The sequence below is a fragment of the Cereibacter sphaeroides 2.4.1 genome (assembly GCF_000012905.2).
In the GTDB taxonomy this organism is placed as follows: Bacteria; Pseudomonadota; Alphaproteobacteria; order Rhodobacterales; family Rhodobacteraceae; genus Cereibacter_A; species Cereibacter_A sphaeroides.
Map to the genome: position 1 here is coordinate 114,021 of NC_007493.2, position 221,279 is coordinate 335,299.

229 protein-coding genes, 3 tRNA genes and 2 pseudogenes (2 of these 234 cut by a window edge) are annotated in these 221,279 nt (G+C 68.2%); 136 read left to right on the top strand and 98 right to left on the bottom strand.

All coding sequences use genetic code 11. The annotated features are described in order from the left end of the window. The 3 genes in view from addB to trxA are tightly spaced (at most 58 nt apart) and all read left to right on the top strand, a layout consistent with a single transcriptional unit that may run on beyond the window. Positions 1-382: the final stretch of a double-strand break repair protein AddB gene (gene addB / locus RSP_RS00545; protein WP_011336807.1), read on the top strand. Its footprint begins 2,612 nt before the window's first position; 382 of the gene's 2,994 nt are visible here — the last part of the coding sequence; its start codon lies off the left edge, out of view; it ends in the stop codon at positions 380-382. A 28-nt stretch (positions 383-410) separates the two neighbouring features. After that, on the top strand, positions 411-3,731 hold the full coding sequence (addA, locus tag RSP_RS00550) for a double-strand break repair helicase AddA (RefSeq protein WP_011336808.1): 3,321 nt from the start codon (positions 411-413) through the stop codon (positions 3,729-3,731). Between the two features lie 58 nt (positions 3,732-3,789). Beyond that, the gene (gene trxA, locus RSP_RS00555) at positions 3,790-4,110 is read left to right on the top strand and encodes a thioredoxin (RefSeq protein ID WP_002722246.1); all 321 of its coding nucleotides are present in this window, start codon (positions 3,790-3,792) and stop codon (positions 4,108-4,110) included. 132 nt (positions 4,111-4,242) lie between these two features. On the opposite strand, the gene RSP_RS00560 is transcribed toward trxA, so the two are convergent. Further along, positions 4,243-5,151 (bottom strand): hypothetical protein, encoded by a 909-nt coding sequence (locus RSP_RS00560; RefSeq protein ID WP_011336809.1) that lies wholly within the window; start codon positions 5,149-5,151, stop codon positions 4,243-4,245. 136 nt (positions 5,152-5,287) lie between these two features. On the opposite strand from RSP_RS00560, the gene hslV reads away from it, so the two are divergent. Together hslV and hslU are read left to right on the top strand one after the other, a co-directional pair. After that, positions 5,288-5,845 carry an ATP-dependent protease subunit HslV gene (gene hslV / locus RSP_RS00565; protein ID WP_002722250.1) on the top strand — a complete coding sequence of 186 codons (558 nt, stop codon included), beginning with the start codon at positions 5,288-5,290 and terminating at the stop codon, positions 5,843-5,845. Beyond that, positions 5,842-7,143, top strand: coding sequence for an ATP-dependent protease ATPase subunit HslU (gene hslU / locus RSP_RS00570; RefSeq protein ID WP_011336810.1), 1,302 nt, complete (start codon positions 5,842-5,844; stop codon positions 7,141-7,143). Before hslV ends, hslU begins: the two co-directional genes overlap by 4 nt. A gap of 50 nt (positions 7,144-7,193) precedes the next feature. On the opposite strand, the gene RSP_RS00575 is transcribed toward hslU, so the two are convergent. The 5 genes from RSP_RS00575 to RSP_RS00595 are packed head-to-tail and all read right to left on the bottom strand — an operon-like array spanning position 7,194 to position 12,067. Beyond that, positions 7,194-8,726: an MBOAT family O-acyltransferase gene (locus RSP_RS00575; protein WP_011336811.1), complete on the bottom strand. Its 1,533-nt coding sequence runs from the start codon at positions 8,724-8,726 to the stop codon at positions 7,194-7,196. Then, positions 8,726-8,971: an acyl carrier protein gene (locus RSP_RS00580; RefSeq protein WP_011336812.1), complete on the bottom strand. Its 246-nt coding sequence runs from the start codon at positions 8,969-8,971 to the stop codon at positions 8,726-8,728. Before RSP_RS00580 ends, RSP_RS00575 begins: the two co-directional genes overlap by 1 nt. A 60-nt stretch (positions 8,972-9,031) precedes the next feature. Next, the gene (locus RSP_RS00585) at positions 9,032-10,945 is read right to left on the bottom strand and encodes an HAD-IIIC family phosphatase (RefSeq protein WP_011336813.1); all 1,914 of its coding nucleotides are present in this window, start codon (positions 10,943-10,945) and stop codon (positions 9,032-9,034) included. Continuing rightward, on the bottom strand, positions 10,926-11,666 hold the full coding sequence (locus tag RSP_RS00590; RefSeq protein ID WP_011336814.1) for an SDR family NAD(P)-dependent oxidoreductase: 741 nt from the start codon (positions 11,664-11,666) through the stop codon (positions 10,926-10,928). Before RSP_RS00590 ends, RSP_RS00585 begins: the two co-directional genes overlap by 20 nt. Further along, positions 11,663-12,067, bottom strand: a complete 405-nt coding sequence (locus tag RSP_RS00595) for a (R)-hydratase (protein ID WP_011336815.1) — start codon at positions 12,065-12,067, stop codon at positions 11,663-11,665. The genes RSP_RS00590 and RSP_RS00595 overlap by 4 nt, the downstream gene beginning before the upstream one ends. Positions 12,068-12,344: 277 nt before the next feature. Here RSP_RS00595 and RSP_RS00600 point away from each other — a divergent pair, with 277 nt between their 5' ends. Both RSP_RS00600 and rfbF read left to right on the top strand, forming a co-directional pair. Further along, positions 12,345-13,259 carry a hypothetical protein gene (locus RSP_RS00600; RefSeq protein WP_011336816.1) on the top strand — a complete coding sequence of 305 codons (915 nt, stop codon included), beginning with the start codon at positions 12,345-12,347 and terminating at the stop codon, positions 13,257-13,259. A gap of 78 nt (positions 13,260-13,337) precedes the next feature. After that, positions 13,338-14,111, top strand: a complete 774-nt coding sequence (rfbF, locus tag RSP_RS00605) for a glucose-1-phosphate cytidylyltransferase (RefSeq protein WP_002722266.1) — start codon at positions 13,338-13,340, stop codon at positions 14,109-14,111. A 235-nt stretch (positions 14,112-14,346) separates the two neighbouring features. On the opposite strand, the gene RSP_RS00610 is transcribed toward rfbF, so the two are convergent. From RSP_RS00610 to hemP, 11 genes are all read right to left on the bottom strand, one after another. Next, positions 14,347-15,354 carry a glycosyltransferase family 2 protein gene (locus tag RSP_RS00610; RefSeq protein WP_002722268.1) on the bottom strand — a complete coding sequence of 336 codons (1,008 nt, stop codon included), beginning with the start codon at positions 15,352-15,354 and terminating at the stop codon, positions 14,347-14,349. A gap of 341 nt (positions 15,355-15,695) precedes the next feature. Next, complete coding sequence (locus tag RSP_RS00615) at positions 15,696-16,790, bottom strand: lipocalin-like domain-containing protein (protein WP_011336817.1); 1,095 nt, start codon at positions 16,788-16,790, stop codon at positions 15,696-15,698. Beyond that, positions 16,780-19,167, bottom strand: coding sequence for an FtsX-like permease family protein (locus tag RSP_RS00620; protein ID WP_011336818.1), 2,388 nt, complete (start codon positions 19,165-19,167; stop codon positions 16,780-16,782). Before RSP_RS00620 ends, RSP_RS00615 begins: the two co-directional genes overlap by 11 nt. After that, a complete protein-coding gene (locus RSP_RS00625) occupies positions 19,164-19,853 on the bottom strand; it encodes an ABC transporter ATP-binding protein (RefSeq protein ID WP_017140035.1) in 690 nt (229 codons plus the stop codon). Before RSP_RS00625 ends, RSP_RS00620 begins: the two co-directional genes overlap by 4 nt. Before the next feature lie 276 nt (positions 19,854-20,129). Beyond that, positions 20,130-21,188 carry a DUF1513 domain-containing protein gene (locus RSP_RS00630; protein ID WP_011336820.1) on the bottom strand — a complete coding sequence of 353 codons (1,059 nt, stop codon included), beginning with the start codon at positions 21,186-21,188 and terminating at the stop codon, positions 20,130-20,132. Between the two features lies 1 nt (position 21,189). Further along, positions 21,190-22,179 (bottom strand): imelysin family protein, encoded by a 990-nt coding sequence (locus tag RSP_RS00635; protein WP_011336821.1) that lies wholly within the window; start codon positions 22,177-22,179, stop codon positions 21,190-21,192. Next, complete coding sequence (locus RSP_RS00640) at positions 22,179-23,687, bottom strand: di-heme oxidoreductase family protein (protein ID WP_011336822.1); 1,509 nt, start codon at positions 23,685-23,687, stop codon at positions 22,179-22,181. Before RSP_RS00640 ends, RSP_RS00635 begins: the two co-directional genes overlap by 1 nt. Before the next feature lie 178 nt (positions 23,688-23,865). After that, positions 23,866-24,351 (bottom strand): bacterioferritin, encoded by a 486-nt coding sequence (gene bfr, locus RSP_RS00645; protein WP_011336823.1) that lies wholly within the window; start codon positions 24,349-24,351, stop codon positions 23,866-23,868. Beyond that, complete coding sequence (locus tag RSP_RS00650; protein WP_002722276.1) at positions 24,341-24,595, bottom strand: (2Fe-2S)-binding protein; 255 nt, start codon at positions 24,593-24,595, stop codon at positions 24,341-24,343. Before RSP_RS00650 ends, bfr begins: the two co-directional genes overlap by 11 nt. An 81-nt stretch (positions 24,596-24,676) precedes the next feature. Next, positions 24,677-25,945, bottom strand: coding sequence for an imelysin family protein (locus RSP_RS00655; RefSeq protein ID WP_011336824.1), 1,269 nt, complete (start codon positions 25,943-25,945; stop codon positions 24,677-24,679). A 53-nt stretch (positions 25,946-25,998) separates the two neighbouring features. Beyond that, positions 25,999-26,160, bottom strand: a complete 162-nt coding sequence (gene hemP, locus RSP_RS00660; protein WP_002722279.1) for a hemin uptake protein HemP — start codon at positions 26,158-26,160, stop codon at positions 25,999-26,001. A gap of 350 nt (positions 26,161-26,510) precedes the next feature. Between hemP and RSP_RS00665 the strand changes: the two genes are divergently transcribed. Then, positions 26,511-27,194 carry a tellurite resistance TerB family protein gene (locus RSP_RS00665; protein WP_011336825.1) on the top strand — a complete coding sequence of 228 codons (684 nt, stop codon included), beginning with the start codon at positions 26,511-26,513 and terminating at the stop codon, positions 27,192-27,194. A 12-nt stretch (positions 27,195-27,206) separates the two neighbouring features. Here RSP_RS00665 and bhcR read toward each other — a convergent pair whose 3' ends face one another. Beyond that, positions 27,207-28,037, bottom strand: a complete 831-nt coding sequence (gene bhcR, locus RSP_RS00670) for an HTH-type transcriptional regulator BhcR (protein WP_011336826.1) — start codon at positions 28,035-28,037, stop codon at positions 27,207-27,209. Between the two features lie 267 nt (positions 28,038-28,304). Between bhcR and RSP_RS00675 the strand changes: the two genes are divergently transcribed. Continuing rightward, the gene (locus RSP_RS00675; RefSeq protein ID WP_011336827.1) at positions 28,305-28,685 is read left to right on the top strand and encodes a VOC family protein; all 381 of its coding nucleotides are present in this window, start codon (positions 28,305-28,307) and stop codon (positions 28,683-28,685) included. Positions 28,686-28,802: 117 nt separating this feature from the next. On the opposite strand, the gene RSP_RS00680 is transcribed toward RSP_RS00675, so the two are convergent. The 3 genes from RSP_RS00680 to puuE all read right to left on the bottom strand — a co-directional run bounded on the left by RSP_RS00680 (position 28,803) and on the right by puuE (position 31,659). Further along, positions 28,803-29,294: an ureidoglycolate lyase gene (locus RSP_RS00680; protein WP_011336828.1), complete on the bottom strand. Its 492-nt coding sequence runs from the start codon at positions 29,292-29,294 to the stop codon at positions 28,803-28,805. Positions 29,295-29,410: 116 nt separating this feature from the next. Beyond that, positions 29,411-30,247 carry a bifunctional allantoicase/(S)-ureidoglycine aminohydrolase gene (locus RSP_RS00685; protein ID WP_011336829.1) on the bottom strand — a complete coding sequence of 279 codons (837 nt, stop codon included), beginning with the start codon at positions 30,245-30,247 and terminating at the stop codon, positions 29,411-29,413. Then, the gene (gene puuE / locus RSP_RS00690) at positions 30,244-31,659 is read right to left on the bottom strand and encodes an allantoinase PuuE (protein ID WP_011336830.1); all 1,416 of its coding nucleotides are present in this window, start codon (positions 31,657-31,659) and stop codon (positions 30,244-30,246) included. The genes RSP_RS00685 and puuE overlap by 4 nt, the downstream gene beginning before the upstream one ends. Before the next feature lie 146 nt (positions 31,660-31,805). Between puuE and uraH the strand changes: the two genes are divergently transcribed. From uraH to RSP_RS00710, 4 genes are all read left to right on the top strand, one after another. Then, positions 31,806-32,159 carry a hydroxyisourate hydrolase gene (gene uraH / locus RSP_RS00695; protein ID WP_011336831.1) on the top strand — a complete coding sequence of 118 codons (354 nt, stop codon included), beginning with the start codon at positions 31,806-31,808 and terminating at the stop codon, positions 32,157-32,159. A gap of 243 nt (positions 32,160-32,402) precedes the next feature. Beyond that, a complete protein-coding gene (gene pufB / locus RSP_RS00700) occupies positions 32,403-32,558 on the top strand; it encodes a light-harvesting antenna LH1, beta subunit (RefSeq protein ID WP_009562632.1) in 156 nt (51 codons plus the stop codon). Positions 32,559-32,571: 13 nt separating this feature from the next. Then, positions 32,572-33,363, top strand: a complete 792-nt coding sequence (locus tag RSP_RS00705; RefSeq protein ID WP_011336832.1) for a light-harvesting protein — start codon at positions 32,572-32,574, stop codon at positions 33,361-33,363. Between the two features lie 444 nt (positions 33,364-33,807). After that, complete coding sequence (locus RSP_RS00710) at positions 33,808-35,022, top strand: NADP-dependent isocitrate dehydrogenase (protein ID WP_011336833.1); 1,215 nt, start codon at positions 33,808-33,810, stop codon at positions 35,020-35,022. On the opposite strand, the gene RSP_RS00715 is transcribed toward RSP_RS00710, so the two are convergent. The 6 genes from RSP_RS00715 to appA all read right to left on the bottom strand — a co-directional run bounded on the left by RSP_RS00715 (position 34,974) and on the right by appA (position 42,459). Beyond that, positions 34,974-36,317, bottom strand: coding sequence for a 2-dehydropantoate 2-reductase (locus RSP_RS00715; protein WP_011336834.1), 1,344 nt, complete (start codon positions 36,315-36,317; stop codon positions 34,974-34,976). The two genes, RSP_RS00710 and RSP_RS00715, sit on opposite strands and share 49 nt — an antisense overlap. Then, positions 36,314-37,849, bottom strand: coding sequence for an acyl--CoA ligase (locus tag RSP_RS00720; RefSeq protein ID WP_011336835.1), 1,536 nt, complete (start codon positions 37,847-37,849; stop codon positions 36,314-36,316). The genes RSP_RS00715 and RSP_RS00720 overlap by 4 nt, the downstream gene beginning before the upstream one ends. A 132-nt stretch (positions 37,850-37,981) precedes the next feature. Next, positions 37,982-38,668 carry a fumarylacetoacetate hydrolase family protein gene (locus RSP_RS00725; RefSeq protein ID WP_011336836.1) on the bottom strand — a complete coding sequence of 229 codons (687 nt, stop codon included), beginning with the start codon at positions 38,666-38,668 and terminating at the stop codon, positions 37,982-37,984. Between the two features lie 66 nt (positions 38,669-38,734). Beyond that, positions 38,735-39,718, bottom strand: coding sequence for an LLM class flavin-dependent oxidoreductase (locus RSP_RS00730; RefSeq protein WP_017140036.1), 984 nt, complete (start codon positions 39,716-39,718; stop codon positions 38,735-38,737). Between the two features lie 76 nt (positions 39,719-39,794). Continuing rightward, the gene (locus RSP_RS00735; protein WP_002722302.1) at positions 39,795-40,991 is read right to left on the bottom strand and encodes an AI-2E family transporter; all 1,197 of its coding nucleotides are present in this window, start codon (positions 40,989-40,991) and stop codon (positions 39,795-39,797) included. 115 nt (positions 40,992-41,106) lie between these two features. Next, positions 41,107-42,459 (bottom strand): light-/oxygen-sensing antirepressor AppA, encoded by a 1,353-nt coding sequence (gene appA / locus RSP_RS00740; RefSeq protein ID WP_011336839.1) that lies wholly within the window; start codon positions 42,457-42,459, stop codon positions 41,107-41,109. Between the two features lie 468 nt (positions 42,460-42,927). On the opposite strand from appA, the gene RSP_RS00745 reads away from it, so the two are divergent. Beyond that, entirely contained in the window at positions 42,928-43,617 is a 690-nt protein-coding gene (locus tag RSP_RS00745; RefSeq protein ID WP_011336840.1) for a sirohydrochlorin chelatase, read from the top strand. A gap of 35 nt (positions 43,618-43,652) precedes the next feature. Here the strand turns inward: RSP_RS00745 and RSP_RS00750 are convergent, their stop codons facing one another. The 6 genes from RSP_RS00750 to RSP_RS00775 all read right to left on the bottom strand — a co-directional run bounded on the left by RSP_RS00750 (position 43,653) and on the right by RSP_RS00775 (position 51,075). Further along, positions 43,653-46,220 carry a hybrid sensor histidine kinase/response regulator gene (locus RSP_RS00750; protein ID WP_011336841.1) on the bottom strand — a complete coding sequence of 856 codons (2,568 nt, stop codon included), beginning with the start codon at positions 46,218-46,220 and terminating at the stop codon, positions 43,653-43,655. 67 nt (positions 46,221-46,287) lie between these two features. Then, positions 46,288-47,682 (bottom strand): glutamine synthetase family protein, encoded by a 1,395-nt coding sequence (locus RSP_RS00755; protein ID WP_002722307.1) that lies wholly within the window; start codon positions 47,680-47,682, stop codon positions 46,288-46,290. An 8-nt stretch (positions 47,683-47,690) separates the two neighbouring features. Next, entirely contained in the window at positions 47,691-49,064 is a 1,374-nt protein-coding gene (locus RSP_RS00760; RefSeq protein ID WP_011336843.1) for an aspartate aminotransferase family protein, read from the bottom strand. Beyond that, the gene (locus RSP_RS00765) at positions 49,061-50,143 is read right to left on the bottom strand and encodes a 5-(carboxyamino)imidazole ribonucleotide synthase (RefSeq protein ID WP_011336844.1); all 1,083 of its coding nucleotides are present in this window, start codon (positions 50,141-50,143) and stop codon (positions 49,061-49,063) included. Before RSP_RS00765 ends, RSP_RS00760 begins: the two co-directional genes overlap by 4 nt. Further along, positions 50,136-50,621, bottom strand: coding sequence for a 5-(carboxyamino)imidazole ribonucleotide mutase (gene purE, locus RSP_RS00770; protein ID WP_002722311.1), 486 nt, complete (start codon positions 50,619-50,621; stop codon positions 50,136-50,138). Before purE ends, RSP_RS00765 begins: the two co-directional genes overlap by 8 nt. A 235-nt stretch (positions 50,622-50,856) precedes the next feature. Next, positions 50,857-51,075 (bottom strand): YdcH family protein, encoded by a 219-nt coding sequence (locus RSP_RS00775; protein ID WP_011336845.1) that lies wholly within the window; start codon positions 51,073-51,075, stop codon positions 50,857-50,859. A 327-nt stretch (positions 51,076-51,402) separates the two neighbouring features. Between RSP_RS00775 and RSP_RS00780 the strand changes: the two genes are divergently transcribed. The 3 genes from RSP_RS00780 to RSP_RS00790 all read left to right on the top strand — a co-directional run bounded on the left by RSP_RS00780 (position 51,403) and on the right by RSP_RS00790 (position 52,842). Then, positions 51,403-51,870, top strand: coding sequence for an Hsp20 family protein (locus RSP_RS00780; RefSeq protein WP_011336846.1), 468 nt, complete (start codon positions 51,403-51,405; stop codon positions 51,868-51,870). Next, a complete protein-coding gene (locus tag RSP_RS00785) occupies positions 51,867-52,091 on the top strand; it encodes a DUF1150 family protein (protein WP_002722317.1) in 225 nt (74 codons plus the stop codon). The genes RSP_RS00780 and RSP_RS00785 overlap by 4 nt, the downstream gene beginning before the upstream one ends. A gap of 274 nt (positions 52,092-52,365) precedes the next feature. Beyond that, complete coding sequence (locus RSP_RS00790) at positions 52,366-52,842, top strand: cytochrome b562 (RefSeq protein ID WP_011336847.1); 477 nt, start codon at positions 52,366-52,368, stop codon at positions 52,840-52,842. Positions 52,843-52,931: 89 nt separating this feature from the next. Here the strand turns inward: RSP_RS00790 and RSP_RS00795 are convergent, their stop codons facing one another. Continuing rightward, a complete protein-coding gene (locus RSP_RS00795; RefSeq protein WP_002722319.1) occupies positions 52,932-54,638 on the bottom strand; it encodes a bifunctional sulfate adenylyltransferase/adenylylsulfate kinase in 1,707 nt (568 codons plus the stop codon). A gap of 191 nt (positions 54,639-54,829) precedes the next feature. Continuing rightward, on the bottom strand, positions 54,830-55,783 hold the full coding sequence (gene trxB, locus RSP_RS00800; RefSeq protein ID WP_002722320.1) for a thioredoxin-disulfide reductase: 954 nt from the start codon (positions 55,781-55,783) through the stop codon (positions 54,830-54,832). Between the two features lie 207 nt (positions 55,784-55,990). Between trxB and RSP_RS00805 the strand changes: the two genes are divergently transcribed. Further along, entirely contained in the window at positions 55,991-56,491 is a 501-nt protein-coding gene (locus RSP_RS00805; RefSeq protein WP_002722321.1) for an Lrp/AsnC family transcriptional regulator, read from the top strand. Between the two features lie 122 nt (positions 56,492-56,613). Here the strand turns inward: RSP_RS00805 and pgeF are convergent, their stop codons facing one another. From pgeF to lgt, 3 genes are read right to left on the bottom strand one after another with little or no spacing between them, the layout of a single operon-like run. Next, positions 56,614-57,366: a peptidoglycan editing factor PgeF gene (gene pgeF, locus RSP_RS00810; protein ID WP_011336849.1), complete on the bottom strand. Its 753-nt coding sequence runs from the start codon at positions 57,364-57,366 to the stop codon at positions 56,614-56,616. Continuing rightward, positions 57,363-58,424 (bottom strand): class I SAM-dependent methyltransferase, encoded by a 1,062-nt coding sequence (locus RSP_RS00815; RefSeq protein WP_017140038.1) that lies wholly within the window; start codon positions 58,422-58,424, stop codon positions 57,363-57,365. Before RSP_RS00815 ends, pgeF begins: the two co-directional genes overlap by 4 nt. Next, positions 58,421-59,299, bottom strand: a complete 879-nt coding sequence (lgt, locus tag RSP_RS00820; protein ID WP_002722324.1) for a prolipoprotein diacylglyceryl transferase — start codon at positions 59,297-59,299, stop codon at positions 58,421-58,423. The genes RSP_RS00815 and lgt overlap by 4 nt, the downstream gene beginning before the upstream one ends. Positions 59,300-59,403: 104 nt before the next feature. Between lgt and RSP_RS00825 the strand changes: the two genes are divergently transcribed. From RSP_RS00825 to RSP_RS00870, 10 genes are all read left to right on the top strand, one after another. After that, positions 59,404-59,652, top strand: coding sequence for an accessory factor UbiK family protein (locus tag RSP_RS00825; RefSeq protein ID WP_002722325.1), 249 nt, complete (start codon positions 59,404-59,406; stop codon positions 59,650-59,652). A gap of 410 nt (positions 59,653-60,062) precedes the next feature. Continuing rightward, positions 60,063-60,341 carry an STAS domain-containing protein gene (locus RSP_RS00830; protein ID WP_017140039.1) on the top strand — a complete coding sequence of 93 codons (279 nt, stop codon included), beginning with the start codon at positions 60,063-60,065 and terminating at the stop codon, positions 60,339-60,341. Then, the gene (locus RSP_RS00835) at positions 60,338-60,703 is read left to right on the top strand and encodes a response regulator (RefSeq protein ID WP_002722329.1); all 366 of its coding nucleotides are present in this window, start codon (positions 60,338-60,340) and stop codon (positions 60,701-60,703) included. Before RSP_RS00830 ends, RSP_RS00835 begins: the two co-directional genes overlap by 4 nt. Then, a complete protein-coding gene (locus RSP_RS00840) occupies positions 60,700-62,664 on the top strand; it encodes a chemotaxis protein CheA (RefSeq protein WP_011336852.1) in 1,965 nt (654 codons plus the stop codon). The genes RSP_RS00835 and RSP_RS00840 overlap by 4 nt, the downstream gene beginning before the upstream one ends. Continuing rightward, complete coding sequence (locus RSP_RS00845) at positions 62,661-63,152, top strand: chemotaxis protein CheW (protein WP_002722333.1); 492 nt, start codon at positions 62,661-62,663, stop codon at positions 63,150-63,152. Before RSP_RS00840 ends, RSP_RS00845 begins: the two co-directional genes overlap by 4 nt. A 123-nt stretch (positions 63,153-63,275) precedes the next feature. Beyond that, the gene (locus RSP_RS00850; RefSeq protein ID WP_011336853.1) at positions 63,276-63,812 is read left to right on the top strand and encodes a chemotaxis protein CheW; all 537 of its coding nucleotides are present in this window, start codon (positions 63,276-63,278) and stop codon (positions 63,810-63,812) included. Next, positions 63,809-64,645 carry a protein-glutamate O-methyltransferase gene (locus RSP_RS00855; protein WP_011336854.1) on the top strand — a complete coding sequence of 279 codons (837 nt, stop codon included), beginning with the start codon at positions 63,809-63,811 and terminating at the stop codon, positions 64,643-64,645. The genes RSP_RS00850 and RSP_RS00855 overlap by 4 nt, the downstream gene beginning before the upstream one ends. 2 nt (positions 64,646-64,647) lie before the next feature. Further along, on the top strand, positions 64,648-65,757 hold the full coding sequence (locus tag RSP_RS00860; protein WP_011336855.1) for a protein-glutamate methylesterase/protein-glutamine glutaminase: 1,110 nt from the start codon (positions 64,648-64,650) through the stop codon (positions 65,755-65,757). After that, complete coding sequence (locus tag RSP_RS00865) at positions 65,754-67,496, top strand: transducer, TlpC (protein ID WP_011336856.1); 1,743 nt, start codon at positions 65,754-65,756, stop codon at positions 67,494-67,496. Before RSP_RS00860 ends, RSP_RS00865 begins: the two co-directional genes overlap by 4 nt. A 47-nt stretch (positions 67,497-67,543) precedes the next feature. Continuing rightward, positions 67,544-68,545: a glutathione S-transferase family protein gene (locus RSP_RS00870; RefSeq protein WP_011336857.1), complete on the top strand. Its 1,002-nt coding sequence runs from the start codon at positions 67,544-67,546 to the stop codon at positions 68,543-68,545. Here the strand turns inward: RSP_RS00870 and RSP_RS00875 are convergent. The 4 genes from RSP_RS00875 to RSP_RS00890 all read right to left on the bottom strand — a co-directional run bounded on the left by RSP_RS00875 (position 68,515) and on the right by RSP_RS00890 (position 75,088). Further along, the gene (locus RSP_RS00875; protein ID WP_011336858.1) at positions 68,515-69,972 is read right to left on the bottom strand and encodes a sigma-54-dependent transcriptional regulator; all 1,458 of its coding nucleotides are present in this window, start codon (positions 69,970-69,972) and stop codon (positions 68,515-68,517) included. The genes RSP_RS00870 and RSP_RS00875 overlap by 31 nt on opposite strands. Continuing rightward, the gene (locus RSP_RS00880; RefSeq protein ID WP_002722349.1) at positions 69,969-70,439 is read right to left on the bottom strand and encodes a hypothetical protein; all 471 of its coding nucleotides are present in this window, start codon (positions 70,437-70,439) and stop codon (positions 69,969-69,971) included. The genes RSP_RS00875 and RSP_RS00880 overlap by 4 nt, the downstream gene beginning before the upstream one ends. Positions 70,440-70,755: 316 nt before the next feature. After that, the gene (locus RSP_RS00885; RefSeq protein WP_017140040.1) at positions 70,756-72,648 is read right to left on the bottom strand and encodes a propionyl-CoA synthetase; all 1,893 of its coding nucleotides are present in this window, start codon (positions 72,646-72,648) and stop codon (positions 70,756-70,758) included. Between the two features lie 160 nt (positions 72,649-72,808). Continuing rightward, positions 72,809-75,088 (bottom strand): NADP-dependent malic enzyme, encoded by a 2,280-nt coding sequence (locus tag RSP_RS00890; RefSeq protein WP_011336861.1) that lies wholly within the window; start codon positions 75,086-75,088, stop codon positions 72,809-72,811. A gap of 210 nt (positions 75,089-75,298) precedes the next feature. Here RSP_RS00890 and RSP_RS00895 point away from each other — a divergent pair, with 210 nt between their 5' ends. The 6 genes from RSP_RS00895 to RSP_RS00920 all read left to right on the top strand — a co-directional run bounded on the left by RSP_RS00895 (position 75,299) and on the right by RSP_RS00920 (position 80,815). After that, positions 75,299-75,691 carry a cytidine deaminase gene (locus tag RSP_RS00895; RefSeq protein ID WP_009564559.1) on the top strand — a complete coding sequence of 131 codons (393 nt, stop codon included), beginning with the start codon at positions 75,299-75,301 and terminating at the stop codon, positions 75,689-75,691. 1 nt (position 75,692) lies between these two features. Beyond that, positions 75,693-77,000 carry a thymidine phosphorylase gene (locus RSP_RS00900; RefSeq protein WP_011336863.1) on the top strand — a complete coding sequence of 436 codons (1,308 nt, stop codon included), beginning with the start codon at positions 75,693-75,695 and terminating at the stop codon, positions 76,998-77,000. Next, positions 77,000-78,196 (top strand): phosphopentomutase, encoded by a 1,197-nt coding sequence (locus tag RSP_RS00905; protein ID WP_011336864.1) that lies wholly within the window; start codon positions 77,000-77,002, stop codon positions 78,194-78,196. Before RSP_RS00900 ends, RSP_RS00905 begins: the two co-directional genes overlap by 1 nt. Then, positions 78,193-79,176: an adenosine deaminase gene (locus RSP_RS00910; RefSeq protein WP_011336865.1), complete on the top strand. Its 984-nt coding sequence runs from the start codon at positions 78,193-78,195 to the stop codon at positions 79,174-79,176. The genes RSP_RS00905 and RSP_RS00910 overlap by 4 nt, the downstream gene beginning before the upstream one ends. Next, complete coding sequence (upp, locus tag RSP_RS00915; RefSeq protein WP_011336866.1) at positions 79,169-79,801, top strand: uracil phosphoribosyltransferase; 633 nt, start codon at positions 79,169-79,171, stop codon at positions 79,799-79,801. The genes RSP_RS00910 and upp overlap by 8 nt, the downstream gene beginning before the upstream one ends. A 66-nt stretch (positions 79,802-79,867) precedes the next feature. Continuing rightward, complete coding sequence (locus RSP_RS00920) at positions 79,868-80,815, top strand: SPOR domain-containing protein (protein ID WP_011336867.1); 948 nt, start codon at positions 79,868-79,870, stop codon at positions 80,813-80,815. A gap of 147 nt (positions 80,816-80,962) precedes the next feature. Here the strand turns inward: RSP_RS00920 and RSP_RS00925 are convergent, their stop codons facing one another. Both RSP_RS00925 and RSP_RS00930 read right to left on the bottom strand, forming a co-directional pair. Beyond that, complete coding sequence (locus RSP_RS00925; protein ID WP_011336868.1) at positions 80,963-81,982, bottom strand: hypothetical protein; 1,020 nt, start codon at positions 81,980-81,982, stop codon at positions 80,963-80,965. A gap of 80 nt (positions 81,983-82,062) precedes the next feature. Continuing rightward, positions 82,063-83,712: an acyl--CoA ligase family protein gene (locus RSP_RS00930; protein ID WP_011336869.1), complete on the bottom strand. Its 1,650-nt coding sequence runs from the start codon at positions 83,710-83,712 to the stop codon at positions 82,063-82,065. A gap of 98 nt (positions 83,713-83,810) precedes the next feature. Between RSP_RS00930 and RSP_RS00935 the strand changes: the two genes are divergently transcribed. Continuing rightward, positions 83,811-84,743: a DMT family transporter gene (locus RSP_RS00935; protein ID WP_011336870.1), complete on the top strand. Its 933-nt coding sequence runs from the start codon at positions 83,811-83,813 to the stop codon at positions 84,741-84,743. 3 nt (positions 84,744-84,746) lie between these two features. Here the strand turns inward: RSP_RS00935 and RSP_RS00940 are convergent, their stop codons facing one another. The 6 genes from RSP_RS00940 to RSP_RS00965 form a co-directional block, all read right to left on the bottom strand. Continuing rightward, positions 84,747-85,376, bottom strand: coding sequence for a class I SAM-dependent DNA methyltransferase (locus RSP_RS00940; RefSeq protein ID WP_011336871.1), 630 nt, complete (start codon positions 85,374-85,376; stop codon positions 84,747-84,749). A gap of 173 nt (positions 85,377-85,549) precedes the next feature. After that, the gene (locus RSP_RS00945; protein WP_011336872.1) at positions 85,550-86,821 is read right to left on the bottom strand and encodes a TRAP transporter large permease; all 1,272 of its coding nucleotides are present in this window, start codon (positions 86,819-86,821) and stop codon (positions 85,550-85,552) included. 24 nt (positions 86,822-86,845) lie between these two features. Continuing rightward, positions 86,846-87,331: a TRAP transporter small permease gene (locus tag RSP_RS00950; protein ID WP_011336873.1), complete on the bottom strand. Its 486-nt coding sequence runs from the start codon at positions 87,329-87,331 to the stop codon at positions 86,846-86,848. 69 nt (positions 87,332-87,400) lie between these two features. Continuing rightward, entirely contained in the window at positions 87,401-88,375 is a 975-nt protein-coding gene (locus tag RSP_RS00955; RefSeq protein ID WP_011336874.1) for a C4-dicarboxylate TRAP transporter substrate-binding protein, read from the bottom strand. Positions 88,376-88,398: 23 nt separating this feature from the next. Beyond that, positions 88,399-89,100: a FadR/GntR family transcriptional regulator gene (locus RSP_RS00960; protein WP_002722382.1), complete on the bottom strand. Its 702-nt coding sequence runs from the start codon at positions 89,098-89,100 to the stop codon at positions 88,399-88,401. Positions 89,101-89,212: 112 nt separating this feature from the next. Beyond that, the gene (locus RSP_RS00965; RefSeq protein ID WP_011336875.1) at positions 89,213-90,115 is read right to left on the bottom strand and encodes a GntR family transcriptional regulator; all 903 of its coding nucleotides are present in this window, start codon (positions 90,113-90,115) and stop codon (positions 89,213-89,215) included. A gap of 131 nt (positions 90,116-90,246) precedes the next feature. Between RSP_RS00965 and RSP_RS00970 the strand changes: the two genes are divergently transcribed. The 8 genes from RSP_RS00970 to RSP_RS01005 all read left to right on the top strand — a co-directional run bounded on the left by RSP_RS00970 (position 90,247) and on the right by RSP_RS01005 (position 100,767). After that, the gene (locus RSP_RS00970; RefSeq protein WP_011336876.1) at positions 90,247-91,239 is read left to right on the top strand and encodes a zinc-binding alcohol dehydrogenase family protein; all 993 of its coding nucleotides are present in this window, start codon (positions 90,247-90,249) and stop codon (positions 91,237-91,239) included. Continuing rightward, on the top strand, positions 91,232-92,332 hold the full coding sequence (locus tag RSP_RS00975) for a mannitol dehydrogenase family protein (RefSeq protein ID WP_011336877.1): 1,101 nt from the start codon (positions 91,232-91,234) through the stop codon (positions 92,330-92,332). The genes RSP_RS00970 and RSP_RS00975 overlap by 8 nt, the downstream gene beginning before the upstream one ends. Then, on the top strand, positions 92,329-93,831 hold the full coding sequence (locus RSP_RS00980) for a UxaA family hydrolase (RefSeq protein WP_011336878.1): 1,503 nt from the start codon (positions 92,329-92,331) through the stop codon (positions 93,829-93,831). Before RSP_RS00975 ends, RSP_RS00980 begins: the two co-directional genes overlap by 4 nt. Positions 93,832-93,907: 76 nt before the next feature. Continuing rightward, on the top strand, positions 93,908-95,701 hold the full coding sequence (locus RSP_RS00985) for an ATP-binding protein (protein WP_011336879.1): 1,794 nt from the start codon (positions 93,908-93,910) through the stop codon (positions 95,699-95,701). Next, a complete protein-coding gene (locus RSP_RS00990; RefSeq protein ID WP_011336880.1) occupies positions 95,698-97,017 on the top strand; it encodes a sigma-54-dependent transcriptional regulator in 1,320 nt (439 codons plus the stop codon). Before RSP_RS00985 ends, RSP_RS00990 begins: the two co-directional genes overlap by 4 nt. Positions 97,018-97,227: 210 nt before the next feature. Continuing rightward, positions 97,228-98,181, top strand: a complete 954-nt coding sequence (locus tag RSP_RS00995; protein ID WP_011336881.1) for a TAXI family TRAP transporter solute-binding subunit — start codon at positions 97,228-97,230, stop codon at positions 98,179-98,181. Positions 98,182-98,284: 103 nt separating this feature from the next. Then, positions 98,285-100,402, top strand: a complete 2,118-nt coding sequence (locus RSP_RS01000; RefSeq protein ID WP_011336882.1) for a TRAP transporter permease — start codon at positions 98,285-98,287, stop codon at positions 100,400-100,402. Continuing rightward, positions 100,399-100,767: a DUF1850 domain-containing protein gene (locus RSP_RS01005; RefSeq protein WP_011336883.1), complete on the top strand. Its 369-nt coding sequence runs from the start codon at positions 100,399-100,401 to the stop codon at positions 100,765-100,767. The genes RSP_RS01000 and RSP_RS01005 overlap by 4 nt, the downstream gene beginning before the upstream one ends. A gap of 272 nt (positions 100,768-101,039) precedes the next feature. On the opposite strand, the gene RSP_RS01015 is transcribed toward RSP_RS01005, so the two are convergent. Further along, entirely contained in the window at positions 101,040-101,489 is a 450-nt protein-coding gene (locus RSP_RS01015; protein WP_080588225.1) for a BRO-N domain-containing protein, read from the bottom strand. 218 nt (positions 101,490-101,707) lie between these two features. Further along, positions 101,708-101,797 (bottom strand) — tRNA-Ser (locus tag RSP_RS01020). Between the two features lie 595 nt (positions 101,798-102,392). Between RSP_RS01020 and RSP_RS01025 the strand changes: the two genes are divergently transcribed. From RSP_RS01025 to RSP_RS01040, 4 genes and pseudogenes are all read left to right on the top strand, one after another. Continuing rightward, positions 102,393-102,599 (top strand): transposase, encoded by a 207-nt coding sequence (locus RSP_RS01025; protein ID WP_017140043.1) that lies wholly within the window; start codon positions 102,393-102,395, stop codon positions 102,597-102,599. Positions 102,600-102,719: 120 nt separating this feature from the next. After that, positions 102,720-103,013: pseudogene (locus RSP_RS01030) on the top strand (IS5/IS1182 family transposase); the annotation flags it as partial. 882 nt (positions 103,014-103,895) lie between these two features. Further along, on the top strand, positions 103,896-105,359 hold the full coding sequence (locus RSP_RS01035) for a deoxyguanosinetriphosphate triphosphohydrolase family protein (protein ID WP_023003513.1): 1,464 nt from the start codon (positions 103,896-103,898) through the stop codon (positions 105,357-105,359). Further along, positions 105,353-106,189 carry a hypothetical protein gene (locus RSP_RS01040; protein ID WP_011336890.1) on the top strand — a complete coding sequence of 279 codons (837 nt, stop codon included), beginning with the start codon at positions 105,353-105,355 and terminating at the stop codon, positions 106,187-106,189. Before RSP_RS01035 ends, RSP_RS01040 begins: the two co-directional genes overlap by 7 nt. On the opposite strand, the gene RSP_RS01045 is transcribed toward RSP_RS01040, so the two are convergent. The 5 genes from RSP_RS01045 to RSP_RS01065 all read right to left on the bottom strand — a co-directional run bounded on the left by RSP_RS01045 (position 106,148) and on the right by RSP_RS01065 (position 110,250). After that, positions 106,148-107,197: an XRE family transcriptional regulator gene (locus RSP_RS01045; RefSeq protein WP_196772429.1), complete on the bottom strand. Its 1,050-nt coding sequence runs from the start codon at positions 107,195-107,197 to the stop codon at positions 106,148-106,150. The genes RSP_RS01040 and RSP_RS01045 overlap by 42 nt on opposite strands. Before the next feature lie 30 nt (positions 107,198-107,227). After that, complete coding sequence (locus RSP_RS01050) at positions 107,228-107,872, bottom strand: hypothetical protein (RefSeq protein ID WP_011336892.1); 645 nt, start codon at positions 107,870-107,872, stop codon at positions 107,228-107,230. Positions 107,873-108,085: 213 nt separating this feature from the next. Then, positions 108,086-108,568 (bottom strand): hypothetical protein, encoded by a 483-nt coding sequence (locus tag RSP_RS01055; RefSeq protein WP_011336893.1) that lies wholly within the window; start codon positions 108,566-108,568, stop codon positions 108,086-108,088. Between the two features lie 12 nt (positions 108,569-108,580). Then, positions 108,581-109,390, bottom strand: coding sequence for a M15 family metallopeptidase (locus RSP_RS01060; RefSeq protein ID WP_011336894.1), 810 nt, complete (start codon positions 109,388-109,390; stop codon positions 108,581-108,583). A gap of 53 nt (positions 109,391-109,443) precedes the next feature. Further along, complete coding sequence (locus RSP_RS01065; protein WP_011336895.1) at positions 109,444-110,250, bottom strand: DNA adenine methylase; 807 nt, start codon at positions 110,248-110,250, stop codon at positions 109,444-109,446. Between the two features lie 401 nt (positions 110,251-110,651). Between RSP_RS01065 and RSP_RS01070 the strand changes: the two genes are divergently transcribed. Together RSP_RS01070 and RSP_RS01075 are read left to right on the top strand one after the other, a co-directional pair. Further along, the gene (locus RSP_RS01070; protein ID WP_011336896.1) at positions 110,652-111,650 is read left to right on the top strand and encodes an HWE histidine kinase domain-containing protein; all 999 of its coding nucleotides are present in this window, start codon (positions 110,652-110,654) and stop codon (positions 111,648-111,650) included. A gap of 12 nt (positions 111,651-111,662) precedes the next feature. Further along, the gene (locus RSP_RS01075) at positions 111,663-112,052 is read left to right on the top strand and encodes a response regulator (protein WP_011336897.1); all 390 of its coding nucleotides are present in this window, start codon (positions 111,663-111,665) and stop codon (positions 112,050-112,052) included. Positions 112,053-112,122: 70 nt separating this feature from the next. Here the strand turns inward: RSP_RS01075 and RSP_RS01080 are convergent, their stop codons facing one another. The 16 genes from RSP_RS01080 to RSP_RS01150 all read right to left on the bottom strand — a co-directional run bounded on the left by RSP_RS01080 (position 112,123) and on the right by RSP_RS01150 (position 125,462). Next, complete coding sequence (locus RSP_RS01080) at positions 112,123-112,440, bottom strand: phage holin family protein (RefSeq protein ID WP_011336898.1); 318 nt, start codon at positions 112,438-112,440, stop codon at positions 112,123-112,125. A 133-nt stretch (positions 112,441-112,573) separates the two neighbouring features. Further along, positions 112,574-112,912, bottom strand: coding sequence for a hypothetical protein (locus RSP_RS01085; RefSeq protein WP_011336899.1), 339 nt, complete (start codon positions 112,910-112,912; stop codon positions 112,574-112,576). Positions 112,913-112,915: 3 nt separating this feature from the next. Beyond that, positions 112,916-113,233 (bottom strand): hypothetical protein, encoded by a 318-nt coding sequence (locus RSP_RS01090; RefSeq protein WP_011336900.1) that lies wholly within the window; start codon positions 113,231-113,233, stop codon positions 112,916-112,918. Between the two features lie 6 nt (positions 113,234-113,239). Continuing rightward, positions 113,240-114,724, bottom strand: a complete 1,485-nt coding sequence (locus RSP_RS01095) for a pyocin knob domain-containing protein (protein ID WP_011336901.1) — start codon at positions 114,722-114,724, stop codon at positions 113,240-113,242. Between the two features lie 16 nt (positions 114,725-114,740). Next, on the bottom strand, positions 114,741-115,631 hold the full coding sequence (locus tag RSP_RS01100; protein ID WP_011336902.1) for a hypothetical protein: 891 nt from the start codon (positions 115,629-115,631) through the stop codon (positions 114,741-114,743). Next, complete coding sequence (locus RSP_RS01105; protein ID WP_011336903.1) at positions 115,631-120,637, bottom strand: tail tape measure protein; 5,007 nt, start codon at positions 120,635-120,637, stop codon at positions 115,631-115,633. Before RSP_RS01105 ends, RSP_RS01100 begins: the two co-directional genes overlap by 1 nt. 62 nt (positions 120,638-120,699) lie before the next feature. Beyond that, entirely contained in the window at positions 120,700-120,936 is a 237-nt protein-coding gene (locus RSP_RS01110) for a hypothetical protein (RefSeq protein WP_011336904.1), read from the bottom strand. Between the two features lie 83 nt (positions 120,937-121,019). After that, complete coding sequence (locus RSP_RS01115) at positions 121,020-121,400, bottom strand: hypothetical protein (protein WP_017140046.1); 381 nt, start codon at positions 121,398-121,400, stop codon at positions 121,020-121,022. Next, entirely contained in the window at positions 121,397-121,837 is a 441-nt protein-coding gene (locus tag RSP_RS01120; protein ID WP_011336906.1) for a phage tail protein, read from the bottom strand. The genes RSP_RS01115 and RSP_RS01120 overlap by 4 nt, the downstream gene beginning before the upstream one ends. A 9-nt stretch (positions 121,838-121,846) precedes the next feature. Next, positions 121,847-122,227 (bottom strand): DUF3168 domain-containing protein, encoded by a 381-nt coding sequence (locus RSP_RS01125; RefSeq protein ID WP_011336907.1) that lies wholly within the window; start codon positions 122,225-122,227, stop codon positions 121,847-121,849. Positions 122,228-122,230: 3 nt separating this feature from the next. After that, a complete protein-coding gene (locus tag RSP_RS22155; protein WP_011336908.1) occupies positions 122,231-122,398 on the bottom strand; it encodes a hypothetical protein in 168 nt (55 codons plus the stop codon). Beyond that, positions 122,395-122,868, bottom strand: coding sequence for an HK97-gp10 family putative phage morphogenesis protein (locus tag RSP_RS01130; RefSeq protein WP_011336909.1), 474 nt, complete (start codon positions 122,866-122,868; stop codon positions 122,395-122,397). Before RSP_RS01130 ends, RSP_RS22155 begins: the two co-directional genes overlap by 4 nt. After that, a complete protein-coding gene (locus RSP_RS01135) occupies positions 122,865-123,197 on the bottom strand; it encodes a head-tail adaptor protein (protein ID WP_011336910.1) in 333 nt (110 codons plus the stop codon). Before RSP_RS01135 ends, RSP_RS01130 begins: the two co-directional genes overlap by 4 nt. Then, positions 123,194-123,700: a phage gp6-like head-tail connector protein gene (locus tag RSP_RS01140; RefSeq protein WP_011336911.1), complete on the bottom strand. Its 507-nt coding sequence runs from the start codon at positions 123,698-123,700 to the stop codon at positions 123,194-123,196. The genes RSP_RS01135 and RSP_RS01140 overlap by 4 nt, the downstream gene beginning before the upstream one ends. A 4-nt stretch (positions 123,701-123,704) precedes the next feature. Further along, positions 123,705-123,995: a hypothetical protein gene (locus tag RSP_RS01145; protein WP_011336912.1), complete on the bottom strand. Its 291-nt coding sequence runs from the start codon at positions 123,993-123,995 to the stop codon at positions 123,705-123,707. A gap of 132 nt (positions 123,996-124,127) precedes the next feature. Further along, positions 124,128-125,462, bottom strand: coding sequence for a phage major capsid protein (locus RSP_RS01150; protein WP_011336913.1), 1,335 nt, complete (start codon positions 125,460-125,462; stop codon positions 124,128-124,130). Positions 125,463-125,754: 292 nt separating this feature from the next. Here RSP_RS01150 and RSP_RS01155 point away from each other — a divergent pair, with 292 nt between their 5' ends. Beyond that, the gene (locus RSP_RS01155; protein WP_227590616.1) at positions 125,755-126,459 is read left to right on the top strand and encodes a sulfite exporter TauE/SafE family protein; all 705 of its coding nucleotides are present in this window, start codon (positions 125,755-125,757) and stop codon (positions 126,457-126,459) included. Between the two features lie 10 nt (positions 126,460-126,469). On the opposite strand, the gene RSP_RS01160 is transcribed toward RSP_RS01155, so the two are convergent. From RSP_RS01160 to RSP_RS01210, 11 genes are all read right to left on the bottom strand, one after another. Further along, positions 126,470-127,429: a S49 family peptidase gene (locus RSP_RS01160; protein ID WP_011336915.1), complete on the bottom strand. Its 960-nt coding sequence runs from the start codon at positions 127,427-127,429 to the stop codon at positions 126,470-126,472. Continuing rightward, positions 127,426-128,661, bottom strand: coding sequence for a phage portal protein (locus tag RSP_RS01165; protein ID WP_017140047.1), 1,236 nt, complete (start codon positions 128,659-128,661; stop codon positions 127,426-127,428). The genes RSP_RS01160 and RSP_RS01165 overlap by 4 nt, the downstream gene beginning before the upstream one ends. Positions 128,662-128,807: 146 nt before the next feature. Continuing rightward, positions 128,808-129,680 (bottom strand): DMT family transporter, encoded by an 873-nt coding sequence (locus RSP_RS01170; protein ID WP_011336917.1) that lies wholly within the window; start codon positions 129,678-129,680, stop codon positions 128,808-128,810. A 318-nt stretch (positions 129,681-129,998) separates the two neighbouring features. After that, positions 129,999-131,657, bottom strand: a complete 1,659-nt coding sequence (locus RSP_RS01175; RefSeq protein WP_011336918.1) for a terminase large subunit — start codon at positions 131,655-131,657, stop codon at positions 129,999-130,001. Then, positions 131,644-132,081, bottom strand: a complete 438-nt coding sequence (locus RSP_RS01180) for a P27 family phage terminase small subunit (RefSeq protein WP_011336919.1) — start codon at positions 132,079-132,081, stop codon at positions 131,644-131,646. Before RSP_RS01180 ends, RSP_RS01175 begins: the two co-directional genes overlap by 14 nt. Before the next feature lie 264 nt (positions 132,082-132,345). Beyond that, positions 132,346-132,759 (bottom strand): HNH endonuclease, encoded by a 414-nt coding sequence (locus tag RSP_RS01185; RefSeq protein ID WP_017140048.1) that lies wholly within the window; start codon positions 132,757-132,759, stop codon positions 132,346-132,348. Between the two features lie 103 nt (positions 132,760-132,862). Then, positions 132,863-133,402 (bottom strand): hypothetical protein, encoded by a 540-nt coding sequence (locus tag RSP_RS01190; RefSeq protein ID WP_017140049.1) that lies wholly within the window; start codon positions 133,400-133,402, stop codon positions 132,863-132,865. 154 nt (positions 133,403-133,556) lie between these two features. Further along, positions 133,557-134,135 (bottom strand): hypothetical protein, encoded by a 579-nt coding sequence (locus RSP_RS01195; protein WP_002720775.1) that lies wholly within the window; start codon positions 134,133-134,135, stop codon positions 133,557-133,559. A gap of 208 nt (positions 134,136-134,343) precedes the next feature. Beyond that, positions 134,344-135,033, bottom strand: a complete 690-nt coding sequence (locus tag RSP_RS01200; protein ID WP_011336922.1) for a DUF1376 domain-containing protein — start codon at positions 135,031-135,033, stop codon at positions 134,344-134,346. Positions 135,034-135,039: 6 nt separating this feature from the next. Continuing rightward, entirely contained in the window at positions 135,040-135,591 is a 552-nt protein-coding gene (locus RSP_RS01205; RefSeq protein ID WP_011336923.1) for a DUF1937 family protein, read from the bottom strand. Between the two features lie 204 nt (positions 135,592-135,795). Then, complete coding sequence (locus RSP_RS01210; RefSeq protein WP_043764066.1) at positions 135,796-136,038, bottom strand: hypothetical protein; 243 nt, start codon at positions 136,036-136,038, stop codon at positions 135,796-135,798. Between the two features lie 104 nt (positions 136,039-136,142). Between RSP_RS01210 and RSP_RS01215 the strand changes: the two genes are divergently transcribed. The 8 genes and pseudogenes from RSP_RS01215 to RSP_RS01250 all read left to right on the top strand — a co-directional run bounded on the left by RSP_RS01215 (position 136,143) and on the right by RSP_RS01250 (position 141,141). Continuing rightward, positions 136,143-136,436, top strand: coding sequence for a helix-turn-helix domain-containing protein (locus tag RSP_RS01215; RefSeq protein ID WP_043762677.1), 294 nt, complete (start codon positions 136,143-136,145; stop codon positions 136,434-136,436). Between the two features lie 284 nt (positions 136,437-136,720). Beyond that, positions 136,721-136,906 (top strand): hypothetical protein, encoded by a 186-nt coding sequence (locus tag RSP_RS01220; protein WP_009564675.1) that lies wholly within the window; start codon positions 136,721-136,723, stop codon positions 136,904-136,906. Next, entirely contained in the window at positions 136,903-137,100 is a 198-nt protein-coding gene (locus tag RSP_RS01225; protein ID WP_011336925.1) for a hypothetical protein, read from the top strand. The genes RSP_RS01220 and RSP_RS01225 overlap by 4 nt, the downstream gene beginning before the upstream one ends. Continuing rightward, positions 137,097-137,429, top strand: a complete 333-nt coding sequence (locus tag RSP_RS01230; protein WP_011336926.1) for a hypothetical protein — start codon at positions 137,097-137,099, stop codon at positions 137,427-137,429. The genes RSP_RS01225 and RSP_RS01230 overlap by 4 nt, the downstream gene beginning before the upstream one ends. Beyond that, positions 137,429-137,824: a DUF2312 domain-containing protein gene (locus RSP_RS01235; RefSeq protein ID WP_011336927.1), complete on the top strand. Its 396-nt coding sequence runs from the start codon at positions 137,429-137,431 to the stop codon at positions 137,822-137,824. The genes RSP_RS01230 and RSP_RS01235 overlap by 1 nt, the downstream gene beginning before the upstream one ends. A 122-nt stretch (positions 137,825-137,946) precedes the next feature. Continuing rightward, positions 137,947-139,765: pseudogene (locus RSP_RS01240) on the top strand (ParB/RepB/Spo0J family partition protein). A 75-nt stretch (positions 139,766-139,840) separates the two neighbouring features. Continuing rightward, entirely contained in the window at positions 139,841-140,083 is a 243-nt protein-coding gene (locus RSP_RS01245) for a helix-turn-helix domain-containing protein (RefSeq protein WP_011336930.1), read from the top strand. Further along, positions 140,080-141,141, top strand: coding sequence for a tyrosine-type recombinase/integrase (locus RSP_RS01250; RefSeq protein WP_017140053.1), 1,062 nt, complete (start codon positions 140,080-140,082; stop codon positions 141,139-141,141). The genes RSP_RS01245 and RSP_RS01250 overlap by 4 nt, the downstream gene beginning before the upstream one ends. A 30-nt stretch (positions 141,142-141,171) precedes the next feature. Here RSP_RS01250 and RSP_RS01255 read toward each other — a convergent pair. Beyond that, positions 141,172-141,247, bottom strand: a tRNA-Arg gene (locus RSP_RS01255). A 298-nt stretch (positions 141,248-141,545) separates the two neighbouring features. On the opposite strand from RSP_RS01255, the gene cceR reads away from it, so the two are divergent. Next, positions 141,546-142,583: a LacI family DNA-binding transcriptional regulator CceR gene (gene cceR / locus RSP_RS01260; protein WP_011336932.1), complete on the top strand. Its 1,038-nt coding sequence runs from the start codon at positions 141,546-141,548 to the stop codon at positions 142,581-142,583. A gap of 6 nt (positions 142,584-142,589) precedes the next feature. On the opposite strand, the gene RSP_RS01265 is transcribed toward cceR, so the two are convergent. The 4 genes from RSP_RS01265 to RSP_RS01280 all read right to left on the bottom strand — a co-directional run bounded on the left by RSP_RS01265 (position 142,590) and on the right by RSP_RS01280 (position 145,340). Then, positions 142,590-143,042, bottom strand: coding sequence for a DUF3429 domain-containing protein (locus RSP_RS01265; RefSeq protein WP_002722406.1), 453 nt, complete (start codon positions 143,040-143,042; stop codon positions 142,590-142,592). After that, positions 143,039-143,647: a LysE family translocator gene (locus RSP_RS01270; protein WP_011336933.1), complete on the bottom strand. Its 609-nt coding sequence runs from the start codon at positions 143,645-143,647 to the stop codon at positions 143,039-143,041. The genes RSP_RS01265 and RSP_RS01270 overlap by 4 nt, the downstream gene beginning before the upstream one ends. Positions 143,648-143,657: 10 nt before the next feature. Continuing rightward, positions 143,658-144,617: a 4-hydroxy-3-methylbut-2-enyl diphosphate reductase gene (gene ispH, locus RSP_RS01275; protein WP_002722409.1), complete on the bottom strand. Its 960-nt coding sequence runs from the start codon at positions 144,615-144,617 to the stop codon at positions 143,658-143,660. Positions 144,618-144,767: 150 nt separating this feature from the next. After that, complete coding sequence (locus RSP_RS01280) at positions 144,768-145,340, bottom strand: LabA-like NYN domain-containing protein (protein WP_002722410.1); 573 nt, start codon at positions 145,338-145,340, stop codon at positions 144,768-144,770. Positions 145,341-145,481: 141 nt separating this feature from the next. Between RSP_RS01280 and folK the strand changes: the two genes are divergently transcribed. From folK to recO, 11 genes are all read left to right on the top strand, one after another. Continuing rightward, entirely contained in the window at positions 145,482-146,066 is a 585-nt protein-coding gene (folK, locus tag RSP_RS01285) for a 2-amino-4-hydroxy-6-hydroxymethyldihydropteridine diphosphokinase (protein WP_202110249.1), read from the top strand. An 84-nt stretch (positions 146,067-146,150) separates the two neighbouring features. Then, a complete protein-coding gene (rpoZ, locus tag RSP_RS01290; protein ID WP_002722412.1) occupies positions 146,151-146,504 on the top strand; it encodes a DNA-directed RNA polymerase subunit omega in 354 nt (117 codons plus the stop codon). A gap of 30 nt (positions 146,505-146,534) precedes the next feature. Further along, positions 146,535-148,652, top strand: coding sequence for a RelA/SpoT family protein (locus tag RSP_RS01295; RefSeq protein WP_009561565.1), 2,118 nt, complete (start codon positions 146,535-146,537; stop codon positions 148,650-148,652). 16 nt (positions 148,653-148,668) lie between these two features. Continuing rightward, complete coding sequence (locus tag RSP_RS01300; RefSeq protein WP_011336935.1) at positions 148,669-149,325, top strand: DUF2062 domain-containing protein; 657 nt, start codon at positions 148,669-148,671, stop codon at positions 149,323-149,325. 36 nt (positions 149,326-149,361) lie between these two features. Next, positions 149,362-150,120: a pyridoxine 5'-phosphate synthase gene (locus RSP_RS01305; protein WP_002722415.1), complete on the top strand. Its 759-nt coding sequence runs from the start codon at positions 149,362-149,364 to the stop codon at positions 150,118-150,120. 31 nt (positions 150,121-150,151) lie between these two features. Further along, positions 150,152-150,565 carry a holo-ACP synthase gene (gene acpS, locus RSP_RS01310; protein WP_009561568.1) on the top strand — a complete coding sequence of 138 codons (414 nt, stop codon included), beginning with the start codon at positions 150,152-150,154 and terminating at the stop codon, positions 150,563-150,565. A 71-nt stretch (positions 150,566-150,636) separates the two neighbouring features. After that, positions 150,637-151,425, top strand: coding sequence for a signal peptidase I (gene lepB / locus RSP_RS01315; protein WP_002722417.1), 789 nt, complete (start codon positions 150,637-150,639; stop codon positions 151,423-151,425). Further along, the gene (gene rnc / locus RSP_RS01320) at positions 151,422-152,111 is read left to right on the top strand and encodes a ribonuclease III (protein WP_002722419.1); all 690 of its coding nucleotides are present in this window, start codon (positions 151,422-151,424) and stop codon (positions 152,109-152,111) included. Before lepB ends, rnc begins: the two co-directional genes overlap by 4 nt. Further along, the gene (gene era / locus RSP_RS01325) at positions 152,104-153,018 is read left to right on the top strand and encodes a GTPase Era (protein WP_002722420.1); all 915 of its coding nucleotides are present in this window, start codon (positions 152,104-152,106) and stop codon (positions 153,016-153,018) included. Before rnc ends, era begins: the two co-directional genes overlap by 8 nt. Before the next feature lie 21 nt (positions 153,019-153,039). Next, positions 153,040-153,375, top strand: coding sequence for a DUF1491 family protein (locus tag RSP_RS01330; protein WP_002722422.1), 336 nt, complete (start codon positions 153,040-153,042; stop codon positions 153,373-153,375). 36 nt (positions 153,376-153,411) lie between these two features. Then, positions 153,412-154,131: a DNA repair protein RecO gene (gene recO, locus RSP_RS01335; RefSeq protein ID WP_011336937.1), complete on the top strand. Its 720-nt coding sequence runs from the start codon at positions 153,412-153,414 to the stop codon at positions 154,129-154,131. Between the two features lie 39 nt (positions 154,132-154,170). On the opposite strand, the gene RSP_RS01340 is transcribed toward recO, so the two are convergent. Both RSP_RS01340 and RSP_RS01345 read right to left on the bottom strand, forming a co-directional pair. Continuing rightward, complete coding sequence (locus RSP_RS01340) at positions 154,171-155,838, bottom strand: acyl-CoA dehydrogenase family protein (RefSeq protein ID WP_017140055.1); 1,668 nt, start codon at positions 155,836-155,838, stop codon at positions 154,171-154,173. A 714-nt stretch (positions 155,839-156,552) separates the two neighbouring features. Further along, positions 156,553-158,151, bottom strand: coding sequence for a phosphoenolpyruvate carboxykinase (locus RSP_RS01345; RefSeq protein WP_002722428.1), 1,599 nt, complete (start codon positions 158,149-158,151; stop codon positions 156,553-156,555). A gap of 338 nt (positions 158,152-158,489) precedes the next feature. Here RSP_RS01345 and RSP_RS01350 point away from each other — a divergent pair, with 338 nt between their 5' ends. From RSP_RS01350 to RSP_RS01380, 7 genes are all read left to right on the top strand, one after another. Then, the gene (locus tag RSP_RS01350) at positions 158,490-159,191 is read left to right on the top strand and encodes a response regulator transcription factor (protein ID WP_002722430.1); all 702 of its coding nucleotides are present in this window, start codon (positions 158,490-158,492) and stop codon (positions 159,189-159,191) included. A gap of 22 nt (positions 159,192-159,213) precedes the next feature. Continuing rightward, positions 159,214-160,932 (top strand): sensor histidine kinase, encoded by a 1,719-nt coding sequence (locus RSP_RS01355; protein WP_002722432.1) that lies wholly within the window; start codon positions 159,214-159,216, stop codon positions 160,930-160,932. Further along, positions 160,929-161,357, top strand: coding sequence for an HPr kinase/phosphorylase (locus RSP_RS01360; RefSeq protein ID WP_011336939.1), 429 nt, complete (start codon positions 160,929-160,931; stop codon positions 161,355-161,357). The genes RSP_RS01355 and RSP_RS01360 overlap by 4 nt, the downstream gene beginning before the upstream one ends. 21 nt (positions 161,358-161,378) lie before the next feature. Next, on the top strand, positions 161,379-162,287 hold the full coding sequence (gene rapZ, locus RSP_RS01365) for an RNase adapter RapZ (RefSeq protein WP_009561581.1): 909 nt from the start codon (positions 161,379-161,381) through the stop codon (positions 162,285-162,287). Further along, entirely contained in the window at positions 162,284-162,682 is a 399-nt protein-coding gene (locus RSP_RS01370; RefSeq protein WP_002722435.1) for a PTS sugar transporter subunit IIA, read from the top strand. Before rapZ ends, RSP_RS01370 begins: the two co-directional genes overlap by 4 nt. Further along, a complete protein-coding gene (locus tag RSP_RS01375; protein WP_011336940.1) occupies positions 162,679-162,948 on the top strand; it encodes an HPr family phosphocarrier protein in 270 nt (89 codons plus the stop codon). Before RSP_RS01370 ends, RSP_RS01375 begins: the two co-directional genes overlap by 4 nt. A gap of 161 nt (positions 162,949-163,109) precedes the next feature. Then, positions 163,110-164,189 (top strand): acyltransferase family protein, encoded by a 1,080-nt coding sequence (locus tag RSP_RS01380; RefSeq protein WP_227590617.1) that lies wholly within the window; start codon positions 163,110-163,112, stop codon positions 164,187-164,189. Here RSP_RS01380 and RSP_RS01385 read toward each other — a convergent pair. Continuing rightward, entirely contained in the window at positions 164,156-165,031 is an 876-nt protein-coding gene (locus RSP_RS01385; protein WP_002722439.1) for a 3-hydroxybutyryl-CoA dehydrogenase, read from the bottom strand. The two genes, RSP_RS01380 and RSP_RS01385, sit on opposite strands and share 34 nt — an antisense overlap. Positions 165,032-165,199: 168 nt before the next feature. Between RSP_RS01385 and RSP_RS01390 the strand changes: the two genes are divergently transcribed. After that, the gene (locus RSP_RS01390) at positions 165,200-166,024 is read left to right on the top strand and encodes a DUF6473 family protein (RefSeq protein WP_011336942.1); all 825 of its coding nucleotides are present in this window, start codon (positions 165,200-165,202) and stop codon (positions 166,022-166,024) included. Between the two features lie 47 nt (positions 166,025-166,071). Here the strand turns inward: RSP_RS01390 and RSP_RS01395 are convergent, their stop codons facing one another. From RSP_RS01395 to RSP_RS01420, 6 genes are all read right to left on the bottom strand, one after another. Then, positions 166,072-166,998, bottom strand: a complete 927-nt coding sequence (locus RSP_RS01395) for an electron transfer flavoprotein subunit alpha/FixB family protein (RefSeq protein ID WP_011336943.1) — start codon at positions 166,996-166,998, stop codon at positions 166,072-166,074. Then, positions 166,998-167,759 carry an electron transfer flavoprotein subunit beta/FixA family protein gene (locus RSP_RS01400; protein WP_002722444.1) on the bottom strand — a complete coding sequence of 254 codons (762 nt, stop codon included), beginning with the start codon at positions 167,757-167,759 and terminating at the stop codon, positions 166,998-167,000. The genes RSP_RS01395 and RSP_RS01400 overlap by 1 nt, the downstream gene beginning before the upstream one ends. Positions 167,760-167,889: 130 nt before the next feature. Continuing rightward, entirely contained in the window at positions 167,890-168,468 is a 579-nt protein-coding gene (locus RSP_RS01405; RefSeq protein WP_002722447.1) for a cob(I)yrinic acid a,c-diamide adenosyltransferase, read from the bottom strand. After that, the gene (locus RSP_RS01410) at positions 168,468-168,677 is read right to left on the bottom strand and encodes a twin transmembrane helix small protein (protein ID WP_002722450.1); all 210 of its coding nucleotides are present in this window, start codon (positions 168,675-168,677) and stop codon (positions 168,468-168,470) included. The genes RSP_RS01405 and RSP_RS01410 overlap by 1 nt, the downstream gene beginning before the upstream one ends. Before the next feature lie 167 nt (positions 168,678-168,844). Further along, entirely contained in the window at positions 168,845-169,660 is an 816-nt protein-coding gene (locus tag RSP_RS01415; protein ID WP_011336944.1) for an SDR family NAD(P)-dependent oxidoreductase, read from the bottom strand. Positions 169,661-169,960: 300 nt separating this feature from the next. Beyond that, a complete protein-coding gene (locus tag RSP_RS01420) occupies positions 169,961-170,521 on the bottom strand; it encodes an SH3 domain-containing protein (RefSeq protein ID WP_017140056.1) in 561 nt (186 codons plus the stop codon). Positions 170,522-170,654: 133 nt separating this feature from the next. Between RSP_RS01420 and parC the strand changes: the two genes are divergently transcribed. The 58 genes from parC to RSP_RS01710 all read left to right on the top strand — a co-directional run. Next, the gene (gene parC / locus RSP_RS01425; protein WP_011336946.1) at positions 170,655-172,958 is read left to right on the top strand and encodes a DNA topoisomerase IV subunit A; all 2,304 of its coding nucleotides are present in this window, start codon (positions 170,655-170,657) and stop codon (positions 172,956-172,958) included. Positions 172,959-173,116: 158 nt separating this feature from the next. Beyond that, positions 173,117-173,692 carry a hypothetical protein gene (locus RSP_RS01430; protein ID WP_002722458.1) on the top strand — a complete coding sequence of 192 codons (576 nt, stop codon included), beginning with the start codon at positions 173,117-173,119 and terminating at the stop codon, positions 173,690-173,692. A gap of 100 nt (positions 173,693-173,792) precedes the next feature. Further along, on the top strand, positions 173,793-174,968 hold the full coding sequence (gene tuf, locus RSP_RS01435) for an elongation factor Tu (protein WP_002722461.1): 1,176 nt from the start codon (positions 173,793-173,795) through the stop codon (positions 174,966-174,968). A 167-nt stretch (positions 174,969-175,135) separates the two neighbouring features. Beyond that, on the top strand, positions 175,136-175,780 hold the full coding sequence (locus RSP_RS01440; RefSeq protein WP_011336948.1) for a CatB-related O-acetyltransferase: 645 nt from the start codon (positions 175,136-175,138) through the stop codon (positions 175,778-175,780). 74 nt (positions 175,781-175,854) lie between these two features. Continuing rightward, a tRNA-Trp gene (locus tag RSP_RS01445) sits at positions 175,855-175,930 on the top strand. 92 nt (positions 175,931-176,022) lie between these two features. After that, entirely contained in the window at positions 176,023-176,217 is a 195-nt protein-coding gene (gene secE, locus RSP_RS01450) for a preprotein translocase subunit SecE (protein WP_002722466.1), read from the top strand. A gap of 162 nt (positions 176,218-176,379) precedes the next feature. Next, a complete protein-coding gene (gene nusG, locus RSP_RS01455) occupies positions 176,380-176,913 on the top strand; it encodes a transcription termination/antitermination protein NusG (protein WP_002722468.1) in 534 nt (177 codons plus the stop codon). A 92-nt stretch (positions 176,914-177,005) separates the two neighbouring features. Next, positions 177,006-177,458: a 50S ribosomal protein L11 gene (rplK, locus tag RSP_RS01460; RefSeq protein WP_002722470.1), complete on the top strand. Its 453-nt coding sequence runs from the start codon at positions 177,006-177,008 to the stop codon at positions 177,456-177,458. Between the two features lie 3 nt (positions 177,459-177,461). After that, on the top strand, positions 177,462-178,160 hold the full coding sequence (gene rplA, locus RSP_RS01465) for a 50S ribosomal protein L1 (protein WP_002722474.1): 699 nt from the start codon (positions 177,462-177,464) through the stop codon (positions 178,158-178,160). Positions 178,161-178,398: 238 nt separating this feature from the next. Beyond that, entirely contained in the window at positions 178,399-178,914 is a 516-nt protein-coding gene (rplJ, locus tag RSP_RS01470) for a 50S ribosomal protein L10 (RefSeq protein ID WP_002722476.1), read from the top strand. 69 nt (positions 178,915-178,983) lie between these two features. Continuing rightward, positions 178,984-179,361, top strand: coding sequence for a 50S ribosomal protein L7/L12 (rplL, locus tag RSP_RS01475; protein ID WP_002722477.1), 378 nt, complete (start codon positions 178,984-178,986; stop codon positions 179,359-179,361). Between the two features lie 244 nt (positions 179,362-179,605). Further along, a complete protein-coding gene (gene rpoB / locus RSP_RS01480) occupies positions 179,606-183,739 on the top strand; it encodes a DNA-directed RNA polymerase subunit beta (protein WP_002722478.1) in 4,134 nt (1,377 codons plus the stop codon). An 81-nt stretch (positions 183,740-183,820) separates the two neighbouring features. After that, positions 183,821-188,068: a DNA-directed RNA polymerase subunit beta' gene (rpoC, locus tag RSP_RS01485; protein WP_011336949.1), complete on the top strand. Its 4,248-nt coding sequence runs from the start codon at positions 183,821-183,823 to the stop codon at positions 188,066-188,068. A gap of 191 nt (positions 188,069-188,259) precedes the next feature. Then, positions 188,260-189,186 carry a DMT family transporter gene (locus RSP_RS01490; RefSeq protein ID WP_011336950.1) on the top strand — a complete coding sequence of 309 codons (927 nt, stop codon included), beginning with the start codon at positions 188,260-188,262 and terminating at the stop codon, positions 189,184-189,186. Between the two features lie 212 nt (positions 189,187-189,398). Next, positions 189,399-189,770, top strand: a complete 372-nt coding sequence (gene rpsL, locus RSP_RS01495) for a 30S ribosomal protein S12 (protein ID WP_002722481.1) — start codon at positions 189,399-189,401, stop codon at positions 189,768-189,770. Positions 189,771-189,782: 12 nt separating this feature from the next. Beyond that, a complete protein-coding gene (gene rpsG, locus RSP_RS01500; protein WP_002722484.1) occupies positions 189,783-190,253 on the top strand; it encodes a 30S ribosomal protein S7 in 471 nt (156 codons plus the stop codon). Between the two features lie 24 nt (positions 190,254-190,277). Next, entirely contained in the window at positions 190,278-192,395 is a 2,118-nt protein-coding gene (gene fusA / locus RSP_RS01505; RefSeq protein WP_011336951.1) for an elongation factor G, read from the top strand. 74 nt (positions 192,396-192,469) lie between these two features. Then, a complete protein-coding gene (gene tuf, locus RSP_RS01510) occupies positions 192,470-193,645 on the top strand; it encodes an elongation factor Tu (protein ID WP_002722461.1) in 1,176 nt (391 codons plus the stop codon). Positions 193,646-193,717: 72 nt separating this feature from the next. Continuing rightward, on the top strand, positions 193,718-194,026 hold the full coding sequence (gene rpsJ, locus RSP_RS01515) for a 30S ribosomal protein S10 (protein WP_002722490.1): 309 nt from the start codon (positions 193,718-193,720) through the stop codon (positions 194,024-194,026). A 13-nt stretch (positions 194,027-194,039) separates the two neighbouring features. Further along, entirely contained in the window at positions 194,040-194,762 is a 723-nt protein-coding gene (rplC, locus tag RSP_RS01520; protein WP_009563652.1) for a 50S ribosomal protein L3, read from the top strand. Continuing rightward, positions 194,752-195,372: a 50S ribosomal protein L4 gene (rplD, locus tag RSP_RS01525; protein WP_002722493.1), complete on the top strand. Its 621-nt coding sequence runs from the start codon at positions 194,752-194,754 to the stop codon at positions 195,370-195,372. The genes rplC and rplD overlap by 11 nt, the downstream gene beginning before the upstream one ends. Beyond that, complete coding sequence (locus RSP_RS01530) at positions 195,369-195,665, top strand: 50S ribosomal protein L23 (protein WP_002722494.1); 297 nt, start codon at positions 195,369-195,371, stop codon at positions 195,663-195,665. Before rplD ends, RSP_RS01530 begins: the two co-directional genes overlap by 4 nt. Before the next feature lie 122 nt (positions 195,666-195,787). Next, positions 195,788-196,627 (top strand): 50S ribosomal protein L2, encoded by an 840-nt coding sequence (gene rplB, locus RSP_RS01535; protein WP_002722495.1) that lies wholly within the window; start codon positions 195,788-195,790, stop codon positions 196,625-196,627. 3 nt (positions 196,628-196,630) lie between these two features. Beyond that, a complete protein-coding gene (gene rpsS / locus RSP_RS01540) occupies positions 196,631-196,909 on the top strand; it encodes a 30S ribosomal protein S19 (RefSeq protein WP_002722496.1) in 279 nt (92 codons plus the stop codon). Between the two features lie 3 nt (positions 196,910-196,912). Further along, positions 196,913-197,293, top strand: a complete 381-nt coding sequence (gene rplV / locus RSP_RS01545) for a 50S ribosomal protein L22 (protein ID WP_002722497.1) — start codon at positions 196,913-196,915, stop codon at positions 197,291-197,293. Next, a complete protein-coding gene (rpsC, locus tag RSP_RS01550; RefSeq protein WP_002722498.1) occupies positions 197,293-198,009 on the top strand; it encodes a 30S ribosomal protein S3 in 717 nt (238 codons plus the stop codon). The genes rplV and rpsC overlap by 1 nt, the downstream gene beginning before the upstream one ends. 14 nt (positions 198,010-198,023) lie before the next feature. After that, positions 198,024-198,437: a 50S ribosomal protein L16 gene (gene rplP / locus RSP_RS01555; protein WP_002722499.1), complete on the top strand. Its 414-nt coding sequence runs from the start codon at positions 198,024-198,026 to the stop codon at positions 198,435-198,437. A 239-nt stretch (positions 198,438-198,676) separates the two neighbouring features. Further along, positions 198,677-198,883, top strand: coding sequence for a 50S ribosomal protein L29 (rpmC, locus tag RSP_RS01560; RefSeq protein ID WP_002722500.1), 207 nt, complete (start codon positions 198,677-198,679; stop codon positions 198,881-198,883). A gap of 13 nt (positions 198,884-198,896) precedes the next feature. Then, entirely contained in the window at positions 198,897-199,139 is a 243-nt protein-coding gene (gene rpsQ / locus RSP_RS01565; protein ID WP_002722502.1) for a 30S ribosomal protein S17, read from the top strand. Between the two features lie 73 nt (positions 199,140-199,212). After that, the gene (rplN, locus tag RSP_RS01570) at positions 199,213-199,581 is read left to right on the top strand and encodes a 50S ribosomal protein L14 (RefSeq protein ID WP_002722508.1); all 369 of its coding nucleotides are present in this window, start codon (positions 199,213-199,215) and stop codon (positions 199,579-199,581) included. Next, on the top strand, positions 199,581-199,886 hold the full coding sequence (gene rplX, locus RSP_RS01575) for a 50S ribosomal protein L24 (RefSeq protein ID WP_002722510.1): 306 nt from the start codon (positions 199,581-199,583) through the stop codon (positions 199,884-199,886). The genes rplN and rplX overlap by 1 nt, the downstream gene beginning before the upstream one ends. Continuing rightward, complete coding sequence (gene rplE / locus RSP_RS01580) at positions 199,886-200,446, top strand: 50S ribosomal protein L5 (protein ID WP_011336952.1); 561 nt, start codon at positions 199,886-199,888, stop codon at positions 200,444-200,446. Before rplX ends, rplE begins: the two co-directional genes overlap by 1 nt. Before the next feature lie 19 nt (positions 200,447-200,465). Continuing rightward, complete coding sequence (gene rpsN / locus RSP_RS01585) at positions 200,466-200,771, top strand: 30S ribosomal protein S14 (RefSeq protein WP_002722514.1); 306 nt, start codon at positions 200,466-200,468, stop codon at positions 200,769-200,771. 12 nt (positions 200,772-200,783) lie between these two features. Continuing rightward, positions 200,784-201,182, top strand: coding sequence for a 30S ribosomal protein S8 (gene rpsH, locus RSP_RS01590; RefSeq protein WP_002722516.1), 399 nt, complete (start codon positions 200,784-200,786; stop codon positions 201,180-201,182). 10 nt (positions 201,183-201,192) lie between these two features. Beyond that, positions 201,193-201,726: a 50S ribosomal protein L6 gene (rplF, locus tag RSP_RS01595; protein ID WP_002722518.1), complete on the top strand. Its 534-nt coding sequence runs from the start codon at positions 201,193-201,195 to the stop codon at positions 201,724-201,726. An 11-nt stretch (positions 201,727-201,737) separates the two neighbouring features. Continuing rightward, on the top strand, positions 201,738-202,097 hold the full coding sequence (rplR, locus tag RSP_RS01600) for a 50S ribosomal protein L18 (protein ID WP_002722520.1): 360 nt from the start codon (positions 201,738-201,740) through the stop codon (positions 202,095-202,097). Between the two features lie 11 nt (positions 202,098-202,108). Then, on the top strand, positions 202,109-202,672 hold the full coding sequence (gene rpsE, locus RSP_RS01605; RefSeq protein WP_002722522.1) for a 30S ribosomal protein S5: 564 nt from the start codon (positions 202,109-202,111) through the stop codon (positions 202,670-202,672). A 12-nt stretch (positions 202,673-202,684) separates the two neighbouring features. Continuing rightward, the gene (rpmD, locus tag RSP_RS01610) at positions 202,685-202,873 is read left to right on the top strand and encodes a 50S ribosomal protein L30 (RefSeq protein ID WP_002722524.1); all 189 of its coding nucleotides are present in this window, start codon (positions 202,685-202,687) and stop codon (positions 202,871-202,873) included. A 156-nt stretch (positions 202,874-203,029) separates the two neighbouring features. Next, positions 203,030-203,515 (top strand): 50S ribosomal protein L15, encoded by a 486-nt coding sequence (gene rplO, locus RSP_RS01615; protein WP_009563657.1) that lies wholly within the window; start codon positions 203,030-203,032, stop codon positions 203,513-203,515. A 100-nt stretch (positions 203,516-203,615) separates the two neighbouring features. After that, complete coding sequence (gene secY / locus RSP_RS01620) at positions 203,616-204,974, top strand: preprotein translocase subunit SecY (protein WP_011336953.1); 1,359 nt, start codon at positions 203,616-203,618, stop codon at positions 204,972-204,974. A gap of 10 nt (positions 204,975-204,984) precedes the next feature. Next, positions 204,985-205,638 carry an adenylate kinase gene (locus tag RSP_RS01625; protein WP_011336954.1) on the top strand — a complete coding sequence of 218 codons (654 nt, stop codon included), beginning with the start codon at positions 204,985-204,987 and terminating at the stop codon, positions 205,636-205,638. A 174-nt stretch (positions 205,639-205,812) separates the two neighbouring features. After that, on the top strand, positions 205,813-206,181 hold the full coding sequence (gene rpsM / locus RSP_RS01630; protein ID WP_002722532.1) for a 30S ribosomal protein S13: 369 nt from the start codon (positions 205,813-205,815) through the stop codon (positions 206,179-206,181). Between the two features lie 13 nt (positions 206,182-206,194). Next, the gene (gene rpsK / locus RSP_RS01635; protein WP_002722534.1) at positions 206,195-206,584 is read left to right on the top strand and encodes a 30S ribosomal protein S11; all 390 of its coding nucleotides are present in this window, start codon (positions 206,195-206,197) and stop codon (positions 206,582-206,584) included. A 115-nt stretch (positions 206,585-206,699) separates the two neighbouring features. Further along, positions 206,700-207,716 carry a DNA-directed RNA polymerase subunit alpha gene (locus tag RSP_RS01640; protein WP_002722536.1) on the top strand — a complete coding sequence of 339 codons (1,017 nt, stop codon included), beginning with the start codon at positions 206,700-206,702 and terminating at the stop codon, positions 207,714-207,716. A gap of 100 nt (positions 207,717-207,816) precedes the next feature. Then, complete coding sequence (rplQ, locus tag RSP_RS01645) at positions 207,817-208,236, top strand: 50S ribosomal protein L17 (protein WP_002722538.1); 420 nt, start codon at positions 207,817-207,819, stop codon at positions 208,234-208,236. 258 nt (positions 208,237-208,494) lie between these two features. After that, entirely contained in the window at positions 208,495-209,106 is a 612-nt protein-coding gene (locus RSP_RS01650) for an autoinducer binding domain-containing protein (RefSeq protein ID WP_011336955.1), read from the top strand. Positions 209,107-209,161: 55 nt separating this feature from the next. After that, on the top strand, positions 209,162-210,547 hold the full coding sequence (locus RSP_RS01655; RefSeq protein ID WP_011336956.1) for a Do family serine endopeptidase: 1,386 nt from the start codon (positions 209,162-209,164) through the stop codon (positions 210,545-210,547). A 38-nt stretch (positions 210,548-210,585) separates the two neighbouring features. After that, positions 210,586-211,899 (top strand): replication-associated recombination protein A, encoded by a 1,314-nt coding sequence (locus tag RSP_RS01660; protein WP_011336957.1) that lies wholly within the window; start codon positions 210,586-210,588, stop codon positions 211,897-211,899. Between the two features lie 31 nt (positions 211,900-211,930). Next, a complete protein-coding gene (gene crcB, locus RSP_RS01665) occupies positions 211,931-212,305 on the top strand; it encodes a fluoride efflux transporter CrcB (RefSeq protein WP_009563665.1) in 375 nt (124 codons plus the stop codon). Next, positions 212,302-213,342 carry an RluA family pseudouridine synthase gene (locus RSP_RS01670; protein ID WP_002722549.1) on the top strand — a complete coding sequence of 347 codons (1,041 nt, stop codon included), beginning with the start codon at positions 212,302-212,304 and terminating at the stop codon, positions 213,340-213,342. Before crcB ends, RSP_RS01670 begins: the two co-directional genes overlap by 4 nt. After that, on the top strand, positions 213,342-214,049 hold the full coding sequence (locus RSP_RS01675; protein ID WP_011336958.1) for an ATP12 family chaperone protein: 708 nt from the start codon (positions 213,342-213,344) through the stop codon (positions 214,047-214,049). The genes RSP_RS01670 and RSP_RS01675 overlap by 1 nt, the downstream gene beginning before the upstream one ends. Positions 214,050-214,275: 226 nt before the next feature. Beyond that, positions 214,276-215,292, top strand: coding sequence for an amino acid ABC transporter substrate-binding protein (locus RSP_RS01680; RefSeq protein ID WP_002722552.1), 1,017 nt, complete (start codon positions 214,276-214,278; stop codon positions 215,290-215,292). A gap of 148 nt (positions 215,293-215,440) precedes the next feature. Then, entirely contained in the window at positions 215,441-216,703 is a 1,263-nt protein-coding gene (locus RSP_RS01685) for an amino acid ABC transporter permease (protein WP_002722555.1), read from the top strand. A 1-nt stretch (position 216,704) separates the two neighbouring features. Continuing rightward, a complete protein-coding gene (locus tag RSP_RS01690; protein ID WP_011336959.1) occupies positions 216,705-218,033 on the top strand; it encodes an amino acid ABC transporter permease in 1,329 nt (442 codons plus the stop codon). 12 nt (positions 218,034-218,045) lie between these two features. Next, the gene (locus RSP_RS01695; RefSeq protein WP_002722560.1) at positions 218,046-218,834 is read left to right on the top strand and encodes an amino acid ABC transporter ATP-binding protein; all 789 of its coding nucleotides are present in this window, start codon (positions 218,046-218,048) and stop codon (positions 218,832-218,834) included. A gap of 209 nt (positions 218,835-219,043) precedes the next feature. Beyond that, complete coding sequence (locus RSP_RS01700) at positions 219,044-219,412, top strand: 2Fe-2S iron-sulfur cluster-binding protein (protein ID WP_009563670.1); 369 nt, start codon at positions 219,044-219,046, stop codon at positions 219,410-219,412. 308 nt (positions 219,413-219,720) lie between these two features. Continuing rightward, positions 219,721-220,926: a M24 family metallopeptidase gene (locus RSP_RS01705; RefSeq protein ID WP_011336960.1), complete on the top strand. Its 1,206-nt coding sequence runs from the start codon at positions 219,721-219,723 to the stop codon at positions 220,924-220,926. 256 nt (positions 220,927-221,182) lie between these two features. Next, a protein-coding gene (locus tag RSP_RS01710) for an esterase-like activity of phytase family protein (RefSeq protein ID WP_011336961.1) crosses the window boundary here: on the top strand, positions 221,183-221,279 show its 5' end (the start). 2,075 nt of this gene lie beyond the right edge of the window; only the first 97 of its 2,172 coding nucleotides appear in the window; its start codon is at positions 221,183-221,185; the stop codon falls past the right edge of the window.

The following is a 221,279-nucleotide window of genomic DNA, read 5'->3' on the forward strand; positions in this document are numbered from 1 at the left end:
CCTCCTCGAGGCGGCGATGGCCGAACGCGGCGGCTTCCGCGGCCTCGGACCCGCCGAGGTGGCGCGGATCAGCTACATCGGCCTCGGCACCAGCCCGAAGGTCGAGAGCGTGGAGACCGATGCGGCGCTCCTCGGGCAGGTCTGGGAGGGGCTCCACGCCCTCGTCGGCCGTTACATGCGGCGCGAGCAGGGCTATGTCTCGCGCCGCGCCATGTTCGGCGAGCGCTTCCCGGGCGATTACGACCATCTCGCGCGGTTCGGCGAATGGGAAATGAGCGACGCGCCCGTGCCCGTGCCGGTGGGGGCAGAGGCGCCGGAAGCAGGCTCCGCGGAGGCGGGGACGGATCGCGACAGGGGAAGCTGCCCGGAGGATGCCGCGTGAGACGCGCTGCCACATGCGAGGCCGGCCGATGAGCGGCCTGAGAGACGAGGCCTCCGAGCGTCAGGTGCAGGCCGCCGATCCGCGCGCCTCGACCTGGCTCTCGGCCAATGCGGGCTCGGGCAAGACGCGGGTGCTGACCGACCGGGTGGCGCGGCTGCTGCTCGACGGGGTCGAGCCGCAGCGCATCCTCTGCCTGACCTATACCAAGGCCGCCGCCTCCGAGATGCAGAACCGGCTGTTCCGGCGGCTGGGCGAATGGGCGATGCTCGACGATGCCGAGCTGCGCCGTGCGCTGGATGCTCTGGGCGTGGCCGCCGTAGGGCACGAGGTGCTGGCGCAGGCCCGCAGGCTATTCGCTCGCGCCATCGAGACGCCGGGCGGGCTGCGGATCCAGACGATCCACTCCTTCTGCGCGACGCTCCTGCGCCGCTTCCCGCTGGAGGCCGGGGTCTCGCCGCAGTTCACCGAGCTCGACGACCGCGCCGCACGCCTCCTGCGTGAGGAGATCGTCGAGGAGTTGGCCGACCGCATCGCCCCCGAGGTGGTGGCCGATCTGGCGCGGGCCTATACCGGCGAGGATTTCGGCGCGCTGGCCGAGGAGGTGGCGCGCAATGCCGCGGGCCTTCTGCCGCCGCTCGACGCTCCCGCCTGCCGGGCGCTCTACGGGGTGGAGGGCGACGAGGCGGCGCTTCTGGCGCAGGTCTTCCTCGGTGGCGAGGAAGAGTGGATGCCCGCGCTGATCGCGGCGCTTGAGGCGGGATCGGCGAACGACCAGAAGGCTGCGGCGAAGCTGCGGCTTCTGTCCTTCGCGTCGCCGACGACCGCCACGCTGGCCGGGCTCGAGGGGGTGCTCCTGACCGGGGCCTCGGCGAAGGAGCCCTATACCGCCAAGCTCGGCAGCTTCCCGACCAAGGCCACACGCGGGGCGCTCGGCCCGCTCGCCGACCGGCTCGATGCGCTGATGCGCCGGGTCGAGGCCGCGCGCCCGGTGCGCTGCTGCCTGCTCGCCGCCGAGCGGGCGCGATTGATCCATGCTTTCGCGGGCGTGTTCCTGCCGCTCTATCAGGCGCGCAAGGCCGCCCGCGGCTGGCTCGATTTCGACGATCTGATCCAGCGCGCCAAGGGCCTGCTGACCGATCCGTCGGTGGCGCAGTGGGTGCTCTTCCGGCTCGACGGCGGGATCGACCATATCCTCGTCGACGAAGCGCAGGACACGAGCCCCGACCAGTGGAAGGTGATCGAGCTTCTGGCGCAGGAATTCACTTCGGGGCGCGGCGCGCGCGAGGTGGAACGGACGATCTTTGTCGTGGGCGACAAGAAACAGTCGATCTACTCCTTCCAGGGCGCCGATGTGGCGGCCTTCGACCGGATGCGGGCCGAGTTCGGCGAGCGTCTCGCGGGCGCCCGGCGGCGGCTCGAGGAGCTGGATCTGCTGCATTCCTTCCGCTCCTCGCCCGCGATCCTGCGGCTGGTGGATCTCACCTTCGACGAGCCCCGCCGGCAGGCGCTGGGCGGCGAGGTCCGCCACATCGCCTTCCGCGGCGACATGCCGGGGCGGGCCGAGCTCTGGCCGCTGGTCGAGGCCGCCGAGGAGCCCGAGCCCGAGAACTGGTTCGATCCGGTGGACCTCGTCTCGGATGAGCATCATGCGGCGCGGCTCGCGCGGCAGGTGGCCACCCGCATCCGCGCCATGATCGAGGCAGGGGTGCAGATCCCGCATCCCGGCGGCTTCCGCCCCGTGGCGGCGGGCGATTTCCTGATCCTCGTCCAGCGCCGCTCGGACATCTTCGGCGAGATCATCCGGGCTTGCAAGGAAGCCCGCCTGCCCATCGCCGGGGCCGACCGGCTGAAGCTCGGGGCCGAGCTTGCGGTGCGCGACCTGTCGGCGCTGCTCGCCTTCCTCGCCACGCCCGAGGACGATCTGTCGCTCGCCGCCGTCCTGCGCTCGCCGCTCTTCGGCTGGAGCGAGGGCGAGCTCTTCGATCTGGCGCACGGGCGCGAGGGGTATCTCTGGCGCAGGCTCTACGACCGCGAGGCGGCCCATCCCGGGACGGTGGCGATCCTGCGCGACCTGCGCGATCAGGCGGATTTCCTGCGCCCCTTCGACCTGATCGAGCGCGCGCTGACCCGCCACGACGGCCGCCGCCGGCTGCTCGCCCGGCTGGGCGAGGAGGCCGAGGACGGGATCGACGAGCTGCTCAGTCAGGCGCTGGCCTACGAGCGGACCGACGTGCCGAGCCTCACGGGCTTCCTGACATGGCTTCAGACCGACGAGGTCGAGGTGAAGCGGCAGATGGAGGCCGCGGGCGGGCGCATCCGGGTGATGACGGTGCATGGCTCGAAAGGGCTCGAGGCGCCCATCGTGATCCTGCCCGACACGGCCGACCGCAAGCCGCGCGAGCGCGACGAGCTGTTCACGCTGGAGGGGGGCGCGCGGGTCTGGAAGACGCCCGCCGCCGAGAGCCCGCCGCAGATTGCCGCCGCCCGCGAGGCGCGGCGCGCACGCGATGCGGCCGAGAACCTGCGGCTGCTCTATGTCGCCATGACGCGGGCCCAGTGCTGGCTGATCGCGGCTGCGGCCGGCAAGCTCGAGACGGGGGGCGCCTGGCACGACCTGATCCGGCAGGGGATGGAGGCTGCGGGGGCCGAGCGGCGCGACGACGGGGCGCTGGTGCTCGACGAAGGCCTCTGGCCCCCGGCCGCGCCGCAGGCCTCGGCAGCGGCCGCCGCCGCGCGACCCGTCCTGCCCGGCTGGGCGTGGGCGCCCGCGACCGAGCCCCCGGCCGCGCCCGAGGTGCTGTCGCCCTCGGCCCTCGGCGGGGCCAAGGCGCTGCCCGGCGATGCGATGCCCACCGAGGAGGCCCTGGCGCATGGCTCGGCCGTCCACCGGCTGCTCGAGCATCTGCCGCTCCATCCGCCCGAGGGGTGGGAGGCGGCGGCGCGGGGGCTCCTGCCCGATCTTCCCGATGTGGCCCCCGTTCTGGCGGAGGCCCGGGCGGTGCTCTCGGCCGAACATCTGGCCGAGGCGCTGGTGCCGCATGCGCTGCTCGAGGTGGCGGTGACGGCCGAGGTGGCGGGGCGGCGGCTTTCCGGCACCATCGACCGGCTGGTGGTGGAGCCCGACCGGGTGCTGGCGGTCGATTACAAGACGAACCGTGTGGTCCCGGACCGTCCCGAAGAGGTGCCCGAGGGCATCCTGCGGCAGATGGGCGCCTATGCCGAGGCGCTGGCGCAGATCTACCCCGGACGGACGATCGAGACGGCGATCCTCTGGACGCAGGCGGCCCGCCTGATGCGGCTGCCGCGCGATATCGTGAGGTCGGCCCTGGTCCGGGCCACGACAACTTGACGCGGCAGGGGGCCATCCTTACTTTCCAAGCAAGCCCTACGGATCAGGAGAATTGAATATGTCCACCGTTCCCGTGACGGACGCCACCTTCGACACCGAGGTGCGCAAGTCCGACGTGCCCGTCGTCGTCGATTTCTGGGCCGAATGGTGCGGCCCCTGCCGGCAGATCGGCCCGGCGCTCGAGGAGCTCTCGAAGGAATATGCCGGCAAGGTGAAGATCGTGAAGGTCAATGTCGACGAGAACCCCGAGAGCCCGGCGATGCTGGGCGTTCGCGGCATCCCGGCGCTGTTCCTGTTCAAGAACGGTCAGGTCGTGTCGAACAAGGTCGGCGCTGCGCCGAAGGCCGCGCTGGCCACCTGGATCGCCTCGGCGCTCTGAGATCCTCTGCCATAGCAGAGACCGGACGGGGCGCCTTCGGGCGCCCTTTTCCTTGAGCAAGCGACCGACCGCGACGGGCGAGGATCCGGTGCCCCGCCAAGGCCGCAGAGGGCACCCGTTTCATCTCGACGCTCAGAAATGCCAGCCATGGCGGGCGAAGCGGGCCATGATCTGCGCCTCGGCCTCGGGCGCCGCGCCATTGATCGTCTGGAGCTGGAAGAACCAGTAGAGGTAACGCTCGTGATCCGGCAGCGTGCCTTCTGCCTTCTGGAAGGCCCGCTCGACGCCCTCGCGCGGCACCGAGCCTGCGATATGGTGGAAATCGACGCCGGCAAACAGCACGGCGGGCTTGCGCAGGAAATAGCCGGTCAGCGCCACCGAGGAATTCTGCGTCACAACCAGATCGCAGGCGGCCAGAAGCGCCAGAGGATCGGAGCGCACCACCGACAGCCGCGGATGGCGCCGCACCAGATCCTCGAGCGCATGGAGATCGGCGGCCGAATAGGTCTCGCGCGGGTGAAGCGTCGCGCGGATCGGCCGCAGATCGTGTTCGAGCGTGGCCTGGATCATGGCCAGCGGGCTCATCGACTGGAATGAGCGGTGCTCGGAGATCCGGCCCTGCAGCGGCATGAACAGGAAACCGTCGCGGGAACAGGTCCGCTCGCCCACCAGATGCCGCCGCCACCGCTGGAAGAAGGGTCGCGCCGCCGCGGGATCGACCGTGTCGGGATCGAAGGCCGCCTGCGCCACGTCGAACCACCAGCGCTGGTTCGTGGCCTCGATCTGCCAGAATGGGTTCTGATACGCCTGCCGCAGGCAGAGGCAGCGCGGCCCCACCGGCTCCTGCATGTGAAAGAGGCTCCAGCCCTGACGGCGATAGGGGTCGGCCCGCTCCTCGGGCGTGTCGCCATGCACCGCGATCCTGAGACCGTGGGGTGCCACCGCGGCCTCGATCCGGTTCACGATGTTGACCTTCCCTGCCGCGGCATCCTCGCGCATGGGGGAGGGCAGATAGATGTTGAGAATGCGGCTGTGCGGCATCTTTCCCCTTCCGGCTTCCCCGGACCATGCCGCAAGAAGGCTAAGGTGCGCTTAACGCCGCCGGTCCGGCGGGCGGCCGCCGCACGGGTTGTGCCCCCGGATCGGCGACTCCATATAGGCGCAAACGGAGGGTTTCATGGCAGAAGACAGGTTTCCCGGGTGGCACGGCACGACCATCCTCGCCGTGCGCCGGGGTGGCGAGGTCGTCGTCGCGGGCGACGGGCAGGTGAGCCTCGGCCAGACGGTCATCAAGGGCACGGCGCGCAAGGTCCGCAGGCTCTCGCCCGGCGGGCACGAGGTGGTGGCAGGCTTCGCGGGCTCGACCGCCGATGCCTTCACGCTGCTCGAGCGGCTGGAAAAGAAGCTGGAAGCCGCGCCCGGCCAGCTGGCCCGCGCCTGCGTCGAGCTGGCGAAGGATTGGCGCATGGACAAGTATCTGCGCAACCTCGAGGCGATGCTGATCGTGACGGACGGCGAGACGCTTCTCGTCCTCACCGGCGCGGGCGACGTGCTCGAGCCCGAGCATGACGTGACGGCCATCGGCTCGGGCGGAAACTTCGCGCTCGCCGCCGCCCGCGGCCTGATGGCCACGGACCTGCCGGCCGAGGAGATCGCCCGCAAGGCCATGGCGATCGCGGCCGACATCTGCGTCTACACGAACGGCAATCTGACGGTGGAGCGTATCTCGAAATGACCGACCTGACCCCGCGCGAGATCGTCTCGGAGCTCGACCGCTTCATCATCGGCCAGAAGGAGGCGAAGCGCGCCGTGGCGGTGGCGCTCCGCAACCGCTGGCGGAGGAAGCAGCTGGCCGACGACCTGCGCGACGAAGTCTATCCCAAGAACATCCTGATGATCGGCCCGACCGGCGTCGGGAAGACCGAGATCTCGCGCCGTCTGGCCCGGCTGGCCAAGGCGCCCTTCCTGAAGGTCGAGGCCACGAAGTTCACCGAGGTGGGCTATGTCGGCCGCGACGTGGACAGCATCATCCGCGATCTGGTGGATGCGGCCATCGTCGAGACCCGCGCCCGGATGCGCGAGGATGTGAAGGCCCGCGCGGCGAAGGCCGCCGAGGACCGCGTGATCGAAGCCGTCGCCGGGCGCGATGCGCGCGAGCAGACCCGCGAGATGTTCCGCGGCAAGCTGAAGCGCGGCGAGCTCGACAGCACGGTGATCGAGATCGACGTCGCCGATACGTCGAACCCGATGCAGATGCTCGACCCCACCGGGCAGGGCCAGATGGGGATGATGAACCTCGGCGAGATCTTCGGGAAGGCCTTCGGCGGGCGCACCCAGCGCCGGAAGATGACCGTGGCCGAAAGCCACGACATCCTGATGAACGAGGAGGCCGACAAGCTTCTGGACGACGAGGTGGTGAAGGCCACCGCGCTCGAGGCGGTGCAGCAGAACGGCATCGTCTTCATCGACGAGATCGACAAGGTCTGCGCCCGGTCCGACATGCGCGGGGCGGACGTCAGCCGCGAGGGCGTGCAGCGCGACCTGCTGCCGCTGATCGAAGGCACGACCGTCTCGACGAAATACGGGCCGGTCAAGACCGACCATATCCTCTTCATCGCCTCGGGCGCCTTCCATATCGCCAAGCCCTCGGATCTGCTCCCTGAGCTTCAGGGCCGCCTGCCGATCCGGGTGGAACTGCGCGCGCTGACCGAAGAGGATTTCGTCCGCATCCTGTCCGAGACCGACAATGCGCTGACGCTGCAATACAAGGCGCTGATGCAGACCGAGAAGGTGGGCATCACCTTCACCGAGGACGGGATCGCGGCGCTGGCCTCGATCGCGGCCGAGGTCAACCGGTCCGTCGAGAACATCGGCGCGCGGCGGCTCTATACGGTGATGGAGCGGGTGTTCGAGGAACTGTCCTTCCATGCCCCCGACCGCTCGGGCGAGGAGGTGACGGTGGACGCGGCCTATGTCGAGAAGAACCTCGGCGAACTGGCGCGTTCCAGCGACCTCAGCCGCTACGTTCTGTGAGGCGAGCGCCGGCAGGAGACCCTCCTGCCGGCGCTCCGCGGGCCTTCGGGTCAGAAGGCGAAATAGAGGAACTCGGCGGGCGGACTGCCGAAGATGCGCAGCAGGGTGATGCAGAGCACCGCCCCCACCATCAGCCCGTGCGTCGGCGAGGGCTTCCAGTAGAAGGCGGCGAAACGGGCCCGCTCGCGCGCGGGTGCCTTCGGCGCGGTGTGGGCCTTCAGCCCCACCCATTCCTGCGTGTTCGGCAGCGCCCAGATGATGAAGAGCCCGAACAGCACCACCACCGTATCGCCGAGATAGAGATAGCCGCCGTGCTCGCCCATCCCGGCGAGGCCACGCACCACCGTCAGGGCGTCGGTGAGGGTGGGCGACTTGAAGAAGACGAAGCTCACCGTCACCGCAAGGAAGGTCACCAGCACCTTGACCGGCGACAGGAGCGACGAGAGCGGCGCAGGGATCCGGGCCCGTCCCGCTGAGGTCGCGCGCCAGCCGTGGTTCGCGACCAGCATGGCCCCGTGCAGCAGCCCGAAGACGATGAACTGCCAGCCCGCCCCGTGCCAGACCCCGGCAAGGCCCATGGTCACCAGCGTCGGGAAAGCGAGCATCACGAGGAAGGGCAGCACCTGCGGCTTGCGGGGATTCCAGACCGGCTGGCCGCGCTCCATCCGCCGGCGCATCACGGTCTTGGTGATCGGGTTGTAGAGATAGGCCGTCAGGAAGCGCGTGAGCGTGATGTGCCAGCGCGACCAGAATTCGATGATCGTCTGCGACTTGTAGGGCGAGTCGAAGTTGAAGGGCAGCAGGATCCCGAACATGAGCCCGAGGCCGATGGCCATGTCGGAATAGCCAGAGAAGTCGAAATAGAGCTGGAGCGCGAAGGCCACCGCGCCCCGCCAGGCGAAGGCGAGATAGGCGGCCTCGCCCCCCGCGGCCAGATCCCAGAGCGGCTGGGCGAGTGGCGCCAGCGTGTCGGCCATGCCGATCTTCTTGAACAGTCCGAAGCAGAAGACGGTGAAGCCCAGCACCAGCTTGGCCTGATCGATGCGGAAGGTCTCGTCCCGCTCGATCTGGGGCACGATCTCGCGGTAATGCACGATCGGCCCGGCGATCAGCTGCGGGAAGAAGGTGATGAACATCGCATAGCGGATCGGGTTCGGCCGCCCGATCCGGCCCTCGTGGCAATCCACCAGATAGGCGATCTGCTGGAAGGTATAGAACGAGATCGCGAGCGGCAGCAGGATGTGCGGCACCGGCACGTCCGCCGCGGTCAGGGCGTTCAGGATCTCGACCAGGAAGCCCGCATATTTGAAGAAGCCGATGGCCGCGAGATTGGCGGCCACCCCCGCAAGCAGGAGCCACCGGCGCGGCGTCTCGACCAGCATGATCCCGAGCAGGTAGTTCAGCCCCAGCGAGATCAGCAGCATCGGCAGGAACGCGACGTTCCACCAGCCGTAGAAGAAGAGCGAAGCCGCAACCAGCCAGCCCACGGCCCAGAGCTTGTTCGGAAGCCTGCCCAGGAGATAATAGCCGAGAAGGCTCAACGGCAGGAAGGCGAACAGGAACTCCGGGCTGTGGAACAGCATCAGGCGGCCTTCTTGTCCCGGATCAGGGCCACGAAATCACCGACGTTCTTCAGATCTTCGAGTTCGGACGACCTGAACGAGACGCCGAAGCGCATCTCGGAGGCGACGACGATGTTGATGTGGTTGAAGCTGTCCCACTCGGCCACGTCATGCGCGGAGAGGTCGGGGGTGGCCACCAGCTCGGGATCGTCGAACACCTGCCGGAGGATGGAGGTCAGGCCGTCGTAAATCTCGGGGTCGGTCATGAAGGTCTCCTCGGGTTCGTCGTCGGTCGCCTGCGGCGGAGCGCGCCGCCGGAGGCAGGGTCAGTGGGTCACGCCGCGCTCGGTCAGCCGGATATGCGGCGGGGGCGGCGGCGGCACAGCCAGATCGAGCCGCCAGAGCGCCGCAAGGCCGTCGGCGCCCGCCGGCGCGAAGCCCAGCCGCGGGAAGAGATCGGCGACCATGCCGTTCTTGGGCGTCGGCCGGTAGCAGCCGACGACCGTCGAGGCGCCGGCCTGCCGGGCGGCGCGCGCGATGACGGCGGCCACCGCCTCCTCGACCCTTCGTCCCAGCACGCGGCAACTCATGAGCCAGGTGTCCACCTCGAACAGCTGGCCGCCCTCCCCATCGGGGCGCAGCCGGCCCAGCACCACGGAGACGATGCCGTTGTCGCCGAACCGATCCTTCAGCCGCACGCAGAAGGTGAGCATCCCCGGATCGCCGATCATCGCCCCCACCTCTGCCTCGGTGTAGCGCCGGGTGGTCAGGTTGAACTGGTTCGTCTTGTTGATGAGCTGCGTCACCCGCACTAGATCGACGGGCTGCACCGGCCCCACCTGCATCTCCATGTCGAGCCCGGCGAGGAAGCTCTCCATGTCGGGAGCCACCACCTCGAGCTGGCGCCGCGCGGCATTGGCCGCATATTGCTCGGCCCGCAGCGCGTCGTCGGGCGTGTAGCCCACCGCCTCGAAGAGACCGGCGGCGGCAAGGCAGCGGATGTAGGTTTCGGGCTCCTCGGGCACTTCCGGCACGGCCACGGCCGGGAACTGTTCGCGCAGAAGCGCCCGCTCGGCCGGGTTGTCGTCGAAGAAGACCAGCGCCTCGAGCCCGAGGTTCAGCTCCTGTGCGATGCGCTGCAGGCCCTGGCCCTTGTCCTCCCAGTTGGCCACGAAGGCCGCGAAGTCCGACCGGCGCAGCACCATCTCGGGATGATCGAAGGCGGCGAGCGCGCGCTCGGGATCGTTCTTCGAGCTGACGGCAAGCAGGATGCCCCGCTCGCGCAGCGCCCGGCAATAGAGCTGGAAGGCCTTGAAGGCCTCGCCCCGCGCCGAGCCCTCGCCGATCACGATCCCCTCGATGCCGTCGTCGCCGATCACCCCGCCCCAGAGCGTGTTGTCGAGATCGAGCACCAGCACCTTGCGGGTCAGGCCGCGCATGGCGGCGAGGATCCGCGCCACCTGATCGCCGAACCACGGCCCCGCCGCAGGGCTCACATGCTGCTTGGCATGGAGCCACATGAGCCGGTCCTGCAGCGCGTCGAGCCCTTCGGCCTCGGCCGCGGCGACCGGATCGAGGATCAGCACCCGCTCCTCGCGGGCGGCGCGGATCAGCCGGTGCTGCATCTCGGCCACCATGGCCCGGCGCGCGGCGGGGATCAGCCGGTCGAGATGACCGAAGACCGGATCGGTCGTCGGCACCGGAAGCTGCTGGATCACCGCGGCGCCTATCGCCCGAAGCGCGCGCCAGCGGTGGACGGTCTCGGACAGGCTCGCCTCGAGCGCCGCCTCCACCTCATCGGGCGGGGTGGCCAGCGGCAGTTGCGGCACGAGATCCGTCTCGCAGGAGCAGATCAGCACCGCATCGGGCCTGAAGGCCGCCAGTTCGGAGGCGGGATCGAGGATCGCCTGCCGCCACTGACCGTAGGGCGGCACATGAACCTCGAGCGCGAGGCCGCGGCGGAGCGCGCCCACGGTCAGACCCGGCACCAGATGCTCGACGGTGAAGGAGCCCAGAAGCGCGAGCCGCAGCCGCGGCACTTCGGGCGGGGCCTTGGCCGTGCGGAGAGCCCGTTCGATCCGGGTGGTCTGGAGGAAGTCGATGCGGTGCCCGGCCAGATGCCGCAGGGCGCGCCAGGCCTCGGGCGGATCGTCGGCAGCCCGTGTGCGGGCCCGGGCCAGATCGCCCTCGAAATCCGCCGCGACCGGCAGCCAGTGCAGTTCAAGCGGTTTGCTTTTCATCGCTCTCCACCTCCTCAGCCAGATGAATGTCCTGCACCGTCCCGGCGGGGGGCGGTGCGTCGAGCGCGGCGACGAGCGCCTGCGCCACGCGTTCAGGGGACAGGAACCTGCCTCCGGCGTCGGCCCGGGCGCGCTCCAGCAGGCGCGGGTCGAAGGCGCCGAGCATCGGCGTCTCGACGAAGCCGGGGGCCACCACGCTCACCCGCAGCCCCGCGGGCCCCAGTTCGGCGGCGGCCGCCGCGAGCAGGGCGCGCAGCGCCGCCTTCTGCGCCACATAGGCGGCCATGTGGCGGGCCACGGGCGGCTCGGACGCGGCCGACAGGACGGCCAGCACATGCCCGCCGCCCGCGCGCCGCCACCAGAGCCGCCAGGCCGTGGCGATCAGCGCGTGACAGCCGGCAAGCGCCGCCGCCTGAAGCGCCAGATCCTCGCCCTGACGCCCGAAGGGCGCCACGAAGGGCGCGGGCCAGGCGCAGAGCGCGAGTGACGCGGGCGGCTCGGGAAGTGCTGCCAGCGCGGTCTCGAGCGCTGCGGGATCCTGAAGCGGCAGCGCCAGCGGCTCGGCCCGTCCGCCCGCCTGCGTGATCTCGGCGGCAAGGGCCCGGGCCCGTCCGGCCCCCGCGCCGTAGCCGACCCACACCGGGTGCTGCCGGGCCGCGATCCGGCAGAGTGCGCCACCGATGGCGCCGCTGCCGCCCGTCACGAGGAGCCCACCGGTCACTCGGCCGCCTCGCGGGCAGACCGCGGTTCGGGCAGCAGGGTCATGGCCTCGCCCTCGGCGATGCGCCGGCCGCCGGCCGAGATCGTCAGGCGGATGAGCCGGATGCCGAGAGGCGGCGTCTCGTGCTTCACCTCGGCCTCGAGCTGCGCGCGTTCGCCCACGAGGAGCGGCCGGCGGAACTTCATCGTCAGCGATTGCCAGACGCAGCCATGCCCCGGCAGCGCCGTGCCGAGCAGCCGGGACACTTCGGCGATCAGCAGGCCGCCATAGACGATGGGGCCGTCGAATCCCCTTTCGCGGGCGAAGAAGGTGTCGAAGTGGATGGGATTGTCGTCCCCGCTGATGGAGCGAAAGGCCTCCATCCGATCGGTGGTCACGGTGAAATCGAACGCTATCGTCAAATTGCGCCTCGAATCGAATTCATGTCGCAGCGAAGCCGCCGCAAGTCGTTGATCAAAAAAACGGAGCTGCAAATGCGGGCGCAGCCGGGGGTAGAGCCTATAGGAAGCAGGATACCACGAGCTTTGTTCCCCAATCGAACTTTTTTTCCTCCGCCTCAAGAAAGCGCTCGCTCTGCGGCCAAGGGCGCGTATCTTTCCCGGAGTGACCCGGCGCCGATTTGTCGGTGGGCCTTTCCTCAGGCCGGGCGCGGTTTGTTGAGATTGAAGGCAGCTTGGGATGAGAAGTTATATTCTGTCCGCCGCCGCAGGCATGGTCCTGATGGCAGGTGCACTAGCGGCGGCCTTCACGGCGGCTGCGGCGATCTGGCCCGACAAGATGCCGCCGCCCGCGATCTCGGGCAGCATCGCGACCGATGAGAAGCTGAAATATCTGCGCGACCGCGGGCGGGAGCCGGTGGATGTCCTTGCTATCGGGTCCTCCATCACATGGAAGCATCTCGACGGCGCGCCGTTCGACGGCCGGGTGGGCAATTTCGTGAACGGCGGCACGGCCTATCTTCAGGTGCATGAGATCCGAACCTTCACCCGCTTCTATCTGGACCTCTATCCCCGGATCTCGCAGGTGGTGATGCTGAGCGCGCTGCCCGACTACGGCACCTGCGCGGGAGAAGGGCGGATCATGGATCTCGAGGATGCAGCCTCCTACGTCCGCGGCCGTATGCCGGAAGCCTGGTTCTACATGCGCTATTTCGCCCCCCTCCGCTACGTCCTGCAGGCGCGGCGGCGGTCCGAGCGGCTGAAGCCCTACGATGCCTTCGGCTACTGGCTGGACCGGCACGGCACGACGCCCTCGATGCTGCCGACCGAGGTGGGCTACGACCTGCGCTACGACGAGATCGCGCTCGATCCCGCCTGCCTCGAGGCGCTCGACGGGCTGAACCGCGATCTCACGGCGCGGGGCGTGACCTTCACGCTGGTGATGACCCCGGTCGCGCCGCGCTATTCCGACCTCCACCCGGCCACCACGCGGGCGACCGAGCGGATCGAGAGCTTCGCGCGCAGCCGGGGGATCCGGCTTATCGACTTCTTCGGCGATCCTTCCTTCGAGGACGCCGATTTCTGGGATGCCTTTCACATGCAGTGGCCGGCAGCCCGCCGACTGTCGCGCGAGGTGGCAGATACACTTCTCTGACCCGTTTCAGCGGGCCGCCCGGACCGCCGCGACAGACCCCGGGTTTCATTCCGACCGAAGATTGACAGGAGCATTTGCATGAAGGCCGTATTGCTTGCGGGTGGCTATGGAACGCGGTTGAGCGAGGAGACGGGCATCGTCCCGAAACCCCTCGTCGAGATCGGCGGTCGGCCGATCCTGTGGCACATCATGAAGATCTACGCCGCGCACGGGATCACCGATTTCGTGATCTGCTGCGGCTACAAGGGTCACATGATCAAGGATTATTTCCTGAGCTACTTCCACCGCAACAGCGACATCACGATCGACGTCCGCTCGAACCAGATCGAGCTGCACCGTCCCGTGTCCGAGCCGTGGCGCGTGACGATGGTCGATACCGGGCTCGAGACCATGACCGGCGGGCGGATCAAGCGCATCCGCGAGCATATCGGCGACGAAACCTTCTGCCTGACCTATGGCGACGGTGTCTCGGACATCGACATCGGCAGCCTCGTGGCCTTCCACAAGGAGCAGGGCGTGGCAGGCACCGTCACCGCCGTGCGACTGCCCGGCCGCTTCGGCGCGCTCGACCTGTCGGAAGGCACGCGGGTCAACCGGCTGCGCGAGAAGAGCATGATGGACGGCCAGACCATCAACGGCGGCTTCTTCGTCCTCGAACCTTCGGTCTTCGACTATATCGACGGCGATGCCACGGTCTGGGAGGAAGAGCCGCTGCAGGGCCTCGTCCGCGACGGCCAGCTCGCGGTCTACCGCCACGAAGGCTTCTGGCAGAACATGGACACGCTGCGCGACAAGACGCTGCTGCAGGGTCTGTGGGAGAAGGGCAAGGCCCCCTGGAAGATCTGGGACTGACCGTCTCACCCCGCCGGCCTTTCCCGGCGGGGACCGTTCCGGGGCCTCGTATCTGACCTCTTCCGGCGGCTACGGCGGCCCCCGCCCGGCTCTGGGCAGAGCATGAGCAGCAGCGGCCGGCGCGCCTCGGGTCGGCCTTTGGATCAGGTGAGCCCTCGGCATCCGCCTCCGGGCATCGGCGCATCCGTGGCCGGCACGCGAGCCCGCGCCCGGCCGCGGAGCCCGAGGCCCCGCTCTACCACTGCAGGCTCTCGGCCTCGCGGTTGGGCAGCACCGCCAGGAACCGCAGCGGCATGGCGGGCACGAGCCCCGGGTCCAGCGCCGCGAGCTTCCAGGTGAGCGAGAGCGTCGGCACCCGGCCCTGCAGGAGCGCGCGCAGGAAGAGGTAGCTGTAGGCGCGGCGATAGCGGCGGATGCGGTCGGCCACCGTCCGGCGGTCGGACGCCGTCAGCGAGAGCCGCCGGCCGACCGTGTGGAAGAACATCAGCATGTAGCCGGTGCGGTCCACCACCTTGGTGGATTTCCAGTCGAACGCGTCGAAATAGACGTTCACGCCCCGGCCGCAGAGCACGTTCATCTTCCAGGACACGACGGTGCGCGCCCCGGCCGCGATCAGCGACAGCCAGAAGAGCTGGTCCTCGCCGGCGTTCCGCAGCCGCGGGTCGAAGCGCAGCGTCTCGACGAAGCTCTGCCGCACCACGACCGTCGAGGTCTGGCTGAGGTAGGTATCGACCGACGCCGCCATGATCGAGGGCTGGTCGAAGGCCAGGATCGGCGCCTCGGCATCGAGCACGGTGACGCCCGCGTGCCGCTCCTCGCGCATCCGGCGCAGGGCGGGGGTGCGCTCGAAATAGGTGATGTCGTCGTCGGTGCGCTGGTGGTCGCAGAAATGGAAGTCGTAGCCGCGCGCGAGCAGATCGAGCGCATCCGCGAGATGGGTGGGCTGCCAGATGTCGTCGGAATCGAGGAAGGCCACATGGTCGAAGCCCTCTGCCGCCACGGCATCGAGCCCCGCGTTCCGCGCGGCGCCGGGGCCGCCGTTCTTCTGGGCGATCAGCCGCACGGGAACCTTGCCCTGCCGCCCCTCGACCTCGGACCGGGCGGACACGGGGGACTCGTCGTCGATGACGAAGACGGTGAGGCTATGGCCTTCGGGAAGGATCTGCCCATCGACCGAGTCGAGCGCGCGAGAGAGGATCCCCGCCTCCCGCTGATAGAAGGGGATGATGACTGCGGTTCTCATGCTGAAAAGTCCTGAAGCAAATGTCTCTGTCAATGAATCTCGGGGCCGCGGCGGGGGCGCCACAGCCGCCCAGCGTCCGAACAGCCGTAACGGCCATGTTATCCAGAGAGCCGGGGCCGAGACAAACGCTTTTCCGCCTCGCCCATGCGCCGGGCCGAGGCTCCGCCCAGAAGGATGGCGCGCTCCGGGTCAGGGCCCCGACCGATACCACTGTGCGCCTGCCGGGCGCTCGCCGGATGAGCCGCCCGGCCTGCCATCCCGCCCGGCGCCACACCGAGGCTTTTAAAGACGACCGTGACGGGCAAAGAGGCCGGGAGTGCAGCATCGCGGTTAGTCGCTGTTCAGTAGCCGGTCATCTCGAGATAGCCCCGCCCGGTATGGCTGCCCCGGATCGCGATGGGGCCTTCCCAGTAGGGCACGGAGGTGTCCATCCAGGCGCGGTCGTTCATGGCCTCCACCGTCACATCGAGCCCCTTCTCGGGCAGTGCCACCCGCCATTCCACCGGGATCTTCCGCACCGTCACCTCGGCCGCGCGCCCCGGCGTCACTTGGAGGGCGCCGGGCGGCATCGGTTCGGGCCGGCCTTCGGGCGAGATCCAGGTGGCGCTGGTGTAGCCCTCTCCGCCGTCGCGGAGGCGGAAGCCCATCAGCCGGGCCCCGTCGTCGAACATGAGCGAGAACCAGTCCCAGCCGGTCTGGTCCTCGGCGAGCGGCTGCGAGGACCATTCCCGGTCGAGCCAGGCCTTGCCGGTGACCGCGATGCTCTTGCCCTCCACCTCGATCCGGCCCTCGACCCGGTAGAAGGGCTGGGAATAGTACCAGCTCGCCTGCCCCGCCGCCGACTTCACCGAATAGCCCTGCTCGCCCTGCGCGACGAGCGGACCCTCGGCCTTGAGCCGCAGATCGTAGGAAAAGCCGGATCCCGAGGCGGCGAGCGAGAGCGCCGACAGCGCATCCGCGCCGGGGGAGGCGGTGCCGGTCATGTGCCAGTCGTCGATCCAGGCCTCGAAGGGCTCGGCCGTCACGCCCGCCTGCCCGATCCCGCCGCGCCCGTAGCGCTCGGCCACGAAATGCCGGTCGGGCGTGGTCAGGGCCGCATGGCCGAGCCAGAGCTGCGGGCTCTCCCAGCCCGCCCCCTCGTGCGGGGCCAGCGCCGAGCGGAACAGCGTCCACTGGATGCCGTAGTCGCGCCCGTCCTCGCCGGTCAGGACCGAGGTCAGATACCACCATTCGATGCGGTACTCGGGATGGGGCCCGTGATCGCGCGGAAAGACGAGCGGCCGGCCCCGCTGCGGCGTGGCGAAGCCCTCGGCCGTGGCGCCGAGGCCGGCGAAGCCCTGTGCCCCTGCGGGCGCGGTGTGGCCGAGCGTCACGAGAAGGATCGCCGCCGCGATGCGAAGGGCGAAGCGGAAGGGGGAAAGCCTCTCAGCGTTCATTGGCAAAGACCCTCAGGAGGTCGGCCGGCCGCAGCCGGGCCAGGCGCCGCACCGGCACGGCGGCGGCGAGCGCCGCGGCCACGAGGGCCAGCGTGCCGAGCGTGAGCCAGTCGAGCGGGAAGACATGCATGGGCAGGCGCCAGCCGAAGGCCTGCACATTGACCACCGCCAGCAGCACCCAGGCGAGGGCCAGCCCGAGCGGCAGGGCCGCGGCCATCGTGCCTGCCGCCAGAAGGAGCGTGCGGAGCATCTCGAGCCGCGCGAGCCGCGCCTTGGTCAGCCCCATGGCCCAGACGGGGGCCAGCTGCGGCAGCCGCATCCCCGACAGGACCATGAGGCTTGCGAACATGGCAAGCCCCGCCACCCCCAGCGTCAGCACATTGAGCGCGGCCGTCACGGCGAAGGTGCGCTCGAACACCTGCAGCGAGAAGCCCTTGAGGCTCGCCTGATCGATCAGCCCCTCGTCGCCCAGATCGAAGGCCGTGCGCATCTCCTCGGCCAGCGCGGCCGCGCGGTCGGGGGCCACGCGGATGCCGTAGCGCCGCCGCTCGGCCTCGGGGTGCAGCGCGAAGAAACGGTCGAGGCCCAGGATCACCTGCGCCGAAGGGTTGCCGTAATCGCTGTAGACGGCCGCGATCCGCCCCTGCCAGCCCGGCAGGCGGATCGGATCGCCCGGCTCCAGCCCCTCGCGGCGGGCGAGCTGTTCGTTGACGAGCGCCCAGTCGCCGCCCGCGAGCAGGTCCCACACGCCCGGCACCTCGGCCAGCAGCGGCCAGTTCTCGCGGTAGGTCGGATGGTCCGCCATGCCGTAAAGCTGCGCGGGCTGGCCCAGCACCTCGGTCTCGGCCCGCACGATGGGCAGCACCGCCTCGGCCCGCGGCTCGAGCCAGCGCACGACCCGGTCCGCGGTGTCCCGATCGGGGGCGCTGAGATAGAGCTCGAAGGCGAGGCGCTGGTCGAGCCATCCGGTGAAGGTCAGCCGGAAGCTCGAGACCATGGTGCCAACGCCGATATTGGCCGCAAGCGCAAGGAGGAGCGCCATCAGCGCGAGCGAGAGGCCGGGCAGCTGCTGGCGCGTGTCGGCCCAGAACCACTGCGCGATGGGCCCGCGTGCGAGCCCCTGCGCCCCCCGCAGGAGGGCCGCGAGCAGCACGGGCAACAGGAGCGCTGCGCCCAGAAGCAGCGCCGCGAGCAGCACGAAGGCCGCGACGATCCCCCGGCCCCAGAGCAGGAGGACGCCCGCGAGGATCAGGAGGCCCACCGCCGCCATCGCCTGCCGCCAGAGCGCCCGCTCGGAGGCCACGGCCCAGGCGCGGGGCTGGGCGGGGGCCAGTAGCGGCAGATGGGCCACGCGCCAGAGGCTCTGGGCCGAGGAGACGAGGGTGCCCAGAAGCGCGATCCCGAGCCCGGCCGCGGCCCATCCCGGGCGGAAGGCGAGCGTGCCCGGCACCTCGGCGCCGTAGAGGCCGCGCAGGGTCGCCGCCACATCGGGCAGCAGCAGCGCCGCCACCAGATAGCCGAGCAGGAGGCCGGCCGCGCCCGCGAGTAGCGCGAAGAGCAGGAGTTCCGCGAAGAGAAGTCCGATCAACGTCCGTGCCGTGACGCCAAGCGCGCGGAGGGTTCGAAACATCGGGCGGCGCTGCTCGAAGGCGAGCCCGATGGCGGAATGGACTATGAAGAGGCCCACGGCAAAGGAGAGAAGCCCGAAGGCGGTGAGGTTCAGGTGAAAACTGTCGGTGAGCCGCGCCACGTCGCTCTCGCTGTCGGGCGGGATGAGGCGTAGCCCATCGGGCAGGGGCCCCGGCTGCGGCGCCGCGGGATCGAGGAGGAGATGCGAGATCCGCCCCTCCATGCCCAGAAGCCTCTGCGCCTGCCCGATATCCATGAGCCCGGTGCCGGGGGGCAGCCCTTCGGCCGCGCGCATCGGCGGCAGCTCCGCGCCCTGCATCCGCGCCAGCGTCTCGGGGTCGGCGAAGATCAGCCCCGGCGCGGTCAGGAAGGGCAGCAGCGCGTCGCCCTCGCCGAACTCGACCTGCCGGGCCGGGGCGGGCAGGGTCAGCGGGTCGATCCCGATCAGGCGCAGGCTCCGCCGCTCGTCGATGCGCAGCCGCCCTTCGACCACCGGCGAGACGCGCCAGCCTGCCCGGCGCAGGGCGACGTAGGTCTCCTGCGGCACAGGCCCCTCGGCCGCGATCCGGCTCAGCCGATCCTGCCCGAGCGTCGCCGCGGCTTGGGCATAGCTCGCCCGTGCCTCGGCATTGATCGCCTGCACCCCCGACCAGAGCGCCGTGGCGAGCGCGAGCCCCAGAAGCAGCATCGCAAGCTGCAGCGGGCTCCGCCGCCAGTGCGAGAGCAGCGCCGCCAGCGCGGTGCTCATGCGACCCGCCCCGCCGAGAGCTGCACCCGGCCCTGAAGCCGCCCCGCGAGGCGGGCCGAATGGGTGACCATCAGAAGCCCGGCGCCCGTCTGGCTCACGAGGCGCAGGAAAAGCGCCATGACGGCATCGCCCGTGGCCTCGTCGAGGTTGCCGGTGGGCTCGTCGGCCAGCACGAGGCGGGGGCGGGCGGCAAGCGTCCGGCCGATGGCCACCCGCTGCTGCTGGCCGCCCGAGAGCTGCTCGGGATAGCGGTGCAGGCAGGCGGCAAGCCCCAGCGTCTCGGCCAGCTCGGCCTGCCATTGGGGATCGTGCCGACCGGCGAGGCGGGACTGAAAGGCAAGATTGGCCGCCACGTCGAGCGAGGGGATCAGGTTGAACTGCTGGAAGACGAGCCCGACCGTGCCCCGCCGCAGACGCGCGCGCTCGGCATCGCCGGCCTGCGAGATATCATGGCCCGCCACGACGATCCGGCCCGCGTCCGCCGCATCGAGCCCGGCCGCCAGATGCAGGAGCGTGCTCTTGCCGCTGCCCGACTCTCCCGTCAGCGCGAGGCTCTCGCCCGCGGCGAGCGTCAGGTCCACCCCGGCCAGAACCTGCACCGGCCCCTCGCCGGTCGCGTAGCTTTTGGTCACGCCCTCGAGCGAGAGCAGCTTGTCCGAAGGATCCTTCACCCGCACCGTCCACACCTTCCTTCCGGCAGCCCCCGCCGGCTGGCCCAGAGGTAGCACGGCGGATCCGGGACGCCAGAGCCCGCGCTCTCACGAGATGGTGGCGCAGGCACCGCCGGCGCCCGAAGAGGATGGCGCTGCCGGCGGCCGCTCCCGGAGTGTGTGCGGGAGCTGGAAAATGCGAGGAAGAACCCCTCGGCCAAGGCCGGTCCTCGGGGGCGCAGGCCCCGGCACGCCCGGAGGTCGGGGGCCAGGGTGTCGCCCGAGGCGGTCCTCCCGCGGACGCTGCGGCCGTCAGATCCGCACGAGGTGGTTGTCCCAGGCGGCCGCGGTGCGCTCGAGCGGACGGAAGCCCTCGGGCGTGAGGCGGGTGATCGCGCCACCGCCATCGGTCACGAGGAAGCCGCCCGGCAGCGGCGCCACACCGCAGGCATCGGGCCGCGCCAGCGTGGCCAGCGGCGCGCCGTCCTCGGCATGGAGCTGGACGACCCCGCCCCGCGGCGAGGTGAGCGCGATCATCCCCTCCGAGCGGGCGATGGAGCCCGCATAGCCGCGCATGGCGAAGAGATCCTCCTCGCGCGGGGGGCAGAGCCGCAACGCCTCGCCGCGGCGGTGCAGGCCCAGCAGCGGCACCGGCTCGGCCGGATCGCCCTCCCACTGCATCGCGAAGGCGACCGTTCCGTCCTCGGCCAGCGCAAGGTGGCGGATCGAGTTCTGCCGCAGCTCCTCGGGCAGTTCGGCCTGTTCCAGAAGCGCGCCCTCGGGCGAGAGGTAGGAGAGGTTCGGGCGCATCGTCTCGACATTGAGCTTGCTGCGGTCCTGCGGATCGGTCCGGATGCCGCCGTTGGCCACCACCAGATTGTCCGAGCCCGGCATCCGGCGCAGCTCGTGCGGGCCGATGCCGCCCGAGGGAAACTCGTCCACGCGGTGCCATGCCGCGGTATCCCAGATGCCCACCACGCCCTCGGAGGTCTCGGCCACCACCTCCGAAGTGTAGAGCAGGGACCCGTCCGCGGAATAGGCGCCGTGGCCGTTGAACTGCCGCCCGTCGGGCGGCGTCAGGCGGGCGCGCAGCGTGCCGCTCGCGCAGCCGATCACCAGCGCATAGGTGCCGGGGCGGCGGGCGAAGGCCACCGCCTCGGCCCGAGTCGGATGGGCGGCGGCAGCATGGCCCCGCGCGGGCAACGGGATCGCGAAGAGCATCGCGCCCGCCTCGGTCAGGCCGTGCAGCGCGAAGTCGCCCGAGGGCATCCGCGCGGCGGCGAGGAAGGCGGGGCTGCCCGCGTCGGCCCAGCCGAGGCGCGGCAGGGCCGAGGCGACGAGGCCGGCGAGGATGTGGCGTCGCGTGGCCATCTCAGTCTCCGTCCGCGGCGTTGAAGCCCACGCTCACGCCCAGGGCGCCGCCGACCTCGGCCGAGAGCACATCGCGGAGCGCATGCAGCCGCTGCTGCAGGATCTCCACCCGGAGCCGTCCCGAAGGGTCCGCCACAGCGTCGAAGCGCGGATCGTCGAGACGGGCTGCCCGCGACCGCGCCTGATCGAAACCCTCGCGGCTGCGCGGGCTGTCGGGGGCCAGCGCCAGCGCCAGCCGTTCGAGGGCGGCGAGCGACAGTTCGACATTGCGCAGGCTGCGGCCCGAGAGCCGCGCCTCGGCCCGCTCGGGCCGGGGTCGGTCGAAGCTGCCGAGCGGGCGGCCGAGCCGCTGGTCGGCGGTGAATTCGAGCCCCGCCATGAGCTGGGTGAACAGCGCCTGCCGCGCCTCGGCCTCGGTCAGGAAACGGTCGTTGCCGTCTCTGCCCGCCGTCAGCACGAGCGGTGCAAAGGTCTCGCGCCAGTCCGTCTCGAGATCGGCGGCCATGCGGGCCAGATCCGCCGCCGTCGCGCGGGTGAGCGCACAGGCATAGTCGCCGGCGAAGGCCGGATCGTAGAGCAGCCGCTCGAGCGCGAAGAGGCCGCGGGCCGCCACCGAGACCTCGGCGAACCGCTCGGGCGCGAGGAGGTCCGGGTCGGCCGCCTCGAGGAGGCGTGCCTGCGTGCGGGCGCCGCTGCCCTTCGGATCGGGCCAGAAGGCGATGGCGAGGGCGCGCCCGTCGGTCTCGGACGGCCCGATGCGCAGATGCGAGACAGCCATCCAGGCGTCGAAGGCCGCGTTCCAGGGCGCCTTCAGCGCCTCGGCGCTGCAGTCGGCGCGGGCGGCCGTGTCGAGGGCTGCGGTGGCGGCGGTGAAGCCCTCATAGCCGGGTAGGATGGTCTCGTTCACCGCCTCGGGCACGCCCGCGCGGAGCGGCACGGCGGCCAGAAGGGCGAGCAGGCCCCAGAGGGGGGCGGAGAGGGCGGGACGCATCAGAGATCCTCCACGAAGGCAACAAGGGCGGCACGATCCGGGGCGGGCAGGGCCATGACGCGGGCCCTGGCGGCCTCGGCCTCGCCGCCGTGCCAGAGCACCGCCTCGAGGATGGAGCGGGCGCGGCCGTCATGCAGGAAGTTGGCATGTCCGCTCACCTGCTCGGTGAGCCCGATCCCCCAAAGGGGCGCGGTACGCCATTCGCGCCCGGTGGCGCGGCCCTCGGGACGCCCGTCGGCCAGCCCCTCGCCCATGTCGTGCAGCAGAAGGTCGGTGTAGGGCCAGATCAGCTGGAAGCTCTGCTCGGGCTGGTCCTTCAGCCGATGGGTCACGAATTTCGGCACATGGCAGGCGGGGCAGCCCGCCTCGTGGAACAGCTGCTTGCCGCGCAGCACCTGCGGATGCTCGACCCGCCGCCGCTCGGGCACGGCGAGGTTGCGGGCATAGAAGGCGGTCAGCGCGAGGCCCGTGCGGTCGATCTCGAGATTGTCGCGCTTGCCGGGCTCGATCCCGTGGGGTGCTGCACGGCAGGCGGCCTGCGCCTCGGTGCATTCCCCCCATGGCTCGGGGAAGAGTGCGTTCGCGATGCCCATGTCGCCCGAGAAGGCCGCGGCCGATTGCTGGAGAACGGTGGGTGCGCCTGCCTTGAGCCCGAAGCGGCCCAGCATCGGCGCATCGGCTTCGGCCGACCAGACGAAGCTCGGCCGGCCCGAGATGCCGTCGCCGTCCCGGTCGTCCGGATCGGCATGGGTGAGGATGTCGGCGGCGGGGATCGCCTCGAGAAGCCCAAGACCGATCATCTGCGGCGTGACGCGGGGCGAGAGCATCACACCGGCCGCCAACGGCCCGTAGCCCGGATCCTCGATAGAGTAGGAGGGTTTGCGCAGCGTCACCACGGTACCGTCGCCGAGCGTGACCGGCACCTCCTGCCAGTCGATCCGCATCCGGCCCTCGGGCGCGAGGCCGGGGGCGGCGAAGTCCTGAAGCTGGCCGCCGTAGGTGGGCTCGGCGCTGGTGGCGATCCACTCCTCGATCCCCTCGGGCGTGGGCCCGCCCGGCACCGAGAGCCGCAGGAACATCGAGACCGCATCGTCCCCGGGGCCCTCCGGCACATGGCCGCGCCCGTCCTTCAGGTGGCAGTTCTGGCAACCGCGCGCATTGTAGAGCGGCCCGAGCCCGTCGGACGCCTGCGTCGAGGAGGGCGAGGCCACCCAGAGCTTGCGGAAGAGCCCGTTGCCGAGCTTGAAATCCATCTCGCGCTCGAAGGGCATGTTGCCCGAGGAGAGCGAGAAGGCATCCGCCGTGTCGCGCGCGCGCACGCTCGCGGCCCCGCCGGGCATCGCCTCGAAGGCCTCCGGTGCCGAGAAGTCGGTGGGCGGTGCGAGGACGCCCGCGATCCGCGCCGCCTCGGCCGCCGTCCGCGGCACGACGGTCAGGTTCGGCGGATCGAGCGGCTCGGCTGCGACGGGAAAGGCCAGGAAACTGAGCAGAACGGGCAAACGGGACATGGAGTGGAATCCTTTCCCCGCCTGTCTCGCGCCATTCCCCGAGTCTTTCAATCGGAAAAAGAGGCCTCGCTCGCGCCCGGGAGGCTCGCCGGAGAGGGAGGCCGGCATGCCGGCCGCAAACGGTCGGCACACCGCGCGCAGCCGACCCCGGGGGCCGGCGGCAAAGCCGCGCCGGGCGTCACTCGGCTTCGTCGGCCGGCTTCGCGTTGAGCATCCCGTAATTCTGCTCGCCGATCGAGCCCATCAGGTCGATCTGGGTCTCGAGATAGTCGATATGGCCTTCCTCGTCGGCGATCAGCTCCTCGAAGAGCATCTTGCTGGGATAGTCGCGCACCTTCTCGCAGTGGTCGCGCGCCTCGATATAGAGGGTGCGGGCATCGTGCTCGGCGGCAAGGTCGGCATCGAGCGTCTCGCGCAGGGTCTGGCCGATGCGCAGCGGGTTGAGTCGCTGCAGGTTCGGATGGCCCCCGAGGAAGATGATGCGCTGGATGAGCTTGTCGGCATGGTGCATCTCCTCGATGCTTTCCTTGCGCGACTTGTGGGCGATGCTGCCGAAGCCCCAGTCTTCCTGAAGCCGGTAATGCAGCCAGTACTGGCTGACGGCGGTCAGCTCCGACCGGAGCGCCGCGTTCAGATATTCAATGACCTTTGCGTCACCCTGCATTCCCGTTCATTCCTGCGGTTGTGGCGCGGCGGAGGCCGCGCAGGTTCACTGGCACCTCAAAACTGTCGCACTTCCGCATCGTGTCAAGGAAATGGGGCATGCAGCCGCCGCAGTCGGCCCGCTTGCCGAGCGCGCGGTAGATCTTGCCGGGAGTGACGATGGTCTCGGGGTCCGAGGCGCGCATCCAGTCGATGGCGGAGCGGATGTCCTTGTCGGTGATGCCCATGCAGTGGCAGACGATCATCGGTCTCTCCCGGCGGGGTTGCTTTCCGCCTGTTCTATCCGGGCCGCCCCTTGCGGAGGTTGCGGCCCGGCAAGGTCGAGGTCACTGGAAGACGGCGTTCGGATTGTCGAGGCTGTCCGATCCTTCGAAAGCCACGCCCGTGAGGCCCAGAGCGGTGGTGGCGCGCTCGATCGAGGCGGTCTGCGTCACCAGCGCATCGACGGCGCCCATGATGAGCGCCTCGCCCTCGGCATTGCCGGGCGCGAGCATCTGGTCATAGGCCATGCCGCCCGCGACCGCCGTCCGCAGCGCGTCGAGCCGGTCCACCGTGGCGTCGAGCTGGCCCGTCAGCACCTTGTCGAGCTCGGGATCCGCCTCGGCCACCAGATCGGACAGGGACGGCCCCTCGACCGTGCTGCCGTCGACGCGGGCATAATGGCCCCGGTAGACGTTCCGGATGCCCAGCCCGTCGTAATAGTGGCTGTTGTGGGTGTTGTCCGAGAAACAGTCGTGCTCTTCCTCGGGGTCGTTCAGCATGAGCCCGAGCTTCATCCGCTCGCCCGCCTGCTCGCCGTAGGAGAGGCTGCCCATGCCGGTGAGCATCGCCCGGAGGCCCTTGCCGGGATCCTCGTTGACGGCCACGCGCGCCGCACCGCCGTCGGCCCATTGCGCGGCCATGTAATCGAGGTCGCTCACCAGAAGGTCGGTCGCGGCCACGAGATAGGCCGCGCGCCGGTCGCAGTTGCCGCCGGTACAGTCCTCGCCCTTCGCATAGTCGGTGAAGGGCCGGTCGCCGGCGCCCGCTTCGGTCCCGTTCAGATCCTGACCCCAGAGCAGGAATTCGATGGCGTGATAGCCCGAGGCCACGTTCGCCTCGATCCCGTCCGCCTCGTGCAGCGTGCCCGAGATGAGCTCCGGCGTGATCTCGGTCGCGTCGATCTCGGTGCCCGACAGGGTGAATTTCGGCGTGGCGATCACGTTCAGCGCCGCGAGGTCGTTTTCCTCGGTGGCGCCGCCGTAGCTTGCATCCACATAGTCGATGAGCCCCTCGTCGAGCGGCCAGGCGTTCACCTTGCCCTCCCAGTCGTCCACGATCGGATTGCCGAAGCGGAAGGCCTCGGACTGCTGGTAGGGCACCCGCGCGGCCAGCCACGCGGAGCGCGCAGCCATGAGCGCGGCCTCGGACGGCTGGTCGACGAGCGCCTTCACCGCCGTCTGCAGCTCCCGCGCCGTGGCGAGGCTGTCGGCATAGGTCGCCTCGGCGATGTCGGCATAGGTCTCGACGACCTCCGACCGCTCGACCGCGAGCGCGGGGAGCGGCAGGAGCGCGCAGGGCGCAACGGTGGCGAGGGCGAGAAGGCGTGCTTTCATGGCGGTTCTCTGTCTGGAGGGGGCGGGCGGCCACGCCGTCCCGCGCCCGGACTTCATTTCGTCAGGATCAGTTTGCCGGCGCGGGTGATGCGGAGGCAGTAGATCTGCCCGTCGAGAAGGATCCGGGCCTGGGTTCCGCCATCGGTCAGGGAGCGTGCGTCATGCACGGGGATCCCCGCCTCGATCAGCTCCATCGGGTCGGTCATCGCGTTCATGCCAGACGCTCCATGCGGTCGAAGAAGAGATCGAGCGAGCCGGAGGGCAGGAACCCTTCCAGCGCTTGGCGAAGCAGTTCGGTGAAGCCCGGGTCGGGCAGCTGTCGAGACATGGAACCTCCGTATCTGGCTGAAGGACTCCGGGCTGACCCTTGGGGGCTGGCTTGGATTGCAGAGGAAAGGTGACTGAATCAGTCGGACTTGTAAAGGCTGATTCTTTCGGTCGGTTTATGCGCCGGCGCGACAAGGAGACGCTGTCGTTGTTCCAGCCACATCCCGGCGCCGCTCCGATTGCGCGGGAGCGGACGCCTTCCCATATGCGGCTCAGATGTCTGCAGAGGAGGCCGGAGATGGACGAGACCGGATTTCTGCGCGGTGGACCGGCGGGGCGGCCGGCCGGAGACTGCCCTCCGGCGGGACTGACCGGCACCGCGGGCGACGGGTCCGGCTGCAGCGGTCTTGCCGATCTGATCGCGGGATTCCTGCTCGGCGACCGCTCGCGCTGCTGCGTGGCCGGTGCCGCGGCACGCCGCGGTATCGTGGCGCTCTCCTGCGTCGTGGCCGGGCGCGCCTGGGCCGACTGGCGGGATGGGTGCGATCCTATGACCGAGTCAACAGTTGAGGAAAGGGTGCCGCTCGGACTTGATGACGACGGTGGCGCGGCCGAGGGGCTGTGCGAGCGGCTCCTGCAGGCGATGGTGGCGGCCGCCAAGTCCGGCGGGCGCGTCTGCCGCGAGGAGCGGCGCTTCATCCACCGCCGCCTGCGGGAGCTCGATCTCGATTGCGAGGCGCAGGCCCTGATCGCGGCCGAGCTCGAGGCGCCGCAGGACGCGGGGCGCATCGCGCGGCTGGCCCGGACGCCCGAGGAGGCGGCAGGGATCTATGCGGCGTCCCTGCTGGCAGCCGGCCATGGCTCCGCCGCCGAGGGCAGTTATCTCGCCGATCTCGCTGCGCGGCTGAAGCTCGAGGCGGGCCTTGTCGCCCACCTCCATCGCCGCGCTGCCTCTGCCGGATCCGCGGCGCTCGGCGATTGAGCCGCCTGCGGCTCAGCCGCGCACGCCGCCCGTGGCCTCGGTCACTTCGTCGGCGGCCTCGCGGACGAGGGTGCCGAAGCGGGTGCTGTCCGACAGGCTGACCCGGAAGGCGGGTCCCGCGAGCGTGATGGCCGCCACCGGCTCGCCGAAGCTGTTGAACACCGGCGCTGCCACCGCGCGCATCCCCTCGGCGCCCTCCTGATCCTCGAGCGCATAGCCGCGGTCGCGCGTCCGCGCGAGATCTCGCATCAGGGTGGAGGCGGAGGTGATGGTGAGCGAGGTGAATTTCGCCAGACCCTCGCGGTCGAGGATCGTCTCGATCCGCTCCGCGGGATACCAGGCGAGCAGCGCCTTGCCGACGGCCGTCGCATGGAGCGGCGCGGAGGATCCCTCGGGGAAGTAGGCGCGGATCGCCTGCCTTGTCTCGACCTGCGCGAGATGCATCACCCGCCCGTCGGCCTCGACGCCGAGCGCCGCCGTCTCGCCCGCGGCCCGCATGAGCCGGTCCATCGGCAGGCGTGCGCGTTCCACGAATTTCGCGCGGCGCAGGAAGGCCGAGCCCACGCGGAAGGCGCCGCCCCCGATGTGCCAGACCTGACCCTGCTCTTCCATCTCGATCATCTGGTGCGCCTGAAGCGTGACCAGCGCCCGGTAGACGGTGGCGGCGGCCTCGCCGCTCTCGGCGGCGAGTTCCGAAAGGGTCATGCCCTCGGACTGGCTGAGCAGGCGCAGCATGGCGAGGGCGCGGTCGAGCGACTGGACGGTGTTCTGCTCGGTCTTGTCCTCGGCCGCCTTGGGCCGTCCCCGTGCGCGCCGGGTGGTTGCAGGGCTCGACTGGACCATCTGGCGCCTCCGGTTGCCGTCATGCGGAAAAAGCGTTCCGGTGCATGAAAAATGCTGCAGCTGCACTTGGCAAGGGCGAAAGCGTCCGGGTGGGACGTTGCGCCTCCGGAAGGGCAGGCTGAGGGGGCCTGCTGCATGCCGATCGGGCAATGCAACAAACCGTTATGCAGACGGCGGGGTGGGGACTACACTTTATGGGCGACTCCGGAACCGGAACGGGAGTCGGAAGTTGTAGCTGGCGAGTCATTGCATCTGGGGGGAGGCAAGATGATCGACCAATGTTCCTTGCATGTGACAGATCTGGAGCGTTCACGGTGCTTCTATGACGCAGCCCTGGGGCGTCTCGGTATTCCCACGGGACGTGCCGCGCGCAGCGGTGTCCACTGGGTGGGCGACGGGGTCGAAGCCTTCTCGATCAACGAGATCCGCTCCGGCCGCAACGCCCGCCAGGTGCGCGAGGCGCATCTGGCCTTCGTCGCCCGCTCGCGCCCGGCGGTCGACGCGTTCCATGCCGCGGCCCTGAGGGCGGGCGGACGGAACGACCGCGAGCCCGGCCTCAGGCCCGAATACCATCCGAACTACTATGCGGCGCTGGTGCTCGACCCGGACGGCCATCGGATCGAGGCGGTCTGCCACACGCCGGACTGACGGCGGCGAAAAGAGGCGGAGGCGCCCGACGGTCGGGCGCCTTTTTCATGCGCGGGCCCCGGGAGGCAGGGCGGGCGCCGCGGAAGGCACACCGTAGGCGCGAGCGGATCGGGCCGATCAGTCCTCGATGGTCCAGGGCTCCTCGAACCAGTGCTCCTCGAGATTGGGGCTGTCCCCGATCCGGTCGAGGACGGCGAAGAGGCCGGGTTCGGCGAGCGGCGTGAGCACGCCATGCCAGGTCCCGCGGTGGAGGTTGATGCCCTGTCCGGGCGCGGTCCGGAAGGCGCGCGGCGTGCCGGGCCGGCCGGCCTCGTCGGGCGCCACAATGACGAGGAACGGATGGTCGGTCATCGGCAGGAAGGCCTGCGAGCCCTCGGGATGGCGTTCCACCATCTCCAACCGGTGGGGCAGGCGGCGCGGCTCGGCCCGGAAGATCGAGAGGCCCGCGCGGCCGCCGGGGCCGAAATCGAGCCGGGCGCGGTCGTGCCAGCGCCCGCAGAGCCCCTGGTTGATGAGCCGGTCGGGCGGGCCCTCGGCCGCGATGAGGTCGCCGAACGGGGCGAAGCCTGCGGCGGTGAGCGGTTCGGGGCGGATCGGGGGGCGGGGCATCTTGCCTCCTGTCGGATCGGGGGGCGGCGGAGGCGGGGGGCTGTCTGCCCCCCGGCCCGGCTGCGCCGGGCTCCCCCCGAGGATATTTGCACAGAGTGAAGCGCGCCGGGGCAGGCTCAGCGGCCGAAGGCGCCGGGGCCGCGGAGCTTCGCGTGGCGGTTCACATCCTTGTAGAGCAGGTAGCGGAAGGGACCGGGCCCCGCCGCATAGCAGGCCTGCGGGCAATAGGCGCGCAGCCACATGAAGTCGCCCGCTTCCACCTCGACCCAGTCGCGGTTGAGCTTGTAGACCGCCTTGCCCTCGAGCACGAAGAGCCCGTGTTCCATCACATGGGTCTCCTCGAACGGGATGAGCCCGCCCGGCTGGAAGGTCACGATGTTCACATGCATGTCGTGGGCGAGATCGGCGGGATCGACGAAGCGCGTGGTGGCCCAGCGGCCGCCCGTGTCCGGCATGGCCATGGGGGCGATCTCGCGCTCGTTGGTGACGAAGGCCGCGGGCGGGGCCACGCCGGGTGCCGGCTCGTAGAGCTTGCGCACCCAGTGGAAGCGGGCGGGCTCATGGCTGCCATTGTGCAGCCGCCAGCGGCAGCCCGCGGGAATATAGGCATAGCCGCCCGGCCCGAGCTCGTGCTCCTGCCCGTCGAGCGAGAGCCAAACCTCGCCGTGGGTGACGAAGAGCACCGACTGCGCCCCGGCCTCTGGCTCGGGCGCGTCCGAACCGCCGCCGGGGGCCACCTCCATGACATATTGCGAGAAGGTCTCGGAGAAGCCGGTCATCGGGCGGGCGATCATCCAGAGCTTCGTCTGGCTCCAGCCGGGCAGCGCGCTCGTCACGATGTCCGAGAAGACGCCGCGGGGAATGAAGGCATAGGCCTCGGTGAAGACGGCCCGGCCGGTCATGAGCCGGGTCTGGGGCGGCAGGCCGCCCATGGGAGCGTGGTAGGAGGTCATTTCAGCATGTCCTGAAGCCGGAGTTCGGCGATACGTTCCACCTGACGGCAGGCGGTGGCGAATTCGGTGGCGCTGTCGTGGGCGAGCCGGGTCTCGAAGGCGGCGAGGATGCCGGCCTTGTCGTGGTCGCGCACGGCGATGATGAAGGGGAAGCCGTGCTTGGCCACATAGTCGGCGTTGAGGGTGGCGAACTCGGCCCGCTCGGCGTCGGTGAGCGCATCGAGCCCGGCGCTCGACTGTTCGAAGGAGGAGGAGGCCGTCAGCCGCCGCGCCTGCGCGAGCTTGCCGGCGAGATCGGGGTGGGCCTTGAGCACGCTCAGCCGCTCCGCGGGCGTGGCGCTGCGGAAGATGCGGGCGAGCGCATTGGCGAGGCCCGCAGGGCTGTCATGGGCGGGGCCTAGTTCCAGCTCGAAGGCGCGCTCGGCGATCCAGGGCGAATGTTCGTAGATCCCGCCGAAATGGGCCACGAAGCTCTCGCGATCCATGCGCGAGGGCCGCGGGCGGCGACGATGGGGATGGGTCTCGTGCCAGTGGCGGGCGATGTCGCCCCGGCACGGGAACCAGACCCGCTCATGGGTGCGGGCATAGTCCAGAAAGCGCTTCAGCCCCGCGATCTTGCCGGGCCGCCCGATCAGCCGGCAATGGAGCCCGATCGAGAACATCTTCGCCTGCCCAGCACAGCCTTCGGCATAGAGCGTGTCGAAACTGTCGCGCAGATAGGTGAAGAACTGCTCGCCCTCGATGTAGCCCGGCGCCGTGGCGAAGCGCATGTCATTGGCCTCGAGCGTGTAGGGGATCACCAGCTGGTCGCGTGTGCCGGTCTCGAGCCAGTAGGGCTGGTCGTCGTCATAGGTGTCCGAGATCCAGTCGAAGCCGCCCTCTTCGGCGGTGAGCCGCACCGTATTGACCGAGCAGCGCCCCGTATACCAGCCGCGCGGTCGCTCGCCCACCACCTCGGCATGCAGCCGGATCGCCTCGGCGATCTGGCGGCGCTCCTCCTCCTCGGGCATGTCGCGATGCTCGACCCATTTCAGCCCGTGCGAGGCGATCTCCCACCCGGCGGATTTCATCGCCGCCACCTGCTCGGGCGAGCGGGCCAGCGCGGTGGCCACGCCATAGACCGTCACCGGGATGTTCAGCCCGGTGAAGAGCCGGTGCAGCCGCCAGAAGCCCGCGCGGGCACCGTAATCGTAGATCGATTCCATGTTCCAGTGCCGCTGACCCGGCCAGGGCTGGGCGCCGGCGATGTCGGACAGGAAGGCCTCCGACTGCGCATCTCCATGCAGGAGGCAGTTCTCGCCGCCCTCCTCGTAGTTCAGCACGATCGAGACGGCGATCCGGGCTCCGCCGGGCCAGGCCGCATCGGGCGGAGTGGGCCCGTGGCCGCGCATGTCTCGGGGATATCGCTTCATCGGAGGCTCCTTCTTCCCGCGGGCGGGCCCGTGCAGGAAAGCGGGAAGCGGCGGCGCCCGCAAGCCCCTCCGGACGGGGCGCCGCGGCGGCCCTCGCATCCCGCGCCGAAAGGCGGCAGTCTGGCCTCCTCAGACAGGAGGATGCGATGGGACGACTGACGACGCATGTGCTCGACACCGCGCAGGGCCGGCCGGCCGCCGGGGTGCGGATCGTGCTCTGCCGGCTCGAGGGCGGCAACCGCAGCGAGATCGGCACGGCGGTCACGAATGACGACGGCCGCACGGACCGGCCGCTGCTCGACGGCGCGGCGCTGGTGCCGGGCACCTACGAGCTCACCTTCGGGGCCGGCGCCTACCTGCGCGCGGGCGGGCTCGGGGCTGCGGCGCCGCTCTTTCTGGACGAGATCCCGATCCGCTTCGGCATCGCGGATGCGGCGGGGCACTATCATGTGCCCCTTCTCCTGTCGCCCTACGGCTATTCCACCTACCGCGGAAGCTGAGCAGAGGGGTCTTGCGGCACCCTTCCGGGGAACGTCCGGCAATAAGTCGCACCTTTCAAGGCCTATGTCATGCCATGCAGACATTGCGAATGTCAGGGATTCGATACAGGGTCGAACCGTCGAGAATTCGGTAAGGGCGCCGGGCGGCATTTGGCAATCATCCAGGCCAGCGGGATCTGCCGTTTTCGAAGCCTAGCGTGCAGGCCCTACACGCATCGAGGAAGCACATTCGGGAGAGTACAAGTGACCGATGATCCGAAAAAGGTCTGGCCGAGCGGCCTGACGATCGCCGAAGCGGAAGAGGTGCATAAGCAGCTCATCCTGGGCACGCGCGTGTTCGGCGGCATGGCCCTGATCGCGCATTTCCTGGCGGCGGCGGCGACGCCGTGGCTCGGCTGAGGGAGAAGTAAAGATGAACAACTCGAAGATGTGGCTGACGGTGAACCCCAACCTCGGCGTTCCGCTGCTGCTGGGCTCTGTCGCCGTCGCGTCGCTAGTGGTCCATGGGGCCGTGCTGACGACGACGCCGTGGATCGCGAACTACTATCAGGGCTCGGAGCCGTGGCCGGTCGCGGCCGCGCCGGCCGAAGAGGCTGCCGCACCGGTTGAAGCCGCTGCTCCGGCTGACGAGGCTGCGGCCCCGGTCGAGGAAGCCGCGCCGGTTGCCGAAGCCGCTGCTCCGGCCGAGGAAGCCGCTCCGGCCGCCGAGGCTGCCGTGCCGGCCGAGGAAGCCGCGCCGGCTGCCGAAGCCGCTGCTCCGGCCGAAGAAGCCGCGCCGGCTGCTGAAGCCGCTGCTCCGGCCGAAGAAGCCGCGCCGGCTGCTGAAGCCGCCGCTCCGGTCGAAGAAGCCGCGCCGGCAGCTGAAGCCGCCGCTCCGGCCGAAGAAGCTGCACCGGTCGCCGAAGCCGCCGCTCCGGCCGAGGAAGCCGCTCCGGTCGCCGAACCGGCAGCGGAGCCCGCTCCGGCGGCCGAAGCTGCGGCTCCGGTGGCCGAAGTCTCGGCGCCTGCGGCTGAGCTTGCCGCGCCGGTGGCCATGTCGCTCGTCGACATCGCCGCCAAGCTGAACGGGCTCGGCTACTCGGTGCAGTCGGTCACGAAGACCGAAGGCGGCTACGTGGTCAACATGACCGACGCCAACGGCATGCCGGTTGCGGCGACGCTCGACCCGGTGACCGGCCTGCCGTTCGTTCCGGCCGCGCAATAAGCCTCTGCATTTCTCTGGGAAAGGCCGCCCTTTGGGGCGGCCTTTTCACGTTGTGGCCGGTGTTCCACCTTGGTCCTTGGGTCTTCGGCTTTAGGGGAAGGTGGTGCAGGCAAGGACCGGCGGTGCGGCTTCCGCGCCGCGAGGCTTGGGCTTGGCGGCTTGGAGCGTTCGGGCGCCGGCGGACTGAAGGGCTCGAGGACGAGAAGGACCGGCCGCGGCTCGCCAGCCGAAAGATGAGTTCTCGCTCAGGACCCGCCCGCCGAGGATTGGGCTTCCGGATTCCGAACGTCTCGGAAGAAGGGCCTCTGGGCGCATGTGCGCGCTCTCACGCGGTGCTATTTCGACCGGGCGGCGGGCTGATCCGGTATACCGCGGCATACCGGTCTTCCCTCGGCCACCCTTTTCCGCTATGCCTCGCCTGACCAACCATTCGGGAGCCTCTCCATGTCGAAGATCAAGGTAGCGAACCCCGTCGTCGAGCTCGACGGCGACGAGATGACCCGCATCATCTGGGACTTCATCAAGCAGAAGCTGATCCTGCCCTACCTCGACATCGACCTGCATTACTACGACCTCGGCATCGAGGAGCGCGACCGCACCGAGGACCGGATCACGGTCGATGCGGCCCATGCGATCAAGCAGTATGGCGTGGGCGTGAAATGCGCCACCATCACGCCGGACGAGGCGCGGGTCGACGAATTCGGCCTGAAATCCATGTGGAAGAGCCCGAACGGCACGATCCGCAACATCCTCGGCGGCGTGATCTTCCGCCAGCCGATCATCTGCCGCAACGTCCCGCGCCTCGTGCCGGGCTGGACGAAGCCCATCGTCGTCGGCCGCCATGCCTTCGGCGACCAGTATCGCGCGACGGACTTCCGCTTCCCGGGCAAGGGCAAGCTCACGCTGAAATTCGTGGGCGAGGACGGCGCGGTGATCGAGCGCGAGGTGTTCGACGCGCCGGGCTCGGGCGTGACCATGGCGATGTACAACCTCGACCAGTCGATCATCGACTTCGCGCGGGCCTCGATGAACTACGGGCTGAACCTCGGCTGGCCGGTGTACCTCTCGACCAAGAACACGATCCTCAAGGCCTACGACGGGCGCTTCAAGGACCTCTTCCAGCAGGTCTACGAGGAGGAATTCGCCGAGAAGTTCAAGGCGGCGGGCATCACCTACGAGCACCGGCTGATCGACGACATGGTGGCCTCGGCGCTGAAATGGTCGGGCGGCTATGTCTGGGCCTGCAAGAACTACGACGGCGACGTGCAGTCGGATACGGTGGCGCAGGGCTTCGGCTCGCTCGGGCTGATGACGAGCGTGCTGATGACGCCGGACGGGCAGACGGTGGAGGCCGAGGCCGCGCATGGCACGGTCACGCGGCACTTCCGCCAGCATCAGGCGGGCAAGGAGACCTCGACCAACTCGATCGCCTCGATCTACGCCTGGACGGGGGGCCTCAAGCACCGCGCCAAGCTCGACGGCAATGCCGATCTCGCCCGCTTCGCCGAGACGCTCGAGCGGGTCACGGTGCAGACGGTCGAGGACGGCTTCATGACGAAGGACCTCGCACTCCTCGTGGGCCCGGATCAGAAGTGGCTGACCACGATGGGCTATCTCGAGAGGGTCGACGAATATCTCGACCGCGCGCTCGGCGCCTGAGCGAAGGCCGGGGGGCTGTCTGCCCCCCGGACCCCCCGAGGATATTTTTCCAGAGTGAAGATGGGAAGGCTGTGGCGCGCGCTCCACCCAAGCCTCCCATGCCGGGGACCGAGCCCCGCGGCCCTCGCCCGACTCCCGGCGGCTTCGCCGGGTCCGCCCGGACAGAGCAGGTCCGTCCGCCTCGACACGTCCTCCCGCGGCAGCCCCCGACCGGGCACCCTCGGATCCGACGCCCCTCTTGCCCTTTCATTCTGGCCCAAATATCCCGGGGGTCCGGGGGCAGAGCCCCCGGCCTTGCCGCATCCGACCGGCCACGCGCTCAGGTCAGATCCGCCACCTTTGCCCGGAGCCGCACCATTGCCAGCACCGTGTCGATGGTGGGCGTCGGCAGGTTCACGATGCGGCCAAGTTCCGCCACGGACCCCACCAGCGCCTCGATCTCCATCGGCCGCCCTGCTTCGAGATCCTGCAGCATCGACGTCCGGTGCGCACCGACGGCTGCGCCCCCGTCGATGCGGCGCTCCACATCGATGGGAAACTTGACCCCCCAGCCGTTCGGCGATCGCCTGAGCTTCCAGCATCATCGAGCGGGCGACGGCGCGTGTGCCGGGATCCGTGCAGAGCCGGTCGAGCGTCGCCCCGGTCAGGGCCGAGATCGGATTGAAGGAGAGGTTGCCCCAGAGCTTCACCCAGATCTCGTCGCGCAGTCGCGGGCGCACCGGCGCCTTGAGCCCCGCCGCCGTCAGCGCCTCCGACAGGCGCAGCGCGCGGTCGGACTTTTCCCCCGAAGGCTCGCCCAGCGAGAAGCGGTTGCCCTCCAGATGGCGGACGGCCCCGGGCTCGACCACTTCGGCGGCCGGATAGACCACGCAGCCCAGCACGCGGTCCGGGCCGAGCCCGTCCCATTGCACGCCGCCGGGGTCGACGCTTTCCAGCCGCCGGCCCTCGAGCGGGCCGCCGTGGCGGTGGAAATACCACCAGGGCAGGCCGTTCACGCCCGAGACCAGCGTGCCCTCGGCCCCGAGCAGACGGGAGAGCTGCGGCACCACGGCAGGCACCGAATGGGCCTTGAGCGTCACGATCACATAATCCTGGGGCCCCAGCGCGGCGGGATCGGACGCCGCGCGCACGGGCACCGTCCGTGTGCCGCCCTCCTCGATCAGCGTGAGGCCGCGGGCCTGCATCGCCGCCAGATGCGGGCCGCGCGCCACCAGCGAGACATCGGCCCCCGCAGCTGCGAGTTTTGCGCCCATGTAGCCGCCGATGGCGCCGGCGCCGAAGATGCAGATCCTCATGCCGGGCTGACCAGCCCCAGCTTCTCGGCCAGCCCGATCCGCTGCAGCTTGCCGGTGGCCCCCTTCGGGATCTCGTCGAGCAGCACCACGCGGCGCGGCACCTTGAACTCCGCAAGCCGGTCGGCACAGAAGGCGCGGATCGCCGCCTCGTCCGCGGCCATCCCCTCGCGCAGCACGACCGCCGCCGCGACCTCCTCTCCGAGCTTCGGATGCGGCAGGGCGAAGGTCACGACCTGCAGGACGGCCGGATGGTCCATCAGCACCCCGTCGACCTCGAGCGGCGAGATCTTCTCGCCGCCGCGGTTGATGATCTCCTTGAGCCGCCCGGTGATCGTCAGATAGCCCTCGGCGTCGAAGCGGCCCTGATCGCCGGTGCGGAACCAGCGCTCGCCCTCGGCCTCGAAGAAGCTCTTCGCGTTGGCGGCCTTGTTCGCTTCGTAGCCCGCCGTCACGTTCGGGCCCGAGATCACCACCTCGCCCGTGCCCTCGATCAGCCGGTCGGAGGCCTCGTCGGCGATCCGGACCTGCGGCCCGGCCGCGACGCCCACCGATCCCGGCTTCTGCGGGCGGGGCGGAAGCGGGTTCGAGGTCATCTGGTGGGCGGCTTCGGTCATGCCGTAGGCCTCGATCACCGGGGCGCGGAAGGTGGCCGACAGCGCCTCCATCACCTGGGCGGGCAGCGAGGCCGAGGAGGAGCGGATGAAGCGCAGCGGCACGCGCTCGATCACCTCGGCATTGCGGGGCGCGCGGGCGAGGATGGCCTGATGCATCGTCGGCACCGCCGTGTACCAGGTGGGCCGGGCCGCCTCGATCCAGCCGAAGACCTTCAGCGCGTCGAACCCCGGCGCGCACCAGACCGAAGCGCCGGCGGCAAGGCTCGCCGATACCGCCGCCACCAGCCCGTGGATGTGGAAAAGCGGCATCATGTTGAGGCAACGGTCGTGCGGCGTGAGCGCGAGGCTGCCGGCGATATGGTGCGCGGATGCCGAGAGGTTGCCATGGCGAAGCGGCACGATCTTGGGCCGCGAGGTCGTGCCCGACGTATGCAGGATCAGGGCCAGGTCGCGCGGCCGCGCGGTGGCGCGCTCGGGCTCGCCCGGGGCCACGCTCTCGGCGCGCAGGGTGAAGCTGCCTGCGGGATCGGCCGCGTCATGTCCGAGGCGCAGGACCGCAAGGCCCAGATGGTTCGCGGCCACCAGAGCCGGGCCGTCATAGCCTTCGGCCAGCACGATGGCCTTGGCGCCGAGGTCCGAGAGGTAGAATTCGAACTCTTCGAGCCGGTAGGCCGGATTGAGGGGCGCGGTGACGGCGCCCTCGGCAAGGGCCACGAAGGCCGTGGCCATCTCGGGTCCGTTCGGCAGAACGATGGCCACCCGGTCGCCCTTTCCCACGCCCGCGGCATGGAGCGCCGTGACCGTATGGCCCACAAGCTCGCGCAGGCCCGCATAGGTCAGCCAGGGCCGGTCGGGGGCGCCGACGGCGAGGCCGTCATTGCGGTGGAAGGCGAAAAGGTCCGACAGGGTCGCGGTCATGGGCTGTTCCTTCGACGGTCGCGGAGGCGCGGATTGCCCCCGGAAGCGCCGCTTGCGCGGCGCGGTCCGGAGACATCTCGCGCCGCATTCGCGGCCGGGTCAAGGGAGCATCCTCGCCGCGGGGCAGCGAGGTCAGACCACCTCGACGCGCAGCGAGCCGAGACCGTCGATGCTGGCCTCCATCACGTCTCCGCGCTGCACCGCGCCGACCCCGGAAGGCGTGCCCGTCAGGATCACGTCGCCCGCGGCCAGCGCGAAATGGCGCGACAGGACGGAGATCATTTCCGGCACCTTCCAGATCATCTGGTTGAGATCGCCCTCCTGCCGCAGCGCGCCATTGACACGGAGCTCGATCCGCCCCGCTTCGGGATGGCCGATCCGCGCTGCGGGATGCACCGGACCCACCGGGGCGGACCGTTCGAAGGCTTTGCCCACCTCCCACGGCCGGCCGGCCTTCTTCGCCTCGCCCTGCAGGTCGCGCCGGGTCATGTCGAGGGCGAGCGCATAGCCCCACACATGGGCCATCGCCTCCTCGACCGGAATGTCCGTCCCGCCCGAGCCCAGCATCACCGCGAGCTCGACCTCGTGATGGACGTCCAAGCTTTCGGGCGGGTAGGGGAAGCGGCCCGACGGGTCGAGATTGTCGGGGTTCTTCTGGAAGAAGAACGGCGGCTCGCGGTCGGGATCGCCGCCCATCTCGACCGCATGGGCGGCATAGTTCCGGCCGATGCAGTAGACGCGCCGCACCGGGAAGAGCGTCTGGCTCTCCGCAACGGGCAGGGAGGGCGCGGCGGGCGGGGCAAAGACATGGTCGGACATCGGATCTCCTCGGCTGATCCCGCCTTGATCGCAGAGAACGGCCGAGCCCGCCAGAGGCCTCGGCCCTCAGAGGCTGGCCAGAGCCTCGGCCGCGATCGTGAACGAGCGCAGCCGCGCCGCGGGGTCGTGGATCTGCCCGGTGAGGATCACCTCGTCGGGCCGGTGCCGCTCGAGAAGGGCCGCCAGCTCGCGCCGCACGGTGTCGGGGCCGCCGGTGGCCGAGACGGACAGCGCCTGATCGACCGTCCGGAGCATGCCGGGATCGACATGGGCCGAGATATCCTCGACCGGGCGCGGCAGCTTGCCTGGGCGGCCCAGGCGGAGATTGGCGAAGGCCAGCTGGGCGGAGGAGCGGAGGTAGCGGCCCTCGGCATCGTCGGCCCCGGCAAAGACGTTGATCGCCACCATGGCGCGGGGCCTGTCGAGCTGGGCCGAGGGCCGGAAGCCCTGCCGGTAGGCCGCCAGCGCCGCCTCGAGGGCGGGCGGCGCGAAATGCGAGGCGAAGGCATAGGGCAGGCCGAAATGGGCCGCGAGCTGCGCGCCATAGAGGCTCGAGCCGAGGATCCACAGCGGCACGCGGGTGCCCTGGCCGGGGATGGCCTGGATCGCGCCCGGCTCCGGCTCGCCGAAGTAGCGCAGGAGTTCCAGCACGTCGGCAGGGAAACTGTCGGTGACATCGAGGTTGCGCCGCAGCGCCTGCGCGGTGCGCCCGTCGGTGCCGGGGGCCCGGCCGAGGCCCAGATCGATCCGGCCCGGATGCAGCTCGGCCAGAGTGCCGAACGCTTCGGCCACCATCAGCGGGGCGTGGTTGGGCAGCATGATCCCGCCCGACCCCACGCGGATGCGCTGGGTGTGGGCCGCGACATGGCCGATGAGAACCGCCGTCGCCGCCGAGGCGATGCCCGGCATGGCATGATGCTCGGCCAGCCAGTAGCGGTGAAAGCCCAGGGCTTCGGCATGGCGGGCGAGGGTGACGGTCTGGGCGAGAGCCTCGGACGTGGTGGCGCCTTCCGGCACCGGAGCGAGGTCGAGAACGGAATAGGGGATCATGGGAGGTTCCTTTGCCCTCGCCATATGGGGTCCGGCATCGAGCCCGCCAAGGGTGGCGGGCCCGCCCTGCCTTCCGTCAGCGCGACTCGGAGCGGAACGGGTGGAGCGGGGCGGGCAGAGGGTCGGGCAGGGGCTCCAGCGGGTGCCCCATCTCCTCCGTCTCGGCGATGTCGATCTCGCGCTGCCATTCGCGCCACATGGCGACGAGCAGCGCCATCAGCACCGGCCCGACGAAGAGGCCCACGATCCCCATGGTCTCGATGCCGCCCACGAGGCCGAAGAAGGTGGGCAGGAACGGCAGCTTCACCGGTCCGCCGACCAGCACCGGGCGGATCGTCTTGTCGACGACGAAGAGTTCCACCGTCCCCCAGAGGAAGAGGCCGAGCCCCGCCCAGGGCGAGCCGCTGGCCGCGAGATAGGACGAGGCCACGATCACGCAGAACGGCGCGCCCCCCGGAATGAGGGCCATGAAGCCCGTGATGACGCCGAGCGTCACCGGCGAAGGCATCCCCGCGATCCAGTAGGCCGTGCCCAGCACGACGCCCTCGCCCATGGCAATGAGCGTCATGCCGGTCACGGTCGAACTGATGGTGGCAGGGACCACGCGCGAGATCCGGTCCCAGCGGTCGGGCAGGATGCGGGTGCCGACGCGGTCCACCTGCGCCGCGATCCGCTCGCCGTCGCGGTAGAAGATGAAGAGCGCGATCAGCATGAAGAGCAGGGTCAGCGCGAGGTGGAAGGCCAGCGTGCCCGCCGTCAGGATCCCGCGCGAGATCGTGCCGATGTTGGCGCCCGAGACGAGCTGGACCATCTCGCTGATCGCCCCCGGCTCGCCGATGTAGGTCCGCCACTTCTCGCCGACCCAGGGCCCCACATGCGGCAGCGCCTCGAGCCAGACCGGCGGCGGCGCGCCGGTGCTGTTCGTATTGATCGCCCAGCCGATCCAGGCCTGCAGCTCGCGGAAGGCATAGAGCAGCGCCATCATGACCGGGATCACGAGGAAGCCCACGATCATCATGACAAGAAGTGCGCCCGCGATGCCGCGGCTGATCGGAAGCGACCGCTCGAGCTTCAGCATCAGCGGCCAGCTCGCAAAGGCGATGATGAGCGCCGCCAGCACCGGTACGAGGAAGCCGTGGAAGAAATAGACCGACGCTGCAAGAATCAGCAGAAGCAGCCAGCGGGCGGCCGAAATGTCGGTGATGAGGGGTCTGCGCACGCGTTTCGGCGGCAGCCGGTGCTCGCCCAGCCTGTCTGTTCTCGTCTCGTTCATTGCAGTGACGGCCGTGCCCCCCATCGCGGCGGCCAGATGCCGCCGCAATCCTATTTAAGCAAAGATCCGCAAGATGCACCTCTGCCGGCACGGTTCGGACGAAAAAAACAGGCGGTCAGGCGCTGCGGCGGCGGTCCTGGCGCGAGGAGATGCGGGTCAGCACGCTCGGCATGACGTTCGCCAGCAGGAATTCGGGGTTGATGCGCTTGTCGCAGCATTGGGACGCGGGCATCCGGCAGGCGCGCATCGAGCAGCAGTCGGCATTGGCCGGGCAGGCCACACGGGCGAGGGCGGCCGGAAGCAGCGCAAGATGTGCGAACCCGGCATCGGCGCCGGAGTCCTTCAGCTTCGAGGGGGGAAGTTGCGCCAGCCGGCCCCCGACCAGGATGCTCAGGCCGGGAAGATCGGTCCGCGCCCTGAGCGCGGAGACGAACCGCAGCGTGTCGGCCTCCTGCTCGGTTCCCTCCAGAAGGCTCGGCGCCACGACCAGCGTCGAGGTGCGCGAGGTCTTCAGCCGCGCGGCCAGGGCCGCGACGCTCTCGGGATGCACGACCGAGGTCGACCAGCCCACGGCGCGCAGCATCTCGGCCGCGAGGGCCGCCTCGAGGATCGGCTTGTGACCCGGCACGCCGGCGACCAGCACGGCGCCCACGCTCTTCTGCGGGTCGGGCAGGTGATGGATCCGGCGCAGCGCCATCTGCAGGGCCGAATAGGCCAGCGTCACCTGCATCCGCGAGATGCGATCCTCGGCCAGCGCGCGCGTCAGGCGCTCGGCGCAGGCCTCGAACAGCCGCGCGAAATCGGCGGCGGTCGGCGCATGGGCGCGCAGCAGCTCCTCGACCTCGGTCAGGCGACCGAGCGGATCGGTGCTCAGCAGATCGGAGAGCCGCGCCACGGCCTTGGCACGGCCGGAGCGGCCCGCCTGCGCCTCGGTCAGGGCATAAAGGGCGAAGGTGTCCGCCTCGACGGGGGTATCGGGGGCGAGAGTCCGCGCTGCGCAGACGTCGGAGAGGAAACGGCGCACGGCGGCGATCCTATCGAAAGAGAAGATGTTGGTGTTGTCGGCCACCAGGCTGCGGCCCACGGTCACGATCTGCCGGCTCTCGGCCAGCCCGAGGCTGCGCATGTCGGCCTCCGAGCAGGAGAGCTGCATGTGCCATCCCGCAAAGCGGCGCTTGGCGATCGGTTCCTCTGCGAGGATCTCGACGTTGCTGTGGCGCCGGTCCCGCTGGATGTGGGTCATGACCTCCGCCACGGCGGCGGGGCGGCCTTCGAGCCACTGGAAGAAGACGCCCTGGCTGTAGAAGAGCGCGCCGGTCAGCTGCGCCCGGGCATTGTGCGCCTGCGAGGTCTCGACGATGTCGAGGAGGTCGCGCAGCGTCAGATCCGGGGCCGCCAGGCTGCGGTAGCAGCAGGAAACCAGATCCGAGCCCGTCATCGTGACGTCCGCCTCGAGGTCGTGTTGCATCCTTCGCCCCTTACTGCCGGGCAGCCCCTGAAACAAGCGTGCCAACAGCGCAGGCCGGGGCCTGCGTCAATTGGTCGTGCCGTTCCTGTCCTGCTGCTCTCCGAGCGTCTCCTCCTCGGCAGGCCCTGCCTCCCGAGGTCTCCGGCAGCCGGAGTGAACTCCGGCGGTCCGTCAGCGGCCTCTTCGGCCGAACCTGAATATCAGGGCCGTGGCGGGGTGCGGCGGTGCTTCCACCGCCCTGCGTCCCGGCACTCGCCTCACTCGCACGATGGTTGACAGCATCGGGTCCGAGCCGGATCGAGTCAAGGATCGGGCGGGGGGGTGCGTCAACATATACCTGAGACCTCGGATTAAGCCGCCGCCGCGGCGCGGATGGCGGATCGACGCCGCATGCGGCCGAAGCCCGAAGGCCGCTTGCGGGCCGAGAGAAAATCAGCGCCAATCGGGCGATGCCGAAGGGAGGGACGGATGGACGAGACCGCGCTGATCGTGGCCCATGGGCAGCCGTCGGACCCGTTGCCGGCGGCGGCGGAGATCGAGGCGCTGGCCGCGGCCGTGGGCGCGCACCTGCCGGGCTGGCGGCTCCGGGCGGCGACTTTGGCCGAGCCCGGCGCGCTGGCGCGCGAGGTAGCTGCGGCAGGGCGACCGGGGATCGTCTATCCGCTCTTCATGGCGGGCGGCTGGTTCACGCGCACGAACCTGCCGCGCCAGCTTTCGGCGGCGGGCGGCACGGGCTGGCGCATCGCCGAACCCTTCGGCACGGATCCCGCGGTCTCGGATCTCACCGTGGAGATTGCCTGCGAGGCGCTGTCCCACAGGCCCGCCCCCGCCATCCTGCTGGCGGCGCATGGGTCGTTCCGCAGCCCGGCGCCGTCCGAGGTGGCGCGGGCGATGGCCGCGCGCCTGTCCGAGGAGACGGGCCTGCCCTGCGAGGCGGCCTTCATCGATCAGGAGCCGCAGATCGCGGCCCGTGCGCGGCTCATGCCCGAGGCGTTGTGCCTGCCCTTCTTCGCGGCCCGCGGCGGGCATGTGGTGGAGGACCTGCCTGCGGCGCTGGCAGAGGCGGCGTTCCGGGGAACGGTTCTGGAGCCGGTGGGCCTCGATCCGCGGGTCCCGGCGCTGATCGCCCGCGCCATCTCGTCTCCGGGCCGCGCGTAGCCCGCCATTCGCGCTTCGCGAGCGGCGGTGCCGGGCTACAGCGCCCCCGAACTCCGCACAGGGGCTGCCGTGTCGAGGGGGCGATCCGGCGCGGCCTCCTCGAGCGCCGTGCGCATCCTGTCCCAGAGGGCGGGGAGGGCCGCAAGATGCGGCCCCGCTTCCGCTCCGGTCCGCAGCGCCTCCTGCGCCTGCCGGAGCCTGCGGTGCAGCGGCCCGGTGCCGAAGGTCGAGATCGCGCCGGCCAGCTGGTGCACGAGGGGACGGGCCTCCTCGGGCGGCGGCTCGAAGCCGAGCGCCGCCAGCCGCTCGAGGATCGCGGTGCCGTCGAGGATCATCTGCCGGATCAGCCCGTGGAGTGCCACCGGGCCGATCTGGTCTTCCAGTTCGCGCAGCCGGGCCGTGTCGAGCGCCTCCTCGACCGGCGGAGAGGCAGGCTCGGCCGGATGGCGCAGCATCCGCAGGAGCGCATCCCGGCTCACCGGCTTTTCGAGCCATCCGTCGATGCCCGCGGCCCTGAGCGCGCCGGGATCGGCCGTCAGCGAGTGGGCGGTGACGGCGAGGATGCGCGAGGCGGCGCTCGGCCCGCCGCCATCGCGGATCCGGCGCGCCACCTGCAGCCCGTCGAGGCCCGGCATGCTGATGTCGGTCAGGATCACGTCGAAATGCCGTGACTGGGCTGCCGTCAGCCCCTCGAGCCCGCTGCGCGCCGTCAAGACCCGGTGGCCCGCGCTCTCGAGGAAGTTCTGGGCGATGAAGCGGTTGATGTCATTGTCCTCGACCAAGAGCACCGAGAGCGCCTCGTCGGACCCGCGGGAGGCGGCGAGCTCCTCGCGCGGGCGGCGGAGCGGCAGGCGCAGGGTGAAGCGGCTGCCGCGGCCCGGCGTGCTCTGGACGGTGAGATCGCCGCCCATGATCCGCGCCAGCCGCCGCGCGATCCCGAGGCCCAGTCCCGTGCCGCCCGACCGGCGCTCGTAGCTGGCGTCGAGCGTCACGAAATCGTCGAAGACCTTCTCCAGGTTCTCGGGGGCGATGCCGATGCCGGTGTCGAGCACGCGGATCTCGACATCCGCGCCCTGCACCTCGCTTTCGACGATGATCCGCCCGTTCCGGGTGAATTTCACCGCGTTGTTCAGCAGGTTCAGCAGGACCTGCCGCAGCCGCTGGGGTTCGCCGTTCAGGATCCCCACCGGCCCGGTCAGCGGACGATGGTCGATCCGGTTGCCGACGACGGCGGCAAAGCCCGACTGGTTCGCGATACAGTCCTCGATCAGCCGGTCGAGATCGAAATCGACCATCTCTGCCACCGAGGGTCGGGCCTCGGAGCGGGCGATGTCGAGAACCGAATTCACATGGTCGAGCAGGATCTCGGCCGAGGCGCGCAGCACCGAGACGAGCTCGCGCTGGCGCGGGTCGAGCGGCGTCTGGGCGAGCAGTTCGAGCGACCCCGCAAGCCCGTTCAGCGGCGTCCGCATCTCGTGGCTCATCACGGCGAGGAAGTCGGCCTTCGTCTGCTCGCCCGCGAGCGCGCGGTCGCGCGCCTCGGTCAGCTCGCGCTCGGCGCGCCTGCGGGCCGAGATGTCGCGCATCAGGGCCACGATGATGTCCTCGCCTTCGACACGCGCGGCCGCGAGCGAGACCTCGACCGGAAAGCGTGAGCCGTCGGCATGGACCGCCTCGAGTTCGAGCCGCAGGGGGCCGTCGATCCGGGGGTCGGAATTGCGCAGCGCATCCACCACGCGCATGCGCTGGCGGCCCTGCAGCTCGGCCGGGAACAGCAGCTCCATCGCATCGGCGCCGGCCAGCCGCTCGCGCTGGTGCCCGAAGATGGCGAGCGCCGCGCGATTGCAGTCGATCACCCGGGCGCTCCAGTCGGTCACGAGGATCGCATCCGCCGAAATGCGGAAGATCGCCTCGAGCCGGGCGCTGGCGCGGCCCGCCGCCTCGGCCTGTTCGCGCGAGCGCAGATAAAGCCGCAAAAGCTGGAACGATCCGGCCGACAGCATCAGCACGAGGCCGATGGTCAAGGCCACGAGGCGCATGATCGAACTGCCGATGATCGCGCGATTCTCGAGGTTGCGGCTCTCGCGGTCTGCGCTGGCCGTGGCCGAAAGCTCCGCCACCGCCTGCTCGAGGTGCGGCAGGGCGCGGGTCAGGCCGGGCATTGCGGCTGTCACCGTGGCGTCCGGTGCCGCGATCAGATCCGCACGATCCCGCTCGAACTGGCGGAGCCGCGCAATGCCTTCGCCATAGGCCGGGTCCCACAGCACCCCGGCCTCGGCCATGGCGGTGTCGAGCTGCGCCAGACCCTCCTGCAACTGCCGGAGGGACGTCCGGACCGCCGCGGGGCTCGGGCTGCTGCCTGTGACGCCGAGGGCGCTTGCGAACTGCGAGAGGTTGCCGTCGAGATCGGACAGCCGGGTCTGCACCCCGTCCGTGACGATATAGTCGAGCTGCTGGAACCGCTCGCGGGCATCGTTGGCGAGGCCGATGATGGCGGTGGCGCCCGCGAGCATGACGAGGACGGCCGCTGGCAGGCGGAGTCTCTGCCAGAGCCGGGGGGCGGCAACCGTCCGCCTGAGGTCGGTGTCACGTCGCGCGGACATGAGCCTACCCTAGATCAGGCTCCGGCACCGATCCAGCGTCGCCCGGCCGCAGACGTTCGAAACGGCGTCAGACCGTGTGGAGGTACAGATCGTAGTCGACGTCCGGGATCGTCCGCGCCACGCGGGCATATTCCGCGGCCTTGATGGCGGTGAAGGTGCGGTGCATGTCCGGCCCCAGCGCCTCGCGCAGGAAGGCCGAATGTTCCGCCGCCGCGATGGCGCTGCGCCAGCAGGTCGGGATCGGCTGCGTGTCGCCCGGATCCTCGTAGCCGTTGCCGGTGGTCTCGGGGCCGGGGTCGATCTGCTGCTCGAGCCCGCGGCGGATGCCGGCCAGCACGGTGGCGGCCACGAGATAGGGGTTGGCGTCGACCCCGGCCGGGCGATGCTCGATCCGCCGGGCGCGGATGTCGCCCGCCGGGATGCGCAGCGCGACCGAGCGGTTGTTCACCCCCCAGCTGGGCGAGACCGGAGCGTAGCTCTGGCTCGCGAAGCGCCGCCAGGAGTTCGCATGCGGCGCGAAGACCAGCATCGATTCCCCCATCGTCTCGCGCAGGCCGCCGAGCGCGTGCAGGATCGGGCGCGACCACTGGCCCTCGGTCTCCTCGACGAAGATGTTGCGCCCCTCGGCATCGCAGAGCGAGACATGCAGATGCATCCCCGAACCGGCGTAGCTTTCCACGGGCTTGGCCATGAAACAGGCGGTGACGCCATGGCGGCGCGCCTGCGCCCGCACGATCCGCTTGAGCCGCATCAGGTCGTCCGCCGCCTGCAGCACATCGGTGCGGTAATGGAGCGTGAGCTCGTACTGGCCCGGCGCATATTCCGAGATCATGGTCTCGGCCTTGATCCCCGCCGTCTCGGCCCCCGCATAGATGTCGGAGAAGAGCGGCATCATCCCGTGCAGGTGATCGACGGAATAGACCTCGGTCTTGGCGCTGCGCCGGCCGTCCAGCACGTCGGCTGCCGGCTGCACGCGCCCGTCGGGGCCGCGCTCGTTGGCCAGAAGGAAGAATTCGAGCTCGAAGGCCGCCGACGGGTGAAGGCCCAGCTCCGCCAGCGCCTCCACCTGCCGTGCGAGCGCATGGCGCGGGTCCGAGCTCATCGGCCGGCCGTCGAGGTCGTACATGCACATGAAGACCTCGCCCCGCGGCGGCGTGGTGCCATGAAGGGGCACCAGCGTGCCGGGGATCGGCCAGGCCCGCAGGTCGCCGTCGCCCTGATCCCAGATCAGGCCGGTCTCGTGGACATCCTCGCCGCAGATGTCGAGCCCGAGGATCGAGATCGGCAGGTGCCGCCCGCCCTTGTAGAAGGACAAAAGTTCGTGGCGCCGGATGATCTTGCCTCGGCCGATGCCGTTGGCATCGTGCAGGACGATGTCGAAGGCCTCGATCTCGGGATGGGCGGCGAGGAAGGTTTCGGCCTCGCTGAGGGTCGAACCGGAGGGGCTGGGCTGGTCGGTCATCGTTGCGGTCACGCGAAAAGGTCTGTCAGGATGGCGTCGAAGGCGGCGATCAGGCGGTCGATCTGGCGGGTCCGGGTCATGGGGCTCACCAGCATCATGTTGTGGAAGGGCGCGATCAGCGAGCCGCGGTTCAGAAGGCCCAGATGCACCGCCCCCTCAAGGCGCGGCTGATGGGCGGCCGCGGCCTCTGTCCCGTTGCGGAGCGGCCCGGGCGCGCAGATGAACTCGACGCGCGCACCCACGCGGACGACATGCCACGGCGCACCCACACGGGCGATGGCCGCGGCCAGACCCTTGGCCAGCCGCTTTGCGCCGCGCTCCATATGGGCATAGGCCTCGGGCGTCATCACCTCGGACAGGGTGGCGCAGAGGCAGGCGAACTGCATCGGATTGGCCGAGAGAGTCGTGCCCATGCCGCTGTGGCCCGCGGGGCGCGTCGCATTGTAGGCCGCGAAGCGCGCGCCGAGATCGGGCGTCAGGCCCCAGACGGCGGTGGGCGTGCCGCCCGCCACGCATTTGCCCACCACGAGAATGTCGGGCGACAGGCTGTGCACCCGTCCGTAGCCGCCGAGGCCCGAGGAAAGCGTATGGGTCTCGTCGAGGATCAGCACCGCCCCGTAGCGGCGCGAGAGGGTGCGCAGCGCATCGTGGAAGCCCGCCTCGGGCAGCACCATGCAGGAGTTGGTCATCACCGGCTCGGTGAGGATCGCGGCGATCTCGCCAGTGGCCAGCGCCGCCTCGACGCCCGCGACATCGTTGAACTCGACCGCGACCGCCTTCGAGGCGAGATCGGCGACCATGCCCACGAGGCCCGGCCGCGCCCGCGTGCGGCCGTTCTCGAGCATGACCATCGTGTCGTCGACCGTCCCGTGGTAGCAGCCGTTGAACACCAGCACCTTGCGCCGCCCGGTGACGGCCCGCGCCACGCGCAGCGCGAAGCGGTTGGCGTCGGTCGCGGTCAGCGCCACCTGCCAGCGGAAGTCGCCGAAGGTCCGATTGAGAAGCTGCCCCGCCTCGAAGGTGGCCTCGGTCGGCAGCATGTAGGTCAGCCCCTGCCGCGCCTGCCGCCGGATCGCCCGCGCCACCGGGGCCGGCGAGTGGCCGAACATCGAGCCCGTGTCGCCCAGGCAGAAATCGTCGAGCCGGTGCCCGTCGAGGTCGGTCAGGCGTGCGCCCTGCGCTTCGGCCGCGACCAGCGGGAAGGGCGAGGGCCAGTCCTTCATCCAGTGCATCGGCACGCCGCCCAGATAGGATTGCGCGCCGCGCTGAAGCGCCTCCTTCGACCGTGGGTTCTCGCGCTCGAAGCGGGCCGTCTCGTCGGCGAGGAAGGCCGCGAGCCGGTCCTCCGCCACCCCCGCCGTTCGCGGCGGATCTGCGCTCATGCGCCGGTCACCGGGCGGAGGATGCGGTTCACATGGCCCATCTTGCGCCCCGGGCGCGCTTCGGCCTTGCCATAGAGATGGATCGCCGTGTGCTTCTCGAGCGCGAGCGCCGGCACCCGGGCCACATCATGGCCGATCAGATTCTCCATCTCGACATCGGCGAAGCGCGAGCCGTCGCCGAGCGGCCAGCCGGTGATCGCACGGATATGCTGCTCGAACTGGTCCACCGCGCAGCCGTTCTGCGTCCAGTGCCCGGAATTGTGGACCCGCGGCGCGATCTCGTTCACCAGCAGCGCCTCGGGCGTCACGAAGAGCTCGACCCCCATCACGCCCACATAGTCGAGAGCATTGAGGATCCGCCCGGCCAGCAGCACCGCGTCGGTGCGCTGCGAGGCGGTGAGGCGGGCGGGCACCGTGGTCGTGTGCAGGATGCCCGAGAGATGCACGTTCTCGCCGGGCTCATAGACCGCGACCGATCCGTCGCGGCCGCGCGCCGCGATGACCGAGACCTCGTGGGTGAAGCGGACGAAGCCCTCGAGCACGGCAGGCTGGCCGCCCATGGCCGCGAAGGCCTCGGCCGCGTCGTCGGGCTCCATGAGGCGGGCCTGCCCCTTGCCGTCATAGCCGAGGCGCGTGGTCTTGAGGATGGCGGGCGTGCCGATGCCGTGGATCGCGGCCTCGAGATCCTCTCGGCTGCCGACGGGGCGGTAGGGGGCCACGGCGAGGCCGAGCCCGGTCAGGAAGCCCTTCTCCTCGAGCCGGTCCTGGCTGACCGCGAGGGCGCGGCGGTTCGGGTGGAGGGGTTTCAGCGCCTCCAGCAGGTCGAGGGCCGAGGTCGGGATGTTCTCGAATTCGTAGGTGATGACATCGACCGAGGTCGCGAAGGCCCGCAGTGCGGCCTCGTCCTCGTAGGGCGCGGTCGTGACCGCATGGGCCACGTCGGCGGCGGGCGGGTTGGCGCTCGGCTCGAAGATATGGGTGCGGAAGCCCAGCCGCGCCGCCGCGACCGAAAGCATCCGGCCGAGCTGGCCGCCGCCGAGGATGCCGATGGTCGAGCCGGGGGGCAGGCGGTCAGTCATCGGAGGGCTCCTCGGGGATGGAGGCGGAGAGGGCTGCGCGCCAGGCGTCGAGCCGCTGGCCGAGCGCCGGATCGGAGAGGGCGAGGATGCCCGCGGCCATCAGGCCCGCGTTCGCCGCGCCGGCGCTGCCGATCGCCATGGTGGCGACCGGAAAACCCTTGGGCATCTGGACGATGGAATAGAGGCTGTCGACGCCCGAGAGCGCGCGGGTCTGGACGGGCACGCCGATGACGGGCACCCGCGTTTTCGAGGCCATCATGCCGGGAAGGTGCGCCGCACCGCCCGCGCCCGCGATGATGACCTTGAGCCCGCGCCCGACGGCGGTCTTGCCGTAGTTCCAGAGCCGGTCGGGCGTGCGGTGCGCCGAGACGATCCTCGCCTCGTGAGAGATGCCGAGCTCGTCGAGGATCGCCGCGGCCTCCTTCATCGTGGCCCAGTCCGACTGGCTGCCCATGATGATCCCAACGTCCACAGTCATGCGCCGCGCCCCTGTCCTGCCCTGAGCGGCGCACTATAGCCATGGCCGGGCAGGGGGCAAGCGGTCGGCGGAGGGGCAGGCCGCTTGCTGCGGGACTGCGTCCTGCAGGCCATGCGCCGATCCGGCGGCGCGGATCCACTCGGCAGGGCCGGGCACAGCAGCGACTGTCCCTGCGGCAGGGGCCCGTCATTCACGATGCGCGAGTGGCAGGGGGCGTTCCGGCCGCGCGCGGGTGTCAGGCGATGATGTCGGGGATGAGCCGGTCCTCGATCTTCACGATCTGGTCCTTGAGGGCCAGTTTCTGCTTCTTGAGCCGCCGCAGCATGAGCTGATCGCCACGGCCGCCCGCCTCGATGGCGGCAATCGCCTCGTCGAGATCGCGGTGCTCGCGCCGCAGGACTTCCAGCCGGATGCGCAGCATGTCTTCGAAGCTCAATTCGGGGGACGCATTCATGTGTCTTGACCTGTCGGGAAAGTCGCCCGTTGCGTTTGGATGAGTCGCCGTCAGACGAATATACAGAACGCACGCGTTTGCGGGAAGAATCCTGCAGGAGGCCGATATGTCGCGTTCGAAGGGGCGCGCCTGTGGCGGTCGCGCCTCAAGAGGGGCGGCTTCCCTCTCCATGAGCGGGAAAGGCGGAGGCAGACGGCCCGTGTCGTCCCGGCATGCCGCCCGACCCCTGCGTGCCGAGGCGGCGCGCCGCGCCCGCGCTCTTGCAAGGGTGGGGCCCGCCGCCCATATTCGACAGGTGGAATGCCCGCCCGGGGTTCCGCCAGAGAAATGTCGCTTCTGCAAGGACATGACGGAATGACCAAACTGACTTTCGGGGGCCATCCCTTCCTGCTCGGGTTCGAACAGCTCGAGCGGCTGGTCGAGCGGACGGCCAAGACGGCCAGCGAGGGCTACCCGCCCTTCAATATCGAGGCCGTGGCGGAGAACGCCTATCGCATCACGCTCGCCGTCGCCGGCTTCCGCGAGGACGATATCGCCATCACCGTCGAGGACCGTCAGCTCGTGGTGCGCGGGCGGCAGGCCGAGGATCCGGCCGAGCGCGTGTTCCTGCATCGCGGCATCGCCTCCCGTGCCTTCCAGCGCAGCTTCGTGCTGGCGGATGGCGTCGAGGTGGCGGGGGCGACCATGGAGCATGGTCTTCTGCATATCGACCTGCACCGGCAGGTGCCGCAAGCGGTGGTGCAGACGATCCCGATCGGGCGCAACCGTGCGATAAAGGAAGGAGTCGAGCAATGAACACCCCATTCGATTTTCCCGAGGGTGCGGGGCGGCTGGTCTATGTCCGTCCGGTGCCGGTGGCCGAACTTCCCGAGGATGTGCAGTCGATGGCGCGCGGGCTCGACCATATCTACGCCCTGCATGGAGCGGACGGTGAGCGCCTTGCGCTGGTGCGCGACCGGCATCTGGCCTTCGTGCTCGCCCGTCAAAACGACCTTGCGCCGGTGAACGTGCACTGACGCCTCCGGGGAGAGGCCCTCGGCCGCTTCGACAGACGGCCGAGGATTTTCCAGCTGCCTCCCGGACGACGGCGCCTTGAGGCCACAGCGCGCCCGCATGTCCTCGGTGCCCTGGCCGCCAGAGCGCGGCGACCGCGCCGGTCCCACCGGACGCCCTTCCGCGACATCTGGGCCTCTTCCCATGTGGCCGGTCTGTGTCAGCCTGACGACTCGGAGGAGCGGGAGCCGGGTGCCCCCGTTCTCCCGGTGCCAGGAAAGGTCAGGTGGTGAGGCGATGACGCAAGAACCGGGATACACCAGGCTCCAGATCACCCTGCATTGGGCGATCGCGGGGCTCGTCCTCTTCAATTACATCTTCGGCGAGACCATGGAGCGGGCCTACGACGCCGTGCGCCAGAATGTGGAGCCCGCGGGCGTGGGCCACTATCTCCATGTGGTCGTGGGGCTCGCCGTGCTCGTGCTGACGCTGGTCAGGATCGGCGCGCGGTTCGTGCTCGGGGTCCCTGAGAAGGGCACCACGCCCGGCGACAAGGTGGCCGCGGGGCTGCAGGGCCTGCTCTATCTGCTCACGCTGCTCGTGCCGGCGCTGGGCATGACGGCCTGGGGCGGCGGGCAGGCCTGGGCTGCGGGCCCGCATGTGCTGGCGGCGAATGCGATCATGCTGCTCGCCCTCGTCCATGCCGTTTCGGCGCTCTTCCATCAGTATGTGCTGAAGGACAGGCTGCTTCTCAGGATGATGCGTCCGCGCTGACTTGGGAGCAGGGCGCGGACAGCCCCTTGCGGGCTCCGTCCGGGAAGCGAAAGGGGCGCCCGCGGGCGCCCCTTTTTCTGTCTAGAGCGTCAGGCCCGGATCAGGCCCATCTGCTCGAGCTTCAGGATCACCTGATGGGCGCAATGGTCGACGCTCACATTGGCCGTGTCCACCACCAGCTCGGCCTTGGCCGGCACCTCGTAGGGGTCGGAGATCCCGGTGAACTCCTTGATCTTGCCTTCCCGCGCGAGCTTGTAGAGCCCCTTGCGGTCCCGCCGCTCGCATTCCTCGATCGGCGTGGCCACATGCACCTCGATGAAGGCGCCGAAGGCCTCGATCATCTCGCGCACGGCGCGCCGCGTCGCGGTATAGGGCGCGATCGGCGCGCAGATCGCGATGCCGCCGTTCTTGGTGATCTCGGAGGCCACATAGCCGATCCGCTTGATGTTGATGTCGCGGTGCTCCTTCGAGAAGCCGAGCTCCGAGGAGAGATGCTTGCGCACCACGTCGCCGTCGAGGAGAGTCACCGGGCGGCCGCCCATCTCCATCAGCTTGACCATGAGGGCGTTCGCGATGGTGGACTTGCCCGAGCCGGAGAGCCCCGTGAAGAAGACGGTGAAGCCCTGCTTCGAGCGGGCGGGCGAGGTGCGGCGCAGCTCGCTCACCACGTCGGGGAAGGAGAACCATTCCGGGATCTCGAGCCCCTCGCGCAGGCGGCGGCGCAGCTCGGTGCCCGAGATGTCGAGGACGGTGGAGCCTTCCGGCACCTCGTCCACGGGGAAATACTGGGCCTTCTCCTGCACATAGACCATCTGTTTGAAATCGACCATCTCGACGCCGATCTCGTCTGCATGGGCCTTGAACAGCTCCTGCGCATCATAGGGGCCGTAGAAGTCCTTGCCCTCGGAGTTCTTGCCCGGGCCGGCATGGTCGCGGCCCACGATCATGTGGGTGCAGCCGTGGTTGCGCCGGATCAGCCCGTGCCAGACCGCCTCGCGCGGGCCGCCCATGCGCATGGCGAGGTTCAGGAGCGACAGGGTCGTGGTGGAGGAGGGATACTGGTCGAGCACCGCCTCGTAGCAGCGCACGCGGGTGAAATGGTCGATGTCGCCGGGCTTCGTCATGCCCACGACCGGATGGATCAGCAGGTTCGCCTGCGCTTCGCGGGCGGCGCGGAAGGTCAGTTCCTGATGCGCGCGGTGCAGCGGATTGCGGGTCTGGAAGGCCACCACGCGGGTCCAGCCCATCTTGCGGAAGAAGGCGCGCAGCTCGTTGGGCGTGTCGCGGCGCATCTTGAAATCGTAGTGCACCGGCGGCTGGATGCCGGTGATCGGGCCGCCGAGATAGACCTTCCCGGCCGTGTGGTGCAGGTAGTTCACCGCCGGATGGGCGAGATCGTTCGCGCCGAACACCTTCTCGGCCTCGCGGTCCTTGTTCGGCACCCATTTGTCGGTGACCGACAGGATCGCGAGGATCACGCCCTCGGCGTCGCGCAGCGCGATGTCCTGACCGGGCTCGACGCCCTCGGCAAACTTCTCGCTCACGTCCAGCGTCACCGGCATCGGCCAGAGCCGTCCGTCGGCGAGGCGCATGTTCTCGACCACGCCATCGTAATCGGCCTCGGTCAGGAAGCCCTTGAGCGGATGGAAGCCGCCGTTCATCAGCAGTTCGAGGTCGCAGATCTGGCGCTGCGTCAGGTCCCAGGAGGGCAGGCTGCCCGCATCGGCCTTCAATTTCTGGGCCGAGTCGTAGGAGACGTAGAGTTCAGGGACAGGAGCGTGGTTCGGAAGGGACATTGAGAGAACTGCCTTTGCGGATACAATCGACGGGCGATCCCGGTCCCGCGGGGGCATATCCCGCGGTCCGCAACGGTTCAAGCGCGGACCATGCAACGGTCGCGGAATAAGGCCGAAATGCCACCATGCCTTCCGGCGGGCAAACGCCCGTCCGAGACGCGCCGCCGGAAGGCGGAGGATGTGCCGCAGGATTACGCGCCGGCGAGGAAACGTTCCGCGTCGAGCGCCGCCATGCAGCCCATCCCGGCCGAGGTCACGGCCTGCCGGTAGACATGGTCCGTCAGGTCGCCTGCCGCGAAGACGCCCGGGATCGAGGTGCGGGTGGTTCCCGGCTCGACCTTGACATAGCCGCCGTGGTGCAGCTCGAGCTGATCCTTCACGAGCTCGCTCGCCGGGGCATGGCCGATGGCCACGAAGAAGCCCTCGCAGGGCACCTCGGTCGTCTCGCCCGTCAGCACATTCCGCGCGACGATCCCCGTGACGCCGAGCGGCGCCTCGGTGCCCGCGACCTCCTCGATCGTGTGGTTCCAGAGCACCTCGATCTTGGGATGCTTGAACAGCCGGTCCTGCAGGATCTTCTCGGCCCGCAGGCTGTCGCGGCGGTGGACCAGCGTCACCTTGCTCGCGAAGTTGGTCAGGAACAGCGCCTCCTCGACGGCGGTGTTGCCGCCGCCCGCCACCACGACCTCCTTGCCGCGGTAGAAGAAGCCGTCGCAGGTCGCGCAGGCCGAGACGCCGAAGCCCTTGAACCTTTCTTCCGACGGCAGGCCCAGCCAGCGTGCCTGGGCGCCGGTGGCGAGGATCACCGCATCGGCGGTGTAGGTCATGCCGCTGTCGGCCTGGGCGGTGAAGGGCCGCTGCGAGAGATCGAGCGACGAGATATAGTCCGAGACGATCTCGGCCCCCATGGCGCGGGCATGGTCCTCCATCCGCACCATGAGTTCGGGCCCCTGCACCTCGCGGTCGCCCGGCCAGTTCTCGACCTCGGTGGTGATGGTGAGCTGACCGCCCGGCTGCAGGCCCTGAATGAGGAGCGGGTTCAGCATGGCGCGCGCGGAATAGACGGCCGCCGTATAGCCGGCCGGTCCCGAGCCGATGATCAGAACCCTCGTGTGCCGCGTCTCGGCCATGGCCTTGCCCCTCATGGTCTTTTCCCGGCGCCTCATATAGGACCTGCCGCAGCGGGCCGGAAGCCCCCCATTCCGCCGCAGCTCCCTGCCTCCTCCCCCAATGCCCGATTGCGTGCGTCGACGGTTTTCCGCAATGGAGGCACTCTTTCCGACGCCTCCGCGAAACATTATTGCGCCGCCTGCCGGGACCTTCTAGAATCTCCCCGCAGCAAGGAGAGCTTCATGGCCGGATCGAAACTGGACCCCATCGACCGTCACATCCTGGCGGAACTCCAGAGCGACGGCCGGATGACCAATGTCGAGCTGGCCAAGCGCGTGGGCATCTCGGCGCCGCCCTGCCTGCGCCGGGTGCGCACGCTCGAGGAGGCGGGCTACATCCGCGGCTATCATGCCGACATCGACCCGCGCGAGCTCGGCTTCGAGGTGCAGGTCTTTGCCATGGTGCGGCTGCACAGCCAGGCAGAAGCGGATCTCTCGGCCTTCGAATCGCGCTGCCGTGCCTGGCCTCTGGTGCGCGAGTGCCACATGCTGAACGGCGAGATCGACTTCATCCTGAAATGCGTGGCGCCCGACCTGCCGAGCTTCCAGAGCTTCCTCACCCAGGAACTCACCGCGGCCGAGAATGTGGCCTCGGTCAAGACGAGCCTCGTGATCCGCTGCGCCAAGGACGAGCCGGGCGTGCCCTTCGAGGTGCTCGAGGCCCGGCTCCAGCGCAGCGCCTGACGCCCCCCGCCTGTTCCTCCGCGCCAGCCCTCCTCCCCCGCTTTCACTCTGCCCAAATATCCCGGGGGTGCGGGGGCAGCGCCCCCGCTCCGGAGGGCGGCCCTCCGCGCAGGTCCCGGGCCTCAGAGCCGGATGGCCGAGATGAGCCGCCCGTAATCGGCCTCTCCCGCATGGGTGGTGCGGCGGTAGGAAAAGAACCGCTCCGGATCGCGGTAGGTGCAGTGCCGCGTCCATTCCGCCTGCCCCACGCCCGCCGCCCGCAGCCGGGCAAGCCCGAAGGCCGGCAGGTCGAAGAGCGCCCGGTCGCCCGAGCCTTGCGCGAAGAACCGCGCCGCCTCCGGGTCCTCGTCGAGGAATTCCTCGACGAACTCCGGTCCGACCTCATAGGCGGCCTGACTGATCGTCGGGCCGATCACCGCGACGACCCGGGCGCGATCCGCGCCGAGATCCTCCATCGCCGCAAGGGTCGCCTCGAGCACACCCGCCTTGGTGCCGCGCCAGCCCGCGTGGGCCGCGGCGACCACACCCGCCTCGGCGTCGGCCATCAGCACCGGCTGGCAGTCGGCGGTCAGGACGGCGATGGCGAGCCCCGGCACTGCCGTCACCAGCGCATCCGCGCGCGGCCGCTCCGCGAGCGGCTCCGTCACGGTCAGCACGTCCGGTGAATGCACCTGATTGACCGTGACCAGCCGGTCCGCCGCCACGCCCATCGCCTCCGCCACCCGGGCCCGGTTGATCGTCACCACCTCCGCCAGATCGCTGGAGCCGGGGCCGCAGTTGAGGCCCGCGAAGACCCCCGAGGAGGCGCCCCCCTTGCGGGTGAAGAACCCGTGGCGGAAGGGGGCCAGAGCATCGGCCGTGATCAGTTCCATCATGCGTCAAATCCTGCGGGCGCGGGTCCCTGCGGCGAAAACACCGCCAGCGCCTTGAAGAGCGTTCCCATTTCGGTGGCGTCGGTCAAGCGGCGAGATGCGGCCTCGTGGCTGGCGAGGGCCTCTCCGGTCAGCGATCGGGCCAGCCGCGCGGCCCGCTGCGCAAGGCCGAGGCGCAGGAGAAGCGCGCCCTGCGGGACGAGGGCCGTGCCGCAGGGCGCCGCCGCCTGCGCCAGGGCCTCGAAATCCACATGGGCGGTCAGGTCCGCCTCTCCGGGCGCCGCCAGCGGATCGTCGAACCGGTGCGCCCGCAGCGCCTGCAGCGTGTCGCCATGCGAGCGCCAGCCGCCATAATCCACGGCGAGCGCAAGGCCGCCCGCCGCCGCAATGCGCCGCGCGATCTCGGCCATGATCGGACCGGCAGCCGGGCAGAGCTCGACGACATCGCCCGGCGCCGTATCCTCGAGCCGGTACGCCAGCGCGGCGAGCGACGTCTCCGGGCCCAGACCCCAGGTGAGGCGACCCTCGGTGAGCCCCACCATCCGCTCGCGCCAGCCCTCCGGTCCGCGCACGAACTGCCGGATCGGCAGCGCGTCGAAGAATTCGTTGGCCACGAGGAAGAGCGGCCCCTCCGGCAGGTCCGCGGCGCGGTCGAGCCACGCCGCGGGATGCCCGCCCAGCGTCTCGCGCTGAAGCGCACGCAGCCGCGGCGAGGCCTCCACCAGATGCACCCGCGCCGCCTCATGAAAACCCGGCACTCCGCGCGTCGCGCGCAGCAGGTCTGCCATCAGCGTGCCGCGTCCCGGCCCGAGCTCGGCCAGGGTGACGGGCGAAGGCTGGCCCTGATCGAGCCAGGCCTGCGCGAGGCAGAGGCCCAGAAGCTCGCCGAACATCTGGCTGATCTCGGGCGCGGTGGTGAAGTCGCCCGCCGCCCCGAACGGCTCGCGGGTGGAATAGTAGCCGTGCTCGGGATGAAGCAGGCATTCCGCCATGTAGTCGGCCACCGTGACGGGGCCGGTGGCGCCGATCCGCCGTGCGATGAGGACCGCCAGCGCCGTCACGCGGTCCGCCGGCTGCGCAGAATGAGATAGAGCCCGAGCAGGATCATCGGCAGCGACAGGATCTGCCCCATGGTCAGCCCGTAGCCCGAGATCTGCCACGCGAGGCCCAGCGGGTTGCCGGCGCTCACGAACTGCGCATCGGGCTGGCGCACGAACTCGACAAGGAAGCGCGTGGCGCCGTAGCCCGCAAGGAACATGCCGGACACGGACCCCGGCCAGTGCAGCCAGCCGCGCCGCCAGACGAGAAGGCTCAGGACCGTGAACAGCAGAATTCCCTCTAGCCCGGCCTCGTAGATCTGCGAGGGATGGCGGGCGCAGATCCCCTCGATCCCGGGGCAGCTCTGCGCCGCCTCGCCGGGAAAGGCCACGCCCCAGGGCAGGGTCGTGGGCCGGCCCCAGAGCTCGGCATTGATGAAGTTCGCGATCCGCCCGAGGAAGAGGCCCGGCGGCGTGGCGGCGGCCAGAAGGTCCGCCACCGGCAGGATGGAGATGCGTTCCTTCAGGCAGAAGGCCACGAGCGCCGTCATCACTCCGAGGAAGCCTCCGTGGAAGGACATGCCGCCCTCCCAGACCTTCAGGATGTCGAGCGGGTGGGCGAGATAATGGGCCGGCTGGTAGAAGAGCACGAAGCCCAGCCGTCCGCCGAGGATCACGCCGAGGATCACCCAGGTCAGCAGCCGCTCCAGCTGGTCCTCGGTCATCGGAGGACCGAAGCTCCAGAGCCGCTCCGCACGGATCATGCGCAGCACCAGCCGCCAGCCGATCAGGAGGCCCGCGATATAGGCCAGCGCATACCAGCGCAGCGCGAAGGTCACCCCGAACAGCTCGATCGAGAAGAGTTCGGGCGAGATGTCGGGGAAGGGAATGTAGGACATGGGGTTTCCTTTCGGCCCGGTTTTTCCGGCGCGGCTGCGGCGAAGTCAACCTTGCGCGCAAGGTGGCGCACGACCATATAGGGCCGATCGCTGGAGGGAACCGCATGCAGACCCGCAACAAATTCTTCGACGACATGTCGCAGCTCATGACCAATGCCATGGGCGTGGCGCAGGGCGCCCGGACCGAGGCCGAGACGGCGATGAAGGGCCTTCTCGATCGCTGGATGGCGGATCGCGACTTCGTGACCCGCGAAGAGTTCGATGCCGTCCGCGCCATGGCGCAGAAGGCCCGCGAGGAGAACGAGGCCCTGTCGGCCCGCCTCGCCGCGCTCGAGGCCAAGTCCAAGGGCTGAGGCCCTTTCGGGCGTGGGCCTTCGGGCCCGCCCGCCGATCCCCACGCGCGCCCCACGGGGCAGGACGGCAGACGGCCGCCGTCCGTTGTCGAGGCCCGCTTCTGCCAGTCCCCTGACCGTTCCCTGAAGGCGGAGCGGCGACTGGGCGCAGGGCCCTTCCTTCCTTCCAATCCCGCCATCGCGGCGCAGGCCGAAGCCGCCCGCTCGAAGGCCTCCCGCCCCTGATCCGGGCCGTCTCTGGCCAGCCGGCGGGCCACCTTTCGGATGGATTCTCTGACGAAAGGCCGAGGAGCTTTTCTCAAGACAGGCCGGCTTCGCCATAAATCCGGGGCGTCTCGCGCCGTTCTTTTCGCTAGCGTCCGACCTCAGAGACGCAGGCATGTCCTGCGGCGGTAGGACGAGTGCGAGGGATGATGCAGATGACCCCACTGACCCTGTCCGGGACCCTGCGGCTGCAGGACGCGCCCGGACTGATCGAGCGACTCGCGGCGGCGCTGGCCGCAGGCGACGTCGAGATCGACGCCTCGGGCGTCCTTGCCGTGGATGCGGCCGCGGTGCAGGTGCTCGTCTCGGCCGCCCGCACGGCCGGCGCCACGGGGCGGCGGCTCGTGCTGGCGCAGGACCATCCGGCCCTGACCGATGCTTTCGCGGGCCTTGTCCTCGATCCGGTCCCGGAGGGTCTGGCATGAGCAGGACGGTTCTCGCCGTGGACGATTCTCCGTCCGTCCGCTGCATGGTGGCCATGACGCTGCGCGAGGCGGGATATCGGGTCATCGAGGCCACGGACGGGCGCGAGGGGTTGGAGAAGGCCCTGAGCGAGCCGGTCGATGCCATCATCACCGACCAGAACATGCCGAACCTCGATGGGTTGGGCTTCATCCGCGCCTTTCGAGAGCATCCCGAGAGCAAGGGCAAACCCATTATCTTTTTGTCCACGGATTCCGCCGACACTCTCAAGCAGCAGGCCCGCGAGGCAGGGGCGATGGGTTGGATGGTCAAGCCGTTCACCCAGCCGCAACTGCTCGCCGTCATCAAGAAGGTGCTCGGATGATGGACGACGACATGATGGCTGTCTTCCGGCAGGAAGCGACGGATCTCATTGAAAGCCTTGAACGGGGCCTTCTGGATCTCAGCGACTCGCCGGAAGATCGTGACCTGATCAACGCGGTGTTCCGCGATCTCCACACGATCAAGGGCTCGGGCGCCATGTTCGGCTTCGCCGACATGGCCGCCTTCGTCCATGCGTTCGAATCGGCCTTCGACCTGCTCCGGTCCGGCAAGGCCGTCGTGACGCCCGAAATCATTCGCCTGGCGCTCTCGGCGCGCGACGAGATCATCGGCTTCCTCGCCGACGAGCCCGACCCTGACGGGCGCCGCCCGGCGATCCTCAGCGCGCTCGAGGCTGCCGTGGGCGGCTCGGGCGTGGCAACGGCGCCTGCGGTCGCGGCAGCGGCGGCGCCGCCTGCCGACCGGCTCTGGTTCCGGCTGACCGGAAACGCCCTCGCCCTCGGGGCGCGGCCCGATCTCCTGCTGGCGGAACTGCGCGAGCTGGGGGCGACCGACATCCGCGCGGACCTCTCGGCGGTGCCTCCGCTCGATGCGCTCGACCCCGAGGTCTGCATGATCGGCTGGTCGATGAGCTTCCCGAACCGCGTGACGCGCGAGGCGATCGACAACGTCTTCCTGTTCAACGAAGTGGAACTGCGGCTCGAGGCCGCGCCGGCGACGGCCCCCGCCGCCGCTCCGGTCCCCGCCGCTCCGGTCTCTGCCGCCGCCGCGCCGCCGCCTCCGGCCGCGCCGCGGAAGGCCGCCGACGAGGCGACGGGCGCCGACAAAGCAGGCGCGACCATGAGGGTTGCAGCCGAGCGTCTCGATCACCTGATGGATCGGGTGGGCGAGCTCGTGATTGCCGACGCGCGTCTCCTCCAGCTCGCCCAGCAGAGCCGGGACCCGGCGCTGATGGCGGCTGCCGAGGAAATCAGCCGCCTCGCGGCCGGTCTGCGCGACACGACCATGCGGATCCGCATGGTGCCGGTGCGCTCGATGGTCGGTCGCTTCCGGCGTCTGATCCATGGCCTCTCCGAAATGGTGGGCAAGCCCGTAAGCTTCGTTGTCCTGGGCGAGGAAACCGAGCTGGACAAGACCGTGATCGAGCAACTTGCCGATCCGATCGTGCACATGCTGCGCAATTCGGTCGATCACGGGCTGGAAGCGCCGGCCGACCGAGCGGCTGCGGGCAAGCCTGCCGAGGGCCGCATCACGCTCGAGGCCGAGCAGTCCGGTGCCGAAGTGGTCATCCGCATCAGCGATGACGGCCGCGGGCTCAACCGTGATCGCATCCGGGCCAAGGCTGTCGCCAACGGCATCATCGGCCCCGACGCGATCCTGACCGAGAGCGCGATGAACGCGCTCATCCTCGAGCCGGGTTTCTCCACCGCCGAGGCGATCACCGAGATCTCGGGCCGGGGCGTCGGGATGGACGTGGTGAAGAAGACGATCGAGGGCCTGCGCGGCTCGATCGAGGTGCAGTCTGTCGAGGGACGAGGTACGACCTTCACGCTGCGCCTGCCGCTGACGCTCGCCATCATCGAAGGCCTGCTGGTCGAAGTGGCGGGAGAGCGCTTCTCGATCCCGCTCGCCGCAGTCCAGGAGATCGTCGAACTGCCTCCCGACCGGAGGGAAGAGGATGGGAGTGCGGACTTCCTCGATGTGCGCGACCGGCTGGTTCCGCTCGTCCGGCTGCGCCGTATCTTCTCAAGTCCCGGCACGCCGGACGAATTCCAGACGGTGGTGATCGTGCGGGCGGGCGAGACGCGCGCAGGGGCGGTGGTCGACCGGATCATCGGCACCAACCAGATCGTCATCAAGCAGATGTCCCGGCTCCATAGCGGGATCCGGGCCTTCTCCGGGGCGACCATCCTTGGCGATGGCACCGTGGCCCTCATTCTCGACGTGCCGCATCTCGCGGGTGTCGGGCAGGGCGTTGAAGACCGTCGAGGAGCCGCGGCATGAGCAATATCATTGATCTCAAATCGGCGGCCATGATGACGGTCGTCACCATGCGCCTCGGCCGGCAGATGCTGGCCATCCCGGCCTCGGCCCTGCGGGAAATCCTCGATCCCCTGCCGGTGACGCGGGTTCCCACGGCCGACCGATCGGTGTGGGGCGTCATCAATGTGCGCGGCGCGGTTGTCCCGGTCGCCGAGCTGCGCTTCGCCTTCGGCATCGCCGAGGAGTCGCGGACCGAAGCGAGCAAGATGCTTGTCGTCGAGGTCGATCTGGCAGGCGAGCCGCTCGTTGTTGCCGTTGCGGCCGATGCGGTCCTCGAGGTGAGCGAGCTCGACCGCGCCGCGATGGAGCCTCTTCCGCCAAAGGGAAGCAGCTGGCCGCAGTCCTTCGTTCAGGGCGTCTTCCGCACCAGGAAGGGTCTTCTCCTGCTGCCGCACCTCTCGAACATCTTCGCCGCTCAGGCATCTGCGGCCGGTGTGGCCGTCGCCTGATGTGGATCGGACGACGGGACCCCTGGTCATGACGGCGCCGGATATTCCCGCGCGTCCCGACCGCCGCCGCCTTTCGAGCCGCCCTGTGCGGCGCTCCTTTGACTATTGATCCGGAGAACAGAGATGATCTCGATGACGGCATCCTCCTCCACGATGCAGGCCGAGCCGGTCGGTCCCGCCGAAGCCCCTCCGGTTGTCACTTTCATGGCGGGCGAGGCGCTTTATGCCCTCCCGGTCGAACGGGTGCAGGAGATCCTCGATCTGCAGCCTGTCGCCCCGCTGCCGAACGCGCCTGCCCATCTGCTGGGCCTGTGCGATGTGCGGGGAGCGGGCGTACCGGTCGTCGACCTGCGCAGTCTCCTCGGACTGCCGCCGACCGAAGATACCGGCCACAGCCGCATCCTCGTGACCTGGGTCGCATCGGCAGGCGCTCGCCATGTCGTCGGCCTCAAGACCGAGCGGGTGATTGAGGTCACCGCTCTGGACGAGGGCCGGATGCAGCAGATGAGCAGCGCGGACATGCTGAACTGGACCGATACCGCCGTCATGGGCATTGGAAAACGCAACGGGACATTCGTCACTCTGCTCGACATCGACCGTCTGATGGACCCGTCCCGCCTCGGCCTCCAGGCAGATCTGCGGCAGGGCGAGCTGCAATGAGTCAGGCCTTGCGTCCAGCCCACGATCAGCGCTTCTCGGACCTGATCCGAAGCCGGACGGGAATTCAGCTTCCCGTCCATCGGCGCCAGATGATCGAATCGCGCCTGCGCCCCCGCATTGCAGCCGTAGGGGCGACGGGCTTCGAAGGCTATCTGGAGCAGCTCTTCGATCACGGCCTTCTGGACGATGAGCTGCCGCTGGTCATCGATCTGCTGACGACGAACAAGACCGATTTCTATCGTGAGTCCGCTCATTTCGACGTTCTCGTGGACAAGATCGTGCCCGAGACGATCCGGCATGCGACGCCCCACGCGCCACGCCTGAAGATCTGGAGTGCCGCAAGCTCCGAAGGAGCGGAAGCCTACACCGCCGCCATTGTTCTCTCCGAAGCACAGCGGGCGGGGCACCGCTTCTCCTATGCCATCCTCGGAACGGATATCTCGCATCGGATGCTCGAAAGGGCACGCCGCGCCATCTACACCGCCGAGCAGCTCTCTCCCGTTCCCGCCGAGTTGCGCGCACGCTACACGATGGCAGGCCGCGCTCCGTCTCATGCCGGAACCGCGCGCATCGTCCCGGAACTCAGGGACAGGGTGCAGTTCATGCATCTGAACCTCATGGACAGCACCTATCCGGTTGATCGTGATGTGGACGTCATCTTTCTGCGCAACGTGCTCATCTACTTCGGTCCCGAGGATCAGGCCGCGGTCATTGCGCGCATGGCGGGCCATCTGCGGCCCGGCGGCTACCTGATGGTCGGTCATTCCGAGTCCATGGTGGTGAGCCACCCGCAGATGAAGCAGCACTCTCCCTCAGTCTTTCGGAAAACCTGACCATGACCACACACGCGGCAGCCCCCTCTACCCGCGTCCTCATCGTCGACGATTCCGCGGCCGCGCGCGCCATGTTCAAGGTGATCGTCGAGAGTGATCCGGCGCTCCAGGTCATGGCCGCCGTCCCCGACGCCTTTGCAGCTGCGCGCGCCATGCGAACGGAACTGCCTGACGTGATCCTGCTCGATCTTGAGCTTCCAGGCATGGACGGCCTGACCTTCCTGCGCAAGATCATGCAGCAGCATCCGATCCCGGTGGTCGTCTGCTCGAGCCATGTCGGAGCCGGCACCGAGGCGATGGTCTCGGCCCTGGAACTGGGGGCGCGCGAGGTCATTTCCAAGCCCGCCGCCCGCAACGACCTCGAACGGCAGGAAGCCTCGATCCGGATCTGCGACGCGATCCGCGCCGCAACCGAGACGACGCGCCGCCGTAGCCAGCCCGAGCCGCGTCCCCTGGCGCCTGGGCCCAAACTCACCGCCGACGAGATCCTGCCCGCGCGTCCGCCGCGCCCGGTGCCAGAAACGATGCCCGTCGTCTGCATCGGCGCCTCGACCGGCGGCACCGAAGCCCTGCGGGACGTTCTCACGGCACTGCCCGCCTCCGCGCCGCCGATCGTGATCGTCCAGCACATGCCGCGCGGCTTCACGGCCGCCTTCGCGCGCCGGCTCGACTCGCTCTGCGCCATCGAGGTACTGGAGGCGGAGGATGAGATGCAGGTCATGCCCGGCCGCGCCATCATCGCGCAGGGCGACCGCCACCTGCTGCTTCGGCGCCGCAATCAGGGCTACCGCGTGTCGGTGCTGGATGGCGCCTACGTCTGCCGCCACCGACCCTCTGTCGATGTGCTCTTCCGCTCGGCGGCGCAGGAAGCGGGCGGGAACGCGCTCGGTGTCATCATGACGGGCATGGGTGACGACGGAGCGCGCTGCATGGCCGAGATGCGTGCGGCCGGCGCGGAAACCATTGCCCAGAACGAAGAAAGCTGCGTCGTCTACGGAATGCCGCGCGAGGCGGTGGCCCATGGCGGGGTCGGGAAGGTAGAGCCTCTGGACAGGCTCGCGGCCCGGATCATGGAATTCGGCCGGCGCCACACGGAAAGGACCGTCCGATGAAACTGGAGCCCGATCTGCCGGAAGCCATCCGTATGGCCCAGCCCGCTCATCCGCTCGATTTCGTGCTGCTCAGCACGGAGCAGACGTTTCTCCGGGCGGGCGAGACCCTGGCGCAGGCGGTCCGCCACCTGAACGATCTGCGGGTGGATTTCGGCCGTCTCGACGCCGCCCTGGGGCCGGGGCAGGCCCGACGCTTCCTCAGCCTCACGGCTGAAACTGGCACTCAGGCATCCTGCCTTGCGGGCGAGTTCGTGCAGTTCGAAGAGGCCTCGCGCGCGCTCAGGACAGCGGTCGGAGCCATGCGCGCCGAAGTGACGGATCTGATGGCCACCATCCGCGCGATCTCGATCGTGAAGCTGCAGGCGCGCATCATCGGCAACATGCTTACCGGAAGCCGTCAACGGGTGGAGGCCTTCACCGGCGGGCTCACGCGGATGGCGGCCGAGGCGGCCGATCTCGTGGCCGAGGTCGATGAAGCGATGAACGAGATCGCGGCCGAGACCGCGGCGATGGACGATGAGGCCGCGCATCTGTCGCAGACGCTGCGCGAGCTCGTGCTGCCGAACCTCACGGCGATCGGCGCGGCCGCCGCAGAGGTCAGCTTGGATCGGCAGCGCATGGCCGAGGGTCACGAGGCGCTGGCGCGGCGGATGGAGGCGATCTTCGGCGCCGTTTCGCATCTCATCCTCGCCCTTCAGGCCGGAGACAGCGCCCGCCAGAGGTTCGAACATGTCCGCCACCTGACCTCCGACGCGCTGGCTGCTGCGGCGGGCGAGACGGGTCTCGAGGCGGTGCTCCTCGATCTCGGTGTGGCCCAGACAGCAGCCACCGTCCGCGGACTGACGGTCCATCTCGGCGCTGCGCAAGACACGTTCCTGGAGGTGCAGGGCAGCGCCTCTGCGGCGATCGGACTCGCCTCGGGGCTCTATCTCGGCGACGCATCGCGTGGGTCCGGCGCTATCCAGACGATGATGGGTCGCGCGCAGACGGTCGAGACCGGGCTGACCCGTTGCGGCGCACATCTGCACCGGTTGGCCGGACATGCCGCGCGCGTTGCAGCCCATCTGGAGAAGATCCGGCACCATGAGGGGCGGATGCGCCGCATCGAGGATCAGGTGCGTCTGTTCGGTCTGAACGCGGTCATCGTCTGCGCCAAGCTCGGCCAAGAGGGCCGCGCGCTGCAGGAAATCTCCCGCCAACTCCGCGACCTCACGCAGATTTCGGCCGAAGTCTTCACCCGGCTGCACGGCCGGCTGGAGCGAACGCAGGAGCGGGCGGCGGCCATTGGCAGTGAAGCCGTGGCCGGGCTCGAGCGGGAGATGGGCCGGGTGGCGGACGGCGCACAGGCCGTCCGGGCGCTCCTCGAGGAGGCCGAGGCGGCGCATGCGGCGGCAGGGAATGCCTTCGGCAAGGCGGGTCGGATCCTGACCTCCAGCCTCGAGACCGCCGCGGGCCTGATGGGCAACTACCGGCGCAATCTGGTAAGCCTTCAGGCCTTTGAGGAGCAGCTCGTGCGCAGGCGCGCGGTTGTGAGCGGCCCGCTCGATCTGACGCCAGCCGCCGAGGGCCTGCTCGCGGCCGTGCGCAAGAGCTACACCGTCCCCGAGGAACGCGAGATCCACGATGCGATCGTGCGGGCGGCCCTGCCGTCTCACACCGAAGAGGAAGCGGCTCCCCCTCGGATCGAGGCCGGACCGGGCGCCGGTTCCGAGGAGGATCTGGCAGACATCTTCTTCTAGCCCTTGCCCCCTGCTTCTCCGCACTAGCTCTGGGAGGGGAGGTTCGCATGGGTGAATTGATCGAGGGTGTCTGGCACCCGAACTGGTACGATACGGCCTCGAACGGTGGCCGCTTTGTCCGAAGCCGGGCGCGGTTTCGCAACTGGATCACGGCGGACGGGTCTCCGGGACCGTCAGGCGAGGGCGGATTTCCGGCCGAGGCCGGGCGGTATCATCTTTATGTGGCCCACGCTTGTCCCTGGGCGCACCGGACGATGATCTTTCGCGCGCTGAAGGATCTGGCTCCGCTGATCGATGTGTCGGTGGTCCATCCCGAGATGCTGGAGGACGGATGGACCTTCGATCGCTCCTTCCCCGGCGCCACCGGAGACCGGCTCTACGGCCTGGCCTTCCTGCGCGAGATCTACCTCAAGGCCGATCCCGGGATCTCGGCGCGGGTGACGGTGCCGGTCCTGTGGGACCGAAAGCGCGAGACCATCGTCAGCAATGAGTCGGCCGAGATCATCCGCATGTTCAATGCGGCCTTCGATCATCTCACCGGCAACCGCGTGGATTTTCTCCCCGAGGGGGATCTGGCCGAGATCGACCGGCTGAACGACCGGATCTACGGGACCGTGAACAACGGCGTCTACCGCGCCGGCTTCGCCACGACGCAGGAGGCCTATGACGAGGCGGCCGCTCCGCTGTTCGAGACGCTCGACTGGCTCGAGGAGCGGCTCGCAACCCGGCGCTATTTAGTGGGAGATCGACTGACCGAGGCGGACTGGCGGCTCTTCACCACGCTCGTGCGGTTCGACAAGGTCTACCACACCCACTTCAAGTGCAATCGCCGCCAGATCGTGCAATATCCGAACCTCTGGGGCTGGCTGCGCGAGCTGTGGCAGGTGCCGGGCGTGGCCGAGACGGTGCATTTCGATCATATCGTCCGGCACTATTACTTCAGCCACGACACGATCAATCCGCACCGGATCGTGCCACTGACGCCCGATCCCGATTTCGCGGCGCCGCACGGGCGCGATCAGCTCTTCCAGGCTTCGCGCTTGCGGTAGAGCGTCGAGGGCGAGACGTCGAGCATCCGCGCGGCTTTGGGCACGGATCCTCCGTGGCGCGCAATGGTGGCCTCGATCACGATCTGCTCGATCTCGGCCAGCGTGCGGCCGATCAGCCCGTCGAGCGTCGGTTCGTCCGTCGTCGGCAGCGACGGCGGCGGCAGGTCTTCGGGCGGCGACGGGTGGTCGGTGAAGGCATCGGGCAGCATCCGCATCGTGACGAGGCCGCCCTCGTTCAGCACCACGACGTTGCGGATGACGTTGAGCACCTGCCGCACGTTGCCGGGCCAGGGGTGGCGGCGGAACAGGGCCTTCACCTCGGCATCGAGACCGAAGAACTCGCGCCCCTCCTCGGCCGCGAAGCGTGAGAGCGCGGCCTCGGCGATCTCGATCACGTCGTTGCCCCGGTCGCGCAGCGGGGGCATGTGGATCGGCACCACGAACAGCCGGTAGTAGAGATCCTCGCGGAAATGGCCGCGGCGAACCGCATCGAGCGGGTCGCGGTTGGTTGCGCAGACGATGCGGACATTGACCTTGCGCGGACGGGTGGCGCCGACCGGCTGGACCATCGAGGTCTGCAGGAAGCGCAGGAGCTTCGTCTGGAGGGCCGGAGCCATCTCACAGATCTCGTCGAGGAAGAGCGTGCCGCCGTCGGCTGCGGCGGCCGCGCCGGGCTTGTCCGCGATGGCGCCGGTAAAACTGCCCTTCACATGGCCGAACACCTCGGATTCCAGCAGATCCTGCGGGATCGCGCCGCAGTTCAGGGCGATGAAGGGCCCTGCCGCGCGCGGGGAGGTGTCGTGGACGGCGAGCGCGCACAGCTCCTTGCCGGTGCCGCTTTCGCCGGTGATGAAGATCGTGGCCATCGACCGCGCCGCGGAGCGGATCTTGGCGTGGATGCGGGCCATGGCCTCGGACGAGCCGAGGAAGGCGCCGGTGACGGGGGCGGGGCCCGCGGGCTGGGGCGGCGGGCGCCGGGCGGGGCGGGCTTCGCGCGCAAGCGATGCATTCTCGACCGCGCCGAGGAATCGCTGCTCGTCGAAGGGTTTGACGAGAAACTCGTGCGCGCCGGCCCGCATCGCCTCGACCGCCTTGTTGATCGAACCGTTGGCGGTGATGACGATCACGTTGGTCTCGGGCCGGAGCCTCAGCATGTCTTGCATGAGGTCGAGCCCGTTCCGGTCGGGCAGCATGAGGTCGAGCAGCACGACGTTGGGCAGGGTCTCGCGGAAGCGCGAGAGGCCTTCGGCGGCGGTGCCGGCCACGGCCACCCGGTGACCGGCCGAAGCCAGCACCGAGCGGTAGACCATCTGGAGCGAGGGCGTGTCCTCGATCAGGAGGATCGGTCGCGGACGGCTGGCCTCTGCCGACCCGGCAGCCGGACGGGCGTGACCCTCGCTGCCCGTTGACCGGGTGACTTGGGTCATGCGCCGTCCCGTTGCTGGGCCACGAAGGCCAGAAGCCCGTCGAGGCGCATCAGGAGTTCGGTCCGCAGCCCCGCCGCCCGGTCACGGTCGCGCTGGTGGGCGGCGGCGTTCAGCGCTTCCGACAGCCGTTGCAGGCCGCCCGCGCCGACGGTCCCCGCGAGGCTCATCAGCACATGGGTCTGGGCGCGGATCTCGACCCAGTCTGTGCCGGCCATGGCCTCGTCGAGCCGTTCGCGCGTGCTCTTGAGGTCGACATGCAGCCGGTGCACCAGCTCGTTTGCCGTGTCGGGGCCGGCGATCTCGAGCAGGCGGCGGAAGCGACCCTCGTCCACCGTCTCGGGCACCGGCGGAGGCGCCAGAGCACCGAGCTGGTCGCGCAACCGCAGAAGGGTCTCGCGCAGAGGGGCGAGCCGCGCCGGATCCACGGAGGTCTCGAGGACGGCAAGCCGGTCCAGAGCCTCGGCCACTGTCGCCCAGAGCTCCGCGCCCGGCGGATGCCGGAACGCGCCTTGCGAGCCGTCAGCGGATGGGTCGTGCGAAGCCGTCATGGGCAGGAAACCAGGAGGGGCAGCATGTTGCCCGCAGGTTACCCGCTGGCCCGGCAAAGTCCAGACTGCGCTTCAGCCAAAGGTTGTGCATTTCCTGCTTGCGGTGGCGGCAGACTGGCACCGGCCGCGGCCATTGATCGGGCCGGATGACCGGAAAAGATCGCAGGGCTCGCCTCTTGATGCGCGACCGTGCGTCGGGGGGTGCCGCGGCGTCTGGCCGCGGCACCCCGGGCCGTCAGGCGCGGGGGTAGCCCACCGCCTCGAGCGCAACGCGGATCTCGTCGAGGATGGCCGGATCGTCGATCGTCGCGGGCATCTTGAACTCCTGCCCGTCGGCGATCTTGACCATCGTGCCGCGCAGGATCTTGCCCGAGCGGGTCTTGGGCAGCCGGTCCACGACACAGGCGCGCTTGAAATCGGCGACCGGGCCGATCTTCTCGCGCACGAGCTTGACGCATTCCTTCACCACATCCTCGGCCGCCCGGTTCGAGCCCTTGTTGAGGCAGAGGAAGCCCAGCGGCGACTGGCCCTTCAGCGCGTCGGTGACGCCGATGACCGCGCATTCGGCCACGTCCTCGTGCGAGGCCAGCACCTCTTCCATCGCGCCCGTCGAGAGGCGGTGGCCGGCCACGTTGATGACATCGTCGGTGCGGGCCATGATATAGATATAGCCGTCCTCGTCGATGTAGCCCGCGTCGCCCGTCTCGTAATAGCCGGGGAAGTGCGTGAGGTAGCTTTTCACGAACCGGTCCTGCGCGTTCCAGAGCGTGGGCAGCGTGCCCGGAGGCAGCGGCAGCTTGATCGCGATGGCGCCGAGCTGACCTGCCTCCAGCTGGTGGCCGCCCTCGTCGAGAACGCGCACGTCATAGCCCGGCATCGGCAGCGAAGGGCTGCCGATCTTGACCGGCAGCGCCTCGATCCCGAGCGGGTTCGCAGCCATGGCCCAGCCGCTCTCGGTCTGCCACCAGTGGTCGATGACCGGCACGCCCACGTTCTTCTGCGCCCAGACGATCGTGTCGGGGTCCGCGCGCTCGCCGGCGAGGAAGAGCGCCTTGAGGTTGCGCAGGTTGTAGTCCTGAATGAGCGCGCCCTGCGGATCCTCGCGTTTGATGGCCCGCAGCGCCGTGGGGGCGGTGAAGAAGGTCTTCACCTTGTGGTTCTGCATCACGCGCCAGAAGGCGCCCGCATCCGGCGTGCCGACGGGCTTGCCCTCGTAGACGATGGTGGTGGCACCCGCGATCAGCGGCCCGTAGCAGATATAGCTGTGGCCCACGACCCAGCCCACGTCCGAGGCGGCCCAGAAGACGTCGCCCGCGTCGATGTCGTAGATGGCCTTCATCGTCCAGTTCAGGGCGACGAGATGGCCGCCGGTGGCGCGCACCACCCCCTTGGGCTGGCCGGTCGTGCCCGAGGTATAAAGGATATAGGCCGGATGGTTGCCCTCGACGGGCACGCATTCGGCCGGCTCCACGCCATACTGGAACGTGTGCCAGGCCACGTCGCGGCCCTCGATCAGCTTGGCCACTTCCTGCTCGCGCTGGAAGATCACGCAGAAGTCGGGCTTGTGGCTGGCCTCCTCGATGGCCTGATCGAGCAGCGGCTTGTAATGGACGACGCGCGACGGTTCGAGCCCGCAGGAGGCGGCGATGATGGCCTTGGGCGTGCAGTCGTCGATGCGGACGGCAAGTTCGTGCGCCGCGAAACCGCCGAAGACGACCGAGTGGATCGCGCCAAGGCGGGCACAGGCCAGCATCGCCTCGAGCGCCTCGGGGATCATCGGCATGTAGATGATGACGCGGTCGCCCTTCTCCACGCCCTTGGCCCGCAGCGCCCCCGCGAGCGAGGCCACGCGGGCCTGCAGCTCGGCATAGGTGATGCCCTTCGAGGAATGGGTGATCGGGCTTTCGTGGACGATGGCGATCTGCTTGCCGCGCCCGGCCTCGACATGGCGGTCGACGGCGTTCCAGCAGGCATTCACCTGTCCGTCGGCGAACCATTCGTAGAAGGGCTCCTTCTCGTCGAACAGAGCCTTCGAGGGCGGGCTCACCCAGTCGATCTGCTCGGCCGCCTTCATCCAGAAGCCGTTGGGATCCTCCAGAGACCATTTGTAGAGACTTGCGTATGCCATCGTATGCCCTCCCTCGGCGCGCATGTTCTGTTAAGCCGGGTCAGGTCGGGGCGCAAGATTGTTTCAAACACGTTAAGTTGGAGCCTCTGCGGCCATTGGTCACGTTTTGCGCTACCGGACGCCGCAGAAGCAGGACAATTCTCTCGAAATGACGCGATCTTCAGCCGTAATGGGTAACGGGCGTTCCGGCCAGAGCGGACATGTTCAAAAGCCCCCGCGCGGTGATCGAAGCGGTTACGATATGGGCGAGGTTGCCCATGCCCATCAGGATCGGCCCGACCTCGAGCCCGTTCGCCTTCACCTTGAGAATGTTGCGCACACCCGAGGCGGCGTCGGAATTTCCGAAGACGAGGACGTTCGCGGGCCCGTCGAAGCGCCCGCCGGGGAAGATCCGGTCGCGGATCGCCTGATCGAGCGCCGCATCGATATGCATCTCGCCTTCGTAGGCGAAGTCCACGCGGCGCTCGTCGAGAATCTCCAGAGCCGCCCGCATCCGCCGGCCCGTCGAGCAGTCGAGGTTGCCGAACTGCGACGAGGAGCAGAGCGCAACCTTGGGCGCGAGTCCGAAGCGGCGGACGTGCCGCGCGGCGCCGATCACCGTCTCGGCGATCTCTTCGGGCGTGGGCTCGTGGTGGACATGGGTGTCGGCCACGAAGAGCGGCCCGTCCTCGAGGATCATCAGCGACAGCGCGCCGATCGGGCGGCGGTTCCTGGTGGCGAGGATCTGGGTCACATAGTTCAGGTGCCACAGATACTGGCCGTAGGTGCCGCAGATCAGGCTGTCGGCCTCGCCCCGATGCACCATGATCGCGCCGATGGCGGTGGTGTTCGTTCGCATCACCGCCCGCGCCGTGTCGGGCGTCACGCCGCGGCGTGCCATCAGCGCGTGGTAGCTCTCCCAGTAGTCGCGATAGCGCGGGTCGTTTTCGGGGTTCACCAGATCGAAGTCGCGCCCGGGCCGGATCGGCAGGCCGGCGCGCTCGCACCGCATCTCGACCACTTCGGGCCGTCCGATCAGGATGGGCTTGTGGACCGTCTCTTCCAGCACGGCATTGGCGGCGCGCAGCACGCGCTCGTCCTCGCCCTCGGCAAAGACGATCCGCCGGGATTCGGCGGCCGAGGCCTCGAAGACCGGCCGCATGATGAGCGCCGAGCGGAAGACCGACCCCTCGAGCCTGCGCCGGTAGGCGTCGAGATCGGCGATGGGGCGGGTGGCCACGCCGCTCTCCATCGCGGCGCGCGCGACGGCGAGGGCCACGACGCCGATCAGCCGCGGGTCGAAGGGCTTCGGGATCAGATAGTCGGCGCCGAAGCTCATCGGTTCGCCCTTGTAGGCGGCGGCCGCCTCGGCGCTGGTCGTGGCGCGGGCGAGGCTTGCGATGCCCTCGATGCAGGCCAGCTGCATCTCGTCGTTGATCGTGGTCGCACCCACGTCGAGCGCGCCGCGGAAGATGAAGGGGAAGCAGAGGACGTTGTTGACCTGGTTCGGATAGTCCGAGCGGCCGGTGGCGATGATCGCATTCGGGCGGACCGAGCGCACCTCGTCGGGCAGGATCTCGGGCGTAGGGTTGGCCAGCGCGAAGATGATGGGGCGCTCGGCCATCCGCTCGACCATGGCGGGCGTCAGCACGCCCGGCCCCGAGAGGCCGAGGAAGAGATCCGCGCCCTCGATCACCTCGGCCAGCGTGCGCAGGTCGCTGTCCTGCGCATATTCGGCCTTCTGCGGCGTCATCTCGGCCTCGCGGCCCTTCCAGACGAGGCCCGCGATGTCGCAGAGCCAGACATTCTCGCGCTTCACGCCCAGCTTCAGCAGCATGTTGAGGCAGGCGATCCCGGCCGCGCCGCCGCCGGTCGAGACCACCTTGATGTCCTCGAAGCGCTTGCCCGCCACATGGAGCGCGTTGGTCGCGGCGGCGCCCACCACGATGGCGGTGCCGTGCTGGTCGTCGTGGAAGACGGGAATGTTCATCCGCTCGCGGCAGATCTTCTCGACGATGAAGCAGTCCGGAGCCTTGATATCCTCGAGGTTGATCGCGCCGAAGGTGGGCTCGAGTGCGCAGACGATCTCGGCCAGTTTCAGCGGGTCGGGTTCTGCCAGCTCGATGTCGAAACAGTCGATGCCCGCGAACTTCTTGAAGAGGACGGCCTTGCCCTCCATCACGGGCTTTGCCGCCAGCGCGCCGATGTTGCCGAGGCCCAGCACCGCCGTGCCGTTGGTCACCACGCCCACCATGTTGCCGCGCGAAGTGTAGCGGCTGGCCGTCGCGGGGTCGGCCTTGATCTCGAGGCAGGCCTCGGCCACGCCCGGCGAATAGGCGCGGGCGAGGTCGCGGCCGTTGGCAAGCGGCTTCGTCGCCCGGATCTCGAGCTTCCCGGGTTTCGGAAACTCGTGGTAATCCAGCGCCGCATGGCGCGCGTTGTCCTGTCTTGCCTCGTCCATTCCGTGCCTCCCTCAGCGATGGTTCAGCACTAAACCATCTGAATGTCCATGCAACCGCGAAGCGCCTTCAGTGGCGGTCTTGCGCTCCTCGGCAGAGGCGGCGGCGGGCCCCGGGCGCGAAAGCCCGCGCCCGCGCCTTCTGTGCCGGTGCCGCGCTTGCATCCCGACCGCCCACGTCCCAAAGTCGGCCGAAGCCAGATGGAGGACCTCATGTCCCTGCTCGAAGCCGCGACCGCGGTGCGCGAGAACGCCTATGCGCCGTATTCCCGTTTCAAGGTGGGGGCCGCGCTACGCACCGCCTCGGGCGCCGTTCATGCGGGGTGCAACGTCGAGAACGTGGCCTATCCCGAAGGCACCTGCGCCGAGGCCGGCGCCATCGCCGCCATGGTGGCCGCGGGCGAGACGCGGATCGCCGAGATCCTCGTGATCGCCGACAGCCCCGAGCCGGTGCCGCCCTGCGGCGGCTGCCGCCAGAAGATCGCCGAATTCGCGGGCCCCGAGGTGCCGGTCACGCTCTGCACCATCGACGGGCAGAGCCTGCGGACTTCCGTGGCGGACCTCCTGCCCGGCAGCTTCCGGGCCGCGCATATGGACAGGGTCTGACGTGGACGCGCGATCGATCAACGCAAAGCTGCGCCGGGGCGAAGTGCCCTCGGCCGCTGAACTGGGCTGGTTCGCGGAAGGTCTGGCCTCGGGGCATGTCACCGATGCGCAGGCCGGCGCCTTCGCCATGGCGGTCTGCCTGCAGGGTCTGGGCGAGGAGGGGCGTGTGGCCCTGACGCGCGCCATGCGCGACTCCGGCCGGGTGCTCGCCTGGGACCTGCCGGGGCCGGTGCTCGACAAACATTCGACGGGCGGCATCGGAGACTGCACCTCGCTGCTCCTCGCGCCGGCTCTGGCTGCCTGCGGGGCCTATGTGCCGATGATCTCGGGTCGGGGCCTCGGCCATACGGGGGGCACGCTCGACAAGCTGGAAGCGATCCCCGGCTTCCGCGTGGCCCTGGGCGAAGAGCGGTTGCGCGCGCAGATCGAGGATGTCCGCTGCGCCATCGTCGCCGCCGACGAGGGCATGGCGCCCGCGGACCGGCGGCTCTACCTCATCCGCGACGTGACCGGCACGGTCGAATCGATCGACCTCATCACCGCGTCGATCCTGTCGAAGAAGCTGGCGGCCGGGCTCGAGGGGCTGGTGCTCGATGTGAAAGTGGGTTCGGGCGCCTTCATGAAGTCGATGGACGAGGCCGAGGCGCTGGCGCGTGCGCTGGTGGGCACGGCGCAGGGGGCGGGCTGCATGACATCGGCCCTCATCACCGACATGAGCCAGCCGCTCGCGACCGCGGCCGGCAATGCGCTCGAGGTGATCGAGGTGATGGAGACGCTGACCGGCACCTCGATCAATGCCGCGCTCTGGGACGTGACGGTGGCGCTCGGCGGCGAGGCCCTGGCGCTGGGCGGCCTTGCCGCCGACGCCGAGGACGGGGCGCACCGGATCGAGCAGGCGCTGGAGAGCGGGCATGCGGCCGAATTCTTCGCCCGCATGGTGGCGGCGCAGGGCGGCCCGGTCGATTTCGTCGAGCGCTGGCCCGACCGGCTGCCCTCGGCCCCCGTGATGCGCGAGGTGCCGAGCCTGCGCACGGGCTTCGTGCTGCGCATCGACACGGCGGCGCTCGGTCAGGCGGTGGTGCATCTGGGTGGCGGGCGGCTGCGCGAGACCGACCGGGTGAATCCCTCGGTGGGTCTGGCCGATATCGCCGGGATCGGCGAGGAAGTGTCCGAGGATCTGCCGCTCGCCATGATCCATGCCGCGACCGAGGCCGATGCCGATGCTGCGGTGGCCGCGATTCAGGCGGCCTATGTGATCTCGGATCAGGAACCGGCCGAGCCGCCGCTCATCCATGCGAGGATCGCCTGATGCCGCGGGCGTTTCTCATCGTGATGGATTCGGTGGGATGCGGCGGTGCGCCGGATGCGGCGGCCTTTGGTGACGCGGGCTCGAACACCCTCGGCCATATCGCCGAGGCTTGCGCAGCGGGCCGCGCCGAGGAGGGGCGGAGCGGCCCGCTGCGGCTGCCGGTCCTCGACGCGCTGGGTCTCGGGCGCGCCATCGAGCTGGCCTCGGGCCTCACCGCGCCGGGGCTCGGGGCAGAGCCCTCGGGCCGCTGGGGCGCCGCGACCGAGGTCTCGAAGGGCAAGGACACGCCCTCGGGCCACTGGGAGCTGGCGGGCGTGCCGGTGCCGTGGGACTGGCACTATTTCCCCGACCGCTGCCCTGCCTTCCCGGACGATCTCACGGCCGAGATCTGCCGGCGGGCGGGCACCGAAGGCATCCTCGGCAACCGGCATGCCTCGGGCACGGCGGTGATCGAGGAACTGGGCGCCGAGCATGTGCGCACCGGCTGGCCGATCTGCTACACCTCGGCCGACAGCGTGCTTCAGATCGCGGCCCATGAGGAGGCCTTCGGGCTCGACCGGCTGCTGGCACTCTGCGCGGGGCTGGCGCCGACGCTGCATGCGATGCGCGTGGGCCGGGTGATCGCGCGCCCCTTCACGGGCGCACCCGGCAGCTTCGCCCGCACGCCCAACCGGCGCGACTATGCCATCGCGCCGCCCGCGCCGACGCTCCTCGACATAGCGGCCGCGGCGGGGCGGGCCACTCATGCCATCGGCAAGATCGGCGACATCTTCTCGCATCGCGGGATCGGGCAGCTGCACAAGGGCCGCGACGATGCCGCGCTCTTCGACCGGCTGGACGCTTTGGCCGACACGGCCGAGGAGGGCGCGCTCACCTTCGCGAACTTCGTCGAGTTCGACTCGCTCTACGGCCACCGCCGCGACGTGTCGGGCTATGCGCGGGCGCTCGAATGGTTCGACGGGCGGGCGGGAGCGTTTCTCGCGCGGCTCCGGCCGGGCGACATGGCGCTGTTCACCGCCGACCATGGCAACGATCCCACCTTCCGCGGCACCGAGCACACGCGCGAACGGGTGCCGGTGCTGATCGCGGGCACCGGGGAAGGGCCGCTCGGCCTCTGCGCCTATGCCGATGTGGCGGCGACCGTGGCCGCGCATCTGGGCCTCTCCAACCCCGGGCCGGGGAGGGCGCTCGCATGAGCCTGCCCAAGATCGAGCTGCATCTCCATCTCGAGGGGGCCGCGCCGCCCGCCTTCATCCGCGGCCTCGCGCGCGAGAAATCCATCGACATCTCGGGCATCTTCGCCGAGGACGGCAGCTACGCCTATCGCGATTTCCGGCATTTCCTGAAGGTCTACGAGGCCGCGACCTCGGTCCTCACCGGGCCCGAGGATTACCGCCGGCTGACGCTCGCGGTGCTGGAGGAGAGCGCGGCTTCCGGTGTGGTCTATTCCGAGACCTTCCTCTCGCCGGATTTCTGCGGCGGGCGCGATCTCGGCGCCTGGCGCGAGCATCTCCATGCCATCGAGGAGGCCGCGGCCGAGGCCGAGCGGACCATGGGCATCACGCTCCGCGCCATCGTCACGCCGATCCGCCACTTCGGCCCCGACAAGGCGAAGGAGACCGCGCTCTGCGCCGCCGAGACCGCGGGCCGCTTCGTGACGGGCTTCGGCCTTGCGGGCGACGAAACGGTGGGCAAGCCCAAGGATTTCGCCTGGTCCTTCGACATGGCGCGCGAGGCCGGGCTGCGCCTGACCTGCCATGCCGGAGAATGGGGCGGACCGGACAGCATCCGCGATGCGCTCCGCGACCTCCGCGTCGAGCGGATCGGCCACGGGGTGCGCGCCATCGAGGATCTGGCGCTGGTCGACGAGCTGGCGGAGCGGGGCATCGTGCTCGAATGCTGTCCCGGCTCGAACATCGCGCTGGGGATCTATCCCGGCTGGCGCAGGCACCCGATCGGCGAGCTTTTCCGCCGCGAGGTGAAGGTCACGGTCTCGACCGACGACCCGCCCTTCTTCCACACCACCATGGCGCGCGAATACGACCGGCTGGCCGAGGCCTTCGACTGGGACGAGGGCGTGTTCCGGACCATTGCGCGCACTGCCCTTGACGCGGCCTTCTGCGACCCCGATACCCGCGCCCGCATCGCCAAGCTACTGGAGCCCGACCATGCTTGACCATCTGACCGTCGTGACCCACCCGCTCGTGCAGCACAAGCTGACGATCATGCGCAACAAGGAGACCTCGACGGCGGGCTTCCGGCGCCTTCTGCGCGAGATCAGCCTGCTTCTGGCCTATGAGGTCACGCGCGAGCTCGACATGACCACGGCGACGATCCAGACGCCGCTCCGCGAGATGCAGGCGCCGATCCTCGACGGCAAGAAGCTGGCGCTGATCTCGATCCTGCGGGCGGGCAACGGGCTTCTCGACGGCATCCTCGAGCTGGTGCCGGCGGCCCGCGTGGGCTTCATCGGCCTCTACCGCGACCCCGAGACGCTGAAGCCCGTGCAGTATTATGCGAAGGTGCCCGACGCCCTCGAGGATCGGCTGGTGATCGCGGTCGACCCGATGCTGGCCACCGGCAATTCCTCGGCCGCGGCCATCGATCTCCTGAAGGAGAAGGGGGCGAAGAACATCCGCTTCCTCTGCCTTCTCGCCGCCCCCGAGGGCGTTGCGCGCATGAAGGAGGCCCATCCCGACGTGCCGATCGTGACAGCGGCTGTGGACGAATGCCTGGATCACCACGGATATATTGTCCCCGGGCTAGGAGATGCGGGCGACCGCATGTTCGGCACCAAATAAGGGAAACCCCGCTTTACAGAGGGGAGGAGGCCGGGCAAGATCGCCGGGCCTTCCGAGGGAGAGACCATGCTGATCAGGGCTGTTTCCGCTGCAATCTGTGCGCTTGTCGCCGGGGCGGGGGCCGTTCCGGCGCAGGATGGGCCGGCCGAGACGCCGCCTTCGGATTTCGTGGCGCCGCAATATGTCGACAGCGAGGGCTGCGTCTTCCTGCGGGCGGGCGTGGAGGGCGCGGTCAGCTGGGTCCCCCGGGTGACGCGCGACCGCAAGCCGCTCTGTGGCTATCCGCCGAGCCTGTCGCCCGTGGTCGAGGCGAGCCCCGAGGATGCCCCGGCGGTCGCCGCGGAGGCGACCACCGCTGCTCCGCAGGCGGACGCCCCGGCGATGACGGCTGAGACCGATCCGGCGCCCGCGGCGGGCGATCCGGCCGCCAAGGCCGCAGCCAAGGCGGCCATTGCCACCGTGGCCGCCGCCGTCGCGCGGCCTGAGAGCGACAGGCCGGCGAAGACGTGGAAGAAGCGGACGAGGTTTCCTGCCGTCCGGGTGCAGCCCGCGGATGCGGCCGAGGCGCTGGCGCTCGATCGGCTGACGCTGGGCCCGGACGAGATCCGGCCGGCGTCCGACATGCCGGACGAGATCCTCTGCCCCTCCGCCGTGCCGCAGCCGCGCCGCTTCTCCATCAAGGGCGGCGGCTCGACCGTGCTCTGCATCCATCCCCGCCGTGGGCTCGCGGAGGCGCGCGTGCCGCGACTGCCCGCCACCGAGATGGCGCTGCTTGCGCGCCAGCCGCGGGCCGAAGCGCAGGACGGGCGGTATGTGCAGGTGGGGGCCTTCCTCGACCCCGCCAATGCGCGCAGCGTGCGCCAGAGCCTTGCGGCGCTGGGCCTGCCTGCCGCGGTGGCCGAGGGCGGGGCGCTCGAGATCGTCCTCGCCGGACCTTTCACCGAAGAAGCCTCTGCCCGTGCCGCGCTGCGCCGCCTGCGCGGGACGGGCTTTCGCGACGCATTCCTCCGCTAGAGACAAGGCGAACGAAACCCGGGCAGTCATAAACCTCGCCCCTCCGCTCGGCGGAGGGGCGTTTTTCTTGGGATCTCGGCCTGTCGGAAGGCAGATGCAGCCCTTCGGCCAAGGCCGGTCATTCGCGCTTCGTGAATGGCGGGGCGCTCAGTCGGTGCAGATGCCCTGCAGGCTGACCCAATCCTCGTCCGTCAGCACGGGTTTGTCTTCCGAACCGCCGAGCTCGTCGGCCTCGACCAGACCCAGCATCGACTCGCCGGTCGGATCGACGGCAAAGGCATAGGGCGTGGCCGACACGCCCGCCTCGCCGAACCGGGTCGCAAGCGCCTCGTCAGTGAGCAGCGCCGGCGTTCCCTGCAGAAGCTGGGCGGCATAGCCGTCGACGGAGTCCTGCGGCAACTCGCCGGTGGCGAGCAGCCGGAAGGTTGCGGCGAGCCCCGCATGTTCGAGGACCGGGATCAGCGGATCCTGCAGGCGCGCGCGCAGCTGCTCGGCCAGAGCATAGCCCGCAAGCACTTCCGGCCCGTCCGCCGCCTCGACCATCGCGCGCGGGAAGATGATCTGCCGGTTCGGCAGATGGACCGGCCGCCGCACCCCTTCGCGCACCACGAGGATCGTCATCCGCTCGTTGCCGAAGAGCCGGCGCGCGAGCCGGTCTGCCGCGCGTCGACCGAGGGGCGCCGCACAGGGCTTGCCCGTGACACGGATCATGTCCGCCAGCGCCAGCCGCCCGATTTCGGCGCGCGTCGCGGGAGGCACCACGGCGGCCGTATGGTCGACCAGGGCGCCCGGCAGCCAGAAGATGCCCAGACACAGCAGCACCACCGCGAGGCCGCCCAGAACCGAGCCTCTCAGCCGTCCCGGCCGCGGACGTGTCGAGCCGAGAGCCTCTCGCACGGTGCCGAGAGCCGCGATCATGTCGCCGTCCTCGATCTCGAGGGTCTCGTCGGAATCCTCGCCCGGCGCGTAGAGGGCAGGCTGCTCGCCCGGGTTCAGCCGCTCGACGGCCGGCAGCGACCAGTGCGACAGCGCGAGCTCGGTCGCCGGGTCGGACATCGTGAGCGACGCCTCGCCGAAATTCACGACCACCTCGCGCCGCTGCGCGTCGGGTGCGCTGCGCCACAGGCCCGTGCATTCGAGTTTCTGGTATTTCTTCAGCGCCGTCATGCGCGCGGTCGGCCCCGGCCCTGAGTTCCTGCCGCGCGACGATAGCCTGCCTCACCGCCAGTCACAATCACCGCCGCCCCTCAACGGGCGTCTTCCGTCTCCGTCACGGCGAGCTTGGCCACGGCGCGCAGTTCGAACTTCTGGATCTTGCCGGTCGAGGTCTTGGGCAATTCGCAGAAGATGACCTGCTTGGGCGTCTTGAAGCCCGCCAGACGCTCGCGCGCGAAGGCGATGATCTCCTCCTCGGTGGCCTGCCGGCCGCGCTTCAGCTCGACGAAGGCGCAGGGCACCTCGCCCCAGCGCTCGTCGGGCTTGGCCACCACGGCGCAGAGGCTGACGGCCGGATGGTGGGCGATCACGCCTTCCACCTCGACGGACGAGACGTTCTCGCCGCCCGAGATGATGATGTCCTTTGCGCGGTCGGTGATCTTGATATAGCCGTCGGGATGCTGGAAGGCGATGTCGCCCGAGCGGAACCAGCCGTCGCGGAAGGCTTCGGCCGTGGCCTCGGGGTTCTTGTAATAGCCCTTCATCACCATGTTGCCGCGCATCGCGATCTCGCCCAGATGGACCGTGTCGCGCGGGATTGGCTGGCCGTGGGTGTCGTGCACCTCGGCCCCTTCGAGGGTCGCCATGGCGACGCCGGTGCGCGCCTTCAGCGCCGAACGCTCCTCGCCCGCCGTCTCGTCCCACTCGGGCTTCCAGATGCATTCGGTGGCCGGGCCATAGACTTCGGTCAGCCCGTAGACCTGGGTCACGTTGAAGCCGAGCGGTTCGATGGCCGCCAGCGTTGCGGCCGGGGGCGGGGCGCCCGCGGTGAAGACCTCCACCACCTGATCGAAGCTGCGCCGGTCTTCGGGAGCTGCATTGATGAGCGTATTGAGCACGATGGGCGCGCCGCCGAAATGGGTCACGCCCTCGTCGGCGATGGCCGCATAGATCGCCGTCGCGGTGATGTCGCGGCAGCAGACGACGGTACCGCCCAGCATCGGCACCATCCAGGTGTGACACCAGCCGTTGCAGTGAAAGAGCGGCACGATGGTCAGGTAGACCGGGTAGAGCTGCATCCGCCAGGCGATGGCATTGCCGTAGGTCGAGAGATAGGCGCCGCGGTGGTGGTAGACCACGCCCTTCGGCCGCCCCGTCGTGCCGGAGGTATAGTTGAGCGCGATGCTCTCCCACTCGTCCTCGGGCATCACCCAGGGCGCCCACGGGTTGCCGCGGTCCATGAGGTCCTCATATTCCAGCACCTCGCCCGAAGGAGAGAAGCCCGCCTCGCGGTCGCAGACCTCGACGAGGATCGGCGCCTTTCCTTCCAGCCGGGCGCAGGCATCCTTCGCGAGCTTCAGGAAGGCCGTATCGCAGAGCAGGAGCTTCGCCCCGCCATGCTCGAGGATATAGGACACGGTATCCAGATCGAGGCGCGTGTTGATCGCGTTCAGGATCGCGCCGCAGGCGGGCACCCCGAAATGAGCCTCGGCATGGGCGGCGATATTGGGCAGGAGCGTCGCCACCACGTCGCCCGACTGGATGCCCATGCCCGCCAGCGCCGAGGCGAGGCGGCTGACGCGGGCGTGATATTCGCCGTAGGTCAGCCGGATCGAGCCATTCACGAGAGCGGTGCGGTCGGTATGAACCTCCGCGGCGCGCTTGAGGTGCGACAGGGGCGTAAGCGCCGCGTAATTCGCCGCGCATTTTTCCAGCCCGCGCTCGTCCGCCAGCCAACCCATTGCAACGCCTCCCCTCGTTGTTCCGGATATGTCGTTTTCCGGCGCGCAGAATGGCGTGGGACAGGCATTTAGGGAAGGGCCGAACGAGGAGAGGGCGGATGATTTCTCAGGACCGGACGCGGGCTGCTGCGGGCTTCATCCTGCTCTATGCTGTGGTGATCGGATTTACGGACAATTATGTGCGGGTGATCGCCGACGAGGCGGGGCTCTGGCAGTTCCATCTGACGCGGTCGGTCATGGCGCTTGCGATTCTGGCCGCGGTGGCTCCGGCCCTCGGGCTGCGGTTGCGCCCCGTGGACTGGCGGGCCGTTGCGGCGCGCTCGGCCATCCATGGCACGGCGATGCTGATCTACTTCGGCGCGCTGGCCTTCCTGCCGGTGGCGCAGGTGGCCGCGGGCCTCTTCACCGCACCGATCTTCGTCCTCGTCATTTCGCGCTTCGTCTATGGCGAGCGGATCGGGCCCGTGCGGGTGCTGGCGGTGCTGACTGGATTTGCAGGCGTCCTCCTCGTGCTCGGGCCCGAGGCGATGGCGGGCGCGAGCTTTGCCGCGGGGCTGCCGGTGCTGGCGGGGCTGCTCTACGGGATGGGCAACATCGCCACCCGGGCCTGGTGCCCGCAGGAGAGCGCGGGAACGCTGCTGGGCGGCTTCTTCGTGGCGCTGGGTGTGCTGGGAGCGGCCGGGCTGGCCGTCCTCGCGCTCGTGTCGCTGCCGGTGCCGGAGGGTCCGGACGGCTTCGTGATGAGGGGCTTCGTCGTTCCTTCTCAGGACTTCTGGTTCTGGACCTTCGTTCAGGCCGCGGGCTCGCTCTTTGCGGTGGGCATGATGATCCGCGCCTATCAGGCGGCGACGGCGAGCCGGGTGTCGGTCTTCGAATATGTCATCCTGCCCGCCTCGGCGATCTGGGGCTGGCTTCTGTGGGACGAGCGGCTGTCGCCCGTCGCCGCCGCCGGAATGGCGCTGATTGCGCTCGCGGGCATCGCCATTGCCGTGGGCTCCCGCCCGCCCGCCGCCACGGCGACGCCCGCCTGAGGGTCAGGGCGTCACGCGCAGCGCCACCGCCCGGCTCGGCGTGGTGCCGGGCTCGCCGGGCATCGAGACATAGGGCTCGGTCATCTCGGCCAGCCCCGCGCGCCCGCTGGCCACGGCGGCCTCGAGGCTGACCGCAAAGCCGCCCTGCCAGAGCGACTCCTTCACCGTGAGAACGATCACGCCGCCCGGGCGGCAGATCCGGAGCAGCTCCGGCAGCGCTTCGGCGCCGACATGGCCCGTGGTGAAGACGCCGGTCGAGATGATGCCGGCGAAGGCGCCGTCGCGGAAGGGCAGGGCCGCGCCGAGGGGCAGGTTGTGGCAGCGCGCATAGATCCCCTTCGCGCGCGCGACCTCGAGCATGCCGGCCGAGATGTCGAGCGCCTCGACCTCGGGATAGCCCACGATCTCCAGCCATTCGCCGAGCAGCCCGGTTCCCGCGCCCGCGTCGAGCAGCGGCCGGGCGCCGCGCGGCAGGTGGCGGGCCAGAAGCGCCACGCCGATGGCCGGATGGCGGTAGCCCGCGCGGGCCATCTCGCTTTCGTAGGTCTCGGCCCAGCGGTCGTAGAGGGCCGCCACCTCCTGCGGTCCGGCCGCGTCATAGACCGCTCCCAGATGCCCGTGATGCTGCGCCATTCCCGCTCCCTCACACCGCCACCGAACGGGGCAATGATAGCGGCAGGCTCGGCCGTGAGAAACTTGGGCGAAAGGGAAGGGGCTGCGGCATGGCAGCCGCTTTCGGAGGAGCCGGCAGGATCCGGCCGCTCCGGGGCGGGCCCGGCCGCGCGGGGCGGCCGGGCCCGGGCGGGTCAGACCAGCGCCAGCGAGATGGCCGGCACGAAGGTCACAAGGAGGAGCGCCACCACAAGCGCGAGCAGGAACGGCCAGCCGTCGCGCAGAAACTCCGCGAGCTTCGCGCCCGTGAGGTTCGTGACCAGAAGGAGAACCGTTCCCACCGGCGGTGTCAGCGTGCCGATCGAAAGGTTCAGGATCAGCACGATCCCGAAATGCACCGGGTCGATGCCGAGCTGCTGGACCACGGGCTTCAGGAGCGGCACGAGGATGATCATCAGCGCCGTGCCCTCGATGAACATGCCGAGCACGAGGAGCATCAGGTTCACGGCCAGCAGGAAGAGCCAGGGGTTGGTGGTGAGATTGGTGATGAGCTCGGCCATCGTGATGCCCGCGCGCTCCATCGAGAAGATCCAGGCGAGGGCCGAGGAGGTCATGATGACGAGGAGCACCGCCGACGTCTGCCGCGCCGTCTCGGCGAAGGCCGCGCCCACATCGGCGAGCTTCATCTCGCGGTAGAGGAACAGGCCGATGGCGAGGGTCACGAGGGTGGCCACGGCGCCCGCTTCCGTGGGGGTGAAGATCGACAGGCGGATACCGCCCACGATCACCAGCACGAGAAAGAGCGCAGGCCAGGCGCCGACGATCGTCTGGCGCGTCTCCTGCGCGGTGGGCCAGCTGTCGCGCGAGGGCTTGAGGCCCCGGCTGCGGGCATTGAGCCAGACGGCGAAGAGCAGCAGGGCCGCGCACATGAGGCCGGGCAGGATGCCCGCGGTGAACATCGCGCCGATGGAGACGTCGGCCACCAGCGCATAGATGATGAGCGCGATCCCCGGCGGGATGATCGGCGTGATGAGCGAGCCGCAGGCGGTGATGGCGGCGGCGGCCCCGGCGCTGTAGCCCTGACGGCGCATCTCGGGCACGAGGATCCGGCACATCATCGCCGCATCGGCGAGGTTCGAGGCCGAGATCCCGCCCATCAGCGTGGACAGCATGACATTGGTATGCCCGAGCCCGCCGGTGAGCCGCCCGACCATCAGGTCGGCGAGCTTCAGCAGGCGCCCGGCGATCCCCGTGGTGCCGAGCAGCGTGCCCAGCAGCACGAAGAAGGGAATGGCCAGCAGAGAGGTGTTCTGCGTGGGCGAGATGATGCGCTGCACCGCGATGGGCAGCGGCACCGTCGAGAAGAAGACGAAATAGGCGACCACTGCCGCGAACATGGCGAGATAGATGCGCATGTTCAGTGCAAAGAGCGCGAACATCAGCGCGATGACGATGAACCAGGTCATTTCCGTATCCGGGACAGAGGGGCGTCAGTGCTCGAGGCGGTCGGCGGCGGCGTCAGAACGGGCTTCGGCATCGGGCCGGATCAGCCGCCAGGCCATCACGACCGCGGTGCCCGCAGCCCCCACGACCACGGCCAGATCGAGCCAGAACCACGAGACCCCGAGGATCTGCGTCTTCTTGAAGGCGGTGGTCTGACCGAGCGCCCAGGCCTGCCAGGACATGAAGATCAGAAGCCCGATCGAGGCGAGACCCACGACGGCCGAGAGCGCCCGGTTCAGCCGCGGCGAGAGCACGCCTTCGATCAGGTCGATGGTCAGATGCTGGCGGTTCGCCTCGCAGGCGATGGCGCCGACCATCACGATCCAGATCATCAGGAGGCCCGAGACCTCCTCGGTCCAGGCGATGGGCATGCCCAGGATGTAGCGCGCGACCACCGCGGCGGCGGTCATCACCACGAGGATGGCCACGCTCAGGGCTCCGAACGCGGAGGCGGCCAGAAAGATCAGACGCATGGGGAAACTCCGGTCGGAGGGGAATAGCAGACCGGCCGCGCGGGGAGGACGCGCGGCCGGCCGCGAGCATCACTCGGCGAGAGCCGCCTGGATCTGCTCGTAAAGTCCCTCGGACCACTCCGGGAACATGGTGTAGAAGGCCTTGGTCTTCTCGCGGAAGGCCTCGACGTCGGGCTCGGTCACGGTGACGCCCGCTTCCTTCATGGCCTCGAGCATCTTGGCCTCTTCCTGCGCCGCGAGCTCCTGGCTGTAGAGGCCCGCCTGATAGCCGGTCTCGTGCAGCATGGTCACCACTTCGGGATCGAGGGTCGAGAAATAGGCCTCGCCGCCGAGCCAGAGCGAGGTGTTGGTCAGGTAGCCGATCATCGACAGCTCCTTCGCCTGCTCTTGGAACTTGCCGCCGTAGAGGACGGGCAGCGGGTTCTCGACACCGTCGATCACGCCCTGGGTCAGCGCCGGGTAGACATCCCCCAGCGGCATCGGGGTGGGCGTGGCGCCCATCAGCTCGAACGCCTTGATCTGCATGATGTTGTTGGGCACGCGGATTTTCATGCCGGCCAGATCCTCGGGCTTCTCGACCTTCTTCTTGGCCAGAAGCTGACGGGTGCCGTAGAGGTAGTTCGAGATGACGATATGCACGCCCTTCTCGCGCAGCGCGGCTTCCTTCTCCTTGAACCAGTCGCTCTCGTAGATCTTGAAGAGCTGCTCGGGGCTGTCGGTCAGGTAGGGGGCGAAGAGGATGCCGAGGTCCGGGTCGTAGTCGGTCAGGAAGCCCACGTCGGCGATGGTGATGACGTTGACGCCGAGCAGGCCCTGCTCGATCACATCCTGCTTCGCGCCGAGCTGCGACGAGGGATAGAGCTCGAGGGCCACGTTGCCGTCCGAGGCTTCCTTCACGAGCTCGGCCCAGCGGTTCATCACGAGGTCGGTGGGTTCGCCCGGGTTGTTCTCGTAGGCGACGCGCACCACCACGTCCTGAGCGGCGGCCGGCAGGACGGCGGCGGCGCCGAGCAGCGCGGCGAGGGCAAGGGATTTCAGCTTCATGGGGTCTCCTCCCGTGGTGTGGATCAGCTGGCCGGAGCCGCCTGAGCCGCCAGCCGCGCCGAGGCGGAGGCGAGAACGGCGCCGGAATGGTCGAAATGGGCGTTGAGCGCGGCCGTCAGTTCGGCTGCGTCGCGCACCTTCAGGGCCTCGATGATGCGCATGTGCTGCGCATTCGATTCCTCGGTCTCGAGCGAGCGGGATTTGCCCACCTCGAGGTAGAATTTCAGCGGCACCGAGAGCACGCGATACATGCGGATCAGCACGGTGTTGCCGGTGGCCTCGATCATGGCCATGTGGAAATCGTAGTCGCTCGCGGCCGAGGCCGAGACGGTGAGCGAGCGCACCATGCGCTCGTTGGCCTCGGCCATGCGCGTCAGCGTCTCGGGCGTGGCGCCCTGCACCGCGAGCGGCGCGGCGCCGGTCTCGACGATGCGGCGGAAGTTCAGCACGTCGCCCAGCGTCTTGCCGGAATGATCGAAATGCTGGGCGAAGACCGAGAAGATCGGGTCGAAGTCGGGCTGGCGGACGCGGGCGCCGCGGCGGGTCTTCTCGATCAGGCCGAAGGCCTCGAGATGGATCATGGTCTCGCGCACCGTGTTGCGCGCTACGCCGAACCGCTCGGCCAGCTCGCGCTCGTTGGGCAGGAGATCGCCCACCTCCATCCGCTCCACGATCTCGCGGCGCAGGGTCTCCCGGATGTCCTCGACGGCCGATTGTCCTGCCATGGCCTCCCCTCCGATGGCGCTTGGTCCTATGGTTGGACCAAAGTCGGCGCATTCGATGGAGCAGGAGGGGCGGTGCTGTCAACCCGATTTTCTCGGAATGACGCTGGGTCTCTCAGGCGTCTGCCCAGGTCACAGAGGTCATCAGCGTGCGGTAGGCGGTGGCCAGATGGGCGTCGAGCGCTGCCGCGGCGCGGGGCGCGTCGCCGGCCAGCACCGCCTCGACGATCGCCAGATGTTCGTTCAGGGCCGCACGGTTGCGGCGCAGCTCGTCGCGCTTGTTCCAGCGATAGTGAAAATGGACGATGATCGAGATCGTCCGGCTGAAGTCGAGGATGAAGCGGTTGTGCGCGGCGCGGCAGAGCAGCCGATGGAAGCGGGCGTCGAGCGCGGGAAAAGCCGTCAGCTCCTCCTCGGGACCGGCGGACAGGGCCTCGTGCTCGGCCCGGAGCGATTCGAGGTCGGCCCGCAGCGGCCCGCCGGGCGCGGTGGCAGCCAGAAGGCCGCGCAGCGCATGGCGCTCGAACATCTCGCGGACGGCGAACATCTCCTCGGCGAAGGCGCGGGTGAAGCCCTTCAGCACCCAGTGCCGGTTCGGCTGCTTCTCGATCAGGCCGAAGGGCTCGAACCGGATCAGGAACTCGCGCACCGTGGCGACCGGCACCCCGAGCCGCCGCGCGAGATCGGATTCGTGGAGGAGCGTGCCGGGCGGCAGGTCGCCCTGCAGCACCCAGGCAAGGAAAGGCTCCTCGACCAGCTCCTGCCGCGGGCGGGTCTCGCCTTCATCGAACCGATCCGACGGGGAGGGCGCGCGCAGCACCACCTTGCGCCGTCCCTCCCAGGACAGGAGGCCCGCTTCAGCCAGATGGGTCAGCACCGCCCGCACCGTCGTCCGACTCGCCTGAAGCTCGGCCGCAAGCTCGCCCTCGGAGCCCAGTTCCGCCCCGACCGGCAGCCGGGCCAGCCGGTCGAGCAGCCGATTCACCAGCATCTTGAACAGGTTCCTGTCGCGCGCCATGCCTTCCCCTTCGCCCTCGGGCCGTCCGCAGGAATTGATTTGACGCGAACGGTTCTTATTAAATAAAAAACACCCGCAGCGGACAAGCCGCCGCGTCGTCTGACCGCCTCCCTTCCATGCGAAAGTGTCCCATGAGCCTGATGAAAGCCCTCGTCTGCGTCGAACCCGGCCGGTTCGAGCAGCAGGATCGCCCCCGCCCCGAAGCCAAGCCGGGCCACATCCGGATCAGGATCCTGCAGGTGGGGATCTGCGGCACCGATTATCACATCTACGGCGGCCATCAGCCCTTTCTCGCCTATCCGCGCATCATGGGCCACGAGCTGTCGGGCCGCGCGATGGAAGCCTCGGCCGACGGGCGCATCGCCGAGGGCGATCTCGTCGTCATCAATCCCTATCTCACCTGCGGCACCTGCCGTGCCTGCCGGGCGGGCAAGCCCAACTGCTGCGAGAACATCGCCGTCCTCGGCGTCCATACGGACGGGGGCATGTGCGAGGAGATCGTGGTGCCCGAGGGCAATGTCTACGGCGCCGAGGGGCTGACCGAGCAGTCGGCGGCGATGGTCGAGTTCCTCGCCATCGGTGCTCATGGCGTGCGCCGCGGCGGCGTGCGCGCGGGCAGCGCGGCCCTCGTCGTGGGGGCGGGGCCGATCGGTATCGGTGCAGCCCTCTTCGCGGCGATCGAGGGGGCCGCGGTCACGCTGCGCGACACCTCCGCCTCGCGGCTTGCTCTGGCGCAGAAGGTGCTGCTTGAGGCCCGGATCGAGCTTGTGGGCGAAGAGGCGGCCGAGGTCTATGACACCGTCTTCGACGCGACCGGCAACATCCGGGCGATGAACGCGGGCCTGCAATATGTCGGCCACGGCGGCGCCTATGTGCTCCTGTCGGTGGTCAAGGGCGATCTGTCCTTTGCCGATCCCGAGTTCCACAAGCGCGAGGCCACGCTCTTTGCCAGCCGCAACGCGCTGAAGAAGGATTTCGAGCATGTGATCGCGCAGATCCGCAACGGCCGCGTGCCGGTCGAGGCGCTGGCGACCCATGCCACGAGCTTCGAGGACGCCGTCACCAACCTGCCGCTCTGGGCCGAGGACCGGGGCACCCTCATCAAGGCGATCATCCGTGTCTGACATCCGCACCCCCGTTCTCCAGTTCGGCACCTCGCGCTTCCTGCAGGCCCATGCCGACCTGTTCTTCTCGGAGGCAGCCGAGCCGCGCGCCGTGACCGTGGTGCAGAGCTCGGGCGATCCGGCCCGTGCGGCCCGTCTGGGGGCGCTGGCCGCGCCCGAAGGTTTCCCGGTCGTGATCCGCGGCCTGACGGACGGCGTCGCCTCCGAGACCGAGACCCGCGTCACGTCCGTGAAGCGCACCCTCTCGACCGCGACCGACTGGAACGCGCTGACAGCGATCTTCTGCTCCGAGGTCGAGCTCGTGATCTCGAACACGGGCGATGCGGGCTACCAGCCGCGCCCGGCCGATTTCGACGCGGACTTCTCGCAGGAGATGAGCTTCCCCGCGAAACTCTTCCATCTGCTCGCCGCGCGCTTCGCGGCGGGCGCGCGCCCGCTGACCATCATGCCGATGGAGCTCGTGCCCGAGAACGGCCGTGTCCTGCGCGACCGGCTTCTGGCCATCGGCACCGGCAACCGGGCGCCGGCTGCGCTGATGGACTGGATCGCGGGCCTGCCCTTCGCCAACAGCCTCGTGGACCGGATCGTGTCCGAGCCGCTGGAGCCTGCGGGTGCGGTGGCCGAGCCCTATGCGCTCTGGGCCATCGAGCGCGCGCCGGGGATTGCCGCGCCCTGCGCCCATCCCGCGGTGCAGCTCGTCGACGATCTCGAGGAGATCGAGCGGCTGAAGCTGCATGTGCTGAACCTCGGGCATACCTCGCTCGTGGATTTCTGGAAGCGCCGCGGCGGCGCGCCCGATGCGCTGGTGCGCGAACTGATGGACGGGCCCGAGGGCCGCGCGCTGCTCGAGCTTTACGAGACCGAGGTCCTGCCGGGCTTTGCCCACAAGGGGCGGGGGGACGAGGCGCGGGCCTATCTCGAGGTGACGCTCGACCGGTTCCGCAACCCGTTCCTCGATCACCGGATCGCCGACATCGCCCAGAACCATCCCCAGAAGGCCGAGCGGCGCATCGGCGCCTTCCTCGACTGGGTGGGCCGCTCCGGTCCCGACATGCCCGAGCTGCACGCCATCCTGAAGAGAGCCCGCGAATGACCGCCAGCCGCCCCGCCTTCATGCATCTGAGCCCCGCCGACACGGTGGGCATCGCGCTCCGCGCGCTCTCGGCGGGCGAAGAGGCGCTGGGCGTGACGCTCGCCGCCGACGTGCCGCTCGGTCACAAGTTCGCGGTGACGGCGATGCCCGCGGGCGCGGCGGTGGTGAAATACGGGCAGGTGATGGGCGTGGCCACGGCGGACATTGCGCCGGGAGACCATGTCCACAGCCACAACTGCGCCATGTCCGACAGCCACTCGGACCGGTCCGACGCCAAGGGCACCCTTCATGCCGCGCCCGAGCGGCAGACGTTCGAGGGCTATCTGCGGCCCGACGGGCGGGTGGGGACGCGGAACTACATCGGGATCATGGCCTCGGTGAACTGCTCCTCCACCGTCTGCAACGCCATCGCCGACGCCGCAAACCGCACGCTTCTGCCGCGCTTTCCGGGGATCGACGGTTTCGCGCCCATCGTCCACGATCAGGGCTGCGGCATGGCCAGCGCGGGCGAGGGGTTCGATGCGCTCGTGCGCGTCCTCAAGGGCTACCGCGACCATCCGAACTTCGGCGGCGTGCTGATCGTGGGACTGGGCTGCGAGGTCAACCAGCTCACGCTCTACAAGCGCACCGACTGGACGGAAGAGCGCATCGGCATTTTCAACATTCAGGATGTGGGCGGTTCGGCCTCGGCCGTGCGCCGCGCGCTGGAGTTGCTGGAGCCGATCTGCGCGGCGGCCAACGAAGACCGGCGCAGCGCGCAGCCGGTCTCGAAGCTGGTGCTGGGGATGCAGTGCGGCGGCTCGGACGGCTTTTCGGGCATCACCGCGAACCCCGCGCTCGGCGTGGCCTCGGACATGCTGGTGGCCGCGGGGGGCACCTCGATCCTGTCCGAGACGCCCGAGATCTACGGGGCCGAGCATCTGCTGATCGCCCGCGCCGATGCTGAAACGGGGCGCAAGATCGAGGGCATGATCGACTGGTGGCGCGACTATGCCGCGAAGAACGGCGCCTCGCTGGATAACAACCCGTCGCCCGGTAACAAGCGCGGCGGTCTGACCACGATCCTCGAGAAGAGCCTCGGTGCGGTGGCCAAGGGCGGGCTCTCGCCGCTGTCCGGCGCCTTCGCCTATGCCGAGCCGATCCGCATCCCCGGCTTCGTCTATATGGACAGCCCGGGCTACGATCCGGTGGCGGCGACGGGGCAGGTGGCCTCGGGCGCGAACCTCATCGCCTTCACCACGGGGCGCGGCTCCTGCTTCGGCGCCAAGCCCGCCCCCTCGATCAAGCTCGCCTCGAACAGCGATCTCGCCCGCCGGATGCCCGAGGATATGGACATCGACTGCGGCGTGGTGATCGAGGAGGGCGTGAGCCTCGAAGAGATGGGCCAACGGATCTACGACCTGCTGCTCGACACGGCCTCGGGCAAGAAGTCGAAGTCCGAGGAATTCGGCTACGGCGACAACGAGTTCGTGCCGTGGAAGATCGGCGCCACGCTCTGAGACCCCGCGCCGGGGCAGGCGGAAGCCGCTTGCCCCGGCGGGCCGGCTGCCGGCAAGATGGGCGAGGAGGATCGCCTTGGCTCATCCCGCATCCCATCCCGTCCGTCGCAGCCCCGGCAGCCGTCTGGCCGGGATCCTGCTGCTTGCCGCCACGCTCGCCCTGTCGCTCGCGACCTATCAGGGGGTGCGCTACGCGAGCCTCGCGGGGCTCGATACCGAGCTTCAGGATCGGCTGACCGTCGCGCGCCATGCCGTCGTCTCCGAAATCGAGCGGTTCCGCTATCTGCCGGGCCTCGTCGGGCAGGATGCGCGGGTGACGGGGCTTCTGGAGGGAGAGGCTTCGGCGGAGGCTGCCAATGGCTATCTGCGCCGCGTGCGGGATCTGTCGGGGGTGGACGAGATCTATGTGATCGACCCGTCCGGCACCACCCGCGCGGCCAGCAACTGGAACGAGCCCGGCAGCTTTCTGGGCCAGAACTACGGCTTTCGCCCCTATTTCCACCGCGCGCTGGCCGAGGGCGAGGCGCGCTATTACGCGGTGGGCGTGACGACCGGCAAGCCCGGCTATTTCCTCGCCTCGCGGCTCGGGCCTGCCGACCGGCCGCTGGGGGTCGCCGTGGCGAAGGTGGATCTGGCCGGGCTGCAGTCGACCTGGGTCCGCGCGGGCGAGGCGGTGGCGCTGGCCGATCCTCTGGGCGTGGTCTTTCTGGCCGGTCCGCAGGGCTGGCTCTACCGGCCGCTCGCGCCGCTCGATCCGCAGAGCCGCGCGCTTCTGCGCGCCGAGCGCCGCTATGCCGGACTTGCCGTGGACGAGGCGCAGCCGCTCGGGCCGGAGATGGCGACCGATGCGGGGCTTGCCCTGCGGGTGGCCGATGCGGCCATCGCGCCCGACGACTGGCGTTTGCTGGTGGGGCTGCCGACGGCCCCCGCCCTCGCCACGGCGCGGCTCTCGGCGCTGATCGTGGCGCTGGCGGGGCTGCTCGCCTCGGCGGGCCTTCTGGCCCTGCACGAGCGGCGCCAGCTTCTGCGCGAGCGGCTGAACCAGCACGCGCTCCTCGAACGGGCGGTGGCCGAGCGCACCGAGGCGCTGGCCCACGAGATCGAGGAGCGGCGGCGGGCCGAGCACGAGCTCCGCGAGACCCACGAGCATCTCGTCCATGCGGCCAAGCTCGCGGTGCTGGGGCGGATGTCCTCGACCATCGTGCATGAGGTGAGCCAGCCGCTCTCGGCGCTCGAGGCGACGCTCGCCGCAGCCGAGCTGCATCTCGGCCGCGAGAACCCGGAGCGGGCGCTGCGCTCGGTCCGCTCGGGGCGCGACCTGCTTCTGCGGATGCAGAAGATGGTGAAGGCGCTGAAGAGCTTCGGCTCGCGTCAGCGGCTCGATCCGCCCGAGCCCGTCGACATGGGCACGGTGCTGGCGGCCGCGGCCGAGGTACTGGCGCCGCGGCTGCGCGAACTCGGCGTGGCGCTGGACCTGCCGCCCGCCGAGGTGCTGCCGCCGGTGCGCGGCCACGCCGTCCGGCTCGAGCAGGTGGCGACCAACCTCATCCTCAACGCGGCCGAGGCCACGGCCTCGGGCGGCGGCAGGGATCCGGTCGAGGTGCGGCTCGAACCTCTTGCGGAGGGGCTGCGGCTGACCATCGCCGACCGCGGGCCGGGCATCCCCGAGGCGCTGCGTGAGAAGATCCTCGAGCCGTTCTTCACCACGCGGACCACAGGGCTCGGGCTCGGCCTTTCCATCGTGCGCACCATGCTCGAGCAGATGGCGGGGTCTCTGAGCTTTGCCGAGCGGCCGGGCGGCGGAACGCTGACGCAGGTCGATCTCGCGCTTTACGAGCCGGGCCGCGAGGCGCTACGCAGACGCGCATGACCCGCGGCTCCATCGCCTTCATCGACGACGAACCCCAGCTGTGCGCCGCGGCGGCCGACTGGCTCGAGGCCTCGGGCTTCGAGGTCGAGACCTTCACCGACGCGGCGCTGGCGCTCGGCCGGATCGAACCTGCGCGCTGCGACTGCGTCGTGACCGATCTCAGGATGCCCGCCCTCGACGGGCAGGAGGTGCTGGCGCGGCTGCGCGCGGCCGACCCGGACCTGCCGGTGATCCTGCTCTCGGGCCATGGCGACGTGCCGGTGGCGGTGGAAGCGATGCGGATGGGCGCGCACGACTTTCTGGAAAAGCCCTACGGTGCCGAGCATCTGGTCGAGGTGCTCGACCGGGCGGTCGAACTGCGCCGGGTGCGGCGCGAGGCGCGGACGTCGCGCCGCTCGGATCTGGCCTCGGCCCGGATCGAGGGTCGCCTGGTGGGCGCCTCTCCCGCCATCGCCGCGTTGCGCCGGATGGTGCAGGACCTGTCGGACGTGGCGGTGGATCTGCTGATCCGGGGCGAGACCGGTTCGGGCAAGGAGGAGCTTGCCCGCACCTTCCACGATTTCTCGCGCCGGGCGCGGCGGCCCTTCGTGGCGATCCATTGCGCGGGCCTGCCGGAGGCGCAGTTCGAGGCCGAGCTCTTCGGGCACGAGCGCGGCTATCTGGCCGGAACCGCCGCGGCGCGGATCGGCAAGCTCGAACATGCGAGCGGGGGGACGGTCTTCTTCAACGAGATCGAGGCCATGCCGCTCTCGCTGCAGTCGCGCCTGCTGCGGGCCATGCAGGAGCGCGGGGTGGAGCGGCTCGGGTCGAACGCGCTGCGCCCGGTGGATCTGCGGATCATGGCGGCGACGCGGGTCGATCTGCTGGCCGAGGTGGCGGCGGGCCGGTTCCGGGCAGATCTCTATTACCGCCTCTCGCCCGTCACGCTCGACCTGCCGCCGCTGCGCGAGCGGTCCGAGGATATCCCGCTCCTTTTCCTGCGCTTTGCCGAAGAGGCCGCGGCGCGCTTCGGCCGCTCCGTGCCCGCGCTGCGCGAGGCCGATCTGCGGGCGCTGCGCGGCGAGAGCTGGCCCGGAAATGTGGGCGAGCTGAAGGCCGCCGCGGAACGGGCCGTGCTGGGGATGCGCCAGCCTCCGATCGCCGCGGAGCCCGACATCCTGCCGCTGCCCGAGCGGATGGCGCGGATCGAGGCGGGCCTCATCGCCGAGGCGCTGGAAGAGTGCGGCGGCTCGTCGGCGCTGGCCGCCGACCGGCTGGGACTCCCGCGCCGGACCCTGAACGAGAAGATCGCGCGCTACAGGCTGCGGGCCAGCTGATCGAGCGGATTTCTGCCAGACTCGCAGCCGTTCTGGCGGCTGCTCGCCAGGCGACGCGCACGGAGGGTGGGGAAAACGGTCAACAACCATCTGCCGAACAATAGGAAAATGCCCGCCCCCGACCCTCATGCGCAAAATGCCACACGCATTTGCCTGCGATGCGTGGGTTGCTCACTCTCTAGGCAACGATCATGCAAGGGAGGAAATCGCATGTTCCGCCGCACAACCCTGTCCGCGGCCGCGGCCGCTGCCGTGCTGAGCCTTCAGCCGCAAGTAGCCGCCGCGCAGGAATTCATCAACGTCCTGACCGGGGGCACCTCGGGCGTCTACTATCCGCTGGGCGTGGGCCTGTCCGAAATCTATGCCGAGAACATCGAAGGCGCGCGCACCCAGGTGCAGGCGACGAAGGCCTCGGTCGAGAACCTGAACCTGCTCGCGCAGCGCAAGGGCGAACTTGCCTTCGCCCTGGGCGATTCGGTGACGCTCGCCTGGGAAGGCAACGAGGAGGCGGGCTTCCCGCGCCCGCTGAAGAACCTGCGCGCCATCGCGGCCATCTATCCGAACTATATCCAGATCGTGGCCGACGCCGCCTCGGGTGTCACGACGCTCGAGGATCTGAAGGGCAAGACGCTCTCGGTCGGCGCGCCCGCCTCGGGCACCGAGCTCAATGCCCGCGCCATCTTCGGTGCGGCGGGCATGAGCTACGAGGATCTCGCCAAGGTCGAATACCTGCCCTATGCGGAATCGGCCGAGCTCATCAAGAACCGGCAGCTGCAGGCGACGCTGCAATCCTCGGGTCTGGGCGTGGCCTTCATCAAGGACCTCTCCTCGACCCACGACATCAACCTCGTGAGCATTCCGGCCGAGGTGGTCGAGAAGATCGGCGCGCCCTATCAGCCCGCGGTGATCCCGGCCGGCACCTATTCCGGGCAGGACACGGACGTGCCCACGGCGGCGGTGGGGAACCTTCTCGTGACGCATGAGGATGTGAGCGAGGAAACCGCCTATCAGATGACGAAGCTGATGTTCGAGAACCTCGACCGGCTGAAGTCGGCCCATGCGGCGGCGGGCAACATCAAGCCCGAGACGGCCATCGAGGCGCTGCCGATCCCGCTGCATCCGGGCGCGGAGAAATACTACCGCGAGATCGGTCTGATCCAGTAACGGCATCTGCCGCGGCCCGGGCGGCATCGCCCGGGCCCTTTCCCGTCGCTCCGGTTCGAGGCTCGGGCCTCGCCGTCGCGGCCCCGTCCTTTCGGAGACAGCCATGTCCGCACCCTCTGCCGCCCCCGGGCCGGCCTCTTCCGCCGTTCATGCCCCCGATGTCCACGAGGAAGTCACCGAGGGCCTGCCGCCCGGCTTCGGCCCCGGCATCATGGGCAAGGTGGCCTTCTGGATCGCCGTCGCCTTCTCGCTCTTCCAGCTCTGGACCGCGGGCTACGGCACCCTGCCGAGCCAGGTCGTGCGGGCGATGCATGTGGGCTTCCTGCTGCTTCTCGGCTTCGGCCTCGTGGGCAACCTCCTCGCCAGGACCGCGGTCACGCGGGCAATCTTCTGGGGGCTCGGGCTGATCGGCTTCGGCACCGGGATCTACAACTGGGTGCTCTACGAGGAGCTGATCCGGCGCACGGGCTTTCTCACCCATGCCGATCTCGTGGTGGGCACCGTGCTCGTGGTGCTGGTGTTCGAGGCCAGCCGCCGGCTGATGGGATGGCCGCTCGCCATCATCGCGGGCCTCTTCCTCGCCTACTGCTTTCTCGGCCAGCACATGCCGCCGCCCTTCATCCACCGCGGCTACGATTTCGAGCAGATCGTCGAGCATTTCGCCTTCGGCACCGAGGGGATCTACGGCACGCCGATCTATGTGAGCTCGGCCTATATCTTCATCTTCGTGGTCTTCGCGGCCTTCCTCGAACGGGCGGGGATGCTGAACCTCTTCAACGATTTCGCGCTCGGCCTCGTGGGCGGCGTGCGCGGCGGGCCTGCACAGGTGGCGGTGCTTTCCTCGGCGCTGATGGGGACGATCTCGGGCTCGGGCGTGGCCAATGTGGTGGCCTCGGGCCAGTTCACCATCCCGATGATGAAGCGCTTCGGCTTCAAGCCCGCTTTCGCGGGCGGGGTCGAGGCCACGGCCTCGATGGGCGGGCAGATCATGCCGCCGGTGATGGGGGCCGTGGCCTTCATCATGGCCGAGACGCTGAACGTGCCCTATGCCGCCGTCGTGCAGGCCGCGATCCTGCCGGCCGTGCTCTATTTCGGCGTGGTGTTCTGGATGGTCTGGCTTCAGGCCGGGCGCGACGGTCTGCGCGGCCTGCCGCGGTCGGAGCTGCCGAACCCGTGGCATGCGGTGCGCGACCAGTGGCCGCTGATCCTGCCTCTGGCGGCGCTCGTCTATCTGCTCTTCGCGGGCTACACGCCGATCTTCGCCGGCACGATGGGCCTCGCGCTGGTGGCCGTGCTGATCCTCGGCACGCCGCTTGCTGCCATGATCGGGCCCATGGCCTTCCGGCTCGTCTTCTGGGTTGCGCTGGGTCTCGCCTCCGCCGCCTTCCTGAAGCTCGGCGTCAACTTCCTCGTGCTGGTGATCGGCCTTCTCGTGCTGGCCTGCGCCCTCTTCAAGGGCGCGCGCCCGACCATCGGCATCCTCCGCGATGCTCTGGCGCAGGGTGCGCGCAACGCGCTGCCGGTGGGCATCGCCTGCGCCATCGTGGGCATCGTCATCGGTACGCTGACGCTGACGGGCATCGCCTCGACCTTCATCGGCGCGATCATCGCCATCGGGCGGGACAACCTGTTCCTGTCGCTGGTCCTCACCATGATCACCTGCCTCGTCCTCGGCATGGGGATCCCGACCATCCCGAACTATATCATCACCTCCTCGCTCGCGGGGCCGGCGCTTCTCGATCTCGGCGTGCCGCTTCTCGTGAGCCACATGTTCGTCTTCTACTTCGGCATCATGGCGGACCTCACCCCGCCGGTGGCGCTGGCCTGTTTCGCGGCCGGTCCCATCGCCAAGGCGCCGGGGCTGAAGATCTCGCTGCAGGCGGTGCGTCTGGCGGCCGCGGGCTTCGTGATCCCCTTCATGGCGGTCTACACGCCGTCGCTCATGCTGCAGGACGGAGGCGCCATCGCCGAGACCTGGGGCTACCCGGTCGAGGTGGTCTATATCTTCCTCAAGGCGGTGCTGGCCATCGGCCTATGGGGCGTGGCGGTCGTGGGGCAGCTCTTCGGGCGGGCGACGATGCTCGAGCGGGCGCTTGCGCTGGCGGCCGGCGTGTCGCTGGTCCTTGCCCTTCCGGCGACGGACGAGGTGGGCTTCGCCCTCGCGGTGGCGACGCTGCTCCTGCACTGGCTGCGCGTGCGGCGCGCGGCGCGGGCCGCATGAGCCTCTGCGTCGCGGCGGGGGCGGCGGTGCTGTCCCTCGCCGCCTCGAGCTTCACGCTGAGCTGGACGCATTCGGTCGAGCATGTGGAGTGGTGGGAACGCTGGGAGGTGACCGAGGCAGGCCTGCGCCCGGTCGAGGCCCGGATTCAAGGATCGGGGGCAGGGATGGAGCTTCCGCCCGATGCCTGGCGCGAGGCCGACGGCTGGCACTATGTGCCGCGCCTGCCGCCCCAGCGCGAGGTGCGGCTCGCGGCCTCGGGCATGACGGGCGGCGGCTGGCGGCTCTGCGCCGCCGGCCGGTGCCACGATCTGGGCGCCGCGGCGATCGAGGGGATCCGCCTCTGGCAGTCGGCGGACTGCGGCTGAACCGGGCGCCCTCGCGGGGCCGCCTGATCCGCATGGCCCCGGCCCGGGCGATGATCGTCTTCGAGGTGAACCCGGCGCCCCTCGCCATCGCACTCGAACCGATGGCGCCCGATGGGTCGATCCGACGCGATCGCTCGCGGTTTGCCCAGGTCCAGGGCCTTGCACACATCGGCCGCGGCGAACCACGGGTTGCCCTCGATCTCGACCACCCGCACCGGATGGTCCTTGAAGTCGAACAGCGAGGGATTGAGCGGAGGCGTGGCTGGAGGTGGTCAACAAGGCGCTCCTGAAGGGGCCCAGCGGGGGGTGACCTTCAGTTGTTTCCGATTCAACTGAAGGTCATCAGGCGGCGGGTCTTCGTTCAATCTGGTTAAAACAGAGGTATCTCCCTCGATCGGACCAACGCCCCCCGGCATCGTGTAGGTGCCCGTCTTGCGGATGCTCGGGAGAACCTCGCGGGTGACCCAATCTTGAAACTTCTTCGCCTCAGGTTTGTCCGGGCGCATGACCAGCTTGTTGAGGCCGCTTTCGCTGATGAGCATGACTTCCCGCGCGCCAGAACGGGAGACAACCTTCACTTGTATCCGATACAACTGAGCTTCATCGGAGGCCAACTTGCGGGCCGCAACCGAAACGTTGGGCGTTTGGGTGCGGGGGCCGAGGTTGTAGCCGAGGGCGATCAGAACATCCCGCAGGATGAACCACGGGTTCCCCTCGAGCATCACCACACGGAGCGCGTGGGAGCCGAAGTGTAAGGTGGCCGTCTAGGGCTTCTCGGTGGCGGCTGCGGGCTGCACCGCGGCGGGAGCCGGGAGGGCCTTCGGGGGGGCGGTGGGCGGGCGTGACGGCGGCAACAATGGTCTGAAGCATTGGTCCGAGGCAATCAGACCCTATCCCCTAACCCTCGGAAACATAGGAAAAATCGGTCTGTAGGAGGGAGTGGCGGAGACGAAGGGATTCGAACCCTCGAGACGGTTTCCCGCCTGCACCCTTAGCAGGGGTGTGCCTTCGACCACTCGGCCACGTCTCCGCCGACCCGTATAGGGGGCAAGGTTACGGAAAACAAGCGTCTTGTTGAGAGCCTGGGACCGCAGGCGCGTCGGCTCGCCTCGTCTGGATCTGGAGGTGCATCAGCGCAGAATCAGCAGTTGCCAGAGCGCGTTTTGACGGTCGCAGCCCGCGGCTCTTCTGACCGACAAGGCGGGCACCCTCTCAGATGTCGTCGTGGAATAAGCTGGGCGTCAGGTGCGCTCGATCCGCATTGGCTTCGTGACTGCCGTTCAGCATGCCGGCCTGACCCATGCCACCTCCCTTGTGCTGGGGCATACAGAAGCCGTTCACAATGAACGCAGCAGGCATCCCGATGCAAAGATCGCCAAGTTTCTCGGTTACTCAAGCTCGGCCATAACCGGGCGGACCTATGCCCGACGCTCGCCGAGCACCGGACCGATGGGAAGCACCCGGTTGTGGCCGCCTTCTGAGGCTTTGGTTCTTCGTCTGGCCAGCTGTCGTGACTGACATCGTCTGTGGCGGATGGTGTTATGCGGCAAGAGAGTCTGGCGGGCATCAAGCGGTGACGTCGCTGGTCGGATGCGGAGAAGCGGTCGATCCTGGCGGAGGTTGGTGTGAATGGGGCGTGGGTTGCAGATGTCGCCCGTCGTCATGACCTGACCCGGCAGCACATCTACCAGTGGCGGGCCGAGTTCCGGCGGCGGGGCGAAAGCCTGACGGAGGAGACCGGGTTCCTGCCGGTCGAGACGACATCCGAGAACTGCGTCCCGTCGGTTCCCGCGGCGACCATACCGGTCGAGGTCGTGCTCGTGAACGGCTGACGCCTGCGCGGGATCGAGGGTCTGTCGCCGGCCGCCTCGCGCAACTGATCCGTTTGCTGGAAGGCGCATGATCGGGCCTAGGAATGGCATGCGCGTGTTCCTCGCGGCAGGCACCTCGGACAGACCCTGATCAGCGGCACTCGCCGCGGGCTGACCCCGGCGCTGGCGAAGGCGCTCCGGCGGCGCAGCAGCATCGAGCCCGAGATCGGCCACATGAAGACCGACGGACGGCTCGTGCGCTGCTTTCTGAAAGGTGCACTCGGCGATGCGCTTTTCGCCGTCCTCTGCGGCTGCGGCCACAACATCCGCAAGATCCTCGCTCATCAACGGAGGCTTCTTGGAGCCGTCATCTCTATCGTCCTGGCGGTGCTCCGGAAGCAGCGAACCCAAGGTCACGGTCTTGCCGCGGCTTGATCGCGTTGTTCAGGCTGAACGAAGTAAGCCCTAAGAAGTCCTTGAATTTTAACGTATGTGATTGATCAACATAAGTGATTGATCCGTGTGGTGACCCCGGCAGGACCTCTGCAACCGCTGATTTTGCGGAGAAATTTCGGTAAATGGGTCTCCTCTAGCCCTGTGGGAGATCAATGACTTAAGGGGCGGGCTGTAAACGCCGGCTGGCCGCGGAGGCGCTGCGGCTTCGTCTGTTCCCCGTCCGCGCGTGCGCGCCGCTTGCCGGTCTTTCACCTCAGCCATATCCACTGGACTTCCAGATGGGTTGATCGGTCGCGGGAGGAGAAGACCCGCCTGTCCCAAGAGGTGCGTGCGCGCGAGAAGTGGATCCGAGGTATTCCTCGGCACGCTTCAATATCGGGGGCGCACGCGAGCCGATCTGCCGGACGGCTGTTCCGGGCAGTTCGACTGGTCCTTCTACCGCTGGATCAAAACACGCGGATCGCCAACCAAGCTCAGATCAAACGGCTTGTGGCTGGTGCGTCGAACGACAAGGTCATCTTCCGGCTGCGGAGCGCGAGCGAGGTCAGGATGTTCTTGGCGCGACTTGCTTTGAACTCAAGCACGCCCTCGTCCTGCCTGGAGCGCCCCTCGCGCTGAGGCGGTGAAGGTCTGAACCCAGGCCTTATCAGCCCCTCGTAGTCAGCCCCAGGCCGACCTGCATGCCGAGGCGCGGAGGTACGAGATCAGCCCGAACCTGCCCATCACTATCATAGCGACTCGATGTCAAGCGCGCACGCGGTCCTGTACAGGCCGGTTCGGCCCCTTGAGAATCAAGCGGCTTCAAGACTACATAAACAGTCTGAGACCTTCGGTGCTACATTATGTTGAGGTGCCTTGCAGATGTCCGAGAGGAAGCCTACCCTGTGGTCGGAGAGTCGCCGTCCGCGTAAAGGTGAAGAAGAGGCTGGTGGCACTGAAGCTTCAGCTACCATTGATGAAGGCGACAAGCTTTCTTGGCGTTCTGTCTTCCAACGGGACTACGATCGACTTCTCTTCTCGACCCCGGTTCGCCGACTGTCTGACAAGACGCAGGTATGGCCGATGGACGAGAACGATGGCGTCCGTACGCGCCTGACCCACTCCCACGAAGTAGCTAACCTCGCCCGCTCCTTGGGGTCGAGGATTGCAACGCAGGAAGAGGGGTTGTTCAACGCTGACCTCCATCGCACGATTCAGCCAATTTTGTGGGCTATTGGCTTGGCGCACGACCTTGGGAACCCTCCGTTCGGGCACCAAGGTGAGGCTGCCATGGGGCGTTGGTTCAAGGATCGCGAAGCTTGGATATTCACACACGCTTCTGAAGAAGATGAAAAAGGTTTTGCTGAGCCGATACCTGAGAAACAGAGATTGGAGTTCACCAAGTTTGACGGAAACCCGCAAACTTTAAGACTTGTGACCCGGTTGCAAACTCATGCCCATGGCTTGGGCTTGGACCTCTCGGCAGCAACGCTCGCTGCCATGCTCAAATATCCTGTTTCTGCGGAGAACCGGAACAAGGACGTGCCTGCGCACAAGAAGGTTGGCTACTTTGAAACCGAAAGAGATATTGTAAACTGGATTCGAGATGAGACAGGACTGAAGGAAGGGCAGCGACACCCTCTTACTTGGATCATGGAAGCGTGCGACGATGTCGCTTACAGCATCTTGGATGTAGATGATGTGATGAAAAAAGGCATTGCCTCGCCTGAAGACATTCTGTCTCAGATGGGTGCCGAAGATCGTCTTAAAGATCATGCTTGCGTTGCGAAGATCAGAGAAGCTTTCAGGCGCGTGGATGAAGCAAAACACGGTGTGTTTGTGGCGCGCGATATCAAGATTGGTTACATGAGGGCCTATTTGATGGAGGCGCTACTCGACGAAGCGGCTGCCAGCTTCATCGACAACGCAGCTGCCATTTTCGCTTTTGAAGGTGGGATGCTGCCAATATTGGAGGAGAGCGTCTTGTGCAATTTCCTCAAATCGGTTGCAAAGGATCACGCATTCTCCAATCCGGGAGTTTTGAAGTCGGAAGCAGTCGGCGCAGAAGCAATATCTCATATCATGTCCTTCTTCTGGGCTTCCATTAGAGATCGGGAGCACAATGACGACATCAAGTCGTGTCGCATGACCGCGGCATCAAAGTTTGCTTGGTCACTGGTAAGTCCGAACTACATCGAAGAGGCAGCGCGCTGCATTACAAAGCAGACGCCCCCGCAGCGGATCCGGTATGCTGAGATGCGCCTGCTTACTGACATGGTGTCTGGCATGACAGATTCTTTCGCAATGAAGCTCTGGGGTGACATTCGGGCGTTGCCGAAATGCTGATCGCTCGAGATGAAAGGATCCTCAAACGCAGAGTGGACGATTATCTATGGCGAGATAGGTCGAAGACTGTGCTGGCGCTTCGGCAGGTGCTAGTTGAAAAGTTTGGAGATTTCGAAAAAGTATCGATTTTTGGCGGCATGATCCGCGACATCGCGCGCAATGGAAAGCGTGGATTTCGATCAGACGTTGATCTTGTTATTGACGCACCCGCTGCTGAGGTGAAGGACTTGGCTGACAGGTTGGCAGCAAAGCCGAACTTATTTGGCGGATTTGGGTACCGTACTGCGCGTTGGGAAATCGACTTTTGGGCTCTCGAGACCTCTTGGGCGCATAAGCATGGTCACATTAACGCCTCCTCTGTTGATGATCTGATGGAAGGGACATTCTTCGACTGGGATGCTGCGCATTATGATCTTAAGAGCCGTAAGCTTTACTTTCAGTCGGGATATTTGGAGAGGATCCGCAGCAGAACACTTGGCGTCAATCTTGTTGAAACGCCAAGTGCTGTGGGCAACGCCGTGCGCGCAGTGAGGCGTGTGTTGCTCTGGGATCTAAGAGCTTCTCCATGTCTTCTGGATTTCGTTGAGCATGTGGTGTCTAACGAGGGACTAGAGACGCTTTCGCGCTATGAAAAGCGAAAGCACCAAAGGTCCGTGTGCGAAGCTTACGTCGAGAGAAGCAGGTTGCTCGAAGCCCTTGCTGCAGGCAACAATAAAGTATACTTTCTTCGCGGATCGCCAAGGCAGCTGGAGTTGCCGGGGATTTTCCTCTCCTCCACTCCGCGAGGATTAGCTAACAATTCGGAGCATCGGGCGAGTGCCCGCCTCTGAGGCATAAGGATAAAAGCGGTCAAACTCTTCACTATAGATTTGCGTTATCGACTTTATATCTTCGCCGCTTAATCCGAGCTCTTGCCGCATGGCTTTAATGATGGTTGGTAGAACCGTTGGTCGATCATGCTCGAAGTCAAGGTTTGCCGGCTCTCTTGTCTTCCATCCGCGCGTGGCGATTTGCTGCCAGAGATATCGCGCCTGATTTGGCGTAATAATCTTCTCGCGCTGGATGGCGTAAAGAATGCCTTGCATTGAAACTCGCCATTCGGGTTTCAGTGCTGCTAGGAGCGCCAATGTAACCTTCCTTCCGCGAAGCGCGTCGTTAAGTTCTTTTCTCGGCAAAAGAAAGTTCGACGCAAAGAGGTTTGCTTCCTCTTCCATGTTTGGTGTCGGGAACCTGTGCATCACCAAGTGCCCTAGCTCGTGAGCAAGGGTGAAACGTACACGATCCGCCGGATGCGAAGGGTTAAGTAGGACGAGGGGTGGTCGTCCAGGTACGGCAAAAGTAACACCACTGACATTGGCGCCCCCGAAGTCAGAGTAGCCGACGACTACACCTGCTCGCTCGACAAGTCTGGTCAAGTTCTTGATTGGTCCCGATGGAATTTTCCAATGTCGCCGCAGTAGATCTGCAATATCCGCTGGAGAGCCGTATTGCTCCAGGTCGAAACGTCGGAGATCTAGAGATGGCTTTAAGTCCATTTCCTCTAGGAAGCGGCGCAGATTAAACATGCGAACATTAAGCTCCGCCGTGATCATATCCAATTCGCGCGCAGTTACGTCAGAATGCCCCCGCAGCATTGGATGAATGCTGACGGGCGGCCCGTAAACTGTATCGGGAAGGTCGAAGAATCCAGGAGGAAGATTAAAGGCTCTTGATGCCACCCGTATGCACTCATCGTCAACTTCGACAAGATCATTTTCCATACGAGAATATACGGCCTGAGCAACGCCTAGTTGCTCCGCCGTCTTTTTCTGCGTAAGTCCTCTGAGATGCCGCGCCAATCGCAGCATGTTTCCACGAGTAGCCATTACTTAGTTGCCGTTGCTGTCAGAGGTGTCGTCGTCGCGCTGACGTTTGCGGAGAACAACTAGTTCTTCGCTTGCTTCAGCCGCATCTTCCAGCGGCTCGGTCGACATCGGGAGGAGAGTAATGCCAGTGCCACTAGACGTGCTAGCAGCGCTCGGGACAATCTCATAGTGCCAAAGTAGCTCGTCACCGTCACGTGCTGCAACAACAACCCGCTCTATGCGGTCCTCGATCTCATTAGCGGTATAGAGCACTTCCACCTTGGTGGCACTGGGAGGCATGCCCGGCAACTCGCTTTGAATGCTCACAAAATCCAAGACTGCTTGCGTGGGGTGATTGCGGCCCAGATTGTCTTCATCACCCTTTTTAAACCGCGCTAGCACCACGTCCTTGAAGCAAAACTTTACTGTCTGCGCATTGGGATAAACCCGCACCTCTGGATCGGCGCTGAATTCGGTAATGGCATGTCGAGCGATAGCGTCAAAGACGTAGTTAGCGGTCGTTCGCGGATAAAGAACTGGCCCAGTACCACTCGATGCCATGCTGCGCTTAATAGATGCCCACTCGCCGTAACCTTGCTCTATGACGCGCAGGATACGATCATGGTACGGGTTCAAGTGCTCCCTAACCTCATCTTCACCGTACTGCACGTGCTTCTTCCTATTACTGATGGATCTAGGTCATCATAGGTGCCGCGTTTTGCAAATTCAAGATAAATTATTCAGTTCGTATTCTGACGCGTCCGGCTTGGGAGCTACGCAAGCCAGATGAGACGTGCTGCTGTACCGAGCGTCACGTCCGCAACATGTGCATGGCGGTCCTAGGGGCGTGGCCCGTGACAGCACCACGGGCACGCGCCATGCTCAGAACTCAGCCGCCTGGGCAAGCCTGGACCGGACCAGCACATCGAGCGTGTCCGCCGGCGGGGCCAGCTGCTGCAACGCATCCGGTACAGAGTTCCGGACATAGCTCGAAACAAACTGGGTCGCCGCATCAGGGGCAAGCTTCCGGGCTACCGCCACCCGCGCGGCGGTCATGATCGCCGAATGCAGCGCCTCGCGATGCCGTGCCTCGATCTGGATCCCGGTCCAACGCTGGAAGCGGACGGTCGCGAGCCCGATCAGCGCCGTCAGGATCACGCCCGCCAGATCTAGGAGGCTGGGCGTCAGCGCGGTCAGAAGGTCGCTGCCGGTCGAGGCAGCTGCGGGCACGGCGAGCGCGGCGAGGATCGAGGCCGAGATCGTCGAAGCGGCCAGCCGCGCCAGAGCAGCGACCAGCGGCCAGCCGATGAGCAATATGAAGGCGAACGCGCAGAGGGCGAGGGCAAGGATGAAGATCAGGGACATGGGTTCTCTCCTTCAGAGGCGGGCGAACTGGAAGTGCATCCAGTCGCGGTTGCAGGCGCGGCCGAGGCTCGTGGCGCCGGCGGCTTCGACGATGGTCCAGAAGGGCTCATAGGCGGGTGCGGCGAAGCTCGCCCGGTCGCGGCCCCAGCGGAGCGGGTTGCGCTCGGGGTCGAGGTCCACGGCGATGCCCCAGGCATGCATCGAGAGGGCGGAGCCGCCGCGCATGGGCCGGTGGTTGAAGCAGCCGCCGAAGAGGTTCAGCCGCAGCCGCTCGAACTGGACGGCGCCGTAGTGCGCCACCGCCTCGCGGAAGATCCGCGCCATCGGTGCGACCACGAGCTTGTGGCAGCGGAAGCTCGTGATGCTCGTGCCGGGATCCCAGGCGAGGCGGAACGGGATCGGCAGCTCGACGATCCCCGCGGTGCAGTCGGGGCCGCCCGCGACGCCGTAGAAGGTCGCGACAGACTCCTGCCGCGGATAGGCGCCCTGGGCATCGGCCACGCCATGGCCCGGCAGCGGCAGCCGCTCGACGGTCGCTCGCACCGGCCCGGAGGCCCAGGCGGTCAGCGCCTCGCGGGTGTTGGGCCCGAGGAGCCCGTCGATCCGGCCCGGCGCATGGCCGAGCCGCGCCAGCACCGCCTGGCCGGCCGCGATCCGCTGCCGGCGGAAAGGCCAGGTGCGCCAGGGCACCGCCTCTCCCTCGAGCGCCGCCTGTGCGGCCGCCTGGGTCAGCGGCCCCGCGTCGCCGTCGATGGCGCCGCGGTAGAGCTCCGCGGCTGCGAGCAGCCGCTGGATGTCGGATGTCGTCACGTCTTTCTCCATATGCAAAAGCCCCGCACGAGGGCGGGGCGTGGGTGGTCGGACCGGTGTGGTTTTCAGAGCAGGGTCGCGATCCGCTCGCGGTTCGAGACGAGGAGCTCCTGCGCCTCGGTGCTGCCCGAGGCGGCGACCGAGTAGCTCAGCCGCACCGGCTCGAGGTGGAACCGACCGAAGAGCGCCCGGATCTCCGGCGTGTCATTGATCGACAGGAGGAAGGCGCCCTTCAGGCCGCCGAGGATCTCGGCGATCCGCGCGAACTGCGCCCGGTCGAAGATCCCGCGGCCGTAGTCGTTCTCGCCGCCGAAGTAGGGTGGGTCGAGATAGAACAGCGTCTCGGCCGTATCGTAGCGCGGGATCAGCTCGGCCCAGTCGAGGCACTCGAAGACGACGCCATCGAGCCTCGTGCGGGCGGCGTCGAGGAGCGGCTCGAGGCGGGCGAGCGAGAAGAGCGGCCCGTTCCCAGGCGAAATGCCGAAGCTGCCGTTTGGCTTGCCGCCGAAGCTCAGCCGCTGGAGGTAGAGGAACCGCGCGGCCCGCTCGAGGTCGGTCAGCGTGGCGGGATCCGTCACGCGCAGCCGATCGAACTCGCGCCGGCTGCAAATCTGGAAGCGCATGATCTCCAGGAGCTGGGGGTAATGCCGCTGCAGGATCCGGAAGAGGTTGATGATCTCGCCGTTGCGGTCGTTCATGACCTCGAGGCGGGGCCGGAAGCGGCGGCGGAGGAAGATCCCGCCCATGCCGACGAAGGGCTCGACATAGGCGCGGTGCGGGATGGCCTCGATCCGCTCGAGGATGAGCGGGTGGAGACGTTTCTTGCCGCCGAGCCACGGGGCGACCGGGGCGGCGGGAGGTACTTGTTTCATAAGGTGATTCTGCCTCACAAGGCGCCTGCCCTCGCGAGGGGTGGCAGGCAGTCTGAAAGGCGACGGACAGGCTGGCGCGGTCGGAGGTGGTACTTTGGCCGCGTGGTTCGGGCTGTTACACCAGCCCGGCCCCTGCCTGAGGGGCGCTACGGGCGCCCCGAGGAAGGGGCGTTCCGGATCTCGATTGTTGAGGCCGTAGACCCCATGTGGGAAATGCTACGGCAGAGCCTTGGCGTCCGCAGCTCGACTTCCAGCGTCACATTCCCATGCGACCAAAGGCCAAAGCCTCGTGGTCCGCATGGGTGCTGCTTGATGAGCGCATCAGGGAGTGCCACAAGGGCAAGATGCGCGTGCGGTGAAGGCTCCGATAATTACAGCAGATCAGTTGAGAAGGAACTCAAATGGACCTCGATGATCTATACCGCCTTCTGCGTGTATCGCACGTGCAGGCTCAGGGCATCGTCGATACCATCCGGGACCCGCTGCTCGTCCTCGCAGGCGATCTGACGGTCATCAGCGCGAACCCGGCCTTCTACCGGACCTTTGCGACCGACCGGGACAGCACCATCGGCCGCCCGCTCTACGACCTCGGTAACGGCCAGTGGAACATTCCCGAACTGCGCATGCTGCTCGAGAACGTGATCCCGAAAAGCGCTTCTATCATGGATTTCGAGGTGCAGGCAGGATTTCCGGAGGTGGGCCTGCGGACCATGCTGATCAGCGCGCAACGCCTGATCCACCCGGACAATGGGCAGCGTGTCCTCCTCCTCTCGATGGTGGATGCGACGGCCCGGCGTCAGATGGAGGCCGCGAAGGACATCCTGATCAACGAGCTCGATCACCGCATCAAGAACCTGATGTCGGTGACACAGGCTCTGACCCGACAGACGGCCGTCGAAGGCAGAAGTGCCGGCGAATATCGCACCGCGCTCCTCGGACGGTTCGATGCTCTGGCGCGATCACTCGAAGTGGCGTCGCACAAGCAGTCGTCGCAGCTGCGGGACCTGGCCGTCGCCGTGATGGAGCCATATCTGGAGGCGGCATCCGCCGTTGTCATCGCGGAAGGGCCGGCCGTCCGGCTCTCCCCTTCGCAGGCCACCCCGCTTGGCCTCGTTCTTCACGAGCTGGGGACGAATGCCACAAAGTACGGAGCCCTGTCCACGTCGAGTGGAACCGTGACACTGGACTGGAAGGTCGTCTCGGACGGGGAAGGCCGGAAAAAAGTGCATTTGCGATGGCAGGAACGAGGGGGGCCGAAGGTGGCGGCACCCTCGAAGACCGGCTTCGGCACCCGTCTCATCAAATTTACCACCGAATTCGAACTGCGAGGTTCCGCGGAACTTTCCTATGAGCCTGATGGTTTCGTGGCGAAGTTGAGCTTTCCGAGCCAGAACCCCTGACCCGAGTATACCATGCCGAACGAGCCGGCCGAGCCTCGTCCGAAGCAGGGCCTGCTCGTCCTTGTTGTCGAGGACGAATTCCTGACCGCCATCGACCTGCAGTCGATGCTGGAGGATGTGGGCTACGCCGTACTCGGGCCGGTTGGCACGGTTGATGACGCGCTCAGGATCCTGGACGAGACGCGCCCGGACGTGGTGTCGCTCGATCTAAACTTGCGAGGGCAATCCTCCATTCCGGTGGCCGAGAAACTCCGCGAGCTCGAGGTTCCGTTTATCGTCACTTCAGCCTACAGGACCTTCGACTTTCCCGGCGGCGAGATTCTGACTGGCGTCACAGCGATCGGGAAGCCCGTCCACCCGCGCATGCTGATCGAGGCCCTGAGCCAGGCGTGCGGATCATGATCGACGGAGCCGCTGCAGGGAGGCCTTTGTCCGATCCCGAGCGGCACCCTGCTCGCTTCAATATCGTCGCTCACCCCGCGCTCCGTCCTCGCCAGAGCCGCTCCAGCATCGCCGTCGTCCCGCGCGGGCCGAGATAGGCCAGCATAGCCACGAGGCCCATCGCCGCGCGGCCGTCGAGGTCGAGATACGAACTTAGGGCCTCGCCGATGAAGGCCATGGCGACGAGGGCGGGGATCTCCCAGAGGAGTTCGCGGCCGAAGAAGGCGCGGCGGCGGGCGCGGACCTCGCCGGTGTGATACATGAGCCGGCCCATGGCGGCCGCGATCAGCGTGGCGATGGCCCCGCCCCAGAGCGCCGTGATGGTGTCGATCAGTCCCTTTTCCGGCATCGCGCCGCTCCTGTTGTGCGCGCGTCGCGCGGGTCTCGTCCCGGCCGGGGGCGGCCGGGTCCTGTCATGATGATCGGGAAGGCGGGGGCGCCTCAGGCGGCCGACTGCTTGACGCGCGCCTGCTCGATGAGACTCACAGCCTCACCTCTGCGGCCTCGATGAACAGCCGGTCGGTCTCCTCCGGGGAGAGGCCGAGGAGGAAGGCCAGCGTGTCCGTCGTCTCCGAATCCCGGACGAGCACCGTCGCGCCGCGCAGCGCGGCCCGCATCGCCCAGGGGTAGGCCGCGTCCTCCGCGATGGCCATTGCCTGGCCCCACTTCTCCTCGCCGACCACGATCATGGCCTGGAGGACGCTGATCTCGGCCGGCCCCCGCGCGCGGGCCTCGGCCTGCGCCCTGATGTCCCGGGCCTTCACGAGCCTGCTGTAATCGATGGTCGCGCTTGTCATCGCTGCTGCTCTCTTTCTTGCCATGGATCAGCCCTCCGCGAACGGCGGGAGATAGGGCGGGATCGGGATATCCTGATCCTCGACCTCGAGGATGCCGGGGGTCGGCAAGGGCAGGTCCCCGTAATAGCCGTGCGGGAAGACCACCTCGAACTCGAGGACGCCGTTCACCCGGGTGACGTTGCTCGTGACCCACGTGTTGTCCATGGCGTCCCAGGGCAGCACATCGCCCTCCTCGACGCCGCTGAAGTCGTAGACCATGTCGTTGCAGGTCAGGGTGTCGCCCTGCACCCGGAAGACGGTCAGCTCATACATCCGCCGAAGCGGAACCATGCGAATGCGCATCATGGCGGATTACCTCCAGCGGCCGGTGACGAGAAGATCGACGGTCTGCGTGGCCCCGTAGGACGTCGGAGCCAGCAGCATGTAGGCGGCCACGTTCGAGGCCCCCGGCCGGCCGAGGAGCGAGATCACCGAACCGCCCCGGCAGCCGCCGGTCACGCAATGGCCGTTCAGGGCCGCGCTCACGAACTCGACGGGCAGCGTCACCGTCTGCCATTCGGTGCGATAGAGCGACCCCTGCGGCGTGGTCGGACCCGGAACCCCGGTCTGGACCAGGCGGCAGAGCTGCGTCCCATCCGCAAAGCGGACATATTCGGCGCCAGCGGTCTCGCCCTTTTCGATGATGCCGCCGCGCGGAAAGCCGGAGGCCCAGCTGACGGCGCCGACGATGTTGCGCTGGTCGTAGGTCAGGAACCAGTCGCCCCAGCTGGTATCCTTGTGCCGGCACCAGCGCCCGGTATCGGATGCCGTCTGAGGATAGGCGATCTGCACCGCGCGGGCCGCCCCGTGCTGGATGTGCTGCAGGGTGCCGACGCCCATGCCGGCGGGACGGTTCAGCGTGGCGCCCGTCACCTGATAGAAGCCGGTCGTCCCGATCTGGTCGGCATCGTTGCCCGGGATCGGGCGCGCCGTGCCGCCGAGCCCGTAGTCCCCGACCTTCAGGAGGCGCCCGGGCGTGGTGTCGAGATCGCTCTGGGTCACGGCCGTGCCGGACAGGAGCCCCTGCAGCTGCATGCCGGAGGGCGTGAACCGTGCCCGCTCCGTCCCCTGACAGGTGACGCCGATCTCGTTCTCGGCCGCGAGGAAGAAGCCGGTGTTCGAGCCGACCTCGCCGTTGAAGGTGAGGCCGGGGAAGGTCTGGGTCCCGTCCGGCACGCTGAAGGGCACGAGCGCCGCCGCGCGGCCGGAGCCGACGCGGAACCGTTCCTCTCCCCCGGCCGCGATCCCGAGCAGGTCGGCCGCGGCCCGGAAGATCCCGGTGTCGAGATCGCCCGCGAAGGTGAGGCCGGGGGCTCCCGCCGCCCCGCCGGGAAGCGCGGCCGGCAGCGTGGACTGGAAGTGGGTGGTGGAGAAGAAGCCACGCGTCACGCCGCCGGTGACGAAGTGGAGGACGTCCGCCCCATCGCTGCGGATCCCGGTGTTGGGATCGGCCTCGAACGAGATCCCCGGCGCCGCGGCCGTGCCGAGCGGCGCCCGGAGCGGCACGGTCGAGGTGAGCGCGAGGGCCGAGACCGTGAGCCGGAGGACGCCGCCGGCCGTCACCCCCACCGCGTTGCTGCCCGGCCGGAAGAGCCCGGTGTCGGGATCGCCCTTCCAGACGAGGCCGGGCGCGGCCGCGGTGCCGTCCCCGAAGCCCGCGCCGGTGAGATAGGGCAGAAGCGCGTTCAGCTCGGCCACGAAGGCCGGGAACCAGCCGAGGAAGGCGTCGGCATCGTCGTTGAAGGTGCCGGGGTTGCCGCTGTTCGGCGGCGTCGGCGGGGGAGAGAAGAAGTCCATGGGGAGGTTCCTTGCGTCAGGCGAGGCTCTCGACCTCGGCGCGGCCGTCGCAGATGGCATGGCCGAGGGTCAGGTCGTAATCGCGGAGGATGCCGGCGACGGTGGTGCCCCAGAGGTCGACCCCTTCGCCGGCATAGAAGACGGCGAGCCGGCTCGAGACCCGCTCCATGATCGACTGGACGCGCGCTGCGCCCTCGAGCGGGACCTGGAAGGCCAGCGAGACGGTGCGGGTGACGGGGCGCGGCACGATATAGAGCCCGCCCCATTCGTCGCGCTGCTTCACGGAATAGTCGACGAGGCCGAGGCCGGTGCCCGCCACCGTGGTGCCGACCGGCGTGTCGCGGCCCATCACGATCTCGCCCACGCGGGTGACGGCGCCCCCCGTGACCGTGATGTCGAGCGTGGCCCCGGCCGGCAGGGGAGCGGCCACGATCACGTTCGGGGTGAAGGCGAACTCGGTGAAGACATATTCCCAGAAGGTGCCCACCGGGTCGCGGGCGACGAGACCCTCCGTCCGGTCGTGGATCGTCACGCCTGCGGGGGTGGTGACCTTCACCCGGACGGAGGCCGCATCGAGGTTGAAGAAGGCGATGCGGTTCAGCGTGCGCGGCAGCCGGATGGAATAGGTTATCGTGGGGCCGCCGACCGTCTGGCCGCCGATCCGTTCGTCGAAGGCGCGCCAGCGGTTGGTGGCCCCGATCCGGAGCCACCAGCTGCCGAGCACGTCCGCCGCGGGATCGTGACCTGTGTTTCCGTCGGCCACGCTCTCCCAGACGCCGTGATGGGCCACCACGCGCGCGCCCCGGGCGTAGGTCGCGCCTGCGCCCCAGGCGGGATGATCGTCCTCGGGGATGTTGCTCGCGAGGAGTGCGGCCGGCGTGACCGGGGTCGGCAGGATGATCCGCATCAGACGGCCTCCGTCGGGTCGATCCGCACCCCCACCGTGCCGATCCGGCGCAGGTCCTTCGCGGTGGCGGTGGAGGCCTCGGCGCCCTTGCGGGCCCAGACCTTCATCTCGGCCAGCTCGCGCGCGATCTCCGCATTCTCGGCCCGCAGCGCCACGAGCTCGGCCTGCAGATCGCGCACGGCGCCTGCCACCTCGGAGGCGCCCATGGCGGCGCCGCCGAGGATGTCGGCGGTTCGGCCGGCGCTGTGGATCCGGCTCGGGCCGGTGGCCTCGAGCTCAGGCCCGAGCTCGCCCACGAGGCGCAGGCCGCCCGCATGCAGCCCGCCCGCGGCGAAGCCCGGGACATCGAGGCCGATGGCCGACCAGTCGAACACCTCCGGCTTGAAGGGGCGCAGCCCCGCGAGGATCGCCTCCCGGCCGTGGTTGCGGTAGTGGATGGTCGGGTCGTAGCCGTACTCGTCGGCCGCCACGTCCGGATAGAGCCGAAGATAATCGGCGGTATCGAGCGGAATCCGGCCCTGCCGCTGCTGGAAGAGGCTCCAGAGGTAGTCCTTCAAACTCCCCGGCAGCCGGCGGATCGTCTCGATCCCGTCGGTGGTCGAGAAGCCCTCGATGGCCCGCATGATCTGGGCTGTGGTCTTGCCGGTCGTGTCGATGCCCGCCGTCTTGGCCATGGCGCCGATCTGGGCATCCGTGGCCAGAATGTCCCCGGCGGCATTGGTCGCGAGGCCACCGGCGAAGGCCGACAGCGCCGCTCCGCGCTCGCGCTGCCCGGCCGCGCGCTCTTGGGCCAGGATCGCGTCCCTCAGATCGTCGAGCGCGGTGCGCAGCGCCGTCATCGGCGCCGTGAGCGTGGTCCGCGTCGTCGTCTCGAACCAGCTCGAGAAGCCGGTCGAGGGGTCGAAGGCGAAGCTGCCGCCGAGCGTGATCCGGCCGCCCTGGGCGCCGAGGGCCTTCAGGAGCTCCGCCATGCCGAGGTCGGAGGCGGGCCTGTCCATCACCAGCGCGAGCCGGCGCACCGACTGCGCCACGCGGACGGTGGCGAGCGCGCGCAGATCCTCGGGCAGCGCCTCGGTCTTCGCCAGAAAGTCGATCCGCGCGAGATGGTCGGAGGAGGCCTTCGCCGCGATCCAGACCAGATCCGGCGTGAGATCCATCCGCCGCAGCACCATGTTGAGCGAGACCTCGACGCCGCTCGTGGCATTCCGGAGGATGCGGCGCAGGTCGGCCGGAATGTCCGCCGTCGCCATCAGCCCCACGGTCACATCGATCCGCTCGCGCAGCGCGGCGTAGGAGATCTCCTTCGCCGCCGCGATGGCGCCTTCGAGGCTCCCCAACTGCGCATTCAGCGCCGCGATCTGCTCGGGCTTCAGCGCCTCGCCACCGGTGAGGTAGTCCCGCACCTCGGTCAGGAGATCGACCTGCTCCCGATAGAGGCTGGCCAGCACATCCTCCTTCGCCCCCTCGAGGCCGGTCACGCCCTGCAGGAGCTGGAGGTCGGAGAGCACCTGCGCCTGTGCGCGCGCCACATCCACCGCCGACCGGGCCTGCCCGCGCACGGCCTCGATATAGGCCGAGGCCGCGCCGGAGACGGCTTTGGCGGCCTCCTGATCGCCTGCCATCGCGCTCGCCAGCATCGTCTGGTAGCGCGCCTGCGACTGCGCCGCGGCCACCGCCGGGCCGATCAGCTCGGACGCGGCCGAGCGCAGATCGCCGATATAGGACCGCAGAGACAGCGTGACCTGATACCAGCCCTTCGCCGCCGCGGCCGCCGCGCTCTGGGCCTCGGCCGCGCCGGAGATCATCCCGTCGAGATCCGTGGTGATCGTGCCCACGAGGCCCGCCAGCTCGGCCGAGAGGCCGGCCACGCTCGGCAGGATCTGGTCCATCACGCCGGCCATTCCCACGAGGGCCGCGTAAAGCTCCCGGCCCCGCTCGGTGGTGAGATCCTGCGCCTCGACCAGCCGGCGGTATTCGGCGCGGGTCTCGGGCAGTGCGATGCCCATCCGGGCCAGCGCCTCGGTCGCCTGCCGGGTCGCGGTCTCCATCCGCTCGGCCTCGCTATAGAAGGCCTGATAGTAGGAGGAGGTGGCGGAGACCAATCCCTCGAGCCCGCCGAAGAGCGCGGCCAGATCCGAGGCCATGCCGGCCGTCACCATGTCCACGGCACGGAAGCTCATGCCCAGCGTGTCCATGACACCGTTGACCCCGGACATGGCCGCACTCAGCCGCTGCAGCGCCTCGACGAAGCTCTCGCCCTCCTTGACCAGAGCGGCGAGCTCGGGGCGGGTCGAGACGAGCGTGTTGCCCGCGATCAGCTCGGCCAGGTCGCCCTGCCGCTTCCGGCCGAGGAAGGCGGAGAGAATCTTGTCGCCGAGGGATCCCTTGAGCCCGCTCACCACCGCATCGGAGGTGCCCTCCGCGATCCGCTTCTCGAGGTCCCGGATCGCCTGGTCGTTCCGGCCGACATAGCCGAAGGCGCGGGCGGCGAAGCTGTCGCCGAGCTCCGCGAGCTTCTCCTGCAGCTTGGTCCCGATCTCCTCGTCCGACAGGCCCTTGGTCGAGAATCTGACCGAGGCTGCGAAGCCCTTGAACGCCTCGGCGCCGATGCCGAGCGTGTCCGCCACATCCATGACCGAGGCCTGCATCTGGCTCACGGCCTTGACGATAGGGCCCGCCACCGCGCCGTCCGCGAGGCCATAGCTCGTGCGCCGCGACTTCGAGAGCCCGCCGAACCGGAACTTCTCCACCTTCCGGTAGCTCTCCACCATCGCGTTCAGTTCGCGCACCGTGACGCGGAGGCCTGCATCGAGGAGCTTCGTCTTCGAGCCGAAGAAGGAGAAGGCCGCCGCCACGGCGGCAATGGGGCCGAGGATCGCGCCCGCCGCCTGCGCGAAGCCTGCGAGGCCGCTCGTCGCCATGCTCAGAGACTGGCCGATATAGGCGAAGCCCCCGGAGAGGCCGCCCGAGAAGAAGTTGCCGAGCGAGCCCAGAGCGCCGCTGCCGAAGGCGCTGAAGGCATTGCCGATGCCGCCCAGGAACCCGCCACCGCCCCCGCCGCCGAAGAGGCTGCCCAGCATCCCCAGGCCGCCGCCGCCCATGCCCGGCACGCCCGCCGCCGCGGTGCCGGCCAGGCCGCCGGAGCCCAGCCCCATCCCGATGACGATCCGGTTGCGCGCCGCCGTGGCGATCATCTCGGCCAGCATGCTCTTGAAGCTTCCGAGGACGTTGCCCACGAACCCCTTGAAGTCCCTGAACCCGCCGGCAACGAAGTCGCCCCACGCCGTGGCCACGTCGCCGATGATCGGGATGCCCTCGCCGAGCTCCTTATTCAGCTCGCCGATGGCGCGCCGGTGCTCGTCCGCCGAGAGCAGGCCCTTCTTCGAGAGCTCGCCCAGCTTCGCGATCTCCTCGCGGTACTTCTCAACCGGCGTCTTCAGCCGCTCCTTCCACGCCTTCGCGGCCGTGACGAGATCGGAGAGCTTCTGCTTCGCCCCGCCCGCGGCGGCGCCGAGGTCGGACAGGTTGTCGCCGAGATCGGAGACGGGCGGCGCCGCCCCGTCGGCGGCCTCCCCGGTGCCCGTCACCGCGGAGCGCAGCTCGGCCGCGGCGGCGGCTGCGGCCTCGAAGCCCTCCGAGGCGAGCGCCCGGGCCTCCTCCTTCAGCGCCTGCGCCTCGTCGCGCGCACCCTCGGCGGCCGAGGTCAGGGCATGGACGCCAGACCCGGCGAGGATCGCCATGTTGCCCACATCGAGCGCCGCATCGCCCATGCCGGGGATCGCGGCCATCCCCTGCGACAGGTTGCGCAGGAAGTCGGTCCATTTGCGGGCGACGGCGGCGATCATGGTCAGAAAGCCCGCCTCGACCGTCTTCCAGACCGCGTTCAGCGCCGGGCCGAGGGCGGTGGCGCTGGTCTTCATCCCCTCCCAGACGCCGCGGGCGACCCGGCCCATGATCTCCATGGCAGCGCCGAGCCCGCCCACCGCCTTGACCGCGCGCGTGATCTGGAAGGCCAGCTCGCCCACGGCCACGACAGCGATCCCGAGCCCGGTGCGGATCAGGGCCGCGCGGGTGGCGACGAGCCCCGCGACAAACGCCCAGGCCGCGCGGGTGGCGACGATCAGGGCCGGCGTCATCGAGACGGCCAGCGCCGCCGCCGCCGTCGCGGTATAGACCGCCAGCCGGTCGATGTTGTCCGCCACCGCGCCGGCGACCGCACCGATCCCGTCGATCACGCCGCGCAGGAGCCCGCCCTCGCGCATGGAATTGGTGAAGGCCACGGCCATGGCCTCGACCGCGGGGGCGAGCTCGGCCGCGATCCGGTCGCGGGCGGCCGAGACCGCCGTGGCCATCTGCCCGAGCGCGAGGTGCGCGTCGCGGAGCGCGGCCACCGCCTCGTCGCCGAGGATCGCGCCGAGGTCGGCCGCCTGATCCCCGAGCCGCTCCATCTCGGCGCCGTTGTTGCGCAGAAGCGGCAGGAGCAGGGTCGCGTCGTTGGCGATGGCCTCCATGTAGAAGGTCATCTCGGCCTGCGAGACGCCGGCCTTCTCGAGGCTCGAGACATAGAGCTGCAGCGCCTGGGGCCCCGAGAGGTTGCGGAACTCCTTCGCCGTGACGCCGACCTTCGGCGCGATCTTCTCGAAGAAGTCCTTCATCTCGCCGCCGCCTGTCGAGAGGAAGTCGCCCACCTTGTCGTTCACGTCCTTCAGGATGTCGGCGAGCTTCTCCTGCTCGATGCCCACGCTCTTCGATGCGGCCGACCAGCGCTGCAGCGTCCCGGGCGTGGTGTTCGCGACCTGCGCCAGCCGCGAGATCTCGTTCGCGGCCCGCGCGGTCGGCACGACGATGCCCGTCATGGCGGCGCCGACCGTGGCGCCGATGGCCGAGAGCGCGCCGAAGGCCTTGGCCGCCGCCCCGAGAGACGATTGCGCCTTCTTCAGGCCCTTCTGGAACTCTGCGCTGTCGAGGCCGAGGTTGACCCGGAGCGCGCCGATGACTGCCGACATGGGAAGCCTCCTCATGGAGAAGGCCGCCCGGAGGCGGCCTGGTCAGTTGCGATGGTGGGGGATTACCCGCGCCCTCTGAGCGCCATCCCGATGAGCAGGCCGCGCACCCGCTCATGGTCGGTGTCACAGGCGGTCTCCGCCTTCCGCGCGGGCGGCGCGCTTGCCTCTGCCGGCGGCTTGTAGTCCGGCATCTTGCTTGGCTGGTGGAAGGCGAAGGCCACGAGGGTCGCGAGCTCGTGCTGCAGGACGCGCCTGTCCTCGATCTCGCGCCGGCGCCGCTTGTAGTCGCCCTCGAGCACCCCCAGCACCTCGCGCGGGGTGAGCCGCCAGAAGGGCTCATACTCCTGCCCGGCAGCGAGCCACCGGGCGAGGAGGTCTTCGATCAGGCCGCGGCCGGCTTGGCTTTCGCTCTGGCCGGCGCCGGGGCGTTTCCCTCGGGAGCCTCAGCCTCGGCCCGGGCCGCCTCGGGGAAGGCGGCGCGGATCGCGTCGCCCAGCAGCCGCGAGGCCTCGGCGAGCCCGATCTCGTCGATCAGGTCGCCCGCCGCATCCTCGCTCAGCCCCTCGTGGCCCATGCCGGCCCAGATCAGCCGCCGGAGCCGCAGCATGTCGCCCTGCGAGGCCTCGCCCTGCATCGCCACGATGGCATCGACGAGGGTCTCCCCGGCCCGCTCCTGATAGCGGACCTGGGCGTTGGTGGTGAGCCGGAGGAAGCGCGCGCGCCCCTCCGCCTCGAACGGGATCGCGCCACGGATCATGTTCATGCCTCCGTCCCCCGCGTCCAGGTGGGCGCGCCGGTCCCGCGGATGTTGAGGTTGATGCCGACCGGGGCGCCGAGGTCGCCCGCCTCGAGCTGCGGCACCGGGAAGCCGCGGAACTCGAACACGTCGCCCGTGCTCTGATCCGGCGCGGGCTTCATCGTCACGCGGTAGTAGATCGGGTGCGCGGCCTCCTGATCGGCGATCATGGCGGCGTAGCCCGCCGAGGTGTAGCCCATCGGGATGGTGATCTGGCCGATGTCCTTCAGCCCCTTGATGTATTCGCGATAGCCGCCCTCGCTGTCGAGCGAGGTCACGTCCTGATAATCCTGCTCGACGGCAGGCACGGCGATCCCCTTGGCTTCCGGGATCGCGCTCCAGGCGGCGCCATCGGTGGAGCGCTCCACCTCGGCCCCGTAGGCGATGATCTGTTTCGAGGCCATCCGGCCCTCCTATGCTGAGTAGATGGTGAGAAAGTCGAGCGAGACCCGGAAGGGCCGCCCGGTGTCGTCGCCCGGCTCGCGGAGGTCGCGCGCGCCGTCGAGGAAGACACCTCGGAACCCGCCGCCGCTGTGGCCGTGGAGCACGGCGCGCACGGCGCGGGAAAGCTGTTTGGCTGCGCCGTAGCTTTCGGCGTAGCAGTCGATCTGGACGCGGGCCCGCTGCAGCCCGTCCGGCCCGGCGAGGGTCAGCCCCTCGCGGTCGCTCACCGTGGTGAGCACCAGCGCCGGCAGCGGCTCGCCCTGTGGATGGCGGCCGAAGTTCACGCGGCGGCCGACGAGGGTCGTCACCGCCGGCGCGCCGAGGAGGAGCGCGCGGAGGGCCTCTTCCATGGGTCAGCCGTCCGAGGCGGGGCGGGGCGCGCGATAGATGTGGCACGGCACTGTGATGCCGACCGGCGTACGGCTGACGAGCTCGACCGCCATGAGGCCATAGCCATGCTGCGCCGCCAGATCGGAGAGCTGGCGCACCACCGCGTCGGGGTGCTTCTTCTCATCGGTCACTTCGCTGCTCCTTTCGCTGCGGCCCGCGCCGCGCGTTTCTCGGCGCGGGTGATCGCCTTCGAGATCTGTTGCCAGAGATCGGCGCGGAGGCGCTCGAGGAGGGCCTCGCGGTCCTGATCCCAGGCCGGGCGGAGGAAGGGCTGGGCCGCCATGTGGATGTTGCCGAACTCCTGATTGTGCGCGCTCGGCAGCGGCCCCGCGCCCACGAACATCTCGACGCTGGCCCGGTCGTCGCGGAACATGCGGCGGTGCCGCTTCGCCTGCCGCTTGCTGAGGCGCGTCCCGACCGTGATCGAGGGCGCGAGCGTTCGGGTGTCGCCGACCGGGGCCTTGCTCTGGGCCAGATCGGCCAGCGGCTGCGCCGCCGTCTTCAGCGCCCGCCGCAGGGCTGCCTTGCCCGCGGCCTTCGAGAGCTTCGCAAGCTGCGCCTCGATCTCGCGGAGGCCTGTGACGGAGACGGTGACGCTCATCGGTCGGTCCTCGCGGAACAGGTCAGTTCGAGAAAGCGGCCGCCGGCGCCGCTTTCCTTGATGCCGGAGATCTCGAAGCTGCGCCCCTCGCAGAGGAGCCGGTCCTTCGGGGTGAGGCCCCTCGCGAAGGCGGTGCGGTGGAGCGTGAAACGGGTGGTGACGCTGGCCGCGATCTCGCCGGCGCTCCAGCGCTCGCCGTCGCTCAGGTCTGCCTTCGCAGCCCAGATCGGAGCGCCATGATCGGCCCAGACCTCGACCGAGGCGAAGCCGTCGTCGGCGAGCGTGGCCCGCCGGATCTGCACCCGGCGGTCGAAGCGCGGGGCTCTCATTCCGACACCATCGGCCGGGCGTAGCGGGCCTGACGGATCAGGCGCTGGATGCCGAAGGAGAGGGGCGGCGCGCTCTCAACGGGGCCGATCCCGGCGTCATGCCATTCCTTGGCGAGCAGGATCACCGCCTGGCAGAGGCCGCGCGGGATCCGGGCCGGATCCTCGTGGCCGCAGAGCGCGGTGAGGCTGACCGCGCCCTCCGCCGCCGTCCGCTCGAGCGCGGGCTCGGTGAAGCCGCGGACGAGGCGGGCGGCGGGGGCGGAGATCTCCACGAGCTCGATCACCGGGGCGATGGGCAGGTACCAGCGCGACCAGCGCCCGGCCGGGGTCTCGAAGGCGACCAGCCGGGGCATGAGGGCGCGGCGGGCGGCGGTCTCGACCACCTCGGTGGCGGCGGCGAGGAGCTCGGCGATCAGGAGATCGTCGTCCGGCCCGTCGAGATGGACCGCCCGCTTGAAGGCCTCGACCGACACCGCGAGCGCCGGGGGCTCGATCACGCGCATGGGCTCACTTCCGCCGGCCCTGCACCGGAAGATCGGCCGTGCCGGGTGCGGCGGCCGCCGGCGCGGTCTCGGCCGGCGTCTCGAGCGCGGCCATGGCGGTCTCGAAGCTCGGGGCGGGTTCCGCTGGCGCGGGGGCAGGGGCGGCGGCCGGGATCGCGGCGGGCGCTCCTTCCGCGGGCCGGTACGGCACGGCATGGACGCCGATCAGGCCTGCGGCCGTGGCGGGATCAAAGCCCGCGGTCTCGCCGCGGTTGTAGCGGTTCCAAGGGCGGATGAAGGTCACGATGGTCTTCATGGATCTCTCCGGGAGAATGGGGGGGAGGCGCCGGGGTGGAGGGGACGGGACGCCGAACGAGTTCGGCCCCGGGGAGCGCCGGGGCCGAAGAGGGACGTGGACAGGGGAGGGTGGCGCGCCGCGATCCGGGCGTCAGAGCGTCCAGCCCGAGGCGTTGAAGCCGGCAAAGGCCTCGTCATGCGCCGGCGCGAAGTCGTGCTCGGAGATCGCCCGCATCAGCGTGAGGTCGTTCTGGAAGGCCGAGACGGTCGCCCCGTTGCCGTCGACGAAGGAGGCGTCGGTGGAGGAGCCCACCACCAGCGCCATGCTGTCGCCGATCATCGCCTCGTCGAAGTCGCCGAAGTAGATCTCGGTCTCGTCGCCGCCCGCGCCCAAGTTGTCGGGGATCTGCGAGCTCGTGCGGATCGGGAAGCCCATGAGCTGGGCCGACGCGCCGATGGAGGGAAAGAGCGGGTTGCCGTTCGCGTCCTTCAGGCTCGCGAGCCAGTTCTTCGTCGAGGCCCGCATGATCCAGCCGGGCGAGACCATGCCCACGTCGGCATCCTCCACGAGCGAGACCGCCCGCCGGATCGCCGCCTCGGCCGCCGCCGGCGTGGCCGCGACCGGTGCGGCGGACCAGTTCGCGGGCAGCATCCAGTGACGCAGACCCTTCGGCGTGTCGGCGCTGCCGTCGCCGCGCAGGAAGGCCAGATCCTCGCGGAGCGCCATGACCTTCAGGAGATCGTCGCGCACGAGCTGCGCCATCGCCACGCCCGAGTGCCGCAGGAGCGAGTTGCCGATGGGCACCATGCCGACGAGCTTCTTGAAGCTCTGGTCGATCTTGTCGAAGCTGGGCTGGCTCGGCGCGATGGCGGCATTCTCGGCGGCATAGGCGGCGACCGCCGAGCCCACCTGCTTGGCGTGCCGCATCTCGCCCGCGGGCATCGGCAGGGTGCGGGCGCCCGAGGCGCGCACGACGACCCGGGCGCGCAGCATCTCGATCAGCTCGGCCGCCTGGGGACGGGGGATGGTGACGCCGCCCGCGCCTTCGCTCGCGCCCGAGAGCGCGGCCGAGATCGCGCCATGGCCCTCGGCTTCGAGGAGACGGGCGGCCTTGTCCCGGTCGCCCTTCGTGCGCGCGAGCGCCTGGACCATGAAGCCCGCTGCCACCCCGCGATGCGCCGGATCGGTGGCCACCGCCGGCACGGCGTCAGTGCCGGCGGCACCCGTTCCACTCCCGCCGCCCGCACCGTCGCCCTGAGCTGCAGCCGCCTGCGCGGCCTCCACAGCGGCCGCGCGCGTCACGGCGGCATCGGCCCTGGCGAAGGCGGCTTCGGCGGCGGCAAAGGCCGCGGTCTCGGCCTCGAGCGCGGCGGCGTCCGGTGTCTCTGCCGCCTCGAGCGCGCCGATGCGGGCGGCCACCGCGGCCATCGTGTCGGCCGCGGCCTTCCGGGCGCGGCGCAGGTCGTCGAGATTCTGTCGTGCCATGGGATCCTCTCTTGGCAGGGCTGCATCCGCGCAGCCGAAAGCCCCCGCCACGGGCGGGGGATGGGAAGGGGTGAAGGCTGACCGCCTGGCGTGGCTCAGCTCAGAGGTGGATCAGGTGCAGGCCTGCTGCGGGGCGCCGGCGAGGCGGAGAGGCGGCGGTCCGGCTCGCACCGCAGGTTCGGAGCGAGCGGCTTCTCTTGGACCCGGTCTCCGGATGCGGCATAGGTGAGACGTCGCAGGCTACGAGGTCGTTGTGAACGGCGAGGCGCTTCTGCTCTCGGGGGCATTTCTGGTGACTGCCCTGCTGTATGCGGCGGTCGGGCAGGCCGGAGCATCGGGTTACATCGCCATCATGGGTCTGGCGGGCTTCGGCCCGCTCGCGATGAAGACGACGGCCCTGTCCCTGAACCTGCTGGTGGCCGCCATCGGCACCGCCCTCTTCCTGCGGGCAGGACGGCTCTCATGGCAGAATGTCTGGCCCTTCGCCGTCCTGGGCTTTCCCTTCTCGCTCCTCGGAGGGGCGATCCATCTGCCGGAGGGGATCTACTTTCCGGTTGTCGGCGCGGTTCTCATCCTGTCCGCCCTTCAGATGGCCCGCGCCGCGATCCTGAGCCCGGGGGTCGGTCCGGCAGTGGTCGGCCGCCCGCCCTTCGCCGCAGCCCTGGCCACGGGGGCGGTCATAGGGTTCGTCTCGGGGACCACCGGCACGGGTGGCGGGGTCTTCCTTGCCCCGATCATCCTGACGATGAAGTGGGGATCGGCGCGGCAAACGGCAGCCACGACAGCAGTTTACAACCTCATCAACTCCTCTGCGGCCCTGCTTGGGACTTACGCCGCCTGGGACCAGGCTCCCTCGGCGCTTCCCGTTTGGCTGGTCGCCGTCGCTGTCGGTGGGACCATCGGCGCCTATATCGGGAGCCGCTATCTGTCTGACCGCTGGCTCCGCGGGACGCTGTCGGTCCTGCTCCTGATGTCGGGCATCAAGCTGATCTGGTGAGGAGGTGCCCTCAGCTCCGGGCGAGCGCTGCCGCGGCTGCGGCGCGGGCGGCGAAGGCGCGGCTGGGGCTGCGGGGCTTCGGCGCGGTGCGGGCGGTAAGACGGGCGTAGAAGGCGGCTCGGGTCTCGCTGCGGTCGGCGAGGCCGCGGCGGATGGCCGCGGGGGCGCGGAAGGTCGCGCCGCCGTCCTGCGGATCGTCTGTCACGCTGAGGCGGGCGGCGAGCTCGGCCGCCGGGATGGCGCGGCCGGTGGAGACGGCAGCGTGGAAGGCGGCCTCGGCCTCGTCGAGGCTGCGCTGGAGCTCGGCGCGGCCGGCTTCGGTCGAGGCGTCCGGGCGCTTGGCGCGGGCGTGGCGGGAGCTCATCTCGAAGATCTGCGCGCCGTTGGCACCCGGCTGGACGTGGGCCGCGGCGGTCAGCGCGATGCCGATGGAGCCCGCCACCGCGCCCGGCGTCATCACGATCTCGGAGGCCTGCGAGGCGAGCCAATAGGCGGCGGACGCGGCCAGTGGCGAGACGAGGGCATGGACCGGCTTCACGGCGGCCGCGGTGGCGATGGCCTCGGCCGCGGCCTCGATCCCGCAGACGAGGCCGCCGGGGCTGTCGATCTCGAGCACGATGGCGGCGGCATCCTCGCTGGCGGCGAGGTGGGCCAGCGTCTCGGCCAGACCATGGTAGGTGGCCCAGCCGAACCAGCGCTCGTACTGCGCCATGTTCGGCGTGAGGATCCCGCGCACCGGCACCACCGCGAGGCCGCGCGCGACGGTGAAGCGGTCGGGGACGGTCGGGCCGGCCGTTGGCCCGTGCGCGAGGGCGGCGGGCTCGGTTGCGGCCGACAGGATGCTCTCGGAGGGGGCCGATCCGCCGACACCGCCTTCCGGAATGGCGAGGGCGAGGAGGGGCGCCGCGAGATCCTCGGCCAGCGCCATGGGCTGCAGGGGGCCGAAGAGGCTGGCGAGCGTGCGGGTCATGGGTCTGTCTCCTCGCTGCGGGTCATGTTCGGCGCCGGGTTCAGCCGGTCGCCGCCCTCGATCGGATCGTAGCCGTCGATGCGCCTGGCCTCGTTCGGGGTCAGGATCGGGCCGCCCACCGCCTTGGCGAGCGCCTCGAATCTCTCCTTGGTTGTCGGCCGGAGCAGGGCCCCGAAGTCATGGCGGAAGAAGAGGCCCGCCCGCCGCTCGGCCTCGGTCAGCACGCCGAGCGCGAGCTGGTCCTCGACCTGTTTCGCCCAATGGAGGAGGCAGTCGGTCAGATAGTCGATGGCCTGCTGCTCGCCATTGGCCTTCACCCCGTATTCCATCATCTGAAGCTTCGCCGGCGGCACCCGGTAGATCGCCGCGATCTGCTCGCGGTCGAACTTGCGGCTCCCGAGCAGCTCCTGATCGGCAGCCTTCATGTCGAGCGTCTGCACATCCTCGCCCTCGCCGAGGATCGGGAAGCCCTCGACCTCCGGCGCGCGGAGGGCCGCGGCCACCCGGCGGGCGCTCCTGACGCGGGCCTCGTCATCCTCATAATCGTCGCGGAGCCGGATCACGGCGCGGGCGGTGACGCCCGAGGCCGCACGGGCCGCGGACTCCTGGCCCGCGAGCGCGAGGCCCACGCTCTCGGCCGCGACCTCGAGCGGGCTGCGGCCCGTCCAGCCGTCCTCGGCCATGTAGCGCAGATGGATCATGGCGCGGGCGGGGGCGCGGCGGCGGAGGCCCGCGCCGTCCTCGAAGTCGTAGAACCGCTCTCGGCCGGCGCGGAGCACGCTGCAGCCGGACTGGCGCACCAGATCGATCAGCTCGAGCTCGCCCGCCCCGTCGCGCGGCGCCCAGGCGAAGGCATTGCCGCGGAGGGTGAAGGCGTACCCCAGCGCGAAGCGGACCACCGAGGCCGCCACGCCGGGCGCGGCTTCCACATTGAGAAGATAGGGCGCGGCATGGTCCCGCACCCGGACCTCGCGGCCGTCGCCGCTGCGCTGGAAGAGCTTCAGCGGCACCTTCGCGAGATCGCCCGCGATGACGGCGCAGCAGGCATAGACCGTGGCATGGCGCTGCGCCACCTCGGCCGAGACGCGGGGCAGGGTGCGGATCCGGCTCGCGCCGCCCGAGCTCCAGCCGACCTCCTGCAGCCAGGGCCTCGGCACGGCCGTGCCGCTCGCCTCGGCCGCGGCCTGCGGCGCCGTCACGGGCGGCTCGGTGCGGACGGAGGCGCCCGCCATTCGCGAAGCGCCAAATCGCGGCCATCTGCTCATGCCGGTCCTTCCTTTCGCCAAGCGATCCGGCGGGAGCGCCTGCTCATTGTGTTCCGTGGTGCCGGTGGGCAGACTCTATGTTCCTGCGAGCCCTTTGCGGACGGTCGCAGGTGTCAGCCTGCCGAGAGCAGGATGACTCCCGCTATCAGCACGGCACATCCCACCAGGCGCCACCGGCCAACTGCTTCGCGCAGGATCAACATGCCCAGAAGCGCCCCCACCATCATCGACATCTCGCGCATCGGGGCGACAAGGCTGAGCGGGGCGCCACCCGTCAGAGCGGCCAGCACGAGGATGTAGGAGAGCGGAGACAGAAGGCCCACTCCGATCGCGGCCCCCCAGTGCCCGCGCATCGCGCTCAGGGCGCGGCGAGGGTCAGCGATCACCAGCGGCAGCAGCAGGAAAAACCGGAGCAGGTTCGAGAACCAGTCGAGCACCACCGGCGCGATGCCGAGCGCTGTCACCGCGAAGGCGTCGACCACCGTGTAGCTCGCGATCAGGCCGCCCGTTGCGGTGCCCCAGCGGACCCCGGCCTGCCCGCCGGGGCGCGTGAAGGCGGCCAGGCTGCCTCGGGTGGCGATCAGCAGGATCCCCGCGACGACCAGGGCCAGACCGATCAGACCGGTGCCGGAGGGTGTCTCGCCGAGGATCAGGAACGCCCCGAGGGTCGAGAGCATCGGCCCCGTCCCTCGCGCCACGGGATAGACCACCGACAGATCGGCCACCTGATAACCGCGCTGCAGGCACAGGCTGTAGGCCAGATGGATCAGTCCGCTGAGCAGCACGAACCCGATGCCCGTCCAGGTCCAGATGATGCCGTCGTGTATCAGCAGATACAGCACCCATGGCGCGTAGGCCACGCAGGCGATCAGGTTGTAGGCGAAGACGAAGACCGGCCCGACCGATGCGGCCGTCTTGGCGAGCAGGTTCCAGCTGGCATGTATGAAGGATGCGAGAACGACAAGAAGCAGCGAGGCAAGCGTCATTGAGACCCCCTTATGCGCCCATCGGCGCGGTTGATCTCGACGTCTCCTCCCCTGGGCTTTTGTCCCTTGGGTGCTGGCCCGGAGAACTCCCCCGGTCTCTGCAACGCTCGGTCCTGCGGCCAAAGGCCCGGAACCCTAGTTGCCACTCAGTCGATGCAGTTATGCTAACCACTATCGACCAGCGGCATCAATATGCGACTGGCAGCTTTGTCCGCAATGCCGCCTCCGGGCAGAGTGATCCGGAGATCTCGCCAGGAGCCTTGGCCGTTCCGCCCGTCCCGAGGGCCGCCATTCCCGAAGCGCGAGCGGCGCCCCCGCTCACGCCGTCTCCACCTCCCTTGCGCGGCGGCGGCCTTCGGCGGCTTCGGCGCGCCCCAGGGCCATGATCGCGGCCACCGCCGGGTCGATCCGGCCCTTCGAGCGCGCCTTGTTCGGCTTGATGTTCTCGGCCGCATCCTCGTCGCGGTGGACGTTGCCCACCGCCCAGGCCAGCACCGGATTGCCGGCGTGGCGGATCCGGCCCTTCGCCACCGCCTCCTCGAACCGCTTCATCGGCGAGGACATCGAGCCGTAGCCCTGCCCGTGCTCGACCAGCGGGAAGCGGCGCTTCAGGAGCTCCTTCGCCATGTATTTCATGCCCCAGCGGTCGTAGGCGAGCTCGCGCAGGTCGAACCGCGCCCGGATCGTCTCCAGCCGCTCGATCACCTGATCCTCGTCGATCACCCCGCCGGAATGGACCTCGAGCCAGCCGGCATCGCGCCAGGCGACATATTCGCGCTTCTCCTTCTGCGCCCGCGCGATGAAGCCCTTCGGCCCCTCGGGCAGGAAGGAATAGGCCAGGAGATAGATCTGGCCGTCCTTCGGCACGGCGACCGAGATCGCCGTGAGGTCGGTGGTCTTCGAGAGATCGAGGCCGACCCAAGCGGGCAGCCCGTAGAGCGGCCGCGGGTCGAACGGCTCGGCGCCCCGGTCCCAGACGTCGCGGGCGATCCAGGTCTGGGCGCCTTCCGTCCAGAGGTTCATGTGCAGCCGGCGGAAGTTCGGCATCTTGCCCGAGATGACCGTGGCCTCGCGGTACATCTCGCCGAACCGTTCTTCCGAGAAGGCCACGCCGAGGTTCGGGTTCGCCATCTTCCAGAAGCGCGGATCGGCCACGTCGCAGTCGGGCGGGGGCTCGGCCACATAGGCGAAGAAGCTGTCGTCGCTGACCGTGCCCCGCACCACCTCCTCGGCATAGTCCCGCATCTCGCCGCAGAGGCTCGCGCGGTCGGCGCCGGCGGTGGTGATCGCCCAGTCGATGGGCTGGGCGCGGGCGATCATCGAGTTCGTGAGCACCTCGGCAAGCTCGCGGTCGGTCCAGCGGTGGACCTCGTCGCGGGCGGCGAAGTGCGGGTTGATCCCGTCCGAGCTGTTGCCGTCGCGCGAGAGGCAGGCGATCAGCCCCTCGGTCGCCGGCACCTCGATGGAGGTGCGCCAGACCTGCATCAGGGCCGAGAGATGCGGCGAGGCGCGGATCATGCGCTTGAGCTCGCGGAAGAGGAGCCCGGCCTGGTCGCGCGTGGTGGCGGCGCAATAGCCCTGCGGCGCCGCCTCCCGGTCGAAGAGCGCGGTGAAGAGGGCGGGCACCGCCGTGTCGGTGGTCTTGCCGTTCTTCTTGGCCACCTGATGGTAGGTGGTGCGGAAGCGGCGGAGGCCGCCTTCCTTCTTCCAGCCGAAGACCGAACCATGGCGGAAGGCCTGCCAGGGGCGGAGCGTGAGCGGCCGCCCGGCGAGCGGCCCGGTCGTGTGCTGGATCAGCTCGGCGAAGTTCAGGACCCGGCTCGCGGCCTTGCAGTCGAACCAGAGGCCGCGGTCGCGCCCGGTCTCGAGGTCGGTCAGGTGGCGCAGGCAGGCGAGCCGCACCAGGTCTCCGGCGGTCTCGCGGCCCTCGACCACATCGAGCGCATAGCGCGAGACCGGATGGTCAATCGGCTCCATCGAGGGTCTTCAGGATCTCGTCGAAGAGGTCGCCCTGTCCGGTGACGCGGACGCGGGCCTCGTCGACCGGCGTGAGGCCGAAGCGGGCGGCGAGCTGGTTCATGACGGCGATGGCATCCTGCCGCTGGCCCCAGACGGCGCGCTTCTTCTGCTGGCGGCCGTTGCGGGTCTCGACCTCGTACCAGCTGCCGAAGGCCGCGATGTCGCCGGTGAAGCGGATGACATCGGCCACGGCCTCGCAATAGACCGCGAACGGATCCTCGAAGGCGGGCTCGAGCCGCTTCTTCGCCACCAGCACCGGGGCGAGCCGGTCCCAGACCTCGCGGCCTTCCGCGCTCATCCAGCCCGGAGCCTCCGGCACGGGCGCCGCGAGATCGCCCTTCATCGGGATGACGTTCGAGACCTTCGGCTTCTGCCCGCGCATCGTGACTGTCCTTGTTCTGTGGGCTGCGCCCGTGCCGGCCCGATCCTCGCCGCATCGGCGGCCGGATCGGGGGCGCCGGGATCGGCGGCCCATCATGTCTGTTGTGCGCCGCGCGGAGCGGGGGCTCGCGGCCATCGGCTCGTCGTGGATCCGCTGGGGCGGGGGCAGGGGCGGCGGGCAGGTCTCCCGCTTCCTCTCATCCCTCTGCACGGTGGGCTTTTTTTGCCAATTCGCCGTGCGTGAAAAGGAAGGTTCGAGCGCCGGTTACCTGGCCGACCCCTCCGATTTTGCGATGCCCCCCGGTGGGTGGAACACCTCGCGCGCGGTCTTGCGGCTGTGGCAGGGCCGGCAGAGCGGCTGCCAGTTGGCCCGGTCCCACATCAGGCCGGGATCGCCGCGGTGCGGCCGGATGTGGTCGACCTCGGCCGCCGCCACCACGAGCCCGAGCCCCGCGCAGTCGGCGCAGAGCGGATGGGCCGCGAGGAACCGCGCCCGTGCCCGCCGCCAGCGGCCGGTGGCATAGAAGGCCGCGCCCGCCTGCGCCGCGGCGCCCGCCTTGGCGCGAGCCTTCCGGCTGCGAGCCCGCGCCTCCGCCTCGGCGGCATGGTCGGCGCAGTGTGCCTGGCCGGCCGGCGCGAGCTCCTCGCAGCCGGGCGCGCAGCAGAGTTTGCGGATCAAGGGGAGGCTCCAAAGCGAAGCGCCCGGAGAGCTTGGGGCTCGCCGGGCGCTTGTCTTCGATGATGGCAATCTGCCGAATTGTTTGGGGCAGGTCAAGCCGCTCTCAGCGCCACGCCTCGGAGAGCGCGTCCAGGCCTCGCTGAAGGCGGTCGAGCTGCCGTGCCTCGGATCGGCTGTCCACACGTCCCGGCATGCCACGGAGCGACTGATCGTCCAGAACGACATGTTGAATGACGGGCCGAGCAAACGTCGGGACCAACTCCCACATGCGGAAGAACTTCCGCCGCCGATCCACCTGAGCCACCTGCGGATCCTGATCGCCGCTCATATCGACGCGGACGATGGCGGCCAGCGGATCGCGGGCGGGCATGCCCGAGGCCGCCTCGAAGAGCTCGGCCGCGATGTTGGCCTGCTCGACCGAGAGCTTGCCCTGCCGGTGATAGCGCCCGACCCAGGTCTCGCGCCTCGTGCGGATCACCCTGTTCGGGTTGCTCTTCTTGCCCGTCTTCGGATCGACCTCGGCCGCCTCCTCGATCCGCTTGCCCGCGATCTGTGCGGGCGTCAGCGGCCCCAGATCCCACGGCGCGAGCTTCAGGCTCACCAGCTTCGCCTTCATGGCCTTGCGGCCCTTCGCGCCCCTCATGCGGCACCCCTGTCCTTGTTCTTGTTGTTTTTGCTGTCCGCTCGTCCGCACCGGCTCTGCCCGCCGCATGTCCACCGCTCTGCCGATCATGCCGACGTCTCCCTCTGCACCGCGCTCCTGCCCGGCCGGACCGCCGTCTTCTTCCCGAGCCCGATCATGCTGCCGCCCCTTCCTTGCGGCCGCGGCCGGCGTCCACCAGCGCGCGGGCCTGGGCCCGGTCGCGGAGATAGAGCTCGAGCCAGTCGCGATCCTCCCGGCTCGCGGTCTCCCGGTCGATCCGGTCGCGGATCAGCTCGCAGCGCCGGGCATTGTCCTGCGCCTGGTCGCGGATCTCGCGCAGGTCCATCGCGAGCGGCGGGCGCGGGTGTTTGAGCAGCCAGCGGTAGAGTTCGACCAGATGCCCGCCCGCTTCCGCCTTCGGTCCCTCGACCGAGGCGAGCCAGCTCGACACCAGCCGCCGCTCCGCCGGCGGCGGCTCCTCGATGGCGCGCGCGAACTGCCGGATCAGCACCTCGGACGGCCAGACCCCATCCGCCGCGCTGTCGATCAGCACCTCGGCCAAGGTCATCAGGTTCTCCGCCCCCATGTAGCCCAGCTGCTCGCAGAGCCGCGCCATCGCCGCCTCGTGCGCCGCGGCGGCCGTGCCGCGCCGCCTCACCATCCCGGCCTGCTCCAGCCGGTCCACCACCAGCGCCTTCACCCGCGCCCGCTCCTCTGCCTTCGTCATGGCCATCCCTTTCTCAGCCAGCCACGCCTGCCGTCTCGCCACCGCCCGATCTTCTCACCCCTGCAGAAGGGATGTTTTGTCAGGTTCTGTTTTGTGGGGTCCTGTCCTGTCCTGTCCTGTAGGGCAATCACAGTTCCGGGCCTATGAGATCACTGCAATCTCACAGTGATTAACTGTTACGATTGCAGTGATAACTGTGATTAACAGTGTTAAGTCATGTCAGCTGAACGACCTTCGGCCCGCCGCGCGTCGCCTCGAACGCGGCCCGCACGTTGTCGGAGGTGATGAAGAGATCGCGCTGGCCCAGCCATTCGGCAATCTCGTTCACCACGTCCGGGCTCTCGGCCGCGCGGCCGCATTTGATCTCGACGAGCTTCCTGCGGACGCGGGTCCGCGCCATCGCCTTGGAGCCTTCCGTCCGCGCCTGATCGCGCCCGCGCTTCCTGCGGTGCATGTCGCGGGCAATCCCCGCGATCATCACATGGCCGAGCCGGCGGTTGCCCGGCGCCTCCTCCTGGTTCGAGATATGGGTCTCGCGCCAGCCGTAGAGCGCGCCCTCGCGCGCCGCCCGCCAGCTCTCGAGATCGGCGCCGTAGCCCGCGAGGCGGGCGAGCTCGAGATCGTCGTCGGGCAGCGTCCCGGCCGGGTCCTGCCGGAAGGCCTCGCACCAGAGGAGGAGGGCGGTGCCGATGTCCGCCCGCCGGTTCTCGGCCAGCGCCCGGGCGACGAAGCGGGAGGTGAGGAGGCGGTTGATGTGCAAGGGCACCCATTCGTGGCTCGAGAGCGTGTCGCCGAAGGCCAGCGGATATTCCCAGAAATCGCCGACGATCTCGGTCGGAGGATCGGTCTCGGTCAGTCGGTCATGCGGCACGGGCACCTCCCGCGGCGCGTCGGAAGCGGTCACGCTTCGTCATGGCAGGCCTCCATAGATGAAGACGGGCACCTGGGCTGTGAGGGCGGATGCGACCTCGTGCCGGATGCCGGTGGAGTCTGACCAGCCGCGGATCTCGGGGACCACGACGGCGGCGCAGACGGTGAGAAGGGGGCGGCACCAGTCCTCCCAGAGGACGGGGTTGAACGGGTCAATCCAAAGCCTGGGGAACATGGTGGCATGGAGCGCGGCGGCCGAGAGCTCCACCGGCGAGATCGCCGTGACGCCCACCTCGAGGAGCCGCGCGACCTCGCGCGCCGCCTCGGCCATGGCCGCTTCCGACTGATCCCGCGACCAGCGGCCGTCCGGGCCGACCGCGCGGAGCGTGTAAGGGCTCGCCAGATAGACCGGCCGCCCCCAGCGCGCGTGCCGCGCGACGAGCGCCGGATCGGCATGCCACCGCAGCAGATCCGCCCGGCCTGCAGGATGGCGTCGCAGCGCGGTCCACCCGTTCGATCGAAAAGCGCCGGAGGCCGCAGCCCCCGGCGAAGTGGCCGCGTCCTGTACAGGCAAGGGCGCGGCGGCGGTCACAGAAGGCTCCCGAGAGCGGTGAGCAGTGCCCAGACGCCCCAAGCGATGAGGGAGGATCCGATGATGACGGACGGCACGAGCCACCAGCAGGAGGGGAGAGGGAGGCACGCAAAACCGCAACAGCCGGCTTGCGGTTCTTCACGGTGGCGCTCCTCAGGTTGCCCGGCATCGCGAAGCCTGAATGTCATGTGTTTCTCCATGCTTTCAGCCGAACTTCGCCGGTAGCTCATGCTGAGCGGCAGCCAGCACTGCCGCGATATTCGGCCAGGAAGAGATCGGTACTGCTCCGCCTGTCGCCACGGCGATCCGCGTTGCCACATCGAGGCTTGGCAATCTGGAACCTTCGAGCAGACAGTGCAGGTGCGGCCTTGAAATGCCGAACTCATCGGCCCATTGGGACCGGGATTTCTCGGGTCGGCCCTTGATGTAATCGGACAGGATGCTCATGTCGCTGGTCGTCACACATTGCGACAGGGCTGTCAATGAGTATCAGGGCTGGTTGTCGCCATTCCGGGCGAGCTTTCGGGGTATGGGCGTTCTATACCAAACCTATGGCCCTGCGGATCAAACAGTTACGGGAAGCTCGCGGCTGGACTCAGGAAGTCCTGGCTGCCCGTTCAGGGATGTCGCGGTCACAACTCGCGATGATTGAGCGCGAGACGCGGCCCGCCAACACAATCCGCCTCAATGCGATTGCCGGGGCACTGGGCGTCTCTACGGAAGACTTGTTCGAAAGCAACCCGCGAGAGCGTGCTTTACTTGAGCTTATTCGCCTGCTTCCGAGCGAGGATGTCGAAGCGTTGATACGCGTTGCTGAAGGCCTTGCGGCGAAGTCGCAAGCCTAAGGACCAGCTTCTCGAACATGATCAGGTCATCCTCCCCCATGCGGCGGATGGCTAGGATCATGCGCTGCTTCCACTCTTCCGACAACAAATCAACCCCTTGCGGTTCCTGTTGCGTTCTATCTGCGCCGCGAGGTCCGTCCTTGTCAACGCCACGTTGACCTCAGGGTAAGGCTTCATGAGCGTCACATATTGCGACATACGGACTTGACGCAAGTGTCGCAATATGTGACGCATGGCTAGTGAGGCGCGACAGTCCCGCGCCCTTGGCTACGACGGAGAGATTCGTGCAATCCCCTGACTTCATTGCTCACCAGCACTACGGCATCGGCGTCCTGACGCCCGGCCAGAAGCTGCATCTGCAGCTGCGGCTGCGCTCGGCGCATGTGTCGCTCGCAAGCGCTATCGCCGCCGGCAAGTACCTCTCGGACATTGAGGACGAGCCGACGGACCGGCGGAGGATGCTGTCGTGACCGCCACCGCCATCCGCTACCCGGCCGCAGCGCCGGTTGCCCGCTTTGCCCTCCTCGACCTGACCGAGCCCCAGCTGCGCCGGTTGCTCGCGGCGGCCGAGGCGGGGCTCCCGCAGCTCGACGCCGCCGACGACGAGACCGATGCCGAGCTCGCCGCGATCCTCGGCCAGGCGCGGGAGGCGCTCGGAGCATGAGCCGGATCCTGCCCCTCACGCCCCGCGATCTGAATGCTGCGCGCCATCGTGCCGAGCACGCGCCGACGCCCGAGATCCGCGAGGCCGCCAGCCGGCTCCTGACGGAACACGAGCTGGCCGTCGCCACCGGCCGCCCGCTGCACCGCGCCCGGCCGCGGCCCGCCTTCCGGACGAGCAGACCGAGCCCGCTCGGGCCGAACCTCACCGGCTTTCTGGTGGGCGCGCTCGCGCTCCTCGGCTTCCTGTTCGTCGCCACCGTGCTCTGGGCCCATGTCACCGACGTGGCCGAGACCATGCGCCAGCAGGCCAGCGCCATGCGGGGCATGTGATGGAGGCCGCCCCGCATCCCGCGCCGCGCCCCGGGCCCGTTCCGGTCGAGAGCCTCGATGCGGCCGATCTCGACCGCATGGCCGCGGCCATCGACAGCGGCCGGATCCGCAAGCCGCCCATGAAGGAGACCCCGGCGGACCGCGCCGTGGCCGAGGCCGCCTATCAGGTCGCGGCCGACGAGCTGCGGCAGTTCATCGAGCGCTACGAGCAGCTCGAGGCCGAGAAGAAGGAGATCGGCGGCCAGCAGAAGGAGCTGATGGCCGAGGCGAAGGGCCGGGGCTACGCGCCGAAGATCCTCAGGATGATCGTGGCGCTCCGCAAGCGCACCCCCGACGACATCGCCGAGGAGGAGACCCTCCTCGCGCTCTACAAGGCCGCGCTCGGCATGGCCTGACGCACCCCGGCGCGGCGGGCGATCCGCGCAGCTTCCGTTCAATCCGCCCGGCGCCTCTTTCGCGCAGGGCCCTGTCCCGCGCTCCGGCGCGCCGGAGAAGATTTGCATGAAGGGCATCCCGCATGGCTAAGGACTTCATCTCCCGAGGCGATCTGCGCCTCATCCCGCTCGCCGAGCTCCGGCTCTCGCCGCTCAACAGCCGGCAGGAGATCGCGGCCGAGGAGGTCGAGGCCATGGCCGAGAGCCTCGCCGTGGCGGGGCTTCTCCAGAACCTCATCGGCCATCTGACGCCCCAAGGCATCGAGATCGTGGGCGGCGGCACCCGGCTCCGCGCGCTGCAGCGCCTCGCGGCCGAGGGCTGGAGCCGGCATGCGGATCTCATTCCGATAGATCCGGTGCCGGTGAAGGTGACGGCCGACCTGCAGGAAGCGGTGGCCTGGGCCGGCACCGAGAACAGCGCGCGCTCGGCGCTGCACCCGGCCGACGAGGTCCGCGCCTATGCCGCGATGCGCGAGCGGGGCGCTAGCCTGTCGCGGATCGCGCGCAGCTTTGCCCGCTCCGAGGCTCATGTCGAGCGGCGGCTGAAGCTCGCGGACCTGCCGGCCGAGGCGCTGGCGGCGCTCCGCGCGAACGAGATCTCGCTCGAGATGGCGAAGGCGCTGACGTTCGCCCCGAGCGGCGAGCGCTGCCTCGAAGTTCTCGCGTCGGTGCGGGGCCGCGACGTGCGGCCCGAGCAGGTGCGGCGCGAGCTCACACCCGGCACCGTGCCCTCGACCGACCGGCGGGCGGTCTTCGTGGGGCTCGAGGCCTATCTCGCCGCCGGTGGAACCTCTCAGCGCGATCTCTTCGCCGACCGGACGCTGCTGGAGGACGAGGCGCTCCTCGACCGGCTCTTCGCCGAGAAGGGCGCGGCCGAGGCCGAGCGGATCCGCGCGGAAGAGGGCTGGGAATGGGCGACATGGGTGCCGGAGGAATATGTCTCCTGGACCGTCACGCAGAAGCTGGTGCGTCTCTACGCCCGGCCGGGGAAGCTCTCGGAAGGAGAGGAAGCGGAGCTCGCGGCGCTCGAGGAGCGCGAGGCCGACGACACCCTCGACGAGCCCGGCCGCGCGCGGCTGGCCGAGCTCGAGGCCCGGCGCGAGGGGGGCTTCACCGACGCGCAGCGCGCCTCGGCCGGGATCTTCGTCTATTGCAGCAGCCGGGACGGGCTCTCGGTCGAGCGGGCCTATCAGCAGCCGCGGCGGTTCCGCGCGGCGCGGCCGAGCTGGCACCCGACCTGCCGCAGTCGCTGATCGAGGACCTGCATCGGATCCGGCTCGGGGCGCTGCAGGCGCGGCTGATGGACCAGTCCGAGCTCATGCTCGACCTTCTCGCCTGGTCCCTCGGCGGCGGCCTCAGGCCCTGGGCGCGCCCGCTCGCGATCTCACCCACCGACCAGCCCATCGTGCCGGAGAAGGGCGAAGGCACCAGCTACCCGCCGCGGCTGGCGGCACGGCTCGAGCCGAATGCGAGCTTCGGCCCGACGGCACCCCGGCCGAGTTCGAGGCTTCCGGGGCGCAGGGGAAGAAACACCGCAACCAGATCCTGACCGAGGCCCTCGCGCGGACTTTCTGCACCGGCAGCTCCGGCCTCTCGGCCGCGCTCGCGCGCCAGCTCGGGGTCGAGGTGCGCCGGATCTGGACGCCCACCGCCCAGGGATTTCTCGGCCGCTGCAGCGCGGGCTATCTCGACCGGCTCTGGAATGAGCTCGTGCCGGCGGCCGAGGCGGAGCCAGCTCATCAGAGCTTCAACAAGCTGAAGAAGGGGGAGAAGGCGAAGCGCCTCGAGGCGCTCTTCGCCGATCCCGACACCCGCGAGGCCCTTGGCCTCAGCCGCGAGGACTGCGCGAAGATCGACGCGTGGGTGCCGGCCGAGCTCGGCTGGCCGGAGGGCGAGGAATGAGCAGGGCACAGGAAGAATTGCGCGCGACGCCGCCGGTGGGCGGGCCGTGCTGGCTCGGAGGAAGGGGAAAGGACGATGAGCGCTAGGCGATCCCTAACTTTCGCGCCGCGGCTTCTCGGCGCGGCCGAGGCGGCGGCCTATCTGGGCGTGAGCGCGACAACGCTCCGTGGCCTTGACCTGCCGCGGCGGGTGCTGGGCGGGCGGCGGCTGTATGACAGGCTCGATCTTGACGCCTTCGCCTCGGACCTGCCGGTTGAGGGGGAGACTTTCGAATCGGAGGTGGAGCTGTGCGACCGCCATTTCGGGATGCAGGCGTGAAGCTGCCCCGGGTGCAGCGCATCCGGCGTGGCGACCGGGTGCTCTGCTATCATCGGCCGACCGGAACCCGGTTGCCGGATCTGCCCGAGACCCATCCCGACTTCATCGCGGCTTGGGCCAAGGCCGAGGCCTCGAAGCCAGATCTGGCGCCGCCCGTTGCGGACAAGTCGGTCGCGAAGGTCGTGCGAGCGCTCCGCGCGTCGAAGAGGTGGAAGGGGTTTGCCGCGAGCTATCGGCTGAACTTGCGCTTCCATCTCGAGCGAATCGAGACGGAGCACGGCGCCCTGCCGCTGCGGGGCCTGCGGCAGAAGCATGTCGAGATGGATCTCGGCAAGCTCGATCCGAACCCGCGCAATGTGTCGCTGAAATGCTGGCGGCTCATCTTCGCGCAGGCCAAGGCGGACGGGATCATCGAGAGCGACCCGAGCCACGAGATCGGAAAGATCGTGACGAAATCGCCCGGCCACGTCGCGTGGACGACGGCCGAGGTGGCGGCCTTCCGGGCGCGGTGGGCGGTGGGGACGCGCCAGCGCGCAGCCTTCGAGCTGCTCGCCTGGACCGGCTGCCGCGTCTCGGACGCTTGCCGCATGACGCGCACCCATCTCGGCAGCGACGGGCTCATGACCTTCCGCCAGCAGAAGACCGGAGGGCCCGCCTATGTGCCCTGGACCTGCGCGCTCCCCTCGTGGGCGCTCCGGTGGGAAGAGGAGCGCGAGACGGTGCGCGCAGCGGTGATGGCCACGGCCGGCTTCACCCTGCTTGAGACGAGCTACGGGAAGGCGCGGTCGGTGAAGGGTCTGTCGAACTTCATCACCGCTGCCGCGGCCGAGGCGGGGATCGAGGGGCGCACGCCGCACGGCTTGCGCAAATTCCGGCTCACGGCCATCGCGGAAGCGGGCGGTCCTGCCCATGCGATCATGGCCTGGGGCGGGCATGCGAGCCTCTCAGAAGCCGAGGCTTACACCCGCGCCGCCAGCCGGCGCGGCCTCGTGATGGGGCCGGAACAAGAACGGAACGATGTAAACGACCCCGGAAATTCCTGTAAACGCGCCAAATAGGTGCGCAATTTCAAGGGTTTGCGGGAGACATGGTGACCCCGGCAGGACTTGAACCTGCAACCTATCCCTTAGGAGGGGATCGCTCTATCCGTTGAGCTACGGGGCCGAGAACCACTCGGGCCTGCCCTTAATGCGGCCAATCGGCGCCTCTTGCAAGGTGCGAGGAACGGCTCTGCGGAGGGAATGGCTGCGCTAGGGAGGGGAGAGCTGGGGGAGTGACTCTTGGCCCACCACTCCCCCATGGGTCCATCGCGTCCGTCTTGGAGAGCTTGCACGACGCTCAGGATCAGAAAGGCCGAAGTGTTCGGCCGTTATCGCTAACATGGCACAGCCAGAGGCCTTGGACAAGCCCCCGCAATGAGGTTAACAAGAAAACGTAAGGTCATTATGCAAGAGATGTTTCCGTGGCGAAAGAGCCGTCCTCCGCCCTGCAGCGACGTCCCCTGACATTGCGCGACGTCTCCGACGCGTCGGGTGTCTCCGAGATGACCGTGAGCCGGGTGCTGCGGAATCGGGGCGACGTGTCGGGAGCCACGCGCGAGCGGGTGCTGGCCGCCGCGCGCGAGCTGGGCTATGTGCCGAACCGCATCGCCGGGGCGCTCGCGAGCCAGCGGGTGAACCTCGTCGCGGTCATCATCCCCTCCCTGTCCAACATGGTCTTTCCCGAGGTGCTGACCGGCGTCTCGGAAGTGCTCGAGGACACGGGCCTGCAGCCGGTGGTGGGGGTGACCAACTATTCGCCCGAACGCGAGGAGAAGGTGCTCTACGAGATGCTCTCGTGGCGCCCGTCGGGGATCATCATCGCAGGGCTCGAGCGGAGCCATGCGGCGCGGGCCATGCTGGAGAATGCGGGCATCCCCATCGTCGAGATCATGGATGTGGACGGCACGCCGGTCGACAATGCAGTGGGGATCTCGCACCGCCGCGCGGGGCGGCACATGGCCGAGGCGATCGTGGCCGCGGGATACCGGCGCATCGGGTTCCTCGGCACGATGATGCCCTACGACCACCGCGCCCGGAAGCGGCTGGAAGGGTTCGAGAGCGCCCTGATCGCGGCGGGCCTGACGGTCGAGGACCGCGAATTCTACTCGGGCGGCTCGGCGCTTCTGAAGGGGCGGGAGATGACCGAGACCATTCTCTCGCGCTCGCCCGACCTCGACTTCCTCTACTACTCGAACGACCTGATCGGCGCGGGGGGCCTCCTGTGGTGCCTCAACCACGCGATCGAGGTGCCCGAGAAGGTGGGGCTTGCGGGGTTCAACGGCGTGGAGCTGGTGCAGGGGCTGCCCTGTCACCTCGCCACGATGGACGCCTGCAGGCTCGAGATCGGGCGCAAGGCGGCCGAGATCGTCGCAGGCAAGCGCGCGGACGGGGCCATGTCGGGGCTGGTGATCGAGTTGGAGCCGAAGCTCGAACCGGGCGACACGATCCGCCGGCGCTGAGGCGCCTCAGGCGAAGATCGTGACCGCGAGACAGGCCAGCACGACGGCGGTCAGCAGCAGCCGGAGCCGCATCCACCATTCCGGCGCGAGCCCCTGGCTCCAGAAGGTCCAGTCGAGCGCGAGCAGGCCCGCAAAGCCCGCGGCCAGATAGATCGCGGCCGAGGTCGGGCCGCCGCCCACGAAGAAGAAGGCCCAGAGCGCCGGGATCACCGACAGGCCGTAGCCGATGGCCGCCTCGCGCCCGCTGGTCCGTGTGGCGAAGCCCCAGAGCACGCCCGACATGAAGGATAGGATCACCGTGCCATAGGCGAGGCCCGCATAGGGGCCCACGAAGCGCGGCCCGAGCGTGGTCGCCGCCCAGTCGCCCAAGGCCGGGCGCAGCTCGGTCAGCGCGCTCCAGAGGAAGGGCAGGAGCCCGGCCAGGCCGAGCAGCAGGGCGGAACGGGGGATGCGGGTCATGTGCGCTCGAAGGCGAGCCGGGCGCCGAGCCCGGCGAAGGAGGCGGCGAAGAGGCGCCGGAGCCAGGTGACAAGGCGGGGGCTGGACAGCACCGCGCCGCGCGACAGGGCGGCCAGCGCCACATAGCCGAGGAAGGTGGCGGCGGTCATGGCGGTGAAGCCGAGGCCCAGCTCGATCAGCAGGCGCGGGGCCTCGGGGCTGCCTGCCGGGATGAACTGCGGCAGGAAGGCCATGAAGAAGAGCGGCAGCTTCGGATTGAGCAGGTTCAGAAGGATGCCGCGCCGCACGATCCGGGCCGCAGGTTCGGGCGCCGCCGCCTCGAGACGGAGGCCGCCACGCTCCTGCAGCGTCGCCCAGGCCATCCAGAGGAGATAGGCCACGCCCGCGATCTTCAGGCCCTGGAACAGGACGGCGCTGGCATGCAGGACGGCCGCGAGGCCCGCCATGGCCGCGACCAGATGGACGCCGGTTGCCAGAGTGCAGCCGAGAACCGCCAGAAGCCCGGCGCGGATGCCGCCGCCGAGCGTGGCCGAGAGCGTGTAGAGAACGCCGATCCCCGGAGCCGCGCAGACGATGAAAGCGGTCAGCAGGAACTCGGGGCTCATGGTCGGGGCCTCACGGAGTCTCGGCAGGCTCGCGCAGGATGCGCGGCACCTTGAACTCGACGCGCTCCTTCACGGTCTCGACGGCCTCGACGGTCGTGTCGAACCGGGCGCGGAAGGCGGCGATAACCTCGTCCACCAGCACTTCCGGGGCCGAGGCGCCGGCGGCCACGCCGACGGCGGTTGCGCCCTGCAGCGCCTCCCAGTCGATATCGGTGGCGCGCTGCACGAGCTGCGCCACGCGGCAGCCGGCGGCGCGGCCCACTTCCACCAGCCGCTTCGAGTTCGAGGAATTCGGCGCCCCGATCACCAGTAGCGCGTCGATCCGGCCCGCAATGGCCTTGACCGCGCCCTGACGGTTGGTCGTGGCGTAGCAGATGTCTTCCTTGCGCGGGATCGCGATGGCCGGGAATCGCTCGCGCAGCGCAGCCACGATGGCGGCCGTGTCGTCGATCGAGAGCGTGGTCTGGGTGATATAGGCCAGCCGCTCGGGATCCCGCACTTCGAGTCCCGCCACATCCTCCACCGTCTCGACCAGCAGGACCTCGCCCTCTGGCAGCTGACCCATGGTGCCGACGGTCTCGGGATGACCTGCGTGACCGATCATGATCATCTGCAACCCGTTCTCGTGGTGCCGCTCGGCCTCGAGATGGACCTTGCTGACCAGCGGGCAGGTGGCATCGACATAGACCATGTTCCGCCGCTCGGCCTCCGCCGGGATCGCCTTCGGCACGCCGTGGGCCGAGAAGATCACCGGCCGGTCGGTCGGCGCCTCGTCCAGCTCCTCGACGAAGACCGCGCCCATGTCGCGCAGCCTGTCGACGACGAACTTGTTGTGCACGATCTCGTGCCGGACATAGACGGGAGCGCCCCATTTCTCGAGCGCCATCTCGACGATCTTGATCGCGCGGTCCACGCCCGCGCAGAAGCCCCGGGGGGCGGCCAGATAGAGGGTGAGGGGAGGCATGGTCATGGGCCGGCTCTCTTCGTCCTGTGCAGCCCAGAGGTATTCCGATCGGTGGCTCAGGTCCAGACCCGCAGGCGCATCCGCCTCAGGATGCCGCACGTTCCGCGCAGGTCTGCGCCGGAGCATGACGGGCTGGAGTTCCTTGGCTTCCGAGCGTCACTTCGCCTCGACGGCGATCTCTTCACGCTCTACCCGCGGCTCTCGCGGAGGGCGACCGATGACCTCCCGCAGTTCGTCGAGCTCGATGAAATTGTCAGCCTGCCTGCGGAGTTCGTCGGCGATCATGGGCGGCTGGCTGCGGATCGTCGAGACCACCGAGACGCGCACACCCTGCCGCTGAAGGCTCTCGACCAGCGGACGGAAATCGCCGTCGCCCGAGAACAGCACGATGTGATCGACCCGCGGCGCAAGTTCCATCGCATCGACCGTCAGCTCGATGTCCATGTTGCCCTTGACCTTGCGGCGTCCCTGGCTGTCGGTGTATTCCTTGGCCGGCTTCGTGACCATGGTGAAGCCGTTGTAATGCAGCCAGTCCACCAAGGGGCGTATGGGCGAGTAGTCGTCGTTTTCGAGAAGTGCAGTGTAATAGAACGCCCTCAGCAGCTTGCCGCGGCGCATGAACTCCTGGCGCAGCAGCTTGTAATCAATGTCGAACCCCAGTGCCTTGGCTGCGGCGTAGAGGTTCGATCCGTCGATGAACAGCGCCAGCCGTTCGTCTTTGTAGAACATTATCCTTGTCCCCTGCGAGAACCCTTGCCCCGGTCAATCTGCTGTCATCGAGAATAGATTTCGGTAAGCGAAAATGACTAGGGGTCGGATATCAGTGTAATACATCTACCGGCAAGCGGGCCTCATCAGAAACTTATACCATTGGACAGGCCACCTGGAAAGCAAGCTCTGGTTGCACTCGGATCGAACATGCCATCTGCGGGAAGGTTCCCGGAGGGCAACGTTTCCGAGGCGATTTCTGCGGTTGCGAGCGCATTTCAAGCCCCATTTCGGGTGAGCAGGCTGTTCAAAACGCCCTTTTTTCCCGCGGGCGCAGCCCCTGATTTTGTCAATGCGGCCATGGCTCTGCACCTTACGGATGATGTCGATCCCCGCAAGATCCTCGCACGGCTGCACGAGATCGAGGCGGATTTTGGCCGATCCCGGTCGCACAGATGGGCCGACCGGACGCTCGACCTCGATCTCATCGCCCTGGATGATTCGGTCTGGCCCGACGCCGACACCCAGGAGCGGTGGAGGCACCTTCCTCCCGAGGAGCAGGCCCGCCGCACGCCGGACGGGCTCATATTGCCGCACCCCCGACTTCAGGACCGGGCCTTCGTGCTCGTCCCGCTGGCCGACGTGGCGCCCGACTGGCGCCATCCGCTGCTTGGCCTGACGGTGAGAGAGATGCTCGCGGCGCTGCCCGAGGCGGAGCGGGCCGCTGCCGTGCCGCTCGAGGCTTGAGGATCAGGGATTCCGCCCTTGTCAAGAGGCGGGGCGGCCGTTACATAGGCCGCTCCATGCCCCCTGTCCGAAACGGAGACTCCCATGGCCCGCGTGACGGTTGAAGACTGCGTTGACAAGGTCCCGAACCGGTTCGAGCTGGTGATGCTGGCTGCCCATCGGGCACGCGAGATCGCCTCGGGCTCGTCGCTGACCATCGACCGCGACAATGACAAGAACCCTGTCGTGGCGCTGCGCGAGATCGCGGAAGAGACCCAGAGCGCCGAGTCGCTGCGCGAGCGCATGATCGAGAGCCACCAGACCCAGATCGAGGTGGACGAGCCGGAAGAGGATCAGATGGCGCTGCTCATGGGCAGCGAGGTCGACCGCCCGGTGCAGGACGACATGTCCGAAGAGAAGCTGCTGCGTGCGCTCATGGAAGCGCAGGGGCAGAACTGATTTATTGTTGAACCTGTTGCGGCCGGGGCCATGATCGACGTCGAAGACCTGATCGCCCTGGTCCGCAACTACAACCCGCGCACCAATGCCGACCTGATCCGCCGGGCCTATGCCTACGGCCGGCAGATGCACGAGGGCCAGTTCCGCCACTCGGGCGAGCCCTACTTCACCCATCCAGTCGCCGTCGCCGCCATCCTGACCGAGCAGCGGCTCGATGACGCGACCATCGTGACGGCGCTGTTGCACGACACGATCGAGGACACGAAGTCCACCTACACCGAAGTCGCCCGTCTCTTCGGCGAGGATATCGCCGAGCTGGTGAACGGGGTCACGAAGCTCACCAACCTCGAGCTCTCCTCGGCGCAATCCAAGCAGGCCGAGAATTTCCGCAAGCTGTTCATGGCGATGTCGAAGGATCTGCGGGTGATCCTCGTGAAGCTCGCCGACCGCCTGCACAATATGCGCACCATCAAGTCGATGCGCCCCGAGAAGCAGGCCCAGAAGGCGCGCGAGACGATGGAGATCTTCGCGCCGCTCGCGGGCCGCATGGGGATGCAGTGGATGCGCGAGGAGCTGGAAGACCTCGCCTTCCGCGTCCTGAACCCCGAGGCGCGCAACTCGATCATCCGCCGCTTCATCACGCTCCAGCGCGAGACGGGCGATGTGGTCCACAAGATCACCGCCGACATCCGGCTGGAGCTGGAAAAGGCGCAGATCGAGGCCGACGTCTACGGACGGGCCAAGAAGCCTTACTCGATCTGGCGCAAGATGCAGGAGAAGGATCTGGCCTTCTCGCGTCTCTCCGACATCTACGGCTTCCGCGTCATCTGCAAGGATGTGGCCGACTGCTACCGCATCCTCGGCGTGATCCACCAGCGTTGGCGCGCGGTGCCGGGGCGGTTCAAGGACTATATCAGCCAGCCCAAGTCGAACGGCTACCGCTCGATCCACACGACGGTCTCGGGGCGCGACGGCAAGCGGGTCGAGGTGCAGATCCGCACCCGCCAGATGCACGAGGTGGCCGAGGCCGGCGTGGCCGCGCACTGGAGCTACCGCGAGGGCGTGCGCGTCCACAACCCGTTCGCCGTCGATCCCGCCCGCTGGATCGCGAGCCTGACCGAACGGCTGGACGAGGACGACCATGACGAGTTCATGGAGAACGTGAAGCTCGAGATGTACACCGACCAGGTGTTCTGCTTCACGCCGAAGGGCGACGTGATCCAGCTGCCGCGGGGGGCGACGCCGCTCGATTTCGCCTATGCGATCCACACCCGCATCGGCCATTCCACCGTCTCGGCCAAGGTCGACGGCATCCGCGTGCCGCTCTGGACCCGGCTGAAGAACGGCCAGTCGGTCGAGATCATCACCGCCGAGGGGCAGCGCCCGCAGGCCTCCTGGATCGACATCGTGACGACGGGGCGGGCCAAGGCCGCGATCCGGCGCAGCCTGCGCGAGGAGGACCGGGGCCGCTTCGTGAAGCTCGGGCAGGAACTCGTGCGCGCGGCCTTCGACCATGTGGGGCGCAAGGCCACCGACAAGGCGCTTAGGACGGCGGCGAAGATGCTGGGCCTCTCGGACGAGACCGAGCTTCTGGCGCAGCTGGGCTCTGCCGAGCTGACCGCGCGCAAGGTGGTCGAGACCCTTTATCCCGAACTCGTGCGCTCGAGCGGGCCCGAGGTCGACATGCAGCGCCCGGTGGTCGGCCTGTCCGACGATCAGCAGTTCCGTCGCGCCAAATGCTGCCAGCCGGTGCCGGGCGAGCGGATCGTGGGCATCACCTACCGCGGGCAGGGCGTGGTCATCCATGCCATCGACTGCCCGGCCCTCGAGGAGTTCGAGGAACAGCCCTCGCGCTGGATCGACCTGCACTGGCACGCCGGGCGCCATGCGCCTGTCCACACCGTGACGCTCGATCTCACGATTTCGAACGATGCGGGCGTTCTGGGACGGATCTGCACCTTGATCGGAGAGCAGAAGGCCAATATCTCGGACCTGAGGTTCACCGATCGCAAGCCCGACTTCTATCGCCTTCTGGTCGATGTGGATCTGTGCGATGTCGAACATCTGCACACGCTGATGACCGCCCTCGAAGCCGAGACGGATGTGGCGCAGATATCCCGGCACCGCGATCTGAGCAGGAAACCCTGACCGGCAGGGAGAGGAAGTGGTCTTCAAGCGGCGCAACCCACGCACCTGGCGGCAGATCGCCCAGGAATCCGTGTGGCCCCGCGGCGGCTGGTCCCGTGCCGCCCAGTATGTGAAGCACCGCCTGACCCGCCTGCCCGACGAGCCGCACCGGATCGCGCGCGGCGTCTTCGCGGGCGTCTTCATCTCCTTCACGCCCTTCTTCGGCTTCCACCTCATCGGCGGCGCGCTGCTGGGCTGGATCCTGCGCGGCAACATTCTGGCCGCGCTGCTGGCGACCTTCGTGGGCAACCCCGTGACGATGCCCGTCATCGCGCTTGTCTCGGTCGAGATCGGCCACTGGATGCTCGGCATCGACGTGCCGCTGAACATCGTCAACATCTTCAAGGCCTTCTCCGACGCGGGCACCGAGCTCTGGGCGAACTTCCTCGCCATCTTCAGCGACGAACCCGCGCGCTGGAGCAACCTCGGGCGGTTCTTCGAGACCATCTACCTGCCCTATCTGGTGGGCGGGATCCTTCCGGGGCTTGCGGTGAGCTACGGCTTCTACCACCTGACCATCCCGGTGATCCGCGCCTATCAGAAGCTCCGCGCGATGCGGGTGCAGGCGCGCCGGGCCCGCGAGCGCCGCCGCGCCGGTGCGGAGGCGGATGACGCGGGCGCGGGAAGCCAATAGGATGGGCGAAACTTCTTGGAAACGGGCGGACGCGCGATGAAACCTTTGGGCCGGCTGCGGCTGGGCGTGAACATTGACCATGTGGCGACGGTGCGGAATGCGCGCGGGACCTCCTATCCCGATCCGCTGCGCGCGGGGCTTCTGGCCGAGGCGGCCGGCGCCGACGGCATCACCGCCCACCTGCGCGAGGATCGCCGCCACATCCGCGACGAGGACATCACCGCCCTCATGCAGGGGCTGCGCGTGCCGCTGAACCTCGAGATGGCGACCACGCCCGAGATGCAGGCCATCGCGCTGCGCCACAAGCCGCACGCCGTCTGCCTCGTGCCCGAGCGGCGCGAGGAGCGCACGACCGAGGGCGGCATCGACGTGGCGGGCGACATCGGGCGGCTGAAGGATTTCGTGGCCCCTCTGCGCGCGGCGGGCTGCCGCGTGTCGATGTTCATCGGCCACGACGTGCGCCAGATCGAGGCCTCGGCCGAGATCGGCGCGGCGGTGGTCGAGCTGCACACCGGCCATTACTGCGACCTTGTGGCGGAAGGCCGCACCGCCGAGGCCGCGCGCGAGCTGGAAGCCCTGCGCGAGGGGGCGGCGCTCGCCCATTCGCTGGGCCTCGAGGTCCATGCCGGCCACGGGATCAGTTACGACACGGTGGCCGAGATCGCCGCCTTCCCGCAGGTGATGGAGCTCAACATCGGCCATTTCCTGATCGGCGAGGCGATCTTCCGCGGCCTCGGCAGCGCCATCGAGGGAATGCGGCGACGCATGGATGCGGCGCGCGAGGCCGCAGCTTGAGCAAAGCCGGAGCGGGCAGGGGGGCAGGGCGATGATCCTCGGGATCGGCACCGACCTCGCCAACATCGACCGGATGGAGAAGACGCTCGCCCGCTTCGGCGAGCGTTTCCGCAATCGCGTCTTCACGCCGCTCGAACAGGCCAAGGCCGAGCGGCGGGCGGATGTGGCGGGCACCTATGCGAAGCGATGGGCCGCGAAGGAGGCCTGCTCGAAGGCGCTCGGCACCGGGCTGCGCATGGGCATCGCCTGGAAGGACATGAGCGTGGCGAACCTCGAGACCGGCCAGCCCGTCATGCGGCTGACCGGCTGGGCAGCCGAACGGCTCGCCTCCATGACGCCGCCGGGCCACGAGGCGGTCGTCCATGTCAGCCTGACCGACGATCATCCCTGGGCGCAGGCCTTCGTCGTGATCGAGGCGCGGCCGCGCGCGGCCCCGCCAGCTTGACTCATCCCGCACCGGCGCGCATGAAGCGCCGGATTGGGCGGCCGGCCCGCAAACAGACAGGCAGTGTGACCATGGCCAGCAAGGCGAAATCCGAAGGCGGCATCCTCGAGACGATCAAGACCATCGTCTATGCGCTGCTGATCGCGGGCGTGTTCCGCACGCTCTTCTTCCAGCCGTTCTGGATCCCGTCGGGCTCGATGAAGGACACGCTGCTGATCGGCGACTTCCTCTTCGTCAACAAGATGGCCTACGGCTATTCGCAATATTCCTGCCCCTTCGGCATCTGCCCCTTCTCGGGCCGCATCCTCGGCTCCGAGCCCGAGCGAGGCGACGTGGTGGTGTTCCGCCACCCGGTCAATGGGTCGGACTTCATCAAGCGGCTGATCGGCCTGCCGGGCGATACGGTGCAGATGCGGAACGGCGTGCTCTATCTCAACGGACAGGAAGTCCCGCAGGCGCCCGACGGCACCTTCGAAGAGACCTACGAGCAGCAGGGCCCGATGGGCAACCTGCCGCGCTGCGAGAACGGTCCCGTGGGCGAGGGCGGCATCTGCACCAAGAGCCGCTTCACCGAGACGCTGCCGGGCGGCCGCACCCATGATGTGCTGAACATCGACACCAACGGCTTCGGCGACAATACCGACGTCTTCACCGTGCCCGCCGGCCACTATTTCTTCATGGGCGACAACCGCGACAACAGCCAGGACAGCCGCTATGGCCAGGCCGTGGGCGGCGTGGGCTTCGTTCCGGCCGAGAATCTCATCGGGCGCGCCGACCGGATCATGTTCTCCTCGGCCGGCCGCTCGATGCTCTATTTCTGGACCTGGCGCGCCGACCGCTTCTTCAAGGCGATCGAGTGAAACTGTCTGCCGACCTGAAGGCCTTCGAAGGCCGGATCGGGCATCAGTTCCGCGAGCCCGAGCGTCTCCTGCGTGCCGTCACCCATTCCTCGCTGTCCTCCGTCACCCGGTCGGACAACCAGCGGCTCGAGTTCCTGGGCGACCGCGTTCTGGGCCTCGTGATGGCCGAGGCGCTGCTCGCAGCCGACCGCGCCGCCTCCGAGGGCCAGCTCGCGCCGCGCTTCAACGCGCTCGTGCGCAAGGAGACCTGCGCCGCCGTCGCCCGCGAGGTGGCTCTGGGCGACGTGCTGAAGCTCGGCCGCTCCGAGATGATGTCGGGCGGGCGCCGCAAGGAGGCTCTGCTCGGCGACGCTCTGGAAGCGGTGATCGCCGCGGTCTATCTGGATGCGGGGTTCGAGGCGGCACGGCAGCTCGTGCTCCGGCTCTGGGGCGCGCGGATCGCTCAGGTCGAGCGGGATGCCCGCGACGCCAAGACGGCGCTGCAGGAATGGGCGCAGGCGCGGGGCCTGCCGCCGCCGACCTACGAGGCGGTGGATCGATCCGGCCCGGACCATGCGCCGATCTTCACGGTCGAGGTGCGCCTCGGCAACGGCGAGACGGACAGGGCTGCGGCGGGCACCAAGCGGGTGGCGGAACAGGCGGCGGCGCGGGCGCTTCTCGCGCGGATGGAGGCGAGACATGACTGAGACCACACGCGCGGGCTTCGTGGCGCTCATCGGCGAACCCAACGCCGGAAAATCGACCCTCCTGAACCGCATGGTCGGGGCCAAGGTCTCGATCGTGACCCACAAGGTCCAGACCACGCGCGCGCGTATCCGCGGCGTCGCGATGGAAGGTCAGGCCCAGATCGTCTTCGTGGACACGCCGGGCCTCTTCCGCCCGCGCCGGAGGCTCGACCGTGCCATGGTCGCGGCCGCCTGGGGCGGCGCCGCCGACGCCGACGTGATCGTGCTGCTCGTCGAGGCCCACCGCGGCCTGACCGAGGGCACGCAGGCCATCATCGACGCGATGCGCGACCGCATCCCGCAGGGCCAGACCGTGGCGCTCGCCATCAACAAGATCGACCGGGTGAAGGCCGAGGTGCTGCTCGGCCTCGCGCAGGAGCTGAACGGGGCCTTCCCCTTCGCCGAGACCTTCATGATCTCGGCCGAGAAGGGCCACGGGGTCGAGAAGCTGCGCCGCTGGCTGGCGGGCATCCTGCCCGAGGGCCCCTGGTTCTATCCCGAGGACCAGATCGCCGACGTGCCGATGCGCGCCATCGCCGCAGAGATCACGCGCGAGAAACTGACCCTGCGCCTGCACGAAGAACTGCCCTACCAGCTCACCGTCGAGACCGAGGCCTGGGAGGACCGGCCGGACGGCTCCACCCGCATCGACCAGGTGGTCTATGTCGCCCGCGACGGCCACAAGGGCATCGTGCTCGGCAACAAGGGCGAGACGATCAAGCAGATCGGCCAGGCCGCGCGCGCCGAGATCGCGACCTTCCTCGAACGGCCGGTCCATCTCTTCCTGCAGGTCCGGGTGCGCCCGAACTGGCTCGAAGAGCCCGAGCGCTATTCCGAGATGGGCCTCGACTTCAAGGACGGCGACTGAGATGGCCGCCGCGGCCCGCCGATGAGCGCGCGCCTGACGGCGGACTTCTGGGTCCGCGCCTATCTGACCCGCCTGCGGCTGGCCGACATCCCGGCCTTCGTCACCGCCCGGGGCGATGCCACCGCCGGCGCCGTGCTGGTCAAATGCGCCACACTCGACGGGCAGGCCCGCGCCTTCCAGCGCTCCTTCGACCTGATGACGGGCGCCCGCGCCTGGGTGCCGCTCGCCGAAGGCCCCGAGGCCGATGTGGATGCGGCCATTGCCCGCCAGCGCCGCTTCGATCCCGACCTCTGGGTGATCGAGCTCGAGGACCGGCAGGGCCGCACGCTTCTCGACGAGCCGGGCCTCTCCGAGTGACTGGACGGCCGGCCCGCGGCGCGGGATAGTCGCTCCATGATGGAATGGCGGGACGAGGGCGCGCTCCTCTCGGTGCGGCGGCACGGCGAGAGCTCGGCGATCATCGAGGTCTTCACGGCCGCGCATGGCCGCCATGCAGGCGTTGTCCGCGGCGGCGCCTCGCGGAAGATCGCGCCCATCCTGCAGCCCGGCGCGCAGCTCGACCTGACCTGGAAGGCGCGGCTCGACGAGCATATGGGCGCCTTCACTGTCGAGCCGCTGCGCAGCCGCACCGCCCTTTTGGGCGACCGGCTGGGCCTCGCGGGCCTCAACGCGATCTGTGCCATGCTGCATGTGACCCTGCCCGAGCGCGAGCCGCACTCCACGCTCTGGCAGGAGAGCATGGTGCTGCTGGATGCGCTCGACCGGCCGGGCTGGCCGCCCGCCTATCTCCGCTGGGAGATGCGTCTCTTGGAGGAGACCGGCTTCGGCCTCGACCTCACCCGCTGCGCCGTCACGGGCAGCCGCGAGGATCTGGCCTTCGTCAGCCCGAAGACCGGCCGCGCCGTCAGCAGCGGGGCCGCGGGCGGCTGGGCCGACCGGCTGTTCCCGCTGCCGCTGGCGCTGCTGGGGCAGGGGCCTGCCTCGGCCGAGGAAGTGCGGCAGGGCCTTGCCATCACCGGCCATTTCCTCGGCCGCGAGCTCGCGCCCCTGCTGAACGGGCGGCCGCTGCCCGAGGCGCGCGCCCGGCTGATGGAGCTTCTGGCCCGCGCCTGAGGCCGTGCCATCCGCGCTTCGCGAATGGCAGGCGGCCCGTCAGTCCAGCAGCCGCCGCGCGATCACCTGCGCCTGGATCTCGGCCGCCCCCTCGAAGATGTTGAGGATGCGCGCATCGCAGAGGATCCGGCTGATCTGATATTCCAGCGCGAAGCCGTTTCCGCCATGGATCTGCAGCGCATTGTCGGCCGCGGCCCAGGCCACCCGGGCACCCAGGAGCTTCGCCATCCCGGCCTCGAGGTCGCAGCGCTGGCCGTGATCCTTCTCCCAGGCGGAATGGTAGGTCAGCTGCCGCGCCACCATGATCTCGACCGCCATCATGGCAAGCTTGCCCGCCACGCGCGGAAATTCGATCAGCGCCTTGCCGAACTGCTTGCGCTCCTCGGCATATTGCATCCCCACCTCGAGCGCATTCTGCGCCACGCCGATGGCGCGGGCGGCGGTCTGGATCCGCGCGCTCTCGAAGGTCTGCATGAGCTGCTTGAAGCCCTGCCCCTCGACGCCGCCCAGAAGGTTCTCGGCCTTCACGCGGAAGCCGTCGAAGCCGATCTCATATTCCTTCATGCCGCGGTAGCCCAGCACCTCGATCTCGCCGCCGGTCATGCCGGGCGTCGGGAACGGATCCGCGTCGGTCCCCGGCACCTTCTCGGCGAGGAACATCGACAGGCCCCGGTAATCGGTCGTCTCGAGGTCGGTGCGGGCAAGGAGCGTCATCACATGGGTGCGCGCGGCATGGGTGATCCAGGTCTTGTTGCCATGGACCACCCATTCGTCGCCGTCCTTCACCGCGCGCGTCCGCAGGCTGCCCAGATCCGATCCGGTGTTCGGCTCGGTGAAGACGGCGGTCGGCAGGATCTCCCCGCTCGCAAGCTTCGGCAGCCAGGCCGCCTTCTGCGCATCGGTGCCGCCGCAGAGGATCAGCTCCGCCGCGATCTCGGACCGGGTCCCGAGCGAGCCCACGCCGATATAGCCGCGCGACAGCTCCTCCGAGACCACGACCATCGAGGCCTTCGACAGGCCGAAGCCGCCGAACTCCTCCGGGATCGTCAGGCCGAAGACGCCCATCTCGGCCAGAGCCTCCACGATCTCCATCGGGATCAGCTCGTCGCGCATGTGCCAGCCATGGGCGTGCGGGGCCACCCGCTCGTCCGCGAAACGGCGGAACTGGTCGCGGATCATCTCGAGCTCCTCGTCGAGGCCCGAGGCGCCGAAGGTGGCCCGCCCGTGGTTGTCGCGCATCAGCGCCACCAGCCGCGCCCGCGCGGCGGGCGTATTGCCCGCCTGGATGAGCCGCCGCACCGCCTCGCCCGGATGGCCGAGCTCGATCCCAATATCCTGCACCCGCGCCGTCTCGGTCTGGCTCATCGGGATGCCGCCGCGGATCTGCGCGAGATATTCCCCGAAGGCGATCTGCAGGATCAGCGCCTCCATCTCGCCGAACCGCCCCTCGGTCTCGAGCCGCCCGGCCCAGGCCCGCATCTGCCGGAGCGACTCGACATAAGTCGCGAGCCAGGAGAGCGCGTGCGCCGCAAACTGCTCCTCTTCCAGCGCCTTCGAAGAGACCTTGCCGTCGGTCGTCACCCGCTCCTTCAGCGCGCTCCGCGCCGTCTCGAACAGCGCCTCGACCTCGGGCAGAGCGTCGGAAGCAAGCGTCAGAAGATCCCCGAGCAGCGGCTGCCCGGTCATGGTCGATCCGTCCTTCGGCATGGCGTGACTCCTCATTCTGCAACTGCGACGTCCTAGCCATTTTGCAGTCGCAGCGCAACAAAAATTCACGATAGCGCCACAAGTCGCATGAATATGTCTCAGAGATTAATGCGCTTCCAAAAGAGCGCAGGGCCGCGCAGCTCCGTCTGACGGATGGCTGACGCTCCCGTCGACTGGGTCTCGTGGCGCGTCAGGCAGCAGCTCCTTGGAATCGCAAGCGCGGTCTCGCTCTCTCCGCAGGACACTGATCCGCCGCGCGCGCTCTGCCCTGCCCGCTCAGCCGGGAATGACCGCGGCCAGATGTCCGGTTGCGCTGCGCTCTCAATTCGATGTGGCGGTCATCGTGCCTGCCGGTTTCTCGAACCGTGTCAGGGCTCCTGCTCCCGAACCCGACACGACCCCGGGCCGTGGTTACACGCGTCCGCCCAGGCCCCGGACGGGCACCACAGGCGTCGCAGACAGTCCGATCGGCGATCGGCACCTCGAAAAGTCCCGGTCGGAACCGGCCTCGAGGTCCAGCCCTCATGAGGCTCGAGACGTGCGGCTTTCCTCGCCGCCGCGGACGGTGCCCCGACCTGCTGGACAGCCATGTTCAGACCGATCGCGCTCTCACCCGCTCGGGGCTCTCATCGCCGCAGCGGTCTTTCACTCTGCCCAAATATCCTCGGGGGTCCGGGGGCAGACAGCCCCCGGAGGTCGCCGCCGGGACCGGCCTCAGCCGATCGCGGCCGCCTTCACATCCGCATCGATGAAGGGGACATATTGCGCGAAGTTGTTGGCGAACATCTCCACCAGCTTCTTCGCCTGCTGATCGTAGGCCGCCGGATCGGCCCAGGTCGAGCGCGGATCGAGCAGCTTCGCATCTACCCCATGCAGGTCCACCGGCACCTCGAAGCCGAAGTTCGGATCGCGGCGGAACTGAACGCCCGAGAGCGAGCCGTCGAGCGCCGCGGTCAGCAGCGCGCGGGTGGCCTTGATCGGCATCCGCTTGCCGGTGCCGTAGGCGCCGCCGGTCCAGCCGGTGTTCACGAGCCAGCAGGTCGCGCCGTGCTTGGCGATCTTCTCCTGCAGGAGCTTGCCGTAGACCTCGGGACGACGGGGCATGAAGGGCGCGCCGAAGCAGGTCGAGAAGGTCGGCTGCGGCTCGGTCACGCCGCGTTCGGTGCCGGCCACCTTCGAGGTGAAGCCCGACAGGAAGTGATACATGGCCTGCGCGGGCGTCAGCCGCGCGATGGGCGGCAGCACGCCGAAGGCGTCGCAGGTCAGCATGATGACGTTCTTCGGATGCCCGCCGAGCCCGCTCTCGGACGCGTTCGAGATATAGTCGAGCGGATAGGCGCAGCGCGTGTTCGCCGTCAGGCTGTCGTCGTTGAAGTCGAGCTCGAGCGTCTCTTCGTCATAGACCATGTTCTCGACCACGGTCGCGAATTTCGAGGTCGTGGCATAGATCTCGGGTTCGGCTTCGGCCGAGAGATTGATCGTCTTGGCGTAGCAGCCGCCCTCGAAGTTGAACGTCCCCCGGTCCGACCAGCCGTGCTCGTCGTCGCCGATCAGCGTGCGGGAGGGATCGGCCGAGAGCGTGGTCTTGCCGGTGCCGGAGAGCCCGAAGAACACTGCCGCATCGTCCGTGTCGCCGAGCGCGTGGTTGGCCGAGCAGTGCATCGCCATGACGCCCTTGCCGGGCAGGATGTAGTTCAGCAGCGTGAAGACCGACTTCTTGTTCTCGCCGGCATATTCGGTGTTGGCGATCAGGATCAGCTTGCGCTCGAAGTTGAGCACGATCACCGTGTCGGTGCGGCAGCCGTGGCGCTCGGGGTCGGCCTTGAAGGACGGGCAGTTGATGACCGTCCAGTCGGGCACGAAGCTGTCGAGCTCGGCGCGCTCGGGGCGGCGCAGCATGTGGCGGATGAAGAGGCCGTGCCAGGCGAGCTCGGTCACCATCCGCACGTCGAGGCGCAGCTCGGGGTCGGCGCCGGCGAACAGGTCCTGCACGAAGTAGGTGCGGCCCTTCATGTGCTCGAGCATGTCGGCATGGAGCCGGTCGAAGGCGGCCGGATCCATGGGAGCGTTGTTTTCCCACCAGATCGTGTCTTCCACCGACGGCGTGCGCACGACGAACTTGTCCTTGGGCGAGCGGCCCGTGAAGGCACCGGTCGAGCAGAGGAACGCGCCTCCGCGGCCCAGCCGGCCTTCGCCGCGCGTCACGGCCGCTTCGACCAGCGCGGGCTCGATGAGGTTGTAATGCACCTCGCCAAGTCCAGTGATGCCTTGTGCGTCCAGCGTCTGCGCTGGGTTCACGCGTCCGAAATTCATACTGCAAGCTCCCCGATGCCGCGCGAGCGGCTGTTTCCGGTCCTCCAACGGCATCCTGGGCCAATAGGCTGCCGGTCGGCCCCGGAGATGGGCGCCGACAGGGAAAGGGTATAGCATGACGGTGCCACGCGACAACAGAGTGACAGCAAGACGTTAGCGCAACCAGCGACAGGTTGGCGCAACCTCCGGGCATCGGTTGCGGCAAATTGGCTGTTCCGTCGCGACTCGTGGACGGGCAACCGGAGGAGGAGCCGACCGATTCGCAGAAGGCTATTGATTCCTTCGGCGGAAACCGGATCATGAAGTCCATTGGTACAGCAGGCATTCGGAGTTGGGGCATGTCCAGGATTGCTCTCGTCGACGACGATCGCAACATCCTGACTTCGGTGGCCATGACGCTCGAGGCGGAAGGGTTCGAAGTCGAGACCTACAACGACGGGCAGTCGGCTCTCGAGGCCTTCAACAAGCGGATGCCCGACATGGCCGTGCTCGACATCAAGATGCCGCGCATGGACGGGATGGACCTGCTGCAGCGCCTGCGGCAGAAGTCCGCGATGCCCGTGATCTTCCTGACCTCCAAGGATGACGAGATCGACGAGGTGCTGGGCCTGCGCATGGGCGCGGACGACTATGTGAAGAAGCCCTTCTCGCAGCGCCTCCTGGTCGAACGGATCCGCGCGCTCCTGCGCCGGCAGGAGGCCATCGCGGGCGGCGAGGCCGACGCGCAGGAGGAAAGCCGCATTCTCGAGCGCGGCAACCTGCGGATGGATCCGCTGCGCCACGCGGTGAGCTGGAAGGGCCGGGACGTGTCCCTCACGGTGACCGAGTTCCTGTTGCTGCAGGCCCTCGCGCAGCGGCCCGGCTTCGTCAAGAGCCGGGACCAGCTGATGGATGTGGCCTACGACGATCAGGTCTATGTCGACGACCGCACGATCGACAGCCATATCAAGCGGCTGCGCAAGAAGATGCGTGCGGCGGATTCCGATTTCGCCGCCATCGAGACCCTTTACGGCATCGGTTACCGGTACAACGAGGAGTGAGGGTGCCGGGGAGGACGCGGCCATGACCGCCGTGCGGATCTTCGGCCGGTCCAGGGCCGACGACGGGGCCTCCGCGCACCGTCCGGGCGACGTGATCCTCGGCGAGGACTGGACGGCGCCCGGTGCAGATGGCGAGCCGGGGCTTCAGAAGCGGCGGCGGCGCGGCTTCGTCGCGCTGAATCGGTCGCCGCTGGCCCGCAAGATCATCCTCTTCAATCTTCTGGCTCTGGTGATCCAGGTCTCGGGCGTGCTCTTCACCAACCCGTTCCGCGAGAACCTCGTCCTCCAGCGCGAGCGGGCGCTCGTCTCCGAGGCCCGCCTCGTGGCCAATGTCTTCGAGGCGCGGCTCGCGGCGGTGCCGGGCGCGACGCTCGACGCGCCGAAGGGCATCGACATCCCCGCCACGCTCGACGCCGTGGCAGTTGACCCTGCGGTCGACCTCTTCATCCTCGACACGGCGGGGGTCGTCGTGGCGTCCGACCGTGGCGCCCGCCAGCCGGTGCCCGAGGACCGGCGGTCGACCCTCATCACCGATTTCCTCAACGGGCTGTGGGACACTGTCTCGAAGACGCTGGCTTGGGGTGAGGCGCCGCAGGGCGAGATCGACGCCAGCGCGCTCGCCCGCCAGGTCTTCTCGGGGGCGCGCGAGGGGCGGACCACGATCAACACGGGGCGCGACCGCAACGGCGGCGCGCTCTTTTCGGTCGCGACCCCCATCCTCGACGGAGAGCGCGTGATGGGGGTGGTGGCCATCACCTCGGCCGCAGGCGAAATCGACCGGCTGGTGCGCTACGAGCGCGAGCAGATCCTGCAGATGTTCGTGGTGGCGCTCTTCGTCTCCATCGGGCTCAGCCTCGTGCTGGCCTCGACCATCGCCAATCCGCTGGCCGATCTCGCGGCCGCGGCCGAACTCGGCCGGGATCGCGACGCGCGCAAGATGGCGCCGGGCCGGGTGCGGATCCCGGATCTCACGGCACGCCCGGACGAGATCGGCCGCCTGTCCATCGCCATGCGCGGGATGGTGGCGGCCCTCTACGACCGGATCGACGCGAACGAGCAGTTCGCGGCGGATGTGGCGCACGAGATCAAGAACCCGCTCGCCTCGCTCAGGTCGGCCGTGGGCACCATGCGGCTGGCCAGGCGCGAGGACCAGCGCGAGCAGCTCCTCGACGTGATCGAGCATGATGTGCGCCGCCTCGACCGGCTGGTCAGCGACATCTCGAACGCCTCGCGCCTCGACAGCGAGCTGGTGAAGGAGGAGGAGGAGGAGTTCGACCTGCTCCCCACCATCGCGAACCTCGGCGACTATCTCGGCCGGCAGGCGGCGGAGAAGGGGGTGGACTTCATCGCCGACCTGCCGTCCGAACCCATGCGCATCCGCGGGCTCGAGGCGCGGCTGGCACAGGTCTTCGTCAATCTCATCTCCAACGCTCTTTCCTTCTGCGAGGAGGGCGATGCGGTGCGCGTCTGGGCGCGGCGGCGCGAGAACCGGGTGCTGGTCGTGGTCGAGGACACCGGCCCCGGCATCCCCGAGGAGGCGCTGACGAAGATCTTCGGCCGCTTCTATTCCGAGCGCCCGCCGGGCCAGTTCGGCAACCACTCGGGGTTGGGACTCGCGATCTCCAAGCAGATCGTCGAGGCGCACGGCGGCGTGATCTGGGCCGAGAACATCCGCCCCACCAGCGCCGACATCACCTCCGAGCCGCTGGGCGCGCGCTTCGTCGTCGGCCTGCCGGTGTGACCGGGGCCGACCGCACCATCCTGCACGCGAGCTGCGTGGCGCTCGACGGGCGCGGGCTCCTGATCCTCGGGCCATCGGGCTCGGGCAAGTCGGCGCTCGCGCTCGAACTGATGGCGCTCGGCGCGGATCTGGTGGCCGACGACCGGACGGAGATCGAGGGGCAGGGGCCGGATCTGGTCGCCCGCTGCCCTCCGGCCATCGCGGGCCTGATCGAGGCGCGCGGGCTGGGGATCCTGCGGGCGCCCGCCATTCACGAAGCGCGAGTGACACTGGCTGTCGAATTGGGCAGGTCCGAGACGGAGCGCCTGCCACATTTCCATGAGATTCAGGTGCTCGGACGGCCTCTCGACCTTGTGCTCGGCCAGGAAGGCCGCCATTTTCCCTCTGCGCTGCTGCTGCGACTCCGGTCGGGGCGCGTCGCGTGAACGCAACAGATCCTGGACCGTATGGTAGAGCCTGTGCAGGAATACCGGCTCGTGCTGGTCACCGGCCCTTCGGGAGCGGGGCGCACGACCGCGATCAATGCGCTCGAAGACATGGGCTATGAGGTCATCGACAACCTGCCCCTGTCCTTCGTGCCCCGGCTGATCGAGGGACCCTCGATCGGGCGGCCGATTGCGCTGGGGCTCGATGTGCGCAACCGCGACTTCAACGCCACGGCGCTGATCGAGCTGATCGACCGGCTGACGCAGGATCCGCGCGTGGCGCTCGAGGTGCTCTATGTGGACTGCTCGGCCTCCGAGCTGATCCGCCGCTACAACCAGACCCGGCGCCGCCATCCGCTGGCCCCGGCCGAGACGCCCGCCGAAGGGGTCGAGCGCGAGATCGACCTGCTCGCCCCCGTGCGCGTCCGCGCGGACCATCTGATCGACACGTCCGAAATGTCGCCGCACGATCTCAAGGCCGAGCTTTCGCGCTGGTTCGACCGCGGTGCGGCAACCCGTCTTGCGGTGTCGGTGCAGTCCTTCTCCTACAAGCGGGGCGTTCCGCGTGGGGTGGACATGATCTTCGACTGCCGATTCCTGAAGAACCCCTACTGGGTCGAGAGCCTGCGGGCGCTCGACGGCCGCGAGGCGTCGGTGGCCGACTACATTTCCTCGGACCCCCGCTTCGCCCCCTTCTTCGAGAAACTCCGCGATCTCGTGCTGTTCCTGCTGCCGGCGCAGCTCGAGGAGGGAAAGGCCCATCTGTCGCTGGGCTTCGGGTGCACGGGCGGGCAACACCGGTCGGTCGCCGTTGCCGAACTTCTGGGCAATGCGCTTGCAGAAGCGGGCTGGCCGGTGTCAAAACGACACAGGGAACTTGAACGCAGGGCGGCCGCTGTGCTCCCCACGCATCAGGGTGAGAAGGCGTGATCGGTATCGTCATCGTTGCTCACGGCGGCCTCGCGCGGGAATATCTCTCGGCCGTCGAGCATGTGGTGGGCAAGCAGGAGGCCATGGCCGCCATCGCCATCGAGGACGATCACGACCGAGCCGCGAAGCAGGCCGAGATCAGCGCCGCCGCGCGGTCGGTGGATCGGGGCGCAGGCGTCGTGGTGGTGACCGACATGTTCGGCGGCTCGCCCTCGAACCTGTCGCTGCCGGCCTGCACGGCGCGCGACCGCCGCATCATCTACGGCGCCAACCTGCCCATGCTCATCAAGCTTGCCAAGTCGCGCGAGCTGACGGTGCCGGAGGCGGTGTCTCTGGCCCTCGACGCGGGACGCAAGTATATCAACAGCCTCGACCTTGGCAGCGGGATGGAATGATCGAACGAGAACTTCTCATCGTGAACGAAAAGGGCCTGCATGCGCGGGCTTCGGCCAAGTTCGTCGAAGTCGTGGAACGGCACGATGCCCAGGCCGAGGTCTCCAAGGACGGGATGGTGGTCTCGGGCGACTCGATCATGGGTCTCCTGATGCTCGCCGCCTCGCGCGGGACCTCGATCCGGATCCGGACCATGGGCTCCGAGGCCAGCGCGCTGGCCGAGGCGCTCTCGGCGCTGGTGGCGGACCGGTTCGGCGAGGACATGTGACCGCGGCGGCGGGCGCCTCCGGGCCCCGTCCTCCTCCCTGCCGGGGCCGGTCTCTGGGACAAGCCGCCTCACCCCCGCACGCGTCGGTTGCTCTCCGGCAGGCCGCATGGTGAGCTTGTCGGGCCGGGACCGCGCCCGGCACGATGCAAAGGATCTCACGAGTGACACGGGTTTATCCGGGCTTCGACCTGTTGCGTATCCTGGCCGCGGGCGGCGTGGTCTTCTCCCACGCCTTCCTCATCATGGAGCTGACCGAGGCGGGCGAGCCGCTGAAGGCCGCGACGGGCACCATCCTCGGCCTCTATGCGGTGATGATCTTCTTCATCCTGAGCGGCTTTCTCGTGACGGACAGTGCACTGCGGTCGCAGGGCGTGCTCGATTTCGCCGCCAAGCGCGCGCGCCGTCTGCTGCCGGGGTTCCTCGCGGCCAACCTCATCGTGGCGCTCGCGATCTGCCCGCTCTTCGCGACCGAGGGGGCCATGGCCTTCCTCGGGCAGCCCGTCCCCTGGGAAACGCTGGGCCGCGTCCTTCTCCTGCAGGACCCGAGCCTGACCTTTCCGGGGCGCGTCAGCTTCTTTCCGGCCGAGGGCGACGCGGCCTGGGTGGCTGCGGTGGCCAATGGCGTCCTCTGGACGATCCGGATCGAGATCACCTGCTATCTCGTCGTGGGGCTTCTGTTGCTCGTTGGCATGCTGACCCGCGGAGCCGTCCTCGCGCTCATCTGCGCGGCCGTCTTCGCAACGCTCACGCCGGCCTTCTATGTGTCGGATTACCTCAACTGCCTGATCTACCTCGGCCCGTCCTTCGCGGCCGGCATGGCGCTGCGCCTGCTCCTGCCCGAAGGCCATCGCGCCGACGGCCGGATCGCCGCGGCCAGTGCGGCCATCCTCGGGGTGCTGATGCTGAAGATGGGCGGCTGGCGCGAAGTCGAGGGGCTGCTCTTCCCGCTCTTCGCCGCCTATCCGCTGATCTGGTTCGGCCAGCAGGAGCGTGCGCGGCTCGGCGCGCTCGGCCGGTTCGGGGATCCGTCCTACGGCATGTATCTCTGGGGCTGGCCGGTGCAGATGCTGCTGCGCGCGCTCGTGGGGCCCGGCTGGTCGGGCTGGGCCTTCGCCGCCCTGTCGCTGCCCGCCGCCCTCGCGGTGGGCTGGCTGTCGTGGATCCTCGTCGAGCGGCGGTTCCTGCGCCGCCGCCCGCCGGGGGCCTCCTACCGTGTCGGCACCGGCGTCTCGCCGCGATAATCGTAGAAGCCGCGGGCGGTCTTCCGGCCGAGCCATCCTGCCTCGACATATTTCACCAGAAGCGGGCAGGGCCGGTATTTCGTATCGGCCAGCCCGTCGTGCAGCACGTTCATGATCGCAAGGCAGGTGTCGAGCCCGATGAAATCCGCGAGCTCCAGCGGCCCCATCGGATGATTCGCCCCGAGCTTCATCGACTCGTCGATCGAGCGCACCGAGCCCACGCCTTCATAGAGCGTGTAGACCGCTTCGTTGATCATCGGCACGAGGATGCGGTTGACGATGAAGGCCGGGAAATCCTCGGCGCTGGCCGCGGTCTTGCCGAGGCTCTGCACCACCTTGAGCAGCGCCTGATAGGTCGGGTCGTCGGTCGCGATGCCGCGGATCAGCTCGACGAGCTGCATCACCGGCACCGGGTTCATGAAGTGAAAGCCCATGAATTTCTCGGGCCGGTCCGTGCGCGAGGCAAGCCGTGTGATCGAGATCGAGGAGGTGTTCGAGGTCAGGATCGTGTGCGGCAGAAGATGCGGCACCAGATCCTCGAAGATCGCCTGTTTCACCGTCTCGCGCTCGGTGGCGGCCTCGATCACGAGGTCGCTCCTGGCGATGTCGGTGAGGGTCTGGGTGGTGCGGATCCGCCCGAGCGCCGCGGCCTTGTCCTCGGCCGAGACCTTCCCGCGCGAGACCTGCCGCTCCATGTTGCGCTCGATGGTCGAGAGCGCCTTGTTCAGCCCTTCGGCGCTGATGTCGTTCAGCAGCACCTCGTAGCCCGCGAGCGAGAAGACATGCGCGATACCGCTGCCCATCTGTCCCGCGCCCACGACGCCGACCTTGCGGATCTCCATGCCGTCCCTCCTGCTTGCTCGCGCGAACATTAGGCGGAGGCCCGTGGCGCACGCAAGGGCGGCCCCCGCCCGCCGGAGGCCGAGACTTCGCGTCAAATGCGGCTTTTAGGCATTTGGCAACAGCTCCGCCGCATCGTGGCCGGCGGGTGAACTATCGAGGTGGGTGTCATGGCCTTCGCACATCAGGGCGAAAGCGCCCTGGAGTATTATCCCTGCCGGTATGGCGGGTCTCGTCTGATGTTCCGCGGCCCCCGCCGCAGCCTCGACGGGCCGTTCTGTGCCGTGCTGGGCGGCACCGAGACCTACGGCAAGTTCGTGCCGCAGCCCTATCCGGCTCTGGTGGAAGAGGCGACGGGGCTGCGGCTGGTCAATCTCGCCTGCATGAATGCGGGGATCGACCTCTATCTCAACGATCCCTCCGTCACGCAGGTGGCCTCGAAGGCGACGCTGGCGATCCTGCAGGTGGTGGGGGCTGCCAATCTCACCAACCGGCTCTATTCGGTTCATCCGCGGCGCAACGACCGGTTCCTGGCCGCCTCGCCGGTGCTTCAGACCATCTACCGCGAGGTGGATTTCGCCGACTTCGCCTTCACGCGGCACATGGTGCAGACGCTTCACGCCGTCTCGCCCGAGAAGTTCCTGCAGGTCGAGGCCGAGCTCCGGGCGGCCTGGGTCGCGCGGATGCGCACGCTGCTGGGGCGGATCAGTGCGCCGACGCTGCTCCTGTGGATCGCGGATCATCCGCCGCCCGAGCGCGGGCCGCTCACGCCCGATCTGACGCCGCTTCTGATCGATGCGGACATGATCGCGGCGGTGCGGCCCCATGCGAGCCATTACCTCCAGATCGTCACCTCGCGCGAGGCGCAGGCCTGCGGGACGGACGGCATGCGCTTTGCCCCGCTCGACGGGCCCGTCGCGGCCGAGCTGCCCGGCCCGGCCGTTCATGCCGAGATCGCGGCGGCGCTGGTGCCGGTCCTGAGAGAGCTGATGTGAAACGGGCGCCCCGGGGGGCGCCCGCCTGCGACCGGCTCAGATCCGGTTCAGAGCTTGCCGGTCAGTTCCGGCACGAGGCTGAAGAGGTCGCCCACGAGGCCATAGTCGGCCACCTGGAAGATCGGCGCCTCCTCGTCCTTGTTGATGGCGACGATGATCTTCGAATCCTTCATCCCGGCGAGGTGCTGGATCGCGCCCGAGATGCCCACGGCGATATAGAGCTGCGGCGCCACGACCTTGCCGGTCTGCCCCACCTGCCAGTCGTTCGGCGCATAGCCCGAATCGACCGCCGCACGCGAGGCCCCCACCGCCGCGCCGAGCTTGTCGGCCAGCTGCTCGATCATGGCGAAATTCTCTTCCGAGCCGAGCCCGCGGCCGCCCGAGACCACGATCCGCGCCGAGGTCAGTTCCGGCCGGTCGGAGGCCGCGACCTTGTCCTCGACCCACGAGGAGAGGCCGCTGTCGGCGGTGGCCGAGATGGTCTCGACGGGGGCCGAGCCGCCCTTGCCGGCCGCCTCGAAGGTGGCCGTCCGCACTGTGGCGACCTTGGTCGCGTCCGAGCTCTTCACCGTCTGGATCGCGTTGCCGGCATAGATCGGACGCTCGAACGTGTCGGCATCCACCACCGCCGTGATCTCCGAGATCACCATGACGTCAAGGAGCGCGGCCACCCGCGGCAGCACGTTCTTGGCCGCCGAGGTGGCCGGCGCGAGAATGTGGCTGTAGCCCGGCGCGAGGCCGAGGATCAGGTCGGCCAGCGGCTCGGCCAGACCGTTGCCATAGGCGGCATCGTCGGCCGCAAGCACCTTGGCCACGCCGTCGAAGGTCGCGGCTTCGGCCGCGGCGGCGTCGACGCCCGTGCCCGCCACGAGCACGGTCACGTCGCCCAGGGCCTTCGCCGCGGTCAGCGCCTTGGCGGTCGAATCCGCGCCCAGCGTGCCGCCGGTCACTTCGGCAATCAGAAGAACGGCCATCAGATCACCCCCGCTTCGTCTTTCAGTTTCGCGATCAGCTCGTCGACCGAACCCACCATCACGCCGGCCTTGCGGCCCGCCGGCTCGGAGGTCTTCACGACCGACAGCCGCGGCGTCACGTCGACGCCGAAATCGGCCGCGGTCTTTTCTTCCAGCGGCTTCTTCTTGGCCTTCATGATGTTGGGCAGCGAGGCATAGCGCGGCTCGTTCATCCGCAGATCCACCGTCACCACGGTCGGCATCTTGACCTTGATGGTCTGCATGCCGCCGTCCACCTCGCGGGTGACCACGGCCGCATCGCCCTCGATGGCCAGATCCGAGGCGAAGGTCGCCTGGCTCCAGCCGAGCAGCGCCGACAGCATCTGCCCGGTGGCGTTCATGTCATTGTCGATGGCCTGCTTGCCGCAGATCACGAGGCCCGGCTGTTCGGCCTCGACCACGCCCTTCAGGATCTTCGCCACCGCCAGCGGCTCGATGTCCTGATGCACGTCCGAGGCGGCCTCGACGAGGATCGCGCGGTCCGCCCCCATGGCGAGCGCCGTGCGCAGCGTCTCCTGCGCCTGCTTCACGCCGATCGAGACCACCACCACCTCGGTCGCCGTGCCGGCCTCGCGCAGACGGATCGCCGCTTCGACCGCGATTTCGTCGAACGGGTTCATCGACATCTTCACGTTCGCAAGATCGACCCCGCTCCCGTCCGCCTTCACGCGAACCTTCACGTTGTAGTCGATCACGCGCTTGACAGGCACCAGAACCTTCATCAGTGGCAATCTCCCTTCTCATCCGCCCTCGCGGGCAAGCTCTCCGCGATGTTGTTAGCCGCATCGAACCTGCCGCAACAGATCAAAACCGACCGTCAACCTCCGTCCGACGTCGCGTCTTCATGCGTCCTTATGCCTCACGCGTGAGGCCGGGAACCCAGAGCACGTCGGCCCGCCCGTCGTCGTTGGCGATCCGGCCGGCGACGAAGAACCAGTCGGAAAGGCGGTTGAGATAGCGCAGGGCCTCGGGGTTCACCGACTCCACGGTGGCCAGTTCGACCAGTTCGCGCTCGGCCCGGCGGCTCACGGTGCGACAGAGGTGGAGCTGGGCCGCCAGCGCCGAGCCGCCCGGGAGGATGAAGCTGCGCAGCGGCTCGAGCCGCGCGTTCATTCCGTCGATCTCGCGCTCGAGCCGGTTCACCTGGGCGGCAATGATGCGGAGCGGCGTGTAGTCCGCCTCGTGGTCGCGCTCCATCTCGGGGCGGCAGAGGTCCGCGCCGAGGTCGAAGAGGTCGTTCGAGATCCGGGCGAGCGCCTCCTGCATCTCGCCCTGCGCATGGAGCCGGGCAAGGCCCACCGTGGCGTTGGTCTCGTCGACCGTGCCATAGGCGGCGACGCGGGGCGAATGCTTGGCCACCCGCGCGCCATTGCCGAGCGCCGTCTCGCCGGCATCGCCGGTGCGCGTGTAGATCCTCGACAGAACGACCATTAGAACCCTCCCGATTGCCGCCAGGCCATGAACAGCAGGATGAGAGCGATCGCAATCGCCTGCGCGATGATGCGCCAGCGCATCAGCCGGTTGGCGTGCTTGCGGTTGAACTCGCCGCCGCGCGCGAAGCCGCCGATCCCGACCATGAGGACGACGAGCACCGCCAGCACGGCCAGGGCGACGACGATGAACAACGGGTCGTGCAGCATGGCTCTCCTCCCGATTTGTCGGCGTGATGTAGCGGCCCGGGCGGAAAAAGCGACTCATTTCCGCTGCATCTTATTGAATCTTGGACCGCGGGATGCGGCATGCGGGGGAGCCGGGCGGGCAACCTGACGCCACGGCCGCGCGCCGGATGTGGCGCCTGTGGGAGGGGTCAGCGGCCGAGCACCCGGTCGAGCGCCGCGGTCGGCAGGAGCCGCCGCAGCACCCAGGCGGTGCGGCTCGGCACGGTGATCCGGTAGCGCGCGCGGGGGCGGGGGCTTTCCAGCGCCTGCACCAGCTTTTCCGTGACGGCGGATGGGGGCAGCTGCCAGCGATCCTCGCCGCCCTCGTAGAGCCGGCCCAGAAGCGTGCGATACTGGTCGGCGCGGGCCGAGGCTCTCCAGTCGATCCAGCGCTCGAAATGCGGGATGGAATTCTCGCGGATCCGCGAGGCGATGGGGCCCGGTTCCAGCAGGATCACCCGGATCGGCGTGTCTGCCATCTCGATCCGCAGCACATCGGTCAGCCCCTCCATCGCGAATTTCGAGGCGACATAGGCGCCGCGCCAGGGATAGGCCACGAAGCCCAACACCGAGGAGCAATTGACGATCCGCCCGTGCCCCTGACGGCGCATGATCGGGATGACCCGCCGCGTCAGGTCGTGGACGCCCACGATATTGGTCTCGAGCACGGCCCGCAGCGCCTCGCGCGGCAGATCCTCCACCGCGCCCGGGCAAGCGAAGGCGCCGTTGTTGTAGAGCGCGTCGAGCGTGCCGCCGGTGCGGCGCGTGGCCTCCTCGACGGCGGCGGCGAGGCTTTCGGGATCGTCGTAATCGAGCCGGAAGCTCTCGAGCCCCTCGCTGCGGAGGCGGTCGCAGTCGGCTTCCTGCCGGCAGGTGGCGAAGACCCGCCAGCCGCGGGCCGCAAGTCCCCGTGCCGCGTCGAGCCCGATGCCCGACGAGCAGCCCGTGATCAGAACGCTTTTCATCCGGAGCCCCGCCCTCGCCTGCGCTCCTCTTGGCGCAAAGGGCGGGGAAGGCCAAGGGGTAGGCGGAGCCTCGGGACGCACTCCTGTCAGGGGAGGGAAGACGCTCTGCCGCCGCGGGCTTCATCGGAGACGAGCCGGGCACTCCGTGCCGGAGAAACAGGCAGGCGTGGGATCGGGCAGGCGTGGAGTTCGCCTCGCGCGCAGGATGACGGCGCAAGAAGCCATTGGGGCGTGACCTTTGGCGTCAGCGCCCTGCGCGCAAGGTCACGGCGAGCCCGATCCGCGATGCCGGGCCGGAGATCAGAAGGCGGTGCCGGGCGCGAGGAAGCGGGCGGCCATGTAGCCCGAGACGCCGTCGCCTTCGATGCGGATCGGTGCCCAGCTTCCCTCCTGCGGGCCGTCGACCAGCACCGCGTCTCCGCGCAGCACCCGGCCGACCACCGGATAGGCCGTCGAGGGGCCGCTGCGGACATTGACCGCGTCGGCCGTCACATGGCGCACCTCTCCCGCAGGTTGCCGCGTCTCGGCGACCGTGGCGGCGGCCAGCACCGGCTGCGGTGCGCGGGTCTCGGCTGCGCGCGGCGGCAGCGGCAGGACCTGCACCCAGTCGCCGCGGTAGCGCGTCGCGGGCAGCGCAACGGGGGTGGGGGCGGGCGTCGTCACCGGCTGGGCCTCGGCGGCCACCGTCAGCGTCCGCGCCGCTTCCAGCGAGGCCGTCTCGACGGGCGTCACCACCGGGCGCGGATGGGGTTCGAGCTTCGCAGCGGCGGCCAGTCCCGGCCGCATCTGGCCGGTATCGCGGCCGCCGATCAGCAGGACGGCAAATAGGGTGCAGCAAAGAAGCAACGTCAGACGCAGCATGGGAAAAATCTCCGGGATCAATGAGGAGGCTGGGGCCGTGCCTCCCTTGCCCTGTGAACCGCGTTCCCCGGCGGCAGGTTCCCGGATTCCTTTCCGTCTGGACCGGAGCGGCAGCCGGGACTAGACACGCGCCATGACCGACACGCCCGAAGATCCGACCGAAGAGCCCCTCACGACCTCGGAACCGCTCCGCCGTGCCATCGGCGAGCGCTACCTGACCTATGCGCTCTCGACCATCATGCACCGCGCTCTGCCGGACGCGCGCGACGGGCTGAAGCCCGTCCACCGCCGCATCCTGTTCGCGATGCGCGAACTGCGGCTCTCGCCCACCGGCGGCTTCCGCAAGTCGGCCAAGATCGCGGGCGACGTGATGGGGAACTATCACCCGCACGGGGATGCGGCGATCTACGACGCGATGGCGCGCCTCGCGCAGGATTTCAACGTCCGCTATCCGCTGGTGGACGGGCAGGGCAACTTCGGCAACATCGACGGCGACAACCCGGCCGCCTCGCGCTACACCGAGGCGCGCCTCACGCCCATCGCCGAGCTGCTGATGGAGGGGCTGGCCGAGAACGCGGTCGATTTCCGCCCGAACTACGACGGCACGCTGGAAGAGCCGGTGGTGATGCCCGCGGCCTTCCCGAACCTGCTGGCCAATGGCGCGTCGGGAATCGCGGTGGGCATGGCCACCAACATCCCGCCGCACAATCTCGACGAGTTGATCGAGGGCTGCCTCGCGCTGATCCGCGATCCCGCCATCGCCGACGACACGCTGGTGAGCCTGATCCCCGGCCCCGACTTTCCCACTGGCGGCGTGATCGTCGAGCCGAAGGAGCAGATCCTCGAGGCCTACCGGACGGGGCGCGGCGCGTTCCGGCTCCGGGCGAAATGGCAGACCGAGGATCTGGGCCGCGGCACCTGGCAGATCGTGGTGACCGAGATCCCCTATCAGGTGCAGAAGTCGAAGCTGATCGAGCGGCTGGCGGAGCTCATCCAGACCAAGAAGGTCCCGGCGCTGGCCGACGTGCGCGACGAGAGCGCCGACGATGTGCGGATCGTGCTTGAGCCGCGAGCGCGCACCGTCGACCCTGAGATGCTGATGGGGATGCTCTTCCGCAACTCGGACCTCGAGATCCGCTTCTCGCTGAACATGAACGTGCTGATCGACGGGCGGACGCCCCGGGTCTGCTCGCTCAAGGAGGTGCTGCGCGCCTTCCTCGACCACCGCCGCAACGTGCTGATCCGCCGCTCGCAGCATCGGATGGAGAAGATCGACCACCGGCTCGAGGTGCTGGGCGGCCTGATCGTGGCCTTCCTGAACCTCGACCGGGTGATCGACATCATCCGCTACGATGCCGACCCCAAGCGCGCGCTGATGGCCGAGAGCTGGGGGCGCAGGTTCAAGCGGGCGAATTCGGAGAAGGACTATGTCGGGCCGGGGCCGGGGCCGGGCGATCTGAGCGAGGTTCAGGCCGAGGCGATCCTCAACATGCGCCTGCGCTCGCTGCGGCGGCTCGAGGAGATGGAACTTCTGGCCGAGCGCGATGCGCTTCTGGCCGAGCGGGCCGATCTCGAGGCGCTGATCGGCTCGGAGCGGCTGCAGTGGGACCGGATCGGGCACGATCTGGGCGAGATCCGCAAGCTCTTCGGCAAATGGACCGTGGCAGGTGCGCGGCGCACCCAGTTCGCCGAGGCGGGCGAGGTGGAGGAAGTGCCGCTGGAAGCCATGATCGAGCGCGAGCCGATCACGGTGATCTGCTCGCAGATGGGCTGGATCCGGGCCATGAAGGGCCACCAGCCGCTCGATACCGAGGCGAAGTTCAAGGATGGCGACGGCCCGCGCTTCCTGTTCCATGCCGAGACGACCGACCGGCTTCTGCTCGTGGGCTCGAACGGGCGCTTCTACACGCTGACGGGCGCGAGCCTGCCCGGCGGGCGTGGCATGGGCGAGCCGGTGCGGCTGATGGTCGACCTGCCGAACGAGGCCGAGATCCACGACATCTTCGTCTGGCGTCCGGCCGAGAAGCTGCTGCTCGCCTCGTCGGCGGGCGACGGGTTCGTGGTGCCGTCCGAAGAGGTGCTGGCCCAGACCCGCGCGGGCAAGGCGGTGCTCTCGATGAAGGAGGGCGTGCGGACCGCCGTCTGCCGACCGGTGCGCGGCGATCACGTGGCGGTGGTGGGCGAGAACCGCAAGCTTCTGGTCTTCCCGGTGAGCGAACTGCCGGAGATGGCCAAGGGCAAGGGCGTCCGGCTGCAGAAATACAAGGACGGCGGCCTGTCGGACGCGATCACCTTCGAGATCGCCCGGGGGCTGAGCTGGAAGGACCCGGCCGGCCGCACGCGGACCGAGACCGAACTGGCCGAATGGACGGCCGCGCGGGCCGGCGCCGGCAAGATGGCGCCCCGGGGCTTTCCGCGGGACAACCGCTTCACCTGACGCGCGGGCGGCCGGAGCCGGGGGCTTCGCGCCCCCGGACCCCCGCGGGATATTTGGGCAGAGTGAAAGGGCCGGGCGCCCGGGGGCGGTTCCGCGGGCGGCGGTTGCACGGCGGGACGGGGCAAGTTATGCGGGGTCACCCTCTTTCGGAGAAGCCCATGATCCTGCGCCTCGCAGCCCTCTGCCTTGCGGCCCTGCTCGTGACCGCCTGCCAGCGCAACGACCTGAAGGAACCGCCCGTCGATCTGGGCGATTTCGCGCTCGGGCTGAACATCGTCGTGGCGGATCATGCGCAGAAGGTGCCGATCTCGCGCGAGGCCTCGGTCGAGGAGTGGGAAGCGGTCATGAAGACGGCGATCGACGACCGGTTCGGGCGCTACGAGGGGACGAAGCTCTACAATCTGGGCGTCAGCATCGACGGCTATGCGCTGGCTCCGCCCGGCATCCCGGTGGTTGCGGCGCCGAAGTCTGTGATCGCGATCACGGCCAACATCTGGGACGATGCGGCCGGCGCCAAGCTCAACGAGAAGGGCGAGAAGATGACCGTCTTCGAGAGCCTGACCGGCGGCTCCATCGTGGGCAGCGGCTATACGATGAGCAAGGACGAGCAGATGGAGGCGCTGGCCTACAATGCGGCCAAGCGGATCGAGGGCTGGCTCGTCGCCCATCCCGAGTGGTTCGGCCTGCCGCCGCTGCCGCCGAAACCCGCGCCCGCGCCGGGGAAAGACAAGTGATACTTGATTTTCTTCCTGCCAATGGATAACTCCGCCGCCGTGTAGAACGGGCTGTCCGGTGTCGCTTGGGCCGCCCCCCAATCCGCGAGGCGCTCCGCCAATGGCAAAGGCAAAGTTTGAACGTAACAAACCGCACGTCAACATCGGCACGATCGGCCACGTTGACCACGGCAAGACGACTCTGACGGCCGCGATCACGAAGTATTTCGGCGAGTTCCGCGCCTACGACCAGATCGACGGCGCGCCGGAAGAGCGGGCCCGCGGGATCACGATCTCGACCGCGCACGTGGAATACGAGTCGGACACGCGCCACTATGCGCACGTCGACTGCCCCGGCCACGCCGACTATGTGAAGAACATGATCACCGGCGCCGCGCAGATGGACGGCGCGATCCTCGTGGTGAACGCGGCCGACGGCCCGATGCCGCAGACGCGCGAGCACATCCTGCTCGGCCGTCAGGTGGGCATCCCCTACATGGTCGTCTACATGAACAAGGTCGACCAGGTGGACGATCCGGAACTCATCGAGCTGGTCGAGATGGAGATCCGCGAGCTTCTGTCGTCCTACGACTACCCCGGCGACGACATTCCGATCATCAAGGGCTCGGCTCTGGCCGCGATGAACGGCACCGACAAGGAAATCGGCGAGGATTCGATCCGCGCGCTGATCGCCGCCGTGGATGAATACATCCCGACCCCGGCGCGTGCCGTGGACCAGCCCTTCCTGATGCCGGTCGAGGACGTGTTCTCGATCTCGGGCCGCGGCACCGTGGCCACGGGCCGGATCGAGCGCGGCGTGGTGAAGGTGGGCGAGGAACTCGAGATCGTCGGCATCCGCCCGTCGAAGAAGACGGTCTGCACCGGCGTCGAGATGTTCCGCAAGCTCCTCGACCAGGGCGAAGCGGGCGACAACGTGGGCCTGCTGCTCCGCGGCGTGGACCGCGACGGCATCGAGCGCGGGCAGGTTCTCTGCAAGCCGGGCTCGGTGAAGCCGCACACGAAGTTCGAGGCCGAGGCCTACATCCTCACGAAAGAGGAAGGCGGCCGCCACACCCCGTTCTTCGCGAACTACCGTCCGCAGTTCTACTTCCGGACCACCGACGTGACCGGGACCGTGCAGCTGCCGGAAGGCACCGAGATGGTGATGCCGGGCGACAACCTGAAGTTCAACGTCGAGCTGATCGCGCCGATCGCCATGGAAGAGAAGCTCCGCTTCGCCATCCGTGAAGGCGGCCGCACCGTCGGCGCCGGCGTCGTCTCGAAAATCATCGCCTGATCCTGACGGATCGGTCGGCGCAGGGCGCGCGGGGCATCCCGCGCGCCTTTTCCTTTGGCGCCGTCCGTGCGAGGGTAAGGCCCGCGCCGCATCCGGCGCCTGTGAGGGAGGCCCGCATGGTGACGATCCGCATCTGACCGTTTGTCCGAAACGCCAGAGGAGATCCCATGCCCTCCCCCTTGCTGAACGCCGGCCTCCGGCATCCGATGCGCTTTGCCGACGGGCGCGCGAACCCCTCGATGGTGCATCTGAACCGCGTCATCGACCATCCGAACATCCGCATCGGCGATTTCACCTATGCCAACGATTTCGACCCGCCCGAGGATTGGGCGGCACGGCTGGTGCCCTACCTCTATCCCGGCGCGCCCGAGCGGCTGGAGATCGGCCGCTACGGCCAGATCGCCCATGGCGTGCGCATCATCACCGCCTCCGCCAATCATCCGGCAGGCGGGCTCACCACCTATCCGTTCGCGATCTTCGATCCGGCGAGCCTCGCGCTGCTCAAGGAGGCGCTGACCGATCTGCCCGACACGGTGATCGGCCACGATGTCTGGATCGGCCATGGGGCGCTGATCCTGCCCGGCGTGCGGCTGGGCCATGGGGTGATCGTGGGGGCGGGGGCGGTGGTTGCCGGTGACGTGCCCGATTATGCGGTGGTGGCCGGCAATCCGGCGCGCATCCTGCGGATGCGCTTTCCGCCCGAGGTGATCGCGCGGCTCCTTGCGCTCGCCTGGTGGGACTGGCCGCAGGAGCGCCTGGCCGAGCGGCTGCCCGCGTTGATGGCGGGCGATCTCGAGGCGGCCGCGCGCTGACGCCGCAGCCGGCGCACGGGGCGCAACTTTGCACTTGCGGTCGGGCGCCGGCTGCCGTATCTCGCGGCTGGCCTAGGGGTATAGCTCAGTTGGTAGAGCATCGGTCTCCAAAACCGAGGGTCGTGGGTTCGAGTCCCCCTGCCCCTGCCAGGCCCTTCCCGATCCCGCGCTCTTCCGGCGAGAGCCTTGAACTTCGGCGTCCGAGGGCGTATCTGCCGCGCGACGCTTCTTGAGGACAGACGATGGCCAAGGCGAATCCCTTCACGTTCATCTCGCAGGTGCGCAGCGAAGTCGGCAAGGTCGCCTGGCCCGGCCGGCGCGAGGTGCTGCTGACCACCATCATGGTCTTCGTCATGGCGGCGCTGACCGCGACCTTCTTCTCGCTCGTCGACTTCGCGATCCGGCAGGGGCTGAGCCTGCTGCTCAACACCTTCTGACATTTCCGCTTGAACGCCGGGGGTGCTGCCTGTAATCGGGCGGTCACTGGGAAGAGGCCGGCGCGCAGCGATTCGGGTTGCGCGCTGTTTTTTGTTCTGGGGGCGGACACTGGTTCGCCGGAGGAGCGGGGATTGCCCCGCGCGAAGAGGTAAGGCTAAGGCATGGCGAAGCGTTGGTATTCGGTGAGCGTTCTCTCGAACTTCGAGAAGAAGGTCGCCGAGCAGATCCGGACCGCCGTGGCGGACGCCGGTCTCGAGGAAGAGATCGACGAGGTGCTGGTCCCCACCGAAGAGGTGATCGAGGTCCGGCGCGGCAAGAAGGTCACGTCCGAGCGCCGCTTCATGCCGGGCTATGTGCTCGTCCACATGGAAATGTCGAACCGCGGCTATCACCTGATCTCCTCGATCAACCGGGTGACGGGGTTCCTCGGTCCGCAGGGCAAGCCGATGCCGATGCGCGACTCGGAAGTGAACACGATCCTGAACCGCGTCGAGGAAGGCGAGGCGCAGCCGCGCAGCCTGATCCGCTATGACATCGGCGAGACGGTGAAGGTGACCGACGGCCCGTTCGAGGGCTTCTCGGGCATGGTCGAGGATGTGGATGAAGAGCATTCGCGCCTCAAGGTGACCGTCTCGATCTTCGGCCGGGCGACCCCGGTCGAGCTGGAATTCACCCAGGTGGCCAAGGGCGCCTGAGTGCATCGCGTGGGAGGCGAGCGCGCCCGCAGGGCGTGACGGACCGGACCACTAAACTCGCCCCTCGGGGGCAGTGACAGAGGAGAGGCCATATGGCCAAGAAGATTATCGGCAGCCTCAAGCTGCAAGTGAAGGCGGGTCAAGCCAACCCGTCCCCGCCGGTCGGTCCGGCGCTGGGTCAGCGCGGCCTGAACATCATGGCCTTCGTGAAGGAATTCAACGCGAAGTCCGCCGACCTCGAGCCGGGCACGCCCACGCCCGTCATCATCACCTACTACCAAGACAAGTCCTTCAGCCTCGAGCTGAAGACGCCGCCGGCGTCCTTCATGCTGAAGAAGGCTGCGGGCCTCGCTCCGGTGGGCAAGCGGAACCGTCCGAAGGGCTCGACCAAGCCGGGCCGCGAAGTGGCGGGTTCGGTGACCGTGGCGCAGATCCGCAAGATCGCCGAAGCCAAGATGAAGGATCTGAACGCCAACGACGTCGAGGCGGCGATGCAGATCATCCTCGGCTCGGCCAAATCCTGCGGCATCGAGGTCAAGGGGTAAGTCATGGCCAAGGTTGGAAAACGGACGCGCTCGGCGCGTGAAGCCTTCGTCGGCAAGGACCTGATCTCTGTCGAGGATGCGGTGGCGCTGATCAAGCAGGCCGCCTCGGCGAAGTTCGACGAGACCCTCGAAGTGGCGATGAACCTGGGCGTCGACCCGCGTCACGCCGACCAGATGGTGCGCGGCGTCGTCACCCTGCCGAACGGCACGGGCAAGACGGTGCGCGTGGCGGTCTTCGCCCGCGGCGCCAAGGCGGACGAGGCGAAAGCCGCCGGGGCCGACATCGTCGGTGCCGAAGACCTGATGGAGACGATCCAGTCGGGCAAGATCGAGTTCGACCGCTGCATCGCCACCCCGGACATGATGCCGCTCGTCGGCCGTCTGGGCAAGATCCTCGGGCCGCGCAACCTGATGCCGAACCCGAAGGTCGGCACCGTGACGATGGATGTGAAATCCGCCGTCGAGGCCGCCAAGGGCGGTGAGGTGCAGTTCAAGGTCGAGAAGGCGGGCGTGATCCACGCCGGCGTCGGCAAGATGTCGTTCGAGGCGGACAAGCTCGCGCAGAACGTCCGCGCCTTCGTCGATGCCGTGAACCGCGCGAAGCCCGCCGGGGCGAAAGGCACCTACCTCAAGAAGGTGTCGCTCTCCTCGACCATGGGCCCGGGCGTCTCGGTCGACCTGACCTCCGCCACCAGCCACTGAGGCGGGGGCTTTGAGAATTCCCCTGCCCTCGGGCAGGGGATGACGGGGCGGAGACGCCCTGTCCTGTCCGAGACGGCGGGTGGGGGCAACCTCTTAATATCCTGCCTGAGATGGGGAACGAGACGGATTTTCGCGGGAAACCGCCGGATCTTGGCTCGGGACCACATCGCGGACCCGAACGCCCCGCTCGCGGGGCAGAAGTGAGCCGGGGGGCGACCCCCAAACTTGGAGTGAAACTGTGGATAGAGCCCAGAAAGAGAAAGTGGTCGAGGAACTCGGCCAGATCTTCGAAAGCTCTGGCGTGGTTGTGGTTGCACACTACGCAGGCATCACGGTTGCTCAGATGCAGGACCTGCGCGCGCAGATGCGCGAAGTCGGTGGGTCCGTACGCGTTGCCAAGAACAGGCTCGCCAAGATCGCCCTCGCCGGGAAGCCCTCTGAAAAGATGGGCGACCTGCTGACGGGCATGACCGTGATGGCCTATTCCGAGGACCCCGTCGCTGCGGCGAAGGTTGCGGATGCCTATGCCAAGAAGAACGACAAGTTCGTGATCCTCGGCGGGGCAATGGGCGACACGATCCTGGACCCGGCCGGTGTGAAGACCGTCGCCGCCATGCCGTCGCGCGAAGAGCTCATCGCTCAGATCGTGTCGTGCATCGGTGCGCCCGCGTCGAACATCGCCGGTGCCATTGGCGCACCTGCTTCGAACATCGCCGGCATCCTCTCCACCCTGGAGGAGCGGGAAGCCGCTTGAGCAATCTCGTCGACCTGCGTGGGTTGTCACCCACCATGTTGGACCCCATCTAACTGAACGGAACAGAAAATGGCTGATCTGAACAAACTCGCCGAAGACATCGTCGGTCTGACCCTGCTCGAAGCCCAAGAGCTGAAGACGATCCTCAAGGACAAATACGGCATCGAGCCCGCCGCTGGCGGCGCCGTGATGATGGCCGGCCCGGCTGCTGGCGCTGCTGCTCCGGCCGAGGAAGAGAAGACCGAGTTCGACGTCGTCCTGACCGACGCCGGCGCCAACAAGATCAACGTGATCAAGGAAGTGCGCGCGATCACCGGTCTGGGCCTGAAAGAGGCGAAAGACCTCGTGGAAGCCGGTGGCAAGGTGAAGGAAGCCGTTGCCAAGGCCGACGCCGAAGCGATGAAGAAGAAGCTCGAAGAAGCTGGCGCGAAAGTCGAGCTGAAGTAATTCGGTCGGGTGCGTTTCGCATCCATCGGTTGAAATCGGGCTGGGTCCGGCGGATAGTCGGGCCCAGCCGAACCTGTCTCGGCAGAGGCTTCGCAGGAAGCCCCTCCCAAGGCGCGGTTCGAGGTTCGGGAGCCCTCCGGTGGGACGGGGGGCGTGAATGGGACCTCACCCCCTTCTTCGCAAGCGGCGCAGGACCGTGGCCCGACGGTCCCTGCGCCCGCGAAAACGAAAGGTGACTTCGAGCATGGCTCAGAGCTACGTTGGCCAGAAACGTATCCGCAGGTACTACGGCAAGATCCGCGAAGTGCTGGAGATGCCGAACCTGATCGAGGTTCAGAAATCCTCCTACGATCTGTTCCTGAAGTCGGGCGACGGCCCGAAGGCGGCCGATGGCGAAGGCATCCAGGGCGTCTTCCAGTCGGTCTTCCCGATCAAGGACTTCAACGAGACCGCCGTGCTCGAGTTCGTGAAATACGAGCTCGAAAAGCCGAAATATGACGTGGACGAGTGCCAGCAGCGCGACATGACCTATGCCGCGCCGCTGAAGGTGACGCTGCGCCTGATCGTGTTCGATGTCGACGAGACCACGGGCGCCCGCTCGGTCAAGGACATCAAGGAGCAGGACGTCTACATGGGCGACATGCCCCTGATGACCGCCAACGGCACGTTCATCGTGAACGGCACCGAGCGCGTGATCGTCAGCCAGATGCACCGCAGCCCCGGCGTGTTCTTCGACCACGACAAGGGCAAGACCCACTCCTCGGGCAAGCTCCTGTTCGCCTGCCGCATCATCCCCTACCGCGGTTCGTGGCTGGACTTCGAATTCGACGCGAAGGACATCGTCTTCGCGCGCATCGACCGTCGCCGGAAGCTGCCGGTGACGACGCTGCTCTATGCCCTCGGCATGGATCAGGAAGGCATCATGGATGCCTATTACGAAACCGTGAACTTCAAGCATCAGAAGAACCGCGGCTGGGTCACCCGGTTCTTCCCCGAGCGCGTGCGCGGCACCCGTCCCACCTACGATCTCGTGGATGCGGCCACCGGCGAGGTCATCCTGAAGGCGGGCGAGAAGGCCACGCCGCGGATGGTCAAGAAGTGGATCGACGAGGCTCAGATCACCGAGCTTCTGGTGCCGTTCGACCATATCGTCGGCCGCTATGTCGCGCAGGACATCATCAACGAGGAAACCGGCGAGATCTGGGTCGAAGCCGGTGACGAACTCACGATGGAGTATGACCGCGACGGCGAGGTGAAGGGCGGCACGCTGAAGCTGCTGCTCGATCAGGGCATCACCGACATCCCGGTGCTCGACATCGACAATGTCAACGTCGGCCCCTACATCCGCAACACGATGGCGGCGGACAAGAACATGGGCCGCGACACCGCGCTCATGGACATCTACCGCGTCATGCGTCCGGGCGAGCCGCCGACCGTCGAGGCGGCGTCGAACCTGTTCGACACGCTGTTCTTCGACAGCGAGCGCTATGACCTCTCGGCCGTCGGCCGCGTGAAGATGAACATGCGTCTCGACCTCGGCAAGCCCGACACCCAGCGCACGCTCGACCGCGACGACATCATCGCCTGCATCAAGGCGCTGACCGAGCTGCGCGACGGCAAGGGTGAGATCGACGACATCGACCACCTCGGCAACCGCCGGGTGCGCTCGGTGGGCGAGCTCATGGAGAACCAGTACCGCGTGGGTCTCCTGCGCATGGAGCGCGCGATCAAGGAACGCATGTCCTCGGTCGAGATCGACACGATCATGCCGCAGGATCTGATCAACGCGAAGCCCGCGGCGGCCGCGGTGCGCGAGTTCTTCGGCTCGTCGCAGCTCTCGCAGTTCATGGACCAGACCAACCCGCTGTCGGAAGTCACCCACAAGCGGCGTCTCTCGGCCCTCGGGCCGGGCGGTCTGACCCGCGAGCGCGCGGGGTTCGAGGTGCGCGACGTTCACCCGACCCACTATGGCCGGATGTGCCCGATCGAGACGCCGGAAGGCCAGAACATCGGCCTCATCAACTCGCTCGCGACCTTCGCCCGCGTGAACAAATACGGCTTCATCGAGACCCCTTACCGGAAGGTCGTCGAGGGTGCCGTGACCGACGACGTGGTCTACATGTCGGCCACCGAGGAGATGCGGCACACCGTGGCGCAGGCCAACGCGCAACTCGACGAGGAGGGCCGGTTCGTCTCCGACCTGATCTCGTCGCGCAAGGCGGGCGAGTTCATGCTGAACCCGCCGGATGCCATCGACCTGATCGACGTGTCGCCGAAGCAGCTCGTCTCGGTTGCGGCCTCGCTGATCCCGTTCCTCGAGAACGACGACGCGAACCGCGCGCTGATGGGCTCGAACATGCAGCGTCAGGCGGTGCCGCTCCTGCAATCCGACGCGCCCTTCGTGGGCACGGGGATCGAGGCCGTGGTGGCGCGTGACTCCGGGGCCGCCATCATGGCGCGCCGCGCCGGCGTGATCGACCAGGTGGATGCGACGCGTATCGTCGTGCGCGCCACCGAGATGCTGGAGCCGGGCGAGCCGGGCGTCGACATCTACCGTCTGCGCAAGTTCAAGCGCTCGAACCAGTCGTCCTGCATCAACCAGCGTCCGCTGGTGAAGGTGGGTGACGTGGTGCACCGTGGCGAGGTGGTGGCCGACGGCCCCTGCACCGACATGGGCGAGCTGGCCCTCGGCCGGAACGTGATCGTGGCCTTCATGCCGTGGAACGGCTACAACTACGAGGACTCGATCCTGATCTCCGAGCGGATCCTCCGCGACGACGTCTATACCTCGATCCACATCGAGGAATACGAGGTCGCGGCGCGGGATACCAAGCTCGGGCCGGAAGAGATCACCCGCGACATCCCGAACGTCGGCGAGGAAGCCCTGCGCAACCTCGACGAGGCCGGCATCGTCTATATCGGCGCCGAAGTGCAGCCGGGCGACATTCTCGTGGGCAAGATCACCCCCAAGGGCGAAAGCCCGATGACGCCGGAAGAAAAGCTCCTCCGCGCCATCTTCGGCGAAAAGGCCTCGGACGTGCGCGACACGTCGCTGCGCCTGCCGCCGGGGGCCTACGGCACGATCGTGGAAGTGCGGGTCTTCAACCGCCACGGCGTCGACAAGGACGAGCGGGCACTGCAGATCGAGCGCGAGGAAGTCGAGCGTCTGGCCCGTGACCGGGACGACGAGCTCGCGATCCTCGAGCGCAACATCTACTCGCGTCTGCGCACGCTGATCATGGGCAAGACCGCGGTGAAGGGGCCGAAGGGCATCCGGGCGGGCTCGGAGATCAACGAGGACCTGCTGTCCACGCTGTCGCGTGGCCAGTGGTGGCAGCTGGCGCTGGGTGAGGAAGCCGACGCGAAGGAAGTCGAGGCCCTCCACGAGCAGTTCGAGGCGCAGAAGCGCGCGCTCGATCACCGCTTCGAGGACAAGGTCGAGAAGGTCCGTCGCGGCGACGACCTGCCTCCGGGCGTGATGAAGATGGTCAAGGTCTTCGTGGCTGTGAAGCGCAAGCTGCAGCCGGGCGACAAGATGGCCGGCCGTCACGGCAACAAGGGCGTCATCTCCAAGGTCGTGCCGATCGAGGACATGCCGTTCCTTGCGGACGGCACGCATGTCGACCTCGTGCTCAACCCGCTCGGCGTGCCGTCGCGGATGAACGTGGGGCAGATCCTCGAGACCCACATGGGCTGGGCCGCACGCGGTCTGGGCATCAAGATCGACGAGGCGCTGCAGGACTACCGCCGCTCGGGCGACCTCACGCCGGTGAAGGAGGCCATGCGTCTCGCCTATGGCGACGAGACCTATGAAGGGGCCTTCGGCGACCGCGAGGACGAGGATCTGGTCGAAATGGCCGGCCGCGTCACCAAGGGCGTGCCGATCGCGACGCCGGTCTTCGACGGGGCGAAGGAGCCCGACGTCAACGACGCGCTGCGCCGGGCCGGCTTCGACCAGAGCGGGCAGTCCATCGTCTTCGACGGCCGCACGGGCGAGCAGTTCGCGCGTCCCGTCACCGTGGGCGTGAAGTACATGCTGAAGCTGCACCACCTGGTGGACGACAAGCTGCACGCGCGGTCGACCGGTCCGTACTCGCTCGTCACCCAGCAACCGCTGGGCGGCAAGGCGCAGTTCGGTGGCCAGCGTCTGGGCGAGATGGAGGTCTGGGCTCTGGAAGCCTACGGCGCCGCCTACACCCTGCAGGAGATGCTGACGGTGAAGTCGGACGACGTGGCGGGCCGCACGAAGATGTACGAGTCCATCGTCAAGGGCGAAGACAACTTCGAGGCCGGCGTCCCGGAGTCGTTCAACGTGCTCGTCAAGGAAGTGCGGGGCCTCGGCCTCAACATGGAACTCCTGGATGCGGACGAGGAATAAGCCGCGCGGGCGGCCCGGGGCTCAGGCCCCGGGGACCGTCGCGAGGACCCTCGACCGCAACCTCATCTTTGGGATCAGGACATGAACCAGGAACTCTCGACCAATCCGTTCAACCCGGTTGCGCCGGTCAAGACCTTCGACGAGATCAAGATCTCGCTCGCTTCGCCGGAACGGATCCTCTCGTGGTCCTACGGCGAGATCAAGAAGCCCGAGACCATCAACTACCGGACCTTCAAGCCCGAGCGCGACGGCCTGTTCTGCGCGCGGATCTTCGGGCCGATCAAGGACTACGAGTGCCTCTGCGGCAAATACAAGCGCATGAAGTATCGCGGCGTCGTCTGCGAGAAATGCGGCGTTGAAGTCACGCTCCAGAAGGTGCGTCGCGAGCGGATGGGCCATATCGAGCTCGCCGCCCCGGTCGCGCACATCTGGTTCCTGAAGTCGCTGCCGAGCCGCATCGGCCTCATGCTCGACATGACGCTGCGGGATCTGGAACGCATCCTCTACTTCGAGAACTACGTCGTCATCGAGCCGGGCCTGACGGACCTCACCTACGGTCAGCTGATGACCGAGGAAGAGTTCCTCGATGCGCAGGACCAGTATGGCGCCGATGCCTTCACCGCCAACATCGGCGCGGAAGCGATCCGCGAGATGCTGTCGGCCATCGACCTCGAACAGACCGCCGAGACGCTCCGCGAGGAGTTGAAGGAGGCCACGGGCGAACTGAAGCCGAAGAAGATCATCAAGCGGCTGAAGATCGTGGAATCGTTCCTCGAGTCGGGCAACCGGCCGGAGTGGATGATCCTGACCGTGCTGCCGGTGATCCCGCCGGAACTGCGCCCGCTGGTGCCGCTCGACGGTGGCCGGTTCGCCACGTCGGACCTGAACGACCTCTACCGCCGCGTCATCAACCGGAACAACCGCCTCAAGCGGCTGATCGAGCTGCGCGCGCCGGACATCATCGTCCGCAACGAAAAGCGGATGCTGCAGGAAGCCGTCGACGCGCTCTTCGACAACGGCCGCCGCGGCCGCGTCATCACGGGCACCAACAAGCGCCCGCTGAAGTCGCTGTCGGACATGCTCAAGGGCAAGCAGGGCCGGTTCCGTCAGAACCTGCTCGGCAAGCGCGTGGACTTCTCGGGCCGTTCGGTCATCGTGACCGGGCCGGAGCTGAAGCTGCACCAGTGCGGCCTGCCGAAGAAGATGGCGCTCGAGCTGTTCAAGCCCTTCATCTACTCGCGGCTGGAGGCCAAGGGCCTGTCCTCGACCGTGAAGCAGGCGAAGAAGCTGGTGGAGAAGGAACGCCCCGAGGTCTGGGACATCCTGGATGAAGTGATCCGCGAGCACCCGGTCCTCTTGAACCGGGCGCCGACGCTGCACCGTCTGGGCATCCAGGCTTTCGAGCCGATCCTGATCGAAGGCAAGGCGATCCAGCTGCACCCGCTGGTCTGCTCGGCCTTCAACGCCGACTTCGACGGCGACCAGATGGCCGTCCACGTCCCCCTCTCGCTGGAAGCCCAGCTTGAGGCGCGCGTGCTGATGATGTCGACCAACAACGTGCTGTCGCCCGCCAACGGCGCGCCGATCATCGTGCCGTCGCAGGACATGGTTCTGGGGCTCTATTACACCACGATGGAGCGCCGCGGCATGAAGGGCGAGGGCATGGCCTTCTCGTCCGTCGAAGAGGTCGAACATGCCCTTGCCGCCGGCGAGGTGCATCTGCACGCGACCATCACCGCCCGGATCAAGCAGATCGACGAGGAAGGCAACGAGGTCGTCAAGCGCTACCAGACCACGCCGGGCCGCCTGCGGCTGGGCAACCTGCTGCCGCTGAACGCCAAGGCTCCGTTCGAGCTCGTGAACCGTCTTCTGCGGAAGAAGGACGTGCAGAACGTCATCGACACCGTCTACCGCTACTGCGGCCAGAAGGAGTCGGTGATCTTCTGCGACCAGATCATGGGCATGGGCTTCCGCGAAGCCTTCAAGGCCGGCATCTCGTTCGGCAAGGACGACATGCTGATCCCGGACACCAAATGGCCGATCGTGAACGAGGTTCGCGATCAGGTGAAGGAGTTCGAGCAGCAGTACATGGACGGCCTGATCACTCAGGGCGAAAAGTACAACAAGGTCGTCGACGCCTGGTCGAAATGCTCGGACAAGGTGGCGGGCGAGATGATGGCCGAGATCTCGGCGGTCCGGTACGACGATGCCGGCGCCGAGAAGGAGCCGAACTCGGTCTACATGATGTCCCACTCCGGGGCGCGGGGTTCGCCGGCTCAGATGAAGCAGCTGGGCGGGATGCGCGGCCTGATGGCCAAGCCGAACGGCGAGATCATCGAGACGCCGATCATCTCGAACTTCAAGGAAGGCCTGACCGTGCTCGAGTACTTCAACTCGACCCACGGCGCCCGGAAGGGTCTGGCCGATACCGCGCTGAAGACGGCGAACTCGGGCTACCTGACCCGTCGTCTCGTGGACGTGGCGCAGGACTGCATCGTGCGCACGCACGATTGCGGCACCGAGAATGCGATCACGGCCTCGGCCGCGGTGAACGAGGGCGAAGTCGTGAGCCCGCTGGCCGAGCGGGTCCTGGGCCGTGTCGCGGCCGAGGACATCCTCGTGCCGGGCTCGGACGAGGTGATCGTGGCGCGCGGCGAGCTGATCGACGAGCGTCGGGCGGATCTGGTCGATCAGGCGAACGTGGCTTCGGTGCGCATCCGCAGCCCGCTCACCTGTGAAGCGGAAGAGGGCGTCTGCGCCATGTGCTACGGGCGCGACCTTGCCCGCGGCACGCTCGTCAACATCGGCGAGGCGGTGGGCATCATCGCCGCCCAGTCGATCGGCGAACCGGGTACGCAGCTCACGATGCGGACCTTCCACATCGGCGGCATCGCGCAGGGCGGCCAGCAGTCGTTCCTCGAGGCGTCGCAGGAGGGCCGGATCGAGTTCCGCAACCCGAACCTGCTGGAGAACGCCAACGGCGAGCAGATCGTCATGGGCCGCAACATGCAGCTCGCGATCATCGACGAGGCGGGGCAGGAGCGGGCGACGCACAAGCTGACCTACGGCGCCAAGGTCCATGTCAAGGACGGCCAGACGGTCAAGCGGGCCACGCGCCTGTTCGAATGGGACCCCTACACCCTGCCGATCATCGCCGAGAAGGCCGGCGTGGCGCGGTTCGTGGATCTCGTCTCGGGCATCTCGGTGCGCGAGGACACCGACGAAGCCACCGGCATGACCCAGAAGATCGTGTCCGACTGGCGCTCGACGCCGAAGGGCGGCGACCTGAAACCGGAAATCATCATCATGAATCCGGAGACGGGCGATCCGATGCGGAACGAGGCGGGCAACCCGATCTCGTATCCGATGTCGGTCGAGGCGATCCTGTCGGTCGAGGACGGCCAGACCGTCCGGGCCGGCGACGTGGTGGCGCGGATCCCGCGCGAGGGTGCCCGGACCAAGGACATCACCGGGGGTCTTCCCCGCGTGGCGGAACTGTTCGAGGCCCGTCGTCCGAAGGATCACGCGATCATCGCCGAGAACGACGGCTATGTGCGCTTCGGCAAGGACTACAAGAACAAGCGCCGCATCACGATCGAGCCGGTGGACGATACGCTGAACTCGGTCGAATACATGGTGCCGAAAGGCAAGCACATCCCGGTGCAGGAAGGCGACTTCGTGCAGAAGGGTGACTACATCATGGACGGCAACCCGGCTCCGCACGACATCCTGCGGATCCTGGGCGTCGAGGCGCTGGCCAACTACATGATCGACGAAGTGCAGGAGGTCTACCGACTGCAGGGCGTGAAGATCAACGACAAGCATATCGAGGTGATCGTGCGGCAGATGCTGCAGAAATACGAGATCCTCGACTCGGGCGAGACCACGCTGCTCAAGGGCGAGCATGTGGACAAGGCCGAGCTTGACGAGGTCAACCAGAAGGCCATGGACCACGGGATGCGGCCGGCTCATGCCGAACCGATCCTGCTCGGGATCACCAAGGCGTCGCTGCAGACCCGCAGCTTCATCTCGGCGGCCTCGTTCCAGGAGACGACGCGCGTGCTGACCGAAGCCTCGGTGCAGGGCAAGCGCGACAAGCTCGTTGGCCTGAAGGAGAACGTGATCGTCGGCCGGCTGATCCCGGCCGGGACGGGCGGGGCCACCTCGCGCGTCAAGAAGATCGCGCACGACCGCGACCAGAAGGTGATCGACACCCGCCGGGCCGAGGCCGAATCCGCGGCGGCGCTGGCGGCGCCGACGGACGGGGTGATCGATCTCGGCTCCGAGGACTCGGGGCTGGTGGAAACGGTGGAGAACCGCGAGGAGTGATCCTCCCCTCTCTCGCCTGACCATGGGCCCGCGCACTCCGGTGCGCGGGCCTTTCCTTTGGGAAACGCCCCGGGCCGCGCCCGGTGATGCCCGCCCGCCACGGCCCGCGGCCCCTCCGGCCGAAACACCGCGTCGCGCTTCCCTCCGGCTTCGGTCGCGGTCTAGGGTCGAGAGGCGGGACGGAGGATTTCGTGCGACTCTCGGACAATCTGCGCGGCGCCCTCGCCATGACCGTGGCCATGGCCGCCTTCACGGTGAACGATGCCCTGATGAAGGCCGTGACGCAGACCATGCCGCTCTTTCAGGCCATCGCGCTCCGGGGCCTCGTCTCGCTGCCGCTTCTGTTTCTCTATGGCTGGGCCGTGGGCGGCCTGCGCTTCCGCATCCCGCGCAGGGACGGTGGGCTCCTCGCGCTGCGAGCGGGGGCCGATGTGCTCTCGACCGTCGCCTATCTCTCGGCGCTGATGGTCCTGCCGCTCGCCAACCTCGTGGCGATCCTCCAGTCCGTGCCGCTGGCCGTGACGCTGGCCGCCGCCCTCGTGCTGAAGGAGCCACTGGGCTGGCGGCGGTTTTCGGCGATCCTGATCGGGTTCTGCGGCGTCCTGCTCATCGTACGACCCGGCGCAGAAGGGTTCAGCCTCTGGTCGCTCGTGGGGCTGGCGGCGGTTGGCTGCATCGTGGCGCGCGACCTCGCCACCCGGCGCATCGGCTCCGATCTTCCGGCGGCGACCATCGCGCTCTGGACCTCGGGCGCCGTCACCCTCCTGGGGTTGGCGGGCAGCCTGCCCTCGGGGTTCGGGCCGGTGACGGGGGGCGAGGCGTTCTATCTCGGCGGCGCGGCGGTGGCGCTGATGGTGGGCTATCTCTCCATCGTCCTCGCCATGCGGGGAGGGGACATCGCGGCCGTCTCGCCCTTCCGCTATACGGCCCTTCTGTGGGCCATCGCCCTCGGCTGGCTTCTCTTCGGCGATCTGCCCGACGGGCTGGCCCTTCTGGGATTTGCGGTGATCACGGCGACGGGGCTCTTCACGATCTGGCGCGAGGCGCGGCTGCGCCGGCTGCCGCGGGAAGCATCTGTTGACATCCCCTCCGACTCCCCCTATACGCCGCCTACCTGACCTGCGGGCTTTGCGGCCGGCAGCCAGCTTCAGTTAACTGTAGTGGTCATGATCCGGGCCATGTGCCCCGATCCTCTGGAATTCCACCACGTCGTCCCCGCCAAAGGGACGTCCGCGGTTTTGGTGTTTGTGTGAACAGGCACCACGAACGGCGCCCCCCGATCGGATCCGGGCAGGCGTGAATGAAACGGGTTGCAACACGGGGAACGTGAATGCCAACGATCCAACAGCTCATCCGCAAGCCGCGGGAGCCGAAACGAGTCCGCTCCAAGTCCCAGCACCTGGAGTCCTGCCCGCAGAAGCGTGGCGTCTGCACGCGCGTCTACACCACGACGCCGAAGAAGCCGAACTCCGCTATGCGTAAGGTCGCCAAGGTTCGCCTGACCAACGGCTTCGAGGTGATCTCCTACATCCCCGGCGAAAAGCACAACCTGCAAGAGCACTCCGTCGTGCTCATCCGTGGCGGCCGCGTGAAAGACCTTCCCGGCGTGCGTTACCACATCCTGCGCGGTGTCCTCGATACCCAGGGTGTCAAAGATCGTCGTCAACGCCGTTCGAAATACGGCGCGAAGCGTCCGAAATAAGGAGTTCCGGGGATGTCCCGTCGTCACGCAGCCGAGAAGCGCGAAATCCTGCCCGACGCCAAATTCGGCGATACGGTTCTGACCAAGTTCATGAACAACCTGATGATCGACGGCAAGAAGTCGGTCGCGGAATCCATCGTCTACAACGCGCTCGACCGCGTGCAGACCCGCCTGAAGCGCGAACCGCTCGAAGCCTTCCACGAAGCGCTCGACAACGTGAAGCCTTCGGTCGAAGTGCGCTCGCGCCGCGTCGGCGGTGCGACCTACCAGGTTCCGGTCGAGGTCCGCACCGAGCGCCGTGAGGCACTGGCGATCCGCTGGCTCATCACCGCGGCGCGCAAGCGCAACGAGAACACCATGGAAGAGCGTCTCGCCGCCGAGCTCGCCGATGCCTGCAACAACCGCGGGACGGCCGTGAAGAAGCGCGAAGACACCCACAAGATGGCCGACGCGAACAAGGCGTTCAGCCATTACCGCTGGTAACCCTTCAGCCTGAGGACCATCCCAATGGCACGCGACTACCCCCTCGAGCTGTGCCGGAACTTCGGGATCATGGCTCACATCGACGCCGGTAAAACGACGACGACCGAGCGGATTCTGTACTACACCGGGAAATCCCACAAGATCGGCGAGGTGCATGACGGCGCCGCGACGATGGACTGGATGGAGCAGGAGCAGGAGCGGGGGATCACCATCACCTCGGCCGCGACCACGACTTTCTGGGAGCGCACCGAGGACGGCAAGACCCCTCTGACCCCGAAGCACCGCTTCAACATCATCGACACCCCCGGCCACGTCGACTTCACCATTGAAGTGGAACGTTCGCTGGCGGTGCTCGACGGGGCCGTGTGCCTTCTCGACGCCAACGCCGGCGTCGAGCCGCAGACCGAGACCGTGTGGCGTCAGGCTGACCGCTACAAGGTTCCGCGCATCGTGTTCGTCAACAAGATGGACAAGATCGGCGCGGACTTCTTCAACTGCGTGAAGATGATCAAGGACCGCACCGGCGCCACCCCCGCTCCGATCGCCCTGCCGATCGGCGCCGAGGACAAGCTGGAAGGCATCATCGACCTCGTGACGATGCAGGAATGGGTCTACCAAGGCGAAGACCTGGGTGCCTCCTGGATCATCAAGGACGTCCGCGACGAGCTCAAGGCCGAGGCCGAAGAGTGGCGCGGCAAGCTCATCGAGCTCGCCGTCGAGCAGGACGACGAGGCGATGGAAGCCTACCTCGAAGGCAACGAGCCTGACGTGCCGACCCTGCGGAAGCTGATCCGCAAGGGCTGCCTCGCCATGGCCTTCGTTCCGGTGACCGCGGGCTCCGCGTTCAAGAACAAGGGCGTGCAGCCGGTCCTGAACTCGGTGATCGACTACCTGCCCTCGCCGCTCGACGTGCCGGCCTACATGGGCTTCGCGCCGGGCGACGAGACCGAGACGCGGAACATCGCGCGCTCGGCCGACGATTCGCAGCCCTTCGCCGCTCTGGCGTTCAAGATCATGAACGACCCCTTCGTGGGCTCGCTCACCTTCACCCGTCTCTACTCGGGCGTGCTCAAGAAGGGTGACCAGATGGTCAACTCGACGAAGGGCAAGCGCGAGCGCGTGGGCCGGATGATGATGATGCACGCCATCAACCGGGAAGAGATCGACGAAGCCTTTGCGGGCGACATCATCGCGCTGGCCGGTCTGAAAGAGACCACCACCGGCGACACGCTCTGCGATCCGGCCAACCAGGTCGTTCTGGAAACCATGACCTTCCCCGAGCCGGTGATCGAGATCGCCGTCGAGCCGAAGACCAAGGCCGACCAGGAGAAGATGGGTCTGGCGCTCGCGCGTCTGGCCGCCGAGGACCCGTCCTTCCGCGTCGAGACCGACTTCGAGTCGGGGCAGACGATCATGAAAGGCATGGGCGAACTTCACCTCGACATCCTCGTCGACCGGATGAAGCGCGAGTTCAAGGTCGAGGCGAACATCGGTGCGCCGCAGGTGGCCTACCGCGAGACCATCTCGCGCGAAGCCGAGATCGACTACACGCACAAGAAACAGACCGGTGGTACCGGCCAGTTCGCGCGCGTGAAGCTCGTCATCACCCCGACCGAGCCGGGCGAGGGCTACTCGTTCGAGTCGAAGATCGTGGGCGGTGCGGTGCCGAAGGAATATATCCCCGGCGTCGAGAAGGGCATCAAGTCGGTCATGGACTCCGGTCCGCTGGCGGGCTTCCCGGTGATCGACTTCCGCGTGGCGCTGATCGACGGGGCCTTCCACGACGTCGACTCGTCGGTGCTGGCCTTCGAAATCGCGTCGCGGGCTGCCATGCGCGAAGGCCTGAAGAAGGCCGGTGCGAAGCTGCTCGAGCCGATCATGAAGGTCGAGGTGGTGACTCCGGAAGAATATACCGGCGGCATCATCGGCGACCTGACCTCGCGGCGCGGGATGGTGCAGGGGCAGGACACGCGCGGCAACGCGAACGTGATCAACGCCTTCGTGCCGCTCGCCAACATGTTCGGCTACATCAACACGCTGCGCTCGATGTCCTCGGGCCGGGCGGTGTTCACGATGCACTTCGATCACTACGACGCGGTGCCGCAGAACATCTCGGACGAGATCCAGAAGAAATACGCCTAAGCGCGGTGGGCGGTCAGCCCACCCTACCAACCCCGTAGGGTGCACCCCACCCGCGAACGTCTCAGGAGGCCATCATGGCAAAGGCAAAGTTTGAACGTAACAAACCGCACGTCAACATCGGCACGATCGGCCACGTTGACCACGGCAAGACGACTCTGACGGCCGCGATCACGAAGTATTTCGGCGAGTTCCGCGCCTACGACCAGATCGACGGCGCGCCGGAAGAGCGGGCCCGCGGGATCACGATCTCGACCGCGCACGTGGAATACGAGTCGGACACGCGCCACTATGCGCACGTCGACTGCCCCGGCCACGCCGACTATGTGAAGAACATGATCACCGGCGCCGCGCAGATGGACGGCGCGATCCTCGTGGTGAACGCGGCCGACGGCCCGATGCCGCAGACGCGCGAGCACATCCTGCTCGGCCGTCAGGTGGGCATCCCCTACATGGTCGTCTACATGAACAAGGTCGACCAGGTGGACGATCCGGAACTCATCGAGCTGGTCGAGATGGAGATCCGCGAGCTTCTGTCGTCCTACGACTACCCCGGCGACGACATTCCGATCATCAAGGGCTCGGCTCTGGCCGCGATGAACGGCACCGACAAGGAAATCGGCGAGGATTCGATCCGCGCGCTGATCGCCGCCGTGGATGAATACATCCCGACCCCGGCGCGTGCCGTGGACCAGCCCTTCCTGATGCCGGTCGAGGACGTGTTCTCGATCTCGGGCCGCGGCACCGTGGCCACGGGCCGGATCGAGCGCGGTGTGGTGAAGGTGGGTGAGGAACTCGAGATCGTCGGCATCCGCCCGTCGAAGAAGACGGTCTGCACCGGCGTCGAGATGTTCCGCAAGCTCCTCGACCAGGGCGAAGCGGGCGACAACGTGGGCCTGCTGCTCCGCGGCGTGGACCGCGACGGCATCGAGCGCGGGCAGGTTCTCTGCAAGCCGGGCTCGGTGAAGCCGCACACGAAGTTCGAGGCCGAGGCCTACATCCTCACGAAAGAGGAAGGCGGCCGCCACACCCCGTTCTTCGCCAACTACCGTCCGCAGTTCTACTTCCGGACCACCGACGTGACCGGGACCGTGCAACTGCCGGAAGGCACCGAGATGGTGATGCCGGGCGACAACCTGAAGTTCAACGTCGAGCTGATCGCGCCGATCGCCATGGAAGAGAAGCTCCGCTTCGCCATCCGTGAAGGCGGCCGCACCGTCGGCGCCGGCGTCGTCTCGAAAATCATCGCGTAAACCGCAATTGGCAGAGGGGCGGGGGGACGATTCCACGCCCCCCCGTTTCCCGCCAAGCCCGAGGGCAATGAAATGCAAGGTCAGACTATCCGCATCAGGCTGAAGGCCTTCGATTACCGGGTGCTGGACGCCAGCACCCAGGAAATCGTGAACACCGCCAAGCGGACCGGTGCGCAAGTGCGCGGCCCGATCCCGCTGCCGAACAAGATCGAGAAGTTCACCGTTCTCCGCGGTCCGCACATCGACAAGAAGTCGCGCGACCAGTGGGAGATCCGGACGCACAAGCGTCTTCTCGACATCGTCGATCCGACCCCGCAGACCGTGGACGCGCTGATGAAGCTCGACCTCGCGGCCGGCGTGGACATTCAGATCAAGGTTTGAGGGGTCCACGAAGATGCGTTCTGGTGTAATCGCCAAGAAGCTGGGCATGACCCGGCTGTTCCTCGAGGACGGGAAACAGGTTCCCGTGACCGTCCTCCAACTCGACTCGCTTCAGGTCGTCGCGCAGCGCACGACCGAGAAGGACGGCTACACCGCCGTTCAGCTCGGCGCGGGCGCGGCCAAGGCCAAGCGCGTGTCGGCGGCCCAGCGTGGCCACTTCGCGAAAGCGAACGTGGAGCCCAAGCGCAAGATCGCCGAATTCCGCGTGACGCCGGACTGCCTGATCGATGTCGGCGCCGAGATCACTGCTGACCACTACTTTGCGGGTCAGTTCGTGGACATCGCCGGCACCTCGATCGGTAAGGGCTTTGCCGGTGCCATGAAGCGGCACAACTTCGGCGGTCTGCGCGCCTCGCACGGCGTGTCGATCAGCCACCGCTCGCACGGCTCCACCGGCCAGTGCCAGGATCCCGGCAAGGTGTTCAAGGGCAAGAAGATGGCCGGCCACATGGGTGCTGCCCGTGTGACCACGCAGAACCTGCAGGTCGTGCGCACCGACAGCGACCGCGGCCTGATCATGGTGAAGGGCGCCGTTCCCGGTTCGAAGGGCGGCTGGGTCACCATCAAGGACGCGGTGAAGAAGCCGGCGCCGGAACAAGCGATCCGTCCGGCGGCGATCCGTGCCGCGGCGGTTGCCGAGGAAACCTCCACCGGAGGCGAAAGCAATGAAGGCTGAAGTCATCAAGCTGGACGCGAGCCCCGCTGGCTCGATTGAACTCGACGACGCGATCTTCGGTCTGGAGCCGCGCGCCGACATCCTGCACCGCGTCGTGCGCTGGCAGCGGGCGAAGGCCCAGGCCGGCACGCACTCGGTGCTCGGCAAGTCGGACGTGAGCTACTCGACCAAGAAGATCTATCGCCAGAAAGGCACCGGCGGCGCTCGCCACGGGTCCAAGAAGGCGCCGATCTTCCGTCACGGTGGCGTCTACAAGGGCCCGACCCCGCGCAGCCACGCCCACGACCTGAACAAGAAGTTCCGGGCGCTCGGGCTGAAGCACGCGCTGTCGTCCAAGGCCACGACGGGCAACCTGATCGTGCTCGAGGACATCGCGCTGGCCGAAGGCAAGACCGCGATGCTCGCGAAAGCGGTGAAGGAACTCGGCTGGAAGCGCGTGCTCGTCATCGACGGCGCTGACATCAACGAGAACTTCGCCAAGGCCGCGCGCAACCTCGAAGGCGTGGACGTGCTGCCGTCGATCGGGGCGAACGTGTATGACATCCTGAAGCGTGACACGCTCGTGATCACGAAGGCGGGTGTCGAAGCTCTGGAGGCTCGTCTGAAATGACCGCCAAACCCGAACATTACGATGTGATCCGCAAGCCGGTGATCACCGAGAAGGCGACCATGACGTCGGAAGCCAACGGCGTGGTCTTCGCGGTGGCGATGGAAGCGACCAAACCGCAGATCAAGGAAGCGGTCGAGGCCATCTTCAACGTCAAGGTCAAGGCGGTGAACACCGTCGTGACCAAGGGCAAGACCAAGAAGTTCAAGGGCCGCCCCGGCGTGCGCTCGGACCGCAAGAAAGCCTATGTGACGCTCGAGGAAGGAAACACCATCGACGTCTCGACGGGCCTCTGATAGAAGGCCTGCGAATCTCGCGGCCCCGGGCTTCCGGGGCCGTGATTTTTATAAACTGGGGATCTTCGGAGCCCTGTACCGGCCCCTCCCGAGGGGTCTCTAGCTGACGGAAGACAGGAAGCATGGCACTCAAGTCGTACAAACCGACGACGCCTGGCCAGCGTGGGCTGGTTCTGATCGACCGTTCGGAGCTGTGGAAAGGCCGTCCGGTCAAGACCCTCGTCGAGGGCCTGATCAAGACCGGTGGCCGGAACAACACCGGACGCGTCACGATGTGGCACAAGGGCGGCGGAGCCAAGCGGCTCTACCGCATCGTGGATTTCAAGCGTCGCAAGTTCGACGTGCCGGCCGTGGTCGAGCGCATCGAATACGACCCGAACCGCACCGCGTTCATCGCGCTCGTGCGCTATGAGGATGGCGAGCTCGCCTACATCCTCGCGCCGCAGCGCCTCGCCGTGGGCGACAGCGTCGTCGCCGGCGTCAAGACCGACGTGAAGCCCGGCAACGCGATGCCCTTCTCGGGCATGCCGATCGGCACGATCGTGCACAACGTCGAGCTGAAGCCCGGCAAGGGTGGCCAGCTGGCCCGCGCCGCCGGCACCTACGCCCAGTTCGTCGGCCGCGACGGCGGCTATGCCCAGATCCGTCTGAGCTCGGGCGAGCTGCGCATGGTGCGTCAGGAATGCATGGCCACCGTGGGTGCCGTGTCGAACCCGGACAACTCGAACCAGAACTTCGGCAAGGCCGGCCGGATGCGGCACAAGGGTGTGCGCCCGACCGTCCGCGGCGTGGCCATGAACCCGATCGACCACCCGCACGGCGGCGGCGAAGGCCGGACCTCGGGCGGCCGTCACCCGGTCACCCCGTGGGGCAAGGGCACCAAGGGCAACCGGACCCGCAAGAGCAAGGCTTCGGACAAGCTGATTGTCCGCTCGCGGCACGCGAAGAAGAAAGGGCGCTGAGCCATGGCACGTTCTACCTGGAAAGGCCCCTTCGTCGACGGGTACCTGCTGAAAAAGGCAGAGAAGTCGCGCGAGTCGGGCAAGAATGAAGTGATCAAGATCTGGTCGCGGCGCTCCACCATCCTGCCGCAGTTCGTGGGTCTGACCTTCGGCGTCTACAACGGCAAGAAGCACGTCCCGGTCAACGTGACCGAGGAGATGATCGGCCAGAAGTTCGGTGAATATTCGCCGACCCGGACCTACTACGGTCACGCGGCCGACAAGAAAGCGAAGAGGAAGTAATCCATGGGCAAGGAAAAGAACCCGCGCCGCGTGGGCGAAAACGAGGCTTTTGCCAAGGTGAAGATGCTGCGCACCTCGCCGCAGAAGCTGAACCTCGTCGCGGCCCTCATCCGTGGCAAGAAGGTCGACAAGGCGATCGCTGACCTCACCTTCTCGAAGAAGCGCATCAGCCAGGACGTGCTGAAGTGCCTGCAGTCGGCCATCGCGAACGCCGAGAACAACCACGGCCTCGACGTGGACGAACTCGTGGTCTCGGAAGCCTTCTGCGGCAAGAACCTTGTCATGAAGCGCGGTCGTCCGCGCGCTCGCGGCCGGTTCGGCAAGATCATGAAACCGTTCAGCGAGCTCACGATCAAGGTGAAGCAAGTCGGGGAGACTGCGTAATGGGTCAGAAGGTCAATCCGATCGGCATGCGCCTTCAGGTCAACCGCACCTGGGACAGCCGCTGGTTCGCCGAGTCGAAGGACTACGGCAATCTGCTGCTGGAAGACCTGAAGATGCGCGAGTTCATCCACGACTACGCCAAGCAGGCCGGCGTGTCGAAGGTGATCATCGAGCGTCCGCACCGCAAGTGCCGCGTGACGATCCACACCGCCCGTCCGGGCGTGATCATCGGCAAGAAGGGCGCGGACATCGAGACGCTGCGCAAGAAGCTGTCGGCCTTCACGAAGTCCGAGCTTCACCTGAACATCGTCGAGATCCGCAAGCCCGAGCTTGACGCCCAGCTGGTGGCCGAGTCGATCGCCCAGCAGATGGAACGCCGGGTGTCCTTCCGCCGCGCGATGAAGCGCGGCGTGCAGAACGCCATGCGGATCGGTGCCCTCGGCATCCGGGTCAACGTGTCGGGCCGCCTCGGCGGCGCCGAGATCGCCCGGACCGAATGGTACCGTGAGGGTCGGGTGCCGCTGCACACGCTGCGCGCCGACATCGACTACGCGACCTCGGAAGCCACGACCCCTTACGGGATCATCGGGGTGAAGGTCTGGATCTTCAAGGGCGAGATCCTCGAGCACGATCCGCAGGCGCACGACCGCCGGCATTCGGAAGCTCAGGAAGGTGCCGCACCGCGGCCGCCGCGTCGCGATCGCGAACGCGCGTAAGGGAGCAATGACAGATGCTGCAACCGAAACGGACGAAGTTCCGCAAACAGCACAAGGGCCGCATCCACGGTGAAGCCAAGGGCGGGTTCCTCCTGAACTTCGGCGGCTTCGGCCTCAAGGCCACCGAGCCCGAGCGTGTGACCGCGCGGCAGATCGAGGCTGCTCGCCGCGCGATCACGCGCCACATGAAGCGTCAGGGCCGGGTCTGGATCCGCGTGTTCCCGGACGTGCCGGTGACCTCGAAGCCCACCGAAGTCCGGATGGGTAAGGGCAAGGGCTCGGTCGACTACTGGGCGGCCAAGGTGAAGCCGGGCCGGATCATGTTCGAGATCGACGGCGTGTCCGAGACCATCGCCCGCGAGGCCCTGCGCCTCGGCGCGATGAAACTGCCGGTCATGACCCGGATCGTGGTCCGCGAGGACTGGTGATCTCCCGCCCCAGGCGGGCAGGACAGAGGCCCCCGGACGCAGCCGCGCCCGGGGGCCTTTTCAATGAAACAAGGCCGGAGGGGCATTCTTTCGCTTGCCCTTCGGCCGAACCTCCTGTAGCAGGCTGCATCCTGCGGATTCCGGGTCACCGGATTCGCGGATTTGTCATTGATCCACCAGATCCAAGGTAACCCTGCCAAGGTCGGGAGCCCTCTGGTGATTGAAGAAGGAAAGAGGCGATGACCACCGCCCAGGAACTGCGGTCCAAGACCCCGGACCAGCTCCGCGACCAGCTCGTGGCGCTCAAGAAAGAGGCCTTCAACCTCCGCTTCCAGCAGGCCACCGGCCAGCTCGAGAACACCGCCCGCATGCGCGCCGTCCGCCGCGACGTTGCCCGCATCAAGACGGTCCTGAACGAGATGGCCGCTTCGGCCGCTGCGAACTGAGAGGAAGCCTCCCATGCCCAAACGCATCCTGCAAGGCACCGTGACCAGCGACAAGAACGAGCAGACCGTGACGGTCCTCGTCGAGCGCCGCTTCAAGCACCCGCTGCTGAAGAAGACGGTCCGTCTGTCGAAGAAATACCGGGCCCATGACCCGGAGAACCAATTCAAGGTCGGCGACATCGTCCGCATCGAGGAATGCGCGCCCATCTCGAAGACGAAGCGCTGGAAGGTCGTGACCGACGCCGTCGTGGCGTGACGTCCGCCTTTCTGCCTGAACGAAACCCTGGGGCCGTGGGATCTAGCGGTCCCCAAAGGTCGGGAGAAACCAAATGATCCAGATGCAGACCAATCTGGATGTCGCTGACAACTCCGGCGCTCGCCGAGTTCAGTGCATCAAGGTTCTGGGTGGTTCCCACCGTCGCTATGCCAGCGTCGGCGACATCATCGTGGTGTCGGTGAAGGAAGCCATCCCGCGCGGTCGCGTGAAGAAGGGCGATGTCCGCAAGGCCGTCGTCGTGCGCACCGCCAAGGAAGTCCGTCGTGAAGACGGCACCACCATCCGCTTCGACCGCAACGCCGCCGTCATCCTGAACAACCAGGGCGAACCGGTCGGCACCCGTATCTTCGGGCCGGTCGTGCGCGAGCTGCGTGCCAAGAACTTCATGAAAATCATCTCGCTGGCGCCGGAGGTGCTCTGATGGCTGCGAAGCTGAAGAAGGGTGACCGCGTCGTCGTGCTGGCCGGCAAGGACAAGGGCAAGCAGGGCGAGATCACTGCGGTGATGCCGAAGGACAACAAGGCCGTGGTCGAGGGCGTGAACGTCGCCATCCGCCACACCAAGCAGACGCCGACCGCCCAGGGCGGCCGTCTCGCCAAGGCGATGCCGATCGACCTGTCGAACCTCGCGCTGCTCGATGCCAACGGCAAGGCCACGCGCGTGGGCTTCCGCTTCGAGGGCGAGAAGAAGGTCCGCTACGCCAAGACCACGGGGGATGTCATCTGATGCTCGACCAGACCAACTACACCCCGCGCCTGAAGGCGGCCTATGCGAACAGCGTTCGCGCCGCCATGAAGGAAGAGTTCGGCTACAAGAACGACATGCAGATCCCGCGTCTGGACAAGATCGTCCTGAACATGGGCGTCGGCGAGGCGGTCAAGGACACCAAGAAGGTGAAGACCGCTGCGGAAGAGCTCTCGATGATCGCCGGCCAGAAGGCCGTCGTGACCCACGCCAAGAAGTCGATCGCCGGCTTCCGCGTGCGCGAGCAGATGCCGCTCGGCTGCAAGGTGACGCTCCGCGGCGACCGCATGTACGAATTCCTCGACCGTCTGATCACGATCGCGCTGCCCCGCGTCCGCGACTTCCGCGGCGTGAAAGGCAACTCGTTCGATGGCCGCGGCAACTACGCGATGGGCCTCAAGGAGCAGTTCGTGTTCCCCGAGATCAACTTCGACAAGGTCGACGAGGTTCTCGGCATGGACATCATCATCTGCACCACCGCGAAGACCGACGCGGAAGCGAAGGCGCTGTTGAAGCAGTTCAACATGCCGTTCATCAGCTGATCGCGGGAGAGAGAAGAGTATGGCGAAGAAATCCATGATCGAACGCGAGATCAAGCGCGCGAAGATGGTGCAGCAGTATGCTGCCAAGCGCGCCTCGCTGAAGGAGATCACCACCAACGCGGACCTGCCGATGGAGCAGCGCTTCAAGGCGCAGCTCAAGCTGGCCGAACTGCCGCGCAACTCGTCGGCCACGCGGATCCACAACCGCTGCCAGCTGACGGGCCGTCCGCATGCGTATTATCGCAAGCTGAAACTCTCGCGGATCATGCTGCGTGAACTGGCCTCGTTCGGCCAGATCCCCGGCATGGTGAAGTCGAGCTGGTAAGGAGATCGGGATATGTCTGTGAACGATCCGCTCGGCGATATGCTGACCCGCATCCGCAACGCGCAGCTGCGTGGCAAGTCCACGGTGAGCACGCCGGCGTCCCGGCTGCGCGCCTGGGTGCTCGACGTGCTTCAGGCCGAGGGCTACATCCGCGGCTACGAGAAGAAGGAAACCGAGAACGGCCAGGGCGAACTGGTCATCTCGCTGAAGTACTTCGAGGGCACCCCGGTGATCCGCGAACTCAAGCGCGTGTCGAAGCCCGGCCGCCGCGTCTACATGGCCACGAAGGACCTTCCGAGCGTCCGTAACGGCCTCGGCGTGTCGATCATCTCCACGCCGAAAGGCGTCATGTCCGATGCGAGCGCACGCTCCGCCAATGTTGGCGGCGAAGTGCTCTGCACCGTGTTCTGAGGAGGGTTCAATGTCTCGTATCGGCAAGAAACCCGTACCGCTGCCGAAAGGCGTGACGGCCTCGATCTCGGGCCAGTCGATCGAAGTGAAGGGCCCGAAAGGCACCCGCAGCTTCTCGGCGACCGACGACGTGACCCTCGCGCTGGACGAAGGTTCGGTGAAGGTGACCCCGCGCGGCACCTCGAAGCGTGCCCGTCAGCAATGGGGCATGGTGCGGTCGCAGGTGGAAAACCTCGTGACCGGCGTCACCAGCGGCTTCAAGAAGGAGCTGGAGATCTCGGGCGTGGGTTACCGCGCGCAGATGGCCGGCAACGTGCTGAAGCTCTCGCTCGGCTATTCGCACGACGTCAACTTCGAGGTTCCGGCGGGTGTCACCGTCACCACCCCGAAGCAGACCGAGATCACGGTCGAAGGCATTGACCAGCAGCTGGTCGGCCAGGTGGCGGCGAACATCCGCGAGTGGCGGCGTCCCGAGCCCTACAAGGGCAAGGGCATCCGCTACAAGGACGAGTTCATCTTCCGCAAGGAAGGCAAGAAGAAGTAAGGGGCGCGACAATGGCGAACACGAAAAGAGAGCTGTTCCTCAAGCGCCGCCTGCGCGTCCGGAACAAACTGAAAGCATCGGCGAACGGGCGGCTCCGGCTGTCCGTCCACCGTTCCTCGAAGAACATCAGCGCCCAGCTGATCGACGACGCGAACGGTGTCACGCTGGCGGCGGCCTCGACCCTCGAGAAGGGCCTGGGCTTCGTCGGCAAGAACAACGTCGAGGCGTCGGCGGCCGTGGGCCGTGCGATCGCCGAGCGGGCGAAGGCGGCCGGGATCGAAGAGTGCTTCTTCGACCGCGGCGGTTTCCTCTTTCACGGGAAGATCAAGGCCCTGGCCGACGCTGCCCGTGAAGGCGGCCTGAAGTTCTGAGGAGTAAGACGATGGCAGAAAGAGAGAACCGCCGGGACCGTCGCGACGATCGTTCGCGCGAGGAAACCCCGGAATTCGCCGATCGTCTGGTGGCGATCAACCGCGTCTCCAAGACCGTGAAGGGCGGCAAGCGCTTCGGCTTTGCGGCTCTGGTGGTCGTGGGCGACCAGCGCGGTCGCGTCGGCTTCGGCAAGGGCAAGGCCAAGGAAGTGCCGGAAGCCATCCGCAAGGCGACCGAGCAGGCCAAGCGCCAGATGATCCGCGTCGCGCTGCGCGACGGCCGGACCCTGCACCATGACCAGGAAGGCCGCCACGGCGCCGGCAAGGTCGTGATGCGGGCAGCCGTTCCGGGGACGGGGATCATCGCCGGCGGCCCGATGCGCGCCGTGTTCGAGATGCTCGGCATCCAGGACGTGGTGGCGAAGTCGCTCGGCTCGCAGAACCCCTACAACATGATCCGTGCCACGATGGACGGTCTGAAGCGGGAATCCAGCCCTCGTCAAGTCGCGCAGCGCCGCGGCAAGAAGGTGGCCGACATCCTGAAGAAGCCGGAAGCCGAAGTGGCGGAAGCGTAAGGAGTCCGCACCATGGCGAAAACGATCATCGTGAAGCAGGTCCGGTCGGCAGCCCGCCGTCCGGCCGTGCAGACCGCGGTCCTCAAGGGCCTCGGGCTGAACAAGATGCACCGGACCCGGGAACTGGAAGACACGCCGTCGATCCGCGGCATGGTCGCCAAGATCCCGCATCTTGTCGAGATCATCGAAGAGCGCGGCTGACGCCGGGCCTTTGAAAACATGGGGCGCGCGGGCTTGCACCGGGCGCCCTTTCCCCATATCAGGCGCGCGGAGAGGCGACTCTCTGCCCAACAACAAGAAACGCCGTGTTCCCTCCATCCGTCGCTGGCGGAGGGGTTCCGGCCAGGAGATAGCGACATGAAACTGAACGAACTCCGCGACAACGAAGGCGCAGCCCGCAAGAAGAAGCGCGTGGCGCGCGGCCCGGGCTCGGGCAAGGGCAAGACCGCCGGCCGCGGGATCAAGGGCCAGAAGTCGCGTTCGGGCGTGGCTCTGAACGGCTACGAAGGCGGCCAGATGCCGCTCTACCGGCGTCTGCCGAAGCGGGGCTTCACCAAGCCGAACCGCAAGGAATATGCCGTGGTCAACCTCGGCCTGATCCAGAAGTTCGTCGACGCCGGCAAGCTGGACGCCAGCCAGCCGATCGACGAGAACGCGATCGTGGCCGCGGGCGTGACCTCGCACAAGCGTGACGGCATCCGCGTGCTGGCCAAGGGCGAGATCACCGCGAAGCTCGCGCTGACCGTGTCGGGCGCCTCGAAATCGGCGGTGGAAGCGATCGAGAAGGCGGGTGGCTCGATCACCCTGACCGCTCCGGCTGCGGCGGCCGCCAGCGCAGAATAAGGTTGTGGGTGCGCCTGCGGGCGCATACATCACCTGACAGTTTTCCCGCGCCGCCGACCCGGAGAACGGATCGGCGGCGCCGTCATGAGAGAGACCGGGCATGGCATCTGCTGCAGAGCAAATGGCGGCGAACCTGAGTTGGGGCGCCCTCGGCAAGGCCACCGACCTTCGCCAACGCATCTTCTTCACCATTGGCCTGCTGATGGTGTATCGCCTCGGCACCTACATTCCCGTGCCGGGGATCGACGGCTCGGCCCTGCGCCAGTTCATGGACAGTGCGACGGCCGGCATCGGCGGGATGCTGAACATGTTCACCGGCGGCGCGATCAGCCGGATGGGCATCTTCGCTCTCGGCATCATGCCCTACATCTCGGCCTCGATCATCGTCCAGCTCATGGCCTCGATGGTGCCGAGGCTCGAGCAGCTCAAGAAAGAGGGCGAGCAGGGCCGCAAGAAGATCAACCAGTACACCCGCTACGGCACCGTGTTCCTTGCGACCTTCCAGGCCTGGGGCATCGCGATGAGCCTCGAAGCGGGCGATCTCGTGACGGATCCGGGGTTGTTCTTCCGCGCCGCCTGCGTCATCACGCTGGTCGGCGGCACCATGTTCCTGATGTGGCTCGGCGAGCAGATCACCGCGCGCGGCATCGGCAACGGGATCTCGCTCATCATCTTCGTGGGCATCGTTGCCGAGATCCCGGCGCACCTCGCCCAGTTCCTGAGCCAGGGCCGGTCGGGCGCCATCAGCCCTGCGGTGATCGTGGGCGTGATCGCCATGGTGATCGCCGTGATCACCTTCGTGGTCTTCATGGAGCGCGCGCTCCGCAAGATCCACATCCAGTATCCGCGGCGCCAGGTCGGCATGAAGGTCTACGACGGCGGCTCGTCGCACCTGCCGGTCAAGGTGAACCCGGCGGGCGTGATCCCGGCGATCTTCGCCTCGTCGCTCCTCCTGCTGCCGGTGACGATCTCGACCTTCTCGGGCCAGCAGACCGGCCCCGTCATGTCGACGATCCTCGCCTATTTCGGCCCCGGCCAGCCGCTCTACCTGCTGTTCTTCGCAGGCATGATCGTGTTCTTCGCCTATTTCTACACGGCGAACGTGGCCTTCAAGGTCGATGACGTGGCCGAGAACCTGAAGAACCAGAACGGCTTCATCCCGGGGATCCGTCCCGGCAAGAAGACCGAGGAATATCTCGAATATGTGGTGAACCGGATCCTCGTGCTCGGCTCGGCCTATCTCGCGGCCGTCTGCCTCCTGCCCGAGATCCTGCGCAACCAGCTCGGCATTCCCTTCTACTTCGGGGGGACGTCGGTGCTGATCGTTGTGTCGGTGACGATGGACACCATCAACCAGGTTCAGTCGCACCTGCTCGCCCACCAGTACGAGGGGCTGATCGAGCGGTCGCAGCTGCGTGGAAGGAAACGGACCGGGGCGAAGACTCCGACCCGCCGCTGAGGGAAGAGTGATGGTGAATGTGATACTTCTGGGGCCGCCCGGCGCTGGCAAGGGCACGCAGGCCAAGCGGCTCGAGGAGAGCCGCGGCATGGTGCAGCTTTCGACCGGCGACATGCTGCGCGAGGCCAAGACCTCTGGCTCCGAGATGGGGCGCCGCGCCGCCGAGGTGATGGACCGCGGCGAGCTCGTGACGGACGAGATCGTGATCGGCCTGATTCGCGAGAAGCTGCAGTCGCCCGCGGCGGGCGGCTTCATCTTCGACGGCTTCCCGCGGACGCTGAAGCAGGCGGATGCCCTCGGAGAGCTGCTCGCGCAGATGGGGCAGGGGCTCGACGCGGTGATCGAGATGCAGGTGGACGATGCCGCCCTCGTGGCGCGCATCACCGGCCGCTACTCCTGCGGCAGCTGCGGCGCGGTCTATCACGACGACACGAAGCCCACGAAGGTCGAGGGCGTCTGCGACGTCTGCGGCTCGACGGACCTGCGGCGGCGCGCGGACGACACGGCCGAGGCGCTGTCGAAGCGTCTGATGGAATATTACAAGAAAACCTCGCCCCTCATCGGCTACTACTATGCCAAGGGGCAGCTGTCGTCGGTGGACGGGCTGGCCGAGATGGACGCGGTCTCTGCGGCGATCTCGAAGGTTCTTGACAAGCGCGGGTGACTTTGCATCCGGCCTTGACGGCCGGGGCAAAAGCCCATAGATCACGGCGTCCCGCGAGGGAATCGTCCAGCGACGGGTTTTGTCCTGCGGCGAACAGTCCGGAGCGACTGCCGGCTCCGGTGGTTGTGAAAAAAGGTCCTGGAATTACGGGACCGCAACAAAAGGAAGAAACGTTTGGCACGTATTGCTGGCGTCAACATCCCGACCGCGAAACGGGTTCCGATCGCGCTCACCTACATCCATGGCATCGGCGACTTCGTGGCCGGTCAGATCTGTGACGCCGTGGGCATCGACCGCGCCCGTCGCGTCAATGAACTGTCCGACGCCGAAGTGCTCTCGATCCGCGAGTACATCGATGCGAACGTGACCGTCGAGGGCGACCTGCGTCGCGAAACCTCGATGAACATCAAGCGCCTGATGGACCTCGGCTGCTACCGCGGCCTGCGTCACCGTCGCGGCCTGCCGGTGCGCGGTCAGCGCACGCACACCAACGCCCGCACCCGCAAGGGCCCGGCCAAAGCCATTGCCGGCAAGAAGAAATAAGGGGCGCTGAGACATGGCACGTGACAAGACCCGCATGAAGCGCAAGGAACGCAAGAACATCGCCGCCGGCGTTGCTCATGTGAACTCCTCGTTCAACAACACCAAGATCCTGATCTCCGACGTGCAGGGCAACGCGATCTCCTGGTCGTCGGCCGGCACCATGGGCTTCAAGGGCTCGCGGAAATCGACGCCCTACGCGGCGCAGATGGCCGCCGAGGACGCCGCCAAGAAGGCTCAGGACCACGGCATGAAGACCATCGAGGTCGAAGTGCAGGGCCCGGGTTCGGGGCGCGAATCGGCGCTCCGCGCGCTGGCCGCCGCCGGCCTCAACATCACCTCGATTCGCGACGTGACGCCGATGGCGCACAACGGCTGCCGTCCGCCGAAACGCCGTCGCGTCTGACCGCACATCCATTGGGTCGGGCCGCGCCATCCGGTGCGGCCCGATCGACTTGTTCAGATCCTCGGGCGTTGCCGGCTTACGGACATGGGCTGGCGACAGGTATGGAGGCAAACGCATGATCCACAAGAACTGGGCCGAGCTGATCAAGCCGACGCAGCTGGTCGTCAAGCCGGGTGCCGATCCGGCCCGGGTCGCCACCGTGATTGCGGAGCCGCTCGAGCGCGGCTTCGGTCTGACGCTGGGCAACGCGCTGCGCCGCGTGCTGCTCTCGTCGCTTCAGGGGGCCGCCATCACCTCCGTCCAGATCGACAACGTGCTGCACGAGTTCTCGTCGGTGGCCGGTGTCCGTGAGGATGTGACCGACATCGTCCTGAACCTGAAGGGCGTCTCGATCAAGATGGAGGTCGAGGGCCCTAAGCGTCTGTCGATCTCCGCCAAAGGGCCGGGCGTCGTCACCGCGGGCGACATCTCGGAATCGAACGGCATCGAGATCCTGAACAAGGATCATGTCATCTGCCACCTCGACGAGGGGGCGGACGTGTTCATGGAGCTGACCGTGAACACCGGCAAGGGCTATGTCGCGGCAGACAAGAACCGTCCCGAGGATGCGCCGATCGGCCTCATTCCGATCGACGCGATCTACTCGCCGGTGAAGAAGGTGAGCTACGAAGTCACGCCGACCCGCGAGGGCCAGGTGCTCGACTATGACAAGCTCACCATGCGGATCGAAACCGACGGCGGCCTGACCCCGGACGATGCGGTGGCCTATGCCGCGCGCATCCTGCAGGATCAGCTGTCGATCTTCGTCAACTTCGAAGAGCCGGAATCGGCCACCCGCCACGACGTGGAGGATGGGCTCGAGTTCAACCCGCTGCTCCTCAAGAAGGTGGACGAGCTCGAACTGTCGGTCCGCTCGGCGAACTGCCTCAAGAACGACAATATCGTCTATATCGGCGATCTCATCCAGAAGACCGAAGCCGAGATGCTCCGCACCCCGAACTTCGGCCGCAAGTCGCTCAACGAGATCAAGGAAGTGCTCTCGGGCATGGGTCTGCACCTCGGCATGGATGTCGAGGACTGGCCGCCGGAGAACATCGAGGATCTGGCCAAGCGCTTCGAAGACCAGTTCTGAGGGCGGGGGCGTCACGCCCCCCCCTCGGCCCCCGGGCAATCCCGCCCCAAAGAAGCCCGTCGCACCGCACGTCGGGCAGGACAAAGCATAGGAGACCATCATGCGTCACGCCCGCGGCTACCGCCGCCTGAACCGCACCCACGAGCACCGCAAGGCGCTGTTCGCCAACATGGCCGGCTCGCTGATCGAGCACGAGCAGATCAAGACGACCCTGCCGAAGGCCAAGGAACTGCGTCCGATCATCGAGAAGCTGATCACGCTTGCGAAGCGCGGCGACCTGCACGCCCGCCGTCAGGCTGCGGCGCAGCTCAAGGAAGACCGTCACGTCGCCCGGCTGTTCGAGATCCTCGGGCCGCGCTACGCCGAGCGCGCCGGCGGCTATGTCCGCGTGCTGAAAGCCGGTTTCCGCTACGGGGACATGGCGCCGATGGCGATCATCGAATTCGTCGACCGCGATCCGAACGCGAAAGGCGCCGCCGACAAGGCGCGCACCGCCGCCGAAGAAGCGCTGGAAGAATAAGACCGTTTCCGGTCTTGGCGATTTGGGCCCGTCTCCTCGGAGGCGGGCCTTTTTCTTTTTGGCGTCATGGACTTTTGTCCGATGGCCAAAGGGATGGGATTACCGCAAAAGGCAGTTGCAGACAGGCGGATTCACCATTGCCAAAAAACGTGTTTGCTTCATGAGATGGTTGTCATAAAGCTAGCTTTGCGACGGCGTGGGGATCGCCGAATATCGAGCTTGTCCATCCCAAGCGATTTGCTGTGCACTGTTTCCCGAATGACGATAAATTCAAAAATCGATCTTGAAATCAGTCAACTCCGGCGCATGGCCACTGCAGGCTACTTTCTGGGCCTGCACGTCCGCTTCACCTCGCCCCTTATCACAATGCAATCATACCGCGAGGACTGGATCGAGTATTACACGGAAAAGGGATATGTCATATATGATCCCACCATCCGTTGGGCGCTGAGCGAAACGGGCCATCGCAGGTGGAGCGATCTGGCAGAGCAGGATTCGCGGGGTGTCTTCGCGGCTGCTGCGCAATTCGATCTCCGCTTTGGCGTCACCTGCTCGTGGGGCACGAGGGAATCGCGCAGCCTCGGGAGTTTTGCGCGATCGGACCGGGAATTTACCGACCGCGAGGTCGAGCTGATCTTTTCCCTGTTCCAGCGGCTTCACGAACTGACGCAGCCGCCCCAGGAATTGACGCAGCCGCAGATCGAGGCCCTGCGCTGCATCGCCGGTGGCGATCGCCACGCGGCGGCGGCGATGAAACTCGGCATTTCCGAAAGCGCGCTGAAGGCGCGGATTGCCAGCGCGCGCCAGCGGCTCGGCGCCCGCACCACCGCCGAGGCGATCCAGCGGGCCAAGGAATACCGGCTGATCTGACGCTTGCGCAGGGACGGGCGGCGATTACATATCGCTCCGTCCCATGAGGTGTTCCATGCGTCACGCTCTGCTTGCCTTTTCCCTGATCGCTCTCCTGTCGCCGCTTGCCGCGCCTGCCGAGACGCGCCTGCCCGAGAGCGCCGCCGAGATTTCGCTCTCCTTCGCGCCGGTGGTGCGCTCGGCGGCACCTGCGGTCGTGAACATCTATGCCACGCGGGTGGTCGAGCAGCGCGTGAGCCCCTTTGCCGCCGATCCGTTCTTCGACCAGCTCTTCCGGGATTTCGGTCGCCGCCAGCCGCGGGTGCAGAACTCGCTGGGCTCCGGCGTGATCGTCTCCGGGGACGGGATCGTGGTGTCGAACTATCATGTGGTGGGACAGGCCGACGCCATCCGGGTCGTGCTGAACGACCGGCGCGAATATGAGGCCGAGGTGATGCTCGCCGATCAGGACAGCGACCTTGCGGTGCTGAAGCTGAAGGAGGCCAGGGATCTGCCGCATCTGGGGCTGCGCGATTCCGACGGCGTCGAGGTGGGGGAGCTGGTGCTGGCCATCGGCAACCCGTTCGGGGTGGGCCAGACCGTGTCGCAGGGCATCGTCTCGGGGCTCGCGCGCTCGGGTCTCTCGATCGACGGCGGGCGCGGCTATTTCATCCAGACCGATGCCGCCATCAACCCCGGCAACTCGGGCGGCGCGCTGGTCGATACGGCGGGGCGGCTCGTAGGGATCAACACCGCGATCCTCACCCAGTCGGGCGGCTCGAACGGGATCGGCTTCGCCATTCCCGCCAATCTGGTGCGCAGCTTCCTTGCACAGGCGGAGGCGGGCGAGGCGCACTTCCAGCGTCCCTGGGCAGGGGTGAACGGGCAGGCGGTCGATGCAAGCATGGCCGAGGCGATGGGGCTCGAACGCCCGGAAGGGGTGGTGCTGACCGAGCTCGATCCCGAGAGCCCGTTCCGCGCCGCGGGCCTGCGCGCGGGCGATGTGGTGGTGGCGCTGGAGGGGCAGCGCACCGACAGCCCGCAGGAGGTGATCTTCCGGCTCTCCTCCTTGGGCATCGGCGCGCGCGCCACGGTGAGCTATCTGCGCGACGGCGAGACGCGCGAGGCCGAGATCGCGCTGGTCGTGGCGCCCGACAAGCCGCCCCGCGAGACGGTGGCGCTGCGCGAGACGGTCCTTGCCGGGCTCACGGTCGAGCGGCTCAATCCCGCGGTGCGGGCCGAGCTGAACCTGCCCCTGACCCTCGAAGGGGTGGTGGTGCGCGCCTCCGAGGCGACGGCGGCGCAGACGGGCCTCCGGCCGGGCGACATCCTGCTCGAGATCAACGGCCGCCGGATCGAGCGCCCGCGCGATGTGGAGCGCGCCGCGCAGGAGCGGGTGCGCTGGTGGCAGATCGACGTTCTCCGCGACGGCAAGCCGCTGCGACTGCGCTTCCGTCTCTGACCCTTTCCCCGCCCTCGCGGCGCGCGTAGGCTTCGCCCATGTCCGACCTCTTCGACCGAGAGCCTGCGCCCCCGCAGCCCGATGCCCCCCGCCCGCTGGCCGACCGGCTGCGGCCGAAGTCGCTGGCCGAAGTGATCGGGCAGGGCAAGGTCCTGTCGCCCGACGGGCCTCTGGGCGCGATGCTGGTCTCGGGCAGCCTGTCGTCGCTGATCCTCTGGGGGCCGCCGGGCGTGGGCAAGACCACCATCGCCCGGCTGCTCGCGAAGGAGACCGACCTCGCCTTCGTGCAGATCTCGGCGATCTTCACCGGCGTGCCGGACCTTCGGAAGGTGTTCGAGGCGGCGAAGCTCCGGCGGGCGAACGGGCAGGGGACGCTCCTGTTCGTCGATGAGATCCACCGCTTCAACAAGGCCCAGCAGGATGGCTTCCTGCCGCACATGGAGGACGGGACCATCCTCCTCGTGGGGGCGACCACCGAGAACCCCTCTTTCGAGCTGAACGCGGCTCTCATGTCGCGGGCGCAGGTGATCGTGCTCGACCGGCTGAGCCTTGCCGATCTCGAGCGTCTGGCCCAGCGGGCCGAGCACGAGACGGGGCGGGCCCTGCCGCTCGACGGCCCCGCGCGCGAGGCGCTGCTGGAGATGGCCGACGGCGACGGAAGGGCGCTTCTGAACCTCGTCGAGCAGGTGATGGCTTGGAAGGTCAAGGGGCCTCTGGACCGCGACCAGCTTGCCACGCGCCTCATGCGGCGGGCCGCGAAATACGACAAATCGGGCGAGGAGCATTACAACCTCATCTCGGCCCTGCACAAATCCGTGCGCGGGTCCGACCCCGATGCCGCGCTCTACTGGTTCGCGCGGATGCTCGAGGGCGGCGAGGACCCGCGCTTCCTCGCCCGGCGCATCACGCGGATGGCGGTCGAGGACATCGGCCTCGCCGATCCGCAGGCGCAGGGGATCTGCCTCGAGGCCTGGGCCACCTACGAGCGGCTGGGCTCGCCCGAGGGCGAGCTCGCGCTGGCCGAGGCGCTGGTCTATCTGGCGCTCAGCCCGAAGTCGAACGCGGTCTATACCGCCTACAAGGCCGCGCGGGCGGCGGCGAAGCAGACCGGCTCCGAGCCGCCGCCGAAGCATATCCTGAACGCGCCGACGAAGATGATGAAGGAGATCGGCTACGGCTCGGGCTACCAGTACGACCACGATGCCGAGGACGGCTTCTCGGGCCAGAACTACTTCCCCGAGAGCATGAAGCGCCCGGTCTGGTATCTGCCGCAGGAGCGCGGTTTCGAGCGGGAACTGAAGAAGCGCACCGACTATTTCTCCAAGCTCCGCGCCAAGCGGCAGGGCGGTTGACATTGACCCTTGCGGGGAACAGAGAAGCGCGATGATCAGCTCTCTCTTACAGGTGGCGCTTGGCGGCGCCCTCGGCGCCTCGGCGCGCTATCTGACCAATGTCGGCAGCATGCGCCTCTTCGGTCCGGCCTTCCCGGTCGGGACCATGATCGTCAATGTCGTGGGCTCGTTCCTGATGGGCGTGCTGGTGGTGGTGCTGGCCCACAAGGGCAACCGCTATGCGCCGTTCCTCATGACGGGGATGCTGGGCGGCTTCACCACCTTCTCGGCGTTTTCGCTGGATGCGGTCACGCTCTACGAGCGCGGGCAGGCGGGGCTGGCCGCGGCCTATGTGGGGCTTTCGGTGGGGCTGTCGCTCGCGGGGCTGATGGCGGGCATGGCGGCGGTTCGGGGATGGATGGCATGAGCAGCGTGCAGCTTCTGAAGGTGACGGCAGACGAGGGCGAGCAACGGCTCGACCGCTGGTTCAAGCGCCGCTTCCCGCATGTGACCCAAGGTGCCGTCGAGAAGATGTGCCGCACCGGGCAGGTGCGCGTCGACGGGGCGCGGGCCAAGGCCTCGGACCGCGTGGCCGAGGGCATGGAGATCCGTGTGCCGCCGCTGCCCGATCCGGATGCGCCGCGGCCGCAGGCCTCGCGGGTCACCAAGTCCGACGAGCAGATGATCCAGGACTGCGTGATCTACCGCGACAATGACATCATCGTGCTGAACAAGCCCGCGGGCCTACCCTCGCAGGGCGGATCGGGGCAGGGCGAACGGCATGTCGACGGGCTGACCGAGGCGCTGAAGTTCGGCTACAAGGAACGCCCGAAGCTGGTGCACCGCCTCGACAAGGACACGTCGGGCGTGCTGGTGCTGGCGCGCACCGACCGCGTGGCGCGGGCGCTCTCCGAGAGCTTCCGCCACCGCAATACGCGCAAGATCTACTGGGCGCTGGTGGCGGGCGTGCCCAGCCCGAAACAGGGCTCGATCAAATATGCGCTGATGAAGGCGCCGGGCCACGGACGCGGCGGCGAGGGCGAGAAGATGCTCTGCATCCATCCCGCCAAGGTGGGGGATTACCCCGAGGCGAAGCGCGCGCAGACCGACTTCTTCACCCTCTGGTTCCTCGGCAGCCGCTGCGCCTGGATGGCGCTCTCGCCGATCACGGGGCGCACGCACCAGCTGCGCGCCCATATGGCCGAACTCGGCCATCCGATCGTGGGCGACGGGAAATACGGCGGCTCGGGGCAGGAGAATCTCGGCGACGGCTGGGGGGCGCAGATCGGCGGCGAGATGAGCCGCAAGCTGCATCTCCATGCCCGCAGCCTCACCATCGAACATCCGATCAAGAAGGACCTCGTGACCTTCACCGCGCCGCTCCCCGGCCATATGGCCAAGACCTGGAAGCTGCTCGACTGGAAGGAAGGCGACGTGCCGGAAGATCCGTTCGGAGCCTTCTGATGGCGGGATGGGTTGCGAAACGGTTCTGGAAGGAGGCCAGCGTGGCCGAGGAGCCGGGCGGCTTCGCCGTGCTCCTCGACGGGCGCGGCGTGCGCACGCCGGCCAAGCGGCCGCTGATCCTGCCCACCTGTGCGCTGGCCGAGGCGGTCGCTTCCGAATGGCAGGCGCAGGAAGGCGAGGTGCGCCCCGAGACGATGCCCGTCACCCGCTCGGCCAATTCGGCGCTCGACAAGGTGGCGCCGCAGTTCGACGAGGTGACGGAGATGCTCGCGGCCTATGGCGGCACCGATCTCCTGTGCTATCGCGCCACGGCCCCCGAGGCGCTCGTCGCGCGGCAGGCCCGCGCCTGGGATCCCGTCCTCGCCTGGGCGGCCGAGAGGTTCGAGGCCCCGCTCGAGACCACCGCCGGCGTGATGCATCAGGCCCAGCCCGAGGCGAGCCTTACCCGCCTCGCGGAGCATGTCCGCAGCTTTTCTCCCTTTCAGGTTGCGGGCTTCCACGATCTCGTGGCCATCTCCGGATCGCTGATCCTGGGCCTCGGCGTGACCGAGGGGCACCTCCTTCCGGAGGAGGCCTGGGAGCTCTCGCGAGTGGACGAGTCCTGGCAGATCGAGCAGTGGGGCGCGGACGAGGAAGCGGCGGAAATCGAGGCGTTCCGGCGCACAGCCTTCCTGCAGGCGGCGCGATTCTACGCATTGTGCGGGTAACAATCCTCGGCCACCATCGGGGCATCCGTCGCAAAACCGCCTAATCGATTCGCAATCCCGTGATTTTGCTGCGTGAATGGACGCTTCTGCGGTTTGACTTGACGATGGAAACGGCTTCGGTCGACACTGGATGCCACTGTGAGGAAGGGTGTCCTCCACAAGAGATGTCCCCGCTCACCGGGGATCAAAGAACCGCCTCAGGGGCGGCAATCAGGAAGAGGTACGCATGACTAAATCCGTTTTTCTCGGCACGCTGACCGTGGCGGGCCTGGCTGCCGGCCTCGCGTCGGCGGCGACGCTCGACGATGTGAAGGCGCGTGGCGAGCTGAATTGCGGTGTCTCGACCGGTCTCACCGGTTTCTCGCTGCCCGATGCCAACGGCAACTGGACCGGGTTCGACGTCTCGCTGTGCCGGGCGGTGGCTGCGGCGGTGCTGGGCGACGGCACCAAGGTGAAGTTCGTGCCGACCACGGGCCAGACCCGCTTTACCGCCCTTGCCTCGGGCGAGGTTGACATGCTGGCGCGCAACTCCACCTGGACCTTCTCGCGCGACACCGACCTCAAGCTCGATTTCGTCGGCGTGAACTACTACGACGGTCAGGGCTTCATGGTGCGCAAGGACCTCGGCGTGACCTCGGCCAAGGAACTCGACGGCGCCACCGTCTGCATCCAGACCGGCACCACGACCGAGCTGAACCTCGCCGACTGGTTCAAGGTCAACAACCTGAGCTACACGCCCGTCGCGGTCGAGACCAACGCCGAGGGCGAGCAGCAATATGCCGCCGGCGCCTGCGATGCCTATACGACGGATGCCTCGGGCCTCGCCGCCACCCGCGCGGCCTTCGCCGACCCGGAAAACCACATCATCCTTCCCGAGATCATCTCGAAAGAGCCGCTCGGGCCGGCCGTGCGCCACGGCGACAACGAATGGGCCGACATCGTCCGCTGGACGCTGAACGCGCTGATCGCGGCCGAGGAATATGGCGTGACCTCCGCCAACATGGAGGAACTGGCCGCCAACTCGCCGAACCCCGAGATCCAGCGTCTGCTGGGCGTGCAGGGCGACCTCGGCAAGATGATCCGCCTCGACAACGACTGGGCCAAGCGCGCCATCGCCGTGGGCGGCAACTATGGCGAGATCTTCGCCGCCACCATCGGCGAGGCCACTCCGATCGGTCTTGCGCGCGGGCTGAACGCGCAATGGACCCAGGGCGGGCTGCTCTACGCCCCGCCGTTCCGCTGATGTGACGAGGGGCGCCCGGGCAATCGGGCGCCCCTTCAACAATCTCCCGCCGCAAGAGCGGGGCAACAACGATCGGACTGCGAGGGGCGCAACGACGCCATCCTGCCGGACCACCGGCCCCGCGATCCGTTCAATGGGGAAACACTGCATGGCCAACGTCGCGGATGCGCCGAAGGACTCCTTTCGGCTCAGCATGTTGCTATACGATACGCGCTATCGTTCTCTCACGATCCAGGTCTTCGTCTTCTTCCTGTTCATGGCCGGCGCCGCCTGGCTCGTGGACAATACGATGCGCAACCTCGAGGCGCTGGGGAAGGACTTCGACTTCGGCTTTCTCTGGAACCGCGCGGGCTACGACATCAGCCAGCGGCTGGTGGACTATACCAACGACAGCACCCATGGCCGGGCCATGCTGGTGGGGCTGCTCAACACGCTGCTGATCGCGTTGCTGGGCTGCATGGCGGCCACCGTGATCGGCGTCCTCGTGGGCGTGCTCCGGCTGTCGCGGAACTGGATCGTCGGGCGGCTGATGACCGTCTATGTCGAGGTCTTCCGCAACGTGCCGCTGCTCCTCTGGATCCTCCTGATCTATGCGGTCTTCAGCGAGGCCACGCCCGCGCCCAACGCCTTCCGCCCGAACCCCGAGACCGGGATCGCGGACCGCTCGATGTTCCTCGATGCGATCGCGGTCACGAACCGCTACACCGCCCTGCCGAACCCGGTCTTCAGCCGCGAGCTGGGCTGGCTCGATCTCGGCCTCTTCTACGTCAACATGGATGTGCTGGCGGTGATCGGGGCCATCATCGCGGGCTGGTTCATCAACCGCAGCGTCAAGGCGCGCGCCACCCGCATTCAGGAGGCCACGGGCGAGCGTCCGGCGACCTGGTGGTCGTCGCTGCTCCTGCTCGTCGGACTGCCGGTGGCGGTGCTGCTGGCGCTCGGCTTCCATCTCGAGTTCCCCGAGCTCCGCGGCTTCAACTTCGTCGGCGGCCTGAACGTCTCGAACTCCTTCATGGCGCTCTGGCTGGCGCTCTCGCTCTATACCGGTGCCTTCATCGCCGAGATCGTGCGGGGGGGCATCCTCGCCGTCTCGCGCGGCCAGTCCGAGGCGGCCTTTGCGCTCGGCCTGCGGCCGGGGCGGACGATGAACCTCGTGATCCTGCCGCAGGCGCTCCGGGTCATCATCCCGCCGCTCATCTCGCAATATCTGAACCTCACGAAGAACTCCTCGCTGGCCATCGCCGTGGGCTATCTCGACCTCCGCGGCACGCTGGGCGGCATCACGCTGAACCAGACCGGGCGCGAGCTCGAATGCGTGCTGCTGATGATGCTGATCTATCTTGCCATCAGCCTCGTCATTTCGGGGGTGATGAACGTCTACAACTCGGCCGTGAAGCTGAAGGAGCGCTGAGATGAGCGATACCCACGCCCAGACCGTGCCCTTCGTCCGCGAGACCATGCTGCCGCCGGTGGCCCCGCCTGCGAACGAGGCGGGCGTCGTCAGCTGGATGCGCCAGAACCTGTTCTCGGGGCCGCTCAACATCGCGCTGACGGTGCTCGGCCTCGTCGCCATCTACTATGTCCTCGAAGGCATCGTGCCGTGGCTCATGCGGTCGGTCTGGACGGCGGACACGCTCGCCCAGTGCCGCCAGATCATCACCGAGCGCTGGGGCGAGGGGGCCACCGGCGCCTGCTGGGCGGTGATCCGGGAACGCTGGCCGCAGTTCCTCTACGGCTTCTATCCGAACCACCTCTACTGGCGGCCGACGCTGACCTTCCTGCTGCTGTTCGTGGCGCTGGCGCCGATCCTGTTCGCGCAGGTGCCGCGCCAGATGCTGTGGTTCAGCCTTGCCTATCCGTTCCTCGCCTTCTGGCTGCTCTGGGGCGGCTCGATCTTCCTGCCGCTGGTGGCGGCGGCGGGCTTCCTGTTCGGCTGGCTGGCCTACAGGCTCGCCGCCCGGTTCGGCACCATCGCGGCAGTGGCAGCGGCGGCACTCGTCCCCGTGCTGTGGTGGCTTTTCCTCGCGGGCGACGTGTCCGACGATCTGGCGCGGCTCACCGGCCGCAGCTTCCCGCTCTGGCTCGAGGAGGTGCGCTCGGACAAGTTCGGCGGCTTCGTCCTCGCCGTCACCATCGGCGTCTCGGGCATCGCCCTCTCGCTTCCGCTGGGCATCATCCTCGCGCTCGGGCGGCGGTCGGACATGTTCCTCATCAAGGCGCTGTCGGTCTCGTTCATCGAGTTCATCCGCGGCGTGCCGCTCATCGCGCTGCTCTTCACCGCCTCGCTCCTGCTGAACTACTTCCTGCCGCCCGGCACCACCTTCGACATCATCCTGCGGGTCATCATCATGGTGACGCTCTTCGCCGCGGCCTATATCGCCGAGGTGATCCGGGGCGGGCTCGCCGCCCTGCCGCGCGGGCAGTACGAGGCGGCCGACGCCCTCGGGCTCGACTACTGGAAGGCGCAGCGGCTCATCATTCTGCCGCAGGCGCTGAAGATCTCGATCCCCGGCATCGTCTCGACCTTCATCGGCATGTTCAAGGACACCACGCTCGTCGTCTTCGTGGGCCTGCTCGATCCGCTGAAGGGCATCACCGACGCCGTGCGCGCCTCGACCGACTGGAAGGGCATCTACTGGGAGCCCTACATCTTCGTGGGCCTGATCTTCTTCGCCTTCAACTTCGCCATGTCGCGCTATTCGATGCATCTCGAGCGCCGGCTGAAGACCGACCATCGCTAAGGAACCGAACCCATGTCCGAAGCCATCGAACGCGCCATCGACCGCAGCCACATGCAGGTGAGCGACGAGGTCGCCATCCAGATCAGCCAGATGAACAAGTGGTACGGCAGTTTCCACGTCCTGCGCGACGTGAACATGACCGTCCACAAGGGCGAGCGGATCGTGATCTGCGGCCCCTCCGGCTCGGGGAAATCCACCCTGATCCGCTGCATCAACCGCCTCGAGGAGCACCAGTCCGGCCAGATCGTCGTGGACGGGATCGAGCTCACCTCGGACCTCAAGAACATCGACAAGGTGCGCTCCGAGGTCGGGATGGTGTTCCAGCACTTCAACCTCTTCCCGCATCTGACGATTCTGGAGAACTGCACCCTCGCGCCGATCTGGGTCCGCAAGACCCCGAAGAAGGAAGCCGAAGAGGTGGCGATGCACTACCTCAAGAAGGTCAAGATCCCCGAGCAGGCGCACAAATATCCGGGCCAGCTCTCGGGCGGGCAGCAGCAGCGGGTGGCGATCGCGCGCTCGCTCTGCATGAAACCCCGCATCATGCTCTTCGACGAGCCGACCTCGGCGCTCGACCCCGAGATGATCAAGGAGGTGCTCGACACGATGATCGAGCTGGCGGAAGAGGGGATGACCATGCTCTGCGTGACCCACGAGATGGGCTTCGCGCAGGCGGTGGCGAACCGGGTGATCTTCATGGACCAGGGCCAGATCGTCGAGCAGAACGAGCCGGGCGAGTTCTTCCGCAACCCGAAGTCGGAACGCACGAAGCTCTTCCTCAGCCAGATCCTCGGACACTGAGAGGGGCTTCTGCCGAATTCATGGGCGCCATCCGCAGGGGTGGCGCCTTTTTCGTGCCTCTGCCCCATTTTCGGGCAAACCCCGGCCGGAGAGACCCGCGCGCCTGCGACGGCGGGAGAGGTCTTGCGCGCGCCCGAGGTTGCTATCGTTCCGGTGAGACAAGCCGCCCGCCCGCGAGGAGGGACGGGCGTTCAGAAAGGGACAAGCACATGGCCAACATCACCTTCACCTCGCCGATCATGCACGGGCCCAAGACGGTCTATGCCGTGGCGGGCGACACCAAGACCATTCTCGCCGTCGCCGAGGAGCACCGGATCCCGATCCCGTTCGACTGCAAGGACGGCAACTGCGCGTCCTGCCTCATCGAAGTGACCTACGAGGAACCCTCGCTGCGCAAGGGCATCACGCTCACCGAGAAGGAGAAGGCCAAGCTGCGCGAGCTGGGCAAGATCACCGCACAGGAGATCCAGGATGCGGAGGTGCTCGACCTTCCGCCGCGCTACCGGCTGGCCTGCCAGTTCATCGCGCGCGACGAGAACGTGACGGTGGCCTTCTCCGGCGAGCCCGGCGGCGCCTGAGCCGGAGCGGCGCCCGGCCTGCCGCGCCTGCCTGCGGCGGGCCCACGGGCCTTGACAGGTGACCCGCGGCGCGGGATGAAACGGGATCTCCCCGGGCTTTTCCGGGCCGGGGCCGGGCCGAGGGCCATCACAGGCCGCCTTCGCCGCGGTACAAATGCCGGACATGACCGGCAGGAAAGCGCACGCGACGATGGCGTCGTCGCGCGGAGGTCCGCCTCCGGTGCTGGCGGGGGCAACCCCGTGTCCGTCCTGTACGCCGGGACTCCTGAGGGGTCCCGTTCAGCGGGCCCCAGTCGATGAGGTCCGAGATGGAACGTCCCGAAAACTACCGTTTCCACAATGGCGAGAAGGCCGCGCTGCCCTTCCCGCCCGAGGAATACGAGGCCCGGCTCGAGGGCCTGCGCGACCTGATGGAGCTGCATTCGCTCGACGCGGTCGTGCTGACCTCGATGCACAACGTGGCCTACTATTCCGGCTTCCTCTACCTGTCGTTCGGCCGCCCCTACGCCTGTGTGGTCACTCCCACCGACTGCGTCACGGTCAGTGCGGGCATCGATGCCGGTCAGCCCTGGCGGCGGAGCGTGGGCGACAACATCACCTACACCGACTGGCAGCGCGACAACTTCTGGCGGACGGTCGCGCAGGTCACCGGCACGGGCCGGGCCATCGGCTGCGAAGCGGACCATCTGACCATGGTGCAGGCCGAGAAGCTGAACGCCTTCCTTAGGCCCTCGCGCGGCATGGACATCGCCCCCGGCACGATGGCGCAGCGGATGCTGAAATCTCCCGCAGAGATCGCGCTCATCCGACACGGCGCGCAGGTGGCGGATGTGGGCGGTTACGCCATCCGCGACGCGATCCGCGAGGGCGCGACCGAGCTCGAGATCGCCATGGCGGGGCGCGACGCAATGGAGCGCGAGATCGCCGCCCGCTTCCCCGAGGCCGAATATCGCGACAGCTGGGTCTGGTTCCAGTCGGGCCCGAACACCGACGGTGCGCACAACCCGGTGACGAACCGGGCGCTCCGGCGCGGTGACATCCTCTCGCTCAACTGCTTTCCGATGATCTCGGGCTATTACACCGCGCTCGAACGCACGCTGTTTCTGGGCGAGGTGGACGATGCCAGCCTGAAGATCTGGGAGGCGAATGTCGCCGCCCATGAATATGGCATCTCGCTGCTTCAGCCGGGGGCCTCCTGTGCCGACGTGACGGCGAAGCTCAACGCCTTCCTCGAAGAGCGCGACCTCCTGCGCTACCGCACCTTCGGCTACGGCCATTCCTTCGGCCTGCTCTCGCACTACTACGGCCGCGAGGCGGGGCTGGAACTGCGCGAGGATATCGAGACGGTGCTCGAGCCCGGCATGGTGATCTCGATGGAGCCGATGCTGACGCTCGGCGCAGGCCAGCCCGGCGCGGGCGGCTACCGCGAGCACGACATCCTCGTCATCACCGAGAAGGGGCCCGAGAACATCACGGGCTATCCCTACGGCCCCGGCTTCAACGTGGTGGGCTGAGGGGGCTCTCGCCCGGGGCAGGGCGGGCCGCGCGCGCAGGCGGTGCGGTCCGCCTGCAAGCTCATGACCCATCGCAGGCTGCGGCGGGCCGGACCACAGGCGGCCTGCCGCGTCATGCCGTCATGTGCGCCGTCGATCTTGCCGCGTCGGCCTCCACGACGGCGGCAGTCCGAGCGTTGCAGAACCGTCATCCGTCCGTCATGCGGGCTTCATCCAAAGCGGCCATCCCTCGGCCGAACGACAAGAGGGATGCTCCATGTCCATGAAACTCGCCGGGATGACCTCGGCCCTTGCGCTGGCCGCGGCCGCGCCGGTGCTGGCAGAGACCAGCTTCAACCGCATCGCGACCTTCG

Bases quoted from the DNA above. Each gene is read 5' to 3' on its own strand.
- RSP_RS00615 (WP_011336817.1), bottom strand. From the start codon at position 16,790: ATGAACGCTGAGAGGCTTTCCCCCTTCCGCTTCGCCCTTCGCATCGCG.
- RSP_RS00685 (WP_011336829.1), bottom strand. From the start codon at position 30,247: ATGACCTCCTACCACGCTCCCATGGGCGGCCTGCCGCCCCAGACCCGG.
- RSP_RS00870 (WP_011336857.1), top strand. From the start codon at position 67,544: ATGGGTGAATTGATCGAGGGTGTCTGGCACCCGAACTGGTACGATACG.
- hemP (WP_002722279.1), bottom strand. From the start codon at position 26,160: ATGAACGCGATGACCGACCCGATGGAGCTGATCGAGGCGGGGATCCCC.
- RSP_RS01175 (WP_011336918.1), bottom strand. From the start codon at position 131,657: ATGGAGCCGATTGACCATCCGGTCTCGCGCTATGCGCTCGATGTGGTC.
- RSP_RS01265 (WP_002722406.1), bottom strand. From the start codon at position 143,042: ATGACCCGCATCCCCCGTTCCGCCCTGCTGCTCGGCCTGGCCGGGCTC.
- RSP_RS01390 (WP_011336942.1), top strand. From the start codon at position 165,200: ATGGCCTTCGCACATCAGGGCGAAAGCGCCCTGGAGTATTATCCCTGC.
- RSP_RS00825 (WP_002722325.1), top strand. From the start codon at position 59,404: ATGCAGACCCGCAACAAATTCTTCGACGACATGTCGCAGCTCATGACC.
- RSP_RS01015 (WP_080588225.1), bottom strand. From the start codon at position 101,489: ATGCTCGAGGGGAACCCGTGGTTCATCCTGCGGGATGTTCTGATCGCC.
- RSP_RS00750 (WP_011336841.1), bottom strand. From the start codon at position 46,220: ATGTCCGCGCGACGTGACACCGACCTCAGGCGGACGGTTGCCGCCCCC.
- RSP_RS01165 (WP_017140047.1), bottom strand. From the start codon at position 128,661: ATGGCGGGCGCCTCCGTCCGCACCGAGCCGCCCGTGACGGCGCCGCAG.
- RSP_RS01000 (WP_011336882.1), top strand. From the start codon at position 98,285: ATGTCCGCACCCTCTGCCGCCCCCGGGCCGGCCTCTTCCGCCGTTCAT.
- RSP_RS01295 (WP_009561565.1), top strand. From the start codon at position 146,535: ATGATCGACGTCGAAGACCTGATCGCCCTGGTCCGCAACTACAACCCG.
- RSP_RS01190 (WP_017140049.1), bottom strand. From the start codon at position 133,402: ATGAGGGGCGCGAAGGGCCGCAAGGCCATGAAGGCGAAGCTGGTGAGC.
- RSP_RS01245 (WP_011336930.1), top strand. From the start codon at position 139,841: ATGAGCGCTAGGCGATCCCTAACTTTCGCGCCGCGGCTTCTCGGCGCG.
- RSP_RS01375 (WP_011336940.1), top strand. From the start codon at position 162,679: ATGATCGAACGAGAACTTCTCATCGTGAACGAAAAGGGCCTGCATGCG.
- rplA (WP_002722474.1), top strand. From the start codon at position 177,462: ATGGCCAAGGTTGGAAAACGGACGCGCTCGGCGCGTGAAGCCTTCGTC.
- RSP_RS00840 (WP_011336852.1), top strand. From the start codon at position 60,700: ATGATGGACGACGACATGATGGCTGTCTTCCGGCAGGAAGCGACGGAT.
- RSP_RS01115 (WP_017140046.1), bottom strand. From the start codon at position 121,400: ATGAACATGATCCGTGGCGCGATCCCGTTCGAGGCGGAGGGGCGCGCG.
- RSP_RS00600 (WP_011336816.1), top strand. From the start codon at position 12,345: ATGAGAAGTTATATTCTGTCCGCCGCCGCAGGCATGGTCCTGATGGCA.
- RSP_RS00795 (WP_002722319.1), bottom strand. From the start codon at position 54,638: ATGTCCCTTCCGAACCACGCTCCTGTCCCTGAACTCTACGTCTCCTAC.
- rpsQ (WP_002722502.1), top strand. From the start codon at position 198,897: ATGCCCAAACGCATCCTGCAAGGCACCGTGACCAGCGACAAGAACGAG.
- RSP_RS01305 (WP_002722415.1), top strand. From the start codon at position 149,362: ATGAAACCTTTGGGCCGGCTGCGGCTGGGCGTGAACATTGACCATGTG.
- RSP_RS01100 (WP_011336902.1), bottom strand. From the start codon at position 115,631: ATGCGGATCATCCTGCCGACCCCGGTCACGCCGGCCGCACTCCTCGCG.
- rplO (WP_009563657.1), top strand. From the start codon at position 203,030: ATGAAACTGAACGAACTCCGCGACAACGAAGGCGCAGCCCGCAAGAAG.
- recO (WP_011336937.1), top strand. From the start codon at position 153,412: ATGATGGAATGGCGGGACGAGGGCGCGCTCCTCTCGGTGCGGCGGCAC.
- RSP_RS01420 (WP_017140056.1), bottom strand. From the start codon at position 170,521: ATGCTGCGTCTGACGTTGCTTCTTTGCTGCACCCTATTTGCCGTCCTG.
- RSP_RS00995 (WP_011336881.1), top strand. From the start codon at position 97,228: ATGTTCCGCCGCACAACCCTGTCCGCGGCCGCGGCCGCTGCCGTGCTG.
- rplB (WP_002722495.1), top strand. From the start codon at position 195,788: ATGGCACTCAAGTCGTACAAACCGACGACGCCTGGCCAGCGTGGGCTG.
- rpsS (WP_002722496.1), top strand. From the start codon at position 196,631: ATGGCACGTTCTACCTGGAAAGGCCCCTTCGTCGACGGGTACCTGCTG.
- rapZ (WP_009561581.1), top strand. From the start codon at position 161,379: ATGGTAGAGCCTGTGCAGGAATACCGGCTCGTGCTGGTCACCGGCCCT.
- RSP_RS01075 (WP_011336897.1), top strand. From the start codon at position 111,663: ATGCCGAACGAGCCGGCCGAGCCTCGTCCGAAGCAGGGCCTGCTCGTC.
- parC (WP_011336946.1), top strand. From the start codon at position 170,655: ATGACCGACACGCCCGAAGATCCGACCGAAGAGCCCCTCACGACCTCG.
- RSP_RS00855 (WP_011336854.1), top strand. From the start codon at position 63,809: ATGAGTCAGGCCTTGCGTCCAGCCCACGATCAGCGCTTCTCGGACCTG.
- RSP_RS00735 (WP_002722302.1), bottom strand. From the start codon at position 40,991: ATGAACGAGACGAGAACAGACAGGCTGGGCGAGCACCGGCTGCCGCCG.
- RSP_RS00940 (WP_011336871.1), bottom strand. From the start codon at position 85,376: ATGGCGCAGCATCACGGGCATCTGGGAGCGGTCTATGACGCGGCCGGA.
- RSP_RS01280 (WP_002722410.1), bottom strand. From the start codon at position 145,340: ATGTTCTACAAAGACGAACGGCTGGCGCTGTTCATCGACGGATCGAAC.
- RSP_RS00580 (WP_011336812.1), bottom strand. From the start codon at position 8,971: ATGACCGACCCCGAGATTTACGACGGCCTGACCTCCATCCTCCGGCAG.
- RSP_RS00560 (WP_011336809.1), bottom strand. From the start codon at position 5,151: ATGCCGCACAGCCGCATTCTCAACATCTATCTGCCCTCCCCCATGCGC.
- ispH (WP_002722409.1), bottom strand. From the start codon at position 144,617: ATGACCATGCCTCCCCTCACCCTCTATCTGGCCGCCCCCCGGGGCTTC.
- crcB (WP_009563665.1), top strand. From the start codon at position 211,931: ATGATCAGCTCTCTCTTACAGGTGGCGCTTGGCGGCGCCCTCGGCGCC.
- hslV (WP_002722250.1), top strand. From the start codon at position 5,288: ATGGCAGAAGACAGGTTTCCCGGGTGGCACGGCACGACCATCCTCGCC.
- hslU (WP_011336810.1), top strand. From the start codon at position 5,842: ATGACCGACCTGACCCCGCGCGAGATCGTCTCGGAGCTCGACCGCTTC.
- RSP_RS01355 (WP_002722432.1), top strand. From the start codon at position 159,214: ATGACCGCCGTGCGGATCTTCGGCCGGTCCAGGGCCGACGACGGGGCC.
- RSP_RS01345 (WP_002722428.1), bottom strand. From the start codon at position 158,151: ATGAATTTCGGACGCGTGAACCCAGCGCAGACGCTGGACGCACAAGGC.
- rpoB (WP_002722478.1), top strand. From the start codon at position 179,606: ATGGCTCAGAGCTACGTTGGCCAGAAACGTATCCGCAGGTACTACGGC.
- RSP_RS01670 (WP_002722549.1), top strand. From the start codon at position 212,302: ATGAGCAGCGTGCAGCTTCTGAAGGTGACGGCAGACGAGGGCGAGCAA.
- RSP_RS01215 (WP_043762677.1), top strand. From the start codon at position 136,143: ATGGCCCTGCGGATCAAACAGTTACGGGAAGCTCGCGGCTGGACTCAG.
- rplK (WP_002722470.1), top strand. From the start codon at position 177,006: ATGGCCAAGAAGATTATCGGCAGCCTCAAGCTGCAAGTGAAGGCGGGT.
- RSP_RS01040 (WP_011336890.1), top strand. From the start codon at position 105,353: ATGCTGATCGCTCGAGATGAAAGGATCCTCAAACGCAGAGTGGACGAT.
- rplE (WP_011336952.1), top strand. From the start codon at position 199,886: ATGCTCGACCAGACCAACTACACCCCGCGCCTGAAGGCGGCCTATGCG.
- RSP_RS01655 (WP_011336956.1), top strand. From the start codon at position 209,162: ATGCGTCACGCTCTGCTTGCCTTTTCCCTGATCGCTCTCCTGTCGCCG.
- RSP_RS01680 (WP_002722552.1), top strand. From the start codon at position 214,276: ATGACTAAATCCGTTTTTCTCGGCACGCTGACCGTGGCGGGCCTGGCT.
- rplD (WP_002722493.1), top strand. From the start codon at position 194,752: ATGAAGGCTGAAGTCATCAAGCTGGACGCGAGCCCCGCTGGCTCGATT.
- addA (WP_011336808.1), top strand. From the start codon at position 411: ATGAGCGGCCTGAGAGACGAGGCCTCCGAGCGTCAGGTGCAGGCCGCC.
- lgt (WP_002722324.1), bottom strand. From the start codon at position 59,299: ATGTCCTACATTCCCTTCCCCGACATCTCGCCCGAACTCTTCTCGATC.
- RSP_RS00585 (WP_011336813.1), bottom strand. From the start codon at position 10,945: ATGAAAAGCAAACCGCTTGAACTGCACTGGCTGCCGGTCGCGGCGGAT.
- RSP_RS00710 (WP_011336833.1), top strand. From the start codon at position 33,808: ATGTCGAAGATCAAGGTAGCGAACCCCGTCGTCGAGCTCGACGGCGAC.
- RSP_RS01410 (WP_002722450.1), bottom strand. From the start codon at position 168,677: ATGCTGCACGACCCGTTGTTCATCGTCGTCGCCCTGGCCGTGCTGGCG.
- rpsG (WP_002722484.1), top strand. From the start codon at position 189,783: ATGTCCCGTCGTCACGCAGCCGAGAAGCGCGAAATCCTGCCCGACGCC.
- RSP_RS00980 (WP_011336878.1), top strand. From the start codon at position 92,329: ATGACCGCCAGCCGCCCCGCCTTCATGCATCTGAGCCCCGCCGACACG.
- RSP_RS01705 (WP_011336960.1), top strand. From the start codon at position 219,721: ATGGAACGTCCCGAAAACTACCGTTTCCACAATGGCGAGAAGGCCGCG.
- RSP_RS01120 (WP_011336906.1), bottom strand. From the start codon at position 121,837: ATGGCCTCGAAACAGATCATCGCCTACGGGGCCGAGGTGGAGCGCTCC.
- RSP_RS01700 (WP_009563670.1), top strand. From the start codon at position 219,044: ATGGCCAACATCACCTTCACCTCGCCGATCATGCACGGGCCCAAGACG.
- RSP_RS01685 (WP_002722555.1), top strand. From the start codon at position 215,441: ATGGCCAACGTCGCGGATGCGCCGAAGGACTCCTTTCGGCTCAGCATG.
- RSP_RS01065 (WP_011336895.1), bottom strand. From the start codon at position 110,250: ATGAAACAAGTACCTCCCGCCGCCCCGGTCGCCCCGTGGCTCGGCGGC.
- RSP_RS00805 (WP_002722321.1), top strand. From the start codon at position 55,991: ATGGCCGGATCGAAACTGGACCCCATCGACCGTCACATCCTGGCGGAA.
- puuE (WP_011336830.1), bottom strand. From the start codon at position 31,659: ATGAAGCGATATCCCCGAGACATGCGCGGCCACGGGCCCACTCCGCCC.
- RSP_RS00745 (WP_011336840.1), top strand. From the start codon at position 42,928: ATGGACGAGACCGCGCTGATCGTGGCCCATGGGCAGCCGTCGGACCCG.
- rpsN (WP_002722514.1), top strand. From the start codon at position 200,466: ATGGCGAAGAAATCCATGATCGAACGCGAGATCAAGCGCGCGAAGATG.
- RSP_RS01675 (WP_011336958.1), top strand. From the start codon at position 213,342: ATGGCGGGATGGGTTGCGAAACGGTTCTGGAAGGAGGCCAGCGTGGCC.
- rplV (WP_002722497.1), top strand. From the start codon at position 196,913: ATGGGCAAGGAAAAGAACCCGCGCCGCGTGGGCGAAAACGAGGCTTTT.
- RSP_RS01095 (WP_011336901.1), bottom strand. From the start codon at position 114,724: ATGGACTTCTTCTCTCCCCCGCCGACGCCGCCGAACAGCGGCAACCCC.
- RSP_RS01405 (WP_002722447.1), bottom strand. From the start codon at position 168,468: ATGGTCGTTCTGTCGAGGATCTACACGCGCACCGGCGATGCCGGCGAG.
- rplQ (WP_002722538.1), top strand. From the start codon at position 207,817: ATGCGTCACGCCCGCGGCTACCGCCGCCTGAACCGCACCCACGAGCAC.
- RSP_RS00720 (WP_011336835.1), bottom strand. From the start codon at position 37,849: ATGACCGCGACCCTGTCGGACCTTTTCGCCTTCCACCGCAATGACGGC.
- purE (WP_002722311.1), bottom strand. From the start codon at position 50,621: ATGACTGTGGACGTTGGGATCATCATGGGCAGCCAGTCGGACTGGGCC.
- RSP_RS00620 (WP_011336818.1), bottom strand. From the start codon at position 19,167: ATGAGCACCGCGCTGGCGGCGCTGCTCTCGCACTGGCGGCGGAGCCCG.
- trxA (WP_002722246.1), top strand. From the start codon at position 3,790: ATGTCCACCGTTCCCGTGACGGACGCCACCTTCGACACCGAGGTGCGC.
- RSP_RS01140 (WP_011336911.1), bottom strand. From the start codon at position 123,700: ATGCGCGTGATCGAGCCCCCGGCGCTCGCGGTGTCGGTCGAGGCCTTC.
- rfbF (WP_002722266.1), top strand. From the start codon at position 13,338: ATGAAGGCCGTATTGCTTGCGGGTGGCTATGGAACGCGGTTGAGCGAG.
- RSP_RS01400 (WP_002722444.1), bottom strand. From the start codon at position 167,759: ATGAAGGTTCTGGTGCCTGTCAAGCGCGTGATCGACTACAACGTGAAG.
- tuf (WP_002722461.1), top strand. From the start codon at position 192,470: ATGGCAAAGGCAAAGTTTGAACGTAACAAACCGCACGTCAACATCGGC.
- rpsC (WP_002722498.1), top strand. From the start codon at position 197,293: ATGGGTCAGAAGGTCAATCCGATCGGCATGCGCCTTCAGGTCAACCGC.
- RSP_RS00885 (WP_017140040.1), bottom strand. From the start codon at position 72,648: ATGGCATACGCAAGTCTCTACAAATGGTCTCTGGAGGATCCCAACGGC.
- bfr (WP_011336823.1), bottom strand. From the start codon at position 24,351: ATGCAGGGTGACGCAAAGGTCATTGAATATCTGAACGCGGCGCTCCGG.
- RSP_RS00905 (WP_011336864.1), top strand. From the start codon at position 77,000: ATGCCGCGGGCGTTTCTCATCGTGATGGATTCGGTGGGATGCGGCGGT.
- RSP_RS00760 (WP_011336843.1), bottom strand. From the start codon at position 49,064: ATGAGCGCAGATCCGCCGCGAACGGCGGGGGTGGCGGAGGACCGGCTC.
- RSP_RS00950 (WP_011336873.1), bottom strand. From the start codon at position 87,331: ATGCGTCTGATCTTTCTGGCCGCCTCCGCGTTCGGAGCCCTGAGCGTG.
- rplC (WP_009563652.1), top strand. From the start codon at position 194,040: ATGCGTTCTGGTGTAATCGCCAAGAAGCTGGGCATGACCCGGCTGTTC.
- RSP_RS01035 (WP_023003513.1), top strand. From the start codon at position 103,896: ATGTCCGAGAGGAAGCCTACCCTGTGGTCGGAGAGTCGCCGTCCGCGT.
- rpsK (WP_002722534.1), top strand. From the start codon at position 206,195: ATGGCACGTGACAAGACCCGCATGAAGCGCAAGGAACGCAAGAACATC.
- RSP_RS01660 (WP_011336957.1), top strand. From the start codon at position 210,586: ATGTCCGACCTCTTCGACCGAGAGCCTGCGCCCCCGCAGCCCGATGCC.
- rplR (WP_002722520.1), top strand. From the start codon at position 201,738: ATGGCGAACACGAAAAGAGAGCTGTTCCTCAAGCGCCGCCTGCGCGTC.
- RSP_RS00890 (WP_011336861.1), bottom strand. From the start codon at position 75,088: ATGGACGAGGCAAGACAGGACAACGCGCGCCATGCGGCGCTGGATTAC.
- RSP_RS00965 (WP_011336875.1), bottom strand. From the start codon at position 90,115: ATGGCGCGCGACAGGAACCTGTTCAAGATGCTGGTGAATCGGCTGCTC.
- RSP_RS00665 (WP_011336825.1), top strand. From the start codon at position 26,511: ATGGACGAGACCGGATTTCTGCGCGGTGGACCGGCGGGGCGGCCGGCC.
- rpmD (WP_002722524.1), top strand. From the start codon at position 202,685: ATGGCGAAAACGATCATCGTGAAGCAGGTCCGGTCGGCAGCCCGCCGT.
- rplN (WP_002722508.1), top strand. From the start codon at position 199,213: ATGATCCAGATGCAGACCAATCTGGATGTCGCTGACAACTCCGGCGCT.
- trxB (WP_002722320.1), bottom strand. From the start codon at position 55,783: ATGAGGGGCAAGGCCATGGCCGAGACGCGGCACACGAGGGTTCTGATC.
- RSP_RS00935 (WP_011336870.1), top strand. From the start codon at position 83,811: ATGATTTCTCAGGACCGGACGCGGGCTGCTGCGGGCTTCATCCTGCTC.
- RSP_RS01230 (WP_011336926.1), top strand. From the start codon at position 137,097: ATGAGCCGGATCCTGCCCCTCACGCCCCGCGATCTGAATGCTGCGCGC.
- RSP_RS01125 (WP_011336907.1), bottom strand. From the start codon at position 122,227: ATGGAAGAGGCCCTCCGCGCGCTCCTCCTCGGCGCGCCGGCGGTGACG.
- rplF (WP_002722518.1), top strand. From the start codon at position 201,193: ATGTCTCGTATCGGCAAGAAACCCGTACCGCTGCCGAAAGGCGTGACG.
- RSP_RS00715 (WP_011336834.1), bottom strand. From the start codon at position 36,317: ATGAGGATCTGCATCTTCGGCGCCGGCGCCATCGGCGGCTACATGGGC.
- RSP_RS00725 (WP_011336836.1), bottom strand. From the start codon at position 38,668: ATGTCCGACCATGTCTTTGCCCCGCCCGCCGCGCCCTCCCTGCCCGTT.
- RSP_RS01130 (WP_011336909.1), bottom strand. From the start codon at position 122,868: ATGAGCGTCACCGTCTCCGTCACAGGCCTCCGCGAGATCGAGGCGCAG.
- rplX (WP_002722510.1), top strand. From the start codon at position 199,581: ATGGCTGCGAAGCTGAAGAAGGGTGACCGCGTCGTCGTGCTGGCCGGC.
- RSP_RS00730 (WP_017140036.1), bottom strand. From the start codon at position 39,718: ATGATCCCCTATTCCGTTCTCGACCTCGCTCCGGTGCCGGAAGGCGCC.
- RSP_RS01210 (WP_043764066.1), bottom strand. From the start codon at position 136,038: ATGAGCATCCTGTCCGATTACATCAAGGGCCGACCCGAGAAATCCCGG.
- RSP_RS01195 (WP_002720775.1), bottom strand. From the start codon at position 134,135: ATGGCCATGACGAAGGCAGAGGAGCGGGCGCGGGTGAAGGCGCTGGTG.
- RSP_RS00920 (WP_011336867.1), top strand. From the start codon at position 79,868: ATGCTGATCAGGGCTGTTTCCGCTGCAATCTGTGCGCTTGTCGCCGGG.
- RSP_RS01530 (WP_002722494.1), top strand. From the start codon at position 195,369: ATGACCGCCAAACCCGAACATTACGATGTGATCCGCAAGCCGGTGATC.
- RSP_RS01160 (WP_011336915.1), bottom strand. From the start codon at position 127,429: ATGACCCGCACGCTCGCCAGCCTCTTCGGCCCCCTGCAGCCCATGGCG.
- RSP_RS01005 (WP_011336883.1), top strand. From the start codon at position 100,399: ATGAGCCTCTGCGTCGCGGCGGGGGCGGCGGTGCTGTCCCTCGCCGCC.
- RSP_RS00845 (WP_002722333.1), top strand. From the start codon at position 62,661: ATGAGCAATATCATTGATCTCAAATCGGCGGCCATGATGACGGTCGTC.
- fusA (WP_011336951.1), top strand. From the start codon at position 190,278: ATGGCACGCGACTACCCCCTCGAGCTGTGCCGGAACTTCGGGATCATG.
- RSP_RS00765 (WP_011336844.1), bottom strand. From the start codon at position 50,143: ATGACTGACCGCCTGCCCCCCGGCTCGACCATCGGCATCCTCGGCGGC.
- secE (WP_002722466.1), top strand. From the start codon at position 176,023: ATGGCCAAGGCGAATCCCTTCACGTTCATCTCGCAGGTGCGCAGCGAA.
- RSP_RS00970 (WP_011336876.1), top strand. From the start codon at position 90,247: ATGAGCCTGATGAAAGCCCTCGTCTGCGTCGAACCCGGCCGGTTCGAG.
- nusG (WP_002722468.1), top strand. From the start codon at position 176,380: ATGGCGAAGCGTTGGTATTCGGTGAGCGTTCTCTCGAACTTCGAGAAG.
- RSP_RS00630 (WP_011336820.1), bottom strand. From the start codon at position 21,188: ATGGCCACGCGACGCCACATCCTCGCCGGCCTCGTCGCCTCGGCCCTG.
- RSP_RS01070 (WP_011336896.1), top strand. From the start codon at position 110,652: ATGGACCTCGATGATCTATACCGCCTTCTGCGTGTATCGCACGTGCAG.
- rpsE (WP_002722522.1), top strand. From the start codon at position 202,109: ATGGCAGAAAGAGAGAACCGCCGGGACCGTCGCGACGATCGTTCGCGC.
- rpoZ (WP_002722412.1), top strand. From the start codon at position 146,151: ATGGCCCGCGTGACGGTTGAAGACTGCGTTGACAAGGTCCCGAACCGG.
- RSP_RS01650 (WP_011336955.1), top strand. From the start codon at position 208,495: ATGACGATAAATTCAAAAATCGATCTTGAAATCAGTCAACTCCGGCGC.
- RSP_RS01395 (WP_011336943.1), bottom strand. From the start codon at position 166,998: ATGGCCGTTCTTCTGATTGCCGAAGTGACCGGCGGCACGCTGGGCGCG.
- RSP_RS01055 (WP_011336893.1), bottom strand. From the start codon at position 108,568: ATGTCCCTGATCTTCATCCTTGCCCTCGCCCTCTGCGCGTTCGCCTTC.
- era (WP_002722420.1), top strand. From the start codon at position 152,104: ATGACTGAGACCACACGCGCGGGCTTCGTGGCGCTCATCGGCGAACCC.
- secY (WP_011336953.1), top strand. From the start codon at position 203,616: ATGGCATCTGCTGCAGAGCAAATGGCGGCGAACCTGAGTTGGGGCGCC.
- RSP_RS00835 (WP_002722329.1), top strand. From the start codon at position 60,338: ATGAGCAGGACGGTTCTCGCCGTGGACGATTCTCCGTCCGTCCGCTGC.
- lepB (WP_002722417.1), top strand. From the start codon at position 150,637: ATGGCCAGCAAGGCGAAATCCGAAGGCGGCATCCTCGAGACGATCAAG.
- RSP_RS01135 (WP_011336910.1), bottom strand. From the start codon at position 123,197: ATGAGAGCCCCGCGCTTCGACCGCCGGGTGCAGATCCGGCGGGCCACG.
- rplL (WP_002722477.1), top strand. From the start codon at position 178,984: ATGGCTGATCTGAACAAACTCGCCGAAGACATCGTCGGTCTGACCCTG.
- RSP_RS00655 (WP_011336824.1), bottom strand. From the start codon at position 25,945: ATGAAAGCACGCCTTCTCGCCCTCGCCACCGTTGCGCCCTGCGCGCTC.
- RSP_RS00830 (WP_017140039.1), top strand. From the start codon at position 60,063: ATGATGCAGATGACCCCACTGACCCTGTCCGGGACCCTGCGGCTGCAG.
- RSP_RS00775 (WP_011336845.1), bottom strand. From the start codon at position 51,075: ATGAATGCGTCCCCCGAATTGAGCTTCGAAGACATGCTGCGCATCCGG.
- RSP_RS00910 (WP_011336865.1), top strand. From the start codon at position 78,193: ATGAGCCTGCCCAAGATCGAGCTGCATCTCCATCTCGAGGGGGCCGCG.
- rpsH (WP_002722516.1), top strand. From the start codon at position 200,784: ATGTCTGTGAACGATCCGCTCGGCGATATGCTGACCCGCATCCGCAAC.
- RSP_RS01080 (WP_011336898.1), bottom strand. From the start codon at position 112,440: ATGCCGGAAAAGGGACTGATCGACACCATCACGGCGCTCTGGGGCGGG.
- RSP_RS01385 (WP_002722439.1), bottom strand. From the start codon at position 165,031: ATGGAGATCCGCAAGGTCGGCGTCGTGGGCGCGGGACAGATGGGCAGC.
- RSP_RS01690 (WP_011336959.1), top strand. From the start codon at position 216,705: ATGAGCGATACCCACGCCCAGACCGTGCCCTTCGTCCGCGAGACCATG.
- RSP_RS00790 (WP_011336847.1), top strand. From the start codon at position 52,366: ATGACGCAAGAACCGGGATACACCAGGCTCCAGATCACCCTGCATTGG.
- RSP_RS01085 (WP_011336899.1), bottom strand. From the start codon at position 112,912: ATGGCAAGAAAGAGAGCAGCAGCGATGACAAGCGCGACCATCGATTAC.
- RSP_RS00680 (WP_011336828.1), bottom strand. From the start codon at position 29,294: ATGCCCCGCCCCCCGATCCGCCCCGAACCGCTCACCGCCGCAGGCTTC.
- rpoC (WP_011336949.1), top strand. From the start codon at position 183,821: ATGAACCAGGAACTCTCGACCAATCCGTTCAACCCGGTTGCGCCGGTC.
- RSP_RS01330 (WP_002722422.1), top strand. From the start codon at position 153,040: ATGAGCGCGCGCCTGACGGCGGACTTCTGGGTCCGCGCCTATCTGACC.
- RSP_RS00755 (WP_002722307.1), bottom strand. From the start codon at position 47,682: ATGACCGACCAGCCCAGCCCCTCCGGTTCGACCCTCAGCGAGGCCGAA.
- upp (WP_011336866.1), top strand. From the start codon at position 79,169: ATGCTTGACCATCTGACCGTCGTGACCCACCCGCTCGTGCAGCACAAG.
- RSP_RS01695 (WP_002722560.1), top strand. From the start codon at position 218,046: ATGTCCGAAGCCATCGAACGCGCCATCGACCGCAGCCACATGCAGGTG.
- RSP_RS01090 (WP_011336900.1), bottom strand. From the start codon at position 113,233: ATGATGCGCATTCGCATGGTTCCGCTTCGGCGGATGTATGAGCTGACC.
- RSP_RS00990 (WP_011336880.1), top strand. From the start codon at position 95,698: ATGACCCGCGGCTCCATCGCCTTCATCGACGACGAACCCCAGCTGTGC.
- RSP_RS00675 (WP_011336827.1), top strand. From the start codon at position 28,305: ATGATCGACCAATGTTCCTTGCATGTGACAGATCTGGAGCGTTCACGG.
- RSP_RS01440 (WP_011336948.1), top strand. From the start codon at position 175,136: ATGCCCTCCCCCTTGCTGAACGCCGGCCTCCGGCATCCGATGCGCTTT.
- RSP_RS01640 (WP_002722536.1), top strand. From the start codon at position 206,700: ATGATCCACAAGAACTGGGCCGAGCTGATCAAGCCGACGCAGCTGGTC.
- RSP_RS00785 (WP_002722317.1), top strand. From the start codon at position 51,867: ATGAACACCCCATTCGATTTTCCCGAGGGTGCGGGGCGGCTGGTCTAT.
- appA (WP_011336839.1), bottom strand. From the start codon at position 42,459: ATGCAACACGACCTCGAGGCGGACGTCACGATGACGGGCTCGGATCTG.
- RSP_RS00610 (WP_002722268.1), bottom strand. From the start codon at position 15,354: ATGAGAACCGCAGTCATCATCCCCTTCTATCAGCGGGAGGCGGGGATC.
- RSP_RS00705 (WP_011336832.1), top strand. From the start codon at position 32,572: ATGAACAACTCGAAGATGTGGCTGACGGTGAACCCCAACCTCGGCGTT.
- RSP_RS01350 (WP_002722430.1), top strand. From the start codon at position 158,490: ATGTCCAGGATTGCTCTCGTCGACGACGATCGCAACATCCTGACTTCG.
- RSP_RS01180 (WP_011336919.1), bottom strand. From the start codon at position 132,081: ATGCGCGGGCAGAAGCCGAAGGTCTCGAACGTCATCCCGATGAAGGGC.
- RSP_RS01235 (WP_011336927.1), top strand. From the start codon at position 137,429: ATGGAGGCCGCCCCGCATCCCGCGCCGCGCCCCGGGCCCGTTCCGGTC.
- RSP_RS00930 (WP_011336869.1), bottom strand. From the start codon at position 83,712: ATGGGTTGGCTGGCGGACGAGCGCGGGCTGGAAAAATGCGCGGCGAAT.
- RSP_RS00895 (WP_009564559.1), top strand. From the start codon at position 75,299: ATGTCCCTGCTCGAAGCCGCGACCGCGGTGCGCGAGAACGCCTATGCG.
- acpS (WP_009561568.1), top strand. From the start codon at position 150,152: ATGATCCTCGGGATCGGCACCGACCTCGCCAACATCGACCGGATGGAG.
- bhcR (WP_011336826.1), bottom strand. From the start codon at position 28,037: ATGGTCCAGTCGAGCCCTGCAACCACCCGGCGCGCACGGGGACGGCCC.
- RSP_RS01340 (WP_017140055.1), bottom strand. From the start codon at position 155,838: ATGCCGAAGGACGGATCGACCATGACCGGGCAGCCGCTGCTCGGGGAT.
- RSP_RS00865 (WP_011336856.1), top strand. From the start codon at position 65,754: ATGAAACTGGAGCCCGATCTGCCGGAAGCCATCCGTATGGCCCAGCCC.
- RSP_RS00780 (WP_011336846.1), top strand. From the start codon at position 51,403: ATGTCGCTTCTGCAAGGACATGACGGAATGACCAAACTGACTTTCGGG.
- RSP_RS00945 (WP_011336872.1), bottom strand. From the start codon at position 86,821: ATGACCTGGTTCATCGTCATCGCGCTGATGTTCGCGCTCTTTGCACTG.
- RSP_RS00575 (WP_011336811.1), bottom strand. From the start codon at position 8,726: ATGCTGTTCCACAGCCCGGAGTTCCTGTTCGCCTTCCTGCCGTTGAGC.
- RSP_RS00635 (WP_011336821.1), bottom strand. From the start codon at position 22,179: ATGCGTCCCGCCCTCTCCGCCCCCCTCTGGGGCCTGCTCGCCCTTCTG.
- RSP_RS00875 (WP_011336858.1), bottom strand. From the start codon at position 69,972: ATGACCCAAGTCACCCGGTCAACGGGCAGCGAGGGTCACGCCCGTCCG.
- RSP_RS01170 (WP_011336917.1), bottom strand. From the start codon at position 129,680: ATGACGCTTGCCTCGCTGCTTCTTGTCGTTCTCGCATCCTTCATACAT.
- RSP_RS00925 (WP_011336868.1), bottom strand. From the start codon at position 81,982: ATGACGGCGCTGAAGAAATACCAGAAACTCGAATGCACGGGCCTGTGG.
- RSP_RS00650 (WP_002722276.1), bottom strand. From the start codon at position 24,595: ATGATCGTCTGCCACTGCATGGGCATCACCGACAAGGACATCCGCTCC.
- RSP_RS01430 (WP_002722458.1), top strand. From the start codon at position 173,117: ATGATCCTGCGCCTCGCAGCCCTCTGCCTTGCGGCCCTGCTCGTGACC.
- rpmC (WP_002722500.1), top strand. From the start codon at position 198,677: ATGACCACCGCCCAGGAACTGCGGTCCAAGACCCCGGACCAGCTCCGC.
- RSP_RS00860 (WP_011336855.1), top strand. From the start codon at position 64,648: ATGACCACACACGCGGCAGCCCCCTCTACCCGCGTCCTCATCGTCGAC.
- RSP_RS01105 (WP_011336903.1), bottom strand. From the start codon at position 120,637: ATGTCGGCAGTCATCGGCGCGCTCCGGGTCAACCTCGGCCTCGACAGC.
- RSP_RS01150 (WP_011336913.1), bottom strand. From the start codon at position 125,462: ATGGCACGACAGAATCTCGACGACCTGCGCCGCGCCCGGAAGGCCGCG.
- RSP_RS01415 (WP_011336944.1), bottom strand. From the start codon at position 169,660: ATGAAAAGCGTTCTGATCACGGGCTGCTCGTCGGGCATCGGGCTCGAC.
- rplP (WP_002722499.1), top strand. From the start codon at position 198,024: ATGCTGCAACCGAAACGGACGAAGTTCCGCAAACAGCACAAGGGCCGC.
- RSP_RS01060 (WP_011336894.1), bottom strand. From the start codon at position 109,390: ATGGAGAAAGACGTGACGACATCCGACATCCAGCGGCTGCTCGCAGCC.
- RSP_RS01145 (WP_011336912.1), bottom strand. From the start codon at position 123,995: ATGAAGACCATCGTGACCTTCATCCGCCCTTGGAACCGCTACAACCGC.
- tuf (WP_002722461.1), top strand. From the start codon at position 173,793: ATGGCAAAGGCAAAGTTTGAACGTAACAAACCGCACGTCAACATCGGC.
- RSP_RS01270 (WP_011336933.1), bottom strand. From the start codon at position 143,647: ATGAGCCCCGAGTTCCTGCTGACCGCTTTCATCGTCTGCGCGGCTCCG.
- rpsJ (WP_002722490.1), top strand. From the start codon at position 193,718: ATGCAAGGTCAGACTATCCGCATCAGGCTGAAGGCCTTCGATTACCGG.
- rpsL (WP_002722481.1), top strand. From the start codon at position 189,399: ATGCCAACGATCCAACAGCTCATCCGCAAGCCGCGGGAGCCGAAACGA.
- RSP_RS00850 (WP_011336853.1), top strand. From the start codon at position 63,276: ATGATCTCGATGACGGCATCCTCCTCCACGATGCAGGCCGAGCCGGTC.
- RSP_RS00955 (WP_011336874.1), bottom strand. From the start codon at position 88,375: ATGAAGCTGAAATCCCTTGCCCTCGCCGCGCTGCTCGGCGCCGCCGCC.
- RSP_RS00640 (WP_011336822.1), bottom strand. From the start codon at position 23,687: ATGTCCCGTTTGCCCGTTCTGCTCAGTTTCCTGGCCTTTCCCGTCGCA.
- RSP_RS00960 (WP_002722382.1), bottom strand. From the start codon at position 89,100: ATGGCAGGACAATCGGCCGTCGAGGACATCCGGGAGACCCTGCGCCGC.
- uraH (WP_011336831.1), top strand. From the start codon at position 31,806: ATGGGACGACTGACGACGCATGTGCTCGACACCGCGCAGGGCCGGCCG.
- pgeF (WP_011336849.1), bottom strand. From the start codon at position 57,366: ATGATGGAACTGATCACGGCCGATGCTCTGGCCCCCTTCCGCCACGGG.
- RSP_RS01625 (WP_011336954.1), top strand. From the start codon at position 204,985: ATGGTGAATGTGATACTTCTGGGGCCGCCCGGCGCTGGCAAGGGCACG.